Annotated in this window: 204 protein-coding genes, 3 tRNA genes and 4 pseudogenes (2 of these 211 cut by a window edge); 125 read left to right on the top strand and 86 right to left on the bottom strand. The window is 73.6% G+C overall.

Features of this window, described 5'->3' with window-relative positions; all coding sequences use genetic code 11:
- Positions 1-896, top strand: the 3' portion of a protein-coding gene (locus AC0OLQ_RS31310) for a DEAD/DEAH box helicase (RefSeq protein WP_484529174.1). It extends 364 nt beyond the left edge of the window; 896 of the gene's 1,260 nt are visible here — the last part of the coding sequence; the start codon falls outside the window, past its left edge; its stop codon occupies positions 894-896.
- A gap of 129 nt (positions 897-1,025) precedes the next feature.
- On the opposite strand, the gene AC0OLQ_RS31305 is transcribed toward AC0OLQ_RS31310, so the two are convergent.
- Genes AC0OLQ_RS31305 through AC0OLQ_RS31290 form a run of 4 tightly spaced genes read right to left on the bottom strand, consistent with a single transcriptional unit; the run spans position 1,026 to position 4,182 of the window.
- Positions 1,026-1,469 (bottom strand): RrF2 family transcriptional regulator, encoded by a 444-nt coding sequence (locus AC0OLQ_RS31305; RefSeq protein WP_484529173.1) that lies wholly within the window; start codon positions 1,467-1,469, stop codon positions 1,026-1,028.
- A gap of 4 nt (positions 1,470-1,473) precedes the next feature.
- A complete protein-coding gene (locus tag AC0OLQ_RS31300; RefSeq protein WP_357339045.1) occupies positions 1,474-2,358 on the bottom strand; it encodes an ABC transporter permease in 885 nt (294 codons plus the stop codon).
- Entirely contained in the window at positions 2,348-3,127 is a 780-nt protein-coding gene (locus tag AC0OLQ_RS31295; RefSeq protein WP_484529172.1) for an ABC transporter ATP-binding protein, read from the bottom strand. The genes AC0OLQ_RS31300 and AC0OLQ_RS31295 overlap by 11 nt, the downstream gene beginning before the upstream one ends.
- Positions 3,124-4,182, bottom strand: a complete 1,059-nt coding sequence (locus AC0OLQ_RS31290) for an ABC transporter substrate-binding protein (protein ID WP_484529171.1) — start codon at positions 4,180-4,182, stop codon at positions 3,124-3,126. The genes AC0OLQ_RS31295 and AC0OLQ_RS31290 overlap by 4 nt, the downstream gene beginning before the upstream one ends.
- A gap of 228 nt (positions 4,183-4,410) precedes the next feature.
- Between AC0OLQ_RS31290 and AC0OLQ_RS31285 the strand changes: the two genes are divergently transcribed.
- Genes AC0OLQ_RS31285 through nudC form a run of 3 tightly spaced genes read left to right on the top strand, consistent with a single transcriptional unit; the run spans position 4,411 to position 7,999 of the window.
- Entirely contained in the window at positions 4,411-5,721 is a 1,311-nt protein-coding gene (locus tag AC0OLQ_RS31285) for a M16 family metallopeptidase (protein WP_357339052.1), read from the top strand.
- Positions 5,718-7,055, top strand: coding sequence for a M16 family metallopeptidase (locus AC0OLQ_RS31280; RefSeq protein ID WP_484529170.1), 1,338 nt, complete (start codon positions 5,718-5,720; stop codon positions 7,053-7,055). Before AC0OLQ_RS31285 ends, AC0OLQ_RS31280 begins: the two co-directional genes overlap by 4 nt.
- Positions 7,052-7,999 carry an NAD(+) diphosphatase gene (nudC, locus tag AC0OLQ_RS31275; RefSeq protein ID WP_484529169.1) on the top strand — a complete coding sequence of 316 codons (948 nt, stop codon included), beginning with the start codon at positions 7,052-7,054 and terminating at the stop codon, positions 7,997-7,999. The genes AC0OLQ_RS31280 and nudC overlap by 4 nt, the downstream gene beginning before the upstream one ends.
- 199 nt (positions 8,000-8,198) lie before the next feature.
- Here the strand turns inward: nudC and AC0OLQ_RS31270 are convergent, their stop codons facing one another.
- From AC0OLQ_RS31270 to AC0OLQ_RS31260, 3 genes are all read right to left on the bottom strand, one after another.
- Positions 8,199-8,468, bottom strand: coding sequence for a hypothetical protein (locus AC0OLQ_RS31270; protein ID WP_357339058.1), 270 nt, complete (start codon positions 8,466-8,468; stop codon positions 8,199-8,201).
- A 211-nt stretch (positions 8,469-8,679) separates the two neighbouring features.
- The gene (locus tag AC0OLQ_RS31265) at positions 8,680-8,910 is read right to left on the bottom strand and encodes a DUF397 domain-containing protein (protein WP_357339060.1); all 231 of its coding nucleotides are present in this window, start codon (positions 8,908-8,910) and stop codon (positions 8,680-8,682) included.
- A 69-nt stretch (positions 8,911-8,979) separates the two neighbouring features.
- Positions 8,980-9,960: a helix-turn-helix domain-containing protein gene (locus AC0OLQ_RS31260; protein ID WP_484529168.1), complete on the bottom strand. Its 981-nt coding sequence runs from the start codon at positions 9,958-9,960 to the stop codon at positions 8,980-8,982.
- 204 nt (positions 9,961-10,164) lie between these two features.
- Here AC0OLQ_RS31260 and AC0OLQ_RS31255 point away from each other — a divergent pair, with 204 nt between their 5' ends.
- Positions 10,165-11,430 carry an MFS transporter gene (locus tag AC0OLQ_RS31255; RefSeq protein ID WP_484529167.1) on the top strand — a complete coding sequence of 422 codons (1,266 nt, stop codon included), beginning with the start codon at positions 10,165-10,167 and terminating at the stop codon, positions 11,428-11,430.
- Between the two features lie 57 nt (positions 11,431-11,487).
- Here AC0OLQ_RS31255 and AC0OLQ_RS31250 read toward each other — a convergent pair whose 3' ends face one another.
- Positions 11,488-11,730 carry a mycoredoxin gene (locus AC0OLQ_RS31250; protein WP_212832488.1) on the bottom strand — a complete coding sequence of 81 codons (243 nt, stop codon included), beginning with the start codon at positions 11,728-11,730 and terminating at the stop codon, positions 11,488-11,490.
- A gap of 92 nt (positions 11,731-11,822) precedes the next feature.
- Between AC0OLQ_RS31250 and AC0OLQ_RS31245 the strand changes: the two genes are divergently transcribed.
- The 3 genes from AC0OLQ_RS31245 to AC0OLQ_RS31235 all read left to right on the top strand — a co-directional run bounded on the left by AC0OLQ_RS31245 (position 11,823) and on the right by AC0OLQ_RS31235 (position 14,881).
- Complete coding sequence (locus tag AC0OLQ_RS31245) at positions 11,823-13,976, top strand: ATP-dependent DNA helicase UvrD2 (RefSeq protein ID WP_484529166.1); 2,154 nt, start codon at positions 11,823-11,825, stop codon at positions 13,974-13,976.
- A 130-nt stretch (positions 13,977-14,106) separates the two neighbouring features.
- Positions 14,107-14,361, top strand: coding sequence for a hypothetical protein (locus AC0OLQ_RS31240; RefSeq protein WP_484529165.1), 255 nt, complete (start codon positions 14,107-14,109; stop codon positions 14,359-14,361).
- Between the two features lie 154 nt (positions 14,362-14,515).
- Positions 14,516-14,881 (top strand): WhiB family transcriptional regulator, encoded by a 366-nt coding sequence (locus AC0OLQ_RS31235; RefSeq protein WP_073828771.1) that lies wholly within the window; start codon positions 14,516-14,518, stop codon positions 14,879-14,881.
- Between the two features lie 297 nt (positions 14,882-15,178).
- Here AC0OLQ_RS31235 and AC0OLQ_RS31230 read toward each other — a convergent pair whose 3' ends face one another.
- The 3 genes from AC0OLQ_RS31230 to AC0OLQ_RS31220 all read right to left on the bottom strand — a co-directional run bounded on the left by AC0OLQ_RS31230 (position 15,179) and on the right by AC0OLQ_RS31220 (position 17,998).
- Positions 15,179-16,525, bottom strand: coding sequence for an ABC1 kinase family protein (locus tag AC0OLQ_RS31230; RefSeq protein ID WP_357339071.1), 1,347 nt, complete (start codon positions 16,523-16,525; stop codon positions 15,179-15,181).
- Positions 16,526-16,535: 10 nt separating this feature from the next.
- Positions 16,536-17,636: a TOMM precursor leader peptide-binding protein gene (locus AC0OLQ_RS31225; RefSeq protein ID WP_484532485.1), complete on the bottom strand. Its 1,101-nt coding sequence runs from the start codon at positions 17,634-17,636 to the stop codon at positions 16,536-16,538.
- Positions 17,637-17,830: 194 nt separating this feature from the next.
- Positions 17,831-17,998 (bottom strand): DUF5679 domain-containing protein, encoded by a 168-nt coding sequence (locus AC0OLQ_RS31220; protein ID WP_012014940.1) that lies wholly within the window; start codon positions 17,996-17,998, stop codon positions 17,831-17,833.
- 479 nt (positions 17,999-18,477) lie between these two features.
- Between AC0OLQ_RS31220 and AC0OLQ_RS31215 the strand changes: the two genes are divergently transcribed.
- Positions 18,478-19,008: a M48 metallopeptidase family protein gene (locus tag AC0OLQ_RS31215; protein ID WP_484529164.1), complete on the top strand. Its 531-nt coding sequence runs from the start codon at positions 18,478-18,480 to the stop codon at positions 19,006-19,008.
- Positions 19,009-19,633: 625 nt separating this feature from the next.
- Positions 19,634-20,236: a hypothetical protein gene (locus tag AC0OLQ_RS31210; RefSeq protein WP_484529163.1), complete on the top strand. Its 603-nt coding sequence runs from the start codon at positions 19,634-19,636 to the stop codon at positions 20,234-20,236.
- 298 nt (positions 20,237-20,534) lie between these two features.
- Here the strand turns inward: AC0OLQ_RS31210 and AC0OLQ_RS31205 are convergent, their stop codons facing one another.
- A complete protein-coding gene (locus AC0OLQ_RS31205; RefSeq protein WP_484532484.1) occupies positions 20,535-21,737 on the bottom strand; it encodes a zinc-dependent metalloprotease in 1,203 nt (400 codons plus the stop codon).
- Positions 21,738-21,921: 184 nt separating this feature from the next.
- On the opposite strand from AC0OLQ_RS31205, the gene AC0OLQ_RS31200 reads away from it, so the two are divergent.
- The 7 genes from AC0OLQ_RS31200 (at position 21,922) to AC0OLQ_RS31170 (ending at position 28,314) form a co-directional block, all read left to right on the top strand.
- Positions 21,922-22,935: a YlbL family protein gene (locus tag AC0OLQ_RS31200; RefSeq protein ID WP_484529162.1), complete on the top strand. Its 1,014-nt coding sequence runs from the start codon at positions 21,922-21,924 to the stop codon at positions 22,933-22,935.
- Between the two features lie 123 nt (positions 22,936-23,058).
- The gene (locus AC0OLQ_RS31195) at positions 23,059-26,040 is read left to right on the top strand and encodes a UPF0182 family membrane protein (protein ID WP_484529161.1); all 2,982 of its coding nucleotides are present in this window, start codon (positions 23,059-23,061) and stop codon (positions 26,038-26,040) included.
- Positions 26,041-26,188: 148 nt separating this feature from the next.
- Positions 26,189-26,698, top strand: coding sequence for a SigE family RNA polymerase sigma factor (locus tag AC0OLQ_RS31190; RefSeq protein WP_484532483.1), 510 nt, complete (start codon positions 26,189-26,191; stop codon positions 26,696-26,698).
- Positions 26,688-27,611 (top strand): hypothetical protein, encoded by a 924-nt coding sequence (locus AC0OLQ_RS31185; RefSeq protein ID WP_484529160.1) that lies wholly within the window; start codon positions 26,688-26,690, stop codon positions 27,609-27,611. The genes AC0OLQ_RS31190 and AC0OLQ_RS31185 overlap by 11 nt, the downstream gene beginning before the upstream one ends.
- 59 nt (positions 27,612-27,670) lie before the next feature.
- Positions 27,671-27,744 (top strand) — tRNA-Met (locus AC0OLQ_RS31180).
- Between the two features lie 137 nt (positions 27,745-27,881).
- Positions 27,882-27,955, top strand: a tRNA-Met gene (locus tag AC0OLQ_RS31175).
- A gap of 110 nt (positions 27,956-28,065) precedes the next feature.
- Entirely contained in the window at positions 28,066-28,314 is a 249-nt protein-coding gene (locus AC0OLQ_RS31170) for a hypothetical protein (protein ID WP_151465371.1), read from the top strand.
- A gap of 45 nt (positions 28,315-28,359) precedes the next feature.
- On the opposite strand, the gene AC0OLQ_RS31165 is transcribed toward AC0OLQ_RS31170, so the two are convergent.
- Positions 28,360-29,679, bottom strand: coding sequence for an ABC transporter substrate-binding protein (locus AC0OLQ_RS31165; protein ID WP_484529159.1), 1,320 nt, complete (start codon positions 29,677-29,679; stop codon positions 28,360-28,362).
- Positions 29,680-29,809: 130 nt separating this feature from the next.
- Here AC0OLQ_RS31165 and AC0OLQ_RS31160 point away from each other — a divergent pair, with 130 nt between their 5' ends.
- On the top strand, positions 29,810-30,643 hold the full coding sequence (locus tag AC0OLQ_RS31160; RefSeq protein WP_484529158.1) for a phosphoribosylaminoimidazolesuccinocarboxamide synthase: 834 nt from the start codon (positions 29,810-29,812) through the stop codon (positions 30,641-30,643).
- Between the two features lies 1 nt (position 30,644).
- Here AC0OLQ_RS31160 and glpK read toward each other — a convergent pair whose 3' ends face one another.
- Positions 30,645-32,129, bottom strand: coding sequence for a glycerol kinase GlpK (gene glpK / locus AC0OLQ_RS31155; RefSeq protein WP_484529157.1), 1,485 nt, complete (start codon positions 32,127-32,129; stop codon positions 30,645-30,647).
- Positions 32,130-32,194: 65 nt separating this feature from the next.
- On the opposite strand from glpK, the gene AC0OLQ_RS31150 reads away from it, so the two are divergent.
- Positions 32,195-33,133, top strand: a complete 939-nt coding sequence (locus AC0OLQ_RS31150) for a ribose-phosphate diphosphokinase (protein WP_484529156.1) — start codon at positions 32,195-32,197, stop codon at positions 33,131-33,133.
- A gap of 22 nt (positions 33,134-33,155) precedes the next feature.
- On the opposite strand, the gene AC0OLQ_RS31145 is transcribed toward AC0OLQ_RS31150, so the two are convergent.
- On the bottom strand, positions 33,156-33,620 hold the full coding sequence (locus AC0OLQ_RS31145) for an ATP-binding protein (RefSeq protein WP_484529155.1): 465 nt from the start codon (positions 33,618-33,620) through the stop codon (positions 33,156-33,158).
- Positions 33,621-33,735: 115 nt separating this feature from the next.
- Between AC0OLQ_RS31145 and macS the strand changes: the two genes are divergently transcribed.
- Both macS and AC0OLQ_RS31135 read left to right on the top strand, forming a co-directional pair.
- Entirely contained in the window at positions 33,736-34,860 is a 1,125-nt protein-coding gene (gene macS / locus AC0OLQ_RS31140) for a MacS family sensor histidine kinase (RefSeq protein ID WP_484529154.1), read from the top strand.
- Between the two features lie 11 nt (positions 34,861-34,871).
- A complete protein-coding gene (locus AC0OLQ_RS31135) occupies positions 34,872-35,504 on the top strand; it encodes a response regulator (protein WP_484532482.1) in 633 nt (210 codons plus the stop codon).
- 3 nt (positions 35,505-35,507) lie between these two features.
- Here the strand turns inward: AC0OLQ_RS31135 and AC0OLQ_RS31130 are convergent, their stop codons facing one another.
- From AC0OLQ_RS31130 to AC0OLQ_RS31120, 3 genes are all read right to left on the bottom strand, one after another.
- Positions 35,508-36,080 carry a DUF5709 domain-containing protein gene (locus tag AC0OLQ_RS31130; protein WP_484529153.1) on the bottom strand — a complete coding sequence of 191 codons (573 nt, stop codon included), beginning with the start codon at positions 36,078-36,080 and terminating at the stop codon, positions 35,508-35,510.
- 80 nt (positions 36,081-36,160) lie between these two features.
- Positions 36,161-36,892, bottom strand: a complete 732-nt coding sequence (locus AC0OLQ_RS31125; protein ID WP_484529152.1) for an ATP-binding protein — start codon at positions 36,890-36,892, stop codon at positions 36,161-36,163.
- A 59-nt stretch (positions 36,893-36,951) separates the two neighbouring features.
- Complete coding sequence (locus tag AC0OLQ_RS31120) at positions 36,952-37,950, bottom strand: SDR family oxidoreductase (RefSeq protein ID WP_357339101.1); 999 nt, start codon at positions 37,948-37,950, stop codon at positions 36,952-36,954.
- Between the two features lie 241 nt (positions 37,951-38,191).
- Here AC0OLQ_RS31120 and AC0OLQ_RS31115 point away from each other — a divergent pair, with 241 nt between their 5' ends.
- A complete protein-coding gene (locus AC0OLQ_RS31115; RefSeq protein WP_484529151.1) occupies positions 38,192-39,445 on the top strand; it encodes a glycosyltransferase in 1,254 nt (417 codons plus the stop codon).
- On the opposite strand, the pseudogene AC0OLQ_RS31110 reads toward AC0OLQ_RS31115, so the two are convergent.
- The 4 genes and pseudogenes from AC0OLQ_RS31110 to aroA all read right to left on the bottom strand — a co-directional run bounded on the left by AC0OLQ_RS31110 (position 39,340) and on the right by aroA (position 43,706).
- Positions 39,340-40,313: pseudogene (locus AC0OLQ_RS31110) on the bottom strand (hypothetical protein). The gene AC0OLQ_RS31115 and the pseudogene AC0OLQ_RS31110 overlap by 106 nt on opposite strands.
- 60 nt (positions 40,314-40,373) lie before the next feature.
- Positions 40,374-41,192: a histidinol-phosphatase gene (gene hisN / locus AC0OLQ_RS31105; protein ID WP_484529150.1), complete on the bottom strand. Its 819-nt coding sequence runs from the start codon at positions 41,190-41,192 to the stop codon at positions 40,374-40,376.
- A 60-nt stretch (positions 41,193-41,252) separates the two neighbouring features.
- On the bottom strand, positions 41,253-42,200 hold the full coding sequence (gene rsgA / locus AC0OLQ_RS31100) for a ribosome small subunit-dependent GTPase A (RefSeq protein WP_484532481.1): 948 nt from the start codon (positions 42,198-42,200) through the stop codon (positions 41,253-41,255).
- A 204-nt stretch (positions 42,201-42,404) separates the two neighbouring features.
- Complete coding sequence (gene aroA / locus AC0OLQ_RS31095; RefSeq protein WP_484529149.1) at positions 42,405-43,706, bottom strand: 3-phosphoshikimate 1-carboxyvinyltransferase; 1,302 nt, start codon at positions 43,704-43,706, stop codon at positions 42,405-42,407.
- A 102-nt stretch (positions 43,707-43,808) separates the two neighbouring features.
- Between aroA and AC0OLQ_RS31090 the strand changes: the two genes are divergently transcribed.
- The 5 genes from AC0OLQ_RS31090 (at position 43,809) to rsrA (ending at position 47,844) form a co-directional block, all read left to right on the top strand.
- The gene (locus tag AC0OLQ_RS31090) at positions 43,809-44,516 is read left to right on the top strand and encodes an SOS response-associated peptidase (RefSeq protein ID WP_484529148.1); all 708 of its coding nucleotides are present in this window, start codon (positions 43,809-43,811) and stop codon (positions 44,514-44,516) included.
- Positions 44,517-44,727: 211 nt separating this feature from the next.
- Positions 44,728-45,120: a WhiB family transcriptional regulator gene (locus tag AC0OLQ_RS31085; RefSeq protein ID WP_456181710.1), complete on the top strand. Its 393-nt coding sequence runs from the start codon at positions 44,728-44,730 to the stop codon at positions 45,118-45,120.
- Positions 45,121-45,362: 242 nt separating this feature from the next.
- Entirely contained in the window at positions 45,363-45,980 is a 618-nt protein-coding gene (locus AC0OLQ_RS31080; protein ID WP_484529147.1) for an alpha/beta hydrolase family protein, read from the top strand.
- A gap of 767 nt (positions 45,981-46,747) precedes the next feature.
- On the top strand, positions 46,748-47,554 hold the full coding sequence (locus tag AC0OLQ_RS31075) for a sigma-70 family RNA polymerase sigma factor (RefSeq protein WP_357339115.1): 807 nt from the start codon (positions 46,748-46,750) through the stop codon (positions 47,552-47,554).
- Positions 47,555-47,556: 2 nt separating this feature from the next.
- Entirely contained in the window at positions 47,557-47,844 is a 288-nt protein-coding gene (gene rsrA / locus AC0OLQ_RS31070) for a mycothiol system anti-sigma-R factor (RefSeq protein ID WP_357339117.1), read from the top strand.
- A 101-nt stretch (positions 47,845-47,945) separates the two neighbouring features.
- Here the strand turns inward: rsrA and AC0OLQ_RS31065 are convergent, their stop codons facing one another.
- Positions 47,946-48,020 carry a 50S ribosomal protein bL37 gene (locus tag AC0OLQ_RS31065; RefSeq protein ID WP_369700219.1) on the bottom strand — a complete coding sequence of 25 codons (75 nt, stop codon included), beginning with the start codon at positions 48,018-48,020 and terminating at the stop codon, positions 47,946-47,948.
- A 221-nt stretch (positions 48,021-48,241) separates the two neighbouring features.
- Between AC0OLQ_RS31065 and AC0OLQ_RS31060 the strand changes: the two genes are divergently transcribed.
- Entirely contained in the window at positions 48,242-48,463 is a 222-nt protein-coding gene (locus tag AC0OLQ_RS31060; RefSeq protein WP_357339319.1) for a biotin/lipoyl-binding carrier protein, read from the top strand.
- A complete protein-coding gene (locus AC0OLQ_RS31055) occupies positions 48,460-48,972 on the top strand; it encodes a GNAT family N-acetyltransferase (RefSeq protein ID WP_484529146.1) in 513 nt (170 codons plus the stop codon). Before AC0OLQ_RS31060 ends, AC0OLQ_RS31055 begins: the two co-directional genes overlap by 4 nt.
- Here the strand turns inward: AC0OLQ_RS31055 and AC0OLQ_RS31050 are convergent.
- Positions 48,937-49,585: pseudogene (locus tag AC0OLQ_RS31050) on the bottom strand (TetR/AcrR family transcriptional regulator); the annotation flags it as partial. The gene AC0OLQ_RS31055 and the pseudogene AC0OLQ_RS31050 overlap by 36 nt on opposite strands.
- Positions 49,586-49,698: 113 nt before the next feature.
- On the opposite strand from AC0OLQ_RS31050, the gene AC0OLQ_RS31045 reads away from it, so the two are divergent.
- Positions 49,699-51,288 carry an MDR family MFS transporter gene (locus AC0OLQ_RS31045; protein WP_484529145.1) on the top strand — a complete coding sequence of 530 codons (1,590 nt, stop codon included), beginning with the start codon at positions 49,699-49,701 and terminating at the stop codon, positions 51,286-51,288.
- 70 nt (positions 51,289-51,358) lie between these two features.
- Here AC0OLQ_RS31045 and AC0OLQ_RS31040 read toward each other — a convergent pair whose 3' ends face one another.
- Positions 51,359-53,179, bottom strand: a complete 1,821-nt coding sequence (locus tag AC0OLQ_RS31040; RefSeq protein WP_484529144.1) for a tetratricopeptide repeat protein — start codon at positions 53,177-53,179, stop codon at positions 51,359-51,361.
- A 184-nt stretch (positions 53,180-53,363) separates the two neighbouring features.
- Between AC0OLQ_RS31040 and AC0OLQ_RS31035 the strand changes: the two genes are divergently transcribed.
- Positions 53,364-54,395: an SIS domain-containing protein gene (locus AC0OLQ_RS31035; protein WP_484532480.1), complete on the top strand. Its 1,032-nt coding sequence runs from the start codon at positions 53,364-53,366 to the stop codon at positions 54,393-54,395.
- A gap of 25 nt (positions 54,396-54,420) precedes the next feature.
- On the top strand, positions 54,421-55,968 hold the full coding sequence (locus tag AC0OLQ_RS31030) for a histidine kinase N-terminal domain-containing protein (protein ID WP_484529143.1): 1,548 nt from the start codon (positions 54,421-54,423) through the stop codon (positions 55,966-55,968).
- 31 nt (positions 55,969-55,999) lie between these two features.
- On the opposite strand, the gene AC0OLQ_RS31025 is transcribed toward AC0OLQ_RS31030, so the two are convergent.
- Positions 56,000-57,550, bottom strand: coding sequence for a glycosyltransferase family 39 protein (locus AC0OLQ_RS31025; protein ID WP_484529142.1), 1,551 nt, complete (start codon positions 57,548-57,550; stop codon positions 56,000-56,002).
- 444 nt (positions 57,551-57,994) lie between these two features.
- Between AC0OLQ_RS31025 and AC0OLQ_RS31020 the strand changes: the two genes are divergently transcribed.
- Genes AC0OLQ_RS31020 through AC0OLQ_RS31005 form a run of 4 tightly spaced genes read left to right on the top strand, consistent with a single transcriptional unit; the run spans position 57,995 to position 61,366 of the window.
- Positions 57,995-59,707 (top strand): nitrite/sulfite reductase, encoded by a 1,713-nt coding sequence (locus AC0OLQ_RS31020; protein WP_484529141.1) that lies wholly within the window; start codon positions 57,995-57,997, stop codon positions 59,705-59,707.
- The gene (locus tag AC0OLQ_RS31015; protein ID WP_139131928.1) at positions 59,704-59,862 is read left to right on the top strand and encodes an IS1 family transposase; all 159 of its coding nucleotides are present in this window, start codon (positions 59,704-59,706) and stop codon (positions 59,860-59,862) included. The genes AC0OLQ_RS31020 and AC0OLQ_RS31015 overlap by 4 nt, the downstream gene beginning before the upstream one ends.
- Positions 59,859-60,623, top strand: coding sequence for a phosphoadenylyl-sulfate reductase (locus tag AC0OLQ_RS31010; protein ID WP_254335009.1), 765 nt, complete (start codon positions 59,859-59,861; stop codon positions 60,621-60,623). The genes AC0OLQ_RS31015 and AC0OLQ_RS31010 overlap by 4 nt, the downstream gene beginning before the upstream one ends.
- A complete protein-coding gene (locus AC0OLQ_RS31005; RefSeq protein ID WP_484529140.1) occupies positions 60,605-61,366 on the top strand; it encodes a sirohydrochlorin chelatase in 762 nt (253 codons plus the stop codon). The genes AC0OLQ_RS31010 and AC0OLQ_RS31005 overlap by 19 nt, the downstream gene beginning before the upstream one ends.
- Before the next feature lie 114 nt (positions 61,367-61,480).
- On the opposite strand, the gene AC0OLQ_RS31000 is transcribed toward AC0OLQ_RS31005, so the two are convergent.
- Both AC0OLQ_RS31000 and AC0OLQ_RS30995 read right to left on the bottom strand, forming a co-directional pair.
- Entirely contained in the window at positions 61,481-61,738 is a 258-nt protein-coding gene (locus AC0OLQ_RS31000; RefSeq protein ID WP_088975879.1) for a WhiB family transcriptional regulator, read from the bottom strand.
- A 447-nt stretch (positions 61,739-62,185) separates the two neighbouring features.
- A complete protein-coding gene (locus AC0OLQ_RS30995; protein WP_484529139.1) occupies positions 62,186-63,136 on the bottom strand; it encodes a diacylglycerol/lipid kinase family protein in 951 nt (316 codons plus the stop codon).
- A gap of 43 nt (positions 63,137-63,179) precedes the next feature.
- Here AC0OLQ_RS30995 and AC0OLQ_RS30990 point away from each other — a divergent pair, with 43 nt between their 5' ends.
- Complete coding sequence (locus AC0OLQ_RS30990; RefSeq protein WP_484529138.1) at positions 63,180-63,569, top strand: hypothetical protein; 390 nt, start codon at positions 63,180-63,182, stop codon at positions 63,567-63,569.
- Positions 63,570-63,589: 20 nt separating this feature from the next.
- Here AC0OLQ_RS30990 and AC0OLQ_RS30985 read toward each other — a convergent pair whose 3' ends face one another.
- The 3 genes from AC0OLQ_RS30985 to sodN all read right to left on the bottom strand — a co-directional run bounded on the left by AC0OLQ_RS30985 (position 63,590) and on the right by sodN (position 64,955).
- Positions 63,590-63,997: an ATP-binding protein gene (locus tag AC0OLQ_RS30985; RefSeq protein ID WP_107076638.1), complete on the bottom strand. Its 408-nt coding sequence runs from the start codon at positions 63,995-63,997 to the stop codon at positions 63,590-63,592.
- Between the two features lie 32 nt (positions 63,998-64,029).
- The gene (locus AC0OLQ_RS30980; protein ID WP_484532479.1) at positions 64,030-64,485 is read right to left on the bottom strand and encodes a GNAT family N-acetyltransferase; all 456 of its coding nucleotides are present in this window, start codon (positions 64,483-64,485) and stop codon (positions 64,030-64,032) included.
- A gap of 65 nt (positions 64,486-64,550) precedes the next feature.
- Positions 64,551-64,955, bottom strand: coding sequence for a superoxide dismutase, Ni (gene sodN / locus AC0OLQ_RS30975; protein WP_357339142.1), 405 nt, complete (start codon positions 64,953-64,955; stop codon positions 64,551-64,553).
- Between the two features lie 84 nt (positions 64,956-65,039).
- On the opposite strand from sodN, the gene AC0OLQ_RS30970 reads away from it, so the two are divergent.
- From AC0OLQ_RS30970 to AC0OLQ_RS30960, 3 genes are all read left to right on the top strand, one after another.
- The gene (locus AC0OLQ_RS30970) at positions 65,040-65,396 is read left to right on the top strand and encodes a S24/S26 family peptidase (RefSeq protein ID WP_484529137.1); all 357 of its coding nucleotides are present in this window, start codon (positions 65,040-65,042) and stop codon (positions 65,394-65,396) included.
- Between the two features lie 140 nt (positions 65,397-65,536).
- Positions 65,537-66,712, top strand: coding sequence for an NAD(P)-dependent malic enzyme (locus tag AC0OLQ_RS30965; protein WP_484529136.1), 1,176 nt, complete (start codon positions 65,537-65,539; stop codon positions 66,710-66,712).
- 64 nt (positions 66,713-66,776) lie between these two features.
- Positions 66,777-67,739 carry a zinc-binding dehydrogenase gene (locus tag AC0OLQ_RS30960; protein ID WP_484532478.1) on the top strand — a complete coding sequence of 321 codons (963 nt, stop codon included), beginning with the start codon at positions 66,777-66,779 and terminating at the stop codon, positions 67,737-67,739.
- Between the two features lie 25 nt (positions 67,740-67,764).
- Here the strand turns inward: AC0OLQ_RS30960 and AC0OLQ_RS30955 are convergent, their stop codons facing one another.
- From AC0OLQ_RS30955 to AC0OLQ_RS30945, 3 genes are all read right to left on the bottom strand, one after another.
- Positions 67,765-68,727 carry an alpha/beta hydrolase family protein gene (locus AC0OLQ_RS30955; RefSeq protein WP_484529135.1) on the bottom strand — a complete coding sequence of 321 codons (963 nt, stop codon included), beginning with the start codon at positions 68,725-68,727 and terminating at the stop codon, positions 67,765-67,767.
- Between the two features lie 66 nt (positions 68,728-68,793).
- Positions 68,794-69,321, bottom strand: coding sequence for a nucleotidyltransferase domain-containing protein (locus AC0OLQ_RS30950; protein ID WP_484529134.1), 528 nt, complete (start codon positions 69,319-69,321; stop codon positions 68,794-68,796).
- A 44-nt stretch (positions 69,322-69,365) separates the two neighbouring features.
- Positions 69,366-70,334: an alpha/beta hydrolase family protein gene (locus AC0OLQ_RS30945; protein ID WP_484532477.1), complete on the bottom strand. Its 969-nt coding sequence runs from the start codon at positions 70,332-70,334 to the stop codon at positions 69,366-69,368.
- Positions 70,335-70,470: 136 nt separating this feature from the next.
- Here AC0OLQ_RS30945 and AC0OLQ_RS30940 point away from each other — a divergent pair, with 136 nt between their 5' ends.
- Positions 70,471-70,647 (top strand): hypothetical protein, encoded by a 177-nt coding sequence (locus AC0OLQ_RS30940; RefSeq protein WP_484529133.1) that lies wholly within the window; start codon positions 70,471-70,473, stop codon positions 70,645-70,647.
- Between the two features lie 173 nt (positions 70,648-70,820).
- Here AC0OLQ_RS30940 and AC0OLQ_RS30935 read toward each other — a convergent pair whose 3' ends face one another.
- From AC0OLQ_RS30935 to AC0OLQ_RS30920, 4 genes are all read right to left on the bottom strand, one after another.
- Complete coding sequence (locus AC0OLQ_RS30935; protein WP_484529132.1) at positions 70,821-71,933, bottom strand: acetate/propionate family kinase; 1,113 nt, start codon at positions 71,931-71,933, stop codon at positions 70,821-70,823.
- Positions 71,930-73,996: a phosphate acetyltransferase gene (pta, locus tag AC0OLQ_RS30930; RefSeq protein WP_484529131.1), complete on the bottom strand. Its 2,067-nt coding sequence runs from the start codon at positions 73,994-73,996 to the stop codon at positions 71,930-71,932. Before pta ends, AC0OLQ_RS30935 begins: the two co-directional genes overlap by 4 nt.
- A 4-nt stretch (positions 73,997-74,000) precedes the next feature.
- On the bottom strand, positions 74,001-74,696 hold the full coding sequence (locus AC0OLQ_RS30925; RefSeq protein WP_484529130.1) for a hypothetical protein: 696 nt from the start codon (positions 74,694-74,696) through the stop codon (positions 74,001-74,003).
- A gap of 110 nt (positions 74,697-74,806) precedes the next feature.
- Positions 74,807-75,310 carry a GNAT family N-acetyltransferase gene (locus AC0OLQ_RS30920; protein WP_357339163.1) on the bottom strand — a complete coding sequence of 168 codons (504 nt, stop codon included), beginning with the start codon at positions 75,308-75,310 and terminating at the stop codon, positions 74,807-74,809.
- 49 nt (positions 75,311-75,359) lie between these two features.
- On the opposite strand from AC0OLQ_RS30920, the gene AC0OLQ_RS30915 reads away from it, so the two are divergent.
- A complete protein-coding gene (locus tag AC0OLQ_RS30915; protein WP_484529129.1) occupies positions 75,360-75,935 on the top strand; it encodes a TetR/AcrR family transcriptional regulator in 576 nt (191 codons plus the stop codon).
- Positions 75,936-75,947: 12 nt separating this feature from the next.
- Here AC0OLQ_RS30915 and AC0OLQ_RS30910 read toward each other — a convergent pair whose 3' ends face one another.
- The 5 genes from AC0OLQ_RS30910 to AC0OLQ_RS30890 all read right to left on the bottom strand — a co-directional run bounded on the left by AC0OLQ_RS30910 (position 75,948) and on the right by AC0OLQ_RS30890 (position 82,788).
- Entirely contained in the window at positions 75,948-76,127 is a 180-nt protein-coding gene (locus tag AC0OLQ_RS30910; RefSeq protein ID WP_089009804.1) for a DUF6104 family protein, read from the bottom strand.
- Between the two features lie 88 nt (positions 76,128-76,215).
- Positions 76,216-79,950, bottom strand: coding sequence for a multifunctional oxoglutarate decarboxylase/oxoglutarate dehydrogenase thiamine pyrophosphate-binding subunit/dihydrolipoyllysine-residue succinyltransferase subunit (locus tag AC0OLQ_RS30905; RefSeq protein WP_484529128.1), 3,735 nt, complete (start codon positions 79,948-79,950; stop codon positions 76,216-76,218).
- Between the two features lie 256 nt (positions 79,951-80,206).
- Positions 80,207-81,031 (bottom strand): ABC transporter permease, encoded by an 825-nt coding sequence (locus AC0OLQ_RS30900; RefSeq protein WP_357339169.1) that lies wholly within the window; start codon positions 81,029-81,031, stop codon positions 80,207-80,209.
- A complete protein-coding gene (locus AC0OLQ_RS30895; protein WP_484529127.1) occupies positions 81,028-81,966 on the bottom strand; it encodes an ABC transporter ATP-binding protein in 939 nt (312 codons plus the stop codon). Before AC0OLQ_RS30895 ends, AC0OLQ_RS30900 begins: the two co-directional genes overlap by 4 nt.
- Before the next feature lie 165 nt (positions 81,967-82,131).
- Positions 82,132-82,788 (bottom strand): hypothetical protein, encoded by a 657-nt coding sequence (locus AC0OLQ_RS30890; protein WP_484529126.1) that lies wholly within the window; start codon positions 82,786-82,788, stop codon positions 82,132-82,134.
- A 172-nt stretch (positions 82,789-82,960) separates the two neighbouring features.
- Between AC0OLQ_RS30890 and AC0OLQ_RS30885 the strand changes: the two genes are divergently transcribed.
- The 9 genes from AC0OLQ_RS30885 to AC0OLQ_RS30845 all read left to right on the top strand — a co-directional run bounded on the left by AC0OLQ_RS30885 (position 82,961) and on the right by AC0OLQ_RS30845 (position 92,098).
- Positions 82,961-83,737: a GNAT family N-acetyltransferase gene (locus AC0OLQ_RS30885; RefSeq protein ID WP_484529125.1), complete on the top strand. Its 777-nt coding sequence runs from the start codon at positions 82,961-82,963 to the stop codon at positions 83,735-83,737.
- Positions 83,734-84,648 carry a lysophospholipid acyltransferase family protein gene (locus AC0OLQ_RS30880; RefSeq protein WP_484529124.1) on the top strand — a complete coding sequence of 305 codons (915 nt, stop codon included), beginning with the start codon at positions 83,734-83,736 and terminating at the stop codon, positions 84,646-84,648. The genes AC0OLQ_RS30885 and AC0OLQ_RS30880 overlap by 4 nt, the downstream gene beginning before the upstream one ends.
- Before the next feature lie 110 nt (positions 84,649-84,758).
- A complete protein-coding gene (locus AC0OLQ_RS30875) occupies positions 84,759-85,598 on the top strand; it encodes a DUF4097 family beta strand repeat-containing protein (protein ID WP_357339180.1) in 840 nt (279 codons plus the stop codon).
- Complete coding sequence (locus tag AC0OLQ_RS30870) at positions 85,595-86,218, top strand: PadR family transcriptional regulator (protein ID WP_484529123.1); 624 nt, start codon at positions 85,595-85,597, stop codon at positions 86,216-86,218. The genes AC0OLQ_RS30875 and AC0OLQ_RS30870 overlap by 4 nt, the downstream gene beginning before the upstream one ends.
- A gap of 73 nt (positions 86,219-86,291) precedes the next feature.
- A complete protein-coding gene (locus tag AC0OLQ_RS30865) occupies positions 86,292-86,993 on the top strand; it encodes a response regulator transcription factor (RefSeq protein ID WP_089012749.1) in 702 nt (233 codons plus the stop codon).
- Positions 86,990-88,546 carry a HAMP domain-containing sensor histidine kinase gene (locus AC0OLQ_RS30860; RefSeq protein ID WP_484529122.1) on the top strand — a complete coding sequence of 519 codons (1,557 nt, stop codon included), beginning with the start codon at positions 86,990-86,992 and terminating at the stop codon, positions 88,544-88,546. Before AC0OLQ_RS30865 ends, AC0OLQ_RS30860 begins: the two co-directional genes overlap by 4 nt.
- 63 nt (positions 88,547-88,609) lie before the next feature.
- A complete protein-coding gene (locus AC0OLQ_RS30855; protein ID WP_484529121.1) occupies positions 88,610-90,112 on the top strand; it encodes a S1C family serine protease in 1,503 nt (500 codons plus the stop codon).
- Positions 90,113-90,244: 132 nt separating this feature from the next.
- Entirely contained in the window at positions 90,245-90,916 is a 672-nt protein-coding gene (locus tag AC0OLQ_RS30850) for a BON domain-containing protein (protein WP_484529120.1), read from the top strand.
- 63 nt (positions 90,917-90,979) lie between these two features.
- On the top strand, positions 90,980-92,098 hold the full coding sequence (locus AC0OLQ_RS30845; protein WP_484529119.1) for a glycosyltransferase family 4 protein: 1,119 nt from the start codon (positions 90,980-90,982) through the stop codon (positions 92,096-92,098).
- A 3-nt stretch (positions 92,099-92,101) separates the two neighbouring features.
- Here the strand turns inward: AC0OLQ_RS30845 and AC0OLQ_RS30840 are convergent, their stop codons facing one another.
- Positions 92,102-93,541, bottom strand: coding sequence for a serine/threonine-protein kinase (locus tag AC0OLQ_RS30840; protein WP_484529118.1), 1,440 nt, complete (start codon positions 93,539-93,541; stop codon positions 92,102-92,104).
- Between the two features lie 176 nt (positions 93,542-93,717).
- Here AC0OLQ_RS30840 and AC0OLQ_RS30835 point away from each other — a divergent pair, with 176 nt between their 5' ends.
- The 5 genes from AC0OLQ_RS30835 to AC0OLQ_RS30815 all read left to right on the top strand — a co-directional run bounded on the left by AC0OLQ_RS30835 (position 93,718) and on the right by AC0OLQ_RS30815 (position 101,047).
- Complete coding sequence (locus AC0OLQ_RS30835) at positions 93,718-94,551, top strand: patatin-like phospholipase family protein (RefSeq protein WP_357339194.1); 834 nt, start codon at positions 93,718-93,720, stop codon at positions 94,549-94,551.
- On the top strand, positions 94,551-95,573 hold the full coding sequence (locus AC0OLQ_RS30830) for a 1-acyl-sn-glycerol-3-phosphate acyltransferase (RefSeq protein ID WP_484529117.1): 1,023 nt from the start codon (positions 94,551-94,553) through the stop codon (positions 95,571-95,573). Before AC0OLQ_RS30835 ends, AC0OLQ_RS30830 begins: the two co-directional genes overlap by 1 nt.
- A gap of 55 nt (positions 95,574-95,628) precedes the next feature.
- Entirely contained in the window at positions 95,629-95,949 is a 321-nt protein-coding gene (cutA, locus tag AC0OLQ_RS30825) for a divalent-cation tolerance protein CutA (RefSeq protein WP_357339198.1), read from the top strand.
- A gap of 47 nt (positions 95,950-95,996) precedes the next feature.
- On the top strand, positions 95,997-99,875 hold the full coding sequence (locus AC0OLQ_RS30820) for an SCO7613 C-terminal domain-containing membrane protein (protein WP_484529116.1): 3,879 nt from the start codon (positions 95,997-95,999) through the stop codon (positions 99,873-99,875).
- A gap of 119 nt (positions 99,876-99,994) precedes the next feature.
- Positions 99,995-101,047, top strand: coding sequence for a fatty acid desaturase family protein (locus AC0OLQ_RS30815; RefSeq protein ID WP_484529115.1), 1,053 nt, complete (start codon positions 99,995-99,997; stop codon positions 101,045-101,047).
- A 49-nt stretch (positions 101,048-101,096) separates the two neighbouring features.
- Here AC0OLQ_RS30815 and AC0OLQ_RS30810 read toward each other — a convergent pair whose 3' ends face one another.
- Positions 101,097-101,876, bottom strand: coding sequence for a hypothetical protein (locus AC0OLQ_RS30810; RefSeq protein ID WP_484529114.1), 780 nt, complete (start codon positions 101,874-101,876; stop codon positions 101,097-101,099).
- Positions 101,877-102,114: 238 nt separating this feature from the next.
- On the opposite strand from AC0OLQ_RS30810, the gene AC0OLQ_RS30805 reads away from it, so the two are divergent.
- Positions 102,115-103,263: an FHA domain-containing protein gene (locus AC0OLQ_RS30805; protein ID WP_484529113.1), complete on the top strand. Its 1,149-nt coding sequence runs from the start codon at positions 102,115-102,117 to the stop codon at positions 103,261-103,263.
- 62 nt (positions 103,264-103,325) lie between these two features.
- On the opposite strand, the gene rocD is transcribed toward AC0OLQ_RS30805, so the two are convergent.
- The 3 genes from rocD to AC0OLQ_RS30790 form a co-directional block, all read right to left on the bottom strand.
- Positions 103,326-104,540 (bottom strand): ornithine--oxo-acid transaminase, encoded by a 1,215-nt coding sequence (gene rocD / locus AC0OLQ_RS30800; protein ID WP_484532476.1) that lies wholly within the window; start codon positions 104,538-104,540, stop codon positions 103,326-103,328.
- Entirely contained in the window at positions 104,540-105,355 is an 816-nt protein-coding gene (ddaH, locus tag AC0OLQ_RS30795; protein WP_357339346.1) for a dimethylargininase, read from the bottom strand. Before ddaH ends, rocD begins: the two co-directional genes overlap by 1 nt.
- A gap of 174 nt (positions 105,356-105,529) precedes the next feature.
- Positions 105,530-106,168, bottom strand: a complete 639-nt coding sequence (locus AC0OLQ_RS30790) for an NAD(P)-dependent oxidoreductase (protein ID WP_484529112.1) — start codon at positions 106,166-106,168, stop codon at positions 105,530-105,532.
- Between the two features lie 104 nt (positions 106,169-106,272).
- Between AC0OLQ_RS30790 and AC0OLQ_RS30785 the strand changes: the two genes are divergently transcribed.
- Positions 106,273-106,635, top strand: coding sequence for a winged helix-turn-helix transcriptional regulator (locus tag AC0OLQ_RS30785; protein ID WP_357339211.1), 363 nt, complete (start codon positions 106,273-106,275; stop codon positions 106,633-106,635).
- Between the two features lie 118 nt (positions 106,636-106,753).
- Here AC0OLQ_RS30785 and AC0OLQ_RS30780 read toward each other — a convergent pair whose 3' ends face one another.
- Complete coding sequence (locus tag AC0OLQ_RS30780) at positions 106,754-107,464, bottom strand: thrombospondin (protein WP_484529111.1); 711 nt, start codon at positions 107,462-107,464, stop codon at positions 106,754-106,756.
- 138 nt (positions 107,465-107,602) lie between these two features.
- Here AC0OLQ_RS30780 and AC0OLQ_RS30775 point away from each other — a divergent pair, with 138 nt between their 5' ends.
- A complete protein-coding gene (locus AC0OLQ_RS30775; protein WP_484529110.1) occupies positions 107,603-108,505 on the top strand; it encodes an Fpg/Nei family DNA glycosylase in 903 nt (300 codons plus the stop codon).
- Here AC0OLQ_RS30775 and AC0OLQ_RS30770 read toward each other — a convergent pair.
- Positions 108,431-109,264 (bottom strand): helix-turn-helix domain-containing protein, encoded by an 834-nt coding sequence (locus AC0OLQ_RS30770; RefSeq protein WP_484529109.1) that lies wholly within the window; start codon positions 109,262-109,264, stop codon positions 108,431-108,433. The genes AC0OLQ_RS30775 and AC0OLQ_RS30770 overlap by 75 nt on opposite strands.
- Before the next feature lie 113 nt (positions 109,265-109,377).
- Here AC0OLQ_RS30770 and AC0OLQ_RS30765 point away from each other — a divergent pair, with 113 nt between their 5' ends.
- Positions 109,378-109,971, top strand: a complete 594-nt coding sequence (locus tag AC0OLQ_RS30765; protein ID WP_484529108.1) for an NADPH-dependent FMN reductase — start codon at positions 109,378-109,380, stop codon at positions 109,969-109,971.
- A gap of 40 nt (positions 109,972-110,011) precedes the next feature.
- Here the strand turns inward: AC0OLQ_RS30765 and AC0OLQ_RS30760 are convergent, their stop codons facing one another.
- Positions 110,012-110,887 carry an aminoglycoside phosphotransferase family protein gene (locus tag AC0OLQ_RS30760; protein WP_484529107.1) on the bottom strand — a complete coding sequence of 292 codons (876 nt, stop codon included), beginning with the start codon at positions 110,885-110,887 and terminating at the stop codon, positions 110,012-110,014.
- Between the two features lie 88 nt (positions 110,888-110,975).
- On the opposite strand from AC0OLQ_RS30760, the gene AC0OLQ_RS30755 reads away from it, so the two are divergent.
- Entirely contained in the window at positions 110,976-111,140 is a 165-nt protein-coding gene (locus AC0OLQ_RS30755) for a hypothetical protein (RefSeq protein ID WP_484529106.1), read from the top strand.
- Positions 111,141-111,183: 43 nt separating this feature from the next.
- On the opposite strand, the gene AC0OLQ_RS30750 is transcribed toward AC0OLQ_RS30755, so the two are convergent.
- From AC0OLQ_RS30750 to AC0OLQ_RS30740, 3 genes are all read right to left on the bottom strand, one after another.
- Entirely contained in the window at positions 111,184-112,605 is a 1,422-nt protein-coding gene (locus tag AC0OLQ_RS30750) for a WGR domain-containing protein (RefSeq protein WP_484529105.1), read from the bottom strand.
- Positions 112,606-112,690: 85 nt separating this feature from the next.
- Positions 112,691-114,070, bottom strand: a complete 1,380-nt coding sequence (locus AC0OLQ_RS30745) for an FAD-dependent oxidoreductase (RefSeq protein ID WP_484529104.1) — start codon at positions 114,068-114,070, stop codon at positions 112,691-112,693.
- Between the two features lie 39 nt (positions 114,071-114,109).
- Complete coding sequence (locus AC0OLQ_RS30740; protein WP_484529103.1) at positions 114,110-115,258, bottom strand: carboxylate-amine ligase; 1,149 nt, start codon at positions 115,256-115,258, stop codon at positions 114,110-114,112.
- Positions 115,259-115,569: 311 nt separating this feature from the next.
- On the opposite strand from AC0OLQ_RS30740, the gene AC0OLQ_RS30735 reads away from it, so the two are divergent.
- The 4 genes from AC0OLQ_RS30735 to AC0OLQ_RS30720 all read left to right on the top strand — a co-directional run bounded on the left by AC0OLQ_RS30735 (position 115,570) and on the right by AC0OLQ_RS30720 (position 119,878).
- Positions 115,570-115,839: a DUF6412 domain-containing protein gene (locus AC0OLQ_RS30735; RefSeq protein WP_484532475.1), complete on the top strand. Its 270-nt coding sequence runs from the start codon at positions 115,570-115,572 to the stop codon at positions 115,837-115,839.
- A 96-nt stretch (positions 115,840-115,935) separates the two neighbouring features.
- On the top strand, positions 115,936-116,679 hold the full coding sequence (locus AC0OLQ_RS30730; protein ID WP_484529102.1) for a YidC/Oxa1 family membrane protein insertase: 744 nt from the start codon (positions 115,936-115,938) through the stop codon (positions 116,677-116,679).
- A gap of 76 nt (positions 116,680-116,755) precedes the next feature.
- Complete coding sequence (locus AC0OLQ_RS30725) at positions 116,756-118,180, top strand: carbohydrate-binding protein (protein WP_484529101.1); 1,425 nt, start codon at positions 116,756-116,758, stop codon at positions 118,178-118,180.
- A gap of 132 nt (positions 118,181-118,312) precedes the next feature.
- Complete coding sequence (locus tag AC0OLQ_RS30720) at positions 118,313-119,878, top strand: cellulose binding domain-containing protein (RefSeq protein WP_484529100.1); 1,566 nt, start codon at positions 118,313-118,315, stop codon at positions 119,876-119,878.
- 13 nt (positions 119,879-119,891) lie between these two features.
- Here AC0OLQ_RS30720 and AC0OLQ_RS30715 read toward each other — a convergent pair whose 3' ends face one another.
- Together AC0OLQ_RS30715 and AC0OLQ_RS30710 are read right to left on the bottom strand one after the other, a co-directional pair.
- A complete protein-coding gene (locus tag AC0OLQ_RS30715) occupies positions 119,892-120,554 on the bottom strand; it encodes a DedA family protein (RefSeq protein ID WP_484529099.1) in 663 nt (220 codons plus the stop codon).
- Positions 120,555-120,645: 91 nt separating this feature from the next.
- Positions 120,646-121,245 (bottom strand): DUF1349 domain-containing protein, encoded by a 600-nt coding sequence (locus tag AC0OLQ_RS30710; RefSeq protein WP_357339246.1) that lies wholly within the window; start codon positions 121,243-121,245, stop codon positions 120,646-120,648.
- Between the two features lie 71 nt (positions 121,246-121,316).
- Between AC0OLQ_RS30710 and AC0OLQ_RS30705 the strand changes: the two genes are divergently transcribed.
- Together AC0OLQ_RS30705 and fabG are read left to right on the top strand one after the other, a co-directional pair.
- The gene (locus tag AC0OLQ_RS30705) at positions 121,317-122,969 is read left to right on the top strand and encodes an alpha-amylase family protein (RefSeq protein ID WP_357339248.1); all 1,653 of its coding nucleotides are present in this window, start codon (positions 121,317-121,319) and stop codon (positions 122,967-122,969) included.
- 55 nt (positions 122,970-123,024) lie between these two features.
- Positions 123,025-123,783 carry a 3-oxoacyl-ACP reductase FabG gene (gene fabG, locus AC0OLQ_RS30700; protein WP_484529098.1) on the top strand — a complete coding sequence of 253 codons (759 nt, stop codon included), beginning with the start codon at positions 123,025-123,027 and terminating at the stop codon, positions 123,781-123,783.
- On the opposite strand, the pseudogene AC0OLQ_RS30695 reads toward fabG, so the two are convergent.
- Positions 123,756-124,233 (bottom strand): annotated as a pseudogene (locus AC0OLQ_RS30695) (hypothetical protein). The gene fabG and the pseudogene AC0OLQ_RS30695 sit on opposite strands and share 28 nt — an antisense overlap.
- Positions 124,226-124,630, bottom strand: coding sequence for a hypothetical protein (locus tag AC0OLQ_RS30690; RefSeq protein WP_484529097.1), 405 nt, complete (start codon positions 124,628-124,630; stop codon positions 124,226-124,228). Before AC0OLQ_RS30690 ends, AC0OLQ_RS30695 begins: the two are co-directional and overlap by 8 nt.
- Before the next feature lie 160 nt (positions 124,631-124,790).
- On the opposite strand from AC0OLQ_RS30690, the gene AC0OLQ_RS30685 reads away from it, so the two are divergent.
- Positions 124,791-125,690 carry a Gfo/Idh/MocA family protein gene (locus AC0OLQ_RS30685; RefSeq protein WP_484529096.1) on the top strand — a complete coding sequence of 300 codons (900 nt, stop codon included), beginning with the start codon at positions 124,791-124,793 and terminating at the stop codon, positions 125,688-125,690.
- A 447-nt stretch (positions 125,691-126,137) separates the two neighbouring features.
- Entirely contained in the window at positions 126,138-126,968 is an 831-nt protein-coding gene (gene erm / locus AC0OLQ_RS30680) for an ErmE/ErmH/ErmO/ErmR family 23S rRNA (adenine(2058)-N(6))-methyltransferase (protein ID WP_484529095.1), read from the top strand.
- Here the strand turns inward: erm and AC0OLQ_RS30675 are convergent.
- On the bottom strand, positions 126,952-127,143 hold the full coding sequence (locus tag AC0OLQ_RS30675) for a DUF2795 domain-containing protein (RefSeq protein WP_357339259.1): 192 nt from the start codon (positions 127,141-127,143) through the stop codon (positions 126,952-126,954). The two genes, erm and AC0OLQ_RS30675, sit on opposite strands and share 17 nt — an antisense overlap.
- A gap of 81 nt (positions 127,144-127,224) precedes the next feature.
- Here AC0OLQ_RS30675 and AC0OLQ_RS30670 point away from each other — a divergent pair, with 81 nt between their 5' ends.
- Positions 127,225-128,481: an erythromycin esterase family protein gene (locus tag AC0OLQ_RS30670; RefSeq protein ID WP_484529094.1), complete on the top strand. Its 1,257-nt coding sequence runs from the start codon at positions 127,225-127,227 to the stop codon at positions 128,479-128,481.
- Positions 128,482-128,501: 20 nt separating this feature from the next.
- On the opposite strand, the gene AC0OLQ_RS30665 is transcribed toward AC0OLQ_RS30670, so the two are convergent.
- From AC0OLQ_RS30665 to AC0OLQ_RS30655, 3 genes are all read right to left on the bottom strand, one after another.
- Positions 128,502-130,682, bottom strand: coding sequence for an MMPL family transporter (locus AC0OLQ_RS30665; RefSeq protein ID WP_484529093.1), 2,181 nt, complete (start codon positions 130,680-130,682; stop codon positions 128,502-128,504).
- Between the two features lie 33 nt (positions 130,683-130,715).
- Positions 130,716-131,261 (bottom strand): TetR/AcrR family transcriptional regulator, encoded by a 546-nt coding sequence (locus AC0OLQ_RS30660; protein WP_484529092.1) that lies wholly within the window; start codon positions 131,259-131,261, stop codon positions 130,716-130,718.
- 79 nt (positions 131,262-131,340) lie between these two features.
- Positions 131,341-131,736 (bottom strand): winged helix-turn-helix transcriptional regulator, encoded by a 396-nt coding sequence (locus AC0OLQ_RS30655; protein WP_484529091.1) that lies wholly within the window; start codon positions 131,734-131,736, stop codon positions 131,341-131,343.
- 79 nt (positions 131,737-131,815) lie between these two features.
- On the opposite strand from AC0OLQ_RS30655, the gene AC0OLQ_RS30650 reads away from it, so the two are divergent.
- Entirely contained in the window at positions 131,816-133,375 is a 1,560-nt protein-coding gene (locus tag AC0OLQ_RS30650) for an MFS transporter (protein ID WP_484529090.1), read from the top strand.
- A 369-nt stretch (positions 133,376-133,744) separates the two neighbouring features.
- Here AC0OLQ_RS30650 and pdxR read toward each other — a convergent pair whose 3' ends face one another.
- Entirely contained in the window at positions 133,745-135,145 is a 1,401-nt protein-coding gene (pdxR, locus tag AC0OLQ_RS30645) for a MocR-like pyridoxine biosynthesis transcription factor PdxR (RefSeq protein ID WP_484532474.1), read from the bottom strand.
- A 53-nt stretch (positions 135,146-135,198) separates the two neighbouring features.
- Between pdxR and AC0OLQ_RS30640 the strand changes: the two genes are divergently transcribed.
- Both AC0OLQ_RS30640 and ligD read left to right on the top strand, forming a co-directional pair.
- Positions 135,199-135,972 carry an isocitrate lyase/PEP mutase family protein gene (locus AC0OLQ_RS30640; RefSeq protein ID WP_484529089.1) on the top strand — a complete coding sequence of 258 codons (774 nt, stop codon included), beginning with the start codon at positions 135,199-135,201 and terminating at the stop codon, positions 135,970-135,972.
- A gap of 54 nt (positions 135,973-136,026) precedes the next feature.
- Complete coding sequence (gene ligD, locus AC0OLQ_RS30635; protein WP_484529088.1) at positions 136,027-136,986, top strand: non-homologous end-joining DNA ligase; 960 nt, start codon at positions 136,027-136,029, stop codon at positions 136,984-136,986.
- A gap of 45 nt (positions 136,987-137,031) precedes the next feature.
- Here the strand turns inward: ligD and AC0OLQ_RS30630 are convergent.
- The 4 genes from AC0OLQ_RS30630 to AC0OLQ_RS30615 form a co-directional block, all read right to left on the bottom strand.
- Positions 137,032-137,103 (bottom strand) — tRNA-Arg (locus tag AC0OLQ_RS30630).
- A 74-nt stretch (positions 137,104-137,177) separates the two neighbouring features.
- The gene (locus AC0OLQ_RS30625) at positions 137,178-137,873 is read right to left on the bottom strand and encodes a winged helix-turn-helix domain-containing protein (protein WP_484532473.1); all 696 of its coding nucleotides are present in this window, start codon (positions 137,871-137,873) and stop codon (positions 137,178-137,180) included.
- A 179-nt stretch (positions 137,874-138,052) separates the two neighbouring features.
- The gene (locus tag AC0OLQ_RS30620) at positions 138,053-138,724 is read right to left on the bottom strand and encodes a DUF305 domain-containing protein (RefSeq protein ID WP_484529087.1); all 672 of its coding nucleotides are present in this window, start codon (positions 138,722-138,724) and stop codon (positions 138,053-138,055) included.
- A 10-nt stretch (positions 138,725-138,734) separates the two neighbouring features.
- Positions 138,735-139,556, bottom strand: a complete 822-nt coding sequence (locus AC0OLQ_RS30615) for a thioredoxin-like domain-containing protein (RefSeq protein ID WP_357339279.1) — start codon at positions 139,554-139,556, stop codon at positions 138,735-138,737.
- 98 nt (positions 139,557-139,654) lie between these two features.
- Here AC0OLQ_RS30615 and argS point away from each other — a divergent pair, with 98 nt between their 5' ends.
- The 10 genes from argS to AC0OLQ_RS30565 all read left to right on the top strand — a co-directional run bounded on the left by argS (position 139,655) and on the right by AC0OLQ_RS30565 (position 156,969).
- Positions 139,655-141,319 (top strand): arginine--tRNA ligase, encoded by a 1,665-nt coding sequence (gene argS, locus AC0OLQ_RS30610; protein WP_484529086.1) that lies wholly within the window; start codon positions 139,655-139,657, stop codon positions 141,317-141,319.
- Positions 141,319-142,704 (top strand): diaminopimelate decarboxylase, encoded by a 1,386-nt coding sequence (gene lysA, locus AC0OLQ_RS30605; RefSeq protein WP_484529085.1) that lies wholly within the window; start codon positions 141,319-141,321, stop codon positions 142,702-142,704. Before argS ends, lysA begins: the two co-directional genes overlap by 1 nt.
- Positions 142,701-144,011, top strand: coding sequence for a homoserine dehydrogenase (locus AC0OLQ_RS30600; RefSeq protein ID WP_484529084.1), 1,311 nt, complete (start codon positions 142,701-142,703; stop codon positions 144,009-144,011). Before lysA ends, AC0OLQ_RS30600 begins: the two co-directional genes overlap by 4 nt.
- Positions 144,012-144,125: 114 nt before the next feature.
- Complete coding sequence (thrC, locus tag AC0OLQ_RS30595) at positions 144,126-145,175, top strand: threonine synthase (protein WP_484529083.1); 1,050 nt, start codon at positions 144,126-144,128, stop codon at positions 145,173-145,175.
- Positions 145,176-145,297: 122 nt separating this feature from the next.
- A complete protein-coding gene (locus AC0OLQ_RS30590) occupies positions 145,298-148,543 on the top strand; it encodes an efflux RND transporter permease subunit (RefSeq protein ID WP_484532472.1) in 3,246 nt (1,081 codons plus the stop codon).
- Positions 148,544-148,609: 66 nt separating this feature from the next.
- Positions 148,610-148,777, top strand: a complete 168-nt coding sequence (locus AC0OLQ_RS30585) for a hypothetical protein (protein WP_484529082.1) — start codon at positions 148,610-148,612, stop codon at positions 148,775-148,777.
- Positions 148,778-148,786: 9 nt separating this feature from the next.
- The gene (locus AC0OLQ_RS30580) at positions 148,787-150,031 is read left to right on the top strand and encodes an MFS transporter (protein ID WP_484529081.1); all 1,245 of its coding nucleotides are present in this window, start codon (positions 148,787-148,789) and stop codon (positions 150,029-150,031) included.
- 95 nt (positions 150,032-150,126) lie between these two features.
- Entirely contained in the window at positions 150,127-151,065 is a 939-nt protein-coding gene (gene thrB, locus AC0OLQ_RS30575) for a homoserine kinase (RefSeq protein ID WP_484532471.1), read from the top strand.
- A gap of 295 nt (positions 151,066-151,360) precedes the next feature.
- A complete protein-coding gene (gene rho / locus AC0OLQ_RS30570) occupies positions 151,361-153,379 on the top strand; it encodes a transcription termination factor Rho (RefSeq protein ID WP_484529080.1) in 2,019 nt (672 codons plus the stop codon).
- Positions 153,380-153,519: 140 nt separating this feature from the next.
- Complete coding sequence (locus AC0OLQ_RS30565) at positions 153,520-156,969, top strand: phosphodiester glycosidase family protein (protein WP_484529079.1); 3,450 nt, start codon at positions 153,520-153,522, stop codon at positions 156,967-156,969.
- 99 nt (positions 156,970-157,068) lie between these two features.
- Here the strand turns inward: AC0OLQ_RS30565 and AC0OLQ_RS30560 are convergent, their stop codons facing one another.
- Entirely contained in the window at positions 157,069-157,965 is an 897-nt protein-coding gene (locus tag AC0OLQ_RS30560) for a phosphatase domain-containing protein (RefSeq protein ID WP_484529078.1), read from the bottom strand.
- Positions 157,966-158,205: 240 nt separating this feature from the next.
- On the opposite strand from AC0OLQ_RS30560, the gene rpmE reads away from it, so the two are divergent.
- Both rpmE and prfA read left to right on the top strand, forming a co-directional pair.
- Positions 158,206-158,430 carry a 50S ribosomal protein L31 gene (gene rpmE, locus AC0OLQ_RS30555; protein WP_357274785.1) on the top strand — a complete coding sequence of 75 codons (225 nt, stop codon included), beginning with the start codon at positions 158,206-158,208 and terminating at the stop codon, positions 158,428-158,430.
- 109 nt (positions 158,431-158,539) lie between these two features.
- Positions 158,540-159,628, top strand: coding sequence for a peptide chain release factor 1 (gene prfA, locus AC0OLQ_RS30550; protein ID WP_484529077.1), 1,089 nt, complete (start codon positions 158,540-158,542; stop codon positions 159,626-159,628).
- Between the two features lie 22 nt (positions 159,629-159,650).
- Here the strand turns inward: prfA and AC0OLQ_RS30545 are convergent, their stop codons facing one another.
- The gene (locus tag AC0OLQ_RS30545) at positions 159,651-161,204 is read right to left on the bottom strand and encodes a GGDEF domain-containing protein (RefSeq protein WP_484529076.1); all 1,554 of its coding nucleotides are present in this window, start codon (positions 161,202-161,204) and stop codon (positions 159,651-159,653) included.
- 131 nt (positions 161,205-161,335) lie between these two features.
- Between AC0OLQ_RS30545 and prmC the strand changes: the two genes are divergently transcribed.
- The 4 genes from prmC to AC0OLQ_RS30525 all read left to right on the top strand — a co-directional run bounded on the left by prmC (position 161,336) and on the right by AC0OLQ_RS30525 (position 165,706).
- Positions 161,336-162,226 (top strand): peptide chain release factor N(5)-glutamine methyltransferase, encoded by an 891-nt coding sequence (prmC, locus tag AC0OLQ_RS30540; protein ID WP_484529075.1) that lies wholly within the window; start codon positions 161,336-161,338, stop codon positions 162,224-162,226.
- Entirely contained in the window at positions 162,226-162,870 is a 645-nt protein-coding gene (locus AC0OLQ_RS30535; RefSeq protein WP_357345796.1) for an L-threonylcarbamoyladenylate synthase, read from the top strand. The genes prmC and AC0OLQ_RS30535 overlap by 1 nt, the downstream gene beginning before the upstream one ends.
- Positions 162,871-163,482 carry an arsenate reductase/protein-tyrosine-phosphatase family protein gene (locus AC0OLQ_RS30530; RefSeq protein WP_484529074.1) on the top strand — a complete coding sequence of 204 codons (612 nt, stop codon included), beginning with the start codon at positions 162,871-162,873 and terminating at the stop codon, positions 163,480-163,482. It begins immediately after the preceding gene.
- A 112-nt stretch (positions 163,483-163,594) separates the two neighbouring features.
- Positions 163,595-165,706 (top strand): transglycosylase domain-containing protein, encoded by a 2,112-nt coding sequence (locus tag AC0OLQ_RS30525; RefSeq protein WP_484529073.1) that lies wholly within the window; start codon positions 163,595-163,597, stop codon positions 165,704-165,706.
- Positions 165,707-165,718: 12 nt separating this feature from the next.
- Here the strand turns inward: AC0OLQ_RS30525 and AC0OLQ_RS30520 are convergent, their stop codons facing one another.
- On the bottom strand, positions 165,719-167,188 hold the full coding sequence (locus AC0OLQ_RS30520) for an SDR family oxidoreductase (protein WP_484529072.1): 1,470 nt from the start codon (positions 167,186-167,188) through the stop codon (positions 165,719-165,721).
- Positions 167,189-167,223: 35 nt separating this feature from the next.
- Between AC0OLQ_RS30520 and AC0OLQ_RS30515 the strand changes: the two genes are divergently transcribed.
- From AC0OLQ_RS30515 to AC0OLQ_RS30450, 14 genes are all read left to right on the top strand, one after another.
- Complete coding sequence (locus tag AC0OLQ_RS30515) at positions 167,224-168,513, top strand: serine hydroxymethyltransferase (RefSeq protein WP_357345772.1); 1,290 nt, start codon at positions 167,224-167,226, stop codon at positions 168,511-168,513.
- Positions 168,506-168,937, top strand: coding sequence for a hypothetical protein (locus AC0OLQ_RS30510; RefSeq protein ID WP_484529071.1), 432 nt, complete (start codon positions 168,506-168,508; stop codon positions 168,935-168,937). The genes AC0OLQ_RS30515 and AC0OLQ_RS30510 overlap by 8 nt, the downstream gene beginning before the upstream one ends.
- A 172-nt stretch (positions 168,938-169,109) precedes the next feature.
- Positions 169,110-169,346: an AtpZ/AtpI family protein gene (locus tag AC0OLQ_RS30505; RefSeq protein ID WP_357345776.1), complete on the top strand. Its 237-nt coding sequence runs from the start codon at positions 169,110-169,112 to the stop codon at positions 169,344-169,346.
- A gap of 11 nt (positions 169,347-169,357) precedes the next feature.
- Positions 169,358-170,155, top strand: a complete 798-nt coding sequence (gene atpB, locus AC0OLQ_RS30500; protein ID WP_357345778.1) for a F0F1 ATP synthase subunit A — start codon at positions 169,358-169,360, stop codon at positions 170,153-170,155.
- Positions 170,156-170,223: 68 nt separating this feature from the next.
- A complete protein-coding gene (locus AC0OLQ_RS30495) occupies positions 170,224-170,460 on the top strand; it encodes an ATP synthase subunit c family protein (protein ID WP_151461930.1) in 237 nt (78 codons plus the stop codon).
- Positions 170,461-170,488: 28 nt separating this feature from the next.
- Complete coding sequence (locus AC0OLQ_RS30490) at positions 170,489-171,028, top strand: F0F1 ATP synthase subunit B (protein ID WP_357345780.1); 540 nt, start codon at positions 170,489-170,491, stop codon at positions 171,026-171,028.
- The gene (locus AC0OLQ_RS30485) at positions 171,028-171,849 is read left to right on the top strand and encodes a F0F1 ATP synthase subunit delta (RefSeq protein WP_484529070.1); all 822 of its coding nucleotides are present in this window, start codon (positions 171,028-171,030) and stop codon (positions 171,847-171,849) included. Before AC0OLQ_RS30490 ends, AC0OLQ_RS30485 begins: the two co-directional genes overlap by 1 nt.
- A 93-nt stretch (positions 171,850-171,942) precedes the next feature.
- On the top strand, positions 171,943-173,595 hold the full coding sequence (gene atpA / locus AC0OLQ_RS30480) for a F0F1 ATP synthase subunit alpha (RefSeq protein ID WP_357345784.1): 1,653 nt from the start codon (positions 171,943-171,945) through the stop codon (positions 173,593-173,595).
- A 3-nt stretch (positions 173,596-173,598) separates the two neighbouring features.
- Positions 173,599-174,528, top strand: a complete 930-nt coding sequence (locus tag AC0OLQ_RS30475) for a F0F1 ATP synthase subunit gamma (protein WP_484529069.1) — start codon at positions 173,599-173,601, stop codon at positions 174,526-174,528.
- The gene (gene atpD, locus AC0OLQ_RS30470; protein WP_357345788.1) at positions 174,528-175,964 is read left to right on the top strand and encodes a F0F1 ATP synthase subunit beta; all 1,437 of its coding nucleotides are present in this window, start codon (positions 174,528-174,530) and stop codon (positions 175,962-175,964) included. The genes AC0OLQ_RS30475 and atpD overlap by 1 nt, the downstream gene beginning before the upstream one ends.
- Positions 175,965-176,181: 217 nt before the next feature.
- Positions 176,182-177,324 (top strand): LCP family protein, encoded by a 1,143-nt coding sequence (locus AC0OLQ_RS30465; RefSeq protein WP_484529068.1) that lies wholly within the window; start codon positions 176,182-176,184, stop codon positions 177,322-177,324.
- A gap of 135 nt (positions 177,325-177,459) precedes the next feature.
- Positions 177,460-177,738, top strand: a complete 279-nt coding sequence (locus AC0OLQ_RS30460; protein WP_357345792.1) for a F0F1 ATP synthase subunit epsilon — start codon at positions 177,460-177,462, stop codon at positions 177,736-177,738.
- 12 nt (positions 177,739-177,750) lie between these two features.
- Positions 177,751-178,206, top strand: a complete 456-nt coding sequence (locus AC0OLQ_RS30455) for a DUF2550 domain-containing protein (RefSeq protein WP_357345794.1) — start codon at positions 177,751-177,753, stop codon at positions 178,204-178,206.
- 603 nt (positions 178,207-178,809) lie between these two features.
- Positions 178,810-179,382 (top strand): hypothetical protein, encoded by a 573-nt coding sequence (locus AC0OLQ_RS30450; RefSeq protein WP_484529067.1) that lies wholly within the window; start codon positions 178,810-178,812, stop codon positions 179,380-179,382.
- Positions 179,383-179,496: 114 nt separating this feature from the next.
- Here AC0OLQ_RS30450 and AC0OLQ_RS30445 read toward each other — a convergent pair whose 3' ends face one another.
- Positions 179,497-179,916 (bottom strand): VOC family protein, encoded by a 420-nt coding sequence (locus tag AC0OLQ_RS30445; protein ID WP_484529066.1) that lies wholly within the window; start codon positions 179,914-179,916, stop codon positions 179,497-179,499.
- Entirely contained in the window at positions 179,892-180,464 is a 573-nt protein-coding gene (locus AC0OLQ_RS30440) for a cob(I)yrinic acid a,c-diamide adenosyltransferase (RefSeq protein WP_091318767.1), read from the bottom strand. Before AC0OLQ_RS30440 ends, AC0OLQ_RS30445 begins: the two co-directional genes overlap by 25 nt.
- Here AC0OLQ_RS30440 and murA point away from each other — a divergent pair.
- Together murA and AC0OLQ_RS30430 are read left to right on the top strand one after the other, a co-directional pair.
- Positions 180,463-181,902, top strand: a complete 1,440-nt coding sequence (gene murA / locus AC0OLQ_RS30435) for a UDP-N-acetylglucosamine 1-carboxyvinyltransferase (RefSeq protein ID WP_484529065.1) — start codon at positions 180,463-180,465, stop codon at positions 181,900-181,902. The genes AC0OLQ_RS30440 and murA overlap by 2 nt on opposite strands.
- A gap of 133 nt (positions 181,903-182,035) precedes the next feature.
- On the top strand, positions 182,036-182,884 hold the full coding sequence (locus AC0OLQ_RS30430; RefSeq protein ID WP_484529064.1) for a 3-hydroxyacyl-CoA dehydrogenase family protein: 849 nt from the start codon (positions 182,036-182,038) through the stop codon (positions 182,882-182,884).
- 306 nt (positions 182,885-183,190) lie between these two features.
- Here the strand turns inward: AC0OLQ_RS30430 and AC0OLQ_RS30425 are convergent.
- The 3 genes and pseudogenes from AC0OLQ_RS30425 to AC0OLQ_RS30415 all read right to left on the bottom strand — a co-directional run.
- Positions 183,191-183,736, bottom strand: a pseudogene (locus AC0OLQ_RS30425) (alpha/beta hydrolase-fold protein); the annotation flags it as partial.
- Between the two features lie 42 nt (positions 183,737-183,778).
- Positions 183,779-184,624, bottom strand: a complete 846-nt coding sequence (locus AC0OLQ_RS30420; protein WP_484529063.1) for an ABC transporter permease — start codon at positions 184,622-184,624, stop codon at positions 183,779-183,781.
- Positions 184,624-185,469 carry an ABC transporter ATP-binding protein gene (locus AC0OLQ_RS30415; RefSeq protein ID WP_484529062.1) on the bottom strand — a complete coding sequence of 282 codons (846 nt, stop codon included), beginning with the start codon at positions 185,467-185,469 and terminating at the stop codon, positions 184,624-184,626. Before AC0OLQ_RS30415 ends, AC0OLQ_RS30420 begins: the two co-directional genes overlap by 1 nt.
- A gap of 151 nt (positions 185,470-185,620) precedes the next feature.
- On the opposite strand from AC0OLQ_RS30415, the gene AC0OLQ_RS30410 reads away from it, so the two are divergent.
- Complete coding sequence (locus AC0OLQ_RS30410; protein ID WP_484529061.1) at positions 185,621-187,627, top strand: protein meaA; 2,007 nt, start codon at positions 185,621-185,623, stop codon at positions 187,625-187,627.
- 135 nt (positions 187,628-187,762) lie between these two features.
- On the opposite strand, the gene AC0OLQ_RS30405 is transcribed toward AC0OLQ_RS30410, so the two are convergent.
- Positions 187,763-188,059: a DUF1540 domain-containing protein gene (locus AC0OLQ_RS30405; RefSeq protein WP_357346057.1), complete on the bottom strand. Its 297-nt coding sequence runs from the start codon at positions 188,057-188,059 to the stop codon at positions 187,763-187,765.
- Positions 188,060-188,782: 723 nt separating this feature from the next.
- On the opposite strand from AC0OLQ_RS30405, the gene AC0OLQ_RS30400 reads away from it, so the two are divergent.
- Complete coding sequence (locus AC0OLQ_RS30400) at positions 188,783-189,355, top strand: hypothetical protein (RefSeq protein ID WP_484529060.1); 573 nt, start codon at positions 188,783-188,785, stop codon at positions 189,353-189,355.
- 281 nt (positions 189,356-189,636) lie between these two features.
- On the opposite strand, the gene AC0OLQ_RS30395 is transcribed toward AC0OLQ_RS30400, so the two are convergent.
- On the bottom strand, positions 189,637-190,254 hold the full coding sequence (locus AC0OLQ_RS30395; protein ID WP_484529059.1) for a DUF4126 domain-containing protein: 618 nt from the start codon (positions 190,252-190,254) through the stop codon (positions 189,637-189,639).
- A gap of 71 nt (positions 190,255-190,325) precedes the next feature.
- Here AC0OLQ_RS30395 and nucS point away from each other — a divergent pair, with 71 nt between their 5' ends.
- Complete coding sequence (gene nucS / locus AC0OLQ_RS30390; RefSeq protein WP_091269785.1) at positions 190,326-190,985, top strand: endonuclease NucS; 660 nt, start codon at positions 190,326-190,328, stop codon at positions 190,983-190,985.
- An 18-nt stretch (positions 190,986-191,003) separates the two neighbouring features.
- Here the strand turns inward: nucS and AC0OLQ_RS30385 are convergent, their stop codons facing one another.
- Complete coding sequence (locus tag AC0OLQ_RS30385) at positions 191,004-192,506, bottom strand: aldehyde dehydrogenase family protein (RefSeq protein WP_484529058.1); 1,503 nt, start codon at positions 192,504-192,506, stop codon at positions 191,004-191,006.
- A gap of 251 nt (positions 192,507-192,757) precedes the next feature.
- Between AC0OLQ_RS30385 and AC0OLQ_RS30380 the strand changes: the two genes are divergently transcribed.
- The 7 genes from AC0OLQ_RS30380 (at position 192,758) to AC0OLQ_RS30350 (ending at position 199,135) form a co-directional block, all read left to right on the top strand.
- On the top strand, positions 192,758-193,216 hold the full coding sequence (locus AC0OLQ_RS30380; protein WP_484529057.1) for an FHA domain-containing protein: 459 nt from the start codon (positions 192,758-192,760) through the stop codon (positions 193,214-193,216).
- A gap of 86 nt (positions 193,217-193,302) precedes the next feature.
- Positions 193,303-194,367, top strand: coding sequence for an alpha/beta hydrolase (locus AC0OLQ_RS30375; protein WP_484529056.1), 1,065 nt, complete (start codon positions 193,303-193,305; stop codon positions 194,365-194,367).
- 125 nt (positions 194,368-194,492) lie between these two features.
- Complete coding sequence (locus tag AC0OLQ_RS30370) at positions 194,493-196,283, top strand: 3-hydroxyacyl-CoA dehydrogenase family protein (protein WP_484529055.1); 1,791 nt, start codon at positions 194,493-194,495, stop codon at positions 196,281-196,283.
- A gap of 41 nt (positions 196,284-196,324) precedes the next feature.
- The gene (locus AC0OLQ_RS30365; protein WP_107078492.1) at positions 196,325-196,819 is read left to right on the top strand and encodes a SigE family RNA polymerase sigma factor; all 495 of its coding nucleotides are present in this window, start codon (positions 196,325-196,327) and stop codon (positions 196,817-196,819) included.
- Positions 196,816-197,862, top strand: coding sequence for a hypothetical protein (locus tag AC0OLQ_RS30360; RefSeq protein WP_484529054.1), 1,047 nt, complete (start codon positions 196,816-196,818; stop codon positions 197,860-197,862). The genes AC0OLQ_RS30365 and AC0OLQ_RS30360 overlap by 4 nt, the downstream gene beginning before the upstream one ends.
- Before the next feature lie 64 nt (positions 197,863-197,926).
- Positions 197,927-198,259: a hypothetical protein gene (locus tag AC0OLQ_RS30355; protein ID WP_484529053.1), complete on the top strand. Its 333-nt coding sequence runs from the start codon at positions 197,927-197,929 to the stop codon at positions 198,257-198,259.
- Positions 198,260-198,325: 66 nt separating this feature from the next.
- Entirely contained in the window at positions 198,326-199,135 is an 810-nt protein-coding gene (locus AC0OLQ_RS30350) for an alpha/beta hydrolase (protein WP_357341636.1), read from the top strand.
- A 4-nt stretch (positions 199,136-199,139) separates the two neighbouring features.
- On the opposite strand, the gene AC0OLQ_RS30345 is transcribed toward AC0OLQ_RS30350, so the two are convergent.
- The 5 genes from AC0OLQ_RS30345 to mce all read right to left on the bottom strand — a co-directional run bounded on the left by AC0OLQ_RS30345 (position 199,140) and on the right by mce (position 206,476).
- Positions 199,140-200,234, bottom strand: coding sequence for an AI-2E family transporter (locus AC0OLQ_RS30345; protein ID WP_357341648.1), 1,095 nt, complete (start codon positions 200,232-200,234; stop codon positions 199,140-199,142).
- Positions 200,235-200,685: 451 nt separating this feature from the next.
- Positions 200,686-202,683 carry a coiled-coil domain-containing protein gene (locus tag AC0OLQ_RS30340; RefSeq protein ID WP_484529052.1) on the bottom strand — a complete coding sequence of 666 codons (1,998 nt, stop codon included), beginning with the start codon at positions 202,681-202,683 and terminating at the stop codon, positions 200,686-200,688.
- A 171-nt stretch (positions 202,684-202,854) separates the two neighbouring features.
- On the bottom strand, positions 202,855-204,111 hold the full coding sequence (locus tag AC0OLQ_RS30335) for a DivIVA domain-containing protein (RefSeq protein ID WP_484529051.1): 1,257 nt from the start codon (positions 204,109-204,111) through the stop codon (positions 202,855-202,857).
- A gap of 242 nt (positions 204,112-204,353) precedes the next feature.
- The gene (ccrA, locus tag AC0OLQ_RS30330; protein ID WP_484532470.1) at positions 204,354-205,709 is read right to left on the bottom strand and encodes a crotonyl-CoA carboxylase/reductase; all 1,356 of its coding nucleotides are present in this window, start codon (positions 205,707-205,709) and stop codon (positions 204,354-204,356) included.
- A gap of 290 nt (positions 205,710-205,999) precedes the next feature.
- Positions 206,000-206,476 (bottom strand): methylmalonyl-CoA epimerase, encoded by a 477-nt coding sequence (gene mce, locus AC0OLQ_RS30325; protein WP_484529050.1) that lies wholly within the window; start codon positions 206,474-206,476, stop codon positions 206,000-206,002.
- 397 nt (positions 206,477-206,873) lie between these two features.
- Between mce and AC0OLQ_RS30320 the strand changes: the two genes are divergently transcribed.
- From AC0OLQ_RS30320 to AC0OLQ_RS30285, 8 genes are all read left to right on the top strand, one after another.
- Entirely contained in the window at positions 206,874-207,206 is a 333-nt protein-coding gene (locus tag AC0OLQ_RS30320; protein WP_357341632.1) for a hypothetical protein, read from the top strand.
- Between the two features lie 99 nt (positions 207,207-207,305).
- Entirely contained in the window at positions 207,306-207,632 is a 327-nt protein-coding gene (locus AC0OLQ_RS30315; RefSeq protein ID WP_484529049.1) for a hypothetical protein, read from the top strand.
- A gap of 220 nt (positions 207,633-207,852) precedes the next feature.
- Positions 207,853-209,046: an acetyl-CoA C-acetyltransferase gene (locus AC0OLQ_RS30310; RefSeq protein WP_357341630.1), complete on the top strand. Its 1,194-nt coding sequence runs from the start codon at positions 207,853-207,855 to the stop codon at positions 209,044-209,046.
- Between the two features lie 2 nt (positions 209,047-209,048).
- Entirely contained in the window at positions 209,049-210,053 is a 1,005-nt protein-coding gene (gene meaB / locus AC0OLQ_RS30305) for a methylmalonyl Co-A mutase-associated GTPase MeaB (RefSeq protein WP_357341629.1), read from the top strand.
- A 147-nt stretch (positions 210,054-210,200) separates the two neighbouring features.
- Positions 210,201-210,611 (top strand): Asp23/Gls24 family envelope stress response protein, encoded by a 411-nt coding sequence (locus tag AC0OLQ_RS30300; protein WP_484529048.1) that lies wholly within the window; start codon positions 210,201-210,203, stop codon positions 210,609-210,611.
- A 96-nt stretch (positions 210,612-210,707) separates the two neighbouring features.
- Positions 210,708-212,396: a coenzyme B12-dependent isobutyryl-CoA mutase large subunit gene (gene icmA, locus AC0OLQ_RS30295; RefSeq protein WP_484529047.1), complete on the top strand. Its 1,689-nt coding sequence runs from the start codon at positions 210,708-210,710 to the stop codon at positions 212,394-212,396.
- A 181-nt stretch (positions 212,397-212,577) separates the two neighbouring features.
- Positions 212,578-213,498 carry a tetratricopeptide repeat protein gene (locus tag AC0OLQ_RS30290; protein ID WP_484529046.1) on the top strand — a complete coding sequence of 307 codons (921 nt, stop codon included), beginning with the start codon at positions 212,578-212,580 and terminating at the stop codon, positions 213,496-213,498.
- Between the two features lie 66 nt (positions 213,499-213,564).
- On the top strand, positions 213,565-214,869 hold the full coding sequence (locus AC0OLQ_RS30285; protein ID WP_484529045.1) for an arginase family protein: 1,305 nt from the start codon (positions 213,565-213,567) through the stop codon (positions 214,867-214,869).
- A 4-nt stretch (positions 214,870-214,873) separates the two neighbouring features.
- On the opposite strand, the gene AC0OLQ_RS30280 is transcribed toward AC0OLQ_RS30285, so the two are convergent.
- Positions 214,874-216,841 carry a penicillin-binding transpeptidase domain-containing protein gene (locus AC0OLQ_RS30280; protein WP_484529044.1) on the bottom strand — a complete coding sequence of 656 codons (1,968 nt, stop codon included), beginning with the start codon at positions 216,839-216,841 and terminating at the stop codon, positions 214,874-214,876.
- A gap of 287 nt (positions 216,842-217,128) precedes the next feature.
- Here AC0OLQ_RS30280 and AC0OLQ_RS30275 point away from each other — a divergent pair, with 287 nt between their 5' ends.
- Entirely contained in the window at positions 217,129-222,195 is a 5,067-nt protein-coding gene (locus AC0OLQ_RS30275; protein ID WP_484529043.1) for an NAD-glutamate dehydrogenase, read from the top strand.
- Positions 222,196-222,259: 64 nt separating this feature from the next.
- Here the strand turns inward: AC0OLQ_RS30275 and AC0OLQ_RS30270 are convergent, their stop codons facing one another.
- Positions 222,260-223,021 (bottom strand): class F sortase, encoded by a 762-nt coding sequence (locus AC0OLQ_RS30270; protein WP_484529042.1) that lies wholly within the window; start codon positions 223,019-223,021, stop codon positions 222,260-222,262.
- A complete protein-coding gene (locus tag AC0OLQ_RS30265) occupies positions 223,008-224,069 on the bottom strand; it encodes a hypothetical protein (protein ID WP_484529041.1) in 1,062 nt (353 codons plus the stop codon). Before AC0OLQ_RS30265 ends, AC0OLQ_RS30270 begins: the two co-directional genes overlap by 14 nt.
- 589 nt (positions 224,070-224,658) lie before the next feature.
- On the opposite strand from AC0OLQ_RS30265, the gene AC0OLQ_RS30260 reads away from it, so the two are divergent.
- Positions 224,659-226,306: the 5' portion of a glycoside hydrolase family 6 protein gene (locus tag AC0OLQ_RS30260; protein WP_484529040.1), read on the top strand. The gene runs 131 nt beyond the window's last position; 1,648 of the gene's 1,779 nt are visible here — the first part of the coding sequence; it begins with the start codon at positions 224,659-224,661; the stop codon falls past the right edge of the window.

The raw sequence follows: 226,306 nt of genomic DNA, 5'->3' as shown, positions 1-226,306 counted from the left end.
ACGCGCTGCGCGTCGGCGCCGAGGTGCTGGTGGCCACCCCGGGCCGGCTGCACGACCTGATCGACCGGCGCGACGCCCGGCTGGACCAGGTGGCCATCACGGTGCTCGACGAGGCCGACCAGATGGCCGACATGGGCTTCCTGCCGCAGGTGACGAAGCTGCTGGAGCAGGTCGCCCCGAACGGCCAGAGGATGCTCTTCTCGGCCACCCTGGACGGGGGCGTGGACCGGCTGGTCCGCCGCTTCCTGAGCAACCCCGTGTCGCACTCCGTCGACCCGGGCACCGCCACGGTGACCGCCATGACCCACCACGTGCTGCACGTCGAGGCGGACGACAAGCCGGCCGCGCTGGCCCACATCGCCGCCCGCGAGGGGCGCACCATCCTGTTCATGGCGACCAAGCACCGCGCCGACCGGGTCGCCCGCCAGTTGCTCGCCAAGGGGGTACGCGCCGCGGCGCTGCACGGCGGCAAGAGCCAGCCGCAGCGCACCCGGATCCTGGAGCAGTTCCGCACCGGCCACGTGACCGCCCTGGTGGCCACCGACGTGGCGGCCCGGGGCATCCACGTCGACGGGCTGGACCTGGTGGTCAACGCCGACCCGCCGACCGAGGCGAAGGACTACCTGCACCGAGGCGGGCGGACCGCCCGGGCGGGCGAGTCCGGCACCGTGGTCACCCTGGTCCTGCCCGAGCAGCGCCGGGACGTCTCCCGGCTGATGACGGTCGCCGGCATCACCCCGCACACCGCCCGGGTACGCCCCGGCGACGAGGAACTGGCCCGCGTCACCGGCGCCCGCCAGCCCACCGGCGTTCCGGTCATCCTGAACCCGCCGCCCGCGCCGCACCCGGCCCCGGCCTCGCGGCCGGCCCGGTCCCGCCGCCCGCGGCGCCGCTGACCGGCTGACCCTCGGCTCCGGCTCGGCGAGGTGGCGGTGCCCGGATCGCCGGGACACCGCCGGCTCGCCGAGCCGGAGCCGGTCAGGTCCGGGCCGCGTCGCATCCGCGGCCCGGTCCCGGCTGGACGGTCAGGACACGGTGGCGTGGTCCGCGAGCAGGTCGGCAAGGGTGGTCCGGTCGACCACCAGGGCGATCGCGCCGTCCACGGCCAGCCAGACGTCCCGCAGCCCGGCGGCCACCCCGTGGTAGCCGGCCCGGTCGGCGGGCATGCCCCGGACGCTGGTCAGCGCACCACCCACCGCCCGTAGCACGTCGCCCACGCTGATCTCGCCGGCCGGGCGGGTGAGCGCGTACCCGCCCTCGGTGCCGCGGTGGCTGTGCAGCAGCCCGGCCCGGCGCAGGTCGAGCAGGATGCCCTGGAGAAAGCTGAGCGGGATGTCCTGGCGTTCGGCCAGGCTCGCCGCCTTGACCAGCTCGCCGCCGCCGAGCCCCCCGTCGCCGGTGGACCCGGCGGCGTCGGCGACGGAGAGCATGGCCCGGAGCGCGTAGTCGGCGCGCGCGGAGACGTACACGGCCTCAGTTGCCGGCCTGGTCCAGCACGCCCCAGCGGCGGCGGATCGCCTTGTCGGCCGCGCCGAACGCGGCGTCCACCACGATGCCCACCACCAGGATGACGATCATGATGGCCATCAGCCGGGGCGCCTCGCTCAGCTCCCGGGCGTAGGTGAGCTGCGCGCCGATCGACGTCCGGGTGGCGATCACCACCAGCAGCTCACCGGCCATCAGGCTGCGCCAGGCGAACGCCCAGCCCTGCTTGAGCCCGGCCACGATGGCGGGCAGGGCGGCCGGCGCGATCACGTAGCGGTAGAGGTTGAACCCGCGGGCGCCGAGGTTGCGGCCGGCCCGGACCAGCAGCGGCGGCACGTAGTCCACGCCGTGGATGACGCCGTTGGCGACCGACGGCGCCGCGCCGAGTACCACCACGAAGAAGATCGCCTGCTCGCTGAGCTGGAAGAGCAGGATGGCCAGCGGGAACCAGGCGATCGACGGCATGGTCTGCAACGCGGTGATCATCGAGCCGAGCGCGGCGCGGAGCACCTTCACCCGGGCCACCGCCAGGCCGAGCAGCAGGCCCACCGAGACCGCGGCGGCGAAGCCCACGGCGGCGCGCCGGGCGGTGGTGGCCAGGCCGTCCCAGAGCGCGGGGCTGCCCAGGTAGTGGCCGAGATCCGCGAAGACCACGGCCGGCCCGGGCAGCGCCCACGGGTCCTTCCAGCCGGTCCAGACCACGGCCTGCCAGAGGGCGACGGCCAGGGCGAGGGCGGCCAGCTTCGGCCAGAGCGCCGACCAGCCGCGGCGCAACCGGGACGGCGCCTTCTCCCGGCCGGCGGTCTCCAGGGCGTCCAGACCGGAGATCTCCGCGTCGGTACGCGGTGACGCGGCGAGCGTGTCACTGGCCATGACGGCCCACCTCCGTACGCAGCCGGTCGGTGACGTCGGCGGCGATGGCCGCGATCTCCGGCGAGTCGATCCGCCGGGGTCGCGGCACGTCGACCTCGGTGGAGTAGATGATCCGGCCGGGCCGGCTGGAGAGCAGGATGATCCGGTCGGCGAGCCGCGCCGCCTCGCGGACGTTGTGGGTCACGAAGATCACGGTGAGCCTCCGCTCGGACCAGATCCGCTCCAGCTCGTCGTGGAGGATGTCCCGGGTCATCGCGTCGAGCGCGCCGAACGGCTCGTCCATCAGCAGCACCGGGGTGTCCAGCGCGAGGGTGCGGGCCAGCGCGACCCGCTGCCGCATGCCGCCGGAGAGCTGGTGCGGGCGCTTGCGGCCGAAGTCGGAGAGGTGGACGGTGCGCAGCAGTTCGGCGACCCGGGCCCTGCGCTCGTTCCGGGGTAGCCCGCGCAGCTTGAGCGGCACCTCGACGTTGCCCTCGACGGTGAGCCACGGGAAGAGCGCCGACTCCTGGAACATCAGGCCGGGGTTGACGCCCTCGCCCAGCTCGATCCGGCCGCCGCTGGTCCGGTCCAGTCCGGCGACCAGGTTGAGCAGGGTGCTCTTGCCGCAGCCGGACGCGCCGACCAGGCAGACGAACTCGCCGGGAGCGACGTCCAGCGACACCCCGTCCAGCGCCAGGACGGCGTGCTCGCCCTGGCCGTACACCTTGGTCACGCCGCGCAGCGCGACCGAGCCGGTCGCGCTGCGCGGGGTCGTCGTGGTCGACGTCACGGCTGGGTGACCTCGGACTTGCCCTGCGCCTTCAGCACCTCGTTGAGGTACTTCAGGTCGTAGAGGCCGGTCAGGTCGACCGGCTGGGTCAGGCCGACGGCGACAGCGTGATCCAGGCCGGTCTTCAGCGAGGCCGGGATCGGGTCGTTGGTGAACTCCAGGGTCGGCCAGGCCTGCTTGATCAGCTTGAGGTCCAGCGGCTTGCCGGTGATCTTGCCGATGTGGTCGGAGATGGACTGCTGGGCCTCGTCCGGCTTGCTGTTGACGAACTCGTTCGCCGCGACCTGGCCCTCGACCAGCTTCTTCACCACGTCCGGGTGTGCCTTGAGGAACTTGGTGCTGACCAGCAGGTTGGTGATGACGAACTTCCTGTCCGGCCAGAGGTCGCGCTCGTCGACCAGGACCTTGCCACCGGCGTTGACCAGCCGGGAGACGAAGGGCTCGGGCACCCACGCGCCGTCGATGGCGCCGGTGCCGAAGGTCTCGATGGTCTGCGCGTTCTCCTGGGGGACCACCTTGACGTCGCCGCCGCCCTCCTTGGTGGTCTGCAGGCCCTTCTCCTTGAGCCAGTAGCGCAGCGCGACGTCCTGGGTGTTGCCGAGCTGCGGTGTGGCGATCTTCTTGCCGCGCAGTTGCTCCACCGAGGTGATCTCCGGCTTCACCACCAGCGCGACGCCGCCGGACGCGGCGCCGGAGACGACCCGGACCGCCTCGCCCTTGGACTTCGAGAAGGCGTTCACGGTCGGGTTCGGACCGATGTACGTGGCGTCGAGCGCGCCGGAGAAGACCGCCTCGATGGCCGCCGGGCCGGCGTTGAACGTCTTGGTCTCCAGCGTGACGTCGCCGCCCAGCTTCTCCTTGAAGATGCCCTTCTCCACGCCGACCACCGCCGGCGCGTGGGTGATGTTCGGGAAGTAGCCCAGGCGCAGCGTCACCGGACCGGAGCCGCCGGCATCGCTGTCGTCGCCGCAGGCCGCGGTGCCGCCCAGGGTGGCCGCGCCGACCACGGCGAGGGTGGCCAGGGTGACCAGGCGGCGGAAGGGGAGCCGTCTCATCGTGTATCCAATCCGCAGTATTCCTACTTAGTTGGTAGGAAGAGTGGGGGAAGCGATGAGCGGCGTCAAGACCCGTTCACGATCCGGGACGGCCGGCCGCGAATTCTCGATAATTCCCACCTGTTCGGTGGAGATGACGGCACCGGTCGGCCCCCGCCCGGCACCGCCGTCCGGTGGGCCATCGCACACCGCCGGTGCGGGCGTTGTGGACGCGTTAAGGTCGATCACGTGCCGACGCGGAGAGCCAGAATTCCAGCGACGAAATACCCGGTCGAGCGGTTCACCCTCGACAACGGCCTGCGGGTGGTGCTCACCCCCGACCGCAGCGCCCCGGTCATCGGGGTGGCGGTGGTCTACGACGTCGGCATCCGCTCCGAGCCGGAGGGACGCACCGGCTTCGCCCACCTCTTCGAGCACCTGATGTTCCAGGGCTCGGAGAACCTGGAGAAGCTGGCCCACTTCCGGCACGTCCAGGGCGCCGGCGGCACCTTCAACGGCTCCACCCACCTGGACTACACCGACTACTACGAGACCCTGCCCAGCAACGCGCTGGAGCGGGCGCTCTTCCTGGAGGCCGACCGGATGCGCGGCCCCCGGCTGACCGAGGAGAACCTGCGCAACCAGGTCGACGTGGTCAAGGAGGAGATCCGGGTCAACGTGCTCAACCGGCCGTACGGCGGGTTCCCCTGGCTCACCCTGCCGCCGGTCATGTTCGACACCTTCCCCAACGCGCACGACGGCTACGGCTCCTTCGTCGACCTGGAGTCGGCCACCGTCGGCGACGCGGCCGACTTCTTCCGCCGCTACTACGCCAGCGGCAACGCCGTCCTCGCGGTCAGCGGGGACATCGACGTGGCCGCGGCCACCGCGCTGATCGAGCGGCACTTCGGTGACGTGCCGGCCCGGCCCGCCCCGAAGCGCCCCGACTTCGCCGAGCCCGACCTCACCGCCGAGCGGCGCACCTCGTACACCGACCAACTGGCCCCGCTGCCGGCGGTGGCCGGGGCCTGGCGGGTGCCCGACCCGGTAACCGACTTCACCGGCTACCTGCCGTACGTGGTGCTGGCCGAGGTGCTCACCGACGGCGACGCCTCCCGGCTTGTCGAGCGGCTGGTCCAGCGGGACCGCTCGGTCACCAGCCTCGGCGGCTACCTCGGCTTCATGGGCGACCCGTTCGACGTGCGCGACCCCACCGCGCTGCTGCTCCAGGCCCACCTGCCGCCCGGCGGCGACGTGGACAAGGTGCTGCGCACCATCGACGAGGAACTGGACCGGCTGGCCACCGACGGGCTGACCGAAGGGGAGCTGGCCCGGACCCAGGCCCGGATGGCCACCCACCTGCTGCGGGACACCGACGCGGTGCTCGGTCGGGCGTTGCGAATGGCCGTCCTGGAACAGCAGCGCGGCGAGCCGGGCCTGCTCAACGAACTGCCCCGGCTGGTCGGCGAGGTGACCGACGAGCAGGTCCGCGTCGCCGCCGCCACCCTGCGGCCGGAGCGCCGCGCGTCCATCGAGGTCATCGCCGGAGGTGCCCGTTGAGTGCAACCGTGGAAACGGGTGTCCGGCCGCTGCCGGCGCTGGGCCCCAACCGCAGGCTCAAGGTGCCCAAGCAGGCCGAGCGCACGCTCGGCAACGGGCTCACCGTGATCGCGGTACGCCGCAGCGCGATCCCGCTGGTCGAGCTGCGGCTCTGGATGCCGTTCGGGCGTACCCACCTGGCCCGCGGCGGGATGCTGGCGCAGACCCTGCTCTCCGGCACGGAGACGCACACCGCGACGCAGCTCGCCGCGGAGTTGCAGAAGGTCGGCGGCGGGCTCTCCGCCGGCATCGACCCGGACCGGCTGATGCTCTCCGGAGCGGGCCTGGTCACCGGCCTGGGCCGGATGCTGGAGCTGCTCGCCGACGTGCTCACCGGCGCGACCTACCCGGTGGACTGGGTGGAGACCGAGCGGGACCGCCTGGTCGACCGCATCCAGGTGGCCCAGAGCCAGCCCGCCCACCTGGCCCGGACCGCGCTGCTCAAGCGGATCTACGGCCGGCACCCGTACGCGGTGCAGACCCCCGAGCCCGACCAGGTGCGCGCGGTGAAGGCGCCGGTGCTGCGCCGGCTGCACGCCGAGCGGGTGCACCCGGCCGGCGCGGTGCTGGTGCTGGTGGGCGACGTGCAGCCGGGGCGGGCGCTGGACGCCGCCGAGCAGGCGCTCTCCGGCTGGACGGGGGACGGGCAGCCGGCCGAGCTGCCGCCCGCGCCGCCGCTGGAGCCCGGCCCGCTGCTGCTGGTCGACCGGCCCGGCTCGGTGCAGTCCTCGCTGCGGATCGCGCTGCCCGCGGTGCCGCGCACCCATCCCGACCACGCCGCGCTGCAACTGGCCAACCTGGTCTTCGGCGGCTACTTCTCCTCCCGCTGGGTGGAGAACATCCGCGAGGACAAGGGCTACACGTACGGGCCGCACTCGCTGATCGAGCACTCGGTGGCCGGGTCGGTGCTGGTGGCCGCCGCCGAGGTGGCCACCGAGGTGACCACGCCCGCCCTGCTGGAGACCATGTACGAGCTGGGCCGGCTGGCCGCTCTGCCGCCCAAGCCGGACGAGCTGGAGCAGGCCCGCCAGTACGCCCTCGGCACGCTCCAGCTCGGCATGTCCACCCAGGCCGGGCTGGCGTCGCTGACCAGCGCGTACGCCGGCAACGGGCTGCGCCTGGACTTCCTCGCCGAGCACGCCGCCCGGCTGGCCAAGGCGACCGTGGACGACGTGGCCGCGGCGGCCGCCCGCTACCTCGCCCCGGCGCAGGCGGTCACCGTGGTGCTCGGCGACGCCGAGCGGGTGGCCGACGGCCTCGCCACCCTCACCCCGGTCCGCACGGAGTCCGCGTGAGCGGCGAGTCCGCCCCACCGCTGGCCCGGTCCACGCTGGACCGGGCCGCGCACCGGCGCACCGACCCGGGCTGGCTCGCGGAGGCGTGGGAACAGTCCCGGGTGCTGGTGCTGGACTCGGCCGACGAGGGCCGCACCCTGGTCCGCGGCGCGGCGGCACCGCCGGAGCTGGTGCTGGTCGGCCCCGGCGAGCTGCCCGAGGTGCCCCGGTCGGTGCCGATGTTCCTCGGCGTCGAGCCGGACGGGGTGCCGGTCTTCGCGGTGGACGCGCCGTTGCCCGAGCTGCCCGGCACCCGCCGGGTCAACCTGCGCGAGGTCGGCCACCTGCTGACCGACCGCGACGCCGGGATCTTCACCACGGCGCTCGCCCTGCTCAACTGGCACCTCCGGCACGGCTACTCCTCGTCGAGCGGGCAGTTGACGCAGGTGGACGAGGCCGGCTGGTCCCGCGTCGACCCGGCCGGCGGCCGGATCTGGCCGCGTACCGATCCGGCGATGATCGTGCTGGTGCACGACGGCGTGGACGGCCCCGACGGATGCTGCCTGCTGGGCAACAACGCCACCTGGCCGAGCACCCCGGGGCAGCGCCGCTACTCCTGCCTGGCCGGTTACATCGAGCCGGGGGAGTCGGCCGAGGCCGCCGTGCTGCGCGAGGTCCGCGAGGAGGTCGGCGTCGCGGTCGAGGAGATCGGGTACGCCGGTAGCCAGTCCTGGCCGTTCCCCGGTTCGCTGATGCTCGGCTTCCTGGCCCGGGCCGACGCCGAGGCGCCGATCCGGGTGGATCCGGCCGAGATCGCCCACGCCCGCTGGTTCACCCGGCGGGAGATCGGGGCCGCGCTGGCCGACCAGCCGGTCGTGGTCGACGGCGGCGACCGCCTGCTCCTGCCGCCGCCCTCGTCGATCGCCCTCTTCCTGGTCCACCGCTGGCTCGACGGCCACTGCTGACCGGCGGGAGCACGTGGCGGACGCGGACTGTCATTGCCGCGGCGGTCGGCTAACTGCCGGGAGCACGGGCGGACATGGTCCCGGCCCGGACCGTCGTTGCCGCGGCGGTCGCGGGCCGGGAACACGGGCCGTCGTGGCCGGGTGAGGCATGGAACGCGGCGGGGGAGCCGGTCCGGCCACGACGGACGTCAGTGGCGGGTCAACTGCTGCCCCATTGGTAGGGGTGACGTGGGTGCAGGTCCTCGATCGGCAGCACCTTGACCCGCTGCCGTCCGGCCCGGACGGGCCCCACGGTGGACAGCGCCCGGGCGAGCAGCAGCGCGGCGTCCCGGTCCTCGGCGTGCACGACCTGGCGGCGTGGTTCCGGCGTGCTGGTCTCGTCCCGCAGGCGACCTCCGCCGGCCCAGGCGGCGGCGATGTCGGTGTCGGCGGCGGCACGGATCTCGGTGCGGACGATCAGGAACCGCATGGTGTCCCCCGGTACGGACGGACGGATGCACGCTGCAACTTCCACGTTCACTCTTGCGTCATGTTACGCCGGAGCGTCGTCCCAGCAAGTGAAACTCGCCTATCATTGGTGGGCGTCGACCGATCGGGTGACCCCAGCTCAGGACGGTTGTCGGCGGTGGATGCGCAAGGGGCCGCCGGCGCCACGCCGACGGCCCCCGAAGCTCGCCGGATCAGTTCAGGTCGAACTGGCCGTTCTTCGCGCCGGCGATGAAGCCGAGCCAGCCGGCCCGGTTGAACAGCAGCACCGGCCCGCGCGGGTCCTTGCTGTCGCGCAGCGCGACGGCCGCCGGTCCGGTACGCAGCGGTGCGATCTCCACGCAGTTCGAGGTCTGGCTGCGGGTGCTCTTGCGCCAGGCGGCGCGGGTGAACTGCTCGGACGAGCTGTTGCGGATCTCGTTCATGGTTCTGCTCCTGGTCTGGAGTGCTCCGATGGGGACGAGTGACGCCGCAGGCCGGACGGTCCCCGTGGATCACCGGTCCGTCGTCAGGCGCCCCGAGCCGCGGCGGCGCTGGGGCGGCGCCGTTGCCGGCCCGAACGCCACTGTGGACTCGACTGCCGTGCCGGTCAGCCGTCCCGTCGCCTCGATCAGCCATGAGAGGGTGTCCGATGCGGAGAGCGCCGCCGAGCTCAGCCACTCGAACACCACTTTATAGCGATTTAGGGTGTTTGCCTCGGTTGACATGACGTCGGTGAACCCACCTTCGATGGCCAACGTCTCCGGATCGAGCGGATCGGCGAACCGGTAGACCGAGAAGGCGGTCGGCGGGAGGTACCAGTCGCCGACTCGGGTGTCGCGCAGCAGCAGGTGCAGCGTCACGTTCGGCAGCATGGCCAGCTCGCAGAGATGGACGATCTGCTCGTGCAGCACCTCGGGCGGGCCGGCCCGGCGGCCGAGCGCCGCCTCCTCCAGCACCGCCGTGTAGCGCGGCGCGTCGGGCGAGCGGGTCAGCAGCGACTGGCGGGCCTGACGGGCGCGTACCTCGGTCTCCGGGTCCTCGATTTCCAGGTCGCCGGCCTCCTCGGCCACCTGGGCCGCGGACATGATCCGGTGCCGGGCGTACCCGGGCGTCTGCAACAGGCCCGGCACCAGCACCGGGTTGTACTCGGAGATCTCCGCGCACCCCGCCTCCAGCTCGGCGAAGCCGCGCTGCTGCTGGGTCATCACCGGGAAGTTGCGCAGCCAGCCGCGCATGTCGCCGGCCTCCTGGGTGATCCCCAGCAGCTCCGCGCGCAGGTCGTCGTCCGCGCCGTAGAGGGTCAGCAGGACGTCGACGTCGTCCGGGTCGGGGCGGCTGCGGCCGTTCTCCAGGCGGGACAGCTTGGACGCGGAGGCCCAGCCGATCCGTTCGATGACCTGGTCGCCGGTGAGACCGGCCTGTTCACGCAGCCGGCGCAGTTCGGTGCCGAGCCTGCGACGGCGCAGGATCGGGCCTGGTGCGGCAGGAGGCACGGTGTCCTCTTTCCCGTCGACCGTCGCGGGGCGCGGCGGTAACTGTATGAAATTCGCCCCCCACGGTCAGTATGGACGGCGCGACCGGTGCCGGAAGGGTCCGGCGTGGGCGTGTCACGCGAGAAAAAGAGGACTGTGGAGGGGTGCCTTCAGCGGCGCCCGCCCCCGACGCGCCGACAGGCGCACCCCGCCGGAGGGAACCCGATGCGCACCGTCCTGCGCCGCCCCGACTTCCGCCTGCTCTTCGTCGCGCTGCTGGCCAGCATGGCGGCCGAGTCGATCCTGCTGCTGGCCCTGGCCGTCTGGGTCAAGGACCTGACCGGGTCGGACGGCATGGCCGGGGCGACCATCTTCGCCGTCATCGCGCCGATGGCGCTGGCCCCGCTGGTCGGCTGGGTGGTCGACCGGTGCCGCCGCCGGCCCTTCTTCGTGGCCGCCAACCTCGGTACGGCGGTGCTGCTCTGCCCGCTCTTCGCGGTCCACGACCGCGCCGACGTCTGGGTGATCTACGTGGTGGCGGCGCTCTACGGACTGTCGTACATCACGTTGAGCGCGGTGCTCAGCGGGCTGATCCGGCACCTGGTGCCGAGCGAACTGCTCGCCGACGCCAACGGGGTGCTGCAGACCGTCCGGCAGGGGCTCCGGCTGGTGGGCCCGCTGGCCGGGGCCGGGCTCTACGCCACGGTCGGCGGCTGGCTGCTGGTCGCCCTGGCCATGACCGGCTTCCTCACCGCCGCGGCGGTGGTCGGCGTGCTCCGGGTCACCGAGACCACCCCGGCCCGGTCCGCGCGCCGCTGGCCGGCCGGGCTGGGCGCTGGGGTCCGGCACCTGGCCGGCGACCCCGCGCTGCGTCGGGCCCTGCTCGGGTACGGGCTGGGCTCGTTGATGATGGGCTTCACCGAGTCGCTGATCTTCGCGTACGTCGACCTGGGGCTGGGCCGGGACGCCGCGTTCGTCGGCGTGCTGGTCACCGTGCAGGGGGCCGGTGGGCTGGTCGGCGGGGTCTTCTCGGCCACCGTGGTACGCCGGGCCGGTGAGGTGGGTGCGCTCGCCGCCGGGGTGACCTTCTTCGGGCCGGCCGCGCTGGCGCTCGCGTACCCCCGGCTCTGGCTCGGCGTGGTGGCCCTGCTGCTGGCCGGCGTCTCCCTGCCGCTGACCATGGTCGGGCTGAACACGCTGATCCAGCGGCGGACCCCGCCGGGGCTGCTGGGCCGGGTCGCCGCCGCCTCGGAGGCGCTGGTCAGCGGCCCGCAGGCGGTCTCCATCGGGGCCGGCGCGCTGCTCGTCGGCGTCTTCGACTACCGCCTGCTCTTCGCCCTGGTCGGAATGACCACCACGGCCGCCGGCCTCTACCTCTGGCGCGGCCGCCGGCTCACCGCGCCGCGACCCGTCCTGGTCCACGTTCCGGCCCCCCGCCGCCCGCTCGACCGGGAGGTGTTCGCCGCGACCCGCCGCCGCGAGGCCCCGTGAGACGCGACGAGCGGCCACCCCGTGGGGGCGGCCGCTCGTGGCAGGGCGTGTGTCGGGTCAGCCGGGGAGGCTGGCCAGGTGCTGCTTGACCTGGGTGATCGAGGGGTTGGTCAGGGCGCTGCCGTCGTCGAACCGCAGCGTCGGGACGGTCTGGTTACCGCCGTTGACGCCCATCACGAACTCCGCGGCCTTCGTGTCCTGCTCGATGTCGACCACCTCGTACGCGATGCCCTCCCGGTCGAGCTGCGACTTCAGCCGGTGGCAGTAGCCGCACCACGAGGTGGAATACATCGTCAACATGGTCAGGTCCTCCAACGGTCTGGCTCCCGCCCGGCCCGATCAGGCCAGGCTAATCGCTGCAACATCGCCGGAGGCTGGAATGATTCCTCGCTGTGGTGGTTCACTCAGCGGCGGAACGGGTGCTGGCCGGCCTCGACCCGGAGCAGCGGTCCGCGGTGACCGCCCCGGCCGGCCCGGTCTGCATCCTGGCTGGCGCCGGGACGGGCAAGACCCGGGCGGTGACCTCCCGGATCGCCCACCGCGCCCTCGCCGGCGACATCTCCGCCCGGCACGTGCTGGCGGTCACCTTCACCGCCCGCGCCGCCGCCGAGATGCGGGCCCGGCTCACCGCGCTGGGCGTGGGCGGCGTCCAGGCCCGCACGTTCCACGCGGCGGCGCTGCGCCAGGTCCGCTACTTCGCGCCCCGGCTGCTGGAGGGGCGGGCCATGCCGGAGCTGCTGGACAGCAAGGTCCGGGTGGTCACCCTGGCTGCCGCCAAGGTGGGCCTGCGGGCCGACCGGGCCGCCGCCCGCGACCTGGCCGGCGAGATCGAGTGGGCCAAGTCGTCGCTGGTCGAGCCGGGTGAATACGTGGTGGCCGCGGCCAAGGCGCTGCGCGAGACCCCGCACGAACCGGCGAAGGTGGCCGAGGTCTTCGCCGCGTACGAGCGGCTCAAGCGCGGCAACGGGGTGATCGACTTCGAGGACATGCTGCGCGCCGCGGTCTGGGGGATCGAGGAACACGCCGACGTCGCCGAGCAGGTCCGCGGCCAGTACCGGCACTTCGTCGTCGACGAGTACCAGGACGTCAACCCGCTCCAGCAGCGGCTGCTGGACGCCTGGCTCGGCGGCCGGGACGACGTCACCGTCGTCGGCGACGCCAGCCAGACCATCTACTCGTTCACCGGGGCGACCTCGTCCTACCTCGTCGACTTCCCGCGCCGCTACCGCACCGCCACGGTGGTCCGGCTGGTCCGCGACTACCGCTCCACACCGCAGGTGGTCGGGCTGGCCAACGCGGTGATCTCCCAGGCCCGGGGCGCCGAGGCCCGGCTCCGGCTGGAGCTGCACGGCCAGCGTCCGGCCGGCCCGGAACCCGAGCTGCGGATCTTCACCGACGAGCCGGCCGAGGCGAACGCGGTCGCGGCCCGCTGCCGAGCGCTGATCGACGGCGGCACCCCGGCCCGGGAGATCGCGGTGCTGTTCCGCACCAACGCGCAGTCCGAGGCGTACGAGAAGGCGCTCACCGAGGCCGCGGTCCCGTACGTCCTGCAGGGCGCGGAGCGCTTCTTCGAGCGCCCCGAGGTGCGCCAGGCGATGGTCGCGCTGCGCGCCGCCACCCGGTCGATCCCGGGGGAGACCCCGCTGCCGGCCGCCGTCGTGGAAGGGCTCGCCGCGGTCGGCTGGGCGCCCGACGCGCCCCCGCCGGGCGGGGCCGCGCGCGAGCGGTGGGAGGCGCTCGCCGCCCTGGTCCAGCTCGCCGAGGAGTACGCGGCGACGCCCGAGGTGGTGCCGATCGGCGAGGCCGTCGCGATCGAGCGCCCGGTCACCCTGGGCGACTTCAACGGGGAGCTGGCCCGGCGGGCCGCCCAGCAGCACGTGCCCACCGTGGAGGGGGTGACGCTCGCCTCACTGCACTCGGCCAAGGGCCTGGAGTGGGACGCCGTCTTCCTGGTCGGCTTGGCCGAGGGCACCCTGCCCACCACCTACGCGAAGACCCCCGAGCAGGTCGAGGAGGAGCGGCGGCTGCTCTACGTCGGGATCACCCGGGCGCGGGAGTGGCTCTGGCTGTCGTACGCGGCGGCCCGCTCGCCCGGTGGCCGGGCCCGGCGGCCGTCCCGGTTCCTGCCGCAGCTGGACCGCTCCGGCGGCGGTGAGCGGGCCGGGGCCGGCGCGGCCCGGCGCACCGAGCGGCGGCGCACCCAGGTGGTCTCCTGCCGGATCTGCGGCGCCACCCTGCTCGCCGGGGCGGACCGGAAGCTGGGCCGCTGCCCGACCTGTCCGTCCGACCTGGACGAGGAGCTGTACGAGCGGCTGCGCGAGTGGCGGCAGCGGGTGGCCGGGGCGCAGAAGGTGCCGGCGTACGTGGTCTTCACCGACGCCACGCTCACCGCGCTGGCCGAGCGGAGGCCGGGCCGCACCGAGGAGCTGATCGCGATCGCCGGAATCGGCCCCCGCAAACTGGGCCTATACGGCGATACGGTGCTGGCCCTGGTGGCCGGTGCGGGGGTGGACGAGGTCTGCCCGCAGAAAAGTTTCGAAATCTAGCCGTAAATCGTTTGCCCTCGCCCGGAGGCGAGGAATAGCCTCAGGACACACCTCGCGAGCGGCGCCATTCTGGCTGCTCACGGGGGATGAGTCCATGGTCGGCACGAGGAAAGACAGGGAGGTGGCACCCGTGGAGATCTTCACCTATGAGCGTTCGGCGGCGATGCCAGCTGCCTGCGTTCCGCTGTCGTCCGTCCGGGTGGCCCTTGCCGCTCGACCGTCGACTCCGCTGGTGCACCAGGCCCAGGTTCAGGCCGAGCTGAACCTGACCGTGGCGCCGCTGGCGGCGATCGAGGGGACCAGTGGCTTCACGGGCATGGGCATCGGCGACGTCAACAAGCGCACGGATGTCCGCGGCGTTCCACCTCGAGGTAGACCGGTCTGATCCAGACCACCGGCTCACCTCGAGGCCGCGGAACCCGCACACCGGGATCCGCGGCCTCAGTTTTTTTGCACCGCACTTGCAATGCCGAAGTACCTGCCGAAGTACGTCGGAAAAGCGATCCACGAGATCGAAGTGAGAGAGAGGTGACCGGAGGATGAGTCTGGCGTTGGCCCCACTCGATGTGAGCGTCGAGGTGGAGGCGAACCTGCCCTGCCGGAAGTTCGACCCCGACCTGTGGTTCTCCGACTCGCCTGCCGAGCTCGAGCTGGCCAAGTCGCTCTGCGGGGACTGCCCGCTGCGCGTCGAGTGCCTCGCCGGCGCGGTGGAGCGGGCCGAGCCCTGGGGCGTCTGGGGCGGCGAGATCTTCGAGCGTGGCGCGGTCGTCCCGCGCAAGCGGCCCCGTGGCCGTCCGCGTAAGGAGGACCTCGCCCGTGACGCCCAGCTCCGGGTCGAGGCGGAGGCGCGACTGGCGGCCAGTGGGCTGTCCGAGTCGCGTAGCGCCGTCCGGCTGGCAGCCTGACACAACCCCGTTCCAACGTCCCCGCCGGTGATCGTCACCGGCCACGAGAAAGTCGAAATCATGCTGCACCTGCCGAATGGAACCGAGATGCAACTACTCCACGAAGCGTTGTCCCGGGCTCGAATGCGCCGGCCTCAGGCCGGCACCACCACGAGCACTGAGGCAACCCGTTCCGCCCGTACCGTCGCCATGCGCAGCCGCAGCCAGTCGGCTCGCGACCTGGGCGCTCTCTAGATCCCTACACCACTGAAGGGGCGGTGACCGAGATGGTCACCGCCCCTTCGGCGTCTGTGCCGATCAGCCCACCGGGGCGAAGCCGGGCAGCCAGCGCTCCAGGATGGCCCGGTACGGCGCCTTCGCCTCCAACTGGCAGAGCACCCCGATCGAGCCCAGCGTCACCCGATGGATCATCAGGTACGACGGGGGCAGGTTGAGCTGCCGGCTGAGCTGGTAGGTGGGGGAGCGCGGACTGGCCAGCCGGGCCGCCTGGGCGCGCAGCCAGGCCCGGGTGAACCGGAACTCCTCCGCGGCGATCGGCTCCAGCATCGGCCGGAGGAAGTCCAGCACCCCCTCGGCGTCGATCGGCTCGGTGGAGCTGACGAAGCCCTCGTCGCGCAGCCCGGCCACCACCGCGTCCGCGTCGTCGCGCAGGGCCAGTGCGGCGATCCGGCCGATCGGCTCCGGGGTGCCCTCCGGCATCCGGGCCACCGCGCCGAAGTCGATCACGCCGAGCCGGCCGTCCGGCAGCAGCCGGAAGTTGCCCGGGTGCGGGTCGGCGTGCAGCAGCCCGGCCCGCATCGGCGCGGAGAGGTGCAGTTCGGCCATCAGCCGCCCGGCCTCGTCGCGCTGCTCCTCGGTGCCCTCCCGGATGATCTGCGACAGCGGAATGCCCTCGACCCACTCGGTGATCAGCACCCGGGGCGCGGCGTCGAGCACCTCGGGGATGTAGATGTCCGGGTCCCCGGCGTACGCGGCGGCGAAGGCGCGCTGCGACTCGGCCTCCAGCTCGTAGTCCAGTTCCTCGGTGATCCGTTCGCGCAGCTCGACCAGGAGCGGCTTGACGTCCAGCCCGGGCTGGATCGCCCGGAACATGCCGCCCAGCCGGGAGAGCTGCTTCAGGTCGGCGAGCAGGGCGTCACCGGCGCCCGGGTACTGGATCTTCACGGCCACGTCCCGGTGGCGCGGGCCGCCGTTCGGCCCGTAGCCCGGGTCGCGCCAGACCGCGCGGTGCACCTGGCCGATGCTGGCCGCAGCGGCCGGGGTGTCGTCGAACTCCACGAACCGGTCCCGCCAGTCCGGCCCGAGCTGCTCGACGAGCACCTTGTGCACGGTCGCCGCGGGCAGCGGCGGGGCGGCCTCCTGAAGCTTGGTGAGCGCCTGCCGGTAGGGAGCGGCGATCTCCTCCGGCAGCGCCGCCTCGAAGACCGACAGGGCCTGACCGAACTTCATCGCCCCGCCCTTGAGCTGCCCGAGCACGCTGAACAGCTGCTCGGCGGTGCGCTGCTGGATCTCGGCGGAGATGACGTCGGACGCGAGCCCGGTGACCCGCTTGCCCATGCCGAGGACGGTCCGACCGGCGAAACCGAGCGGCAGAGCGGCGAGCTTGGCGGTCCGGGACACGGCCCGGCGCGGGATGTCGGTCACCCGGCCATTGTTACCGACCGGACGGGCCCGCTGCTGCCGTGCGGCCGGGAGCGGGTGCGGCCGACCGGATCGGGCGACGCCCGGAGCACTCGCAGGAGGGGTGCGGCGGCCACCGCCGGTGCCGGAACCGGCCGGGTTGCCGGATTTCGACCGCGCACCCGAGGGTCTCCGGCGTGCCCCCGTCGAGCTGGGTCAACGCCTCGGCGGCCGCGTAGGCCGCCGCGGCCAGCCGGGTGGCGGCCGCGCAGGCCCGGTCGCCGTCGTCGGCCGCGAGCTGGGCGGCGAGCGCCGGCCAGTCCGGGTCGCGGTCGGTCCGGTGCAGGTCGAGGCAGTGCAGGCAGGGGCCCGCCGGCGGGCGGACCAGCGGACCGACCACCGGCACGCCGCCGCGCAGGTCGACCAGGAGATGTGGCTGGCGGCGTTGCGCGTGACCGGCGGCGAGCAGGGCCGCCGGGCGGTCCGCGCCGAGCTGGACCACCAGGTCGGGCCGCCCCGCCCGGAGCGGCCCGGTCGCCGTGCCCGGCGCGCACCGCGCCAGCGCCGCGCGGACCGCCGGGGCCAGCGGACGGCCCAGCTCCGCGCCGGCGAGGCCGGTCCCGACCAGGTCACCCGGGCGGACCGGGCCGGCCAGCGCGGGTACGACATGCCCGACGCCGGCCTGCGCCAGCGCGACGGCGACCGCCGCGCCGAGCCGCCCGGCCCCGGTGACCAGCACCCGGGCCGCCCGACGGCGGCGCAGCAACCGGGCCGGCGTGCCCGGCAGGGCGGGCGTGGCCAGGGCCAGGGCGTCGGCCTCCGCGGTGAGCCGGGCCCGGGCCGGACCGGTGAGGTCGCGGGGGAGCAGGCTCTGCGCGGGTACGACGAGACCGGCGGCCCGGAGCGTGTCGAGCAGCACCCGGGCCTCCTCCGGCGGGACCCGCGCGGCGGTGGCGGCGGCGACCACGGCCCGTTCGCTCCGGGTGCCGTCCAGCAGGTCGAGCAGGCGGACGGCGCCCGGGCTGGTCACCTCGAGCAGCACGGCCGGGCCGGGTTCCACCCCGAGCTGGAGCGTGCGCCGGTCCCGCCAGAGCCGGGTCAGGCCGGGCAGCAGCGTCGGACGCGCGAGGGGCATCGGGTCGGTCACACCACGAATCGTGACCGTGTCGGCGCTCTGCGTCGATCGTTGTCCACAGGTGCGCCGGGCTGTGGCCAGCGTTGTCCACAGGGAAACCCCGGTTGTCCACAACCCGCCGGTAGCCGGTGTCGGCTACACGACGGGGGAGGGACGGCCGCCGGCCATCCCTCCCCCGTGCGACCCGGGACGGGTCAGACCTTGGCCTTGCCCAGGATGCGGTTCACTGTTGTGCCGCAAACCGGGCACTTGCCCTTGGCCATGTTCATGCCGGTCTTCGAGACCTCCACGCGGCCCTCGAAGTCCCGCTTCTCCTTGCACTTCACGCAGTAACCGTTGTAGGTCTGGGCCTGGTCGGCCACGGTAGCCCTCCTCGTCTCGTCCGCCGGACGCCTCCGGCGGGTTTCCCTGCGGCGGGCCACGAGTGGCGCCGGCGCCGGGGGGTTTCCCGCGATCACTCACGTGACCGCTGGTTGGCGGACCCTACCCAGGTCTGGGCGGTTCCATGTCAGCTGTGCGTCGACTCTGTGAGGAAGTCGACGACGAGAGTGTGCATGCCGCGTTACGTCGGATAAGTCAGTTTCGCGGGGACACGCCGGGTGAATGCCCTCAGATCCCCCTTCGGGCGGCCCCCCGGGGCGACAGTCCGTCGTAGATCACCTAACGTTGACCGGGGCCGGTAGGTGATGGTCAACTCCCGTCGCTAAAGAAATTTTTCAGGACTCCTGACGACCAACCCCCATTTTCCGGGCGCGTGTCGCAGTGTTGACTCTTGCGGACCCCTGGTCAGTACGCATTAGCTTTCCCTCGTGACAGTCAATCGAGGCTGCGCGGACCGGTGATGGCCGGGACGCGGAAGCCCGTCGTCGAAGTACGGCGCAGCCAGCGCCGGCGGCGCACGGTGTCCGCGTACCGCGACGGGGAGCGCGTCGTGGTGCTGATCCCCGACCAGTTCTCCCGGGCCGAGGAGAGCGAGTGGGTCGACCGGATGCTGGCCCGGCTCGCCGCCCGCGAGGGCCGGCTCGCCCGCTCGGACGCCGAACTGCTGGCCCGGGCCAGCCGACTGATCAACCTCTACCTGCCGGAGCACGGGCTGACCGTCGCCCCGGCCAGCGTCCGCTGGGTGACCAACCAGAACGGCCGCTGGGGTTCCTGCACCCCCGCCGACCGCACCATCCGGATCTCCCACCGGATCCAGGACATGCCCGACTGGGTCATCGACTACGTGCTGCTGCACGAACTGGCGCACCTCATCGTGCCCAGCCACAACGCCGAGTTCTGGGCCCTGGTCGGCCGCTACCCGAAGACCGAGCGGGCCCGCGGCTACCTGGAGGGCGTAGCCGCCACCTCCGGCGTCCCCCTAGCCGACTGACCCCCGGCCTCCCACACCCCCGCTTGTTGCTGCGTCGATCATGAGGTTGGCGGTGTGGTTCGCCCCTTTTATCGCAACCAACCTCATGATCAGCGAGCCGAGTCGAGCGATCTTGGCGACTTTCCGAACGGAAAGTCGCCAAGATCGAGGGCTGGGGCATGGTTGCGGCGATTCGGCGTGGTGCGGGCGATTGGGTGCCGGTGGCGGCCCGCGGAGTGCCCGGCGCGGGCGCGGCGGCCGGAGGGGGTGCGGGTACAGCTCGGCCTGCTGCCGAGCGGAGCAGGGATGCCGACCTCATCCACCTCGGCCGGGCTGGGGCGGCGGCGGCCGAATGTGTCCGTGGCGGCCCGCGTGCCGGACGCAAACGGTCGGTGGGTGGAACGCCATGGGTGTCTCGCGGGCTCTGACACACCCATGGTGTTCCACCGACGGGTTGGCGGTGCTGGTCGGCCAATCGCGGAACCGGGCATGCGGAGTCGCACCGGCTGGGGCCTGGACCGGCGACGGGTAACCCACCGGCGATGCTCGCCGTCGCCCCGTCGCCCCGTCGCCCCGTCGCCCCGTCGCCCCGTCGCCCCGTCTCCACGTAGTAGGGGTGGGGCGGGTAGCGGGTTAGGGTCGTCGGGTGGTTCGACGTGTGGTGGTGGCGTTGCTCGGCCCGGTGACCTGGACGCCTCCGGGGATCGATCCGACGCGGTGGCGGAGCGCGCTCGCCGAGGACGTGGTGGACCTGCTGGCCACCCTCAACGAGGTCGAGACCGCCGTGGCGGTGACGCCGGAGGACCGCTGGTTGGCTGACGCGGTGGTCTGGCCCGGCACGGCCGTGCACGAGGTGCCGGAGCCCACCGTCGGCGCGGTGTTCGCCACGCTGACCGGCTACGACCAGGCGGCGGTGGTGGCCGCCGACGCGCCCGACGTGCCGGGCCTCACCCTGGGCAAGCTGCTCCGGCCGCTGTCCAGCCGTCCGGTGGCGGTCGCCCCCGTGGAGGGGAGTGGGGCGGGGCTGCTCGGGGTGGCCGCCCGGCTGCCCGTACCGGAGTGGTTGCCGGCGCTGGACCTGGACACCGCCGCGCCGGCCGAGGTGCGTGCCGCCGCGCCGCGCCCCGGGGACGTGGCGGTCACCGCCGGCTGGCGCCGGCTGCGCGGCCCGGCCGACCTGGCCACCCTCGACCCGGCCTTCGAGGGCTGGGAGGCCACCCGGGCGCTCCTCTCCGGCCAGCCCGGCTGACCCGCGGACGCGCGGTTCGACTGCGGGATGACCGACGCCGCCGAGGCCCGGTGCGGCAGGCGCTGACCGATGCGCCGGCGGCAGCACGGCGGGCGGGCTGGCCGAACGCGCCTGGCCGCACGGCGAGGGCGGGCTGGTCGAGCGCCGGGGGCAGCACGGCGGCGCGGGTCGGTCGAATACGCCGGGCAGCACGGCGAGGGCGGGCTGGTTGAACGCCGGGGGCAGCACGGCGGGGCGGGCTTGTTGAACGCGCCGGGGCCCGCACGAGCGTTCGTGCGGGCCCCGGCGGCGGGCGGCGTCAGGACTTGTCGTCGTCCTCGCCCGGGGGCTGCTCCTCCGGCGCGCCGGGCGCGGTGAAGTCGAAGTTCGCCAGCTCCTCGTCCAGGTCGTTGGTGGTCGCGGCGAACGCCTCCGGGTTGGCGAAATCCTCGTCGGAGGGGAGCAGGTCGGGGTGGCCCCAGACCGCGTCCCGGCCGGCGATCCCGCGGTGCTCGGTGAGTGCCGACCAGAGCACGGTGGCCTCGCGCAGCCGGCGCGGCCGCAGCTCCAGGCCGACCAGGGCGGCGAAGGTCTGCTCGGCCGGACCGCCGGCGGCGCGGCGGCGGCGGAACGCCTCGCCGAGGCGCACCACGTTGGGCAGCCGGTCGCCCGCGGCGCTGTCGACCACGTGGCACACCCAGCCCTCGACCAGGGCGAGCACGGTCTCCAGCCGGGCCAGCGACGCCTTCTGCGCCGGGGTGTCCTCGGGCGTGAAGATGCCCTCCAGGGCGATCGCCTGCATCGACTCCGGGTCGGTCGGGTCGACCCGGCCCATCGCCTCCTCGATCGCCTCCCGGTTGACCCGGATGCCGGCGGCGTAGTTCTCCACCGCGGTGAGCACGTGCCCGCGCAGCCACGGGACGTGCTGGAAGAGCCGCTGGTGGGCGGCCTCGCGGAGGGCCACGTAGAGGCGTACCTCGTCCTCGGGCAGTTCCAGGCCCTCGCCGTACGCCCGGATGTTGGCCGGGATGAGCGCGGCGGTGCCGGCGGGGCCGAGCGGCAGGCCGATGTCGCCGGCGGAGAGCACCTCGGCGGCGAGCGAGCCGAGCGCCTGGCCGAGCTGGCCGCCGAAGAGCGCGCCGCCCAGCGTGGCGACCATCGACTGCATCGGGCCGAGCTGGGCGCGGGCCTCCGGCGGCACCAGGTCGCCCATGGCGCCGACCATCCGGCTGGCCACCGGGTCGCAGAGCTTGCGCCACACGTCGAGGGTCTTGTAGATCCACTCGTTGCGGTTCCAGGCGACCGAGCTGCGGATGCCGGAGGGCCACGAGGTGGCCGGCTCCAGCCAGAGGTCGGCGATGCGCAGCGCCTCCTCGACCGCGTTGCGTTCGAACGGCGAGACCGCCGGGTCGCCGGCTGCGGCGAGCTGGCTCGCGGCCACCTGCCGGGCGAGGTCCCAGTTGACCGGACCGCTGCCCGGCGCGGAGAGCAGGTGCTGCAACTGCGACATGAACTGCTGCATCTGCGCGGGATCGTTGGGGTCTGGTGGTTGCCCACCCGGGAGCGCGAAGCCGAACGGAATATCAGGCACGACGTCTACGGTACGCGGGCCCCGCCGCAGGTCGTGTGCGTCGCCGTTCCGCTGAGGGCGAAGTCCCGCGGTCACTGCGCCGGACGTTCCGGGCCGGATCGGTACGCTCTGGCGCATGAGACGTCGCGGCGTGACCGTACTCCTCGGTGCACTGCTCACCGCCCTGCTCAGCGTCGGCGTGCTGAGTGTGCCCATCCCGTACGTGGTGCTCGGTCCCGGTCCGACCGTCAACACCCTGGGCAGCGAGGACGGCAAGGAGATCATCCAGGTCACCGGCCGGTCGACGTCCACCTCCGCGGGGCAGCTCCGGCTGACCACGGTCGGCGTGCAGCCCACCGTCCGGCTCCGCTCGGCGCTGGCCGGGTGGTTCTCCAAGGACGAGGCGGTGGTGCCGCGTGAGCTGGTCTACCCGCCGGGGGAGTCGCAGGAGGAGGTCGAGCAGCGCAACGCCGAGGACTTCCAGAACTCGCAGACCAGCGCCGAGACGGCGGCCCTGCGCGAGCTGGGCTACCCGATCCGGGTGCTGGTGAAGGCGGTCACCGGGGGCGGCCCGTCGGTCGACGTGCTCAAGCCCAACGACGTGATCACCTCGGTCGACGGCCAGCCGGTGACCAGCGCGGCCCGGCTCACGGAGCTGATCCGGGCCAAGCCGGCCGGCACCGCGCTGAAGATCGGCTACACCCGCGGCGGGGCGCCGGCCACCGCCACGGTGACCAGCCGCGAGCAGGACGGCCGGCCGCGCATCGGCATCGAGATCGACCAGCAGCAGCCGCACCCGTTCACGCTCAAGATCGACCTTGGTGACATCGGCGGCCCCAGCGCCGGGCTGATGTTCGCCCTCGGCATCGTCGACAAGCTGGAGCCGGCCGACCTGACCGGCGGGAAGGTCATCGCCGGCACCGGCACCATCGACGACGAGGGCCGGGTCGGCCCGATCGGCGGCATCGCCCAGAAGCTGGTGGGCGCCAAGGAGGCTGGCGCGAAGGTCTTCCTGGTGCCGGCCGACAACTGCGCCGAGGCGGTCCGCAACCCCCAGCCCGACCTGCCGCTGCTCCGGGTGGCGTCGCTGGACGACGCGCTGACGGCGCTGGAGAAACTGCGCGCCGGGGGGCAGCCGACCCGCTGCTGACCGGTCACGCCGGGTCACCGGACGATCGTGACGTGACCTTGACCCGAGGTATTCAGGAACACCCCGTACTCTGGGTGCCTGGTCGGAGCCGATCACATCGAGCGTGCGGAGCCAACAGTGGTCATGCGTAGCAGCCCCCTGCCGAGGATGAGCCGGCGCGGACGCGTCACCATCGGGGTCCTGATCGGGGTGTTCGTGCTCTTCACCCTGCTCGGGTGGGGGGTCAACGCGTGGACCGACTGGCTCTGGTTCGACGAGGTCCGCTACACCCAGGTCTTCACCGGCGTCCTCGCCACCCGCCTGCTGCTGTTCCTGATCATCGGGCTCAGCATGGCGCTGATCATCGCCGGCAACCTCTGGCTGGCCCACCGGCTGCGACCGCAGCTGCGCCCGCACTCCGCCGAGCAGGCCACCCTGGAGCGCTACCGGATGCTGCTGAGCCCCCGGCTCGGCACCTGGATCGCCCTGGCCGCCGCGGTCATCGGCCTCTTCGCCGGCCTCTCCGCGCAGAGCCGGTGGGGCCAGTGGCTGCTGTTCCGCAACGGCGGCAGCTTCGGCGTGAAGGATCCGGAGTTCGGCGTCGACGTCGGCTTCTACGTCTTCCAGCTGCCGTTCTGGCGCTACCTGCTCGGCGTGGGCTTCACCGCGGTGGTGCTCGCCCTGCTCGGCGCGCTCGCCGTGCACTACATCTTCGGCGGGGTGCGGCTCCAGGGCGTCGGGGACCGGATGACCAACGCCGCCCGGGCCCACCTGAGCACCCTGGTGGCCGTCTTCGTGCTGCTCAAGGCCATCGCGTACGTGCTGGACCAGCGGGCCATGCTGCTGGAGTACAACGAGGGCGCCAAGCTCTACGGCGCCGGCTACGCCGACATCAACGCGCTGCTCCCGGCGAAGGAGATCCTCGCCTGGATCGCCGTCGTGGTGGCCGTCGCGATCATCGTGTTCTCCAACGCGTGGATGCGGAACCTGGTCTGGCCCGGCATCGCGCTCGCCCTGCTCGGCGTCTCGGCCGTGGCGATCGGCGGCATCTACCCGTGGGCCGTGCAGACCTTCGAGGTCAAGCCGAGCGCCCGGGACAAGGAGGCGCCGTACATCGAGCGCAGCATCGAGGCGACCAGGTCCGCCTTCGGGCTGACGGGCACGAAGAACACCGACTACGCGGCGAGCAACCTCGTCCCGCCGGCCAGCCTGGCCACCGACACCTCAGTGGTGCAGAACGTCCGGCTGCTCGACCCGCAGCTGGTCTCCGAGACGTACACGCAGCTGCAGCAGGTCCGGGGCTTCTACGACTTCGGCCCGAAGCTGGACATCGACCGGTACGCGAACGCCGGCAAGACCTCCGACTACGTGGTCGGGGTCCGGGAGATCAACTACGGCGAGCTGACCGACCAGCAGAGCAACTGGATCAACCGGCACACGGTCTACACCCACGGCTACGGCCTGGTCGCCGCCCCGGCCAACCAGGTGGTCTGCGGCGGTCAGCCGTACTTCGTCTCCGGCTTCCTCGGCGAGAAGGCGCAGGAGGCTTGCTCCTCGCAGACCGAGCAGATCCCGGCCCAGCAGCCGCGGATCTACTACGGCGAGCGGATGGAGCCGGACGACTACGCGATCGTCGGGCAGACCGGTGACCGGAACGTCGAGTTCGACAAGCCGACCTCCACGGGTGGCGAGCAGTACTACACCTACACCGGCGAGGGCGGCGTCGAGATCGGCTCGTTCACCCGCCGGCTGCTCTACGCGATCAAGGAGCAGGAGTCGAACTTCCTCCTCTCCGAGGCGGTCAACGACGACTCGAAGCTGCTCTACGTGCGCAACCCGCGGGACCGGGTGGAGAAGGTCGCACCGTTCCTCACCCTGGACGGGGACCCGTACCCGGCGGTGGTGAACGGCCGGGTCCTCTGGATCGTCGACGGCTACACCACCGCGGCGACCTACCCGTACGCCGAGCGGGTCAACCTGCAGGCCGAGACGGCCGACGAGCTGACCGGGCGGGGCACCTTCCAGCTCGCCCGGGAGAACGTCAACTACATCCGCAACTCGGTGAAGGCGACCGTCGACGCGTACGACGGCACGGTGAAGCTCTACACCTTCGACGACGCGGACCCGGTGCTGAAGGCGTGGAACAAGGCCTTCGGCGGCGACCTGGTGCTGCCCAAGGGCGACATCCCGCCGGAGCTCGCCGACCACTTCCGCTACCCGGCCGACCTGTTCAAGGTGCAGCGCAACCTGCTCACCAAGTTCCACGTCACCGACCCCGGCGACTTCTACTCCGGCCAGGACTTCTGGCAGGTGCCGAACGTGCCGGACGCGCCGGACAGCGGGCAGAAGCAGCCGCCCTACTACCTCTTCACCCAGTTCCCCGGGCAGGAGGGGCCGCGCTTCCAGCTCACCGCGGCGGTCACCCCGAACGGGCGGCAGAACCTGGCCGCGCTGGTCTCCGGGTCGTACGTCGACGGGCAGCCGAAGCTGGAGGTGCTGGAGCTGCCGGACCAGACCCGGATTTCCGGGCCGGCGCAGGTGCACCAGCAGATGACCAACAACGGCGACATCCGGCAGCAGCTCAACCTGCTCTCCTCCAACCAGGCGCAGGTGCAGTACGGCAACCTGCTCTCGCTGCCCTTCGCCGACGGCATGCTCTACGTCGAGCCGGTCTACGTGAAGAGCAGCAACCAGGACGCGTACCCGCTGCTGCAGAAGGTGCTGCTCTCCTACGGCGACGGCGGCTCGTACGTGGTGCTGGCCAACAACCTGAGCGACGGCATCAAGCAGCTCGTCGAGCAGGGCAAGCGGCCGGCCTCCGGCAACCCGCCGCCGCCCACCGACGACAAACCGCCGACGACCGGCGGCACCACCACGCCGGTGCTCACCGGTGAGCTGGCCGAGGCGGCCGGCAAGGTGCAGAGCGCCATCGTCGAGGTCAAGGCCGCGCAGGCGTCCGGTGACTTCGAGCGGTACGGGCGGGCGCTGAAGGCGCTGGACGAGGCGATGGCCGCGTTCCAGCAGGCGCAGGCGGCGGCCAACCCGACCCCCGCTTCGAGCCCCAGCGGCAGCCCCTCGGCGTCGCCGCCGGCCTCGCCCTCGGCCTCGCCCACCCCGAACGGCTGACGCCGAGCCGACCACGCGAGCCCGTGGTCCGTGACCCGTAACGGTCCGGACCACGGGCTCGTGTCGCATTCCAGACGGAACACCCGCAACCCGGTGCCCGCCTCCACCGTCATCAGAGCAGGTGGGCGTGAGGGAGGCGGGAATCCAGATGCGCGATGTGAACAGCTTCGACGACTTCTACCGCAGCACGTCGGGCCGGTTGCTCCGGTACGGCTACGCGGTGGCCGGTGACCCCGGCGAGGCCCAGGATCTCGTGCAGGAGGCGTACGCCCGGGCCTGGCGGCAGTGGGGGAAGCTGGCCACCCACCCGGCCCCGGAGGCCTGGCTGCGGCTGGTGATCAGCCGCCTGGCCGCCGACCGCTGGCGGCGGCTGCGCGGCTGGCGGCTCGCGGCCAGCCGCACCGGTCCGCCCGACGACGTCGGGCCACCGGGCGAGGACACCGTGCTGCTGGTCGGCGCGCTGCGGCAACTGCCCGCCCGGCATCGGCAGGCCCTCGCCCTGCACTACCTGTTCGACCTGTCGGTGGAGGAGATCGCCCGGGAGGCCGCCGTCCCCACCGGCACCGTGAAGTCCTGGCTGTCTCGCGGCCGGGCCCGGCTGGCCGAGCTGCTGCCCGGCGTGGCCGACGAGGAGCTGGAGGTGAACGATGTCGCGTGAGCTGAACCGCCTCTACCGGGCGCTCGCCGCGGACACCGACGAGCGGGTGCTCCCGGCGCCGGACCGGCTGCGCCGGCTGGCCGACCGCCGGGCCCGGCACCGGGCCGCGTTCGGGGCGCTGACCGTCGCCGTACTGGTCGCCGGCACCGCCGCCGGCACGCGGTGGGTGCTCGCCGCCGCGCCGGAGGCCGACCCCGGGCCGCCCGCCACCACCGGCAGCCCGTCGCCGTCGCCCACCGCGACCCCGCCCTCTCCGCTGCCGAGCCCCACGACCCCGCCACCCCTGGTACGCACCCCGGACGCGCCGCCGAAGACGAGCGCCCGGCCGCCGGCCGCAAGCCCGACGAGCATTCCGGACCGGGCCTTCTTCACCCTGGCCGCCGCCAACGACGCCGGCACCGGCAACGCGTTCGTCCCGGGACCGGTGCTGCCGGCGCTCTGCGGCGCCACGCCCGGCGAGGCGGGGATCGTCGCCCGCCGCGCCCGCAGCCTGGCGTTCAAGCTGAGCGCCACCCCGACGGGGTACATCCCGGACGGCAGCTACCGGCACAGCATCACCGTCTACCGGCCCGGGCGGGCCGACGATGCGCTGGCCGAGCTGCGGCAGGCCGTGCATGACTGCCCGACCCAGCCGGGGGCGGAGGGCGGCGAAGGGCTGACGTCGACCCAGCGGCTGCTGCCGGACGCCGGCTACGGCGACGAGTCGGTGCTGTTCGAGGTGCGCCGGCCCGCCGCGGACCACGAGGGCGGCCCGGCCGTGACGGAGGTGGTCCGGCTGGTCCGCGCGGTGCGGATCGGGGACGTGGTGACGGTGCTCTGGGAACAGGGCTGGGAGGGGACGTCGAGCCCGCGGTCCCAGGTCGACAAGGACAGCCGGCGGGCGGTGCTGGCGATCCGCGACTGGTTGCGCTGAGTGCGCCCCGGACCCGTTTTGCGGGTCCGGGGCCTCGTGCGCTACGGTTAACGAGCCGACGCGGGGTGGAGCAGCTCGGTAGCTCGCTGGGCTCATAACCCAGAGGTCGCAGGTTCAAATCCTGTCCCCGCTACTGTCACGAAGGGCCCCGGAGGAAACTCCGGGGCCCTTCGCCGTGCCGGGTGTCGAGGTGGCCTCGGAGCCCCCGCGGCGGGATCGGGGAACCCGGCTGATCTCCACGGCGGACATGAGATAGGCTGTACAAGCCGACGCGGGGTGGAGCAGCTCGGTAGCTCGCTGGGCTCATAACCCAGAGGTCGCAGGTTCAAATCCTGTCCCCGCTACTGTCAGGAAAGGCCCCGGAGGAAACTCCGGGGCCTTTCGTCGTATCCGGGCAATGGTGATCCGGCCCGTCCGTCCTGCCCCGGTTGCGCTTCTCGGCGAGGATGGGGGCATGTCTGGTTGGAACAGATGGTGGGGCCGCCTCAGCGCGGTCCTCGGTGCGGTCGTGCTCTCGGTGTTCGTGCCGGTCGCGGCCTGGGCCTCCACGGGTACGGGCGAGCTGGTGGTGGAGGCCGCCCGGCGGCGGTCGCGGGGCGGCTTCGGCTTCCTCGGGCTGCTCTGCTGCCTGGTGGTGGTCGTGGTGATCGTGCTGTTGGTGCTGCGCCTGATGCGCGGCCGGCGCGGCGGCCCGCCGCGCTGACGGGAACCGGTCCGCCCGCCGCGCCCCGGGCGCGGCGGGCGGCGGTCACTCGGCCAGGGCGGCGGTCGCCTGGGCCATGAAGCGTGAGGTCGCCGTGCGGGCGCCTGAGCGCTTGGCCCGGATGCTCTCGGCGGCGTCGATGAGCAGGGTACGCACCTTGGCGTGCCCCTTCGGCGGCGGCGCGGGCGCCGGCCCGGACAGCTCGTCCAGCTCCGCGCCGAGGGCCACCACCCGCTTCTCGGTGCGGTCGGTGACGCCGTCGACCACGAACGCGCGGACCGGGGCGGCGGCGTTCAAACCGCGTTCGATGCCGAGGATCCGGCCGGCCTCCACGTTGGTGGTCAGGAAGTTGATCACGTCGACCACCACGTCCGGGTGACGGCTGCCGCGGAAGGCCGCCCAGTACATCGACGCCCGGGGCCACTGCGCCGCGGGGGTGCCCGGGAAGGCGGTCAGGCCCAGCTCGTCGTCGGTGAGCTGCTGCAGCTCCGGCAACTGGTGCGACCAGGCGAACGACGCGGCCGCGTGGCCGGTGACCACGAGCTGGCGGGCCAGCTCGCCGCTGTCGGCCTGCTCCACCAGGGCGGCGCTCGGGGTGGCCCGGTCGTATCGGGCGACCTCCCAGAACTCGAACCAGTCGAGCAGCTCGCCGGAGCTGAAGCCGAGCTGCCGCCCTTGGTACAGCTCGCTGCCCTGGCCGCGCAGCCAGAGCCAGAGCGCGCGGTAGTCGCCGGACGGGTCCATGGTGCCGGCCACTCGGCTGCCGGAGGCTCGGGTGACCCGGGCGGCCCACCGCACGTACTCCCGCCACGACATGCCGGTGCCCGGCTCGGGCACCCGGAGCCGGCCCAGCAGGTCGCGGTTGTAGACCAGCGCGGCGCTGGTCTGCGCGGCGGGCACCGCCACGGTCCGGTCGTCCACCCGGCCGTACCGGGCCAGGTGCTCGGGAAGGCCGCGCAGGTCGAGCCGGTTGTCGGCCACGTAGGCGCTGAGGTCGAGGACGATCTCGCGGTGGGCGTACTCGGTGAGCACGGTGTCGTCGATCTGGAACAGGTCGGGCACGTTGCCCCCGGTGGCCTGCGTGGCCAGCCGGTCGTAGTAGCCGGTCAGCCCCTGCCAGGTCACCCGGAAGCTGACCCGGGGGTTCTGCTGGGAGTAGAGGTGCAGCGCCTTCTCGGTCGCCTCGGCCCGGCGGGTCCCGCCCCACCAGAACACCGACAGCTCGATCGGGCCGTCCTCGACCGGGGTCTCCTCCTCCGGGCCGCAGCCGGCCAGCCCGCCGGTGAGCAGCGGCAACCCGGCCAGCGCGCCGAGCAGCCGCCGCCGGTCGACGACGGGGCGGGGTACGGACTGCGGTGCGCGCACGGGTTTCTCCGGGGTGCGGACGGCGGCTGGTGCGGACGGACCATTTACACAGGCCCCGGGCGGGGGTGTCAACGCCGGGACGGCCGGTGGCCGCACCGGGCGCCGACTCCGCCCATGGTGTACTAGCGCCGTGGAACTTCTGCACTCGGGCAAGGTCCGGGACGTCTACGCCGACGGCGCGGACCTGATCCTGGTCGCCTCCGACCGCATCTCCATCTACGACGTGGCGCTGCCGACCCCGATTCCGGACAAGGGCCGCCTGCTCACCGCGCTGTCGCTGTGGTGGTTCGAGCAGTTGGCCGACCTGGTGCCGAACCACGTGATCTCGGCCACCGACGTGCCGGCGGAGTTCGCCGGCCGGGCGATCCGCTGCCGGCGGCTGGACATGGTCCAGGTCGAGTGCGTGGCCCGCGGCTACCTCACCGGCGGCGGCTTCGCCGAATACCAGCGCACCGGCGCGGTCTCCGGCGTCGAACTGCCCCGCGGCCTGGTGGAGGCGTCGATCCTGCCCGAGCCGATCTTCACCCCGTCGTCTAAGGCGCCCAAGGGTGAGCACGACGAGCCGATCACCTACGCCGAGGTGGTCGACAAGGTGGGTGCGGAGACCGCCGAGCGGCTGCGGCAGATCACCATCGACGTCTACCGGCGGGGCGCGGAGATCGCCGCCGACCGGGGCATCCTGATCGCCGACACCAAGATCGAGCTGGGCTGGGCGCCGGACGGCACCCTGGTCCTCGCCGACGAGCTGCTCACCTCCGACTCGTCCCGGTTCTGGCCGGCCGAGTCCTACCAGCCGGGCCGCGCCCAGTTCTCCTTCGACAAGCAGTACGTCCGCGACTGGGCCACCGGCAGCGGCTGGGACCGGCAGCCGCCCGCCCCCGAGGTGCCCGCCGAGGTGGTCGAGGCGACCCGGGCTCGCTACGTCGAGGTCTACGAGAAGCTCACCGGCAACCGCTGGGACTGACTCACTCCACCCAGTCGAGGCTGCGCTGTACGGCCTTGCGCCAGTTGCGCAGCTCCCGCTCCCGGTGCGCCGGGTCCATGTCGGGCGTCCACCGCGCGTCCGACCGCCACTGCGCGCGCAGCGTCTCCAGGTCGGGCCAGAAGCCGACCGCCAGGCCGGCCGCGTACGCGGCGCCGAGGCAGGTGGTCTCGGTGATCCGGGAGCGGACCACCGGCACGTCGAGGACGTCGGCGAGGAACTGCATGAGCAGCGCGTTGCCGGTCATCCCGCCGTCCACCCGCAGCCGGCGAAGCGCCACGTCCGAGTCGGCGTTCATGGCGTCGACCACCTCGCGGGTCTGCCAGGCCGAGGCCTCCAGCACCGCCCGGGCCAGGTGCCCCCTGGTGATGTAGCCGGTCAGTCCGGCGATCACCCCGCGGGCGTCGCTGCGCCAGTGCGGGGCGAAGAGGCCGGAGAAGGCCGGCACCACGTAGCAGCCGCCGTTGTCGTCGACCGTGCGGGCCAGCTCCTCGACCTCGGGGGCGGTGGAGATCAGGCCGAGGTTGTCGCGCAGCCACTGCACCAGCGAGCCGGTGACCGCGATGGCGCCCTCCAGGGCGTACACGGCGGGGTGGCCGTCGATCCGGTAGGCGACGGTGGTGAGCAGGCCGTGCCGGGAGGGGACCGGGCTGGCCCCGGTGTTGAGCAGCAGGAAGCTGCCGGTGCCGTAGGTGCACTTGGCCTCGCCGGGCTGGAAGCAGGTCTGCCCGAACAGGGCGGCCTGCTGGTCGCCGAGCGCGCTGGCCACCGGCACCCCGGCGAGCACGCCGTCGGCGGTGCCGTAGACCTCGGCCGAGCAGCGGATCTCGGGCAGCATGGCGGCCGGGATGCGCAGCGCGTCGAGCAGCTCCGGATCCCAGTCCAGGGTCTCCAGGTCCATCAGCATGGTGCGGCTGGCGTTCGTCACGTCGGTGACGTGCCGCCCGGTGAGCTTCCAGATCAACCAGCTGTCCATGGTGCCGAAGAGCACCTCGCCCCGCTCGGCCCGGCCCCGCAGGCCGTCGACGTGGTCGAGCAGCCAGCGCAGCTTCGGGCCGGCGAAGTAGGTGGCCAGGGTCAGGCCGGTGCGGGCGCGCAGCCGCTCCTCGTCGTACGCCTCGGCCAGCTCGCGCAGCAGCGGCCCGGTGCGGGTGTCCTGCCAGACCACGGCGTTCGCCACCGGCCGGCCGGTCGCCCGGTCCCAGACCACGGTGGTCTCCCGCTGGTTGGTGATGCCCACGGCCGCCAGCCCGTCCGGCCCGGTGCCGGCGGCGGCGAGCGCCTCCAGCACCACCTGCTGGACGTTGGCCCAGATCTCCTCGGCGTCGTGCTCCACCCAGCCCGGCCGAGGGAAGATCTGCCGGTGTTCGCGCTGCGCCACGGAGACGATCTCCCCGGCCCGGTCGAAGACGATGCACCGCGAGGAGGTGGTGCCCTGATCGATGGCGGCGACGAACTCTCCGGTCACCGCAGCACCGTACCCGCCGGGAGCGTCCACCGTCTCGCCCCGATCCACCCGTACGATCAGCAGACGTGCGTGACATTGCCGTGTTCAGCGGGACCGCCCACCCGGACCTCGCCGCCGAGATCTGTGCCCACCTCGACGTTCCGCTGCACCCGGTGCGGGTGTCCCGGTTCGCCAACGACTGCCTCGAGGTGCAGTTGCAGGCGAACTGCCGGGAGCGCGACGTCTTCCTCATCCAGCCGCTGGTGCCGCCGGTGCAGGAGCACCTGGTCGAGCTGCTGCTCATGATCGACGCGGCCCGCGGCGCGTCCGCCGGCCGGATCACCGTGGTGCTGCCGCACTACGCGTACGCCCGGTCGGACAAGAAGGACGCCCCGCGCATCTCGATCGGCGGCCGGCTGGTCGCCGACCTGCTCACCTCGGCCGGCGCGCACCGGGTGCTCGCCATGACCCTGCACTCGCCGCAGGTGCACGGGTTCTTCAGCGTCCCGGTGGACCACCTGCACGCGCTGCGTGAGCTGGCCGCCCACTTCAAGGGCGGGGACCTGAGCAACACCGTGGTGGTCTCGCCGGACCTGGGCAACGCCAAGGAGGCGGCGGCGTTCGCCCGGATGCTCGGCACCCCGGTCGCGGCCGGCGCGAAGCAGCGGTTCAGCGACGACCGGGTGCGGATCAGCGCCATCATCGGTGACGTGGCGGACCGGGACGTCATCGTGCTGGACGACGAGATCGCCAAGGGCAGCACGGTGATCGAGCTGATGAGCCACCTGCGGGAGCGGAACGTCCGCTCGATCCGGCTGGCCTGCACCCACGGCCTCTTCTCCAGCGGCGCGTTGAAGCGGCTCAGCGAGCAGGACGGGGTGCTGGAGGTCGTCTGCACCAACACGGTGCCGATCCCGGAGGAGAAGCGGGTGCCGAAGCTGGAGGTGCTCTCGGTGGCGCCGGCCCTGGCCGAGGCGATGCGGCGGATCCACAACGGCGAGTCGGTGAGCGCCCTCTTCGGCTGAGGCGGCCCCGCGGCCCGCAAGGTCAGTTGTCGGTCGCGCCGGTGAGGGGCTGGGCGGCCAGCGCCGCGGTGATCCGCACGATCGTGCCGGCCTCGCCGGTCTCCACCGCCATGGTGTCGCTCAACTCCCGGGCCAGCCAGAGGCCCCAGCCGCCGGCGGTGTCCGGGGCGGGCCGGGCCCGGTCGCGGAGTCGGTGCACGCTGATCCCGTGGCCGTGGTCGGCGACCTCGCAGACCAGTTCGGCGGGGCCGCGCCACAGCCGCAGCCGGCCCTGGCCGCCGCCGTGCCGGACGGCGTTGGTGATCAGCTCGTTGATCGCCAGCACGAAGTCGTCCAGCCGTTGCCCGCCCAACCCCGCCGCGTGCGCGCACGAGGTGACCGAGTGGCGCAGCTCGGTCACCTGGGCCTGGTTGAAGGCCTCGGCGATGAGGAGGGAAGGTTCGATGGGCACAACCGTACGCGGTGCGGGGGAATCTGCGTTCGTCATGGCCCCGTCCCGGCGATGGATCTCGGTGATTTTCGCGGCATTTCCACCGTACGTCAGGGTTTCTCGCGCCGCACCTCGCGGCCCGCGGCTGGGCGGCTGTGGCAGGGTGTCGGCCATGCCGTCGTCCCCGGGGGGCCTGGAGGTCCCGCTCTGGCGGTCCATCGCGGTGTTCCGCTTCGCCTCGCTGGCGTACGTGGGGCTGCTGGTCCTCCGCGACGCGGACCGCTACGCGCACCCGGTCGCCGCCGGCGGCGTACTCCTGGGGATGCTGGCCTGGACCGGGGCGACCGCGGCCGGCTACGCGCGGCCGGCCTGGCGGCGCTGGCCGCTGCTCCTGGCCGACCTCGGCGTCGTGCTGGCGATCATGCTGGCCACGCCGTGGCTGGTCGGCCGGGCGGCGCTCGCCGCGGGCGTGCCGACCCTGACCGTCGCCTGGCTGGCCGCGCCGGTGCTGGCCTGGGCGGTCTCCGGCGGCCGGCGGCGCGGTGCGGTGGCCGCGCTGGTGCTCGGCGGGGCCGACCTGGCCACCCGGGAGCGGATCAGCCAGTCCTCGCTCACCGGGGCGATCCTCATGCTGCTGGCCGGCGTGGTGGTGGGGCACGTGGCCCGGCTGGCCGTGGAGGCCGAGGCGCGGCTGCAACGGGCGGTGGAGCTGGAGGCGGCCACCCGGGAGCGGGAGCGGCTGGCCCGGGACATCCACGACTCGGTGCTCCAGGTGCTGGCGCTGGTCCGGCGGCGCGGGGCCGACCTGGACGGCGAGGCCGCGGAGCTGGCCCGGCTGGCCGGCGAGCAGGAGGCCGCGCTGCGCGCGCTGATCGGCCGGGCGGGCGCCGCGCCGGACGGCGCGGGCGACGCCCGGGACCTGCGCGACCTGCTCGACCGGTACGCCTCGACGACGGTGCAGGTGGCCGCGCCGGCCACCCCGGTGCCGCTGCCCGGACGGGTGGCCGGCGAACTGGCCGCAGCGGTCGGCGCGGCGCTGGACAACGTGGCCCGGCACGCCGGCGGGCGGGCCTGGGTGCTGATCGAGGACGAGGGGGAGACGGTGACCGTCTCGGTACGCGACGAGGGACCGGGGATCCCGGAGGGGCGGCTGGCCGAGGCCGCCGCGCAGGGCCGGCTCGGGATGGCCCAGTCCATCCGGGGCCGGGTGGCCGACCTGGGCGGCGAGGTGCGGGTCGTCTCCGCCCCGGGTGCCGGGACCGAGATCGAGCTGACCGTGCCGCGGAGCCGCCGGTGAGCATCCGGGTCATGGTGGTCGACGACCACCCGATGTGGCGGGAGGGCGTGGCCCGCGACCTCACCGAGGCCGGGCACGTGGTGGTGGCGACCAGCGGGGAGGGGCGCCAGGCGGTCCGGGTGGCTGCCGCCGCCCGCCCCGACGTCGTGGTGCTCGACCTGCAACTGCCGGACGTTTCGGGCGTCGAGGTGATCCTCGGGCTGCGGGCCGTGCTGCCCGAGGTGCGGGTGCTGATGCTGTCGGCCAGCGGGGAGCCGCAGAGCGTGCTGGACGCGGTGAAGGCCGGCGCCACCGGTTACCTGTTGAAGTCGGCCGCGCCGGCCGAGTTCCTGGACGCGGTGCGCCGCACGGCGGCCGGCGAGCCGGTCTTCACCCCGGGCCTGGCCGGGCTGGTGCTGGGGGAGTACCGCCGGCTGGCCGCCGCGCCGGCCGCCCCGCACGACGACGCACCCCGGCTCACCGAGCGGGAGACCGAGGTGCTGCGTCTGGTGGCGAAGGGCCTGTCGTACAAGCAGATCGCCGAGCGGCTCGGGCTCTCCCACCGGACGGTGCAGAACCACGTGCAGAACACGCTCGGCAAGCTCCAGCTGCACAACAGGGTGGAGCTGACCCGGTACGCGATCGAGCGGGGCCTGGACGACTGAGGCTCAGGTCGCCTCGGGCGGCCGGGTCTCGTGGACGGCCAGTTCCTCCGCGGTCGCCCCGCCGCCGGCCGCGCCGGCGTCGTACGCGACGTTGTCGGTCTCCTGGTCGGTGTGCGCGCCCTCGTCCGGTTCGACCAGCCGCCCCACCTGGTGGTCGGCGACCGTGCCGAGCTGGCCGTGGTCGTAAATGGAGACCGGGGAGTGCGGGTCGGAGGTCGGACCCGGGTCGATCACGTCGGCGTCGAGCTGGGCCTGCGCGGCGGCCTCCTCGCTGTCCGCCTCCGCGGCGATGTCCGGGTCGACCGAGCCGGCCAGCGGGTCGTCGGCGGGGCGCTCGTACAGCTCCCGCTGGAGCTTGTAGTCCAGCGACTCGCCGTCGAGCTGCTCCTCGGCGGTGGTGCCGAAGCGGTCCACGGCCACCGGGGTGCGGTCAGCGGGCAACTGGGCCGGCTCCGGCCCGTCCGCCTCGCGTCCCGTCAGGACGTCGTCGTTGGCGGTCGAGTCGTCGTCGGCGGTGTCCGGCAGGCCCTCCGCCTCAGGGTCGGACACGGGGGTGGGGTACTCGTCGTCGCGCATGACCGGGAACTACCCACTGCGCTCGCCGGACTAACCGCTTCCGGCGGGGTGGATCGGGAGGAACGGGGCGAAAAGGGCCCTCAGCCCACGAGCGAGGCCTCGTCCTCGGCGTGCAGGACGCACCAGACGACCTTGCCACCGGGCAACAGTGGAGTGCTGCCCCAGCGCCGGGCCACCGTGTCGATCAACAGCAGTCCCCGCCCGCCGGTGGAGGTGAGCGGGGCCAGCCCGGCGTACGCCGGCCGCCGGTCGGAGTGGTCCCGGACCGCCAGGTGCAGTGTGCTGTCCCGGGGCGCCAGCCGGACCGTCATGGGCGTCCCGGCGTGCGCGACCACGTTGTTGACCATCTCAGTGACCGCGATGGAGGCCGGCTCGGCCAACTCCGGCACGCCCCACCGGGCGCAGCCGTCGGTGACCAGCGCCCGCGCCTCCCGGGCCGCCCCCACCACCGGAGGCAGGTCGGCGGTGAGCACCGCGGCCAGCGGCGCGTCCCGCAGCGCCGCCTGCGCCGAGTCGAGGGACCGGTGGACCGGTGCGACGCCGTTCGACCGGCCGGCCGGGTCGAGCACCAGCAGGCCGGCGGCGGGCCAGTCGGCCGCCACGTGATGCACCTGGTCGAGCACGCCCCGGGCCGCCGGGTCGGCGATCCGCACCCCGGACAGGTCGACGATCAGCGCGCCCGGCCGCTGCCAGAGTCGGGCGAGCAGCGCGCCCCGGACGGCATCGAGCCCGGCCAGGTCCAGCACGCCGGTGAGCCGGACGAGCGCGGAGGACTCATCCGTCTCGACCAGGCAGCGCACGTCCGTCGGCATGATCGTCCCATTGTGCATGCCCGCCCTCCGACGCGCATCAGTCCGGTCCGCGGGACCCATCAGCGGTCCGTCCGCGAACGGCGACTCATCGCCGCCATGGTGCCGACAGCCGTGCCGGCCGCCGCCAGCCCGAAGGCGGCCGTCAGCCGGATCAGCTGCCCGCGCCGGCCCTGCCACCCGTCGGTGCGCTCGGCCGCCGCGTCGGGATGGAACACGTTGCCGGTGGCGTCCAGGCGGACGCCCGGGCCGAACTGGGTGCGCGCGGTGTACCAGCCGAGCGCCCGCTCGGCCAGCGCCGGGACGAGCCGCCACTGGAGCCCCATCAGCCGGGCCGCGCCCCCGGCGTACGCCTCGCGGCGCGGCCGGCGCAGCAGCCGGACGATCGTCTCGGCCACCAGTTCCGGCGGGTAGACCGGTGGGGGCGGGGTCAGCTCCCGACCGGTGTGGTTGGCGGCGTGCCGGAAGAACGGCGTGTCGATGCTGGCCGGCAGCACCGTGCAGAGCGAGATGTGCCCCCGGCCGGTGACCCGCAGCTCCTGCCGGACCGTGTCGGCCAGGCCGCGGATGGCGTGCTTCGTGGCGTTGTACGGCGACTGGTACGGCATGGCCACCTCGGCCAGCACCGAGGCGTTGTTGACCAGCACCCCGCCGCCGGCCGCGTCGAGCCAGGGCAGCGCCGCCCTGGTCCCGTACACGGTGCCGAGCAGGTTCACCTCGACCACCCGGCGGAACTCGGTCACCGGGATCTCGTCGAAGAGCCCCACCGTGCCCACGGCCGCGTTGTTGACCCAGGCGTCGATCCGGCCGAACTCAGCCGCCGCCCGCGCCGCGAGCTGCTCCACCGCCTCCGGGTCGGTCACGTCGGTCGGCACCACGAGGGCCCGCCCGCCCAGCTCCCGGCAGCGATCGGCGACCCGGCGCAGCGCCTCCTCGGTCCGGGCGGCCAGCACCACGTCGGCGCCCCGGCGGGCCAGCGCGTACGCGGTGGCCGCGCCGATCCCGCTGGAGGCGCCGGTGATCACGACGGTGGCGTCGTCGAGGCTGCGGGTGAGAGGCATTCTTCGCCCGTACCCCCGCTGCGGCCGGGTCATGCCGCCCGAGTCGCCGGGATCACGGTTCGATCGTCGCCGGGGCGGGCAGATGTCCCGGTAGCCGACACGACCCGCGTGCTGTCCCGTTCGTGCGACGGTTCCGTGTCGGTCCGCTCCCGATCTGCCAGGTTTCGGCGCACCGGGGTCGGGTTAATGGGACCCTCTGACCGGAGGACCCACCGCTCGCGAGAACGCATGGAGGTGCACCATGCGCGTCGGCCTTGTGTGCGCGCACGCCGGCCCGTCCGTCGACGGTCCCACCGTCGGGACGCACCAGCACATCGCGCGGGTGGCGGCCGAGCTCGCGGCGCGGGGCCACGACGTCCGGGTGTACGAGCGCCGCGACGCGCCGGACCAGGAGTCCGTCGAGGTGGACGGCTACCACCTGGAGCGCGTCCCGGTCGGCCCGGCCGCCCCGCTGCCGACCGCCGAGCTGGTGCCGTACGTGACCGAGTTCGGCCGCTGGCTGGCGCAGCGGTGGTCCGGCGACTGGGCCCCCGAGGTGGTGCACGGGCACTACTGGGTCGGCGGGCTGGCCGCGGCCCACGCCGTCCGGGAGACCGACATCCCGGTGGTGCAGACCTTCCACTCCCTCGGCGTCGAGCAGCTGCGCCACCTCGGGCGCGGGTACGACGGGCCGGGGGAGCGGATCCCGCTGGAGCGGGCGCTGACCCGGGCCGTGGACATCGCGGTCGCCCAGTGCAACGACGAGGTCGACGAGCTGACCCGGATGGGGCTCCAGCGCACCTCGGTGGCGATGGTGCCGACCGGGGTGGACACCGCCCACTTCCACCCGGACGGCGAGGCGGCCCCGCGCGACCAGCGGGCCCGCATCCTCTCGGTGGGCGGGCTCGCGGCCGGGCACGGCCAGGACGACCTGATCCGGGCCATGCGGCTGGTCGGCGACGCCGAGCTGGTGATCGCCGGCGGTCCGCCGGCCGAGCAGCTCGCCACCCACGCCGAGGCGCGCCGGCTGCGCGAGCTGGCCGAGCGGACCGGGGTGGCCGAGCAGGTCAAGCTGGTCGGCGCGGTCCCGCACGACCAGATGGCCACCTGGTACCGCTCCGCCGACGTGGTCGCCTGCACCCCGCACTACTCGTCCGCCGGTCGGGTGTCGCTGGAGGCGATGGCCTGCGGCGTCCCGGTGGTCGGCTACGCCATGGGCGGCATCGCCGACGCGGTGGTCGACGAGGTGACCGGCAAGCTGGTGCCGCCCGGGGACGTCCGCACCCTCGGGGTCACCCTGCGGCGGATCCTCGCCGACAACGCCGGGCGGTTCGCGTACGGGCACGCCGCGGTGGACCGGGTCCGGTGCAGCTACACCTGGGAACGGACGGCCGGCGCGCTGGAGCGGCTCTACGAGCGGGTGATCGGGCGCCGGAAGCCGGTCGAGCCGGTCGAGGCAGCCCCGCGCCCCGTCGAGGTCGCCGCCGATCGGCGCGGACCCGTCGAGGCGGCCTGACTCAGCGCCGCGCGCGGACCGCCGAGCCGGCGCCGATCATCGAGGGCTCGCGCTCCCGGGCGACCGCGTGGTGGTGCTGCGGCTCGGCGTAGCGGGTCAGGCCGACCACCGCGGCCAGCGTGGCCAGGAAGCCGACCCCGGCCAGCCATTCCCGGCCCGGCCAGATCCGGTCGTTGAGCAGCAGCAGGCCGATGATCGCCGCGGGCACCGCCCCGGCGGCGTCCATGGCGGCCACCGCGGCCGTGGTCGAGCCGCGCTGCATGGCCAGGCCGAGCAGGAGCTGGCCGACCAGCGAGTGGGCGATCAGCAGGTAGAGCAGCGGGTTCCGGACGAACGCCTCCGCCGAATCGGCCGAGGCGAGCGGCCGGGCCGCCACCGCGGCGGCGGAGAACGCCATCCCGGCCAGCGAGCCCAGTGCCACCGAGCCGGGCGCGCCGTGCAGCCGGGCGGCGAAGAAGCCGAGCACCGCGATCACCCCGATCGCCACCGCCAGGCCGACCAGCCCGGCGGTGCCGAGCTGTCGCGACGGCGCGGGCTGGGCGGCCAGCACCAGCGCGGTGATCCCGCCGAACAGCAGCACCAGCAGCGCCACCTCGGCGGCCGGCAGGCGCCACTTCAGCACCAGCACGCCGAGCACCGCGGTCACCCCCAGCCCGGCCGCCACGCTGGCCTGGACCAGGAACAGCGGCAGGTCGCGGCGGGCCAGGAAGGCCAGCACGAAGCCGACGACCTGGCAGGAGAGCCCGACCAGGTAGGTCCGGTGCCCGGCCAGCCGGAGCAGCAGCCCGGGGTCGAAGGTGTGATGCACGGTGGTCCGCGCCGCGGCGACCGACTGGAGGAGGTTGGCGAAGCCGTACGCGACGATCATCGCCGCCAGGAAGCACCAACCGGAGGAGACCACCTGGCGAGGATAGAGGTTACCGACGGGTCAGCGCTCGGTCGGCCGGCCGAGCCGGCTCAGGATGTCGTCGTGCAGCGCGCCGTTGCTGGCGATGGCGCTGAACCCACCCGAGCCGTCCCCTCCCGGGGCCGACCGGCCGGCCAGGTCGGTGACCGTGCCGCCGGCCTCGGTGACGATCGGGACCAGCGCGGCGATGTCCCAGAGCGACAGCTCCGGCTCCACCATCACGTCCAGCGCCCCCTCGGCCAGCAGCATGTAGCCGTAGAAGTCGCCGTACGCGCGGCTGCGCCAGGCGTCCCGCATCATCTGGAGCATCGCGTCCAGCCGGCCGGCCTCCTCCCATCCGGTGAGCGACGAGTAGCAGACGCTGGCATCGGCCAGGGTGGTCACCCCCGAGACCCGGATCGGCGCGCCGGAGGCCGGGTCCGGGCCGGCGAAGGCGCCCGCGCCGCGGGCCGCCCACCAGCGCCGGCCGAGAGCCGGGGCGGACACCAGGCCGAGCACCGGCCGGTCGCCCTCCAGCAGCGCGATCAGGGTGGCCCAGACGGGTACGCCCCGCACGAAGTTCTTGGTGCCGTCGATCGGGTCGACGACCCACCGCCGCCCGCCCGGATCGGTGGCCGGCTGCTCGCCGTACTCCTCGCCGAGCAGGCCGTCGCCGGGGCGGTGAGCGGCCAGCAGGGCGCGGATCTCCCGCTCCACGGCGGTGTCCGCGTCGGAGACCGGGGTCAGGTCGGGCTTCGACTCGACCCGCAGGTCGAGGGCGCGGAACCGGGCCGAGGCGACGGCGTCGGCGGCGTCCGCGAGCTGGTGGGCGAGGGCGAGGTCGTCGGCGTACCCGGTCATGCCGGACACGCTAGCGACGCCCGCCCGGCCGCACCCGGCGGGTGGCCGCGGTTCCGCCGGTCAGGAACCGGCGAGCGGGTCGCCCGGGTTCCGCTCGGGCTCGCGCGGGTCGCCGCTCTCGCCGCTGCGGGAGGCCAGCAGCCGGCGGTACGAGGCCAGCCGGCGCGGGTCCGCCTTGCCGGCGGACACCCAGGCGTCTAGCGCGCACTCCGCCTCCTCGGCGGTGTGCTGGCAGTTGGCCGGGCAGTCGACCGTCGCCTCGACCAGGTCCGGGAAGCCGTGCAGCAGGCTCTCCGCCGAGACGTGCGCCAGCCCGAAGCTGCGGACGCCCGGGGTGTCGATGATCCAGCCGGGGTCGCCGTCGGTCGGCGGCTCCAGGTCGCGGCGCGACGCGGGACGCGCCGAGCCGGAGTCGCCGGAGGCGAGCGGGGGCAGCCGCAGCGCCACGGCGCTGGTCGAGGTGTGCCGGCCCCGGCCGATCGCGCTGACCACGCCGACCGCCCGCTCGGCCTCCGGGACGAGGCGGTTGACCAGCGTCGACTTGCCCACCCCGGAATGCCCCACCATGACCGAGATCCGGCCGGCGAGCAGCGCGCGCAGCGCGGCCAGGTCCGAGTCCGGCCGGATCAGCACGTACGGCAGCTCCAGCTCGGTGTAGTAGCCGAGCACCGCCTCCGGGCCGGCCAGGTCGGCCTTGGTCAGGCAGAGCAGCGGCTCGATGTCCGCGTCGTACGCGGCCACCAGGCAGCGGTCGATGAACCCGGTGCGCGGCGGCGGGTCGGCCAGCGCACTGACGATCACGAGCTGGTCGGCGTTGGCCACCACCACCCGTTCCAGCCGCCCCTCGGCGGTGGTGGCGTCGTCCTCGGCGGTCCGCCGCAGCACCGAGCGGCGCTCGGCGATCCGGACGATCCGGGCCAGCGCGCCGGGGGCGCCCGAGGTGTCGCCGACCAGGCCCACCCGGTCGCCCACCACCACCGACTTGCGGCCCAGCTCGCGGGCCCGCATCGCGGTGACGGTCGCGTCGACCGGCCGGGCGTCCGGGAGCACGCAGGTGTAGCGCCCCCGGTCGACGGCGATCACGAACCCGTCGACGGCGTCCTCGTGCCGGGGCCGGGTGCGCGTACGTGGGCGCGACGACTTGCCGGGTCGGACCCGGACGTCGTCCTCGTCGTACTCCCGCCGCCTGGTCGCCAGGACGTCCCCCCGTCGTCAGCTCTTGCCGGTCACCATCCCCGACCATAGTGCCGGGAACTCCGGCATGGTCTTGGAGGTGCACGACACGTCGTCGACCTCGATGCCGGGGACGGCCAGCCCGGCCACCGCCGCGGCGTGCGCCATCCGGTGGTCGTCGTACGTCCGGAACGTCCCGCCGCGCAGCGGGCGGGGCCGGATCTCCAGCCCGTCGGCGGTCTCGGTGAGGTCCGCGCCCAGCGCGGTGAACTCCTTGGCCAGAGCGGCGACCCGGTCGGTCTCGTGCCCCCGGATGTGCCCGACGCCGGTCAGCCGGGAGGGGGAGTCGGCGAGCATGGCCAGGGCGGTCAGCACCGGGGTCAGCTCGCCGACGTCGGAGAGGTCGGCGTCCAGCCCGCGAACCCTGCCGGTGCCCCGGACGGTCAGCCCGGCGGTGCCCAGCGTCACCTCGCCGCCCATCCGGTGCAGCAGCGCGCGCAGCTGCTCGACCGGCTGGAGGCTGCTGCGCGGCCAGCCCTGGAGGGTCACCTCACCGCCGGTGACCAGGGCCGCGGCGAAGAACGGCGCCGCTCCGGAGAGGTCCGGCTCGATCTCCCAGCCGCGCCCGGTCAGCGGGCCGGGCTCGACCGTCCAGACGTCGGGGGTGGTGTCGTCGACCGCGGCCCCGGCGGCGCGCAGCATCTGCACGGTCATCCGCAGGTGCGGCGCGGACGGTACCGGCGGGCCGACGTGCCGGACCACCACGCCCCGGTCGAACCGGGGCCCGGCCAGCAGCAGCCCGGAGACGAGCTGGCTGGAGGCGGAGGCGTCGATGACCACCTCACCGCCGGTGACCCGGCCGGCGCCGAGGACGACCAGCGGCAGGCTGCCGGTCGGCGGGGCGTCGATGCGCACGCCGAGGGAGCGCAGCGCGCCGATCAGCGGGCCGAGCGGGCGGGTCCGGGCGTGCGGGTCGCCGTCGAAGGTCACCCGGCCCTCGGCCAGGCCGGCCACCGGTGGCAGGAACCGCATCACGGTGCCGGCCAGGCCGACGTCGACGTGCGCCGGGCCGACCAGCGGATGCGGCCGGACCAGCCAGCGGTCGTCGTCGGAGACGGACATGTGCGCGCCCAGCTCGCGCAGGCCGGCGGCCATCAGCTCGGTGTCGCGGGCGCGCAGCGGCCGGTCGAGCGTCGACGGACCGCTCGCCAGCGCGCCGAGCACCAGCGCCCGGGCGGTCATGGACTTGGAGCCGGGCAGGCGCAGCGTCGCGGCGACCGGGTCGCTCGCGGTCGGCGCGGTCCACGGCTGCGGCGGTCGCGTCGCGGTCAGATTCCCCACGCTCACATTCTGCCAACTCCGCGGGCCGGTGGAACCGCCCGTCCTACCTGCTCCCGGTTGGCGGGACAGCCGGAACGCCGGCGGCGGGTTAGCGTTGGCGCCATGTGCGGGAGGTACGCGACGACCCGGAGCGCGGGCGACCTGAGCGCGCTGTTCGAGTCGTCCGACGAGACCGGCGGGGTCGGCCCGGACTTCAACGTCGCCCCGACCGATCCCGTGCCGCTGGTCCGACTGGCCCCGGAGGGGCACCGGCTGCTCTCCGTCGGCCGCTGGGGGCTGGTCCCGCACTGGTCCCGCACCGCCTCGGGCGCCGCTCGCATGATCAACGCGCGGGCGGAGACGGTCGCCACCAGCCGCGCGTACGCCCCGTCGTTCGCCCGCCGGCGCTGCCTGGTCCCGGCCGACGGCTGGTACGAGTGGGTACGCCAGGCCGACGGCCGGCGGCAGCCCTACTTCATGACCCCGCGTGACGGTTCGGTGCTGGCCTTCGCCGGCATCTGGTCGGTCTGGGAGTCGGCCGGCGAGGCCAGGCTCACGTTCAGCGTGCTGACCACCGCGGCGGTCGGCGAGCTGGCCGAGGTGCACGACCGGATGCCGCTGCTGCTGCCCCGGGAGCGTTGGGCGTCCTGGCTCGGCCCGACCGAGGAGCCCGCCGCGCTGCTCGCGCCGCCCGCTCCGGCTTGGCTCGCCGGCCTGGAGATCCGCCCGGTCTCGCCGGCGGTCGGCGACGTCCGCAACGACGGCCCGGAGCTGACCGCCCGGGTCCCCCTGGCGCGTGCGGAGGCCGACACGGAAATGACGCTGTTCTGATCACTCTCAGCACATTGTCGTGTGCTGATTTGCCGGGGTTGCGCCTGAAACGTCGCCCGGCCGTTTAGCCATGTTTACCGAAGGCTCTTGTCCCCGCCTGCGCAAGTGCGATAGAACACAGCGCCGGTGTTGGGCGTCTGTTCGCACGGGGCGGATGACACCCATCGATCATTCATGATCATTTGCCGGTCCCACGGGGGAGGTGGGTGTATTGACACGGGCACGTATGCCCCGCCCGCACGAGGTGGCCGCCGCGCGGCGAGATCCGCGACTGCTGCGGGCCCTGCACGAGCGGCGCCAGGACGAGGCGTGGCGGACCAGAGGAACCTGTCAGAGCGTGGACCCGGAGACGTTCTTTCCGGCGCCCAACGAACCGGCCGACGCGGCCGTGGCGCTCTGCCGCAGTTGTGACGTCCAGGGGTCCTGCCTGGCCTGGGCGCTGGAGGTGGGCGACTGCCACGGCGTGTGGGGCGGCACCACACCGCGCGAGCGGCGGGCCATGCTGGTCGCCTGGCGCAGTGAGGTGCAGCCGGATCCGGACGCGGTCGACGAAGCCGGTCCGCCGGTCCGTGACCGGTTGCTCACGCTGGTGCCGTCCAGCTGATTCTCGTTTGGCCGTCGCCCGCGGTTCCGCCATCGGCACTGCGGGCGACGGCTTTTTCGCCATCGATGGCGCGGCTTTTCCGCCATCGGATGGCGGGTGACGGCGTTCCGCCACCGGGACGGCGGGCGAGCGCGTTCCGCCTCCGGGACGGCGGGCGACGGCGTTCCGTCAACGGGATGGCGGGCGAGGGCGTTTCCGCACCTGGTGGCCGTAGCGCCCGGCGCCGGACGCAGAATGGGCCGGTGCGGCACAGCGACGAGATCGGGACACCCCGCGGGCCGGCCCGGGTCCACACCGACCTGCCGGCGGCCGGCGGCGCCACCGTGCTGGTGCTCGGGCACGGGGCGGGCGGCGACGTGGACGCCCCGGACCTGGTGGCGGTCCGGGACGCGCTGGTCGGCGCCGGGGCGGGCGTGGTCCGGGTGACCCAGCCGTACCGGGTGGCCGGCCGGCGCGCCCCGGCACCGGCGGGACATCTCGACGAGGCGTGGACGGCGGTGCTGGCCGAACTCCGGACCCGCCACCCGGAGGCGGCCCGCTGGGTGGTCGGTGGCCGCTCCAGCGGCGCCCGGGTCGCCTGCCGCACCGCGCACGCGGTCGGCGCGGCCGGGATCGTCGCGCTGGCGTTCCCGCTGCACCCGCCCGGGCGGCCGGAGCGCTCGCGCGCCGACGAACTGCGTATCGGCCTGCCCACCCTGGTGGTCAACGGTGACCGGGACCCGTTCGGGGTGCCCGAGCCGGGCCCCGGCGTCGAGGTGGTGACCCGCCCGGGGGAGCGGCACGACCTGCGCGGCGACCCGGCGGACACGGCAGCCGTCGTCCGCGACTGGCTCCACGCCCGGGGCTGGCTCCCCACCTGAGCTTCTCGCCGCGCCCGCCCGCCGTCCGCCACCGGGTACGCGTGGCCGCGCCGGCTCCCGCCGGTGCCCGCTGATCCACTCCACTTCGCCGAGGTCCGGCTTGGTCGCCTCGGTCGACTCCACCTTGCCGAATTGGCGGTGTCCGTGCTGGGGCCGTCTCCCTCATGCGGCCCGGCCCGCGCCTTGGGGCCCTCCCGACCGCCGCCGCTGGGATGCACGTTCGGGTGCGCTTGTTGTCACGCTGGCGACAACAGACGCATCCGAAGCGGAGAGCGGTAGGGGTGAGTGGAACGGCATGTAGGTCATACGTGCCGTTTGACCTACATGGTGTTCCACCGACGGCGGGCAGACGGCCAGGCATTCGTGGGCGTGGGCGACTCAGTAAGGAGGGCGTGCCGGCCACTCTCCGGCATGAGGCCGCCGGGGCAGCGGAGGGCGGGGCCGGGCATCCCGTCGGCGGTGATGTCGCGCGGCTCGGCTCGGAAGGTGTGCGGGGGCGCTTGCCGCGCATGAGGCCGCCCGGCGTGGAGGGGCGACACTCCGGCGGCGCGGGGTCGGCGTGACCGTCGGTGGCGGCGGGTCGTTGCTAGGGGTGGTGTCGGGTGCCCGGTTCGGGCGTCCGGGGCCACCCTCCCAGGCCCTTCCTGGTCCCAGCGTCGGTCGCGGCCGAGGTCGGGGCCAGGAACGGGTGGGCGGTGACGGAATGTCCCGCCCCGCGGCGGGCGTTACTACCTCCGGATGACATTTGCAGCCGAGGGGGGTGACCGGTGCCGACCGAGACACGCAGCCGGGAGCGGGACGAACGGGACGCGCGGCAGCTGAAGCGGTTGCTCGACGCGCCGGAGTGGCCCACGCCGGCATCGGCCGTGAGCACCAGCACACAGTCCGGAAGTGAATCTGCCGACAGGCGGGTACGCGTATCCTCGGCGGGAAAGCATCCGACGCGAGGGGACGTGCGGTTGACGACCGAGAAGACGGACGAGCGCAGGGCCCGCTTCGAGCGGGACGCGATGCCCTTCGTCGATCAGCTCTACGCTGCTGGGCTGCGGATGACGCGCAACCCGGCGGATGCCGAGGATCTGGTCCAGGAGACGTACCTGAAGGCGTACGCCGCCTTCCACCAGTTCGAGCAGGGCACGAACCTGAAGGCCTGGTTGTACCGGATCCTGACCAACACCTACATCAACTCCTACCGGAAGCGGCAGCGCCAGCCCGTCCAGGCGCCCACGGACGAGATCACCGACTGGCAACTCGCCGAGGCGGAGTCGCACACGTCCAGCGGGTTGCGCTCGGCGGAGACCGAGGCGCTGGACCGGCTGCCGGACAGCGACGTCAAGGAGGCCCTCCAGCAGCTGCCGGAGGAGTTCCGCATGGCGGTCTACCTCACCGACGTCGAGGGCTTCTCCTACAAGGAGGTCGCCGACGTCATGGGCACGCCGATCGGCACCGTGATGTCGCGGCTGCACCGCGGCCGTCGTAATCTGCGCAAGCTGCTCGAGCAGTACGCGGCTGAGCGGGGCTTCACCGCCGCGCCGTCGAAGGGCTCGACCGCCGCCGCCGGCCGGGAGGTGTGACCGTGAGCTGTGGGAAGCCGCACGAGACGGACTGCCGCGAGGTGCTCGCCGAGGTCTACCTCTACCTGGACCTGGAGTGCGGTGAGGAGCGCCGCGTCCTCATCCGGGAGCACCTGGAGGAGTGCGGGCCCTGTCTGCACGAGTACGGCATCGAGCAGGAGGTGAAGGCGCTGGTCGCCCGCTGCTGCGGCAACGAGACCGCGCCGGAGCATTTGCGCGAGCGGCTGCGGGTCCGCCTGACCGAGCTGGTGGTCTTCGAGACCACCGAGTCCCGCGAGCTGGCCGACTGACCGTAGCGGGAACGAGCTGAAGACACCGGTGGCCCGGGTCCGTGTGGACCCGGGCCACCCGTGTGTCCGGCCCGGGGGCCGGCACCGCGCTGATCCGGGGATCAGGAGTTGGGGCGCTTGCCGTGGTTGGCGCCGCTCTTCTTCCGGGCCTTCTTCTTGCGGGCCTTCTTGGCCATGCTCTGCCTCCTTGTGCTGGTCACGGTCCGGCCGCGGGCGAGCGCGGCGGAGGTCGCGTACCGGTTCCCGGACGCCGGGAACCGACCCGCTGATGCTAGTGCCGACGGCGGTGCCCGGGGAGCGGCGGGGGCGGAACCGGAGTGCCGGGCGCGCTGTGCCGGGGCGTGACCGGGGTCATGATTGGATACCGTTCGCAGCAACACCGGTGGAGAGGGAGGGCCTGGAGATGGCCGAGGAGATCCGCGCCGAGATGGTGGCGAACGTCTGGAAGGTCGTGGCGTCGGCCGGGGACAGCGTGTCCGAGGGAGACACGCTGGTGATCCTGGAGTCGATGAAGATGGAGATCCCGGTGATCGCCGAGTCCGACGGCGTGGTGTCGCAGATCGCGGTCAACGAGGGCGACGTCGTGCAGGACGGTGACCTGATCGCGGTGATCGGTTGACCGGGCTGCGGGTCCGTCGGGCCGAGCCGGCCGATTTCCCGGCGTTGGCCCGCCTCACGGTCGCCGCGTACGAGGCCGACGGACAGCTCAAGGGCGAGAGCGGCTACGGGCCGGTGCTCGCCGACGTGGCCACCCGGGCCGAGACCGGTGAGGTGTTGGTCGCCGCCGACGAGGCCACCGGCGAGGTGTTGGGCGCCGTGACGTTCGTGCTGCCCGGCACCCCGTACGCCGAGCTCGCCGGTCCGGGGGAGGCCGAGTTCCGGATGCTCGCCGTCGACCCGGCCGCGCAGGGCCGGGGCGCCGGGGCGGCCCTCGTCGACGCGTGCGTGGCGCGCGCCACCGAGCTGGGCTGTTCGGCCGTGGTGATCTGCGTACGCAGCGGGATGGCGGCCGTGGCGCGCCGGCTCTACGGGCGGCTGGGCTTCGTGCGGGCGCCCGAGAAGGACTGGACCCCGGTGCCCGGCGTGGAGCTGCTCGGCCTGCGCCTGGACCTGACGCCGCCGGCCTGACCCGGGCCGGCCCGTCGGCCGCCGCGCCGGCGGCCCGCCCCGGTCAGGAGCCGTCGCCGATGCGCGCCAGGAGTTCGTCGGCCACCTCGAGGGCGATCTTCTTGCGCTCCTCGGCGGTGATGCCCGGGGTGCGGACCGCGAACCAGCTGCTGTGCACGGCGAAGAGGGTCAGCACGGCGCGCAGCTGGGCGGCGGGAGAGTCGTCGCCCCGGCTCAGCTCGTGCGCCAGCCGCATCATCCGGTCGCGCATCTGCTGCCCGGAGGCGAGGCTCTTGAGCACCGTCTGGTTCTGCTCGAAGAACCGCATCACCGTGGGCAGCTCACCGGCGAACATCGCGTCCGCGTACCGGCCGATCAGCGCGCGCCGGGTCGCCAGCGTGGCCGGCTGGGTGCCGGCCCACTCGATCAGCTCGTCCATCCGGCGCAGCCGGTCCTCGACGAAGCTGCTGACGATCTCGTCCTTGCTCTTGAAGTGGTAGTAGAGCGCGGCCTTGGTCACGCCGAGCCGCTCGGCGATCTCCCGGAGCGAGGTCTTCTCGTAGCCCTGCTCGGTGAAGAGCTCCAGCGCGACGGCCTGAATGCGTTCCCGCGTGCCGCCTGTGCTCTCCCTCACCCGTACCACCCAATTCGCTTGACGGTTCCTACTGCCCAACTTACCGTCCGGCTAGTAAGGTAACTAGCCGGACGGCAAGTAAGTTGGTCACAGATCTTCGGGGGAGCTTACCCATGAGTCAACCAGCCCAGGTGACGGCGAGACCCAACGTCCGGGTCGTGCTGTTCGGCCTGATGATCGCGATGATGCTCGCGATGCTCGACAACATGATCGTCAGCACCGCGCTGCCGCGGATCGTCTTCGAGTTCGGCGGGGCCGACCACTTCACCTGGGTGGTCACCGCGTACGTGCTGGGCACCACGGTCTCCACCCCGATCTGGGGCAAGCTCGGTGACCTCTACGGCCGCAAGGCGGTCTTCCTGACCTCGGTGGTCGTCTTCCTGGTCGGCTCCGCGCTCTGCGGCATGTCCGGGTCGGGCGTCTTCGGCGGGGTCGACACCGGGATGATCGAGCTGATCGCGTTCCGGGCCGTCCAGGGCCTCGGCGCCGGTGGCCTCATGGTCGGCGTCATGGCGATCATCGGTGACCTGGTGCCGCCCCGCGAGCGGGGTCGCTACCAGGGCATGATCGCCGGCATCATGGCCATCGCCATGGTGGCCGGCCCGCTGGTCGGCGGCTTCATCACCGACAACCTCTCGTGGCGGTGGGCGTTCTACGTCAACCTGCCGCTCGGCGGCGCGGCCCTGCTGGTCCTCGCCACCACCATGCACCTGCCGAAGTACCGCACCGAGCACAAGATCGACTGGCTGGGCGCCGCGTTGCTCTCCGTCGGCATCACCGCGATCGTGCTGGTCACCACCTGGGGCGGGAACGAGTACGACTGGGCCTCCCCGCAGATCCTCGGCCTCGCCGCGCTCGCCCTGGTCGCCCTGGTGGCCTTCGGTCTCGTCGAGCGCCGTGCCCCCGAGCCGATCCTGCCGCTGGGCCTGTTCGCCAACCGCAACTTCGCCCTCATCTCGGCGATCGGCTTCCTGCTCGGCTTCGCCATGTTCGGCGCCATGAACTTCCTGCCGCTCTACCAGCAGACCGTGCAGGGCGCGTCGGCCACCAACAGCGGCCTGCTGCTGCTCCCGCTGATGTTCGGCATGCTGGTGGTCTCGCTGGTGGTCGGCCGGGCCATCACGAAGACCGGGCGCTACCGGGCCTTCCCGATCGTCGGCGGCGTGGTGATGGCCACCGGCATGGGCCTGCTGACCCAGCTCGACCTGAACACCAGCAAGGTCGTCTCCTCGCTCTACATGGTGGTGCTCGGCGTCGGCATGGGCTTCCTCATGCAGACCTCGATGCTGATCGCGCAGAACAGCGTGGAGCAGAAGGACCTGGGCGCGGCGAGCGGCGCGGCCACCTTCTTCCGGTCCATCGGCGGGTCGTTCGGCGTCTCGCTCTTCGGCGCGATCTTCGCCAACCGGCTCGCCGACTCCGCTGCCGGCCCGGCCTTCGCCGGCGGGGGCGGTGGCGAGGGCGGCGCCATGAACCTGGACAAGCTCAAGGAACTCGCCGGCCCGGTGCGGGAGGTCGTGCTCGGGGCGCTCTCCGACGCCATCTCGCACGTCTTCTTCTGGGCGGTCTTCTTCACCGTGGCGGTCCCGGTGCTCGCCTGGTTCATCAAGGAGGTCCCGCTGCGCACGGCGAACGACGTCCCGCCGGCCGACGCGACCCCCGAGGAGCAGGCCGAGGCCGCCCTCGGCAAGGCGCCCGTCTGACCCACCCGCCGCGGCCACGCCGACCCGTCATCGGGTACGGCGTGGCCGCGCCGTTTCCGGGGCGCTGCCGTCAGGGGTGGCGGCGGAAGAGGGCGGTGAGGCGGCGCCAGAGGCGGTGCAGGGCGCCGGCCGAGGCGGCCGGAACCGGGCTGGTGATCAGGGTGTCGGCCAGGGCGCGGGTGGGCGGATCCAGGTCCGGGGTGGCCAGCGCCAGGTGGGCCAGGGACACCGCGATCGGCACCCGGCGCTCGCGGGCCACGGCCGCCACGTCGGCGAGCCGCTCGGCCACCACCCGCGCCACGTCGGGGCGGGCGGCGGGGTCCACCCAGGCGGCGGTGACCAGCGCGAACAGCGCTGCCTCGGTGATCCAGTCCTCCACGCCCCAGACCAGTTCGAGCAGCACGCGGCGCCGGGTGGACTCCGCCCACGGCTCGTCGGTGCGGTGGTGCAGCAGGCCGAGGCAGGCCCAGACCTGCACGCAGCGCACCCAGAGCGACGGGTCCTGACCGGCGAGCACCCGCCCCAGCGCGGTGGCCGGCGCGGCCGGCGGGTGCACCAGCAGGCCGAGCAGGTCGGCGAGGTCCAGGGTGGCCAGTCCCACCGCGGCGTCGTACGCGGCCGGGGGGTGCGGCCAGGCCGGGTGGGCGAGCTGCCGGATCCGTTCCGCCGCCTCGGCCGAGGGGGTGGGCAGGGTGGGCGCGGCCACGGTGCCGTCGTAGCGCCAGAGCTGGCAGGTGGTGGACCGGCGGGGTTCGCGCGGGTCCGGGTCCGTCACCGCGGCCACCTCCACGGCCAGCCCGGGCGCGGCCGCCGCCGCGGTCCGCATGGCGCTCGGCGGCTCCAGCCCGTCGAGGCGTACGGCCACGGGGGCGTCGGCGGCGAGCGCCCGGCGCAGTGCGTCCAGCACCGGCCCGCCGGCCGGGGTCACCTGGCCGAGCCAGGGCCGGCCGCGGCAGCACTCGGCCAGGTCACCGTGCTCGTGGGTGTCGTCGGGGTGGTCCCGGACGAAGTCGGCGAGGGCCACCAGGTGGGCCACGTCCCCGTCGCGCTGGAAGCGCAGCCGGTGCGCGGTGTGCACGGCGCAGTCGAAATTGGGATCCTTGGCCAGGGCCCGGTCGATCCAGTCCAGCGCCTCGTCGAGCCGGCCGTGGTCGGCCAGCGTGCCGGCGATGTCGGCATAGACCGCCAGGTCGTCGGGGTCGAGGGCGACGGCCCGTTCCAGCGCGGCGAGCGCGTCCCGGGTCCGGCCGGCGCTGCGGTACGCGTAACCGAGCCACACCTCGCCGAGTTTGGTGGGCTGTGCGCGTACCCCCCGCGAGGCCCAGGTGACGGCGAGGGCGACCTCGCCGAGGCGCCGGGCCAGCGCGGACGCCGCGCCCAGCAGCAGCGGGTGGGCGGGGTGCACGGTGACCGCGTTGCGGGCCAGGGTGAGGTACGGGCGCAGTGGCTCGCGCAGCCGGCGGGGGACCGGGTCGGGCGCCGTGGCGCAGACCTGCATGAGGATCCGGGCGGTGCGCTCGGGGTCGAGCCGTTCGGGCAGGTCGGGCGCGGTGACCCAGGGCACCGCGGCCCACTCGGCCGTGGGGGCGTAGCCGGTGGCCGCCGCCAGCAGGTCGAGCCCTTCGGCGGGGCGGCCGGCGGCGGCGAGCAGGTGGGCGCGGGCCACCACCGCGCCGACGAAGGCGTGGTGGCCGAGCGGGAAGAGGTCCAGGTCGCCGCCGCTGGCCGCGGCGAGCCGGGCGAGCGTCTCGTGCACCTCGGGCAGCGTGGGAGCCTGGACGAGGGCGGCGGCGACGTGGTCGGCGGCGTGCCGGAGGTCCCCCTCGGCCAGTGCCAGCCGGGCCAGCGCGAGCTCCTCCTCCGCGGAGAGCGCGGGGTCGTCCTCGGGCACGTCGTCCTCTCGGGTGGTCGGTCCGCCAGCCGGGCAAGCCTAGGGGATCATGGCCGCGGATGGTGATCCACTGCGCACTACTGTTCGTTCCGTTGCTCGTCGCCGCCGAAAGGTGCAAGACTGAGCACCGAACGCGCGGCAATCGCGCAGGAGGGGGTCTTCCGTGACGCGTCCAGGGGCCGGGATGGCCGCCGACATCGACGAGCAGCCGGCCGGCTACGACCGCCTGCTCTCCGCCGAGCACGCCGGGGCGATCGCCCGGGTCGCGGCGGTGATCGCCGAGCGCCGGCCCCGCCACGTGGTCTTCACCGCCCGCGGCACCTCCGACCACGCGGCGCTCTATGCCGCCTATCTCACCGAGATCCGGCTCGGCCTGCCCGCCGGGCTCGCCTCGCCCAGCGCCATCACCGTCTTCGGCGCCCGGCCCGACCTCTCCGACGCCCTGGTGGTCGGGGTCAGCCAGAGCGGCGGATCGCCCGACCTTGCCGAGGTGCTGCGGGTGGCCCGGGACTCCGGCGCGCTCACCCTGGCCGTCACCAACAACCCCGACTCGCGGCTGGTGGACACCGCCGAGCTGAGCCTGGACATCGCCGCCGGGCACGAGCGGGCCGTGGCCGCCACCAAGACCTACACGGCCGAACTGCTCGCGCTGCTCATGCTCGTCGAGGGGGTACGCGCCGGCGACGGCGTGCTCCCCGCCGAGGAGCGGGCCGCCCTGGCCCGCCTGCCCGAGCTGGCCGAGCGCACCCTGTCCGACGCCACCCCGGCCCAGCTCGCCCCGCGCTACCGGTTCGCCGCCCAGCTCGTCACCACCGGCCGGGGCTACGCGTACCCGACCGCCCGGGAGGCGGCGCTGAAGCTGATGGAGACCTCCTACCTGCCGGCGCTGGCCTTCTCCGGCGCCGACCTGCTGCACGGCCCGCTCGCCATGACCGACCCGGACGTGCCGGTGCTGGCCGTGGTCGGCTCGGGCCCCGGCGGGCGCTCGATGCGCGAGGTGCTGCCCCGGCTCGGCGAGCGCCGCGCCGACGTCGTGGTGGTCGGCTCCGCCGACGTCGGGGCGACCGCCCGGATGGCCGTGCCCGAGGTCGACGAGCGGTACGCCCCGCTGCTCGACATCCTGCCGTTGCAGCGGCTCGCCCTGGCGCTGGCCCTGGCCCGGGGCGAGGACCCGGACGCCCCCCGCGGGTTGAAGAAGGTCACGGCGACGATGTGAGGCGCGGCGTGGCACGCTGTTCAGCGTGTCCACCCTCCGTGACCTCGCCGAGGAGCACACCTCGCTCCGGCCGGCCGACATCGACCACCTGCACCGGATCGCCGGCGACTGGCAGCTCCTCTCCGACCTGTCCTTCGCCGACCTGCTGCTCTGGGTGCCGGTCGACGCCGACGGCACGTTCCTCTGCGTGGCCCAGGTCCGCCCGACGACCGCGCCGACCGCGTACCTGGACGACCAGGTCGGCCGGATCGTCGGCGGGCCCGAGGTGGCGCACCTGGAGGTCGCCCTCCGGCAGGGCCGGATCTGGCGGGAGGGCGACCCGGTCTGGTACGGCGACGTGCCCGCCCGCCACGAGGCCATCCCGGTGCGGCTGCGCACGGCCGACGGGGAGTCCGGCGAGGTGGTGGCGGTGGTCGGCCGGGACACCAACCTCTCCACCGCGCGCACGCCCAGCCAGCTCGAACTCAACTACCTGACCACCGCCGACGACCTGGCCCAGATGATCGCCGACGGCACCTTTCCGCCGCCCCGGCACCCGGGCGAGACCACCTCGGCGCCCCGGGTCGGCGACGGCCTGGTCCGGCTCGACGCCAATGGGAAGGTCACCTACGCCAGCCCCAACGCGCAGTCCGCGTACCGCCGGCTGGGCTTCGCCTCCCACCTGGTGGGCGAGGACCTGGCCAAGCTGCACCGCCGGCTCGCCGGCGACCCCCTCGAAGGCACCGACGCCGGCAACGCGGTGCTCGCCGCGCTGCGCGGCGAGGCCCCGCCCCGCCGGGAGATCGACGCCCGCGGCGCCACCATGCTCACCCGGGCGCTGCCGCTGATGCCCGCGGGCGTGCCGATCGGCGCGCTGGTGCTGGTCCGCGACATCACCGAGGTACGCCGCCGCGACCGCGCCCTGATCACCAAGGACGCCACCATCCGGGAGATCCACCACCGGGTGAAGAACAACCTCCAGACCGTCGCCGCGCTGCTCCGCCTCCAGGCCCGCCGCGTGGCCATGCCCGAGGCCCGGGTCGCCCTGGAGGAGTCGGTACGCCGGGTCGCGTCCATCGCCCTGGTGCACGAGACGCTCTCCATGTCCAGCGACGAGGCGGTCGAGTTCGACGGCATCGTCGACCGGGTCGCCAGCGCGGCCACCGAGGTGGCGGCGACCGAGGTGACCGTCGGCATGCGCCGCCAGGGCAGCTTCGGCGTGCTCCCCGCCGAGATCGCCACCTCGCTGGTGATGGTCCTCAACGAGCTGCTGCTCAACGCCGTCGAGCACGGGTTCCCACCGGCCGGCGAGGAGGGCGCCCCCGGCCCCGAGGGCGCGCCGGAGCCGGCCGTGGTGGTCTCCGCGCACCGGTTCCGCAAGCAGTTGCACGTCTCGGTCGCCGACAACGGGCGCGGCCTGCCCGAGCAGTTCGACGCGGAGAAGGGCGGCAACCTCGGGCTCCAGATCGTCCGGGCACTGGTCACCGGCGAACTGCGCGGCACGATCGAGCTGCGCAACGGCGCCGAGGGCGGCACCGAGGCCATGCTGGTCGTTCCCCTGGCCCGCGGCACCGCCGACCGCCTCGCCGGCTGACCGGCTGCCCTCGCCGCCGAGAGCGCGCGGGTCACCGGGTGAGCAGGGCGACGGTCAGGCCGGGGCGGGGCCATACCTGGCGGACCGTGAAGGCGCCGCGCAGGGCGTCGCCCTTGGCGCCGGGCACCGCCGCCAGCGGGTCGGCGCGCCGGCCGGTGACCACCAGCCAGACCCGGTCCACGCCGGCCAGGCACTCCGCCGGGCGGTCGCACTCGGCGGCCCAGAGGTCCGCGCGCTGCCGCTGGTCGCGCACCACCAGCACGTCGCGCGGCCGCCGCACCCCCAGGTGGTACGCCAGGCCGAGATCGGGGAAGAGCCAGCTGTCCCGGGGCGAGTAGACGATCGCGTCGCCCGGCCGTTGGTGGTCGGCGACGACCCGGGCCACGCCCGCGTAGTCCACCGGAGCGGTCCGCGGCCACTCGTGGGTGCGCCGCAGCGCCGCCTGGTCCGGCAGCCCGACCAGGCCGGCCAGGGTCACCACGGCCAGCGCGGGCACCAGCCGTACGCCGGCCAGCGCGGCCCCGGCCAGCAGGCAGGCGAACGGCACGGTGAAGATCAGATAGCGGGTGACCCAGAGCGGCACCACCGTGCCGGCGGCGTAGAGCAGCAGCACCGGCAGCAGCACGGCCAGCACCGGCAGCAGCGCTCGCCGGCCGAGCCGGGCCGCGCCGAGCGCGGCGAGGCCGAGCAGCAGGCCGCCCACCACCCCGCTCTGCGCCAGCGCGCCGGGCAGCGCGGCCAGATCGTCGACGCGGACCAGGCGGACCCAGTCGAGCTGCCGGCCGCGCTGGCCCCCGGCCACCAGCACCAGCGGGGCCACCAGCACGACCGCTGGTAGCAGGGCGACCAGCCACCGCCAGAGCAGCCCGCTCCGGCCATTCCGGTCCCCGTCCCGCGCCGCGGCCGCCCGGCCCCGACCTGTCGCGGCATCGGCCGGACCGGCCAGGGCCGGCGGCGGATCGATGCCGGCCGCTGCGGGACCGCGCCCGGCGGCCAGCAGCACCACGACGGCGTGCGCGGCGAGCAGGGTGAGGGCGATCAGGTGGAACAGTCCGAGCGCGGCGACGGCCGCGGCGTATCCGGCCCAGCGCCGCCAGGTCGGCCGGCGCAGCGCCCCGACCAGCAGCAGCGTGGCGAGCACGGCCAGCAGGGTGGCCGGCGCGTAGGGGCGGGCCTCCTGGCCGTACCGGGAGGTGGCCGGCAGCACGGCGAGGAGCAGCCCGCCGAGCAGCCCGGCCCGGGGACCGGCCAGCCGGGCGCCGAGCTGGGCGGTGAGCGCGGCGGCCCCGGCCATGGCCAGCGCGGACGGCAGCCGCAGCGCGGTCGGCGAGGTCCCGGCGAGCGCGGTCCAGCCGTGCATGAGCAGGTAGTACGGCCCGGTCGCGGCGTCGATGGTGCCGGCCAGCCGGACCAGGTCGGGGACCGGGCGGGTGGCGGCGCTCCAGGTCGCCAGCTCGTCGCGCCACGGCTGCGCGTGTCCGATCCCGGCGAGCGTGACCGCCAGGGTGAGCAGGCCGGGGATCGTCCACACCGGCCAGCGCCGGCGGTCGTCGGGCGGCGCGGGCTCCGATGGCGCGGTCACATCCCGCAGCCTCACATGACGACGCCGCGCGCCGGGCCGGTCCGCCGATCCCGGAAGGATCCGCCCGAGGTCGCCTCGCTCCTGAAAGCCGCACCTCGGCGAGCTGGAGTCGATCAAGGCGAGGGCGCGGCAGCGTACCACCGTCTATGGCCGGGCGGTGGCCCGTGATGTGGGATCACATCGGCGGCCGGTAGTCGGGGACTTGCGGGTGTGGCAGCATGTGGCCTATGACCGCCGCTGTCATCCGCCGCTTCGTGGCCCGTCGCCACGTCGATTACGGCCGTGTCCGCAGCGCGATCTGTCCGGCCATCTGACGACGCCCGACCCATCCGTCTCGGGCGCGTTCCGCGCCGGCCGTCATCGACATCGCCGTCCTCGACCCTCACCCAGGGTCGGCCGCCGCGTCCGCGCTTCCAGGCACAGCAGACAACGGAGGACGCCGCGATGGCGGTCAGCAGCACCACCACGACCCGGCCCGAGAACCCGGCACCCGCCGCCCGGGCCCCCCGCCGCCCGCGCGGCGAGGGGCAGTGGGCGCTCGGGCACCGCGAGCCGCTCAACCCCAACGAGCGGATGAAGAAGGACGACGACCCGCTGAACGTGCGGGCCCGGATCGAGAACATCTACGCGCACCGGGGCTTCGCCTCGATCGACCCGCAGGACCTGCGCGGCCGGTTCCGCTGGTGGGGCCTCTACACCCAACGCAAGGCGGGCATCGACGGCGGGCGCACGGCCGTGCTGGAACCGCACGAGCTGGAGGACGAGTTCTTCATGCTCCGGGTGCGGGTGGACGGTGGCCAGCTCACCGTGGCCCAGCTCCGGGTCGTCGCGGACATCTCGCGGGAGTTCGCCCGCGACACCGCCGACATCACCGACCGGCAGAACATCCAGTACCACTGGATCCGGGTCGAGGACATGCCGGAGATCTGGCGCCGGCTGGAGGCCGTCGGCCTGCAGACCACCGAGGCGTGCGGTGACTGCCCGCGGATCGTGCTGGGCAGCCCGGTCGCCGGGGTGGCCCGGGACGAGGTGCTCGACCCGACGCCGGCGATCGACGAGATCGTCCGCCGGTACGTCGGCGACAAGGCGTTCTCCAACCTGCCCCGCAAGTTCAAGACCTCGATCTCCTGGCTGGTCGACACCCCGTACGAGGCGAACGACATCGCCTTCCTCGGCGTCGAGCACCCCGACCACGGTCCCGGCTTCGACCTCTGGGTGGGCGGTGGCCTCTCCACCAACCCGATGCTGGCCAAGCGCCTCGGCGTCTGGGTGCCGCTGGCCGAGGTGCCGGACGTCTGGGCCGGGGTGGTCGGCATCTTCCGTGACTACGGCTACCGCCGGCTGCGCAACCGGGCGCGACTGAAGTTTCTGGTCGCCGACTGGGGCCTGGCGAAGTTCCGCGAGGTGCTGGAGAAGGAGTACCTGGGCCGGGCGCTGCTCGACGGGCCGGCCGCGACGCTGCCGGCGAAGCCGGTCGACCACATCGGCGTGCACCCGCAGCGCGACGGCAACAACTACGTCGGGGCGGCCCCGGTGGTGGGCCGGGTCTCCGGCACCCAGCTCGCCCGGCTCGCCGACGTGGCCGAGGCGCACGGCAGTGGCCGGGTGCGGCTCACCCCGTACCAGAAGCTGCTGGTGCTGGACGTGGCGCCGGAGCGGACCGACTCGCTGGTGGCCCAGCTGCGCGGGATCGGCCTGGAGGCCCGGCCCTCGGCTTGGCGGCGCGGCACCATGGCCTGCACCGGGATCGAGTTCTGCAAGCTCGCCATCGTCGAGACCAAGCGGCGCGGCGAGGAGCTGGTGGCCCGGCTGGAGGAGCGGCTGCGCGACTTCGACGCGGACATCTCCATCCACCTCAACGGCTGCCCGAACGCCTGTGCCCGCACCCAGGTGGCCGACATCGGCCTCAAGGGCCAGCTCGTGGTGGGCCCGGACGGCCAGCAGGTGGAGGGCTTCCAGGTGCACCTCGGCGGCGGCCTGGGCATGGCCGCCGGGCAGACCGCCGGCTTCGGCCGCAAGCTGCGCGGCCTGAAGACCACCGCCGAGGCGCTTCCGGAGTACGTGGAACGGCTGGCCCGCCGCTACCTGGCCGGCCGGCACGAGGGCGAGAGCTTCGCCAACTGGGTGATCAGGGTCGACGAGGAGGAATTGCGATGAGCGATGCCCGATCTGCGCCTCTCTACTGCCCGTACTGCGGGGAGGAGGACCTGCGGCCGCACGAGGCCGGGCACGGCGCCTGGGAGTGCCACGCCTGCGCGCGGGTCTTCACCGTGAAGTTCACCGGCCTGCTCTCCCGGGCGGTGACCCGATGAGCGCCCTGCCCTCCGCCGCCGGCCTGGGCCTGGTCGGGATCGGCGGGCCGGCCCCGGCCGACCCGGCCCGGCGCGACCCGGAGGAGCTGCGCGCGCTGGCCGAGCGGGCCGGCCGGGAACTGGAGGGCGCGCCCGCGCTGGAGATCGCCCGCTGGGCCGCCGAGACCTTCGGCGACCGGTTCTGCGTGACCAGCTCGATGGCCGACGGGGTGCTGGCCCACCTGGTCTCCCGGGTCGCCCCCGGCGTCGACGTGGTCTTCCTGGACACCGGCCTGCACTTCCCGGAGACGCTCAAGGTCCGCGACGAGGTGGCCCGGCGGCTGCCGGTGAACGTGCGCTCGATCCGGCCCCGGATGACCGTCGGACAGCAGGACGGCCAGTACGGCCCCCGGCTGTTCAGCAAATCCCCGGACGACTGCTGCCAGCTGCGCAAGGTGGAGCCGCTGGAGCGGGCGCTGACCGGATACGACGCCTGGGCGGCCGGGCTGCGCCGGGACGAGTCGCCGACCCGGGCCAACACCCCGGTGGTGGCCTTCGACGCGCGGCGCGGCAAGGTCAAGGTCAACCCGATCGCGGCCTGGAGCCAGCGGGACGTGGACGCCTACATCGCCCGCTACGACATCCCGGTCAACGAGCTGTTCGCCCGGGGCTACGGCTCGATCGGCTGCTGGCCCTGCACCCGCCGCACCCGGGCGGGGGAGGACCCGCGGGCGGGCCGCTGGGCCATGTTCGAGAAGACCGAGTGCGGCCTGCACACCTGACCGCCGAGCCGCCGGTGGTGCTGGTCGCCCACGGCAGTCGGGACCCCCGGGCGGCCGCGGCGATCCGGGCCCTGGCCCGGGCCGTGGCGGCCGCCCGTCCCGGCGTCCCGGTGCTGCCGAGCTGGCTGGACCACACCGATCCCGGTCCGGCCGCGGTGCTGCGGGACCTGGCCGCCGCCGGTCATTCGCGGGCGGTGCTGGTGCCGTTGCTGCTGACCGCCGCGTACCACCGGAAGGTCGACATCCCGGCGGCGGTGGCGGCGGCCCGCGGGGGCGGCGCGGCGATCGAGGTGCGGGTGACCGACGTGCTGGGGCCGGCGGACGGGGTGGTGGACGCCCGGCTGCTGGCCGGGCTGCGCCGCCGGTTGGCCGAGGCGGCACCGGGCGGCTTCGACGCCCTGGTGCTGGCCGCGGCGGGCACCCGGGATCCGCGGGCGCGCGGTTCGGTGGGGCGGGTCGCCGCGGCGCTCGGCGCCGAGCTGGGCGTGCCCTGCCGGGTGTCGTACGCGTCGGCGGCGCCCCCCGGCGCCGGTGTCGCGGTGTCCCGGCTGCGCGCGGCGGGCGCCCGCCGGGTGGCGGTGGCCGGCTACTTCCTGGCCCCGGGCCTGTTCCACGACGCGGTCCGGGCGACGGCGGAGCGGGCCGGCGCGGTGGCGGTCGCCGATCCGCTGACCGACCTGCCGGAACTCGCCGATCTGGTGCTGCGTCGGGTCGACGCCGTTCCGGTCGGCAGCCCGGTGTGACGCGCGTCGCCTCCATGATCAACCAGGGCGGCGCCGGGGTAGCGGGGTGTCATGTGCTCCGGACAGCAGGACGCCCCGGCCGGAATCCGGCCGGGGCGTGCAGCTGCGTGCGAATCAGGCGGAGTGAGCGCGCAGCACCCGGAGCCCGCCGCGGCGCTTCACCGCGCGGCGCTCCTCTTCGCTCATCCCGCCCCAGACGCCGGCGTCCTGACCGGACTCCAGCGCCCACTGGAGGCAGTGGTCGGTCACCGGGCAGCGCCGGCAGACGGCCTTGGCCTGCTCCACCTGCAGGAGGGCCGGGCCGGACGTCCCGATCGGGAAGAACAGCTCCGGGTCCTCGTCGCGGCAGACGGCATCGTGGCGCCAGTCCATGGCGGCAACACTCCTCATTCTCAAATGGGTGGCCAGATAACGCTTCGTTGCTATTCCTATATGCGTCCGCATTGCCGATCGGTGACGGTCAGCGTCCATCAATTCGGCGCTGCGTGAGCAGGCTTGCGGGCCGTGGACCTGCTGGAACAGCTCAACCTGCCGAGCATATCCAGGCAATGTCCCGGTAACACGACTTCGCTTGTGAATACTTTCACGAACTGTCGCGATGTCAAGGGTGACGCTCGGAAAAACTCCGAACAGTGAGCGGGCTCACCACCCTTTTGTCCGGGTTTCAGAGCGCTCTGGTTACCCGGCGTGCCACAGTCGAGGATCAATATAGTACGGTCTGCGTGACGTTGCTGACATTTCCGGCACCTTCCCTCGGTGTGGCGGTCACCGCCGGATGCGGTGAGGGGGTCCGCGTCAACCGACGGGAGTACCCGAGACCTAGCAGATTACTCTCAGTGCGGCAGGCACGGATGCGAATCTGACTTTTTCCCGCTCGCCGAGGTAGTCGCCGTCCAGCTGAAAGGCCAGCGGACGGGCCGAGAGCAGGGTGAACTCCGCCACGTCGTGCAGCCGGAGCACCTGCCGGCCGCGCGGGTCGGGCTCCCGGGCGAAGAACTGGGTCACCGTCCGTGCCGTGCTGGCCACCTTGAGCCGCCGCAGGGCGAGCACGTCGAGGCCGAGGTCGAACGAGGCCTCCGGGTTCGGGTTGATCTCCCGGTCGCCCAGGTACGTCCACGGGGCGGTGTTCTGGATGATGATCGTGCCCAGGTCGGTCTCGGCGGGCTCACCGGAGCGCTCCAGCGTGATCGCCGGGTGCCGCCGGTCCGAGGCGAGGAAGTACTGGCTCACCGTGGAGCGGAAGTAGAGCGCCGGCGTGGACACCCGGCCCCGCTTGCGGGCCCGCTCGACCCGCTGGATGACGGCCGCGTCGATGCCGAAGCCCGCGCAGAAGGTGAAGTAACGGTCGTCCGCCCGGCCCAGCCCGATGGTCCGGGACCGGCCCAGCCGCAGCCCCTCCAGGATCATGCTGGTCCCGTCCGGCCACTCCCGGGGCAGGCCGAGGGCCCGGGCGAAGACGTTGGTCGAGCCGCCCGGGACGGTCGCCAGCGCCGGCAGCCGCTCCGCCGGGGTCTGCCCGGTGCGGAAGGTCGGCGGCTCGGCCGCCATCAGGCCGTTCACCACCTCGTTGACCGTGCCGTCGCCGCCGAGCGTGACCACCAGGTCGACGCCCTCCTGGGCGGCCTCCCGCGCCAGGTCCATGGCGTGGCCCCGCCGGCGCGTGTATCGCACCGACAGGTCGACTTCGCTGCGCAGCGCCCGGACCAGCACGTCCCGGCTGCGCTCGCTGGTGGTGGTGGCCTTCGGATTGACCACCAGGACGGCCCGCATGGGCGGCACTGTACCGCGCCTACCCACGGGTATCGTGTCGCGCGTGACGATCGACTCCGGCCCGGTTCCCGGCACGCTCCGCTGGGCGGTGCTCCTGCTGCGCGCCGAGGCGGTGGCGCTCGGCCTGGTCGCGGTGTGGCTCATCTGGTCCGACCTGACGGCGCGTACCACCGACCTGACCTCGGCGCTGCTGGTGACCGCCTTCGCGGTCGCCGGAGCGGGCGTGCTCTGGGCGCTCGGCGCCGCGCTGGGCCGTCGTCGCTCGGGGGCCCGGGCGCCGGCCATCGTGCTTCAGCTCATGCTGCTGCCGGTCGGCTGGTACATGATCCAGGGCGGGCTGGGCTGGCTGGGCCTGCCGCTCATGGCGCTCGGCCTCGCCGTCACCGGCCTGCTGGTCAGCACCCCGACCAACCGGGCGCTCGGCTTCGACTGATGCCGCGCCCGCCGGGCCGGTCAGTAGCCGGAGGCGCGGCGGGTGAGCAGGGAGATGGTCGCCCGGCCGTCGGCGGCCCGGGCGCTCGCCGAGGTGGTCAGCGCGGTGAGCACCTTCCAGGCGAAGGACGACTCCGAGGGAAGCGTGGCGCCCCGCACGGTCGGCACGGTCACCTCGACGGTGAGCGCGTCCTCGGTGACCGCGAAGCGGCACTCCAGCTCGGCGTCGCGGGTGGCGATGGCGAGCAGCATGGCGCACGCCTCGTCGACCGCGATGCGCAGGTCCTCGATCTCGTCGAGGGCGAACTGGAGCCGGGCCGCGAGACCGGCGGTGGCGGTGCGCAGCACGCCGAGGTAGCCGCCGTCCGCGGGCACCGTGAGGTGCACGACGTCGTCGTCGGTCGTCGGCTGGCCGGTCAGTTGAGTCACGCCTCATCCCCCCGGTGCGGGACTCTACCCGGTCAGGCGTCCGGCCGCGTGGGGGTGGCCGCGGCCTGCGCCGCGAGGTCGTGCAGCGCCGTACCGGCCAGCCGGTAGGGCACCCACTCGTCCATCGGCGCGGCCCCGATGGCGGCGTAGAAGCGAGCGGCGGGGTTCCAGTTGATCATCCACCACTCCAGCCGCCGGTAGCCGCGCTCGACGCAGATCGCGGCGAGGGTGGCGAGCAGCAGGCGGCCCGCGCCGGTGCCGCGGGCGGCCGGCCGGACGTACAGGTCCTCCAGGTAGATGCCGTGCACGCCCTCCCACGTGGAGAAGTTGAGGAACCAGAGGGCGAAGCCGATCGGCTGGTCGGCGGGATCCACGGCGACGTGCCCGTAGAGCGCCGGCGACGGGCCGAAGAGGGCTCTGTTCAGCTGCTCCTCGGTGAGGTGGCACTGCTCGGGGGCGCGCTCGTAGTCGGCGAGTTCGTGCACCATCGCGACGACGGCCGGCACGTCCTCGGGACGCGCCGGCCGGATCGTCGGTGCCTGGGCGGGCAGGCTCACGCCTGCTTGGTCTCCCAGAAGATCTTCGAGATCTCGTCGATCTTCTGCAGCAGCTTGTCGGCCACGGCCGGGTCCATGCTGCCCTTCGCGCCGGCGGAGCCGGCGAGCTTGGTGGTCTCGTTGAACAGCTCGTGCAGGTGCGGGTACTTCTCGAAGTGCTGCGGCTTGAAGTAGTCGGTCCAGAGCACCCACAGGTGGTGCTTGACCAGCTCGGCCCGCTGCTCCTTGATGAGGATGGCGCGCGTGCGGTACTCCGGGTCGGTGTTGGCCTGGTACTTCTCGCAGATCATTTTGACCGACTCGGCCTCGATCCGGGCCTGCGCCGGGTCGTACACGCCGCACGGCAGGTCGCAGTGCGCGCTGGCGGTCACACGGGGCGTGAGGATGCGAGGAAGGCGCATCAGGGTCCTCCATGGGATGTTTGCGATGATCCGAGACGACATTACTCCTGGACATGCTCCCCGGCGGGCGGGAGGTGAAACCCGGTGCACGCCGCGAACGGCCCGGCCGCGCCGGTGCTCCGCGGGCCGCTGGCCGCCGTCCTGGTGACCGGCCCGTCCATGGCGCCCACTCTGCGGCACGGCGACGCCGTGCTGGTGCGGACCGGGGGCCGGCCGGTACGCCCCGGCGACGTGGTCGTCGCCGTCTTCCGCAGCCGCCCCGACCTGCTCGTGGTCAAGCGCGTGGTCCGCCGGCAGGACGGCGGCTGGTGGCTGCGCGGCGACAACGATCTCGTCACCGACGACTCCCGGGCGTACGGGGTGGCCGACGTCCGGGGCCGGGTGGTGGCGCGGTACTGGCCGCGTCCCGGGCTGGTCAAAGCTCGTTCGTCGGTGATATGACCCCGCTCACATCCCGGTGCCGGATGGCTGACTATGCTCGGAAAGTGCCCGGGTGACCCCCCGCACCGCCGCCCCGCTGGCCGCTGACCACGCGTGCCGAGCCGGCCGGTCCGTCTGCTCGACAGATCCTGGAGTCACCAATGTCTGCGTCCACCCCGGACCCCGCTGATCCCGTCTTCCGGCTGCACCTCGGCGGCAAGATGGCCGTCGCCTCGACGGTGCCGCTCACCAGCCGGGAGGACCTGTCCCTCGCGTACACCCCGGGCGTGGCCCGGGTCTGCGAGGCGATCGCCGCCGACCCCGACCTCGCCGACGACTACACCTGGGTGTCGCACACCGTCGCGGTGGTCACCGACGGCTCCGCCGTGCTCGGCCTGGGCAACATCGGTCCGCGCGCGGCGCTGCCGGTGATGGAGGGCAAGGCGGTGCTGTTCAAGCAGTTCGGGGGCGTGGACGCGGTTCCGGTCTGCCTGGACACCCAGGACGTGGACGAGATCGTGGCGATCGTGCGGGCGCTCGCCCCCTCGTTCGGCGGGATCAACCTGGAGGACATCAGCGCCCCGCGCTGCTTCGAGGTGGAGCGCCGGCTGGACGAGGCGCTCTCCATCCCGGTCTTCCACGACGACCAGCACGGCACCGCGATCGTGGTGCTGGCCGCGCTGCGCAACGCCGCCAGCCTGCTCAACCGGAAGCTGGGCGACCTGCGGGTGGCGGTCAGCGGGGCCGGCGCGGCCGGCGTGGCGGTGACGAAGATGCTGGTCGCCGGGGGTGTCAACCCGGACCAGGTGGTGGTCTGCGACTCCAAGGGCATCATCGGGCGGCACCGCGAGCTGACCGGGACCAAGGCCGAGCTGGCCGAGATCACCAACGCCGAGGGGCGGCAGGGCGACATCACCGAGGCGCTGCGCGGCGCGGACGTCCTGGTCGGCGTCTCCGGTGGGCAGATCCCCGAGGCGGCGGTGGCCGGCATGGCCCCGAGCGGCATCGTCTTCGCGCTGGCCAACCCCACCCCGGAGGTGCACCCCGAGGTGGCCGCCCGGCACGTGGCCGTGGTCGCCACCGGGCGCAGCGACTACCCCAACCAGATCAACAACGTGCTCGCCTTCCCCGGCGTGTTCCGGGGCGCGCTGGACGCCCGGGCCACCCGGATCACCGACGGGATGAAGGTGGCCGCGGCCGACGCCATCGCCAACGTGGTGGCCGAGTCGCTGACGCCGGAGGCGATCGTGCCCTCCCCGCTGGACCCGCGGGTCGCCCCCGCGGTCGCCGAGGCGGTCGCCGAGGCCGCCCGCCGGGACGGGGTCGCCCGCCGCTGAGCGACGGGAAGAAACGGCGCCGGTGGGGAAGGTCGCCTTCTTGACGAGCGCTGAGCTTGTTACGGTGCCGATCATGCGTGCCGCCTTCGCCTCGGCCTTCGACGCCGACAACCCGCTCGCCGCGCTCACCGTCGGCGACCGCCCCGAGCCGACCCACCCGCAGGAGGACTGGGTCACCGTGCAGGTCCGGGCCAGCTCGCTCAACCACCACGACCTCTGGTCGTTGCGCGGGGTGGGCCTCAGTGCCGACCAGCTCCCGATGATCCTCGGCTGCGACGCGGTCGGCACCGACCCGGACGGCAACGAGGTGGTCATCTACCCGGTGGTGCCCACCCCGGGCGACCCCCGCGGGGTCTCCATCCTCTCCGAGTACTTCGCGGGCACCTTCGCCGAGCGGGTGGCCGTACCCCAGATGAACCTGCTGCCGCTGCCCGACGGCCTCTCCGCGATCGACGCGGCCTGCCTGCCCACGGCCTGGCTCACCGCGTGGCGGATGCTCACCACCAAGGGCCGGGTCGGCGACGGCGAGTCGGTGCTGGTCCAGGGGGCCGGCGGCGGCGTGGCTACCGCCGCCGTGGCGCTCGGCGTCGCGCTCGGCAAGCGGGTGTACGCGACCAGCCGCCACGCCGACAAGCGGGAGCGGATCACCGAGCTGGGCGCGACCGCGCTGGAGCCCGGCGCCCGGCTGCCCGAGCGGGTCGACGTGGTGATCGAGACGGTCGGCGCGGCCACCTTCGACCACTCGCTCAAGTCGGCCGCCCCGATGGCCCGGATCGTGGTCTCCGGCGCCACGGCCGGCCACGAGGCCAAGGTCAACCTGCGCCGGGTCTTCGCCATGCAGCTGGAGATCCTCGGCACCTCGATGGGCACTCCCGACGAGCTGACCCAGCTCCTGGCGTTCTGCGCCGAGCACGAGGTGCGCCCGGTGGTGGACCGCGTGGTGCCGTTCGGCCGGATCGAGGAGGCGTTCGCCCGCCTGAACTCCGGCGACGTCTTCGGCAAGGTGGTCATCGACCACACCGCCTGACCGGCGTCGCCGCCCTGGCGACCGGTCAGAGGTGGTCGTCCAGGGTGGCCAGGCCGCCGCGGGTGGCGTCGGCGGGCAGCCGCTTCTTCGCCGCCGCGTCGCCGTAGAGCGTCCAGCGGAGGAACTCCACGGTGGTGTCGGCGACCACCCGCAGCGCCGTGGAGTCGCCGAGCAGGGCCGGCCCGTGGTCGCCGTTCGGCAGGCTGAGCATCGCCTTCGGCCAGGGCACCGCGTCGTAGACCGCCTTGCCGGCGGCGTAGCCCACCACCTCGTCGGCCTCGCCGTGCACGAAGAGCTGCGGCGCGGCCGCCCCGGCGAACGCGGTGCCGACGCCGAGCGCTGTGCCGGCGAAGACGATGCCGGCGTCCAGGCGCTCGTCCCGGCCCGCGGTGAACAGCCCGATCGTGGTCACCCCGCCCGCGCTGTGCCCGGTGGCGGCCACCCGCTCCGGGTCCAGCCGGCCGCGCAGCGGGTCGCCCGCCCGGCCGTCGAGGGCGAGCACCTGGGTCAGCACGTACGACACGTCGGCCGGCTGGTTGAGCACGTCGAGCGGGTTGCCGTCGCCGCCGGCGCCGGTGTGCGGGAACTTCGGCGCGGCCACCACGAACCCGGCGGCCGCCCAGCGGCTCAACAGCAGCTGGTAGTCCTCCGGCCGGGCGCCCAGCCCGTGGCTGAACAGCACCACCGGGAACCGCCCGTCCGCCACCGGAGCGGACCGCTCGGCCGCGCCGCCGGCCTCGCCCCGGGCCGGGTACCAGAGGGTCACCGGCAGCGGGCGGTCGCCGTCGCGGTTCAGGTTCAGCTGGCGTACGCCGACCGCGAAGCTCTCGGTGGGGGCGTGCCCGGCGGGTACCCGCGGCGCGGGCGTGGTGGCCTTCGGCGGGGGGTCGGGCGCGGGTCGCGCGGCCGGGGCGGTCCCGCCCGAGCAGCCGGCTAGACCCGCGCTGAGCAGGGCGGCGGTGACCAGGGCGGCGGGGCGTCGGCGCATGAACACGATTGTGCCTCGCGCGCGGGGGTGGCCGGCCGGCATCGCACGCAGCGTGACGCGATCGCCTCACCCGGCCGGCGGCCGGCCCGCGCGTAGCCGGGCCAGGTCGGCGGCGTCCTTGGCCCGGCGGGGCCGCTCGGGCATCCAGACCGGGTACATCTCCTTGAACTCGATCTGGGCGGCGACGCTGATCACCGGGGCGGTGAGCGGCCCGATCCGGCCCGGCGGGGCGTCCAGCATCCCCTCCGGCAGCGGGGTGCCGGCCCACGGCCCGGCCCCGACCACCACCCGGCCGGCCGGGTCCCGGTCCAGGTACGCGAAGCTCAGCTCGACGTCACGCCGGACGAGGTCGAGCTGCTTCGCGACCGGCATCCGGGCGTCGGGGCGCCAGCCCTGCCCGCCGAGCCGGGCCGCCAGCGGGCCGGCGTCGTGCCGCCAGCAGTACCAGTCGACGTCCACGTGGGGCCGGCTCACCGCGCCGAGGTGGAAGTCCATGGCCCACCCGCCGCGCAGCCACACGGCGATCCCGGCCGCGCCGGTCAGCTCGACCACCTCGCGGATCGCGTCGAGTTGCCGCCCGGCCAGCCCGTCCATCCGGGCGACGCTACCGCCCGCCGACCGGCCGCGCCGCCCCGCGCTCAGTCGGGCAGGGCGCGGGTGGTGAGGGTGGTGGTGCCGGGGAGGCGGGCGTCGGCGGGGAGGCGGCGGAGGGCGGCACGGTCGTCGTAGAGGGTCCACCGGAGGAAGTCGGTGGTGGCGGCGACGACCTGGGCGAACCCGGGGCGGCCCGGGTTCAGGTACTCGCCGTGGCCCTGGCCGGGGAGGCCCAGGAAGGCGGCCGGCCCGAGGCTGCGGGCGTACGCGGCCCGGCCCACCGACTCGGGCACGACGGGGTCCGCGTCGCCGTGCACGAACAGCAGGGGCGCGGCCGGTCCGGCGAAGCTGCCGGCCAGCCCGCCGCCGGCGATGACGATGCCGGCGCGCAGCCGGGGCGAGTGCCCCGAGGTGAACATGCCGGCCGTGGTGAAACCGCCGGCCGAGTGCCCGGAGGCGGCGAACCGGTCGACCGCGAGGTGCCCGGCGAGCGGGTCCCCGCGCCGGGCGTCGAGGCGGACCAGGTGGCGGATCAGCCGCCAGCCGTCGGCCGGCTGGTTCCGTACGTCGGCTGGGGTGAAGTCGCGCGCCCGCAGGTTGGTCCGCGGGTAGGTCGGCGCGGCCACCACGAACCCGGCCGCCGCCCACCGGGTGGTCAGCGGGGCGTGCAGATCGGGGAGGCTACGCAGCCCGTGGCTGTGGACCACCACCGGGAACCGGCCGGGGGCGACCGGCGCGTCGGGCCGCGGCACCGGCCCCGCCTGCGCACCGCTGCTCGTCGCGGCCGCCGGGGCGGTGGCGACCACCGGGGCGCCGGGCTCCACCGGGTACCAGACGGTGACCGGCAGCGGCCGGGGGCCGCCGGGGTCGAGGACGAACTGCCGCACGCCCACGGCGTACGCCCGCGGCGGCCCCGGGCGGAAGGACGGGACGCCGTCGGTGGCGGCGGCGGCCGGGCCGCAACCGGCCACCAGCGCCACCAGCAGCGCGGCGACCAGCCGCTGCACCCTCACCCCCTCACGGTAGGCGGCCGGCCGGCCGGTCCGGCCCCGCCGACCGGGCCGACGCCCCTCCACCGGCCGGACCGGGTACGCCGCCACCGGCCCGGCGGGGCGCGGCGGGTCGACCGGCTTCGCTAGGGTCACGCGCATGGCTGAGAACTACACCGACCCGAGTGGCAACACCGCGCAGTTCCGCGCGTTCGTCGACGCGCCCGACAGCGCGGCGACGCCGGCGGAGACCCCGTCCCGACTGCCGCTGATCGTCGGCATCGGCGTCGCCGCCGTCGTGCTGGTCGCCCTCGTCGCCTGGCTCGCCCTGGGCTGACCCGCCGCCCTCCCGCCCGCCTCCTCCGCAACCCCCTGTCCGCCCGGCCGCCCCCGGCCGGCCCCGTTGATCATGAGGTTAGCGGCGCGATCTGCCGGATCTGTCGCCGCCAACCTCATGATCGCCGAGGCGGTGCCGGGTGTGTGGAGGCGGTGCGGGTGCGGGGGAGGGGGTCAGGCGTTGAGGACTTCGCGGGTCTGGCGGGCGATCTCGCGCTCCTCGTCGGTGGCGATCACGCAGACCGTGACCTCGCTGCCGTCGGGGGAGATGACCCGGTCGCCGCTGCCGGCGTTGCGGGCCGGGTCGACGGCGATGCCGAGCCGGTCCAGGCCGGCCAGCGCCGCCGCGCGGACCGGGGCGGCGTGCTCGCCGACCCCGGCCGTGAAGGTGATCGCGTCGACCCGCCCGAGCAGGGCGTAGTACGCGCCCACGTAGCCGGTGAGCCGGCGGCGGTAGACGTCGAAGGCGAGCGCGGCGGCCGGGTCGCCGGCGTCCCGGCGGGCCAGCACCTCCCGCATGTCGTTGACCCCGGACAGCCCGAGCAGACCGCTGCGGTGGTTGAGCAGGTCGTCGATGTCGTCCACGCGCATCCCGGCCTCGCGGCGCAGGTGGAAGATGATGGTCGGGTCGAGGTCCCCGCTGCGGGTGCCCATGACCAGGCCCTCCAGCGGTGACATGCCCATCGAGGTGGCCACGCTCCGCCCGCCCTGCACCGCGCAGGCGCTCGCCCCGTTGCCCAGGTGCAGGGTGATGGTGTTCAGCTCGTCGTACGGCCGGTCGAGCAGCTCCGCGGTGCGCCGCGAGACGTACGCGTGCGAGGTGCCGTGGAAGCCGTACCGGCGCACGCCGTACCGCTCGGCGATCTCCCGGTCGATGGCGTACGTGGCGCCGGCCTCGGGCAGCGTGTGGTGGAACGCGGTGTCGAAGACGGCGACCTGCGGGGTGTCCGGCAGCGCCTCCCGGGCGACCCGGATGCCGGCCAGGTTCGCCGGGTTGTGCAGCGGGGCGAGGGGGACGAGGGCCTCGATGGCGGCGATGACCTGGTCGTCGATCCGCACGGGCGCGCTGAACGTGCGCCCGCCGTGCACCACCCGGTGCCCCACGCCGGCCAGTCCCGCCAGGTCGAGCCCTTCGATGATCTGCCGCACTGCACTCTCGTGGTCGGCCGGCCCGCCGCCCGGCTCGCCGATCCGCTCGACGGTGCCCTTGTCGCGCGTCTCGTCGTCGTCGTACAGCCGGTACTTGACCGACGAGGAACCGCAGTTGAGGACCAGAATCCGGCTCATTCCGTCTCCCCGGCGGCGGCCTGGATGGCGGTGATCGCCACCGTGTTGACGATGTCGGGCACCGTGGCGCCCCGGGACAGGTCGTTGACCGGCCGGCGCAGGCCCTGCATGACCGGGCCGACCGCCACCGCGCCGGCCGAGCGCTGCACCGCCTTGTAGGTGTTGTTGCCGGTGTTCAGGTCCGGGAAGATGAACACCGTGGCCCGCCCCGCCACCGGGCTGTCCGGCAGCTTGGTGGCCGCCACCTGCGGGTCGATCGCCGCGTCGTACTGGATCGGGCCCTCGACCAGCAGCTCCGGCCGGCGCTCCCGGACCAGCTTGGTGGCTGCCGCGACCTTCTCCACGTCGGCCCCGAAGCCGGAGTCGCCGGTCGAGTAGGACAGCATCGCCACCCGTGGCTCGATGCCGAACCGGGCGGCGGTGTCGGCCGACGAGAGGGCGATGTCGGCGAGCTGGGCGGCGTCCGGGTCGGGGTTGACCGCGCAGTCGCCGTAGACCAGCACCCGGTCGGCGAGCAGCATGAAGAACACGCTGGAGGCGACCGAGACGCCCGGCACGGTACGGATGATCTCGAAGGCGGGCCGGATGGTGGCCGCCGTGGTGTGGGTGGCCCCGGAGACCATGCCGTCGGCGCGACCGGTCCCCACCATCATGGTGCCGAAGTAGTTGGGCTGGGCCACGATGTCGTGCGCCAGTTCGGCGGTGACGCCGCGGTGGGCGCGCAGCTTCGCGTACCCGGCGGCGAACTCGTCCCGCCACTCGCTGGTGACCGGGTCGATCACCTGGGCGTCGCCGATGTCGATGCCCAGCTCGCGGGTGCGCCGCGCCACCTCGTCGGAACGCCCGAGCAGGGTCAGGTCGGCCACGCCCCGGCGCAGCAGCACCTCCGCGGCGCGCAGGATCCGCTCGTCGGTGCCCTCGGGCAGCACCAGCCGCCGCCGCTGCGCCCGGGCCCGGTCGATCAGGTCGTTCTCGAACATCAGCGGGGTGACCCGTTCCGACCGGCTGACCCGCAGGCGGCGGGCCAGGTCGACGGTGTCCACGCAGCGCTCGAAGGCGCCCAGCGCGGCCTCCACCTTGCGCGGGTTCGCCACGCTGGGCCGCCCCTCGATCCGGCTGGACGCCGCGACCGTGTCGTAGCTGTCGCTGGTCACCGAGAGCACGGCCAGCCCGGTGTTCATCCGCTCGACCAGCCGCATGGCCCGGGGGTCGGGCTGCTCGCCGAGCGTGAGCACCAGCCCGGCCACCGACACCTGCCCGGCCACGTGCGCGGCGCTCGCCGCCACCAGCAGGTCGGCCCGGTCGCCGGGGGTGATGACCAGCGCGCCGTCGGTCAGGTGGTCCAGCAGCGTGGGCACGTGCGCCGCGCCGACCACGTAGTCGAGCACGTCGCGGTCCAGCGCGGCCCGGTCGCCGGTGAGCAGGGTGGCGCCGAGCGCCGCCGCCACCTCGGCCACCGTCGGCGCCGACACGGTCGGCACCTCCGGGATGGCGTACGCGGGAACGGGCAGCTCGGGCAGCGTCATCGGCTCGGGCACCCGGTTGGCGACCACCGCCACCACCGTGGCGCCCAGGTCCTCCACGTCGTGGTACGCCCCGCGCAGCGCCGCCGCGATCGCCTCGGGCGGCTGCCCGAACCCGTCCACCACGGGCACCACCACGCTGCTGAACTCGGTCGCCAGCCGGGCGTTGAAGGCCAGCTCGCGAGGGCCGGCGCCGTCGCCGTCGGCGAAGTCGCTGCCCACCACGACCACCGCCGGGCAGCGCCGCTCGACCGCACGGTAGCGGGCCACGATGCGGGAGATCAGCTCCTCCCGGCGGCCGTCCGCGACCAGCGCGGTGGCCTCGGCGTACGTGGCGCCGTGCAGCTCGTCGACCGGCAGCTCCACCCGGTAGCGCTCGGTGAGCAGGGCGAGGATCGGGTCGGGGCCCTGGCCGGAGACCAGCGGCCGGAACGCGCCGATCCGCTCGACCTGCCGGGACAGCAGCTCGGCCAGCCCGAGCGCGATCGTCGACTTGCCCCCGCCCGACCCCACGCTGGTCAGGTACACGCTGCGCGCCACGACCTCACGCTACAAGATCGCGGGACGCCTCGCCCGGGTCCTTGGACCCGTCACCGGCGGCCCGGAAGAGTGCGTCGCTCTTCGCCACCCAGGCCGCGCCGAAGGCGAAGACGGCGAGCGTCTCGCACCACAGCACCGGCTTGAGCGTGTGCCGCACCTCCGCCGGGAGTTGGGAGCCGGCCAGCGCGAGCACGATGGCCAGCAGGATCAGCCCGCCGCAGATCCGGTAGAACCGGACCGCGGACCGGCGCGGCGGCACCCCGACGCGGTCCGGCCGGGTGAAGAGGACGAGGCAGAAGACCGCGAGGAGCACGAAGAGCGCCGCGGCGGCCACCTGGTGCACCACCCCGACGACCCGGTCGCCGGGGCCGACGGTGTGGGCCGGCGCGCCGACCGTGGTGGGGAAGAGCGCCACCAGGATCGCCAGCCCGCCGGCGACCGTGCCGAGCAGGTCGTCGGGCCAGCGGTACCGGTAGCTGATCAGGAACACCCCGATGGCGCAGAGCGCGCCGACGAAGACGTCCCGCAGTTCGGTGTGGTAGTAGCCGCTCAGCGAGTCGAGCAGGGTGAGCCGGCGGGCGACGGTCGCGTGACCGACCACCAGCACCACGGGCAGCGCGATGCCGACGGATCCGACGCCGAGGCGCAGGTGGCGGACGGTCACGGCGTCCTGCGGTGGCCTGCGGGGCTCGGGGTTCATCGCCGCCTCCCCGTCGTCGGGCGGCGGGTGGTCCGCCCGTGTCCTGGTCGGTTCTGCTCTCCAGTGGACGTGATGCGGCCGCCCGCGTCAACGGTCGGCCCGCCCCGGCGTCACCCGCCCGCCGGTGCCAGTTCCCGTTCGTAGACCTGCCCGGTCAGGTCCGTGCCGAAGCTGTGGTGCGGCTCCTCCTGGACCAGGCGGAAGCCGCGGGAGAGATAGATCCGGCGGGCGGCGACCAGCGGGTGGTTGGTCCAGAGGCGCATCCGGGCGTATCCCGCCCGCCGGGCGAAGGCGAGGCACTCGTCGACCAGCCGGCCGCCGAGAGACCGCCCCCGGGCCGCGGGATCGACCAGCAGGATCCGCAGCTGGGCGGTCTGCTCGTCGGCCGCGACGCAGAAGACGCAGCCGACCCGCTCCCCGTCGACCTCGGCGATCCAGGCGGCCTCCCGTGCCGGGTCGTGGCCGGCGGCGTAGTCGGCGACGATCCGCGCCACGAGCGCCTCGAAGCTGGTGTCCCAACCGAACTCGGCGGCGTACGTCTCGCCGTGGGCCTGCACCACCCAGCCGAGGTCACCGGGACGGCCCAGCGGACGAATGAGAACCTCCGCGCTCATCGGCACCCCTCCACTACTGAAACAGTTGTTTCAGTGGCAGAGTAGCGCCGTGAGCCAGAACGAGCGACCCGGGAGCGCCCGCCGCGACGAACTCCTGGAGCAGGCGTACGCGTACGCCCTGGCGCACGGGCTGGCCGAGCTGTCGCTGCGCCCACTCGCCGCCGCCATCGGGTCCAGCCCCCGCGTGCTGCTCTTCCTCTTCGGCTCCAAGGACCAGCTCATCCGCGCCCTGCTCGGGCGGGCCCGGGCCGACGAGCTGGCCGCGCTCCGGCAGGCCCGGGAGGCGGGCGGCGTCGACGACTTCGCGGCGGCGGTGCGGACGACCTGGGGCTGGCTCGTGGACCCGGCGCACCGCCCGATGCTGGTCCTCTGGGTTCAGGCGTACGCCCGCTCGCTGAGCGAGCCGGACGGGCCGTGGGCGGGATTCGCCCGGCAGACGGTGGAGGACTGGCTCGGGTTGCTGGCCGAGGTCCATGGCGCGGCCGACAGCGGCGGCGAGGATCCGGCCCTCGGCCTGGCGCTGCTGCGCGGCGCCCTGCTCGACCTGCTGGCCACCGGCGACGCCGAACGGACGACCGCGGTCGTCGAGCGCTACCTGGGCCTGCTCGGGGCGGCGGCCCGCTGAACCGGGCCGCGCCTACTCGTCGTCCTCGTCGTCCAGCCGGGCGAGCCAGGTGGCGAACCGCTCGATCGGGGTCTCGAACTCCGGGTTCAGGTCGACGAAGTCGCGCAGCCGCTCGCCCAGCCACTCCAGGCTGACCTGCTCGTCGCCCCGGCGTTCGACCAGCTCCTCGATGCCACGGTCGGTGAAGTACATGTGCGTCCTCTCGGCGGAGAAGGGCCACGCCACGAGGGGCAGCGGCCGTCGTGCGGTCGCTGCCCCTCGTGCTGGCGGTGCGGTCAGGTCACCGGCGGGGAAGAGCCGCCTCGATCAGGGCGTTCTGCTCGACCTCGTGCATCTTCGCCGAGCCGACCGCCGGGGCGGCGGCGGCGGGGCGGGAGATGCGGCGCAGCCGGACCTCGGGCAGGTGCTCCAGCAGGTTGAGCGCGACGAACGACCAGGCGCCCTGGTTGGCCGGCTCCTCCTGGACCCAGGCGAAGTCCTCGGCGTTCGGGTACTGCGACAGGGCGGCCCGGACCTCCTCGACGGGCAGCGGGTAGAGCTGCTCCATGCGCAGGATCACGGTGTCGGTGACGCCCCGCTCCTGCCGGGCCTGGAACAGGTCGTAGTAGACCTTGCCCGAGCAGAGCAGCACCCGCTTCACCTGCTCCGGCGCCGGGGCGGCGGTGTCGGCCAGCACCGGCTGGAAGGTGCCCGTGGTGAAGTCCTCCACCTGCGACACGCAGAGCTTGTGCCGCAGCAGCGACTTCGGGGTGAACACCACCAGCGGCTTGCGCTTCGGCGACAGGGCCTGGCGGCGCAGCAGGTGGAAGTAGTTCGCCGGGGTGGTCGGGATGGCCACCCGCATGTTGTCCTCGGCGCAGAGCTGCAGGAAGCGCTCCGGGCGACCGGAGGTGTGGTCCGGGCCCTGGCCCTCGTGGCCGTGCGGCAGCAGCAGGGTGACGGCGGAGCGCTGGCCCCACTTCACCTCACCCGAGGAGATGAACTCGTCGATCACCGACTGGGCGCCGTTGACGAAGTCACCGAACTGGGCCTCCCAGCAGACCAGCGCGTTGACGTTCTCCACCGAGTAGCCGTACTCGAAGCCCATGGCCGCGTATTCGGAGAGCAGCGAGTCGTGCACGAAGAAGCGGGACCGCTCGCCGTCGGCGGTGAGCGACTTCAACGGCAGGTAGTCGTCGCCGGTCTTCGCGTCGACCACCGACGCGTGCCGCTGGACGAAGGTGCCGCGGCGGGAGTCCTGCCCGGCGAGCCGGACGGTGACCCCGTCGTGCAGCAGCGCGCCGAACGCGATGATCTCGCCGAAGCCCCAGTCGATGGTGCCCTCGACGGACATCTTGCGCCGCCGCTCCAGCAGCTGCTGGATCCGCTTGTGCGGGGTGAAGCCCTCCGGCAGGTTGACGTGCGCCTCGCCGATCGCCTTGACCACGGCGACGTCGGTGGCGGTGTCGACCTGCGGCTCCGGCTCGTCCTCGCGGCGCGGGCGGCTGAGCTGGCGCGGCGCGGTGGCGGCGTCCCGGGTGGCCTTGAAGACCCGCTCCAGCTGCGACTGGTAGTCACGCAGCAGCTCCTCCGCGTCCTCCACGGTGATGTCACCCCGCCCGATGAGCTCCTCGGTGTAGAGCTTCCGGACCGACCGCTTCGAGTCGATGATCTTGTACATCTGCGGGTTGGACATCGACGGATCGTCGCCCTCGTTGTGCCCGCGCCGGCGGTAGCAGACCAGGTCGATCACGACGTCCTTGTTGAACGCCTGCCGGTACTCGAAGGCGAGCCGGGCCACCCGGACGACGGCCTCGGGGTCGTCGCCGTTGACGTGGAAGATCGGCGCCTGGATCATCCGGGCCACGTCGGTGCTGTAGAGGCTGGACCGGCTGTATTCCGGGGCGGTGGTGAAGCCGACCTGGTTGTTGACCACGACGTGCACGGTGCCGCCGGTGCGGTAGCCGCGCAGCTGGGACAGGTTGAGCGTCTCGGCGACCACGCCCTGGCCGGCGAAGGCGGCGTCACCGTGCACCGCCAGCGGCAGTACGGTGTAGCCCTCCAGCTTGAGGTCGATCCGGTCCTGCTTGGCCCGGACGATGCCCTCCAGCACCGGGTCCACGGCCTCCAGGTGCGACGGGTTCGCCACCACCGACACCTTGACCGCGTGGTCGCCGTCCGGGGTGGTGAACTTGCCGTTCTGGCCGAGGTGGTACTTCACGTCGCCCGAGCCCTGCGTGGAGCGCGGGTCGAGGTGCCCCTCGAACTCGGAGAAGATCTTCTCGTACGGCTTGCCGACGATGTTGGCCAGCACGTTGAGCCGGCCGCGGTGGGCCATGCCGATGACGACCTCGTCGAGGCCGCCCTCGGCGGAGCACTCCAGGACCTCGCCGAGCAGCGGGATCAGCGACTCGCCGCCCTCCAGCGAGAAGCGCTTCTGCCCGACGTACTTGGTCTGCAGGAAGGTCTCGAACGCCTCGGCGGCGTTGAGCCGGTTGAGCACGTGCTTCTGCTCGTCCGCGCTGGGCTTCTCGTACTTGCGCTCGATGCGCTCCTGGATCCAGCGCCGCTCCTCCGGGTCCTGGATGTGCATGTACTCGATGCCGACCCGGCGGCAGTAGGAGTCGCGCAGCACGCCGAGGATCTCGCGCAGCTTCATCCGCTGCCGGCCGGCGAAGCCGTTCACCGGGAAGACCCGGTCCAGGTCCCACAGGGTCAGCCCGTGCTGGAGGACATCCAGGTCCGGGTGCTTGCGGATCTTGAACTCGAGCGGGTCGGTGTCGGCCATCAGGTGGCCGCGCACCCGGTACGCGTGGATCAGCTCGTGCACCCGGGCGGTCTTGTTGATCTGACCCTCGGAGTCGACCGCCACGTCCCGCACCCAGCGCACCGGCTCGTAGGGGATGCGCAGCGAGGTGAAGATCTGGTCGTAGAAGCCGCGCTCGCCGAGCAGCAGCTCGTGCATCACCTTGAGGAACTCGCCCGACTGGGCGCCCTGGATGATCCGGTGGTCGTAGGTGCTGGTCAGCGTGATGATCTTGCTGACCGCCAGCTCGGCCAGGGTCGCCTCGCTCATGCCCTGGTAGGGCGCCGGGTATTCCATGGCGCCGACGCCGATGATGGCGCTCTGGCCCTGCATCAGCCGCGGGATCGAGTGGACCGTGCCGATGCCACCCGGGTTGGTCAGCGAGATCGTGGTGCCGGCGTAGTCCTCCATGGTCAGCTCGTTGCGGCGGGCGCGCCGGACCACGTCCTCGTACGCCTGCCAGAACTGCCGGAAGTCCATCTGCTCGCAGCCCTTGATGGAGGGCACCACCAGGTTGCGGGAGCCGTCCGGCTTTGCCAGGTCGATGGCGATGCCCAGGTTGACGTGCTCCGGGCGGACCACCGCCGGCTTGCCGTCGACCTCGGCGAAGGAGTTGTTCATCTCCGGGTGCTCGACCAGCGCGCGGACCATCGCGTAGCCGATCAGGTGGGTGAAGCTCACCTTGCCGCCGCGACCGCGGGCCAGGTGGTTGTTGATCACGATGCGGTTGTCCACCAGCAGCTTCGCCGGCACCGCGCGGACGCTGGTCGCGGTCGGCACGGCGAGCGAGGCGTCCATGTTCTGCACGATCTTGGCGGCAACGCCGCGCAGCGGGGTGGTGCCGGCGGCGCTCGCGGTCGGCGCCTTGGCGGCCGGCTTGGCCGGAGCGGCCTTCTTCGCCGGGGGCTGCTCCGGAGCCTTCGCCGCCGGCTTGGCGGCCGGCTTCGCCGGAGCGGGCGCGGGCGCGGGCTTGGCGACGGGCTCCTGGGTGACCGTGGCGACGGCCTCCTGCTGCTCGGCCGGCTCGGGACGAGCGGCCGGGGCGGCCTGGGCCTCGGGGCGCGGGGTGGCGGCGCCGGGCGCCGGCCGGTAGTCGGCGAAGAAATCGTGCCAGGCCGAGTCGACGCTCGAGGGGTCGGCGAGATAGCGCTGGTACATCTCCTCGACGATCCACTCGTTCGGGCCGAAACCCGCCAGTGGGTTCTCCTGCGAAGTCTGCTGGGTCGACACGGCCGCTAATCGCCTCTTTCACGCGGTTGTGAATGTCACGCGGTGGCTCCCGTGCCCGTTTCGCTACGCGCGGGAGACGGGTCCCAGGCTACGCCGTGCGATTGGCGCAGGCATTCTCGCCTCCGGCTGGTGGTCCGTTTCACAGAAGATGCCAGAAGTTCGGCAAACGCTGCGTGTCCCGTCCACTCCTGCTAGGCACGGACGGCCCCGGTCGGTGACGTGGAGTCACCGGCCGGGGCCGTGTCGGGCAGCCGACTCAGGAGATGTCGCGGCGGCGGATCGTGAGCACGCCGATCACGCCGGCCACCACGGCGTACCCGACCAGCACGGCGGCCCCCGCCCAGCGCGGCGGGTTGCCGGGGATCTCGGCGCCGCTCACCATCAGCGACGACGCCAGCGACGGCACGAGGAGTTGGAGCTGGTTGATCCAGTCACCGAACTTCGCGGCCAGCAGGCCGATCGCGATGGCCGCGCCGATGGCGCCGCCCAGGTAGAGCAGGATGCCGGTCACCGTGGCGCCGATCTGGCTGCGGATCAGCACGCCGAGCCCGACGCCCAGCACCGACCAGAGCAGGTAGGCCAGCCCGTTGAGGGCCACCGCCCGCCACACCGCTCCGCTGCCCAGCTGGGCGCCGACGTCCGTCGCGCTCAGGATCAGCGGCGCGAAGATCAGGTTCAGCAGCGTGGTGCCCAGCCAGAAGAGCAGTGCCAGCGTCCCGGCGGCGGCCAGCTTGGCCAGCATCACCGCGGTGCGGTGCGGCGCGGTGAGGAACGTGGTGGTCACCGTCTGGTGGAAGAACTCGCTGGTCACCACCACGATGCCGAGCAGCATCACGATGAGCAGCCCGAAGAACTGGCCGTTGGTGTAGAGGTTGGCGGCCAGGCTGTCGGCGCTGGAGACGGCCTGCACCTGGTCCGCCTGGTCGGCCGGCACCTCGCCCATGTTCCCGCTGGTCAGGGCCTCGGTCTGCAACCAGTTGAAGAGCAGCGCGAGGCCCCAGAGCGGCACGGTGATCAGCGCGAAGACCCACCAGGTGTTGGTGGTACGGATCTTGAGCAGCTCGGATCGGACCAGGTTCATCGGATCTCCGCCTTTCCGGCCGTCAGCTCCAGGAAGACACCTTCCAGGTCGGGGCGTTCGGCGGTCAGCTCGTGCAGCTCCACCTTGGCGGCGAGCGCCACCCGGCCGACCGTCGGCGCGTCCGCCCCGGTCACCAGCAGCGCGCCGTGCCCGTCGGCGTTGACCGTGGCGGCCTGCTCGCGCAGCGCCGCGGTCAGCTCGTCGGCCTGCGGGGTGCGCACCCGCACCCGGGCGCCGTGCGTCATCGAGCCGATCACCTGCTCGACCGGTCCCTGCCGGACCAGCTTGCCGGCCGCGATGATCACCACGTCGTCGGCGAGCAACTGCATCTCGGAGAGCAGGTGACTGGAGACCAGCACCGTGCGCCCCTCGGTGGCCAGTCCCTTGAGGAAGCCGCGCATCCAGCGGATCCCCTCCGGGTCCAGGCCGTTGGCAGGCTCGTCGAGGATCAGCACCCGCGGGTCGCCGAGCATGGCCGCGGCGATCCCGAGCCGCTGCTTCATGCCGAGCGAGTAGCCCTTGAACTTGCGCTTCGCGGCCGGCGTCAGCCCGACCAGGGCGAGCGCCTCGTCGGCACGCTGGTGGGGCAGGCCCGCCGCCGCGCAGATCACCCGCAGGTGGTTGATCCCGGTGCGGCCCTTGTGCGCGCTGGACGCCTCCAGCACCGCCCCGACCGTGCGCAGCGGGTCGGGCAGGTCGGCGTACCGGTGGCCGCCGATGGTGGCCTCGCCCGCGTTGGGCGTGACCAGGTTGAGCAGCATGCGCAGGGTGGTCGTCTTGCCGGCGCCGTTCGGGCCGAGGAAACCGGTGACCCGGCCCGGCTCGACGGTGAAGGACAGGTTGTCCACCGCCCGGACGTTCTTGTATTCCTTCGTCAGTCCGGACACCACGATCTGGCCGGTCCCGGCGTTGGGGCTCCACTGCCCGTCGGACATCGTTCTCCTCTCGTGCCACGGCGGGCTTCAGGGCGCGCCGGTGGGGGCGCCGTTGCGGGGGCGCCGAGCACAGCCTTCCAACCCCGCGCAAGGGGGTCAATCAAGCGGGATGCGTACACCCTCCTCCCCCGGGGGCAGGAGCGGATCATCCCCAGGGAGGAGAGGTCAGGCCGGCGGCAGCGCGATCCAGGTGGCCCGCGCCTGGCCGAGCAGCATGCCGTCCGGACCGTAGAGAGTGGAGTGCACCTCGGCCTTGCGGCCGGCGCCGCCGACCATCGCCCCGGTCACCACGCACTCGTCGCCCGGGTGCGGCAGCGCGGTGACCTGCGCGCCGATCCGGCCCAGGACATACGGGCGGCCGGGCGCGATCACCGCCCAGCCGCCGGGGCAGTCCAGCGCCGCCCAGACGGTCGCCGGCACCACCTCGGCCGGGGCGCGGAACGGCGCGGCGGTCCGCCCGTCCGGCAGCCGGCCCGGGAAGATCCGCAGCCCCGCCGGGTTCGCCGGCCCGCAGACGTAGCAGCCGGGGAAGGGGTGGTCCACCAGCCCCGGGTACGCCTTCGCGGCGGCCTCGGCCGTCGCCCGGTCCACCGGCGGGACCACGGCGCGGACCGGCTCGACCCGGCGTACCTGGGCGATCACCTGGCCGTCCGGGTCGCGGACCTCGCCGTCGACCGCGGTCAGCGGGGTCTCCAGCGGGGGCGGCTTGCGCAGGGTGACCTCCACCGGCCCCCGGTCGTCCAGCGCGGCGGCGAAGATCCCGGCGCTCCAGCCGCCGTTGCCCGAACCGTCCGGTCCGTGGAAACGGGACTCGATGATCATGTGGCACCTCCGGTTCGACCGCCTGCCCCGGCGCCGGGGCCCGGCCGGCAGCCTCGCACGCCGGCGCCGGCCCGCCGCGGGTGAGGGGGCGTTCCGCAGCGCCCACCGGCGTTCACCGGATCGACACCCCTCATCCCCGGCGCCGGCACCCGGGCCCCTTACACAGATATCCATGGCCGTTCTGTACACCGCTGGCGCACCCCTCACGACCAGCGGATACACCCTGCTGATCGCCGACGACCCGACGCTGGTCGCGGCCGCGCAACGCCTGCGTCACGAGGTGTTCGCCAGCGAACTCGGCGCCACCCTGCACCCGGGGGCCGCCGGGCTCGACGCCGACGAGTTCGACGCCCACTGCGATCACCTGGTCGTGCTGCGGGAGGGCACCGACGAGGTGGTCGGCACCTACCGGCTGCTGCCGCCCGGACGCACCGACCGCCGGTACGCCGACGGCGAGTTCGACCTGACCCCGCTGGCCCCGCTCCGCGACGACCTGGTCGAGGCGGGCCGGTCCTGCGTGCACCCGGACCACCGCTCCGGCGCCGTGATCAACCTGATGTGGGCCGGGATCACCCGCTACCTGCACCTGCGCGGCTCCCGGTGGCTGGGCGGCTGCGCCTCGGTGCCGGTGGCCGACGGCGGGATCGCCGTGGCCGAGGTCTGGTCCCAGGTCGCCGCGCGCCACCTCGCCCCGCCACCGCTGCGGGTGACACCCCGCCGCCCCTGGTTCGCCGAGGCCCCGGCCACCGCCGGGGTGAGGTTGTCGTCGGCCGAGCGCCGCGCGCTGGTCCCGCCGCTGCTCCGCGGCTACCTGCGGCTGGGCGCCTGGGTCTGCGGGGAGCCGGCGTACGACCCGGACTTCGCCTGCGCCGACTTCTACGTGCTGTTCTCGCTGGACCGGATGAACCCGCGCTACCTGAGGCACTTCCTCGGCGAGGCGGCGTCGTGACCGGCGACGGGCTGTGGCGCCCCGCCTCGGGCTGCGGGCCGGGCTGCCTGCCGGAAGCCACCGCGCCGGACGTGTCGCTGCCGCGCCGGGTGGGGCGGCTGCTCGGCGTACTCGGGATGCTGCTGGCGGGGGTCGGCCTGGCCGCGCTGCTGCCGCTGCTGCCGGCCCGCGACCGGCGGGCCGCGCTGCGCGGCTGGGCCCGGGGGACGCTGCGTGCCCTCGGCGTGCGGCTGATGGTCCGGGGCCGGCTGCCGCGCCCGCGGGCGCTGCTGGTCGCCAACCACCTCTCGTGGCTGGACGTCCTCGCGGTGCTCGCGGTCTCCCCGGCCCGGATGATGGCCAAGCGGGAGGTCCGCGACTGGCCCGTGGTGGGCGCGTTGGCCGCCGCGGCCGGGACGGTCTTCGTGGACCGGTCCCGGCCGCGCGACCTGCCGGCCACGGTCGGGCGGGTGGCCGCCGCGCTGCGCGCCGGGCACTCGGTGGCGGTGTTCCCGGAGGGCACGACCTGGTGCGGCGCGGCGGCCGGCTGCCGGCCCGGCCGGGGCTTCCGGCCGGCCATGTTCCAGGCCGCGGTGGACGCCGGCGCGCCGGTCGTGCCGCTACGGCTCGGCTACCGGTACGCCGGCGACCCGAGCACCCTGCCGGCCTTCCTCGGTGAGGAGACGCTCTGGGAATCGGTCCGCCGGGTGCTGTCCGCCCGGGACCTGACCGTGGCCGTGACGGTGGCCGCCGCGCTGCACCCGGCCACCGGGGCGGACCGCCGGATGCTGGCCCGGGCGGCCGAGTCGGCGACCCACCTGACCCCGGTGCGGGCGCCTGCGCGGCGCAGCACGGCGACCGGCGTGCGGATCGTCCGGCCGGTGGCGCCGCCGCCCGTCGGGGCGGAGGCCGGGCTGGACCTGGTGGCCTGACGCATTCGCGACACAGTCGCGACAGTCTTGTTCAGTCGCGATGTATCGCGTTATGCTTCTCCCGTCACTCGACGCGCCGCCGACCGGCGCGTCACCGAGGGGAGGACGCCATGACCACCTGGATGGTCGACAGCCCGCAACGGCTGACCCTGGACGAGCCGGTCACCCGGCTGGACGTCCGACTCATCAGCGGCCGGCTCAACGTGGTCGGCACCGACGGACCGGCCCGGGTGGACGTCACCCGGGTGAGCAGCCGGCCGGTCCGCGTCGAGCTGCGCGACGGTCGGCTCAGCGTCGGCCACGAGCGGCCGCCCCGCTGGCCGGGAGTGCTCTGGTGGCTCGGCCAGCTCGGCCGCCGGTTCCGGGCCGAGGTCTCCATCGCCGTCCCCGCCCACGTGCTGGCCGACCTGCAACTGGTGGACGGCTCGCTGGTCGTCTCCGGCCTGCGCCGGGAGACCCGGGTCGACGTCACCTCCGGCCAGGTCACCCTCATGGGGCTGCGCGGTAACACCTCCGCGAAGGTCACCTCCGGTCCGGTGGAGGCGCTCGGCGTCGGCGGCGACCTCAACCTGGAGACGGTCTCCGGCGAGCTGATCCTCGCCGACAGCGCGCCCGAGCGGGTGCGCGCCCACGCCGTCTCCGGATCGATCACCTGCGACCTGGACAACCCGCGGGGCAGCGAGATCCGGCTCAGCGCCATCTCCGGCAGCATCACCGTCCGGGTCCGCGAGGACAGCGACCTCACCGTCCACCTGCACACCACCTCCGGCCGGATCACCAGCGGCTTCCCGCAGGTCTGCGGCGGCCAGCACGGCTTCGGCGCGGTGCAGGACAGCCACGGGGTGCTCGGCGGGGGCGCCGGTAAGCTGTGGGCGTCCGCGACCTCCGGCAGCATCGCGCTGCTCGCCCGTCCCGTCGAGGACGCCGACGACCTGGAGGAACTGCCGTGACCGCCGTGTTCAGTCACGGGCGGCTCCGGCTCTACCTGCTCAAGCTGCTCGACGACGGGCCGAAGCACGGCTACGAGCTGATCCGCCTGCTGGAGGACCGCTTCCTCGGCCTCTACGCGCCCAGCGCCGGCACCATCTACCCCCGGCTGCAGCGGCTGGAGGTGGAGGGGCTGGTCAGCCACACCGCCGCCGGCGGCCGCAAGGTCTACGAGATCACCGAAGCCGGCCGTGCCGAGCTGCGGCAGCGCGCCGACGAGCTGGCCACCCTGGAATCGGACATCACCGCCTCCGTCGAGGACCTCTCCGCGCTGGCCGGCGAGATCCGCACCGAGGTACGCGGCTCGGTGCGGGACCTGAAGCGGGAACTGCGCGAGGCGGCCCGGCAGACCCGCCAGGCCCGCTGGGCGCCCCCGCCACCGACGACCCGACCGCCGAGCAACGGCGCCCCCCGCCCGACCGCCGAGTCGCCCCTGCTCGCCGAGTTCGACCAGCGGCTGGCCGCGTTCACCGTGGAGGTCGGCGCGCTGGTGCGGGCCGGCCGGCTCACCGACACCCAGCTCCGTACGGCCATCCGCCTGCTCGACGGGGCGCTGGAGGGGCTGCGCCGACTGCTCCGCTAGGGGGCGGAGGCTCACAGGTTGTTTCCAGGGTCCACCCAGCGCAGGCGCAGCCGGGGCGCGGATGATGGGTGCCATGGTGGCTACCCAGACCGAGGCCAGACTGCTCGTCGTCGAGGACGACCCCAACATCCTCGAACTGCTCTCCGCGAGCCTGCGCTTCGCCGGCTTCGACGTCGCCACCGCGACCAGCGGCAGCGCGGCGTTGAACGCCGCCAAGGACCACCGCCCCGACCTGGTCGTGCTCGACGTCATGCTGCCCGACCTGGACGGCTTCGAGGTCATCCGGATGCTCCGCGAGGGCGGCACGCGTACCCCGGTGGTCTTCCTGACCGCCCGGGACGCCACCGACGACAAGATCCGCGGGCTGACCCTGGGCGGCGATGACTACGTCACCAAGCCGTTCAGCCTTGAGGAGCTGACCGCCCGGATCCGGGCGGTGCTGCGGCGCACCGCCACCGGCGAGCAGGCCCCCTCCCGGCTCACCTTCGCCGACCTGGAGCTGGACGAGGAGACCCACGAGGTGCACCGGGCCGGCCAGCGGGTGCAGCTCTCGCCCACCGAGTTCAAGCTGCTGCGCTACCTGATGCTCAACGCCAACCGGGTGCTCTCCAAGGCGCAGATCCTCGACCACGTCTGGAACTACGACTTCCGCGGCGACGACAACATCGTCGAGTCCTACATCTCCTACCTGCGGCGCAAGGTCGACAACACCCAGCCCCGGCTGATCCACACCCTGCGCGGGGTCGGGTACGTGCTGCGCAAGCCGGCGGCGTGAGCGCCGTCGACGACGCGAAGGGCTGGCTGCGCAGCGTCCCGCTGCGGGTGAAGCTGGTCACCTCGGTGCTCGCGCTGGTGGCGGTGGCCCTGGTGGTGATCAGCGGGCTGACCGCGTTCCTGCTCCGCGACTATCTCATCGGCCAGGTGGACGACCAGCTCCGTGGCGGCGCGACCAACGTGGCCCGGTCGCTGGACCAGGCCGGCGGCAACCCGGTCAAGATCAATATCCCCTCGGACTACGTGGCCGCCCAGGCGGTGCCCGGCCAGCCGGTGGAAACACCCACCCGCTACGCCGGCCTCAGGGACGAGGAGCTGCCGCCCTTCCCCGCCGACTTCGCCGGCTACCAGGAGCAGGTGGGTGAGCCGTTCACGGTCCGCTCGATGGACGGCCGGACCCGGTGGCGGATGCTCTACACCGACCTGCCCGGCGGCCGGGTCATCGCCTTCGGGCAGCACCTCACCGCCGTCGACCAGTCGGTCGGGCAGCTCATCTGGATCGACCTGCTCGTGGGTGGGGCGGTCCTGATCATCCTGGCCTCGGTCGGCGCGGGCATCGTGCGGACCAGCCTCAAGCCCCTCGTGGAGATCGAGCGGACCGCGGCGGCCATCGCCGGCGGCGACCTGACCCGGCGGGTGCCCGACCCGGAGGAGGGCCGGGCCTGCCCCACCTCGGAGCTGGGCAGGCTCTCCCGGGCGCTGAACGCCATGCTCGCCCAGATCGAGGCGGCGTTCACCGCGCGGGCCGCCTCCGAGGCGGCGGCGCGCAGCGCCGAGGTGAGCGCCCGGGAGGCCGCCGCGGCGGCGCAGGCGTCCGAGGCGCGGGCCCGCCGCTCCGAGGAGCGGATGCGGCAGTTCATCGCGGACGCCTCACACGAGCTGCGCACCCCCCTGACCACCATCCGGGGCTTCGCCGAGCTCTACCGCCAGGGCGCGGCCCGGGAGCCGGAGCAGACCGCCGGCCTGCTGCGCCGGATCGAGGACGAGGCGTCCCGGATGGGGCTGCTTGTCGAGGACCTGCTGCTGCTGGCCCGGATGGACCGGGAGCGGCCGATCGCGCTGGCCCCGGTCGAGCTGCCGGTGCTCGCCTCGGACACGGTCCAGGCGGCCCGGGCGGTCGAGCCGGACCGGGCCATCACGCTGGAGATCGAGCCGGGCGCCGGTCCGCTGGTGGTGCTCGGCGACGACGCCCGGCTGCGTCAGGTGATCGGCAACCTGATGACCAACGCGCTCACCCACACCCCGGCGGACGCCGCGGTGACCGTGCGGCTGCGGGCGGAGCCGGGGAACCTGGCCGTGGTGGAGGTGGCGGACACCGGTCCCGGCCTCACACCGGAGCAGGCCGAACGGGTCTTCGAGCGGTTCTACCGGGTGGACGCGGCGCGTACCCGGCGGGCCGGCGGGCCGACCAGCACCGGGCTCGGGCTGGCCATCGTCGCCGCGCTGATCGCCGCGCACCACGGCACCGTCGAGGTGGCCGAGACGCCGGGCGGCGGGGCCACCTTCCGGGTGAAGCTGCCGCTGCTGCCCGAGGCGCCCGAGCCCGGCGAGTGACTTTCAGAAAACATTCAGGCGCGTTCCAGGCTGGTCGCAGTGCCAGGGGAGAAGGTAGGAGTCATGACCGACCACGAAACCGATCCGCAGCGGTCGCCGGCTCCCGCCGACGCCGAGCCGTCGCAGCCGACCGCCGAGCTGCCCCGCGCCGAGAGCGGGCAGTCGGAGCACACCGTCACCCCGGCCGCCGCGCCGGTTCCGGCCGACTCCCCGGCCGCCGGAACCGCCGTCCCGGCCCCCGCCGGCCACGCCGAGCCGCCGGCCCCGCCCGCCAGCCCGTACGCGCCGCCGGCCACCACGCCGTACCCGGTCTCCGGGCAGCCACAGCAGCCGCACCCCTGGTACGGGGGCCAGCAGCAGGGCGGCTGGGCGCACCAGGGCGGCGCCGGCTACCCGCAGGCCGGCGGGCCGGTCCCGCCGTACCAGGCGCACCAGACGTACCCGCAGCAGCACCCGCACCAGGTCCACCAGGCCGGGCAGCCGGTCCCGCCGTGGGGCCCGCAGCAGCCGGCGCGGCCCAGCCGGGCCGGCCGGTTCATCGGCGCGGGCGCCCTCGCGCTGGCCCTGATGCTCGGCTCCGGCGTGGCGGGCGGCGCGCTCGCCCTCGCCCTCGACGGCGACGGGACCGTCACCCGCACCTACTCGGCCGCTCCCGTGCTCAACAGCGCGGACCTGCCGAAGATCGCGGCCGCCGTCCAGGACAGCATCGTCACGATCATGACGGACAGCGGTGAGGGCTCCGGGGTGATCCTCAGCGCCGACGGCTACGTGCTGACCAACAACCACGTGGTCGCCTCCGCCAGCGGCGACACGGTGAAGGTCGTCTTCGCCGACGGCAAGACCGCCCAGGCGAAGATCGTCGGCACCGACCCGAAGACCGACCTGGGCGTGGTCAAGGCCAGCGGGGTGAGCAACCTCAAGGCGGCCAAGTTCGGCGACAGCGACGGCATGCAGGTCGGCGACCAGGTGCTCGCCCTGGGCAGCCCGCTCGGCCTGCAGGGTTCGGTCACGGCCGGCATCCTCAGCGCCCGCGACCGGACCATCCAGGCCGGCGAGGGCGGCCAGCAGCAGAACCCGCAGCAGGCCGCCAGCTCGATCTCCGGCCTGCTCCAGACCGACGCTCCGATCAACCCGGGCAACTCCGGCGGCGCGCTGGTCAACACCCGGGGCGAGGTGATCGGCATCAACACCGCCATCGCCACCGCCGGACAGGGCAGCAACGGCAACATCGGGGTCGGCTTCGCCATCCCGAGCAACAAGGCCAAGGACGTCGCCGAGAAGCTCCAGCGCGGCGAGAAGGTCAGCCACCCGTCGCTCGGGGTCAGCGTGACCGGCGCGGAGGACGGCGGCGCGCTGGTCTCCGACGTGGTCGCGGGCAGCGCCGCCGAGAAGGCCGGGCTCCAGCGCGGTGACGTGATCACCAAGTTCGGCGACAAGGTGATCAACGACTCCAACGATCTCGTCGGCGCCGTGCAGGCCGGCAAGGTCGGGGACCGGGTCGAGGTCCAGTACAAGCGAAACGGTTCGAGCGAGACGGCAACCGTGACGCTCGCCGAGACGTCATAACCGAAGACCTGCCTCCTCCACGGGCGGCGGGTGACGGAGCCAAGGGGGTTGGTTCCGTCACCCGCCGCCCATTTTCGTCCCCACCCGGTCCGGGTGAGGACGGCTCACCCCGTCCGGCGGCACCCTCGGGGCATGACGACCACCTCCGCCGTCCGTACCGACCAGGACATCCAGCGGGACGTGCTCGCCGAGCTGGACTGGGACGCGCAGACCCGGCCGACCGAGATCGGGGTGACCGTCGCCGACGGCGTGGTCACGCTGACCGGCCAGGTCGACAGCTACGCCCGGCGCTGGGCCGCCGAGCGCTGCGCGCACCGGGTCCGCGGCGTCCGCGCCGTCGCCAGCGACCTGGAGGTACAGCTGCCGGCGACCGAGGAGCGCACCGACGCCGACATCGCGATCGCGGCCAGCCGGGCCCTGGAGTGGGACAGCTTCGTCCCCGCCGAGCGGCTCGACGTGACCGTCGCCGACGGCTGGGTCATGCTCCGCGGCGAGGTGGAGTACGGCTTCCAGCGCCGCACCGCCGAGCGGGAGCTGCGCCGGCTGCGCGGCGTACGCGGGGTGACCAACCTGGTCGAGGTGCGCCCGCCCATCCCGCCCAGCGACGAGCAGAACCGCCGCGACCTGCAACGGGTGCTGCTCCGGCGGACCGGCACCGAACGCATCGAGGTGCGGGTCAGCGGGGACACCGTGCTGCTCGACGGGGTGGTCCGCTCCTGGTGGCAGCGGGAGGAGGCCGAACGGGCGGCCTGGGCCACGCCGGGCGTGCGGGAGGTGCACGACCGGATCCTGGTGGCCGGCTGAGGCACCGTTTACCGCCCGGAGCGTCGGGAAACCGCCGACGCCGGGGGACATCGGGGAGGACTCGTGGCCGTGAACCAGCCGTCGTCGGACCGCCCGCGGGCCGGGCCCGTGCGGATCGCCATGGTGGTCCCGCCCTGGCTGTCCGTGCCGCCGGCCGGCTACGGCGGCCTGGAGCACCTGGTGGCCGGGCTGGTGGACGCCCTGGTCGACCGCGGGCACGCGGTGACCCTGTTCGGCGCCGGCCAGGAGAACGGCACCGCCGGCGACTTCGTCTCCACCTGCGCGGACCTGCAGTACGCCCGGCTCGGTGAGTCGCTGCCCGAGCTGGCCCACCTGGCCCACGTCAACCGGCTGGTCGACCCGGCCGACTTCGACCTGGTGCACGACCACACCACGATCGGCCCGCTGCTCGCCGGCCGCCGCCGGGTGCCCACCGTGGCCACCGTGCACGGCAACCCGGTGGGCGAGTACGGCACCGTGCTCAGCAACACCGACGAGGGGGTGGGCCTGGTGGCGATCTCGCACGCCCAGCGCCGGGCCAACCCGGGCCTGCCCTGGGTGGGCACGGTGCACAACGCGATGGCGCTGCGGGAGGTCCCGCGCAAGCGCAACCCGGGCCGCGGGCCGGTGCTCTGGCTGGCCCGGTTCAGCCCGGACAAGGGCCCCGACGTCGCGATCCGCGCCTGCCGGGCGGCCGGCCTGTCGCTCACACTGGCCGGCAAGTGCAACGAGCCCGCCGAGCGGCGCTATTTCGAGCAGGTGGTCGAGCCGCTGCTGGAGGAGGATGTCACCGTGGTGCTCAACGCCGACCGGGAGGCCACCCAGCGGCTGCTGTTCGACGCCCGCTGCCTGATCATGCCGATCCAGTGGGCGGAGCCGTTCGGCATGGTGATGGTGGAGGCGATGGCGACCGGCACGCCGGTGGTGGCGCTGCGCCGGGGCGCCGTGCCGGAGCTGGTCCGGGACGGGGTCACCGGGTTCGTCCGCGACCGCGCGGAGGAGCTGCCGGCGGCGCTGCGCGAGGCGTCCCGTCTCGACCCGGGCGACTGCATCATGCACGTCGCGGAACACTTCTCGGTCGACCGGATGGCCGTCGGCTACGAGTCGGTGTACCGGAGCTTCCTGGCCGACCGGGCCGACCTGGCGGGGCAGCGCGAGCCCGCCCGGCCGGTCACCCGCTGACCGTCAGGTGCGTCCCGTCGCCAGTTCCGCGGCGGCGGCGTCGAGCTGCCGGGCGTACCCGGGGCTGATGCTGCCCTCGCGCTGCCGGTCGGCGATCTTCCCGCGGAGCCGGTCCACGGCGGCGGTCAGCCCGCCGTCGCCGGTCGCGGCGGTGGCGTTGCGCAGCAGGTTGCGCAGGTCCACGCCGACGTCGCCGCGGATCTGGCCGTCCGCCAGCCCGGCCTCGATCAGCCCCTCCACCCGGTGCGCCGCCTCGACCAGGCCGGTGCCGGCCGGTGGGGTCGGCGCGGCGGTCGCCGGCCGGCGGGTAGGGCCGGCCGGCGGCGGGGTGGTCGGCGTGCCGTGGCTCGGCGCCGTGGACGGTGCCAGCACGGGCCCGGCGGTCGGCGACACCCGCGGCGGCCCCTGGTCGTCGGGCACCAGGGCGGGCACCAGCAGCGCGGCGCCCGCGACCACCACCACGCCGGCCGCGACCAGGGGCAGTGCCCGGCGGCGCCGGGACGCCCCGGCCGGGCCGGGCGCGGGGTCCGCGGGCGGCGCCGGCGCCGGGGTGGGCAGGGCCGGCAGGGTCACGGTCGGGGCCAGCATGGTGGCGGCCTGCGGGTCGGCGGGCAGCAGTTGGTCGCGCAGCACCGCCGCCACCTGGTGCGCGGTGGGCCGCCGCCGCGGGTCGCGGGCCAGGCAGCGCAGGCAGATCTCCGCGACCGGCGCGGGCAGCCCGGGTACGCCGTCCAGCGTGGGCGCGGCACCCTCGGCCAGCGCCGCGCTGAGCTGCTCCCAGGTGTCCGCCGGGTACGGCGGCTGCCCGGTCAGCGTCTCGAAGAGCAGCACCCCCAGCGAGTAGACGTCGGTGGCCGGCTGGGCCGGCGACCCGTCCAGCCGCTCCGGCGCCACGTAGGCCGGGGTGCCGAAGGTGCCGCCGTCCTCGTCCTCGTCCGGCGCGCCGACCCGGGTGGCGATGCCGAAGTCGAGCACCTTGGCGCCGACCCGGGTCATCATCACGTTGGCCGGGGTGATGTCGCGGTGCACGATGCCCAGCCGGTGCGCCGCGGCCACCGCCTCGGCCACCTGCGCGCCGGTCTCCAGCGCCGCCGGCCAGGGCAGCGGCCCCTCGGTGAGGCGGTGCTCCAGCTCCTCGCCGCTGAGCAGCTCCATCACCACGAACGAGGTGATCGACCCGTCCGGCGCCACCGTCTCGCCGTAGTCGTGCACGGCGGTGACGTGCGGGTGGACGAGCTGGGCGGCGGAGCGGGCCTCCTCGCGCACCATGTCGCGGAACCGGGCGTCGGCGGCGAGTGAGGGGGCGAGCACCTTGACCGCCACCACCCGGTCGAGCACCTCGTCGCGGGCCCGCCAGATCACCGACATGCCGCCGGCCCCGATCTGGTCGATGAGCCGGTACCTGCGGGCCAGCAGCCGGCCGGCGTGCAGCGTCGCCTTCACATCGCACCTGCCTGGGCTTGGGAGCGGTATCAGGTTGCGCGAATGTGTCCGGCGTGTCAACGGGTGTCCGTTCCCTGATCGCGTCCCGCGCCGGGCCGATCGCGCCCGGTGACCGGCACGGCCGGCCGGGAACGGCTCCGAGGGCGGGTTGCGCGGCGCGTGCCAGGATGAACGGCATGGCAGGCGGTCCGGTGGCGTTCGTGCTCGGCGGCGGGGGAGTGCTCGGCGCGGTCGAGGTGGGCATGCTCCGCGCCCTGTTTCGGGCCCGGATCAAGCCCGACATGGTGCTCGGCACCTCCATCGGCGCGGTCAACGGCGCCCTGGTCGCCGCCGACCCGAGCGAGGCGGTCACCGACCGGCTGGTCCGGCTCTGGGCCTCGCCGGAGGCGAGCGAGGTGTACGGCGACTCGGTCGCCCGGCAGCTGCGCCGCTTCGCGGCGCGTACCCACCTGCACTCGCCCCGGCCGCTGCGCCGGCTGCTGGAGAGCGAACTGGGCGCGGACACCACCTTCGCCGACCTGAAGGTGCCGTTCCGCTGCTGCGCGGCGAACATCGAGCGCGCCGCCGAGCACTGGTTCCACAGCGGACCGGTGGTGCCGGCGGTGCTCGCCTCCGCCTCGGTGCCCGGGCTGCTGCCGCCGGCCCAGATCGACGGGCTGCACTACATCGACGGCGGGGTGGTCAACTCGATCCCGGTCGGCGAGGCCGTCGTGGCCGGCGCGACGCAGATCTTCGTGCTCCAGGTGGGCCGGATCGAGCGCGAGCTGAGCCCGCCCCGCCGGCCCTGGGAGATCGCCCAGGTGGCGTTCGAGATCGCCCGCCGGCACCGGTTCGCCCGGGAGATGGCGGCGCTGCCGGAGGGGGTGGCGGTGCACGTGCTGCCGACCGGCGGCCTCGATCCGCGTGACGACAGCCCGTGGGCGTACCGGGACATGGCGGCGGTGGGGCGGCGGATCAGCCGGGCGTACACCGCCTCGCGCCGCTACCTGGACACCGCGCTGGAGCGCTGATGCCACTGCCGCCGCGGTGGTTACGCCGGATGCTGCTCGCGCCCGGCGTGGTGCTGCTCGCCGTCATCGTGGTGACCACCCTGCCGGCCTGGGCGCTGCTGGCCCTGGCCGCGTCGCCGCTGGTGCCGGGGCGGCTGCGCCCGCTGCGGCTGCTCTGGATCGGCACGGTCTACCTGGTCTGGGACGCGGCCGCGCTGCTCGCCCTCTTCGTGCTCTGGCTGGCCTCGGGCTTCGGCGCGCACAAGCGGTCGCCGGCCTTCCAGCGGGCCCACTACGTGCTCGCCGGCCACTTCCTGCGGGTGCTGTTCTGGCAGGCCCGGTGGACGCTGCGGCTGCGCATCGACGTGGTCGGCACCGACCCGGACACCGCGCTGCCCGGCCGCCCCGAGCTGGTGCTCTGCCGGCACGCCGGGCCGGGCGACTCGTTCATCCTGATCCACGCGCTGGTCAACTGGTTCCACCGGGAGCCGCGGATCGTGCTCAAGGAGACCCTCCAGTGGGACCCGGCGATCGACGTCCTGCTCAACCGCCTGCCCAACCGGTTCATCGCGCCGGGCCCGGACGGGCGGGAGTCGGCGATCCGGCAGGTCGGCCACCTCGCCACCGGCCTGGACGACGACGACGCGTTCGTGATCTTTCCGGAGGGCGGCAACTTCACCCCGAAGCGCCGGCTGCGGGCCATCGCCCGGCTGCGCGCCCTCGGCCTGGAGCGGATGGCGCTGCGTGCCGAACGGATGCGGCACGTGCTCGCCCCGCAGCCTGGCGGGCTGCTCGCCGCCCTCGACGCCGCCCCGGACGCCGGGGTGATCTTCGTGGCGCACACCGGGCTGGACCAGATGGTCACCGTCGCCGACGTGTGGCGCGAGCTGCCGATGGACAAGCGGATCGTGATGCGGTTCTGGTCGGTCCCGCCGGAGGAGGTGCCGGTCGGGAGGCAGGAGCGCATCGACTGGCTGTTCGACTGGTGGGCCCGCATCGACCGGTGGATCGCCGCCAGCCGGGACGGGGCGACCGCCGACTGAGACCGGTACGGTGCGCGTGCAGCGGACCGGCCGGAGCGCCACGTAGGGTGCGCTGGTGGAGCAGATCTGCGTGGTGACGACGGTGGTGGACGCCCGCGCCGTCGCGGACGTGCTGGCGGCCGCGGCCGTCGCCGGCCGGCTGGCGGCGTGCGCCCAGGTCGGCGGGCAGGTGGACAGCACCTACTGGTGGCAGTCGGCGATCCAGACCACGGCCGAGTGGTCGGTCCAGCTCAAGACCGCGCCGGACCGGGTGGACGCGCTGGTCGACCAGATCCGCGCCAACCACCCGTACGAGGTGCCGGAGATCCTGGTCACCCGGGTGGAGAGCGGCAACCCGGACTACGCCGCCTGGGTGCACGACCACACCCGCCCCTAGGTACGCCTACTCTGTCCGCCCGCCCGGCCGGTCACGATGCTGGCGGGGTGGAGAACACCGGCTACCCCTGCCCCGGCTGCGGCGCTCCCGCCGACCTCGCCTCCGGCTGTCCCGGCTGCGGCCGGCCCCCGTACCCGCCGGCCGCCGAGGTGGTCGGGCTGGACCGGGAGATCGCCGGGCTGGCCCCGCGGGTTGAGGCGGCCCGGGTCGCGTACCAGGAGCTGGCCGGGCGGCTGTCCACGGCCCGGCAGCGGCGGGCTGAGCTGGCCGCCCGGATCCGCCTGGAGATCCCGGCGCCGCGCTCGGTCGTGCCCGCCCCGCCGGTGCGCCCGCAGCCGGCCCCCGCACCGGTACGCCCCGGCGGCGCGGAGACCTCCACCCGCGCCGTGCAGGGCCTGCTCTTCGTCCTCGGTGGACTGCTGCTCGGCACCGCGGCGGTGGTCTTCACCGCGGTCGCCTGGGCCGCGTTCGGGGTCACCGGGCGGGCGCTGATCCTGCTCGCCGTCACCGCCCTGGCGCTCGCCGCGCCGCTGGTGGCCCGGGCGCGCGGGCTGCGCGGCACCGCCGAGACGTTCGCCGCGGTGGGCCTGCTCCTGGTGCTCCTCGACGGGTACGCCGCCTGGTCGGTGGACCTGTTCGGGGTGGCCGGCTGGCCGGGCAGCCGGTACACCGCGCTGGTCGGTGGGATCGGCGCGGCGGTCGCGGCCGGGTACGCGCGGCTGAGCCGGCTGACCGTGCCCTGGTTCGCGGCGCTGCTGACCGCCCAGCCGGTGCTGCCCCTGGCCGCGGCGGCCGCCGAGCCGTCCGCCGCCGGCTGGGCGCTGGTCCTGACCGCGCTGGCGCTGGGCGACCTCGTGGTGGTGGTCGCCCTGCGCGGCAGGGCCGGGCTGGCCGGCGGCGTCCCGGCGCCGGTGGGGACCGGTGGGGGCGGGTTGGCCGGCGGGGGGCCGGTTCAGCCCGACCCGGGGGCGCGGATCGGGGGAGCGGCGGCCGGCGGGGGGCCGGCCGCCGCACCGCCGTCCGGCGTGACCGCGCCGCTCCCGGCCGGCGCATCGCCGGCCCGGCGCGCCGGATGGGTGCTCGGCTGGGTCGGGCACGGCGTCGCGCTGGTCCTGGCGGCCGGCTGCGCGCTGGTGCCGCTGGTCCTCGGGCGCGCGGCCGGCACCCCGTTGCTGGCCGGCGGTCCGCTGCTGGTGGTGGCGCTCGCCCTGGTCGCCGGGGCGCTGGCGGCGGGCGGCCGGACCCACCGGGTCGTCACCGGCGGGCTGTTGGTGGTGGTGCTCGCCGCCGCGCTGATCCGGCCGGTCGCCGCGCTGCGGCCCGGGTTGCTGCTGCTGGCGGCGGGGCTGGTGGTGGTCGCGCTGGCCGGCGCGGTCCGGGCGCTGCCGGCGGGGCCGCGGACCGCGCTGGCCGGCGCGGTCCGGGCGCTGCCGGCGGGGCCGCGGACCGGCCCCCGGCTGGGCGCCCTCCTGGTGGCCGCCGGCCTGGGTCAGGTCGTCACCGTCCTCACCGGGCTGGTCGCCGCCGCCACCGCGGCCGCCGCGTTCCCGGCCTGGCAGGGCGGGCGGGCCGCTCCGGTCCCGTCCTGGGGGTGGCAGCTCCCGGTGGCCGTGCTGCTCACCGCGGGGGCGGTCGCCCTGCTCGCGCCCCGGGCCGCCCGGCCGCTGGTCGGGGTGGTCGGCGGCGCGCTGGCTGTGCTGGCCGCGCCGGCCGTGGTGGCCACCCCGTGGCCGCTGGTGCTGGTCGCCGACCTGGCCGCGGCCGCCGTGCTGCTGCTCGCGGTGGTCGCCCGGCCGCGCCGCCGGTACCCGACCGTGGTGGGCGCCGCGCTCACCGCGGCCGGCCTGCTCGGGCACGCCCTGCTGGTCGCTTGCGCCGCGCCGGCCGGCGCGGTCGCCACGCTCGCCGTCCTGGCCGCGCTCGGCACGACCGTGGCGGCGCGGGGCCGCCGGGGCCGGGGCGCGCAGCCGGTCATCGCCGGGGTGGCGCTGGCCGTGGCGCTGCTCGCCGTGCCGGCGGTGGTGGCCGTCGCGCTGTTCGGCCTCGGCGCGCCGCCCTGGTGGCAGCTCCGCGGCGCGGCCGTCGCCGTCGGGGTGCCCTTGGTCGCCGTCCTCGCCGTCCGCCGCCACTGGCCCGACCTGCACGGGCACGCCTCGACCGGCCTCGCCGTGGCGCTCGCGGCGGTCGGCCTCGGGCCGCTGGTCGTACCGGGCGCGGAACCGGTGGCGCTCTACGCCGCCGTCGGGGCGCTGCTGGCGCTGGCTGCCGGGGGCGGCGCCAGACCCGGTCCCGCCCCGCGGGCGGTGGGCGCCGCGCTGGCCGGCCTGGCGCTGGTGGCCGCCACCCCGGTCGCGCTGGCGGTGCTGCTGGACCTGCCCGTCCGGCCCTGGTCCGGGGTGCCCGCCGTCGAGCCCTCGCCGGCGGCGGCCCGCCCCGGGCTGGTGCTGCTGCTGCTCGGGGCCGCCGCGGCGGCGTACGCCCGGATCGCGACGGCGCCGGGTCGCGGCGCGGCGTCGGACGCGCCGAGCGGGAGCCGTCGGAGCGGCGGCCGCTGGCTGCCCGCGCTGGCCGCGCTGCCGTTCGGCGCGGTGGCTCTGCCGATGCTGCTGGCGGCGGCCGGCGCACCGTGGCCGGTGGTGCCCGCCCTGGTCTTCGGGACCGGGGTGGCCGCGCTGCTGCTGGCCGCGCTGGCCGGCCCGCGCCCGGCGGCGCTGCCGGTCCTGCTGCCGCTGGGGCTCGCCCTCACGGCCCTCGGGCTGGGTGGCCTCGTCGCCACCCGGGCCGGGACACTGGCCGGGCTGGGGGTGCTGGTCGTCGCGGCGGCCGTGGCGGGGGCGGCCGGGCGGCGGGCCGAGGTCCGCCTGGCCGGCTGGCTGGGCGCCGTGGCGGCGGCCACGGGCTTCGCGTTCACCGCGGCGCTGGCCGGCGGGCTGCCGCTGCGTACCGCCGGGTTCGCGGTGCTGGCCGTCGCGGTGGTGACCCTGCACGCGGCGCCGGCGCTGCGCGCCCGGACCGCCGACGCGCCCGGCGCGGCTGGGGCGCAGTCGGCCGGTCCGGCGGACGCCGGTGATGCGGTCAGTCCGGCGGGTGCGGGTGATTCGGCCGGTCCGGCGGGCGCGGGTGATTCGGCCGGCCCGGCGGGTGCCGGTGATTCGGCCGGTCCGGCGGGTGCCGGTGATGGGGTCGGTCCGGCGGGCGCGGCTGATGCTGCCGGTCCGGCCCGGGCGGGCGATGCGACCCGTCCGGATCGCATGAGCGCGGCGACCGCGGCGGTGGCGCTGGAGGCGGCGGCGCAGGCGGTGGCCCTGCTGGCGCTGCTGCTCACCGGCGGCGCGCTGCGGCACGCGGCGGCGGTCTGCGTGCTGTGGGGCGTGGCCGTGGCGGTCCGGGTGCTGCGCCGGGACGAGACGCCGGCCCGGCGGTGGGGCCTCGCCGCGGTCGCCGGCGGCAGCGAACTGCTCGGCGGCTGGCTGCTGCTGGCCGCCGGTGGGGTGGCGGTGCTGGAGGCGTACACCCTGCCGGCTGCGGCGCTCGCCCTCGGCGCGGGCCTGCTCGCGCTGCGGTCGCGCCCGGGGCTGAACAGTTGGCTGGCGCTCGGCCCGGGGCTCGGCGCGGCGCTGCTGCCCAGCCTGGTCTCGGTGCTGGCCGCGCCGGACCCGCAGCCGGCCCGCCGGCTGGCCCTCGGCCTGGCGGCGCTCGGCGCGGTGCTCGGCGGGGCGGTCCGGCGCTGGCAGGCGCCGGTCCTGCTGGGCGCGGCGACCCTGGTCCCGCTGGCCCTGCACGAGCTGGCCCGGGGCTGGGACCTGCTGCCCCGCTGGATCTTCCTGGGCCTGGGCGGCCTGGCGCTGATCGCCCTCGCCGCCACCTACGAGCGGCGCCGCCGGGACCTGGACCGGCTCCGGGCCGCGGTGGGCCGGATGGGGTAGGGCTAGCACCACCCCGAGCTGGGGGGTTGCCGGGATTACCCAGCGCAGTTGATCCGGGCAGAATCAGTTACACAGAGTCGCGCCGACGGCGTGGCAGACCGACCGGGAGCGGGGATCGGATGACCTCATCGACGTTGACGGCGCCGGCGGCACGGCGGGGCAGCGACTACGCGCGACTGTCCCGCCGGGTCGCCGCCGCCGGCCTGTTCGACCGCAGACCCGGCCGGTACGCGGCCCGGATCGCGCTCACCCTGGGCGCCTTCCTGGCCGGCTGGGCCGTGGTGGTGGCGGTCGGCGACTCCTGGTGGCAGCTGCCGCTGGCGGCGGTGATGGCGGTGGCCACCACCCAGGTGGCGTTCCTCGGGCACGACGCCGGCCACCGGCAGATGTTCCGCCGGCGCGGCCCGAGCGAGGCCGCCGGCCTGGTCGCCGGGAACCTCGCGGTCGGGCTGAGCTACGGCTGGTGGGTGGACAAGCACAACCGGCACCACGCCAACCCGAACCACGCCGACGAGGACCCGGACGTCGGGGCGGGCGCGCTGGTCTGGACGTACGAGCAGGCGACGGCGACCCGGGGAGTGAGCCGGTGGATGGCCCGGCGGCAGGCGTGGCTGTTCTTCCCGCTGCTGCTGCTGGAGGGGCTGGCGCTGCACGTGGCCAGCGTGCGGGCGGTGGTCGGCCGGGAGCCGGACGGCCGGTGGCGCACCCCGGTCCGCCGCCGCGCGGTGGAGGGGCTGCTGCTCCTCGCGCACGCCGTCGGCTACCTCGGCCTGCTGTTCGCGGTCATGTCGCCCGGCCGGGCGCTGCTCTTCGCGGCCGTCCACCAGGGGCTGTGGGGCCTCTACATGGGCTGCGCGTTCGCCCCGAACCACAAGGGCATGCCGATGCCCACCGCCGAGGACGACCTCGACTTCCTGCGCAAGCAGGTGCTGACCTCGCGCAACGTGCGCGGCGGGCGGTTCGTCGACGTGGCGCTGGGTGCGCTCAACTACCAGATCGAGCACCACCTCTTCCCGAACATGCCCCGGGCCAACCTGCGGCGGGCCCGGCCCATCGTCCGTGCCTACTGCGCCGAGCAGGGCATCCCGTACGCGGAGACGGGGCTGTTCGAGTCGTACCGGCAGGCGCTGGCGCACCTGCACGAGGTGGGCCGCCCGCTGCGGCAGGGCTGAGCCGGCCGGACCGGGCGGAGGCGCTGGTCGCCCCCCGCCCGGCACCGGCTCAGGAACCGCCGGTGAAGGCCTGGGCGAGCTCCGCCGGGGCCTCCTCGGTGTCGGCCGCCGCGGGCTTGCTGAGCCGCACGGGCGCGCCGAAGTCGGTGTAGCTGGCCGTCATCATGCCGAGCATCGGGTTGATCGGACCCAGGTCCATCTCGAAGACGGTGAGCCGACCCCCCTCGTCCACGGTCGCGGTGAACGGGACGGCCTTAGCCTTGTCGCCCGCCGCCGCCAGCGACTTCGGGTCGGCCCCGGTCCGGGTGTAGTCGAGCGTGCCGGCGTACGACCGGTCGCCGGTGCGCCGCACGTCGACCACGGCCGAGAGCAGCTTCTTCACCCCGCCCGGGTCGTCGGCCGGCATGAGGCCCAGCTGCCCGCCGGAGAGGTTGCCGGCGTCCATGTGCAGCCACTTCTTCGACCCGCCCAGCTGCTTGCCGAGCAGCCCGCTCAGCTTCAGGTAGGCGTCGTTGCCGATCACCAGGCTGTGCACCCCGCCCAGCTCGCCGAGGCTGAGGGTTACGTCCATGGTCCGCGCCGTCGGGTCGGCAACCCCGGTGGCGGTGAGCATCGACGAGCTGACCTTGACCCGCATGCTCTGCTCGTTGAGCCGCTGGATCGCCGCGGTCAGCTCGGTGGTCGGCTCGGCCGTCGGGCTCGCCGACGCCGCGGCGGCGCCCCGGTCGGCTGACGCGTCCGCGCCGGTCCGGCTGCCGCATCCGGTCAGGCCGAGACCGAGGACGGTGACGAGCGCGACCCCCGTGGTCGCCAGCCGTCGTGTCTTCATCGTGGTTCGTCTCCTCAGCGAAGGGTGGGCGGCGCGGCCGTTCCCGGCCGGGCCGGCGGTCAGCCTAGCCGCCACCGGCGAGCGGCGAGGGTCGATTCCGGCGTGCGTGAAATGGCGCCCGTCGGCGCTGCCGGTAGGGTCGTCGCATGGCAGACCTGCTCACCGCGGCGGCGGTGCGAGCCGAGGCGGGGCGGCCGGCCCCGACCCGGCGGATCGACGACACTGTCCGGAGCGCGGCATGAGATTCGAGATCAGCAAGGTGCTGGACGCCATCGAGGGTCGGGTCTGCACCGATCCCTCGCTGGCCCGGGCCGTGGTCGACCTGGCCGAGGTGATCCGCTGGCAGGACCTGGACGGCGGGCGGCCGGCCAGCCTGCTGCGGCTCGGCATGGTGATCGACGCGCTGTCCCGGCAGCTGGAGGAGGACAGCGTCCCGGTCTACGCGATCGTGCACCGGGCCCTGCTCTCCGACGCGGACCTGACCTCCAACGAGCGGATGGTCGTGCGGCGCTGGGCCGACGACGGCCTGGTCGAGGTGCTCGACCACCCCGGCGACCGGATGCTGGAGGTGGCCGACCTGCTCGGCCTGCCGGTGCTCAGCCGGGTCCGGTTCGACGGGCTGGGTGGGCGCTGGCCGTGGCTCGGCCAGCCCGGCCGGGTGCTCGCCCCGGTGCCGGGGGCCGGCGGCCCGGTCTTCATCGCGCACGTCGGTGGCGGGCAGAGCCCGGTCTCCGGCAGCCGCTCGCCGGCCGGCACGAAGCTGCTCGCCCGGCAGTGGCGCTGCCCCGAGCCCGGGTGCGCGCTGTTCGGCGGCGGCGGGGGCGGAGGCTCCTTCGCCGACCTGGCCCGGGTGGACCGCGCCCCGGCCGGGCAGCCGCCACCCGCGCTGCGCAACGGCGTACCGACCTGCCCCCGGCACGGCGCCCGGCTGGGCGACGCCGGGCCGCGGCCGCGTACCGCGGTGCTGGCGGTGCGGATCGGCGGGCTGGTCCGGCGGCGGTTCGTGCTCACCGAGACCCAGCCGGTGCTGGTCGGGCGGGCGCCGGAGGCCACCGGCGGGATCGTGCTCGGCCAGTGGCTCAACGACGAGGCGCGGCGCTGGATCAGCCGCAACCACGTCCGGTTCGAGCTGCGGGTGGGCGAGGTGGTGGTGACCGACACCAGCACCAACGGCTCCGGCATCCGGCCGGGCGGCTCGATGGCCGAACCGGACCGGATCACACTGGCCCCGCAGCAGTCCCGGGTGGTGGGCGAGGGCGACCTCGTCGAGCTCTACCCGGGCGTGCAGATCGGCCGCGCCGACGAGGTGGCCAGCGACGCCAAGTTCAGCCCGACCTCGGTGATGGCCGAGGCGCCGACCATGGCCATGCGGCTGCCGCGTCCCTGACGCGACGCGAAAGGGCGCCGGGACCCGTTGTGGTCCCGGCGCCCTTCCCTCGCGTACGCGGATCAGCCGGCCAGCACGGCGGCGAGCTGCGCCACCGCGTGGTCGATCTCCTCCTCGGTGATCACCAGCGGCGGGGCGAGCCGGATGGTCGAGCCGTGGGTGTCCTTGGCCAGGACGCCCCGCTCCATCAGCCGCTCGCAGGCCTCCCGGCCGGTCATCAGCGCCGGGTCGATGTCCAGCCCGGCCCAGAGGCCCCGGCCCCGGACCGCGACGAGGCCCTTGCCGACCAGGCCACGCAGGCCGGCGTGCAGCCGCTCGCCCAGCTCGGCCGAGCGCCGCTGGAACTCGCCGGTGGCCAGCAGCCGGACCACCTCGGTGGCGACCGCGCAGGCCAGCGGGTTGCCGCCGAAGGTCGAGCCGTGCTGGCCCGGCTTGAGCACCCCGAGCACGTCGGCGTTCGCGGCGACCGCCGAGACCGGCACGATGCCGCCGCCGAGCGCCTTGCCCAGCAGGTACATGTCCGGGACGACGCCCTCCTGCTCGCAGGCGAACGTGGTGCCGGTGCGGCCCAGGCCCGACTGGATCTCGTCGGCGATGAAGAGCACGTTCCGGTCGGTGCAGACCTGGCGCACGCCCGGCAGGTAGCCCTCCGGCGGCACCACGACGCCCTGCTCACCCTGGATCGGCTCGAGCAGCACGGCCACGGTGTTCTCGTCGATCGCGGCGGTCAGCGCCGCCAGGTCGCCGTAGGGGACCACGGTGAAGCCCGGCGTGTACGGCCCGAAGTCGGCGCGGGCGTCCTCGTCGGTGGAGAAGCTGACGATGGTGGTGGTCCGGCCGTGGAAGTTCCCCTCGGCGACCACGATGTTGGCCTGGCCCGGGGTCACGCCCTTGACCTGGTAGCCCCACTTGCGGGCGACCTTGATGCCGGTCTCCACCGCCTCGGCGCCGGTGTTCATCGGCAGCACCAGCTCCTTGCCGCAGAGCGCGGCCAGCTCGCGGCAGAAGTCGGCGAACTGGTCGTGGATGAACGCGCGGCTGGTCAGGGTGAGCCGGTCGAGCTGCGCGTGCGCGGCCTCGATCAGCTTCGGGTGCCGGTGGCCGAAGTTCAGCGCCGAGTAGCCGGCCAGGCAGTCCAGGTAGCGCCGGCCGTCCACGTCGGTCAGCCAGGCGCCCTCGGCCGACGAGATCACCACAGGCAGCGGGTGGTAGTTGTGCGCCGTGTGACGCTCCGCGTCCCGTACCGCGGAGGGCGTCCGCAGCATGTCGTCGATGATCACTTGACTGCCTTTCCCTGACGGAGTCGCAACGTGCAGCACTTCGGTCCGCCGCCGGCCTTGCGCAGCTCGGACAGGTCGATACCGATGGTCTCGTAGCCCCGGTCGCGCAGCTTCGCGGCCAGGTCGGTGGCCTGCGCGGGCAGCACCACGTGCCGCCCGTCGCTGACAGCGTTCAGCCCCAGCACCTCCGCGTCGGCCATGGTGGCGTGGACCGCGTCCGGGAAGAGCCGGCGCAGCACCGCCCGGCTGCCCGGAGAGAACGCCTCCGGCAGGTACGCCACGGTCCGCTCGTCGAGCACGGTGAGCGCGGTGTCCAGGTGGTAGAAGCGCGGGTCCACGAGCTGCATGGTGATCACCGGGTAGCCGAAGACCTCCTGGAGCTGCGCGTGGGAGGCGTGCGCGGTGCGGAAGCCGGTGCCGGCGAGCAGGTGGTCGCCGACCAGCAGGACGTCGCCCTCACCCTCGTTGACGTGCTTCGGGTCGTACATCTCGAAGCCGGCTGCCTCGAACCAGGCCCGGTAGGCGGGCGCCTCGTCGGCGCGCTGCGGGTCGCGGAACTGCACTGCCATGGCCTTACCGTCGATCACCGTGCCACCGTTGGCCGCGAAGACCATGTCCGGCAGGCCGCCGACGGGGTCGATCAGCTCGACCTCGTGGCCCAGGTCGAGGTAGGTCTGGCGGAGCTGCTCCCACTGCCGGATCGCCAGGTCGGCGTCGACCGGGGCGGTGGGGTCCATCCACGGGTTGATCGCGTAGTCGACGGCGAAGTACGTCGGCCGGCACATCAGAAAGCGCTGGCGGGTGGCGTCCATCGTCATGTCGTGCTCCCAGGGGTCGGGCGCGCCCGGCCACCTTGGCCCACGGGCTGGCGCCGTGGTCCAACGGTATGCGCCCCTGGCCGACGACATCCACCGCAAGAAGTTGCGTACGGCGACGGATCGTTGCGTCTGGTTGGTTGCTGCCGGCGGATCGTTGCGTTCACGCTGTCAGCCGCGCTCCACTCCCAGGTGCACCCGCCGGTGCGCCGGCCGCTCGATCTCGTCGAGCAGGGCCAGCGCCAGGTCCGCGTACGTGATCCGGCTCTCGGCCCGGGCCGGGGCGAACCGGTACCGGCCCGCGGGCGTCCCGCCGTGGTCGAAGTCGCCGCCCGGGCTGAGCACCAGCCAGTCGACGTCCCCACCCGTCCGGCGCAGCACCTCGGCGCCGGCCGCGTGCCCCAGGTAGAAGCCCCGGTACTCCTGCGGGTAGCCCGGCGTGTCCATGAGCGGCACGCCGTCGGCCGTCGGCAGCACCGAGGCGAGCCCGACCACCACCAGCCGGCCCACCCCGGCCCGACGCGACCCGGCCAGCGTGGCCCGGGCCGCGGCCGGGAAGAAGACGTCCGGCGGCGCGGCCAGGTCGGCGGCGGCGTGCACCGCCGCGTCGTGCCCGGCCATCAGGCCGGCGACCCGGTCAGCGTCGGTGACGTCCCCAGCGGTGACCCGCACCCCGCCGTCGGCCGCCAGGTCCGGGTGGCGAGCCGGGTCGCGGACCACGGCGGTCACCTCGTGGCCCCGGTCGCGGGCCGCCCCTACCGTCGCCCGGCCGGCTCGGCCGCCGGCCCCGAAGATGATGATCCTGCTCATCGACGTACCTCTCCTCGTCGCCCTGGCCGGCGGGGTCGCCGGCCGTCCGGGCGGACGCTATCCGGGGGGCCGGTTTCCACCCGGATACCGATTACGGTGGGCGGATGGCCGCGCCGCTGGACCCGGAGATGTTCGACGAGCTCTGCCCCTCGGACCTGTCACCGATCCGGTTCGGGGACAAGTGGGCCGGGATGGTGGTCCGCTGCCTGGAGAGCGGGCCCCGGCGGTTCTCCGAGTTGCGGGTGCCGCTGCGCGGCATCACCGCCAAGGTGCTGACCCGGTCGCTGCGCCGGCTCGAAGCCGACGGGCTGGTCCGGCGCGCCGTCCTGCCCGGTCGGGTCGAGTACGCGCTCACCCCGCTGGGGCGCAGCCTGCTCGGCCCGATGGACGTCGCCTGCGCCTGGGCCCGGGAGCACTGGGAGGAACTGCTCGACGCCCGCGAGGGCGTGGCCGCGGCCGCCGACTGACCCCGGACATACTTCGGGGGCGGCGAACCGCCGCCCCCGAAAGAGGTGTGCCCGGCTGGTGAACCACCAGAGCTGATCGGGCGTGCCGGCGCTGCGCCGGCGACCGGGAAACTGCCCGTCAGAAGAGATCCGCAAACTGTGAGTCGAGCCACTCCCGGAACCGGCCCACCCAGTCGCCGTCGGTGGTCGGCCAGTCGAACTGGCCGGTCATCGCCACGATGCCGAGCACAACGGCGGCGAGGCCGACGGCCACGCCGATCAACGCGTCGGTCTTGCCGGCCACGTGCCGGCGGCGGGTCGCGATCAGGCCGAACACGGCGAGCACCGCGCCGACCGCGCCGAGGCCGATGCCGTAGCCGGCGAGGGTGCCGGAGAGCACGAAGAGCGCGCCGACCACCGACACGATCAGGCCGAGGGTGGCGAGCAGGCTGGCCCGGGGCCGCTTCGTCGTCACCGGCTCCACCCGCTCCACCGCCGGATCCCGGTCGACGGTCCGGTCCGGCCGGCCGTCTCCGTCCAGGTCGACGGTGCGCTCCAGGGTCGGGTCCGGCTCGACGGTGTGGGTGCGCCGGCCGTCCGGGCCGGTCGGGCGGGCGGTGGCCGCCCGGGCCGCCGCGGCCCGATCCGCCGCGCGCCGCTCCGCGTCGGTGGCGCGCTCGTCGTCGGTCGCGGTGGCGGCGCTGCGGTAGGTGGTCCGCTCCTCGTCGCGGCCGGTCACCACCGGCCGGTCGTCCGCCCGATCGCCGACCCGGTCGCGGTCGTCGACCACCCCGTCGCCGTTCACGTCATCGGTTCGCGCCGGACCGCTCCGGCGGGACAGAATCTTCACTGGACACCTCCTGATCTCCGGCGCGGAGACCGCGCTTCACAGTCAGGAGTTACCCCGTGGCGGACAGGTCGACACCCGTCGACGCCCAGTGCCTCTCCTGGTCGGCGGCGTCCGGGCCGGCGGGCTACCGTTGCCGTCGTGCCAGAGGGACACACCATCCACCGCCTGGCGGCCCGGCACGCCGAGCTCTTCGCCGGCGACAAGGTGCACGCCGCCAGCCCGCAGGGCCGCTTCGCCGAGGGCGCGGCCCGGCTCACCGGCACCCTCCTGGAGGGCACCGAGGCGTACGGCAAGCACCTGCTGCACCACTACGCCGGCGAGCTGACCCTGCACGTCCACCTGGGGCTCTACGGCAAGGTCACCGACGGCCCGGGCGAGCCGCCACCCCCGGTCGGGCAGATCCGGCTGCGGCTGAGCAGTGACCGGCACTGGCTGGACCTGCGCGGGCCGACCGCGTGCGAACTGCTCACCCCGCCCGAGGTGGCCGCGCTGCGCGATTGGCTTGGCGCCGACCCGCTGCGCGCCGACGCCGACCCCGAGCGGGCGTACGCCCGGATCCGGCGCAGCCCCACCCCGCTGGCGGCGCTGCTGCTGGACCAGTCGGTGGTGGCCGGCACCGGCCTGATCTTCGTGGTCGAGGCGCTGTTCCGGGCTGGGCTGCCGCCGCTGCTGCCCGGGCGGGACCTCAGCCCGGCCGGCTGGGCGGAGCTCTGGGCCGACCTGGTCGCGCTGATGACCGTCGCCGTCGAGCGGGGCCGGATCGACACCGTGCGGGACGATCACCTGCCGGAGGCGATGGGGCGGGCGCCCCGGGTCGACCGGCACGGCGGCGAGGTGTACGTCTACCGCCGCCCCGGCGCGCCCTGCCACGTCTGCGGCACCGAGGTCAGCCGCGGCGAGCTGGCCGGCCGCAACCTCTACTGGTGCCCGACCTGCCAGGCCGGCCGGCGGCGCCCGTCGGCCCGGTCAGCCGACCGCGCGAAGCGCGCGTCCGTGCCGGAGCCGCTCGACCGCCTGCGCGGTCGTCTCGTCGGCGGGTAGCAGGACGACCAGCTCCTGGGCGTCGGCGCTCGGCAGCTCCAGCTTCTCCCGGTGCCAGCGCAGCTCGCCCGCGGCGGGATGGTCGAGCCGGAGCGGGACCTGGGGCGGTGGCAGGTGCTGCTGGAGCCGTCGGGTGAACTCCGGCCCGGCGACGGGGGCAAGCTGGACCCGGAACCACTCGGAGGCCTCCGCGGACGGCCCGAGCCACAGGTCGAAGGCCCGCTCGTCGGCCACCTGGTCCCAGTCCGGGAACACCGTGCGGGCGCGCGGGTCGGTGAACACGTAGCGGGTCAAGTTCGGCGCCTCGGCGTCGAGCAGGCCGATCCCGCCCATCACCAGCTCGAACGCGCTCGTGTACGCGAGCACGTCGCCCAGGCGGTTGGTGACGAAGGCCATCCCGGGTTCGAGCAGCCGGAGGGTCTCCCGCACGGTCGGCCGGACCTCACGGTTGGGCGGCGCCGGCGGCCGGTGCCCGGGGCAGGCCCCACCGGTGATCTTGGCGAGGTAGCGCAGGTGGTTTCGCTCCCGGGCGTCCAGGCTCAGGGCGTCCGCGAGCGCGTTCAGCACCGCGTGCGACGGGTTGCGGTCCCGACCCTGCTCCATGCGGGTGAGGTATTCGACGCTGACCCCGGCGCGGGCGGCCAGGTCCGAGCGGCGCAGGCCCGGGGAGCGGCGCCGGCCCCGGTCGGGCAGGCCGAAGGACTCCGGCTGGAGGCTGTCGCGCTTGGCGCGGACGAAGTCGCCCAGTGGCGTACCCATGGGTGAGAGTCTAGGTCGGATTCCGGCCGCCCCGGCCGGCGCAGCGTGGCCCTGCGGGGGCCAGCCTGCAGCCGGTCTGGTTGCCGCCGTCGCGCTGGCGGACCGTGGACCGCATGAACGAGAAGCACAGGTTGGTCATTGTCATCGGAAGCGTCCGCGAGGGCCGGTTCGGACCGGTCGTCGCGTCCTGGGTCGCCGAGCGGGCGCGCGAGCACGGCGGCTTCGAGGTCGACGTCGTCGACCTCGCCGAGATCGAGATCCCGCTGGCACTGCCGGCGGAGTCACCGAAGTTCGCGGGCGACGCGTACCCGCGCCCGGCGGCCATGGCGCCGCTGACCTCCCGGCTGGCGGACGCGGACGCGTTCATCCTGGTCACGCCGGAGTACAACCACAGCTACCCGGCCGCGCTGAAGGCCGCCATCGACTGGCACTTCACCCAGTGGACGGCCAAGCCGGTGGCCTTCGTCAGCTACGGCGGCGCGGCGGGCGGCCGGCACGCCGTCCTGCACCTGGAGAACGTGCTCACCGAACTGCACGCCGTGACGATCCGCGACGGGCTGGCCTTCCCGAACTACTTCACCGGGTGGGCGGACGGCCAGCCGCTCGACCCCGCCGCGTCCGGATACGCCAAGACCCTGCTGGACCAGCTCGCCTGGTGGGCCGGAGCCCTGGGGGCGGCACGCGAGGCGGCCCCGTACCCGGCCTGACCGCCACGCCTCGGGGCGTGACCGGTCCCCCGGGAGCCGGTCACGCCCCGGCGAGCAGCCAGCGGACCGTCTCGACCTGCTGCGGGAAGACCTCGTCCTCGCCGATGCTCCAGGCCAGCGTGTGCACAACCGCCCAGCCGCGCACCCGCTCCCGGTCCAGGCGCAGCTCGGCGCTGAGCCGGTCCAGCCGGTGCCGGACCGCGGCGGGGGAGTGCCCCAGCTCGGGCCCGCGCACCAGCGGCACCGCCGCGAACTCCCGCTCGCCGACCAGCGGCTTCGGGTCGATGACCAGCCACGGCTCGCGGGTGGCCGCCAGCACGTTGCCGGCGTGCAGGTCCTGGTTGACCAGCACCTGCTCGCCCTGGCTGGGCACCAGCTCGGCGAGGAGCCCGAGCGCGGCATCCAGCAGCCGCCGCTCGAACGGCCGGTTCAGCCGCTCCCACTTGGCCGGCAGCCGCTCGGCCCAGCCGGCCGCCTCCTCGGCGAGCGGGGTGAACGGCGGGCCGGCCGGCACGCCGAGCCGGGGCAGCAGCCCGACCGCCACGTCGAGCGCCGCGTCGGGCGGCAGCCCGTGCAGCGGCGTTCCCGGCAGGCAGCGCTCGACCAGCAGCGCCCGGCGCTCGGGGTCGTGGGCCAGCAGCCGGATCGCGCCCCGGCCGCCCCAGTGAGCGAGCGCGGTCGCCTCGTGCACGCTGTCGTCGTCCGGGTACTGGAGCTTCAGCACCGCCGGTGTGCCGTCCGGCAGTTCCGCCGGCAACGCCAGCGACGCCAGCGACGCGTACTCGAAGGGTGGGCCGACCCGCAGCTCCCAGCCCTCGACGCACTCCGCCAGCCGGTCCGGCAGGGTGGCGAGCCATTCCCGGCCGGCCGGATACCGTTCCGTCCAGCGCAGCCCCTCGGGGATCTCCAGACGCATCCGACCATCCTGGGTGCCGGTGGCGGTCGCGTACAACCGTTTCCCGCTCGATGCCGTCTGGAACAGCGAACCCCACGGAGGTGGCCGGATGCCGGACGCATCGGACCAGGAATACATCGAGTACGTCACCGCCCGCCTGCCGGCGCTGCGCCGGCTCGCGTACGTGACCAGTTTCAGCGACGACGGCCGGGTGCTCGGCGGGAAGCTCGAGTCCGACGACCAGGTCCGGCCGGTGCGCTGGACCTGCCGGTGACCGGTCCGGGGGCGGTCCCGCAGCGCCCCCGGACCGGAGCCGTTCAGCCCAGCCGGCGGATGTCGCCGTAGGCCCGGTAGAAGCCGCCGCGGCCGGACTCCCGGACCTCGGTGACCAGGTAGCGCGCCCCCGGCTCGCGGATCCCCTTCGGGAACTGCACCGACCAGTCGCGGCGGTAGCCGTCGGAGAGGACGTGGATGCGCATCCGGCCGCCCTGCTCGACGCACTGCACCATCACGCCGGACCGGTCGTCGGTGGTCACCTCCACGCTGGTCCAGGCGGCCGGTTCGGGCAGCCGGGCCGGGGCCTTCACGTCGACCACCTCCGGCACGCTGCCCGCCTCGGCGGCCCGGATCGCCGGCTCGCTGGCGTCGATGCAGGCCAGGTAGCCGCCGGTGGTGACCACGTAGAGCCGCTCGTCGTGGTACTGCATCGAGTACGCCGAGCCGCAGCCGGTGCCGAGCTTCCACAACCGGTTGCCGGCCTCGTCGAAGCAGTAGATCGAGGACGCGCTGTCGCCGGCGAAGACGTATCGGCCGCCCTCGGCCGTGGCGCAGGAGAAGACCGCGGCATCGCACCGGTAGGTCCGCTCGGCCCGCCCGTCCTTGCGCAGCCGCACCACCTCGCGGGTGCCGGTGCCGGCGAACACGGCGTCGCGCTCCTGCCAGCCGAAGAGCACCGCTCCCGTGCGGGTGTGCCACAGCTCCCGCCCGGTCCGCCAGTCGTAGCCGGTGACCCCCTGCGAGTGGCCGTGGTAGAGGGCGTCGGTGTCACAGCGCACCATCCAGGCGGACCGGCCCCGCCCCGGCCGCCGCCAGAGGAACTCGTCCTCGTGGTCGACGGCGGCGATGCCGCCCTCGCGGTCGGAGACGCCCAGCACGCCGTCGTGGATGTCGAGCCAGTAGATGTCGATGTCGGGGGCGATCGCGTAGGCCACCCGGGGCACCTTGCCGGAGAGGTCGTAGACGTTGCCGTCGTCGCAGCCCGCGTAGATCCAGGCGTCGTCGGCGACGATGCACTTCACCCCGTCGGGGAGCCGGACCTGGTGCAGCACCCGGGCGTCGTGGTCCAGCGTGGTGATCACGCCGTGCTCGTTGCCCACCATGCAGCTCTGCCCGTCGATGAAGATGCCGAACGCGGGCGCGCCCGAGGCGTAGCGCCAGAGGACCGGGGCGGTGCGGGCCGTGGAGCGGGTGCTGACGATCTGCCGACGGGAGACCGTCCGCTTCTGGCGTACGCCGGGCACCGCGGGCGCGTATCCCTTGCGGACCTTCTCGCCGATCTTCTTCGCGGCGGCGGCCCGGGCGCGGGCGTTGTCCGGGTAGCTGCTGCACTTCACCTGGCCCTGGTCGCCGATCCGGCCGTAGCGCACGGTCATCGTGGTGTCGTCGACCACGACCTCGTAGAACTTGTGCGCTCCTCCGTCCACTTCGGACAGTTCGAGGTAGGTCGTCTCCTGCGACATGGGGGTGCCTCCGAGGGGAAGGGCCGGAAACGGCGACAGCCCGCCCAAGTTAACGCCGCCCCCCGACAAAGATCGGGTCGTCCGGTCAGCGGCCGGAGTGGGTGAGGGCGTCGACTGCCTTGCGGGCGGCGATCAGCACCGGGTCCCAGACCGGGGCGTACGGCGGCGCGTAGCCCAGGTCGAGCGCGGTCATGTCGTCGACCGTCATGTTGTTCCACAGCGCGACGGCCAGCGCGTCGATCCGCTTGGCCGCCTCGGACCAGCCGACGATCTGCGCCCCCAGCAGCCGGCCGCTGGGCCGCTCGGCGAGCAGCTTCACGGTCATCGGCCGGGCGCCCGGGTAGTAGCCGGCCCGGTTGGTCGACTCGGCCAGCACGGCGACGAACTCGAAGCCGGCCGCGGTGGCGTCCCGCTCGCGCAGGCCGGTCCGCCCGACCTCCAGCTCGCAGACCTTGGTCACGGCAGTGCCGATCACGCCGGGGAAGGTCGCGTACCCGCCGCCGATGTTGACCCCGGCGACCCGGCCCTGCTTGTTGGCGTGGGTGCCGAGCGGGATGTGCACCGGCATGCCGCTGACCCGGTGCAGGCTCTCCACACAGTCGCCGGCCGCGTAGACGCCGGGCACCCCGGGCACCCGCATCCGCCGGTCGACGCGGATCGCCCCGGACGGACCGATCGGCAGGCCGGCGGCCTCGCCGAGCGCGGTGTTCGGGCGTACGCCCAGGCCCAGCACCACGACGTCGGCCGGGATCGGCCCCTCGCCGGTGACCACGGCGGCGATCCGGCCGTCGCGCCCCTCGAGGCCGGTGACCGTCAGGCCGGTACGGATGCCGATGCCGGTGCTGCGCATCGCCTCGGCCACCAGCTCGCCCATGTCCGGGTCCACGGTGGACATCGGCTGGTCGGCCTGCTCGACCAGGTCGACCTTGAGCCCGTGGTGCAGCAGGGCCTCGGCCATCTCGACCCCGATGTAGCCGCCGCCGATCACCACCGCGCGGCGGGGCCGGGGCTCGTGTTCCAGCCAGTCCAGCAGGGCGGTGCCGTCGTCGAGGGTCTGCATGCCGAACACCCCGGCCAGCCCGCCGCGGGCCCACCCGGGCTGGATCGGGGTCGAGCCGGTGGCGTACACCAGGGTGTCGAAGCCGGCGCGGACCTCGCCGCCTCCCGTCAGGTCCCGGGCGATCACCTCGCGGCGGTCGAGGTCGATGGTGGTGACCTCGTGCCGCAGCCGGACCTCGATGTCGAACCTGTCCCGGAAGGTGGCCGGGTCGCGGGCGATGAGCTGGTCCCGCTCCGGCACCACCCCGCTGATCCAGAAGGGGATGCCGCAGGCCGAGTAGGAGGTGAAGCGGCCCCGCTCGAAGGCCACGATCTCCAGGTCGTCACGGTCGCGGCGGCGGCGGGCCTGGGACGCCGCCGCCATTCCGGCGGCGTCCCCGCCGACGACGACCATCCGCTCCGCCACGACGCCATCCTGTCACGCGCGCCCGGCTCGCGCGGGCGCTCAGCCGCGGGTCTGCCGGGCCACGTCCGCGACCACGTCGATCAGCTTGCCGGTACGGGCGAACACCGCCCGCTGCCGCGCCGCGCCGCTGCCGTGCCGGCGCAGCCCGCCCAGCAGGTCGGTCACCCGGTCGAGGTCGCCGTGCCGCTCCAGTTCCGGGCGGACCCGTTCGACCAGCCCGTCCAGCAGTTCCCAGGCCGGGCGCAGCTCGCCGTCGGTCAGGTCGACGCCCTCGCCCTCCAACCCGTCGTGGGCCGCCCGCCAGTGCGCGGCGACCAGCAGGTGGTGGTCGGTGTTGATGGCCGGCCGCCCCTCGGCGATCTCCGTCATGGCCGTCGCCACCAGGGCCCGGACCAGGGCGGCGACCAGCACCGCGTCGTCCACCGACGGGCAGACGTCACCGATCCGGATCTCCACGGTCGGGTACTTGGCGGAGAGCCGGGCGTACCAGTAGAGCATTCCCTCGTCGAGCATCACGCCGCTGGCGATGAGCTGCCGGATGAGCCGCTCGTAGTGCTCGTGCGAGTTGAGCCAGGGGGTGGGCGCCACCGACGGCCAGCGTTCCCACTCGACCGAGCGCCAGCTCGCGTAGCCGGTGTCCTCGCCCCTGGCGAACGGGGAGTTGGCGGTGACCGCCTGCAGGATCGGCAGCCAGGGCCGGACGTGGTTGAGCACCCGCACCCCGGTCTCCGCGTCCGGGATGCCGACGTGCACGTGCATGCCGTTGTTGCCCGGCCCCGGCACGAGCAGCCGGAACCGCTCGATCATCCGGTCGAAGCGGGGCTTGTCCACCACCGGCGGCACCGGCCCCTCCACCGGCCCGGTGCCGATGGCCAGCAGCCGCACGCCGGCCCGCTCGGCGGCGGCGGCAAGTTCGGCGCGGAGCACCCCGAGCGAGTGCCGGATCGAGGAGAGCTCCAGGCCGGGCGGGCTGCCGATCTCGATCTGGCTGGTCTGGAACTCCCGCTCCACCTGGCCCCGCAGCTCGGCCGGCACCTGCTCCATGACCAGGTCCACGGCGGGCACGGCAGCCCCGGTGTGCGGGTCGACGAGCAGGAACTCCTCCTCCACGCCGACTGTCAGCAGGTCCGTGCCGCTTGGCGCGGCGCTCCGTTCCCGCTCCGCCACTGACCCGCTCATCGAGACCACCGTCCTGCTCCGTACCGGTCGCGGCACGGTGCCGCCCGGTCGACGCCCTGTTACCCACCGTGTCGGCCACGGGAAACGCCCGGGGCGGCGTGTCCTCGCGTACGCGCCGGTGGCGTCCCCCTTTGGTGGCCACGGATCCCGGCTCCGGGATGGGAATCCCGCCCCGACGGCGAGCCGGTCCGGCGCGCGCCGACGGCAACGGAGAGGGCCCGGGTCCACGTCGCGGACCGTGACCGACATCGGCCGGGCGGCTTGGCGGGCGATCGGGTCCGGGACGTGACAGCGGGTTCTAGAGTCGGCCTGTGGTCGGGATGCTGGTGACGGGGACGTGGGCGTACGCCCTCACCCTGCTCGCGGACCGTCCCACCGGCCTGCTCGCCGGTGCGGCGGTGGCCGCCGCGCTGCTGCTCGCCACGCTGCTCGCGCTGCGGGTCCGGGCGCTGCCCACGCCGCCCGGCGGCCGGCGCGCCGTCGCCCTGCGGGCCCGGGCCCGGCACCGCCGGGTGCCCCGGCAGGTCGACCCGGACGCCCCGGGACGGCCGCGTCCCCGCGCGCCGGGGTTCCGCCTCTCGGCCGCGTAGCCGTCTCGTCGCCGCGCGGCCGGTTCCGTCGTCATCCGCCCCGCCGGGACGCGTCGTCCCGTCCGGGCATCCGGAATCGGACCGAGGGGTTTCCCCATGCTCGCCTTCGCACCACTGCACACCGCGACCTCCGCGGCCGCCACTGTCGTCACCTGGCTCGCCGACACGCTCGCCCCGCTGACCGGCGGGGCCGCCACGGCCGCCGCGATCGTCCTGTTCACCGTCGGGGTCCGGCTGCTGATCTCGCCGCTCAGCCTGGCCCAGTTCCGCGGGGAGCGGCGCCGCACGGCACTCGCCCCCGAGGTCCGCGACCTCCAACGGCGGTACGCCGACGACCCCGGCCGCCTGCAGAGCGAACTGTTCGCGCTCTACCGCCGGGCCGGGGCCGGCCCGGTGGCGGGCTGCCTGCCGGCGCTGTTGCAGGCCCCGTTCTTCCTGGTGATGTACCGCCTCTTCGCCACCGGCGACGGGCACCCGCACCTGCTAAACGAGAAGCTCGCCGGCGTACCCCTGGGGTGGCACCTCGGCGACGGGCTCACCGGCCCGGTGGTGGCGGTCTTCGGGGTGCTGCTGGCGGCGCTGCTCGTGCTGGCCTGGTGGTCGTCGCGGCGGGCGCGCCGGGCGGCCGCCGCCACCGGCACCATCGCCGGTGCGCCGACCGAGGGTCCGGGCGCCGCCGTGCTCGGCCGGCTGGTGCCGCTGCTGCCCTACACCACGGTGCTGGTGGCGCTGGTGGTGCCGCTCGCGGCGGTGCTCTACCTGGTCACCACGACGGCGTGGACCGCGCTGGAGCAGGCGGTGCTGCGCCGGCCCCAGCCGGAAGGCATCGACGGACGTTGACAAATGCGGGGGCGGGCGCGTAGAAAACGCCTCAGAGAGCGCTCTCTCCTGCCCGTCCCCGCAGAGAGGCACCCCGATGAACCCTGTCCCGGCGGCCGCGGCCGCCCCCTCCGTCGTGCGCCGGTCGCGCCGGCGGCTCTCCCTGGCGGCCGCCGTGCTCGCCACCACCACCGCCCTCGCGACCGTCACGATGACCGCGCACGCCGCCGTGCCGCCGCCGCCCGCCGGCTGGAGTCTGGTGTGGAGCGACGACTTCACCGGCGCGGCCGGCACCCTGCCCTCCTCCGCCAACTGGATCATCGACACCGGCACCAGCTACCCGGGCGGCCCGGCCAACTGGGGCACCGGCGAGATCCAGACCTACACCGCCAGCACCGCCAACCTGGCCCAGGACGGCGCCGGCAACCTGCGCATCACCCCGCTCAAGGACGCCGCCGGCCGGTGGACCTCGGCCCGGATCGAGACGGTCCGCGCCAACTTCAAGCCGCCGGCCGGGGGAGTCCTGGCACTGGAGGGCCGGATCCAGATGCCGAACGTGACCGGCGCGCAGGCCGCCGGCTACTGGCCAGCGTTCTGGGCGCTCGGCTCCCCGTACCGGGGCAACTACCAGAACTGGCCGGGCGTCGGCGAGTTCGACGTGATGGAGAACGTCAACGGGATCAACTCGGTCTGGGGGGTGCTGCACTGCGGCGTCGCCCCGGGCGGCCCGTGCAACGAGTTCAACGGCATCGGCAACTCCCGGGCCTGCCCGGGCAGCACCTGCCAGTCGGCGTTCCACACCTACCGCTTCGAGTGGGACGCCTCGATCAGTCCTCAGCAGCTGCGCTGGTACGTCGACGGCCAGCTCTTCCACACCGTCAGCCAGAACCAGGTCGGCGAGCCGTACTGGGGTCAGATGACCAACCACAGCGGCTACTTCATGCTGCTCAACGTGGCGATGGGCGGCGGCTTCCCGAACGGGGTGGCCGGCTCGGCCACGCCCACCGCGTCGACCGTCTCCGGCCGGCCGATGGTGGTCGACTACGTGGCCGCCTACACCCGCGGTGGCGGCGGCACGCCGTCGCCGACCCCGACCACCCCGCCGCCCGGCGGGGTGGTGGACGCGTACTCGACCATCCAGGCCGAGGCGTTCTCCGGGCAGAACGGGGTGCAGGTCGAGGCGTGCGGCGAGGGCGGCCAGGACATCGGCTGGCTGGCCAACGGCGACTGGGCCCGCTACGACAACGTGGAGTTCGGCGCCACGCCGCCGAAGGACTTCGTGGCCCGGGTCGCCTCCGGCGCGCCGGCCGGGGTGAGCGGGCTGGTCGAGGTCCGGGTGGACAGCCCGAGCAACCCGCCGATCGGGAGCTTCGCGGTCGCCAACACCGGTGGCTGGCAGAGCTGGCGCTCGGTGCCGGGCAACGTCGCCGCGGTCACCGGCCGGCACACCGTCTACCTGACCTTCAGCAGCGGCCAGCCGGCCGACTTCGTCAACGTCAACTGGTTCATCTTCCGGCGCTGAGCCGGCCGGGCCGGGGGTCCCCGAAGGGGCCCCCGGTCTGCCTCTGGACAGAAACAGTTAACAGTCTTAATAATGAGCGCACGTCGACGGTCGTAAATGCCCACCCTCCACCACCACGTCCTGGAGGACGCCGTGAGACTCCGCTCCACCCGCCTGGCGACGTTCGCCGCCGCGCTCGCCGCCGCCCTGGTGGCGGGCACCGTGCTGGCCGCGCCGCCCGCCTCCGCCGCCACCGCCGCCTTCGTCCGCACCTCCACCTGGAGCAGCGGGTACGAGGCCAAATTCACCGTCACCAACGACAGCTCGGCCAGCATCTCCTCCTGGAACGTCCAGTTCGACCTGCCCGCCGGCAGCACCCTCGGCTCGTTCTGGGACGCCCGGCTGACCACCTCCGGCCAGCACGTCACCGCGCTGAACCAGTCCTGGAACGGTGCCCTCGCCCCGGGCGCCAGCACCAGCTTCGGCTTCATCGTCAACGGCACCGGCGACCCGACCAACTGCACGGTCAACGGCGGCTCGTGCACCGGCGGGGGCGGCGGCAACCCCGGCGCTCCGGCCACCCCCGGCGGCCTCCGGGTCACCGGCACCACCAACACCTCGGTCGCGCTGGCCTGGAACGCCGTCTCCGGCACGGTCACCGGCTACCGGGTCTACGAGGGCGGCACCGTGAAGGCCACCGTCACCGGCACCTCGGCCACCGTCTCCGGGCTGAGCGCCTGCACCGGGCACAGCTACACGGTGGCCGCGTACAACGCCAGCGGGGAGTCGGCGAAGTCGGCGGCGGTGTCGGCCACCACCACCGGCTGCACCGGCGGGGGTGGCGGCGTGATGGCCGCCGCGCCGTACCTCTACCCGGGCTGGGGCGACCCGCCCGCGCCGGCCACGGTGATGGGCGCGACCGGGATCAAGTGGTTCACCATCGCGTTCGTGCTCTCCGGCGGCGGCTGCACCCCGGCCTGGGACGGCAGCGGCCCGCTCACCGGCGGCACGCACGCCAACACCATCGCCGCGATCAAGGCGGCCGGCGGTGACGTCATCCCGTCCTTCGGCGGCTGGAGCGGCAACAAGCTCGGCCCGAACTGCTCCTCGGCCAGTGCGCTGGCCGGCGCCTACCAACAGGTCATCAACGCCTACGGGCTCAAGGCGATCGACATCGACATCGAGAACAGCGATGAGTTCGAGAACGAGGTGGTGCAGGACCGGATCCTCGACGCCCTGAAGATCGTCAAGCAGAACAACCCGGGGATCAAGACGATCGTCACCTTCGGCACCTCGACCACCGGGCCGTCGTACTACGGCACCCGGCTGATCAACCAGGCCGCGGCGAAGGGCGCCAACATCGACGTCTTCACCATCATGCCGTTCGACTTCGGCGGCGGCGCGAACATGTACCAGAGCACCGTCAACGCGGCCGAGGGCCTGAAGAACGCGCTGAAGACCGCCTTCGGCTGGTCCGACGCCACCGCCTACGCCCACATGGGCATCTCCGGCATGAACGGCCTCTCCGACCAGCAGGAGCTGACCTCTCCGGCCACCTGGACGCAGATCCGGGACTGGGCCAAGGCCCGCGGGCTCGCCCGGTTCACCTTCTGGTCGGTCAACCGGGACCGGCCCTGCCCGGGCGGCGGAGTGGTCTCCAACTGCTCCGGCATCGCGCAGAACACCTGGGAGTTCACCACCATCACCGCGGGATTCTGATCCCGCACCGCGGTCAGCGCCCGGCGGTCACCGACTGCCGGGCGCGCCGCCGGCGCACCTTCTTGACCACCCAGCTCGCGATCATCAGGGCGAAGACCGCGAAGATCGCGTAGTTGAACCAGTGGCTGTAGCGGTCGACCTGCTGCCAGCGCGTGCCGAGGGCGAAACCGAGCCCGACGATCAGCGCGTTCCACACCCCGCTGCCCAGCGTGGTGAGCAGGATGAACTCGCCCAGCGGCATGCGGTTCGCGCCGGCCGGCACGGAGACCAGGCTGCGCACCACCGGCACGACCCGGCCGAACAGCACCGCCCACCGGCCGTGCCGCTCGAACCAGCGGTCGGCCTTCTCCAGGTCGTCCCGGTCCACCAGCGGGATGTGGTCCAGCCAGCGCTTCAGCCGTTCCTCGCCGAGCGCCGCGCCGAGCCAGTAGAGCACCAGCGCGCCGAGCAGCGAGCCGGCCGTCGCGGCCAGCACGATCAGCACCACGTTGAACCTGCCCTCGGCGGCGAGATAACCCGCCATGGCCAGCACGACCTCGCTCGGGATCGGCGGGACGATGCTCTCCAGGGCGACCAGCAGGGCCACCCCGACCGCGCCGAACGAGTCGATCACGGTCGCCACCCAGCCGGTCAGCCCGGTGAACTGGTTCGGGTCGACGTTCTGGGCGAGTGCCATGGGCGTCCTTCCGCGGTGCCGGGGATCCGGAACTGGTACCCCGAGCAGGGCCGGTCACACCTGCCGGTGATCGGCCCCACGGACCACGGGATCAGTCCTCCGGGTGCAGCGCGGCGTCCGCCGGCCCCCGTCGCCAGCCGGTGAAGCGGACCACCAGGCCGCCGCGGGTGGGCGAGCAGCAGTACGGCCCGGCCGCCGCCGCGGCCCCCGGGTCCAGCGGTGCCACCCGGACCAGCCGCCACGGCTCGGCGTCCACCCGCGCGCGGACGGTCAGCGCGTCACCGGCCCGGCTGACCCGGACCGTCACGTCCCGCCCCGACCAGTCCGGCACCGGGGCCACCGACCAGTCCGACAGCTCGTCGGTGACCACCGCGCCGACCTGCGGCTGCCCGTCGCTGACCTCCACGCCGGCCTTGGTCCACCGCCGCTCGTCCACCCGGACCAGCACCCCGGCCTGGTCGAACTGGGCGGTGTAGTCGAGCCGGAAGCTCACCTCCACGGCACTGTCCACGGGAAACGGGGCGAGCAGCGCGGAGCCGTCGTCGTGCACGAAGCCGTAGCTGGTCCGTCGCCAGAAGTCGCTGCCTCCACTCGGCTCGACCAGCAGCGCGTCGCCGGTGGTCTCGGTCCGCTCCGGCGGGTTGAGCCAGGTGCCGGCGGACCAGTCGAGGGCAAGGGTGTCGGCAATCATGCCGGCACCGTACCGGCCGGTGTGCCGGCCGTGGGTTTGCCGGGGTCGGCAACCGGAGAAGTTACCCGGGCATGGGTGACAGGTGGTACCAGGAGGCGGTGGTCTACTGCCTCGACGTCGACACGTTCGCGGACTCCAACGGCGACGGGGTGGGTGACTTCCGCGGCCTGATCGGCCGCCTCGACTATCTCGCGCGGCTCGGGGTGACCTGCCTCTGGCTGCACCCGATCCACCCGTCGCCGAACCGGGACGACGGCTACGACGTCACCGACTTCTACAACGTCAGCCCCAAGCTGGGCACCCTCGGCGACTTCGCCGAGCTGCTGCACCAGGCGCGGAACCGGGGCATCCGGGTGATCATCGACCTGGTGGTGAACCACACCTCGGACGAGCACCCGTGGTTCCAGTCGGCCCGCTCCTCGCCCGACTCGCCCTACCGCAACTGGTACGTGTGGAGCGACGAGGCGCCGCCGGACCGGCACCAGGGCATGGTCTTCCCCGGCGAGCAGAACGAGACCTGGAGCTACGACCGCACCGCGAAGTCCTGGTACTACCACCGCTTCTACAAGTTTCAGCCGGACCTGAACGTCGCCAACCCCGAGGTCCGCGCCGAGATCAAGAAGATCATGTCGTTCTGGCTCCAGCTCGGCGTCTCCGGCTTCCGGATGGACGCGGTGCCGTTCATCATCGAGCTGACCGAGCCGGGCAACCCGAGCTCGCCCAAGGACATGGACTTCCTCACCGAGCTGCGCCAGCACGTGCAGTGGCGGCGGGGCGACGCGGTCCTGCTGGCCGAGGCGAACGTCGAGCCGGACCAGCTGCCGGTCTACTTCGGTGACAGCGGCGGCTCGGCCAACCGGATCCACATGCTCTTCGACTTCATGATGAACGGGCGGCTGATGCTGGCACTGGCCCGGCACGACCCGGAGCCGGTGATCGAGGCGCTGCGGGACACCCCGGCCCTGCCCCAGGGCGGGCAGTGGGCCACCTTCCTGCGCAACCACGACGAGATCGACCTGTCCCGGCTCACCGCCGAGCAGCGCAACCAGGTGTACGAGCAGTTCGGCCCGGACGAGGACATGCGCCTCTACGGCCGGGGCATCCGCCGCCGGCTGGCCACGATGCTCGGCAACGACCGACGCCGCATCGAGCTGGCGTACGCGCTCCAGTTCTCGCTGCGCGGCACGCCGGTGCTGCGCTACGGCGAGGAGATCGGGATGGGCGAGGACCTCTCGCTGCCCGGCCGGGAGGCGATCCGCACCCCGATGCAGTGGTCGTACAAGGAGAACGCCGGCTTCTCCACCGCCGACCCGGAGAAGCTGGTCCGCCCGGTGATCGACAAGGGTGAGTACGGCTACCAGAAGGTCAATGTGACCGCCCAGCGCAAGGACCCGAGGTCGCTGCTGGGCTGGTTCGAGCGGATGATCCGTACCCTCCGGGAGGCCCCGGAGATCGGCTCCGGGACCACCAGCCACATCGACGTGCCGATGCCGCCCGGGGTGCTGGCGCACCGGGCCGACGGATCGACCGGCACCATGGTCTTCCTGCACAACCTCGGCACCGACGACGTCGAGGTCGACCTGAGCGTCCTCGCCCCCGAGGCCGACCTGCCGATCGACGTGCTCACCGACCGCAACTACGAGGAGGTCGGCAAGCTCGACCGGCTGAAGCTCGCCGGCTACGGCTACCGGTGGATCCGGATCTGCCGGGGCAGCGGCCTCTGACGGCGGGCCCGGCGTTAAGCTCCTTCGATCGAGCCCAAGTTACCGGGAGGTAATCATGTCGGAGGAGCCCCGCGTCGCCATCGTGACCGGAGCCGCGCGCGGCATCGGCGCGGCCACCGCCCGACGGCTGGCCGCCGACGGCATGGCCGTGGCCGTGGTCGACATCGACGAGTCGGCGACCAAGGAGACCGTGGACGCCGTCGCCGCGGCGGGCGGACGGGCGCTCGGCGTCGGTGCCGACGTCTCCGACCGGGCCCAGGTGGAGGCCGCCGTGGAGCGGGTCGCCGCCGAGCTGGGCGCGCCGACCGTGCTGGTCAACAACGCCGGCGTGCTCCGCGACAACCTGCTGTTCAAGATGACCGACGCCGACTGGGACACCGTCATGGGCGTGCACCTGCGCGGCGCGTTCCTGTTCAGCCAGGCCACCCAGAAGCACATGGTCGAGCGGAAGTGGGGCCGGATCGTCAACCTCTCCAGCACCTCGGCGCTGGGCAACCGGGGCCAGGCCAACTACTCCGCCGCCAAGGCGGGCCTGCAGGGCTTCACCAAGACTCTCGCCATCGAGCTGGGCCCGTTCGGGGTGACCGTCAACGCGGTCGCGCCGGGCTTCATCGTCACCGACATGACGGCCGCCACGGCGGCCCGGATGAAGGTCGACTTCGAGGCGCTCCAGCAGCACGCCGCCGCCGAGATCCCGGTGCGCCGCACCGGCCGCCCGGAGGACGTGGCGCACACCATCTCGTTCCTGGCCAGCGAGGGGGCGTCCTTCGTCTCCGGCCAGGTCATCTACGTCGCCGGCGGCCCCAAGGACTGACCAGGCCGAGCCGTCCCGCCCGGCCGCGCCGGGCGGGGCGGGCGGTCAGGCAGGGTCGTGCCGGGTGCGCCAGAGCCAGAACAGGCCGAGCACCGGCAGCACCAGCGGGATGTAGCCGTAGCCGCTGCCGAAGCCCGACCAGACCGTCTCGTCCGGGAACAGCTCCTTGTCGGCCAGGCTCAGGATGCCGACGGCGACGACCCCGACCAGCTCCACCGAGCAGCAGGCCAGCGCGACCCGGCGGCCGGTGTGCCCGGCCCGGGCCAGCCCCACCGCCGCCACGATGTAGATCAGCGCGGCCAGCGCGGAGAGCAGGTACGCCACCGGCGCCTCGTCGAACTTCGTGGCGATCTGGAGCCCGGCCCGCGACGTCGCGGCGATGGCGAAGAGGATGTAGACCGCGATCAGCAACCGGCCCGGCCCCCGGTTCGTCGCCCGCTGCTCAGCCACCGACGACCTCCCAGGTCTGCTGCAACCGGACCACCACCACCGGGGTGACCAGGCAGACGGCGCAGACGATGGCCGAGCCCCACCGGGTCGGCTCCATCCGGGCCAGCACCCAGGCCAGCGGGGGCAGGCAGACCAGCGTCACCAGGTAGCCGAAGAACGCCCCCGGCTCGCCCGGCCGCTCGCCGCCGCCGAGGGCGACCAGCGCCACCACGGCGAGCGCCAGCAGGGCCACCTCCAGCACGGCCAGGCCGACGAACTGGAGCCGGTCCGGCGCCCGGTGGCGTACCGCCGCCACCAGGGCCCAGACCGCGATCAGGAGCGACAGCACGATCGAGGCCGTCGCGAGGATCCCGTCCACCGGCGAGCCGGCCGCCGCAGCGCTGGTCATCGACGCCATCCCGGCGCAGTCCCATTCACCGGCACAGCCTACTAATCCTCGTAGTAGCCACCGTCGCCCGGCTCTCCCGCGGGGTCGCGGCGCGCCGGCCGGGCCGGGCGACTAGCGTGGATCACGGCCACCGGCGTACGCCGTGGCGGAGGACGACAGCAGGGGGTCCGTGGTGCGGTTCGGCTTGTTCGGCACCGGTCACTGGGCGGCGGAGACGCACGCCGCGGCCATCGACGCGCACCCGCGGGCCGAGCTGGCCGGGGTCTGGGGGCGTGACCCGGCGAAGGCGGGCGCGCTGGCCACCCGGCACGGCGTACCGGTCTTCGAGGACGTGGACGAGCTGCTGGCCGCCTGCGACGCGATCGCCGTGGCGCTGCCGCCGGACGTGCAGGCCGAGATCGCCGTGCGGGCCGCCGCCGCCGGGCGGCACCTGCTGCTGGACAAGCCGCTGGCACTGAGCCTCGCCGAGGCCGACCGGGTGGTGGCCGCCGCGCAGGCGTCCGGGGTGGCCTCGGTGGTCTTCTTCACCCAGCGGTTCCACCCGAACGTGACCGGCTTCCTCGCCTCGACCGCGGCGGCCGGCGGCTGGCAGCACGCCCGGGCGACCATGTTCGCCTCCATCTTCCAGCCAGGGAACCCGTACGGAAGCTCGCAGTGGCGGCGCGACCGGGGCGCGCTCTGGGACATCGGCCCGCACGCGCTGTCGCTGATCCTGCCGGTGCTCGGCCGGGTCACCCGGGTCGCCGCCATGGACGGCCCGAGCGGCCTGGTGCACCTGCTGCTCACCCACGACGGCGGCGCCACCAGCACGCTCTCGCTCACCCTCGACGCGCCGCCCGAGGCGGTCACCCGGGACTTCGTCTTCTTCGGCGAGAACGGCACCGAGACCGTCCCGCCCGGCGACGGCAGCGTGCTCCAGGCGTTCGGCACGGCCATCGACCAGCTGCTGGAGGAGGTCGACGCGGGCACCCGCGACCACCGCTGCGACGTCCGGTTCGGCCGGGAGGTGGTGGCGGTGCTCGACGCCGCCGAGACCGCACGCAGCCAGCGGCGCACCGTCGACCTCTGAGGAATTCCGTCGCGGGCCGGCCGGGCCGCCGCTAGCCTGGCCGGCATGTGCATGCACGCCCTGATCGACGTGGCCGTCACGCCGGCCGCGCGGGGGCTCCTCCTGGTCGCCCGCCCGCGGGTCCGGCGTCCGGCCCTGGCCGGCCGGTACGCCCACCGCGCCTGACCTGACCGTCCGCACCGCCGGCCCCTGACCGGGCCGGCGCTGCCGCGCGCCCACGCGCCGCCGGCCCCGATGCGGGGCCCGGCGGGCAGGGCCGCGCCGCCCGTCGCGGATCGCAGTCATCGCGTGCTCGCCGCCGCCCGCCTCGACGCGGGTCCGGCGGCCCGGTGCCGCGTGCCCGCCGACGTCCAGGGTCGTCCGAGTCCCGATCCGCTCGGACAGACGCTGGCTTCGTCGCGCGCCTGTCCGTTCCCGTCGCCGTCCGGCGACAGACAGGACGATCCCGTGGTGCCCCGCCGAATCCGTACCACCGCACGCGACCGGTCCCGTCGCGTACTGTCCCAGAACTTCCTCGCCGACCCGGCCGCCGTCGCGCGGATGGTCCGGGCGGCCCGCCCCGACCGGCACGACCTGCTGCTGGAGGTGGGTGCCGGGCGCGGCCAGCTGACCCGGCCGCTCGCCGCCCGGTGCGGCCGGCTGGTCGCGTACGAGGTCGACCCCGCCGTCCTGCCGGAGCTGGCCGCGGCCTGCGCGGACCTGCCGCACGTCCGGGTCCGGGCGGCCGACTTCCTGGCCGCCGTGCCGCCCGACGAGCCGTTCGCGGTGGTCGGCAACATCCCCTGGTCGCTGACCGCCGCCGTGGTCCGCTGGTGCCTCGCCGCCCCCGGCCTGCGGTCGGCCACCCTGCTCACCCAGCTCGACTACGCCCGCAAGCGCACCGGCGACCACGGCCGGTGGAGCCGGCTCACCGTGCTCACCTGGCCCGAGCACCACTGGCGGCTGGCCGGCCGGGTGCCCCGGGGCGCGTTCCGGCCGGTGCCCGCCGCCGACGGCGGCATCCTCCGGCTGGACCGCCGCCCGGAGCCGCTGCTGCCCGCGGCGGCGCTGCCCGCGTACCGGCGGCTGGTGGAGCTGGGCTTCGGCGGGGTCGGCGGCTCGCTGGCCGCCTCGCTGCGCACCGGATACCCCCGCCGGCGGGTCGACGGGGCGCTGCGGGCCGCCCGGATCGCCCCGGACACCCCCGTCGGGCTGGTCTGGCCCGAACAGTGGCTGGTGCTGTTCCGGCTGCTGCACGCGGTGGACCCCGGGAGGGCAGGGCTCAGACCAGGGTGTTGAGCGCGTCACCCAGCTCGGCGGGGTTGTTGAACTCCTCCGCCGGCAACGCCTTGAGCATCTGCAACATCTCGGTGCTGACGCCGTTCTCCTGGCCCCAGCGGATCAGGTCCGCACGGGAGACCGGGTAGTCGAGCCCGGCCAGGAACTCCTGCAACTGCACCCCGGTGACGGTCATGCCGGCGGGCTACCCGCTGGGCCGGGCGCCATGCCCGCCGGCCTGACCGTTTGCCCGGACGGGTCCCGGGTAGCCGCTGGCATGCTGGTACAGCGGCTCGGCGCGCCGAGCGACTTCGACCCGCTGCTCGAACGCGTCCAGGACGCGCGGATCGTCATGATCGGCGAGGCGACGCACGGCAGCTACGACTACTACCGGCTGCGCGAGCAACTGACCCGGCGGCTCATCGCCGAACAGGGCTTCGACTTCGTCGCGGTGGAGGGGGACTGGCCGGACTGCGACCGGGTGAACTGCTCGGTGGTGGGCGCCCCGGGCGGGCTGGCCGATCCGCAGACCGCGCTGGAACGCTTCGAGCGCTGGCCGACCTGGATGTGGGCCAACGCCGAGGTGGCCCGGTTCTGCCGCTGGCTGCGGGCGTGGAACCTGGAGCGCCCCGAGGGGGAGCGGGCCGGCTTCCACGGGCTGGACGTCTACAGCCTCTGGGAGTCGATGCAGGCCATCTTCGACTACCTGGGCGAGGAGGACCCGGCCTCGCTGGAGGCGGCGCAGGAGGCGTACCGCTGCTTCGAGCCGTACGGCAAGCGGGTCGAGGACTACGGGATGGCCAGCCGGTTCGTCTCGGCCCGCTGCGAGGAGGAGGTGGTCCGGCTGCTGGCGCGTACCCGGGAACAGGCCGCCACCGACGGCGCGGACCGCTTCGCGGCCTGGCAGAACGCGGAGGTGGTGGCCGGCGCGGAGCGCTACTACCGGGCCATGGTGGGCGGCGGCCCGGAGTCCTGGAACATCCGCGACATCCACATGGCCGACACCCTGGACCGGCTGCTCGACCGCTACGGCCCGCAGGCGCGCGGGATCGTCTGGGCGCACAACACCCACGTCGGCGACGCCCGCGCCACCGACATGGCGGCGGACGGGCTGGTGAACATCGGCCAGCTGGGCCGGGAGCGGCACGGCCGCGAAACGGTGGTGCTGGTCGGCTTCGGCAGCTACCGGGGCACGGTGGTCGCCGCGCCGCGCTGGGGCTCGCCCGCCGAGGCGATGACGGTGCCGCCGGCCCGGGAGGGCTCGGTGGAGCGGCGCCTGCACGAGCTGATGCCGGAACGCGCGGTGCTCGTCTTCGGCGGTGAGGACCAGCCGGAGTGGGTGACCGGGACGACCGACCACCGGGCCATCGGGGTGGTCTACGACCCGAGCTTCGAGTCCTGGGGCAACTACGTGCCGACCCGGCTGGGCGAGCGCTACGACGCGTTCATCTGGTGCGACGAGGCGACCGCGCTGCACCCGCTGCCGGCGCTGACCACCCCCGGCGAGATGGAGACCTACCCGGCCGGCGTCTGACCGGCCGGGCAGGTCCCCGATCACACCTGGGCGGGCTCGCGCTCGGCGAGGTGGGCGCGCAGGCCCTCGCCCTCGACGTCCACGTTGGGCAGGATCCGGCCGAGCCAGCGCGGGAGCCACCAGGCGGCGTTGTCGAGCAGCGACATCACCGCCGGAACGATGGTCATCCGGACCACGAACGCGTCGATGGCGACGCCGATCGCGAGCGCGAAGCCCATCGACTTGATGACCGGGTCGTCCAGGAAGACGAAGCCACCGAACACCGAGATCATGATCAGGGCGGCGGCGGTGACCACCCGGGCGCCGTGGCCCATGCCGTTGATGGTGGCCTGCCGGGCGGTGTCGCCGTGCACGAAGTCCTCGCGCATCCGGGAGACCAGGAAGACCTCGTAGTCCATGGCCAGTCCGAACAGGATGCCGATGAGCAGGATCGGCAGGAAACTGACCAGCGGGCCCGGGGTGTCGAGCCCGACCAGGTCGGCCAGGTGGCCCTGCTGGAAGACCGCGACCGTGATGCCGAAGGTGGCCGCCACGGTGAGCAGGAAGCCCAGCGCCGCCTTCACCGGCACCAGGATCGACCGGAACACCAGCATCAGCAGCAGCACCGACAGGCCCACCACCAGCAGCAGGTAGACCGGGAGCGCGTCGGACAGCTTCTCCGACACGTCGATGCCGATCGCCGTGACACCGGTCAGCAGCACGTCGACGTTCTGGATGCCGCCGACCTGCGCGCGGATGTCGTGCACCAGCGTCTCGGTGGCCGCGTCGGTCGGCCCGGTCTTCGGAATCACCCCGAGCAGCGCGGTGCGGCCGGTCTGGTCGAGCTGCGGCGGGGCCACGGCCAGCACCCCGTCGGTCTTCTGGATCAGCGCGGTGACCTGCGGCAGGGCGGCCCGGGTGGCCTGCGGCGAGTCGGCCGTGACGACCACCGCGAGCCGGCCGGTGAAGCCGGGACCGAAGCCCTCCCGGATCAGGTCGTTGCTGGCCCGGGCCGGGGTGCCCTCAGCGGCGGTGGCGGCATCCGGCAGCGCCAGCCGCATGTCCTGGGCGGGCACGGCGAGCAGGCCGAGACCGAGCAGGCCGACCAGGATGACCGGGATGCGCAGCCGGGTCACCCAGTGCGCCCAGCGGAAGCCGAAGCCCGACCGGTCCTCCGAGCCGGTGGCCGGGGAGGCCACCGCGTCCCGCCCGCGCAGCTTGCGGGGGAGCACCTTGCGGCCGGCGAAGCCGAGCAGGGCCGGGGCCAGCGTGATGGCCACCAGCACGGCCACGGTGACGGTGCCGGCGGCGGCCAGGCCCATCACGGTGAGGAAGGGGATGCCCACCACGGCCAGGCCGGCGAGTGCGACCACCACGGTGGCGCCGGCGAAGACCACGGCGGAGCCGGCGGTGCCGACCGCCCGGCCGACCGCCTCCTCGGGGGACAGCCCGTCGAGCAGGTTCTGCCGGTGCCGGGAGGTGATGAAGAGCGAGTAGTCGATGCCGACCGCGAGGCCGAGCATGAGGGCCAGGATCGGCGCGGTGCTGGTCAGTTCGACCGCGCCGCTGAGCGCGTACAGGCCGGCCATGCCGACGCCGACACCGATCAGCGCGTTCAGCATGGTCATGCCGGCCGCGACCAGCGAGCCGAAGGTGAGGATCAGGACGATCGCCGCGACCAGCACACCGAGCGCCTCCGTGGAACCGACCTCCGGCTCGGCGTTCAGCACCTCACCGCCGGGGGCGATCTGCCAGCCCTGCGCCTCGGCCTGCGCGCCGACCTTCTCGTACGCGTCGCGCTGGGCGTCGGTCACGTCGTCGGCCCGGCCCTGGAACTGCACCTGGATCAGCGCGTACCGGCCGTCCGGGGTGAGCGCCTGCGCCTGGTACGGGTCGACCGCGCCGACCACCCCGGGCAGCGTGGCCGCCTCCTGGGTGACCTGCTTGACGACCGCCTGCCCCTCGGGCGAGGTGAGCTGGCCGGCCTGGGGTGCCTTGACCGCGATGGTGCCGGTGGCGCCGCTGGCCGCCGGGAACCGGTCGGCGAGCAGGTCGATCGCCTTCTGCGACTCGGTGCCCGGCATGGTGAAGTTGCTCGCCGTCGGGCCCTTCAGCGTGGCCGCGGCGAGGCCGAGGCCGACGAGTACGACGAGCCACACGACGGCGACGAGTCGCCGTCGGCGCAACGATGCCCGGCCGAGCCGGTACAGCAGGGTCGCCATGAGGTTTCCTTGTCCTCGGGGTCGGAACGGGGATCAGGTGACGGGTTCGAGGGCCCGCCGGACCACGGCCAGCAGGGCGGGTCGCAGTTCGTCGTCGGGGATGTCGACGAGCTCGGCGCAGGTCTCGGCGATGCCGGCGAGCACCACGAACGCGGCGATCCGTGCGGAGGGCCGGTCGGAGTGGCCGGCGAACGCCGCGATGAGCCGTTCGGAGATCTGCTGGATGTGCGCGAACGCGGGCTGCTGGAGCAGGTCGGGGAACTCGCCCCGGAGCAGCGCGATCTCCCGCCGGAAGCGCACCGCCAGGTCGACGAAGCCCTCGCCGGCGATCTCCTGGGCGGCCGCGCCGGTGGTGCCGGCGAGCCGGGCGTCGAGTGCCTCCAGCACCGCGATGGCGGGCGCCATCAGCTCGCAGAGCAGGGCTTCCTTGTTGGCAAAGTGGTAGAGCACGGTCGCCTTGGAGCAGCCCACCGCCCGGGCGATGTCCTGGAGCGAGGTGCCCTTGTAGCCGGTGACGGCGAAGCGTCGCGCCGCCGCCGCGAGGATCTCACTGTGGGTCTCCGGTACCGCTCTGGCCATGCCCTCCAGCATGCCTGACCGATCGGTCAGCACCTGACCGATCGGTCAGACGGATTGCGTGGCCTTCGCCACAGGGCGCTCAGCCGGTCGGGGCGCCGTGCTCCCGGTCGTACGCCGCCCGCGCCGCACTGATCCCCTCGCGGTGCCGCTCCGCCCACCGGGTCAGCGCCACCAGCGACTCGTAGAGCTCCCGGGCCATGGGAGTGGCGGTGTACTCGACCCGGGGCGGCACGGTGGGGTGGACGTGGCGGTGCAGCAGGCCGTCCCGCTCCAGGTTGCGCAGGGTCAGCGTGAGCATGCGGCGGCTGATCCCCTCCACCTGCCGCTCCAGCTCGGTGAAGCGGATCGGCCCCTGGGACGCGGCGATCAGGATGCCGATGCTCCACTTGCCGCCCACCCGGTCCAGCGCCTCCCGCGCGGTGCAGGCCCGCGCCTGCTCGGCCTGGATGGACACACACCTGTTCCCCTGGGACATCAAAGTGCCTCCTTCCGCTCCGCCTCATGGTCACAGACGATGGCCTCAGTAACAAACCGTGCACCAAGGAGGCGTTCCGATGACGGGGACCAACCGCTGGCCCGCGCTGCTCGTGCTCTGCGCCGGCAGCCTGATGATCATTTTGGACGGCAGCATCGTCGCCGTGGCGCTGCCGGCCGTCCAGGCCGACCTCGGCTTCCCGGCCGCCGGACTGGCCTGGGTGGTGAACGCGTACCTGGTCGCCTTCGGCGGGCTGCTCCTCCTCGCCGGGCGGCTCGGCGACCTGCTCGGCCGGCGGCGGGTCTTCCTGGCCGGGGTCGCGCTGTTCACCCTCGCCTCGCTGCTCTGCGCGGTCGCCACCGGGCCGGGGGCGCTGGTCGCCGCCCGGTTCGCGCAGGGCGTCGGGGGCGCGCTCACCACCGCGGTCAGCCTCGGCATGATCGTCCGGATCTTCCCCGAGCCGGCCGAGCGGGCCCGGGCCATCGCCGTGTTCAGCTTCACCGGCGCCGCCGGCGCCTCGCTCGGCCTGCTCGTCGGGGGCGTCCTCACCGACCTGGCCGGCTGGCGGTCGATCTTCCTGATCAACCTGCCGATCGGCGTGGCGATCGTGGCCGGCGCCGTACGCCTGATCGCGCCGGACCGCGGCCCCGGGCTGCGGGCCGGGCTGGACCTGCTCGGCGCGGTGCTGGCCACGGCCGGGCTGATGGCCGCGGTGCTGGCCATCGTCGGCGCCGGCGAGCACGGCTGGACCTCGCCGCGCACCCTCGGTGCGGGCGCGCTCGCCGCGGCGCTGCTCGCCGGTTTCGCCGCCCGGCAGCGGCGCGCCGCCACCCCGCTGCTGCCGCCCCGGGTGCTGCGCGCGCCCGGCCTGGTCGCCGCCAACGTCACCCAGTTCCTCATGGTGGCCGCCTACTTTGGCTTCCAGTTCCTGCTCGCCCTGCACCTGCAACTCGTCCTCGGGCTGGACCCGGCCGCCACCGGCTTCGCCTTCCTGCCCACCCCGCTGGCGATCGCGGCCGTCTCGCTGGGGCTGGCCGGGCGGCTGATGGCCCGGTTCGGCGCCCGGACCGTTCTGGTCGCCGGGCTGGTGCTCGCCGTGGCCGGATTCCTGCTGCTGGCCCGCCTCCCGGTGGCGGCCGGTTACGCCGCCGACGTGCTCCCGGCGCTGCTGGTCTTCGGCGTCGCGGGCGGGCTCACCCTGCCGGCGGTCACCACCCTGGCCATGGCCGGCGCGGAGCCCGCCGACGCCGGGCTCGCCTCCGGGCTGGCCAACACCACCCAGCAGGTCGGCGGGGCGCTCGGGCTGGCGGCGCTGGCCACCCTGGCGGCGAGCCGCACCGACGCGCTGCGCGCCGCCGGCACCGACCAGGTCGCCGCCCTCGCACTCGGCTACCGGTCCGCCTTCGCGGTCGCCGCCGCCCTGGTCACCGCCGCCCTGCTGGTCGCCCTCGGCACCGCCCGCCCCACCCGCCGCCCCAGTCCCGCCGCGCTCCCCACGCCCGCCGCGCTCGCGAGCCCCGCCGCGCTCCCGAACGCGGCCGCGCTCCCGAGCCCCGCCGCGCTCCCGAATGTCGCCGCGCACCCCACCCCTGCCGCGCAGCCCACCGGAGCAAGCACCGTGACCTGCCCCGCCCACTGACTCCTCGGGCGTCGATGCCCCCTCCGCAGGTGCCGCGAGCGAATCTTGGCAAGTTTCCGTTCGTCACGAACGGAAACTTGCCAAGATCGAGCGAGTGCGGAGCCTGGGACGTCATGGACGCGGCGCGGAGGTCACCTTCGCCCGCTACGAACTTGATGTCGTGGATGAATCGGCCGGACCCCGGCCGGGCCGGACCCCGGCCGGGCCGGACCCCGGCCCGAGCCGGGCGGATCCGGCCGGGCCGGGCGAGGCAGGGCGGCTGGCGGCACGGTGAGTCGTTGACGACATCAAGTTCGTAGTCGGCCGGGAGTCACACCGGGCCGGCACCCGGAGAGCGGCAGTGCCGGGTGGTCCGGCGCGCCCCACTCGTCAGGCGTCGAGGTCGCGCAGCACACCGGCCAGCAGGTCCACCGCGGCCGGGTAGGCGTGCGCGGGCGGGCGGGCGTAGCCGACCACCAGGCCGGGAGGTCCGCTCGCCGGCTGGTGCCGGTGCATCGCCAGCCCGCCCACGGCGAGCCCGCGCGCGGCGGCCGCGGCCAGCACCGCCGCCTCGGTCGGGCCGCCCGGTCGCAGGTGGACGGTGGCGTGCAGGCCGGCCGCCACCCCGGCCACGGCCGACCGGTCGCCCAGCCGGTTCAGCAGCAGGTCCCGCCGCTGCCGGTAGCGGCGCCGGACGGTGCGGATCTGCCGGTCGTAGCCGTGGTCGTCGATCAGCTCGGCGAGCGCGAGCTGGCCGATCGTCTCGCTCTGCAGGTCCAGGTGGCGCTTGGCCTCCACCACCGGCTCCACAAGGCGGGCCGGCAGCACCAGCCAGGCCAGGCGCAGCGCCGGTCCGAGCGTCTTCGCCGCCGTGCCCACGTACGCGACCTGCTCGGGGGCGGTGCCCTGGACCGCGCCGACGGGCTGCCGGTCGTAGCGGAACTCGCCGTCGTAGTCGTCCTCGATCACCAGGCCGCCGGTGGCCCGGGCCCACTCGGCCAGCGCGTGCCGGCGGGCCGGATGCAGGGTCACCCCGGTCGGGAACTGGTGCGCCGGGGTCACCACGGCGGCCCCCACCCGGGCCAGCGGCCCGGCGCCGAGCAGGTCGGTGCGCGCGCCGAGCCCGTCCACCGGCAGCGGCAGCACGGTGCCGCCGTGCCGGCGGACCACCTCCCGGTGGAACGCCAGTCCGGGGTCCTCCATGGCCACCGCCGGAGTGCCGGCGTCCCGGAGCACGCCGGTGAGCAGCACCAGGGCCTGAACGTAGCCGGTGGTGACCACGATCCGTTCCGGGTCGGCCAGCACGCCCCGCGCCCGCCCCAGGTAGCCGGCGAGCGCCCGGCGCAGCTCCGGACGGCCGCGCGGATCGCCGTAGCCGTACGCCTCGGCGGGCGCGACGGCCAGCGCCCGCCGGGTGGCCCGCAGCCAGGCGGTGACCGGGAAGAGCCCGACGTCGGGGCTGCCGGGGCGCAGGTCGTACCGGAAGGTCGGGGCCCCGGGCGGCGGTGCGGCCGGCGGCGGTGCGGCCCGGCGCAGCCCGCTGACCTCCGTGCCCGCGCCGATCCGGGCGACCAGCCAACCCTCGGCGACCAGCTGGTCGTAGGCGGCGCTCACCGTGCCCCGGGACAGGCCCAGCTCGGCGGCGAGGGTGCGGGTGGCCGGCAGCCGGGTGGCCGGCGCGAGCCGGCCGTCGCGGATGGCGTCTCGCAGCGCCCGTTCCAGCCCGGCCCGCCGGCCGCCGCTGGCGTCCAGCTCCAGGTGCAGGTCGACGCCGAGATCGGCCCAGTCCATCGGCACGGAATTGGAGCTTACGGGCGGGCCGCCGGCACGGCGAGACTGACCGCATGACCGAACTGAGCCGGCGGGCCGCCGCGCTGCGGGAGATGCACCGCCCCGGGAAGCCGCTGATCCTGCCGAACGCCTGGGACCCGGGGTCCGCCCGGGCCGTGGCCGCGGCGGGCTTCCCTGCCGTCGCCACCAGCAGCGCCGCGGTCGCCGAGTCTCTCGGCCACGCCGACGGCGAGGCCGCGCCGGTGGCCGAGATGTTCGCCGCGGTCGCCCGCATCGCCGCCGCGGTGCCGGTCCCGGTCACCGCCGACCTGGAACGGGGGTACGGGCTGCGCCCGGCCGAGCTGGTCGAGCGGCTGCTGGCGGCCGGGGCGGTGGGCTGCAACATCGAGGACTCGGACCCGCGTACCGGGGCGCTGCACGACGTCGAGGAGCAGGCCGACCTGCTGGCCGGGATCCGGGCGGCCGCCGGGGCGGCGGGTGTCGACCTGGTGCTCAACGCCCGGGTCGACGTGCACCTGCGGGCGTACGGGCCGGCGCCGGGGCGGCTCGCCGAGGCGGTGCGCCGGGCCCGCCGCTACCGGGCGGCCGGGGCCGACAGCGTCTACCCGATCCTGCTGGCCGACCCGGCGCAGATCCGCGATCTCGTCGCCGAGGTGGACGCTCCGGTCAACGTCATGGCCCGGCCCGGCGCGCCCGCACCGGCCGAGCTGGCCGCACTCGGCGTGGCCCGGATCAGCTTCGGCTCCGGCGTGTACGCGGCCGCCCGCGCCCGCGCCGCCGAGCTGCTCGCCACCGTCCGTGCCGGCGGCGACCCGTTCGGATCCTGACCCGCGTCGCCGCGTCGGGTCGCCGGATAGCGGCCGGGACGGCAGGATGGGCGGATGGGCGCCGCTGACGAGACCCGGGACGGGGTGTCGCTGACCAACCTGGACCAGCCGCTGTTCGACGGGGCCGGGGCCACCAAGCGCGACCTGGTCGACTACCTGGACGCGGTCCACGAGCGGATCCTGCCCGGGTTGCGGGACCGGCCGCTGTCGGTGGTCCGGGTACGGCCCGGCCAGGACCCGTTCATGCAGAAGAACCTGCCGAAATACACGCCGGACTGGGTGCGCCGCACCTCGGTCTGGGCGGAGGCCTCACACCGCAGCATCTCGTACGCCCTCTGCGACGACCGGCGGACGCTGCTCTGGTTCGCCAACCAGCGGGCGGTCGAGTACCACCCGACGCTCGGCCACGCCGGCCATCCCGAGCACCCCACCCACCTGGTGCTCGACCTGGACCCGCCGCCGGGCGACTCGTTCGGCATGGCGGTCCGCACCGCGCTGCTGGTCCGGCAGGCGCTGACCGACGCCGGGCTGAGCGGGGCGGTGAAGACCAGCGGGGCCAAGGGCCTGCACGTCATCGTGCCGGTAGGCCCGGCGACCACCGCCGAGGAGGCCGCCGCGGCGACCCGGGCCCTCGCCGCCCGCGCCGAACGGCTCGACCCGGCGCTGGCCACCACCGCCTTCATCGTCGAGGACCGGGGCGGCCGGGTCTTCGTCGACTCCACCCGGTCGTACGGGGCCACGGTGGTGGCCGCGTACAGCCCGCGGATCCGGCCCGGCACGCCGGTGTCGTACCCGGTCGGCTGGGCCGATGTCGAGGCGGTGACGCCGGCCGAGTTCACCGTGCGGACGGTGCCGGCGCTGCTCGGCGACCGGGACCCGTGGGCGGAGGCGCTGCCGGCGCCGCAGCGGCTCCCGGAGGAGCTGGTCGCCGAGGGGCGGGCCATCCCGGTGGCCCGGGTGCAGGCCATGCACGAGGGGAAGCGCCGCGCGAAGGCCCGCCGCGAGGCCGGCTGACATGCGAAGAAGCCCGGGCCAGCGGCCCGGGCTTCTTCGTGTCTGTGCCCCCGGCAGGATTCGAACCTGCGCCCCCGCCTCCGGAGGGCGGTGCTCTATCCCCTGAGCTACGGGGGCTCAGCGACCCGAGAAGAGTAGCAAACGCCTTCCCGGAACACCGAATCGGCACCCCGTGCGTCGATCGTCGCGGATCAGGCGGCGGCCACGGGACGACCGCAGCTCGGCAGCGGGTGCAGCACGATCCGCCGCGGCAGGCGGCGGGGCCACTCGTTGCGCGGCCAGGAGCCGTCGACGATCAGGTGCACCGTGCGCTCCTCGGCGCCGCTGAGCCGCAGCACGAAGTCGCGGGGGAGCGGCGGGTCGACCGTGGGAGTCGTGATCATGAAGCGCACCCGGCCCCGGGACGAGACCGCGGAGATCACGTCGGCCGCCGGCATGGTGCCGCGCAGGCGTACCCGGCCGATCCAGTAGACCTCCGCGGCGTGCTCCTGGGCGGCCCGGGTGATCGTCGGGTACTCGCTGCGTACCCAGCGCTCGACCGCGCCGACGCAGAGCCCGCAGGCCCGCTCGCGGGGCTCCCGCGGACCCAACCCCCAGGCCCGCAGGTACGCCCCGACGGTGCCGGCGTCCATGGTCAGCTCGAACTGGCGCTCGATCAGGGTGGTCAGGCTCTGTCGCGTCCAGAGCTCCTCGTCCAGGCCGAACTCGTCGGGGTGGACGCCCCGCAGCACGTCGATCAGTTCGAGTTCCTGTTCGCGACTGAGCGTTCCCGGCTCGCCCTGCCGCAGTCCGCGACGGACGGCTGCCACCGCTCCGTCACCGCCGATGGTGTGGCGTCGGCACCAGCTGGTCACCGACCGCCCTGCGTCTCTGAGTGCAACCCCCACGTCCTGCGCAACGAGCCCGAATCGCAACTGGTCACGATATGTATGGAGAAAAGTCTCCAAGCCGTGCAATGGGTTGTTCAACCCAAAACGTTATAAACCGCCATAACGGGCATGACCCGGGTCCGGGTACGCGAAGGGCCGGCGTCGCGCACGACGCGGGCCTTTCGTCCGAGCGGGTGCTACAGGGTGCCGCCGAGGCGCTTGAGCGCCGCCGACAGGTTGGCCAGGTCGGTCTGCTGGGTGTTCTTCATGACCTGGGCGACCGCCAGCACGTCGTCGTCGTGCCCCTGGTCGAGGATCCCGTCGATCATGTGCACCCCGCCGACGTGGTGCCGGATCATCATCTGCAGGAACAGCACGTCGAACTCGCGCCCGGTGGCCGCCCGCAGCTTCGCCATCTCCTCCGGCGTGGCCATGCCGGGCATCAGCCCGTTCTTCACCGCGCCCGCGCCCTCCGGCATCCAGGCCATCGGCGGCCGGTCGCCGGTCGGGTCCAGCTGCCACGACCGCAGCCAGGTCTGCATGGTGCCGATCTCGCCCTGCTGGCCGGTGGCGATGTCGCCGCCGATCTGCCGCACCTCCGGGTCCTGGCCCTGCCGGAACGCCAGCAGGCCCATCGCCACCGCCTGCGAGTGGTGGGCGGTCATGTCCCGGGCGAAGCCCGCCTCCGGCGAGTTCTCGCCGGGGCGGGTGAGCGTCGGGGTGAGCAGGCCGCCCGCGTACCCGAGGAGGAGCCCGACCACGACGGCGGCGGCCAGGGCCAGGACGCCGAAGCGGCGCACGGCCGGCCGGCCACCCTCGTCGGCCGGGGCCTCGTCGCGCTCGGTGTCCGCGGTCACCGGAGCGGTCATCGCGGCGTCCTCACTGCGTCGGCTGCTCGGGCATGTTGTTGCCGAGGTTGTCCCGCGGGGTGGTGCCGGTGGCGGTGACGCCCTGGTCGCAGAGCGCGGTCGGGCCCTCGACCGAGGCGTTCACCCGAAGGGTCTTGATGAACTCGTCGATCCGGCTGTCGTCGGCGTTGTCGACCTTGAGCTGGAAGCCCCAGGCCTGCAGCGAGATCGGCTTGTCCAGCCCCTCGAACGGGCTGAGCATCAGCTTCTCCTTGCCCTGCACCTTGGCCTTGAGCTTCGCCACCTGGTCGGCGGGCAGGTCGGGGCGGTAGGTGATCCAGACCGTGCCGTGCTCCAGGCTGTGCACCGCGTGCTCGTTGGCGATCGGGGCGTCGTAGACGTCGCCCATGCAGTTCTGCCAGGCCTGGTTGTGCGGGCCACCGACCGGCGGGAGGACGTCGTACTTGATCGGGCCCGGCTGGTGCTGACCGCCCTTGACCAGGTCCTTGTCCTTCTTGCGGAAGTCGACGATGCCGTTGATCGCGTCGGCCCGGTCCTGCCAGGGCTGCGAGCCCCGGTAGACCGCCCACGCGCCGACGCCGATGATGCCGACGGCAAGCACGCCAACCGCCACGAACAGGGCGATCGGACCCCAGGAGCGACCCTGGCTCACCTTCACCGGGGTGACCGGCTTGCGGCCCTTGCCACCGGTCTGCCGCGTGGCGCCCTTGCCGGCCCCCGCCTTGCCGTCGGCGGGCTTGTCGGCAGCCGCGGGCCGGCCGGCGGCCGGCTTCTTGCCGGTGCTGACCACGGTCGGGCGGCGCTCTGGGCCGCCCGGGGTGCTGATGCTCATCGTGCCTCGTCAGGTCGGTCGGTCAGGGGAGCCGCGGGCCGGTTCACATGCTGGGTCGCCGCCGCGGGGACCGAGTCTACCCCCGATAACATGGTTCGGTGACTCCCGCAGAACTCGCCGAGGTCGTCCTCGCCGCAGCCCACGCCGTCTTCGAGGACCGGGGCCTGGATCGCTCCGCGCTGCCCGCGCAGACCACCGTCGAGCGACCCCGCAACCCCGAGCACGGCGACTACGCCTCGACGCTGGCGCTGCAGCTCAGCAAGAAGGTCGGGGTGCCCCCGCGGGACCTGGCCGCCGCGCTCGCCGACCAGCTCGGCAGGGCTGCGGGGATCAAGTCGGTGGAGATCGCCGGCCCGGGCTTCCTGAACATCCGGCTCGACGCGGCCGCCGCCGGCCAGCTCGCCAAGGTCATCGTCGAGGCCGGCCCGGCGTACGGCCGCAGCGACACCCTCGCCGGCCAGCGGATCAACCTGGAGTTCGTCTCGGCGAACCCGACCGGCCCGGTGCACATCGGCGGGGTCCGCTGGGCGGCGGTCGGCGACGCGCTCAGCCGGCTGCTCCGCGCCACCGGCGCCGACGTCGGCACCGAGTACTACTTCAACGACGCCGGCTCCCAGATCGACCGGTTCGCCCGGTCGCTGCTCGCCGCCGCCCAGGGTCAGCCGGCCCCGGAGGACGGCTACGGCGGCGCGTACATCGCGGAGATCGCGGCCGAGGTGGTCAAGCGCCGGCCCGAGGTGCTGGACCTGGCCGAGCCCGCCGCCCAGGAGGTGTTCCGGGTCGAGGGCGTCGAGCTGATGTTCGCCGAGATCAAGTCGTCGCTGCGCGACTTCGGCGTCGAGTTCGACACCTACTTCAACGAGAAGGACCTGCACGAGCGGGGCGAGCTGGACAAGGCGCTCGACCGGCTGCGGGAGCAGGGCCACCTCTACGAGTCCGAGGGCGCGACCTGGCTGCGCACCACCGACTTCGGCGACGACAAGGACCGGGTGCTGCGCAAGTCCAACGGCGAGTGGACCTACTTCGCCGCCGACTGCGCCTACTACCTGGACAAGCGCGAGCGCGGCTTCGAGCGCGTGGTGATCATGCTGGGCGCCGACCATCACGGCTACATCGGCCGGATGAAGGCCATGGCCGCCTGCTTCGGCGACGACCCGGACCGCAACCTCGAGATCCTCATCGGCCAGCTGGTCAACCTGCTCCGCGACGGCGCCCCGGTGCGGATGAGCAAGCGGGCCGGCACCGTGGTCACCCTGGAGGACCTGGTCGACGCGATCGGCGTGGACGCGTCCCGCTACGCGCTGGCCCGCTACTCCAGCGACTCGCCGATCGACATCGACGTGGAGCTGTGGACCCGGGCCACCCGCGACAACCCGGTCTACTACGTGCAGTACGTCGCCGCCCGGACGGCCAGCGTCGGGCGCAACGCCGCCGAGGTCGGGCTGACCCGGGGCGAGGCCGCCGACTTCCACGCCGAGCTGCTCGCCCACGAGAAGGAGAACGAGCTGCTCAAGGAGCTGGCCGCGTTCCCGTCGGTGGTGGCCGCCGCGGCCGAGCTGCGCGCCCCGCACCGGCTCTCGCACTACCTGGAGGACCTGGCGCAGGCCTACCACCGGTTCTACGACAACTGCCGGATCCTGCCCCGCGGCGACGAGGAGGTCACCGACCTGCACCGGGCCCGGCTCTGGCTCAACGACGCCACCCGGGTGGTCATCGCCAACGGCCTGCGCCTGCTCGGCGTCTCGGCCCCGGAGCGGATGTAATGCGCGCGCACGAGGCCGGCGCCCTGCACGGCGACATCGGCAACCGCGGGCCGGCCTGGCTGCGTACCCCGGTCGACGTCAACGAGCTGGTCCCGCAGCTGTGGCCGCGCAACGTGACGCGCGGCGCGGGCGGGGCCCTGTCGGTCGCGGGCCTGGACGTCCGCGAGCTGGCCGCCGAGTTCGGCACCCCGGTGTACGTGCTGGACGAGGACGACCTGCGCTCGCGCTGCCGCGAGTTCCGGGCCGCCTTCCCGGACGCGGACGTCTACTACGCCGGCAAGGCGTTCCTCTGCCGCGCGGTGGTCCGGATGATCGCCGAGGAGGGCCTGTTCCTCGACGTCTGCACCGGGGGTGAGCTGGCCACCGCGCTGTCGGCCGGGATGCCGCCCGAGCGGATCGGCTTCCACGGCAACAACAAGTCGGTGGCCGAGCTGACCCGGGCCGTGGACGCCGGGGTGGGCCGGATCATCGTCGACTCGTTCGCCGAGATCGACCGGCTCACCGCGCTGGCCCGCGAGCGCGGGGTGAGCCCGAAGGTGCTGATCCGGGTGACCGTCGGCGTGGAGGCGCACACCCACGAGTTCATCGCCACCGCGCACGAGGACCAGAAGTTCGGCTTCTCCCTCGCGGGCGGGGCGGCCGCCGCGGCCGCCTTCAAGATCCTCGACGAGGGCGTGCTGGAGCTGCGCGGGCTGCACTCGCACATCGGCTCGCAGATCTTCGACGCCAGCGGCTTCGAGGTCTCCGCCCGCCGGGTGCTCGCCCTCCAGGCGCAGATCCGCGACGCGCGCGGGGTGGAGCTGCCCGAGCTGGACCTGGGCGGTGGCTTCGGCATCGCCTACACCACCCAGGACGACCCGGCCGCGCCGCACGAGCTCGCCAAGCGGCTGCGCAAGATCGTCGACGGGGAGTGCGCGGCGGAGAAGCTGGCCGTGCCGCACCTGTCCATCGAGCCGGGCCGGGCCATCGTCGGGCCCGCCGTGTTCACCCTCTACGAGGTCGGCACGGTGAAGGACGTCGACGGCATCCGCACCTACGTGAGCGTCGACGGTGGGATGAGCGACAACATCCGCACCGCCCTCTACGACGCGTCCTACTCGGCGACGGTGGCCAACCGGGCCTCGGCCGCGGAGCCGATGCTCGCCCGCGTGGTGGGAAAGCACTGTGAGTCCGGGGACATCGTGGTGAAGGATGAATTCCTGCCCGCCGACGTGCAGCCCGGAGATCTTGTCGCGGTGCCCGGCACCGGGGCCTACTGCCGGAGCATGGCCAGCAACTACAACCATGTCCCGCGGCCCCCGGTCGTCGCCGTCCGCGACGGTCGCGCCCGGCTGATCGTCCGCCGGGAGACCGAAGACGACCTGCTCGCATTGGATGTGGGATGACCTCACCCGTTCGCTTGGCGCTGCTCGGCTGCGGCACGGTCGGCAGCGACGTGGTGCGGCTGCTGCACGAGCAGTCGGCCGACCTCGCCGCCCGGATCGGCGCCCCGGTGGAGATCGCCGGCATCGCCGTCCGCCGGGTCGGCCGGGACCGCGGCGACCTGCCGGTCGACCCCGCCCTGTTCACCACCGACCCGCTCGGCCTGATCAAGCGGGACGACGTGGACGTGGTGGTCGAGGTCGTCGGCGGAATCGAGCCGGCCCGCACCTGGCTGGTCGAGGCGCTGCGCGCCGGCAAGAGCGTGGTCACCGCCAACAAGGCGCTGCTCGCCGAGGACGGCGCGACCCTGCACGACGCGGCCGCCGAGGGTGGCGCGGACCTCTACTACGAGGCCAGCGTCGCCGCGGCCATCCCGCTGCTGCGCCCGCTGCGCGAGTCGCTGCACGGGGACCGGATCAACCGGGTCACCGGCATCGTCAACGGCACCACCAACTTCATCCTCTCCGCCATGGACGCCACCGGCGCCGGCTTCGCCGAGGCCCTCGAGGAGGCCACCGAGCTGGGCTATGCCGAGGCCGACCCGACGGCCGACGTGGAGGGCTTCGACGCGGCGGCCAAGGCCGCCATCCTCGCCTCGCTGGCGTTCCACACCCGGGTCACCGCCGCCGACGTGCACCGTGAGGGGATCACCGAGGTGACCGCCGCCGACGTGGCCAGCGCCAAGGCCATGGGCTGCACCATCAAACTGCTCTGCATCGCCGCCCGGGGCGCCGACGCGGCGGGCCGCGAGACGGTCAGCGTCCGGGTGCACCCGGCGATGATCCCGCTGACCCACCCGCTGGCCGGCGTCGGCGACGCGTTCAACGCGGTCTTCGTCGAGGCCGAGGCGGCCGGGCAGCTGATGTTCTACGGCCGGGGCGCCGGCGGCGCGCCGACCGCCAGCGCGGTCCTCGGCGACGTGGTGGCGGTGGCCCGCAACCGCCTCGCCGGGGTGCACGCGGCCAGCGAGTCGGCGTACGCGGACCTGGCGGTGCGGCCGATGGGCGAGGCGCTCACCCGCTACCACATCAGCCTGGACGTGGCCGACCGGCCGGGTGTGCTGGAGGCGGTGGCCGGGGTCTTCGCCCGGCAGGAGGTCTCCATCGCCACCGTGCGGCAAGGCCCGGCCGGCGGCGGCCCCGACGCCGAGCTGGTCATCGTGACCCACGTGGCGCCGGATGCCGCGCTCGCGGCCACCGTCGGCGAGCTGCGCGGTCTGGACATCGTCCGCTCGGTGACGAGCGTGCTGCGGGTCGAGGGCGGGGCGTAGCCACCCGTCCCGCCTGATGGTTAAGGGGAGGTGTGCCGGCGGCCGGTCGGGAAGGCTGGTCCACGCTGGTAGGAGCCCCCGCGCGACCGGGGCGACAGAGGCGAGGAGGGCGACATGTGGCGGGGTCTGATCGAGACGTACCGGGACCGGCTGCCGGTCACCGACGCGACTCCCGTCGTCACCCTGCACGAGGGGAACACGCCGCTGCTGCCGGCGCCGGTGCTCTCCGCCCGGGTCGGCGCCGACGTGTGGCTCAAGGTCGAGGGGGCGAACCCGACCGGCTCGTTCAAGGACCGGGGCATGACGGTCGCCGTCTCCAAGGCCGTCGAGGCCGGTGACAAGGCGATCATCTGCGCCTCCACCGGCAACACCAGCGCCTCCGCCGCCGCGTACGCGGCCCGCGCCGGGATCACCTGCGCGGTGCTGGTGCCGCAGGGCAAGATCGCGCTGGGCAAGCTGGCCCAGGCGCTGGTGCACGGCGCGAAGCTGCTCCAGGTGCAGGGCAACTTCGACGACTGCCTGGCGCTGGCCGGCAAGCTCGCCCAGGACTACCCGGTCGCGCTGGTCAACTCGGTCAACATCGACCGGCTGCACGGGCAGAAGACCGCCGCGTTCGAGATCGTCGAGGCGCTCGGCGACGCGCCCGACATCCACTGCCTGCCGGTGGGCAACGCGGGCAACATCTCCGCCTACTGGATGGGCTACTCGGAGGACCTGCGCGACGGCAACGCCACGAAGGCCCCGAAGATGTACGGGTTCCAGGCGGCCGGCGCGGCCCCGATCGTCACCGGCCAGGTGGTGCCCGAGCCGTCCACCATCGCCACCGCCATCCGGATCGGCAACCCGGCGAGCTGGACCAAGGCGATCGACGCCCGGGACGCCTCGGGCGGGCTGATCTCGGCGGTGACCGACCGGGAGATCCTCTCGGCGTACCGGCTGCTGGCCCGCGAGGTCGGGGTCTTCGTCGAGCTGGGCAGCGCGGCCAGCGTGGCCGGCCTGCTCCAGCAGGCCGCCGCCGGCCGGGTGCCGGCCGGCGGCACCGTGGTCTGCACGGTGACCGGCCACGGCCTCAAGGACCCGGAGTGGGCCATCTCCACGGCGCCCGCCCCGGTGACGATCGCCAACGACGCCCTCGCCGCCGCCCGCTCCCTCGACCTGGTCTGACCGGCCCGCGACGGGCCGGAGCGGGCGCCGTCACGCCGGCCGGGGTCAGTGCGTGGGAGCGTGATCGCGTGCGGCAGACTCTGGGCACCCCGTACACCCCTTTCCAGGAGTGGGTAACGCCGATGTCGCTGCTCGCCAGATTCAGTCTCGCCAACCGGGGCCTGATCGCCCTCATCGCGCTGGTGACCACGGCGTTCGGGGCGTTCGCCGTGCCGTCGCTGAAGCAGCAGCTGCTGCCGTCGCTGGAGTTCCCCGCCGCGTTCATCGTGGCGCCGTACCCGGGCGCCGCGCCGGAGATCGTCGAGTCCCAGGTCGCCGAGCCGATCGAGAACAGCCTCCAGGGCATCCCGGGGCTGGAGAAGGTCACCTCGACCTCGCGCGAGGGCGCCGCGACGGTCCAGGTGCAGTACGAGTTCGGCACCGACCTGGACGACGTGGTCAACAAGATGCAGACCGCGCTGAGCCGGATCGACGCCCAGCTCCCCGAGGGCGTCGATCCGCAGGTGATCGCCGGCAGCACGGACGACCTGCCCGCCGTGGTGGTCGCCGCGACCGGCGGCGGCGACGAGCAGGCCCTGGCCGAGAAGCTGCGCACCACCGTCGTACCCGAGCTGGAGGGGCTGGACGGGGTCCGCACCGTCGATGTGACCGGCGCCCGCGACCAGGTCGTGACGATCGTTCCCGACCCGGCGAAGCTGGCCGCGGCCCGGCTGGCTCCGACCGCGATCGCCCAGGCGCTGAAGACCAACGGCGTGGCCGTGCCGGCCGGCGCGGTGGCCGACGGCAGCCGCTCGCTGCCGGTGCAGGTCGGCACCCCGATCCGCACCGTGGACGACCTGCGCGGGATCGTGCTCAGCACCGCCCCCGCCGCCCCGGTACGCCTCGGCGACGTGGCCCGGGTGGAGCAGCAGCTCGCCCCGGCCACCGCCTTCACCCGCACCAACGGCAAGCCCAGCCTCGGCATCGCCGTCACCGCCTCGCCCGACGGCAACGCGGTGGGGATCTCGCACGACATCCGCGACCGCCTGGCCGAGCTGGAGGCCGCCTCCGGCGCCGACCTGACCGTGGTCTTCGACCAGGCTCCGTTCGTCGAGCGGTCCATCGAGAGCCTCACCACCGAGGGCCTGCTCGGCCTGCTGATGGCGGTCGTGGTGATCCTGGTCTTCCTGCTCTCGGTCCGCTCCACCGTGGTCACCGCGGTCTCCATCCCGCTGTCGGTGCTGGTCGCGCTGATCGTGCTCTGGGCCGGTGACTACTCGCTGAACCTGCTCACCCTCGGCGCGCTGACCATCGCCGTCGGCCGGGTGGTCGACGACTCGATCGTGGTGCTGGAGAACATCAAGCGGCACCTGGAGTACGGCGAGCCGAAGCGGGACGCCATCCTCGCCGCGGTCCGCGAGGTGGCCGGCGCGGTCACCGCGTCCACCCTCACCACGGTCGCCGTGTTCGCGCCGATCGCCCTGGTCGGCGGCTTCGTCGGGCAGCTCTTCGCGCCGTTCGCGATCACCGTGACGGTGGCCCTGCTCGCCTCGCTGCTGGTCTCGCTGACCGTGATCCCGGTGCTGGCGTACTGGTTCCTCAAGTCGCCGCGTGGCGGGGTCGACGAGGCCGCCGCCCGGCACGCCGCCGCGGCGAAGGAGCTGCGCAGCCCGCTGCAGCGGGCGTACCTGCCGGTGATCGGCTTCGCCACCCGGTCCCGGCGCACCCGCTGGACGACCGTGGCGCTGGGCCTGCTGGTGCTCTTCGGCACCTTCGGCCTGGCCCAGAAGCTGGAGACCAACTTCCTGGACGACTCGGGCCAGGACACCCTCGCCATCCAGCAGGAGCTGCCGGCGGGCACCGGGCTGACCGGCACCGACCAGGCCGCGGCGCGGGTCGAGGAGATCCTCCGGCGTACGCCGGGGGTCGCGACCTACCAGGTCAGCGCGGGCGGCGGCGACAACCCGTGGGCGGGCGGCGGCAACGACAAGGCCTCCTGGTCGGTGGCGCTCACCGGCGACACCGACGCGGCGGAGGTCCGCGAGAAGCTGCGCAAGGAGTTCGACGCGCTCGGCCCGGAGGCGGGCGAGGTGACCTTCGGCGGCGGGCAGAACGCCGGCGCCAACCAGCTCGAGGTGGTCGTGCAGGCCGCCGACCAGGAGACGCTGACCCGGGCCGCCGAGGCCGTGCGGGACGCGATGGCCGGCACGCCGGGCGTCGAGGACGTCACCACCGGCCTGGCCACCCGGGTCCCGCGGGTGGAGGTGACCGTGGACCGGGTCGCCGCGGCCCGGGCCGGGCTGACCGAGGCCGCGGTCGGGCAGGTCGTCGCGCAGGCGTACCGGGGGGCGCCGCTCGGCCAGGTGACCCTGGACGGCACCCCGCAGAACGTGGTGCTGAGCACCGGGGCCCGGCCGCCGCTGAGCGTGGCCGAGCTGCGGGCGCTGCCGGTCGGCCGGGTGAAGCTGGACGACATCGCCGACGTCAACCAGGTCGAGGGCCCGCAGCAGGTGACCCGGATCGACGGTGAGCGGAGCGTGTCGGTGACCGGCTCGGCCACCGGCTCGAACCTCGGCGCCACCACCCAGGAGCTGCAGAAGAAGCTGGACGCGCTGGACGTGCCGGGCGCGACGTTCGTCATCGGCGGCGTCAGCGCGGACCAGGCCGACGCCTTCGCCGACCTGGGGCTGGCCGTGCTGGCCGCGATCGCGATCGTCTTCCTGATCATGGTGGGCACGTTCCGCAGCCTGACCCAGGCGCTGATCCTGCTGATCTCCGTGCCGTTCGCGGCGACCGGCGCGATCGGGTTGCTGCTGCTCACCGGGACCCCGCTGGGCGTGCCGGCGCTGATCGGCGTGCTCATGCTGGTCGGCATCGTGGTGACCAACGCGATCGTGCTGCTCGACCTGATCAACCAGTACCGCGGGCAGGGCATGGGCGTGACCGAGGCGGTGGTCGAGGGCGGCCGGCGCCGGCTCCGGCCGATCCTGATGACCGCGGTCGCCACCGTGTTCGCGCTGCTGCCCATGGCGTTCGGCCTGACCGGTGAGGGCGGCTTCATCTCCAAGCCGCTGGCCGTCGTGGTGATCGGCGGACTGCTCAGCTCGACGCTGCTGACGCTGATCCTGGTGCCGACGCTCTACACGATGGTGGAGCGCACCAAGGAGTCCTTCCGGGAGCGCCGGGCCCGCCGGCGCGGCACCCCGGTGTCCGTCGAGCCGGTGGCGCCGGCCCTGGTGACCGTCGGGGGCCCGACCGAGGCCGCCGCCCCGGTCGCCGCGCCGCCGGCCCGCCCGGTGCCGTCGGCCGCGCTGGTCGACGGTACGGACCAGTTCGAGGTGCTGCGCCTGCCGAAGACCCGCCGCTCCCCGCTCCCGCCCGGGGAGTAGTCGCCAGCTCCCGGGGAGGGTGGCCGTCCCGTGCCGGACGGCCACCCTCTCCCTGTTCCGGGGACGGTGGCCGCCGCCGCGGACCGGTACGGGGAGTACCCGGACGACCGGGCCGGGCACGCCCGGCGCATCGTGGCCGACGTGCGGATCACCGGGCTGCGCGCCCGGGGCTACACCTTCGTCACCGTCTCCGACCTGCTGAGCCGCGCTGCCGTCCTGGGAGCGGCCCGATAGGGTTCCGGCGTGTCACCCACCGTCTCGGTCCTCGTCCGCAACCGCGACTTCCGCAACCTCTTCCTCGCCGAACTGGTGGTCTTCGGCGCCGACTGGTTCGTCATGGTGCCGCTGCTGGTGCTCCTGCCGGCGCTGACCGGCAGCGGGGTGTGGGGCGCGCTGGTGCTCGCCGTGGACACCGGCATGACCGCCCTGCTGCTCCCGTACACCGGCACGATCGCCGACCGGTTCGACCGCCGGAAGATCATGATGGCGGCCAACCTCGCCGCGCTGGCCGGCATCCTGCTGCTGCTCGGCGTCCGCAGCGCCGGCACGGCCTGGCTGGCGCTGGTGTCGATCGCCGCCGTGGCGGTGGCGAAGGCGTTCTACTCGCCGGCCGCCCAGGCCGCCCTGCCCAACGTGCTCGACCCGGCCGACCTGGCCGCCGGCAACGCGATCGCCGGCTCGGCCTGGGGCACCATGACCGTGGTCGGCGCCTCGCTCGGCGGCATGCTCAGCGCCGCCGCCGGCCCGTACGCCAGTTTCTGGGTGGCGGCGGTGGCCCTGGCCGGGGCGGCGGGCCTGGCCGCGCTGATCCGCCGGCCGTTGCAGGCCCCCCGCGACCCGGCGGCGGTCGTCCCGCGCACCTGGCTGGCGATCCGCGAGGCGCTGGGCTACATCGCCCACCGGCCGCGGGTGCTCGCCCTGGTCACCGTGAAGTCGGCGGTGGGCCTGGGCAACGGCGTGCTGACCGTCTTCCCGCTGCTCGCCGGGCTGTACGGGGTCGGCGCGGTCGGCACCGGCCTGCTCTTCGCCTCCCGGGGCGCCGGCGCGCTGGTCGGCCCGATCCTGATGCGCCGGGTGCTCAGCAACCGGGCCTGGCTGCTCACCGGCCTCGCCCTGTCCATGTCCCTCTACGGCCTGGCCTACCTCGGCGTCTCGGTGGTGGGCTGGTTCCCGCTGGTGCTGGTGCTGGTCTTCCTGGCCCACCTGGGCGGCGGCAGCAACTGGGTGCTCTCCAACTTCGCCCTCCAGGGCGAGGTGCCGGACCGGTTGCGCGGCCGGGTTTTCGCCACCGACATGATGCTGGCGACGCTGGCCATCTCGATCAGCCAGCTGGTCGTGGCGCTGGTGGTCGACGCGGTCGACGAGCGCACCGTGCTGGCCGGTTGCGGCCTGGTCACGCTGGTCTACGCGGTGGGCTGGCGGTTCGCCACCCGGCGGCTGTCGCTCACCGACCCGGTCGAGGAGGCGGTGCCCAGCCGCACCCCGTGACCGCGGGCGGGACGGTCGCCGAGGTGGACGTCGTTCCCACGGTCCGGGCGAACCGGCGCGGGGTCGCCACCGCGCCCTAGCATGAGCCGGTGCCGATGACTTTCACCTCCGGTCCCGTCCGGGTCCGGGTGCCCGCGACCAGCGCGAACCTGGGCCCGGGCTTCGACTCGCTCGGGCTGGCCCTCGGGCTGCACGACGACGTGGCGGCCGAGGTGACCGCCGGCGGCGTACGGGTGGCGGTGACCGGTGAGGGCGCCGGCGAGCTGCCCGACGACGACCGGCACCTGGTGGTGACCGCCATGCGGGCCGCCTTCGACGCGCTCGGCGGGCAGCCGACCGGGCTGGCCGTGGAGTGCGTCAACCGGATCCCGCAGGCCCGCGGCCTCGGGTCCTCCTCGGCGGCCATCGTGGCCGGGGTGCTGCTGGCCCGGGCACTGGTTGCCGACGGCGCGACGCGGTTGGACGACGCCGCCGCGCTCCGGCTGGCCTCGGAGCTGGAGGGGCATCCCGACAACGTGGCGCCCTGCCTGCTCGGCGGCTTCACGGTGGCCTGGACGGAGCCGGCCGGCGCCCGGGCGGTCTCGCTGCCCGTGGCGGAGACCGTCCGGCCCACCGTCTTCGTGCCCGGCGAGCGCGGGTTGACCTCGGTCGCGCGGGCCGCGCTGCCGGCCACCGTGCCGCACGGGGACGCGGCGCTGAACGCGGGGCGGGCGGCGCTGCTGGTGCACGCGCTGACCACCGACCCGGCGCTGCTGCTGCCGGCCACCGTCGACCGGCTGCACCAGGACTACCGGGCCGCGGGGATGCCGGCCACCGCCGCCCTGGTTGCCGCGCTGCGTGAGGCCGGTGTGGCGGCTGTGGTCAGTGGGGCGGGGCCGACCGTGCTGGCCCTGTCCGAGGTTTCCGTGGGATTCGACGCGGGAACAGATTGGCGCCGGTGGGAGTTGCCGATAGACGTCAGCGGTGCCCGGGTCGCCCGGGGTAGACTTGGACACGCCGAGCGGGACCCTGTTGCCGCAGGTCGGAAGAGTTGATTACGCTCTACACCTAGCACAGCCGCGAAGCATGCGATCTCCTGCGGGTCGGCGCACCCCCGAAGCTCTCGGCGGTCAGCCCGTCACCCCTGCCAAAGGCCCACGCCGCACCGCAGTTTCCACAGGTCGCCGCAGACGGCGAGACCTGCTCACCGACCTTGGTGAGTCGGGAAACCGACCGGCTGCTGTGTCACAGACTCCCGCGACGCGTCCATGCGAGGCGGGTGCACCGAGGCCGCCCGGCCACCTGGTTTTCGACTCCGGGCAGCCCCGGCCTATCGAGGGAAGGAATCCATTGAGCGACACCACCGACGTGACGTCGGATGTTTCCAACGTCGCTGGCGATGCCACCACTGCCGCCCCCACACGCCGTCGGCGCAGCGGTACCGGCCTGTCGGCGATGCTGCTGCCTGAGCTCCAGAGCCTGGCCGCGTCGCTCGGTATCTCCGGTACGGCTCGCATGCGCAAGGGCGAGCTGATCAGTGCGATCACCGAGCGGCAGGGCGGCGCCGCCGCCGGAACCCCTCGACCGCGGGCCGAGGTTGCGGCCGCGGCCGCTCCCGCCCGCGAGGAGGTGCACGCCGAGGTCCGCGAGGAGCGGGCCGAGACCGAGCGGCGCGCCGAGCCGGCGCCGGCCGCCGAGGCGACCGAGGGCCGCACCCGCAGCCGTCGGGGCCGGGCGGCCAGCACGACCGCCGAGGCGCGACCGGCCGAGACGCGTGCCGAGGAGGCTCCCGCCGAGACCGGCGAGCGTGCCGAGCGCGGCGAGGGCCGGGGCCGCGAGCGGGCCGAGCGCGGTGGCGAGCGGGCCGAGCGTGGCGGCGAGCGGGCCGAGCGGGCCGAGCGCGGCGCTGATCGGGCCGAGCGCGGTGGCGAGCGTGCCGAGCGCACCGACCGTGGCGAGCGTGCCGATCGTGGCGAGCGTGCCGATCGTGGCGAGCGCAACGAGCGTGGCGAGCGCGGTGACCGGGGCGAGCGCAACGAGCGCAGCGACCGGGGTGACCGGGGCGACCGCAACGACCGGGGCCAGCGCGCCGAGCGCAACGACGAAGGCGACGACGACGGCGAGGGCGGCGGCCGGCGCGGCCGGCGCAGCCGGTTCCGCGACCGCCGGCGCGGCGGCGGCCGCGAGCGCCCCGAGGGCGGCGACGGCGGCCGCGAGCCGCAGGTCGGCGAGGACGACGTGCTCGTCCCGGTCGCCGGCATCATCGACGTGCTCGACAACTACGCCTTCGTCCGGACCACCGGCTACCTGGCCGGCCCGAACGACGTGTACGTCTCGATGTCCCAGATCAAGAAGTACGGCCTGCGCCGCGGTGACGCGATCACCGGCGCCGTGCGGGCCACCGCCCGGGAGGGCGAGCAGCGGCGCGACAAGTACAACCCGCTGATCCGGCTCGACACCATCAACGGGATGGAGCCGGACGAGGCGAAGCGCCGGCCGGAGTTCTACAAGCTCACTCCGCTGTACCCGCAGGAGCGGCTGCGGCTGGAGACCGAGCCGAACGTGCTGACCACCCGGGTCATCGACCTGGTGATGCCGATCGGCAAGGGCCAGCGGGCGCTGATCGTCTCGCCGCCGAAGGCGGGTAAGACGATGGTGCTGCAGGCGATCGCGAACGCGATCACCCGCAACAACCCGGAGTGTCACCTGATGGTGGTGCTGGTCGACGAGCGGCCGGAAGAGGTCACCGACATGCAGCGGTCGGTGAAGGGCGAGGTCATCGCGGCCACGTTCGACCGTCCGCCGCAGGACCACACCACGGTGGCGGAGCTGGCGATCGAGCGGGCGAAGCGCCTGGTCGAGCTGGGCCACGACGTGGTCGTGCTGCTCGACTCGGTGACCCGGCTCGGTCGGTCGTACAACCTGGCGGCGCCGGCCAGCGGCCGGATCATGTCGGGTGGTATCGACTCCACCGCGCTCTACCCGCCGAAGCGCTTCCTGGGCGCGGCGCGGAACATCGAGAACGGTGGCTCGCTGACCATCCTCGCCACCGCGCTGGTGGAGACCGGCTCGATGGCCGACACGGTCATCTTCGAGGAGTTCAAGGGCACCGGCAACGCCGAGCTGAAGCTGGACCGGAAGATCGCCGACAAGCGGGTCTTCCCGGCGATCGACATCAACCCCTCCGGCACCCGCAAGGAGGAGGTCCTGCTCGCGCCGGAGGAGCTGGCGATCATCCACAAGCTCCGCAAGGTGCTGCACTCGCTGGACTCGCAGGCGGCGCTCGACCTCCTGCTGGACCGGCTCAAGCAGTCCCGCACGAACATCGAGTTCCTGATGCAGATCGCGAAGTCCACGCCGGGCGAGTGATCTGAGCGTCTCCGACAGAGGGGCACGGCCTGCGGGCCGTGCCCCTCTTCGCGTACCGGGACGGGGAGCCCGTGAAGTTTTTCTTCGGTTAAGCCACAGGGTATTGAAACTTCTATTCAGTTTCGGGTTGACTGTGGTCCATGCGAATCCGCAGTCGATCCGCCCGTCTCGCCGGCGTCCTGCTGCTGACGCCGCTGCTCACCCTCACCGCTCCGGTCCCGCCCGGTGCGGCGGCGGCCCCGGCCGAGCCGCGCACGCCGGCCGAGGACGCCCCGGCCGCCTCCTCCCGTCCCGACTCCTCGGTCGCCCTCGCCAGCGACGCCGGCGTGGAGCCGGCCGGTGGCCTGGAGACCGCGAAGACCACCCGTCCGGTCGCCCCCGGACTCGACCTGACCTCCTTCGACCGGTACGACGCCGACGGCTGGCTGCGGGCCGACGCCCTCACCGCCGACCTCTCCGGTGCCGTGACGGTCGACTACGTCAACTCCGGGGCGGTCACCCGGGACGAGCCGCTGCGCGCCGCCGTGGACCGTTCCCGGGCGGTGGCCGCGGTCAACGGCGACTTCTTCGACATCAACAACTCCGGCGCCGCCCAGGGCATCGGCATCCGCTCCGGCGAGCTGGTCCAGTCGCCGGTCGCCGGGCACACCAACGCCGCCGCGATCAGCGCCGAGGGGCTCGGCCAGGTCATCCAGGTCGGCTTCGAGGGCACCGCGACCCTGCCCGCCGGGCCGGTGCCGCTGACCCAGTTCAACAACATGGTGCAGCGCGACGGCGTGGGCGTCTTCACCCCGCTCTGGGGGTCGTACACCCGTAAGCGGGCCGTGGACGGCGCCGCGCGGGTGGCCGAGGTGACGGTGACCGGCGGCCGGGTCGCGACCGTGGCCACCACGGCGGGGGAGGGCCCGATCCCGGCCGGGACCACGGTGCTGCTCGGCCGGGAGGCCGGCGCCGACGCCCTCGCCGCGCTGCGCCCGGGCGACCCGGTCGACCTGACCTGGCGGCCGAAGCCGTCCGACGGGAGCAACCCGCGCGCCGCGGTCGGCGGCGGCAGCGTGCTGGTCCGCGACGGCGTGGTGCAGACCATCGCCGACGCGAGCCTGGCCCCGCGCACCTCGGTCGGGTTCTCCGCCGACGGGCGCAAAATGATCATGCTGACCGTGGACGGCCGGCAGGTGGACAGCCGGGGCGTCACCCAGACCGAGATGGGCCGGATGATGGTCGAGCTGGGCGCGTGGAGCGCGCTCAACCTCGACGGCGGCGGCTCCTCGACGCTGCTGGCCCGGGAGCCGGGCGCGGCGGCGGTCCAGGTGGAGAACAGCCCCTCGGACGGCAGCGAGCGACCGGTGCCGAACGGCCTTGCGATCTACGCTCCGCAGGGCAGCGGCCGGCTCACCGGCTACTGGCTGGAGACCGCGAGCGACCCGACCACCGCGCCGGGCGTCGCCCCGATCCGCGGCGGCCGGCCGGACCGGGTCTTCCCCGGCCTCACCCGCCGGCTCACCGCGGCGGGCTACGACGAGACGTACGGGCCGGCCGCCGGCGCGCCGCAGTGGCGCGCCAACCCGGCCGCCCAGGGCACCGTGGACGACGGCGTGTTCCGGGCCGGCCGGCCCGGCCGCAGCACCGTCACCGCCTGGCGCGGCGAGGCGAGCGGCACGCTCGACCTGACCGTGCTGGGGCCGCTGCAGCGCATCGACTCCACGGTGGACCGGCTCGGCCTCAACCAGCAGGGCGACACCGGCCTGTTCGGCGTGGTCGGCTCCGACGCGGAGGGGAACACCGCGCCCGTCGAGCCGGCCGACCTGAAGCTGGAGTACGACCACGACCTGCTCGCCGTCACGCCCACCGCCGACGGCAACCTCTCCGTCAAGGCGCTCGGCGGCACCGGCTCCGCGCTGGTCACTGTCGCGGTCGGGGCGCGGACCGCCGTGCTCCCGGTCACCGTCGGGCTCACCGACGTGCCGGTGGCCGGCTTCGACGACGCCGCCTCCTGGAAGTTCAGCCAGGCCCGGGCCAGCGGCGCGGTCGCCCCGGCCGAGGGGCACACCGGCACCGGTCTGAAGATGTCGTACGACTTCAGCCAGTCCACCGGCACCCGCGCCGCGTACGCCGACCCGCCGGCCTGGATCGAGGTGCCCGGCCAGCCGCAGGCGTTCGGTATGTGGATCAAGGGCAACGGCACGGGCGAGTGGCCCAGCCTGCATCTGCACGACGCCCAGGACACCCAGTTCGTGCTGCGCGGCCCCTACCTGACCTGGACCGGCTGGCGGTACGTCGAGTTCACCGTCCCGCCCGGCGTGCAGTACCCGGTGCGGGTGCGCCGGTTCTACGTGGCCGAGACCGATCCGGCGAAGCAGTACAAGAGCGAGGTGGTCATCGACGACCTGGTGGCCCGGGTGCCCCCGACGGTGCAGGCGCCGGAGGAGCCGAACATCACCGACCGGGTGGTGCTGCGCGACGGCACGGTGGACGGCGCGCCCTGGCGCTTCGCGGTCATGTCCGACGCCCAGTTCGTGGCCGCGAACCCGGACAGCGATCTGGTCGCCCAGGCCCGCCGCACGCTCCGCGAGATCCGCGCGGCGAAGCCGGACTTCCTGGTCATCGACGGGGACTTCGTGGACACCGCCTACCCGGCGGACTTCGCGCTGGCCAAGCGGATCCTCGACGAGGAACTGGGCGGTGAGCTGCCCTACTACTACGTGCCCGGCAACCACGAGATCATGGGCGCCCCGATCGGCAACTTCCGGAGCGTGTTCGGGGACACCTCGCGGGTCTTCGACCACCAGGGCACCCGGTTCGTCACGCTGAGCACGGCCACCGGCTCGCTGCGCGGCGGCGGGTTCGACCAGGTGGAGCTGCTGCGGGAGACGCTCGACGCGGCGGCCGCCGATCCCGCGGTCGGCTCGGTCACCGTGCTCTTCCACCACCCGCCCCGCGACCCCAGCCCGGCCAAGGCCAGCCAGCTCGGCGACCGGAAGGAGGCGGCCCTCGTGGAGCAGTGGCTGGCCGACTTCCAGCACCGCACCGGCAAGGGCGCGCTCATGGTCAACGGGCACGTCGGCACCTTCCACGCCGACCGGGTGGACGGCGTGCCGTATGTGATCAACGGCAACTCGGGCAAGGACCCGTCCACCCCGGCGGGGCTCGGCGGCTTCACCGGCTGGACCGAGTTCGGCGTCGACCCGGTGACCCCGGAGGAGGCGGAGCAGGCCCGCCGGGACCCGCTCGCCGAGGGGCCGGACTGGATCGCGGCGGAAGTCCACGCCCACGTCGACCGGCTCGCCCTGGCCGCGCCGGCCCAGGTCACGGTCGGTGCCCCGGCCGCCGTCACGGCCACCCTCACCCAGCCCGGCGGCCGCGCCGTCCCGGTGGCCGCCCCGGTCAGTGCCGACTGGTCCGGCTCGCCGAACCTGCACATCGGCGCCGCCGACGGGGTGAAGCCCTGGCACGTGGCCCGGTTCGACCCGGCGACCGGCCGGCTGACCGCGCTGCGCCCCGGCGCGCAGGTGCTGCTCGCGGTCACCGTCAACGGCGTCCGCGCCGAGGCCACGGTGACCCTCGCGGCGGCGGAGGCGCCCGCCGCCTGACCGGCCCCGGGGGCGCGGGAGCAGAGTCCGCGCCCCCGGCCCGGTGGTCCGCCGGCGGGCTCCTCGACCTGGGGGAGGAGCCCGCCGGCGGACGCGCTTTCAGAAGTCGCCCTCGGCGACCTGGAAGACGGTCAGGCCCAGCGACCGCCACATCCGGACCACCTGTTGCCGGTCGTCGAAGACGCCGACCACCCGGTAGGCGTCCCGGATCTCCCGCTCGTAGATCTCCCGCTTGACCACCGCGTCCTTGCGGTGGTCGCCGACCGCCCGCAGGTGCAGGGCCAGGTAGGGGACCTTGACGTGCCGGGCCAGCCAGGCCTCGGTGTCGGGCCGGGCGGTGGCGTCCCGGCCGGAGCAGAAGACCACCCCGTGCCCGGCCGCGTGCATGGCCCGCACCGCCGCGATCACCGCCTCGTTCGGCGCGTCCTCGCCGACCCGGGTCATGTCGTAGGGGCTGCGCGACACGTTCAGCGCCACCGTGCCGTCGATGTCGACCAGCACGATGTCCGGGCGCTCGGTGGCCTCCCGCTCCACCAGCGCCGGGCCGCCGGTCCGGGCGGTCGGCACCGGCAGCGGTAACGGGCGGTTCGCCAGATAGCGCTCGTGCAGCCGGCGGATCGCCGCCTCACCGACCCGGTCGACCTCGGGGCGCGCGGCGTCCCGGCGCAGGCACTCCTCCAGCGGGACGTCGGTGAAGTCGTGCACCTCGAACGCCGCGCCGTACCGGGCGGCCATTTCGGCCCAGTCCCGCAGGGTGCGGGAGCGCAGGTTGGTGTCGTCCACGCAGACGCTCACCCGGGCCGCCAGCAGTGCCTCCACCTGGGCCCGCTGCACCCGGCTGACCTGCCCCTCGGCCCACTGGGTGAAGAGCCGCTCGCCGTGCATCATCCGGCGCAGGTCGTCCCGGTTGACCCGGACCACGCCGGGCTGGAGCCGGCGGGCGAAGGTGCTCTTGCCGGAGGCCGGCAGCCCGCGGGTGGCGATCAGGCGGAACATCCCGTACCTCCCGTTCATCCCTCTGCCGCCTCCACGAATGCCCGCGAGACGCGCGGGAATGCGTACCGGGAGGTGAGCGTTACGCCTGCCGGACCTGGTGTGCGGCCCGCTCGACGGGTCGGCGGAAGCCCATGGCACACTGGTCAATCGGCCACCGGTTCCGGTTCACGCCCGAGCCCGTCGTGACGACGGGGACCACGACGGCGACCCGGCGACCACCGACGAAAGGACCGAGGCGACATGAAGCCCAACATCCACCCGGAGTACGCGACCACCGAGGTCCGCTGCTCCTGCGGCAACACCTTCACGACCCGCAGCACCGCCAAGGGCGGTTCGATCAGCGTCGAGACCTGCAGCGCCTGCCACCCGTTCTACACGGGCAAGCAGCGCGTCCTGGACACCGCCGGTCGGGTCGCGAAGTTCCAGCAGAAGTACGCCAAGGTTCAGGCCAAGAAGGCCAAGTAGCTCCGTCGACGACGCCCGTGTCCGGCTCCGTGCCGGGCACGGGCGTTCGTCCGTTTGCACCCGTTTCTGCCCGTCCCTGCCCGGTCGTCGTCGAAGGAGCATCCGCAGCATGAGCAGTGAGCGCCTGGCCGCCCTCCTCGACGAGTACGCCGAGCTGGAGCAGCGGCTCGCCGACCCCGCCATCCACGCCGACCAGGGCGCCGCCCGCCGGGTCGGCCGGCGTTACGCGGAGCTGGTCCCGCTGCACAAGGCCGCCGGCGAGCTGGAGCAGGCCCGGGCCGACCTGGCCGCCGCCCGCGAGCTGGCCGCCGAGGACCCGGCCTTCGCCACCGAGGCGGAGGCGATCGCGGCGTCCCTGCCGGCGCTGGAGGAGAGGCTGGCCGAGCTGCTCATCCCCCGCGACCCGCACGACGCCAAGGACGTCATCGTCGAGATCAAGGCCGGCGAGGGCGGTGAGGAGTCGGCGCTGTTCGCCGGCGACCTGCTGCGCATGTACACCCGCTACGCCGAGCGGCACGGCTGGGTCACCGAGGTGATCGACGCGCAGGACTCCGATCTCGGCGGGGTCAAGGACGTCTCCCTGGCGATCAAGTCCAAGGGCGTGCCGGAGGGTGGCAACGGGGTCTGGTCCCGGCTCAAGTGGGAGGGCGGCGTGCACCGGGTGCAGCGCGTCCCGGTGACCGAGTCGCAGGGCCGGATCCACACCAGCGCGGCCGGCGTGCTGGTGCTGCCCGAGGCCGAGGACGTGGACGTCACCATCGACCCGAACGAGCTGCGGATCGACGTGTTCCGCTCGTCCGGGCCGGGCGGCCAGTCGGTCAACACCACCGACTCGGCGGTCCGGATCACCCACGTGCCCACCGGCATCGTGGTCTCCTGCCAGAACGAGAAGTCGCAGCTGCAGAACCGCGAGCAGGCCATGCGGATCCTGCGGGCCCGGCTGCTCGCCGCCGCCCAGGAGCAGGCCGACGCGGCCGCCTCGGACGCCCGCAAGGCGCAGGTGCGCACCGTGGACCGGTCGGAGCGGATCCGCACCTACAACTTCCCGCAGAACCGGATCACCGACCACCGGATCGGCTACACCGCGTACAACCTCGACCTGGCGCTCGCCGGCGAGCTGGACGGGGTGCTCGACGCCCTGGCCGAGGCCGACCGCGCCGCCCGGCTGGCCGGCGAGACGGAGCTGGCGCGGCGCTGACCGCGGCCGGGGCCGCCGGCGCTCAGCAGGCGCGGAGGCGGTCCTTGGCGCGCAGCATCTCCCGGTCGGCCAGCTCGAACGCGGCGCCCAGCGCCTCCCGGACGCCCACCCCGCGGCCCCCGTCGACCTCGGCGAAGCCGATGCTCACCCCGACCGGGGTGCCGGGGACCAGCGACTCCCAGTCCTCGGTGTGGACGGCGGCCTGGATCCGCCGGGCCACCTCGGCCGCCTCGGCCATGCCGGTCTCCGGCAGCACCACGACGAACTCGTCCCCGCCGTAGCGGGCCACGAAGTCGCCCCGCCGCATCACCCGGTTGATCACCCCGGCGATCCGTTGCAGCACCAGGTCGCCGGAGTGGTGCCCGTGCCGGGTGTTCACGGCCTTGAACCCGTCCAGGTCGCAGACGCCGATCACCACCCGCTCGCCCCGGGCCACCACCGCGGCGATGTAGCGCTCCAGCCGGCGCCGGTTGGGCAGCCCGGTGAGCGGGTCGGTCAGCGCCTCGCCCTCGTAGCGGGCGGCCTCGCGGCGCATCTCCTCGTGGTCGATCCGGGCGGCGATGCCGTCGATGTAGACGTCCCGCAGCCGGTCGCTGCGCTGCGCGGCCAGCCGGAACGCGTGCCGGTCGGCCCGGTGCGCCGCGGCGTGGTCACCGGCCCGGGCCAGCGCGACGCTGCGCAGCCGGGGCGCCTCGGCTGCGCCGAGCGTCTCGTCGGAGACCCGGATGGTGTCCAGCCGGGTGACCGCCTCGATCGGGCGGCCCTCGGCGACGGCCAGGCAGACCTGGCCGAGTTGCCGCAGGTCGCGGGCGCGGGCGCTGTCGCCGCCGTGGCCGATCAGCCGGGCCGGGTCGGCGTCCCCACCGGAGTCCACCCGGTCGCCGAGCGCCGCCCGCCGGGCCGCGGCGTAGCCGTAGGCGGCCAGGCTGCTCGGCCGCAGGCTGCCGGCCCGCCCGCGGCGCAGGAAGCCGGCCAGGTCGCCGGCCACGTCGCGGAGCACCCGCAGGCAGCCGTCGCTGTCGCCGTTGTGGTCCAGCGCCACCGCGTTGCGCAGCCGGATGCCGGGCGCGGCGAAGGTCTCCTCCGGGATGCCCGCGGTCAGCCCCACCTGGCGGGCGCGCTCGATCGCGCCGAGCGCGTGGCCGTGGAAGCTCAGGTAGGAGTAGGCCATCGCCAGGTCGTGCCAGCCCCACGCGGTGTCCCGGTCGGGGTCGTCGTCGGCGCTCAGCGCTCGCGCCGACCGGACCAGGTGGGTGACGCAGCGGTCCAGCGCGCCCTGGTGGTGCGCGGCGAGCGCGGCGAGGGCGTTGAGGTGCCCGTGCAGGTACGGCTCGGCCAGGTCCCGGACCGCGGCGGAGGCCTCCTCGATGGCCCGAGTGAACTCGGCCGTCCGACCGAGATTGATCAGCGCGGAGAGGCGCTGCACCAGCGCGTCCGCCCGGGTGCACGGGTCGTCGGTGGTGCGGATCACCCGGTCCAGCAGCGCGCACGCCTCCGCCGAGCGGCTGACCTCCTGCAACGCCCGCGCGCGCCGGAGGGCGTCAACCTGGTCCTCGACCCGGTCGAGCCAGCCCACTCGCGACCTCCCTGTCGGTGTGCGTCCGGACGCACCCGCTCGTGAGGTGACCCGCGACGCTTCATGATTATGTCGTGACCTCCCTCCCGCAACACCCGTCCAAAGGGTTAGAACGCGAGCGCCCCTCACTGGTGGTCGCCCGGGCGGCCCGGGCCCTCGCGGCGGCCGGCGTCGAGGCGCCCCGCGCGGAGGCCGAGCAGCTGGCCGCCTACGTGCTGGACGTGCCGCGCAGCCGGCTGGCGCTGGCCGACGGCTTCACCCGGGCGCAGCGCGACCGTCTCGACGCGCTGGTCGATCGCCGGGCGGCCCGGGAACCCCTCCAGCACCTCACCGGCACCGCCGGCTTCCGGCACCTGGAGCTCGCGGTCGGGCCCGGCGTCTTCGTGCCCCGGCCGGAGACCGAACTGCTCGCCGGCTGGGGGATCGAGCAGGCGCGCCGGCAACCCGCGCCGCTCGTCGTCGACCTGTGCAGCGGGTCCGGCGCGATCGCCCTGGCGGTCGCCCAGGAGCTGCCGTCGGCCCGGGTGGTGGCGGTGGAGCGGTCGCCGGCGGCGCTGGACTGGCTGCGCCGCAACGCCGCCGAGCGGGCCGCCGCCGGGGACCGGCCGATCGAGGTGGTCGCCGCCGACGTCACCGACCCGGGGCTCCTCGCCGACCTGGTGGGCCGGGTCGACGTGCTGCTCTGCAACCCGCCGTACGTGCCCCGGTCGGTGGTGGTGTCACCCGAGGTGGCCGGCCACGACCCCGACGAGGCGGTGTTCGGCGGGGCGGACGGGCTGGACGTGATCCGCCCGGTGGTGGGCCGGACGGCGGCGCTGCTCCGCCCCGGCGGCGCGCTCGGCGTCGAGCACGACGACACCCACGCCACGGCGGTGCCCGCGCTGCTCGCCGCCGACGGCCGCTACGAGCGGGTCGAGGAGCACCGTGACCTGGTCGGGCGGCCCCGGTACGCGACCGCGTCCCGCCGGGCGGACGGCCAGCACGCCGACCCCGCCCCGGCGTGGCAGACTGGCTCCTCGTGATGCTCTACGACTGTCGGTCGCCCGCCGACCGGGACCGCGGCATCGCCGCTGCCATCGAGGCGGTCAAGAACGGGGAACTCGTCGTCCTGCCGACCGACACGGTCTACGGCATCGGCGCCGACGCCTTCACCCCGTACGCGGTGAAGGCCCTCGCCGACGCCAAGGGTGGTGCCCGGCAGGCGCCCCCGGTGCTGATCGGTTCCCGGCACACCCTCGACGGCCTGGTCTTCTCGCTGCCCCGCTCCGCTCGCGAGCTGGTCGAGGCGTTCTGGCCGGGGGCGCTCACCATCGTGGTGGAGCACTCGCCCAGCCTGGCCTGGGACCTGGGCGACTCCAGCGGCACGGTGGCGGTGCGGATGCCGCTGCACCCGGTGGCGCTGGAGGTGCTGCGGGAGACCGGCCCGATGGCGGTGGCCTCGGCCAACAAGGTCGGCCAGCCCGCCGCGCTCACCGCCGAGGAGGCCCGCGACCAGCTCGGCTACGGCGTCCGGGCCTACCTGGAGGCCGGCCCGGCGCTGGACCCGGTGCCGAGCACCATCGTCGACCTGACCGGCGACGTGCCCCGGGTGCTGCGCCAGGGCGCGGTGACCCTGGAGAAGCTGCGCGACGTGGTGCCGGACATCCTCGACGAGCGGGGGGTCTGAGTGCCCCCGTTCACCGTCCTGCACGTCTGCATGGGCAACATCTGCCGGTCCCCGATGGCCGAGCGGCTGCTGGTGCTCGCCGTCCGGGAGCGGCTGGGCCGGCTCGGCGTCGACCCGGACCGCTCGGACGAGCTGGTGCACAGCCACAGCGCGGGCACCGGCGGCTGGCACGCCGGTGAGGAGATGAACCCGCCGGCCGCCCGGCAGGTGACCTCGCGTGGCGGCGCGGTGGACGGGTTCGCCGCCCGCCGGCTCCGGTCCGACCTCATCGACGCCGCCGACCTGGTCCTCACCGCCACCGTCGACCAGCACGAGTACGTGGTGGCGCTGCGGCCGGACGCCGCCGCGCGCACCTTCGTGCTGGGCGAGTTCGGCCGGCTGCTCGGCGGGCTCGACCGGGCCGGGCTCCCCCCGGTAGAGGCCACTCCGGACGCGGTGTTCGCCCGGGGCGTGGCGCTCGTGGCGGCGGCGGACGCGGCCCGGCAGGGCAGCACCGCGCTGCCCACCGACGACCTGGACGATCCGTGGGGTCGCGGTGACCAGTGCTTCAGCCGGGTGGCCGACGAGATCGAGGAGACCGTCCAGCCGCTGGCCGCCGCGCTGCTGCCCTGAGGTTCATCCTTTCTCGCGAACTTCCTGCGCGTTTCAACGAAGATGGCGGCAAAACCGGCGATTCCGGTCATTCTGAACGGGTCCGTACGGCCGGCTCCTGCGGGGAGAGCTGATGAACCGGGCCCATCTCGACAAGCTGTTCACCGTTCTGCTCGCCGGCGTGCTCGCCGGACTGGCCCTGGCCGCCGCCGCGCTGCCGGCCGCGCTGGTCTTCGGGCTCGGCTTCAAGAACGCGATGCCCTACGCCGCGCTGCCGGAGTCGCTGAAGACGCCACAGCCGGCGCAGCGCTCCAACCTCTACGCCAGCGACGGCCGCACCCTGATCACCTCGTTCTACGTGGAGGACCGGGTGGACGTGCCGGTCGGCGAGGTGGCGCCGGTGATGCGGCAGGCCATCGTGGCCGCCGAGGACGTCCGGTTCTACCAGCACCACGGCGTCGACGTGCGCGGCGTGGCGCGGGCCTTCACGGCCAACCGGCGGGACGGCACCCGGCAGGGCGCCTCCACGCTGACCATGCAGTACGTGCGTAACGCGCTGGCCGGCGACCCCCGGCTCACCGAGGAGCAGCGGGCCAAGGCCACCGAGATCACCGTGGGCCGGAAGGTCCGCGAGATGCGCTACGCGCTGGCCCTGGAACGCCGGCTCAGCAAGGACGAGATCCTCGGGCGCTACCTGAACATCGCCTACTTCGGCGCCGGCGCGTACGGCATCGCGGCGGCCAGCAAGCGCTACTTCTCCACCACCCCGGCGAAACTCACCCTGGCCCAGTCGGCGCTGCTCGCCGGGCTGGTCCGCGCACCGGACACCGACGACCCGATCAACGGCGACGCCGACGCGGCGCTCGGCCGCCGGGCGTACGTGCTGGACCGGATGGTGGAGACCGGCCAGGTGACCGCGGCCGACGCGAACCGGGCCAGGGCCGAGCGGCTCAACCTCAAGCCCAGCACCACCCCGAACGACTGCACGGCGGTGCCCGCCGGGCACAACGACTGGGGCTTCTTCTGCGACTGGTTCACCCAGTGGTGGAACGCCCAGCCCGCCTTCGGCAAGACGGCGGACGAGCGGCAGCGCACGCTGCGCCGGGGCGGCTGGTCGATCGTCTCCTCGCTCGACGCGGACGTGCAGGCCAAGACCACCGAGCAGGTGCTGCGGATCTATGCGAACACCAACCAGCGGGCGGCGCCGACCGCGGTGGTGCAGCCCCGCACCGGCCGGGTGCTGGCCATGGCGGTCAACCGCAACTACAGCGTGGCGCCGAACCCGGACGCCGGGCAGAACTACCCGAACACGGTCAACCAGCTGGTCGCCGGCGGCGCGGGCATCGAGGGCTACCAGGCCGGCTCCACCTTCAAGCTCTTCGCTCTGCTGGCCGCGCTGGAGTCCGGGCTGCCGCTGAACACCGACTTCGATGCCCAGAGCGTCTTCGTCACCGACTACCCGATCGACGGCGGGCCGGCGAGCTGCGGCGGCTACTGGTGCCCGGAGAACGCCAACCCGTCGTGGATGAACGGGCGCCGGACCATGTGGAGCGCCTTCGGCCGGTCGGTGAACACCTACTTCGCCTGGCTGACCGAGCGGGTCGGCGCGGACCGGGTGGTGGAGATGGCCCAGCGGCTGGGCATCGTGTTCCGCTCGCCCGACGACGCCAAGCTGGCCCGCGAGGGCGCGAAGAGCTGGGGGCCGTTCACCCTCGGGGTCTCGGCGACCACCCCGCTCGACCTGGCCAACGCGTACGCCACGGTGGCCGCCGAGGGGACCTGGTGCCGGCCCACCCCGATCACCTCGATCACCGACCCCACCGGGCGGAAGGTGGCCGCCGGCAACCCGGACTGCCGCCAGGTGCTCGACACCGAGGTGGCCCGGGCGGCGGCGGACGCGGCCCGCTGCCCGGTCGGTGACCAGTCGATGTACCGCCGCTGCGACGGCGGCACCGCCGAGGAGTTGGCCCGCGGCCTGCGCCGGCCGCTGGCCGGCAAGACCGGCAGCTCCGAGCGGAACGCGACGGAGACCGTGGTCGCCTTCACCCCGCAGCTCTCCGTCGCGACCATCGCCGCGAACCCGGACAACCCCCGGGACGCCGTCGGCGGCGGGGTCCAGGTCCGCCAGATCGAGGCGGTGGGCGATCTCCTCGCGTACGCGCTGCGCGACCAGCCCGCCCTGGACTTCGTCCCGCCGAGCGAGACCGTCGCCTTCGAGCAGACCAGCCCGCGCACCGGCAACTGACCCCGGCGGGGGTCAGCGGGGGCCGGCCCGTTCGGCGCCGCGGGCGATGTTGCGGGCCATGCCACCGAAGATGACGGCGTGGAACGGGGCGGCCGAGGCCCAGTAGAGGTGGCCGGGGAGGCCGTGCGGGAGGAAGACGGCGCGCTGGACGTAGCGGCTGCGGCCCTCGCCGGCCGGCTCGACGCGCATCTCCAGCCAGGCCCGGCCGGGCAGCCGCATCTCGGCGCGCAGCCGCAGCAGCTCGCCGGGCACGATCTCCTCGACCCGCCAGAAGTCCAGCGCCTCGCCGACCTGGAGGCGGTGCGGGTCGCGCCGGCCCCGGCGCAGCCCGACCCCGCCGACCAGCTGGTCCAGCCAGCCCCGCACCGACCAGGCCAGCGGGAACGAGTACCAGCCGTGCTCGCCGCCGACGCCCTCGACGACCCGCCAGAGCGCCGCCGTGGGGGCGCCCACGGCCCGTTCCCGCACGTCGGTGTACGCCGTCCCGCCCGACCACTCCGGGTCGCTGGGCAGCGGCTCGGCCGGGGCGTCCGGCCCGCTCGCGTTCGACCAGCGGGTCTCCACCTGGGCGTCACGCACCTTCACCAGCGCCAGGGCGACCGCCTGGTCGAAGCCGGTCAGCCCGCCGGGCGGATCGGGCACGTATCGGGCGAGGTCGTGGTCGCGGACGACCGCCTCGTGGATCAGGCTCTCCACCAGCGGCCGGGCGATCGCGTTCGGCACCGGCGTCACCCAGCCGACCCAGTACGAGGAGAGCGCCGGGGTCAGCGGCCGCACCCGCAGGATCATCCGCCGGCGCAGCCCGGCCACCCGCGCGTACCGCTGCATCATCTGCTCGAAGGTGAGCACGTCGGGGCCGCCGATGTCGAAGGCCCGGTTGACCTCGGGCGGCAGGTCCGCGCAGCCGACCAGGTAGTGCAGCACGTCGCGGACGGCGATCGGCTGGATCCGGTTGCGCACCCAGCGCGGGGTGACCATCCCCGGCAGCCGCTCGGTCAGGTGGCGCAGCATCTCGAACGAGGCCGAGCCGGAACCGATGATCACCGCGGCCCGCAGCACCGCCGTCGGCACGCCGCTGGCCAGCAGGATCCGGCCGACCTCCGCGCGGGACCGCAGGTGCGGCGACGGCAGCGCCCCGTCCGCCGCCGGCTCCGGCCCACCCAGGTAGACGATCCGGCGTACGCCGGCGGCGCGGGCCGCGGTGGCGAAGTTGGTCGCGGCCTCCCGGTCGGCCGCCTCGAAGCCGCGCTGGCCGAGCGAGTGGACCAGGTAGTACGCCACGTCCACGCCCTCGAACGCCGCCGGCAGGGTCTCCGGTTTCCGCAGGTCGCCCTCGGCGATCTCGGCCCGGGACGCCCAGGGCACGTCGCGCAGCCGCCCCGCCTTGCGGGCGAGGCAGCGGACGGTGTGCCCGTCGGCCAGCAGCCGGGGCGCGAGGCGTCCACCGATGTAACCCGTGGCGCCGGTGACGAGGCATCTCACGGCTTCCAGTCTGCGGCTCCGTAGACTCCTTCGCTGTGGAGAACGCGAGGGACACCTTCTGGGGGCCGGACTTCCAGCAGCTCAGCACCGTCGACCCGGAGATCGCCGAGGTGGTGCTGGGGGAGCTGGCGCGGCTGCGCGGCGGCCTGCAACTGATCGCCAGCGAGAACCTCACCTCGCCGGCGGTGCTGGCCGCCCTCGGCTCCACGCTCACCAACAAGTACGCCGAGGGCTACCCGGGCCGCCGCTACTACGGCGGCTGCGCCGAGGTGGACCGGGCCGAGGAGCTCGGCATCGCCCGGGCCAGGGAGCTGTTCGGGGCCGAGCACGCCAACCTCCAGCCGCACTCCGGCGCGAGCGCCAACCTGGCCGCGTACGCCGCCCTGGTGCAGCCGGGCGACACCGTGCTGGCCATGGACCTGCCGCACGGCGGGCACCTGACCCACGGCAGCCGGGTGAACTTCTCCGGCAAGTGGTTCCACCCCGTCGGCTACACCGTCCGGCCGGACACCGAGCTGATCGACTACGACGAGGTCCGCGACCTGGCCCTCGCGCACCGGCCGAAGCTCATCATCTGCGGCGCGACGGCGTACCCGCGGCTGATCGACTTCGCCCGGTTCCGGGAGATCGCCGACGAGGTCGACGCCTACCTCATGGTGGACGCGGCGCATTTCATCGGGCTGGTCGCCGGCCGGGCCATCCCGTCCCCGGTGCCCCACGCCGACGTGGTCACCTGCACCACGCACAAGGTGTTGCGCGGCCCGCGCGGCGGCATGATCCTCTGCCGGGAGTCGCTGGCCGCCCGGATCGACAAGGCGGTCTTCCCGTTCACCCAGGGCGGCCCGCTCATGCACGCGGTCGCCGCCAAGGCGGTCGCCCTTCGCGAGGCCGCCCAACCCGAGTTCCGGGCGTACGCCTCCCAGGTGGTCAGCAACGCCCAGGCGCTCGCCGGAGGGCTGGCCGCCGAGGGCATGCGGCCGGTCTCCGGCGGCACGGACACCCACCTGGCCCTGATCGACCTGCGGGAGACCGGGGTGACCGGCGCCGCGGCCGAGGCGCGCTGCGACGCCGCCGGCATCACGCTGAACAAGAACGCGATCCCGTACGACCCGCAGAAGCCGATGGTCGCCTCGGGCATCCGGGTCGGCACGCCGAGCGTCACCACCCAGGGCATGCGGGAGGGGGAGATGCGCCGGATCGCCGCGCTGATCGCCCGGGCCGTGCGCACCGACCCGGAGTCGCCCGGGGGCGCGGACGAGCTGGGCCGGATCGCCGGCGACGTGACCGAGCTGGTCGGCGCCTTCCCGGCGTACCCCCGTGGCTGAGCCGGGGACGCACGCGGCGGAGGCGGCCGCGGACCGGGGCTGGCGGCTGCGCCACCTGCCCGTGCTGCTCATCGCCTCGGCGCTGCTGGCCGCGGCGGCCGCGGTGGCCGGCGGGCTGGCCCGCGGCGCTGACGGCGCGCTCGGCGCGGCGGCCGGGGTGGCCGTCACCGCGGTCAGCTACACGCTCACCACGGTGGTGCTGGCCTGGGCCGACGCCCGGGACCCGCAGCTCGTGCTCCCGTTCGGGCTGGGTGTCTACATCGCCAAGATGACCCTGCTCGGCGGGGTGATGGTGCTGGTCGCGTCGACCGGCTGGCCGGGGCTCGTCCCGTTCGCGTTGGGCATCGCCACGGGCGTGGTGGTCTGGACCGGGGTGCACATCTGGTGGCTGGCCACGGTGCACGCCCGCCGCGTCCACACCTGAGCCGTCCCAACCTGCGGACGGCACGCCGCTGTCCACGATCGGTCATTCTCTCAGTGGCGGGAGGGGAGTAGCGTGCCTCCAGACGACTTCGCCCGCCCGTGTCCCACACAACAACGTTGTGCGGGGGGTGAGGCACAGCCTCTTCGGCTCGACTGATATCGTTCGCCCCGTCATGGCCGGTGACCAGAAACCCCCCAGCACTGGCGGCCCGGGCGACGTTCCGTCCGGTGCCGGCCAGGGTTGGACCGCGCTCTCGTACCTCATCGGGGGCATGCTCGTCTGGGGCTTCATCGGCTGGCTGGTCGACCGTTGGCTCGACACCGGCGGCATCGCCACCGGGATCGGGATCGTGCTCGGCATGGCCGGGGGAATCATCCTGGTCGTGCGCAAGCTCGGCACGCCTCAATAGGAAGGGACGCGGTGTTCGGACAGGCGAACGTCCTGGCTCAGGGCCAGGCGGAATTCCCACCCAGCGTGGAGGACTTCTACCTGCCCAGCATCCTGCCCTGGGGTGCGCACGACTCCTTCTGGTTCACCAAGATCACTGCCATGGTCTGGCTCGCCGTCGGCGTCCTGATCATCTTCTTCCTGGCCAGCTACCGGAACCCGAAGCTGGTGCCGACGAAGAAGCAGTGGTTCGCCGAGTCGATCTACGGCTTCGTGCGGAACAACATCGCGGTCGACATGATCGGGCACCAGGGGGTGCGGTTCGCGCCGTACTTCACCACGCTCTTCTGCTTCGTCCTGCTGACGAACGCGTTCGCGATCATTCCGTTCTTCCAGATCTCGCCGAACTCGCACATCGCCTTCCCGGCGTTCCTCGCCGTGATCAGCTACGTGCTGTTCAACTGGATCGGCATCCGGCACCACGGCTTCGTCAAGTACTTCAAGAACTCTCTGGTCCCACCGGCGCCGTGGTACATCCTGCCGCTGCTGATCCCGATCGAGTTCTTCTCGACCTTCCTCGTCCGGCCGTTCTCTCTGGCCGTCCGTCTCTTCGCGAACATGTTCGCGGGCCACATGCTCCTGCTGGTCTTCACGCTGGGCGGCTTCGCCATGATCAGCGCCAACACCTGGCTGGCGCCGGTCTCGGTGCTGTCCTGGGCGATGACGATCGCGCTGACCTTCCTCGAGTTCCTGGTGATCTGTCTGCAGGCGTACGTCTTCACGGTGCTGACCGCCAGCTACGTGCAGGGCGCGCTCGCCGAAGAGCACTGATCCACTCTTTCGCACCAACCGTTGTCGTCCCGCGTGACCGTCACGCGTGATAACCAGGAGGAACCGCAATGAGCATCCTTGCCGAGGTAACGGGCAGCACCGCTGCCATCGGTTACGGCCTGGCCGCCATCGGCCCGGGCATCGGCGTGGGCCTGGTCTTCTCGGCCTACATCCAGTCGACGGCCCGCCAGCCGGAGTCGTCCCGGATGACCCTCCCGTACGTCTGGATCGGCTTCGCCGTCATCGAGGCGCTCGCGCTGCTGGGCATCGCCTTCGGCTTCATCTGGGCCGGCACCGCCGCCTGATCCACCCCCTCTGACCGGGAGGTTTCCCATGTACTTCCTCGCCGCTGAGGGTGGTGAAGCGGCTCACAACCCGATCATTCCCGCGTGGGAGGAGATCGTGGTCGGGGGCATCGCCTTCATCGTGCTCTGCTTCGTGCTGATGAAGTTCGTCTTCCCCCGCATGGAGCAGACGTTCCAGGCCCGGGTCGACGCGATCGAGGGCGGCATCAAGCGCGCCGAGGCCGCCCAGGCCGAGGCGGGCCAGCTGCTCGAGCAGTACCGGGCCCAGCTCGCGGAGGCGCGTACCGACGCCGCCCGGATCCGCGACGACGCCCGGGCCGACGCCGAGGGCATCCGTCAGGACATCCTCGCCAAGGCGCGCGAGGAGTCCGACCGGATCATCGCCGCCGGCAAGGAGCAGCTCGCCGCGGAGCGGGCCACCATCGTGCGCGAGCTGCGCACCGAGGTCGGCACCATCGCGGTGGACCTGGCCAGCAAGATCGTCGGTGAGTCGCTCGCCGACGAGGCGCGTCGCAAGGGCACCGTTGACCGGTTCCTGAGCGGTCTCGAGAGCACGGGGGCCCGCTGATGCAGGCCGCCAGCCGGGAGTCGTACAAGGTCGCGGCGGAACGCCTCGACGAGTACGCCCGCGGCGCGGAGCCGTCGGCGGTGGCCTCCACCGCCGACGACATCCTCTCCGTTGCCGCCCTGCTGCGGCGCGAGCCGCGGCTGCGCCGGGCGCTCTCCGACCCGGCCCGGTCCGGGTCGGATCGGGCCGGCCTGCTCGGCGAGATGCTGCGCGGCAAGATCGGCGCCGACGCGCTCGACCTGCTCGCCTCGCTGGTCTCCGGCCGCTGGTCGGCTCCGTCGCAACTGCTCGACGGCGCCGAGCGGCTGGGCATCGAGGCGCTCCTGGCGAGCGCCGACAAGGCCGGCGAGCTGGGCGAGGTCGAGGACGAGCTGTTCCGCTTCGGGCAGGTCGTCTCCGGTTCCCCGGAGCTGGCCACCGTGCTCTCCGACTCGATGGCCCCGGCCGAGCAGCGGGCCACCCTGGCCGACCAGCTGCTCACCGGCAAGGCCCGGCCGGTCACCGGCTACCTCGTCGGGGCCGCGCTCGCCGGCTTCGGGGGACGCTCCTTCACCGGGGCGCTCACCCGGCTGGTCGAGCTGGCCGCCGACCGGCGGGACCGTCAGGTCGCGTACGTGACCGTGGCGGCCCCGCTGAGTGACGAGGAGGAGCGACGCCTCGGTGCCCGCCTCTCCGAGATGTACGGTCGGGAGGTCTCCGTCAAGCAGACGGTGAACCCGGACGTGCTCGGTGGGGTGAGTGTGCGGGTCGGCTCCGACCTGTACGACGGCACCGTCCTGCGCCGCCTCAACGAGACCCGCAACGCGCTCGCGAAGCGCTGACCGGCTCCGCCGCGCAGCGCCCTGAATGACAGACGCCATTCGGACCGGTCGGTACTAGGTATCCCGGGCCCCTGATACTTAAGGAAGCAGAGGATGGCCGAGCTGACCATCTCGACGGACGAGATCCGCGGCGCCCTGGAGCGCTACGTCTCGTCCTACTCGACCGACGTCTCCCGCGAGGAGGTCGGCACCGTCTCCGACACCGGCGACGGCATCGCCCACGTCGAGGGGCTGCCCTCGACCAAGACCAACGAGCTGCTGGAGTTCGAGGACGGCACGCTCGGCGTGGCGCTGAACCTCGACGTCCGGGAGATCGGTGTCGTCGTTCTCGGTGACTCCGCCAAGCTGGAGGAGGGGCAGCGGGTCAAGCGCACCGACCGGGTGCTCTCCGTGCCGGTCGGCGACGCCTTCCTCGGCCGCGTGGTGAACGCGCTCGGCCAGCCGATCGATGGCCTCGGCGACATCGCCGACGAGGGCTACCGCGAGCTGGAGCTGCAGGCTCCGAACGTGATGGCCCGGCAGTCGGTGTTCGAGCCGCTGCAGACCGGTATCAAGGCGATCGACGCGATGACCCCGGTCGGCCGGGGCCAGCGGCAGCTGATCATCGGTGACCGGAAGACCGGCAAGACCACGGTCGCCCTGGACGCGATCCTCAACCAGCGGGACAACTGGCGCTCCGGTGACCCGACGAAGCAGGTCCGCTGCATCTACGTCGCCATCGGCCAGAAGGCCTCCACGATCGCCTCGATCAAGGGCCAGCTGGAAGAGGCGGGCGCGATGGAGTACACCACCATCGTGGCCTCCCCGGCGTCGGACCCGGCCGGCTTCAAGTACATCGCCCCCTACACCGGCTCGTCCATCGGACAGCACTGGATGTACGGCGGCAAGCACGTCCTGATCGTCTTCGACGACCTGAGCAAGCAGGCCGAGGCGTACCGCGCCGTGTCGCTGCTGCTGCGCCGCCCGCCGGGCCGCGAGGCCTACCCGGGTGACGTCTTCTACCTGCACTCCCGGCTGCTGGAGCGCTGCGCCAAGCTCTCCGACGAGCTGGGCGGCGGCTCGATGACCGGTCTGCCGATCATCGAGACCAAGGCGAACGACATCTCGGCGTTCATCCCGACCAACGTCATCTCCATCACCGACGGCCAGATCTTCCTGGAGACGGACCTGTTCAACCAGGGCGTCCGGCCGGCCATCAACGTCGGCACCTCGGTCTCCCGGGTCGGTGGCGCCGCGCAGGTGAAGCCGATGAAGAAGGTCGCCGGTTCGCTCCGGCTCAACCTGGCCCAGTACCGCGAGCTGGAGGCGTTCGCCGCCTTCGCCTCCGACCTGGACAAGGCCTCCCGCGCCCAGCTCGAGCGCGGTTCCCGCCTGGTCGAGCTGCTCAAGCAGCCGAACTACTCGCCGTACCCGGTGCAGGAGCAGGTCGTCTCGGTCTGGGCCGGCACCGAGGGCAAGCTGGACGACATCCCGGTCGGCGAGGTCCGCCGCTTCGAGTCGGAGTTCCTCCAGTACCTCCGGCACAAGCACGAGGGCGTCCTGGCGGCTATCGCCGACAACAAGTGGGACGACGACATCATCGGCTCGCTCGAGTCGGCCATCACCGAGTTCAAGCAGGTCTTCCTGGGCAAGGAGGACGAGGTCCGGCTCAACGAGCCGGCGGCGAAGCCGATGGAGGGCGAGGAGAACCGCGAGTCGGTGACCCGCTTCCGCGACGGCACGACCGACCGCCCGGCAGAGAGCTGAGCCATGGCCGCCCAGGTACGCGTTCTTCGTCAACGGATCCGCTCGGCGAAGTCGATGAAGAAGATCACCAAGGCGATGGAGCTCGTGGCGACGAGCCGGATCGCCAAGGCCCAGGCCCGGGTGGAGGCTTCGCTGCCGTACGCCAAGGCCATCACCGGTGTGCTCACGGCGCTGGCCTCGAACGCGCGGATCGACCACCCGCTGCTCACTCCGCGTGAGCGGGTGCGGCGGGCGGGGGTCCTGTTGGTCACCAGCGACCGGGGCCTGGCCGGCGGCTACAGCTCCAACGCGATCAAGACCGCCGAGTCGCTGATCGCCCGGCTCCGGGCCGACGGCAAGGAGCCGGTGCTCTACGTCGTCGGCCGCAAGGGCGTGACGTTCTACCGGTTCCGCAACCGGGAGATCGCGGCGAGCTGGACGGGCTTCTCCGAGCAGCCGGCCTTCTCCGACGCCCGCGAGGTGGGCGAGACGCTGATCAAGGCGTTCTCGGCCGGCGCGGACGACGCGGACGGCAGCGCCGGGGCGGACGGGGTGCTCGGGATCGACGAGTTGCACATCGTCTACACCGAGTTCCACTCCCTGATGACCCAGACGCCGGTCGCGAAGATCATCGGCCCGATGCAGGTCGAGGACCGGCCGCGGTCCGAGGGCCTGCTGCCGGCGTACGAGTTCGAGCCGGAGGCGGAGGCGCTGCTCGACGCGCTGCTGCCGAAGTACATCAACACGCGGATCTACGCGGCGTTGATCGAGTCGGCGGCCAGCGAGTCGGCGGCCCGGCGGCGGGCCATGAAGAGCGCCACCGACAACGCCGAAGACATGATCGAGAAGTACACGCGTGAGATGAACACGGCCCGCCAGGCCGGGATCACCCAGGAGATCAGCGAGATCGTCGGCGGCGCGAACGCGCTCGCCGCGTCGGGAAGTGAAGTGTGATGACTGCCCCAGTAGAGACCAAGACGGCCACGGGTCGCGTGGTCCGGGTCATCGGCCCGGTCGTCGACGCCGAGTTCCCGCGCGACGCCATGCCGGCCCTGTTCAACGCCCTGCACGTGGACGTGACGCTCTCCGGCGGCGAGAAGACGCTGACCCTGGAGGTCGCCCAGCACCTGGGTGACAACATGGTCCGCGCCATCTCGATGCAGCCGACCGACGGCCTGGTCCGTGGCTCCGCGGTGCGCGACACCGGCTCGGGGATCAAGGTTCCGGTGGGCGACGCGGTCAAGGGCCACGTGTTCAACGCCATCGGCGAGGTCCTCAACCTCACCGAGGGTGAGACGCTCACCCCGGACGACCACTGGGGTATCCACCGCAAGGCCCCGGCCTTCGCGGACCTGGAGCCGAAGACCGAGATGCTGGAGACCGGCATCAAGGTCATCGACCTGCTCGCCCCGTACGTCAAGGGCGGCAAGATCGGCCTGTTCGGCGGCGCGGGCGTGGGCAAGACGGTGCTCATCCAGGAGATGATCACCCGAGTTGCCCGGAACTTCGGTGGTACCTCGGTCTTCGCCGGCGTGGGTGAGCGCACCCGTGAGGGCAACGACCTCATCGCCGAGATGACCGAGTCCGGCGTCATCGACAAGACCGCGCTGGTCTACGGCCAGATGGACGAGCCGCCGGGCACCCGGCTGCGCGTCGCCCTCTCCGCGCTGACCATGGCGGAGTACTTCCGCGACGTGAAGAAGCAGGAGGTGCTGCTCTTCATCGACAACATCTTCCGCTTCACCCAGGCCGGTTCCGAGGTCTCCACGCTGCTCGGCCGCATGCCGAGCGCCGTGGGTTACCAGCCGACCCTGGCCGACGAGATGGGCGAGCTCCAGGAGCGGATCACCTCCGTCCGGGGCCAGGCCATCACCTCGATGCAGGCGATCTACGTGCCCGCCGACGACTACACCGACCCGGCGCCGGCCACCACGTTCGCCCACCTGGACGCGACCACCAACCTGGAGCGGTCGATCTCCGACAAGGGCATCTACCCGGCCGTGGACCCGCTGGCGTCCTCGTCCCGGATCCTCGCCCCGGAGTTCGTCGGCCAGGAGCACTTCCAGGTCGCCACCGAGGTGAAGCGAATCCTGCAGCGCTACAAGGACCTGCAGGACATCATCGCCATCCTCGGCATCGAGGAGCTCTCCGAGGAGGACAAGGTCACGGTGGGCCGGGCCCGCCGGATCGAGCGCTTCCTGTCGCAGAACACCTACGCCGCCGAGCAGTTCACCGGCGTGCCGGGCTCGACGGTCCCGATCAAGGAGACCATCGAGGCGTTCAAGAAGATCAGCGAGGGCGAGTACGACCACTTCCCCGAGCAGGCGTTCTTCATGTGCGGCGGTCTTGAGGACCTCGAGAAGAAGGCCAAGGAGCTGATGGAGGGCTGAGAGCCCGCTCACACTCCACAGAGGCCGCCCCGACGAACGTCGGGGCGGCCTCCGCCTGTTCGGGGCCCCTCGTTACCAGATGCCCGGTTCTCAGGCAAGCGGTTCGCCGGACCGCGCGGTACCGTTCGTGACACGACGTTCACGTCATGAGCGTTGATCTCGTGCAACGAAACGGATCCGCGCGCCCGTCTACCAGTCGTGGGCGTGACGATTGGAGATGCTCGTGGATGAGGCCGGCACGGACCGCGGCAAGCGGTCCCTGTGGCGCGGCGTGCCGCGGTGGGCCCGGGTCTGCACCATCCTCGGCGTCGTCATGATGGTGCTCAGCGGCTCCGTGCTCGTCGGCTACCACGCGCTGGTCGCCCGCTACGAGGGCGCGGTCGGCAAGGGGGACCTGTTCGGCGACCAGGCGGCCGGGGCCAAGGAGAAGAAGAGCGACATCAAGGGCCCGCTGAACATCCTGCTGGTGGGCATCGACCCCCGCAACCCGACGGCCCGCCCGCTCGCCGACTCGATCATGATCCTGCACGTGCCGGCCGGCATGGACCGGGGCTACCTCTTCTCGCTGCCCCGCGACCTGCGGGTGGACATCCCCGACTTCCCCAAGGCCAACTACACGGGCCGCACCGACCGGCTCAACGCCGCCATGTCGCACGGCAGCGCGGTGGCCGGGCAGAACCCGAGCGCGGCACAGGGCTTCGAGCTGCTCGCCAAGACCGTGCAGCAGGTCACCGGGATCGAGCGCTTCGACGCCGGGGCGATCATCAACTTCACCGGCTTCAAGAAGATCGTCGACGCCATGGGTGGCGTCGACATGTACATCGAGCGGGACGTCAAGTCCGAGCACCTGCAACCGGACGGGACGCCGCGGCAGCTCAAGCCGGGCGGCGGGGGCTACCTCGGCCCGCAGGCCGTCTACAAGAAGGGCAACGCCCACCTCGAGGGCTGGCAGGCCCTGGACTACGTGCGGCAGCGCTACCCGAAGAACGGTGTGCCGGACGCCGACTACGGCCGGCAGCGGCACCAGCAGCAGTTCGTCAAGGCGATGGTGAGCCAGGCGTTCAGCGCCGACGTGGTGGCCAACCCGGTGAAGCTGGACAAGGTGCTCCGCGCGGCCGGCCAGTCGCTGGTCTTCAACGGCCGGGGCAACAGCGTGGTCGACTTCGCCCTCGCCCTGAAGGGCATCCGGGCCGACTCGATCGAGACGATCAAGCTGCCCGGCGGCCCGGTGGAGTCCAGCCGGGGCTACCAGGGGGAACAGCTGCTGCCGCCCGCCGAGGACTTCTTCGCCGCGCTGCGCAACGAGCAGGTCGACGCGTTCCTGCTCGAGCACCCCGACTTCAAGCAGAAGAGCAAGTAGCGTGAGCGCCAACGGGCCTCGGCGGGCGCCGGGGCCGGTTGGCGCGACCGTGGCGCAGCTCTCGCCACCCGCGTTGGGTGGGCCTCGGAGGCGCGACTAGACTTTCGGCAATCCGCCGCCCAGCAAGGAGACAGCGTGGCACAGCAGCTTCACGTCGAGCTCGTAGCCGTCGAGGAGAAGGTCTGGTCCGGCGAGGCCGAGATGGTCGTCGCTCGGACGACCGAGGGTGAGCTGGGTGTGCTGCCGGGGCACGCGCCCCTGCTCGGCCAGCTCGCAGAGCCCAGCCAGGTACGCATCAAGCAGTCCGGCGGCGAGCAGCTCGCGTACGACGTGGCGGGCGGATTCCTTTCGGTGACCGGTGAGGGCGTTACCGTCCTCGCCGAGAGCGCCACCCCCGCCACCCCGGCACGCTGAGCCGACCCGCCGATGGAGATCGTGGAAGGGATCGGAATCGGCATCGCGGTCGTCTTCGCGGCGCTACTGATCCTCTTCATCCGGCGGGCCCTGTTCACCCGTAGCGGAGGCATCATCCGGCTCAGTGTCCGGGTGTCCACGATGCTCGACGGCCGAGGCTGGTCGCCCGGCTTCGGCCGCTTCGTCGGCGACGAACTCCGCTGGTACCGCATGTTCAGCTTCGCCCTGCGTCCCAAGCGGGTGCTGTCCCGCAAGACCCTCGCTGTGGAGCGGCGCCGGCTGCCCGAGGGTCAGGAACGGCTCTCCATGCCGGCCGACTGGGTGATCGTGCGCTGCACCAGCAACCACGCCCCGGTCGAGATCGCCATGGCACGGTCCACGGTCACCGGATTCCTCTCCTGGCTCGAGGCCGCCCCACCCGGGGCGGCCTCGCCACGTCTGGCCTCCCAGGACTGGCCCGCCGCCTGACCCCGGCGGCTATTTGATCCACTCCGGCCGGCGTGATGGCGGTGCCCGCTCCCACTGCCCCGCCAACGGGGCTTACCGTCTCCCCGCCGTGAATCTTGGACAGTTGTCGTTAGCTACGAACGAAGACTGTCCAAGATCCGAGGTGGGTGTCAGCCCGTCCCTGCGTTGCCTGGGCAGATTGTCCGGTTTCGCCTCGCCGCGGACGTTCGGTGGAACGTCATGTGTGTCTCCGGGGCCCGGATACACCCATGGTGTTCCACCGACCGACTGAGCTTGGGCGGGCTGTCCGTTTCATGCGGTGAGCGGCGGCACCCTGGCGGTGGAATGGCGGGCGGGCGGGGGTCGTTGTATCGCCGTGAACGACCGAGGAAGACGCCTCACCAAGGCGGGGTGCCCGGCCCCGGAATGATGGTGGGCCGCCAGTCGTTGGACATGGTCTCGGCGCGACGAAGAGGCCCCGGCCCCGCGCGCTGGATGATCCCCCAAGACTTTTTGCTCGACCCCCCGAAGACTTTGTTGAGCGCCTGACGGTGCTTGCGCACACCGGATTGCCGACCTCCCCCGGTCGGGGTGTGCGCCAACCCCCGAATGGAGCTAACCCTCATGAACACGATGCTGCGTAAGAGCGTGCTCGGTATTGCTGGTCTGGCCTTCACCGGTGGCATCTTCGCCGGTCCGATCGCCGCCCACGCCGAGCCGGTGCACGACAGCAAGCCGGCCGCGGTGGCGGTGCAGGGTGACAAGCTGATCCCGCACGGTGTGCAGGGCGCCCAGTCGAAGATCGCTCTGAACGACGAGCAGACCGCCAACGCCAAGGCGATCATCGCCGCCACGAAGAAGGCCGGTCTCCCGAAGCGGGCCGCGGTCATCTCGATCGCCACCAGCCTGCAGGAGTCGAAGCTGGAGAACCTCGGCCACCTCGGCGACAAGAACGACCACGACTCGCTGGGCCTGTTCCAGCAGCGCCCGTCGAGCGGTTGGGGCTCGCCGGAGCAGATCACCGACCCCGAGTACTCCACGCTTGCGTTCCTGAAGGGTTTGAAGCAGGTCGACGGCTGGCAGGACATGCCGCTGACCGAGGCCGCCCAGACCGTGCAGGTCTCGGCCTACCCCGACGCCTACGCCCAGTGGGAGCGGCAGGCCGCCGACATCGTCGCCCACAACTGGAACAGCTGAGGCAAGAACCGCTGGCCGGCACCCCGACACGGGGTGCCGGCCAGCGGCGTCTCAGGACCAGGTCGCGCCAGCAGCGAACGGAAGCTCCGCGGGCCACCAGCGCACCACGACCGGTCAGTCGAGGTCGGCGACCAGTTCGACCTCGTACCCCTGGGTGTCGGAGAGGTAGGCGGCGTAGGTCTGCGGGCCGCCGGCGTGCGGGTGGCGGTCCGGGAAGAGCAGTTCCCAGCCGTGCCCGGGCGCGGCGGCGACCAGCCGGTCCACGGCAGCCGGCGGGCCGGCGTGGAAGGCCAGGTGGTTGAGGCCGGGCGCGCACCGGTCGTGGGTGCCGCCGGTGAGCGCCGGGGATTCCTCCAGGACCAGGTACGTCGGGCCGAGCCGCCAGGACCGACCGGCGGGCCAGTTCTGGTAGGGCGTCCAGCCCAGCTCGCCGAGGAGCCAGCCCCAGCTACGCCTGGCAGCGGCCAGATCGGGTACCCAGACCTCCACGTGGTGCAGCGCGCCCACGGTCAGCGCTTGCCGCCCGGCACCCATAGCACATCCCCGTCCGGGTTTGCCGTTCTTGACAGGATAAAGAGCAGATCGGAGAGCCGGTTGAGATACTTTGCCGGGAGGGTGCTGGTTCGGTCCGGGTCGTGCGCTACCAGCGCCCACGCCGCACGCTCGGCGCGCCGGGCGGTCGTCCGCGCCACGTGCAGCAGTGCCGCGCCAGCGGTGCCGCCGGGGAGGATGAAGGAGTCGAGCTTGCTCAGGCGTGCGTTGTACTCGTCGCACCAGCCCTCGAGGCGCTCCACGTACTCCTCGGTGACCCGCAGCGGCGGGTACTTCGGATCCGGCTCCACCGGGGTCGCCAGGTCCGCGCCGACGTCGAACATGTCGTTCTGGATCGACCCCAGCACCGCCCGCAGCTCGTCCGGGAGCTGCCCCAGGGCGAGCGCGACGCCGATCGCGGCGTTGCACTCGTCCACGTCCGCGTACGCGGCGATCCGCGGATCGGTCTTCGGCACCTGCTCGTTGTTGCTCAGCCTGGTCATGCCGGCGTCGCCGGCCTTGGTGTAGATGCGCGTGAGGTGGACGGCCATGACGCACAGCCTACGGATACCGGACCTGACCATCCCGGCGCGGCCGGCCCGCACTGCCTGGCCGGCCGGGGTGGGGCCCGGTGATGCCGGCGGCCCGGGGGCCAACGACGTCGACGTCATCCGGGTGCTCGGTGAGTCCCGGCTGGCCGGCACCGTGCACGTGGTCGGGGCGAAGAACTCCGCTCTGAAGCTGATGGCGGCGGCGCTGCTCGCCCCGGGGCGCAGCGTGATCACCAACGTTCCGCGGATCACCGACATCGCCATCATGGGGGAGGTGCTGCGGCGGCTCGGCTGCGTCGTACGCTTCGCCGCCGACGACCCGGTCGACCCGATGGTGACCCGCGGCGGGGTGGAGCGATCCCGGTCGGTGGTGATCGACGTGCCGGAACAGCCGGGCGCGGAGGCCGACTACGACCTGGTCCGCCGGCTGCGGGCGTCGATCTGCGTGCTCGGCCCGCTGCTGGCGCGCCGGGGGTACGTGCGGGTGGCCCACCCCGGCGGGGACGCCATCGGCTCGCGCGGCCTGGACATGCACATCGCCGGGCTGGCCCGGATGGGCGCGGAGATCTCGGGCGAGCACGGTTTCGTCATCGCCGAGGCACCGGACGGGCTGCACGGCGCGGACATCACGCTGGACTTCCCGAGCGTCGGCGCCACCGAGAACTTGGTGATGGCGGCGGTGCTGGCCCGGGGCACCACGACGATCGACAACGCGGCCCGGGAGCCGGAGATCGTCGACATCTGCACCATGCTGAACCGGATGGGCGCCCGGATCGAGGGGGCCGGCACGTCGACCCTGCACGTCGTCGGGGTGCCCGAGCTGCGTCCGGTCCGGCATGCCACGGTGGGGGACCGGATCGTCGCCGGCACCTGGGCGTTCGCCGCCGCGATGACCCGTGGCGACGTGACCGTGACCGGCATCGACCCGGCCTACCTGGAGGTCGCGCTGGACAAGCTGGTCTCGGCCGGCGGCCTGGTGGAGACCAGGGGCGGCGCCTTCCGGGTACGCATGGACGACCGACCGAAGGCCGTCGACGTGGTCACCCTGCCCTTTCCGGGCTTCGCCACCGACCTGCTGCCGATGGCGATCGGGCTGGCCGCGGTCAGCGACGGGGCCTCGCTGATCACGGAGAACATCTTCGACGGCCGGTTCATGTTCGCCAACGAGATGATGCGGCTCGGCGCGGACATCAAGACCGACGGCCACCACGCCCTGGTCTGCGGCCACGAGCGCCTCTCCGGCGCCCCGGTGCGCGCCACCGACATCCGGGCCGGCGCCGGCCTGATCATCGCCGGGCTCTGCGCCGACGGGGTCACCGAGGTCTCCCACGTGCACCACGTCGACCGCGGCTACCCGGACTTCGTCGCCGACCTGCGGGCCCTCGGCGTCGAGGTGGAACGCGGCACCGCCCCGGAGGAACCGGACCTCGCCATCTGAGGGCCAGCCTCAGCAGTCGTTCAGCCTCGCCGACAGTGCTGTCTTGTCATGCCCTCACGGCCCTCGCTGCGCTCGGTGCGTTCGGTCATGACTAGGGTGCTGGCAGACACTCAATAAGGCGAGGGAGAAGCAGATGGCGGGTCGACTCGCGGTCGTCGGTGCCGGGCTGATGGGTTCGGGCATCGCCCAGGTGGCGGCGCAGGCGGGCTGGCAGGTGACGCTGCGGGACCTGGACGACGCGGCCACCAAGCGGGGCGTCGACGGCATCCGCAAGTCGCTGGAGAAGTTTGCCGAGAAGGGGAAGATCGAGGCGTCCGAGGTCGACGCGACCCTGGCCCGGATCACTCCGACCACCGAGCTGGAGGCGGCGGCCGACGCGGACATCGTGGTCGAGGCGGTCTTCGAGAAGATCGAGATCAAGCACGAGGTGTTCCGCGCGCTGGACAAGATCTGCAAGTCCGACGCGGTGCTGGCCACCAACACCTCGGCCATCCCGGTCACCCAGATCGCCACCGCCACCGACCGCCCGGAGTCGGTCGTGGGCACCCACTTCTTCTCGCCGGTGCCCATGATGAAGCTCTGCGAGCTGGTCCGCGGCTACAAGACCAGCGACGCGGCCCTGGCCACGGCCAAGGCGTTCGCCGAGGAGATCGGCAAGACCGTCGTGGTGGTCAACCGGGACATCGCCGGCTTCGTCACCACCCGGCTGATCTGCGCCCTGGCCATGGAGGCGGTCAAGCTGGTCGAGTCCGGCGTGATCTCCGCCGAGGACCTGGACACCGCCTGCAAGCTGGGCTTCGGTCACGCCATGGGCCCGCTGGCCACGGTCGACCTGACCGGCGTGGACGTGCTGCTCAACGCCGCGAAGAACATCTACACCGACACCGCCGACGAGAAGTTCTTCCCGCCGGAGCTGCTCCAGCGCATGGCCACGGCCGGCGACCTGGGCCGCAAGACCGGCCAGGGTTTCTACGCGTACTGAGCCGTGCGTTGCGCGCCCCCGGCAGTCGTGGCCGGGGGCGTCACGCTTTCCGGGACGGGGTGAGGGCCGTGCCGAGCAGGCGAACGCGTCCGGGATGACGGTGCCCCAGTAGGCGAAGTTGTGCCGGCCGTCGGCCCAGGCGGCGCGTACCGAGGGCTCCGGCAGCGCCCGCGCCAGCGCGCGGACGTCCTTGAGGAAGTTGTCCTGCCGGCCGCACCAGAGGCCGACCGGGGTGCCGCGTAGCCGCTCCACGCCGGTGAAGACCGCGTCGCCCGGGCGGACCGCGGGGGAGAAGGCGGCCACGGCGCGCAGCCAGTCCGGGTACGCCTCGGCGAGCAGCAGCGCCCCGAAACCGCCCATCGACCAGCCCCAGACGGCGAGCCGGCTGCTGTCGAAGCCGCGCCGGGCGCACCAGGTGGGAAGCTCCTCGCGGACCATCCGCTGCGGGTCGTCGTCGCCCGAGCGCCGCCAGGAGAGCCGGCCGCCGGTGGCCCCGGCCAGCACGAAGGGCGGAGCGCCGCGGCGTACCGCGTCGGTGAGGAAGCGGGCCAGCCCGAGCCGGCCGTAGTCCCGGGGCGTGGCCGAGGCGCCGTGCAGTACCAGGCAGACGGGGAGGCCGCGGCCGTCGCCGTACCCCTCGGGCACGGCCGTCCAGAAGTCCACCTCGCGGCCGCGGGCCCCGGACGCGATCCGGATCAGCCGCTCGTCGCCGGCCGGCACGTCGGGCACGGCGGGCCCCGGCCCGGGCCGGGGCTCGGCGAGTTGCCGGGCGGCGAGCCCGCCGACCACCGCGGCGCCGGCCACGCCGGCGCCGGCCGCCAGGAGCCGGCGCCGGGTGAGGGTGTGAGCCATGCCGCACAGTGTTCCACCTGCGGCGACCGCTCGACCCCCGCGTCAGCCGTCGCGCTTGGTGGTCCAGCGGAACGTGGTCAGGCAGAGCACCAGGCCGATCACGCACCAGAGCCCGAGGACCAGGGCGACACGGCCCAGCTCGAACGAGCCGCCCGGTTCCTGCGCCCCGAAGCTGTCCGGCAGGAAGACCGAGCGCAGCCCCTGGCACATCCACTTGAGCGGGAAGAGCGCGGCGACCTGCTGCATCCAGCTCGGCAGGCTGGTGAAGACGAAGAACACCCCGGAGATGAACTGGAGGACCAGGGCGACCGGGGTGACCACGGCCGAGCCGCTGCGGGCGGTGCGCGCCAACGAGGAGATGGCGATGCCGCACAGGGTGCAGGCGGTGACGCCGAGGACGGCGACCCAGCCGAAGGTGGCCCACTTGGCGGCGGTCCCCGGCAGCTTCAGGTCGAACAGCGCCACCGACACGGCGAGCAGCAGCGCGGTCTCCGCGACGCCGATGGCCACCACCATGAGCACCTTGCCGGCGAACCAGACCCACTTGGGCATCGGCGTGCCCCGGTAGCGCTTCAGCACGCCCCGGTCCCGCTCGATGGGGATCCAGATGCCGAGGTTCTGGAAGCTCACCGTCATCAGGCCGGTCGCGATCATGCCGGTGATGAAGTACTGCGTGTAGCTGACGCCCGGCGCGATCTCGTCCTTGAAGATCGCCGCGAAGATCAGGATCATGATGATCGGGAAGCCCATCGTGAAGACGACGGACTCCCGGGAGCGCAGGAACTGGGTGATCTCCAGCCGCCCCTGCCGCAGGGCGAGCGCGGCCCCGCCCGGCCGGCGGCCTCGGGCGGCGGCGACCGGGGCGGCCGGCTTCGTCGTGGTCGTCATCAGTGTCCGATCATCCGCAGGTAGACGTCTTCCAGGGTCGGCCGGGTCACGGTGAGGCCGGGGACCTCGCCGCCGAAGCGCGCGGCCAGCTCCGCGACCAGCGCCGTCGGCGTGGCGGTCTCCGCCTTCTCGGGCGTCCCGTCCGGGGTACGCCAGGAGACCGTCGCCAGCGCCTCCTGCCGGTTGCCCAGCCGGTTCGGCGGGGCCACCTCGACCACCCGGCCGGCGGCGATCACGCCGACCCGGTCGGCCAGCGCCTCGGCCTCGTCCAGGTAGTGGGTGGTGAGCACGATGGTGGTGCCGGCGGCGGAGAGGTCCCGGATCAGCTCCCAGAACTCGCGCCGGGCCTCCGGGTCGAAGCCGGTGGTGGGCTCGTCGAGGAAGAGCAGCTCGGGGCGGCCGACGATGCCGAGCGCCACGTCGAGCCGGCGCTTCTGCCCGCCGGAGAGGGTGTGCGTGCGGGCCCGGGCCTTGGCCCCCAGCCCGACCCGCTCGACCACCTTGTCCGGGTCGTCGGCGTCGGGGTAGAAGCCGGCGAAGTGCCGGACCACCTCGGCGACGGTCAGCTCGTCGAACTCGCCGGCGCCCTGGAGCACGATGCCTACCCGGGAGCGCCAGGTCGGGTCCGGGTGGGCCGGGTCGGCGCCGAGCACGCGTACCTCGCCGGCGTCGCGCCGCCGGTAGCCCTCCAGGATCTCCACCGTGGTGGTCTTGCCCGCGCCGTTCGGGCCGAGCAGGGCGAACACCTCACCGCGGTGGACGTCGAGGTCCACCCCCGCCACCGCGAGGTTGTCGCCGTACGCCTTGCGCAGCCCCCGTACGGAGATCGCGAGCTCGTCATCCATGACGTCCAGTGTGCGACTCCGGCGGGCCGGCCGGTGGCCCGGGGTGTGGTGGTGTCGGACATGTCGCGCCGCTCGTGCCCGTCGGTCCGCTCCATGGACCTGTGTGGTTTTCCACAACCCGTTTTACTGAACGGTAACTTAGACTCCCGCCATGGACGAGAAGGCTCCTTCGGGGCGGCTGCCGGAGCGCGACCGGCCCTGGGTGATGCGCACCTACGCCGGGCACTCCTCCGCCGCGGCCACCAACGCGCTCTTCCGCCGCAACCTGGCGAAGGGGCAGACCGGGCTCTCGGTCGCCTTCGACCTGCCCACCCAGACCGGCTACGACCCGGACCACGAGCTGGCCGCCGGTGAGGTCGGCCGGGTGGGCGTGCCGGTGGCCCACCTCGGCGACATGCGGGCCCTCTTCGACGGCATCCCGCTCGCCGAGATGAACACCTCGATGACCATCAACGCCCCGGCCATGTGGCTGCTCGGCCTCTACGGCACGGTCGCCGCCGAGCAGGGCGCCGAGCTGGCCCGCTGCGCAGGCACCACGCAGAACGACATCATCAAGGAGTACCTGTCCCGGGGGACCCACATCTTCCCGCCGGCCGCGTCGCTGCGGCTGACCGCCGACGTCATCGCGCACACGCTGCGCGAGATGCCGAAGTGGAACCCGGTGAACATCTGCTCGTACCACCTCCAGGAGGCCGGCGCGACGCCGGTGCAGGAGGTCGGCTTCGCCCTGGCGACCGCGGTCGCGGTGCTCGACGCGGTACGCGACTCCGGCCAGGTGCCCGCCGAGCGGATGGGCGACGTGGTCCAGCGGATCTCGTTCTTCGTCAACGCCGGGGTGCGCTTCATCGAGGAGATCGCCAAGATGCGCGCGTTCGGCGCGCTCTGGGACGAGATCACCCGCGACCGGTACGGCGTCGACAACCCGAAGCAGCGCCGCTTCCGGTACGGCGTCCAGGTCAACTCGCTGGGCCTGACCGAGGCACAGCCGGAGAACAACATCCAGCGCATCGTGCTGGAGATGCTCGGCGTCACCCTGTCCCGGGACGCCCGGGCCCGGGCCGTGCAGCTGCCCGCCTGGAACGAGGCGCTCGGGCTGCCCCGCCCCTGGGACCAGCAGTGGTCGCTGCGCATGCAGCAGGTGCTGGCCTACGAGTCGGACCTGCTGGAATACCCGGACCTGTTCGACGGCTCGCACGTGATGACCGCGCTGGTCGACGACATCGTCACCGGGGCCCGGGTCGAGCTGGAGAAGGTGCTGGAGATGGGCGGCGTGGTGGCCGCCGTGGAGACCGGCTACCTGAAGAGCGCCCTGGTCGCCTCGCTGGCCGACCGGCGCCGGCGGATGGAGGCCGGCACCGACGTGGTGGTCGGCGTCAACCGGTTCACCGAGACCGAGCCGTCGCCGCTGACCGCGGCCGGCGCCGAGGCGATCGAGCAGGTCGACCCCGCCGTCGAGGCGGCCGCCACCACCGCCGTACGCGAATGGCGGGCCGACCGGGACGCGGCGGCCGTGGACGCGGCCCTCGCCCGGCTGCGCGCGGACGCCGCGACCACGACGAACCTGATGCCGGCGACGCTGGAGTGCGTGCGGGCCGGGGTGACCACCGGCGAGTGGGCCGGCGCGCTGCGCCGGGTCTTCGGCGAGTACCGGGCGCCCACCGGCCTGTCCGGCGCGGCCGGCGTCGGCGGCGACGCTGGTCTGGCCGCGGTCCGCGAGCGGGTCGCCGCCACCGCCCGCGAGCTGGGCAGCGGCCGGCTGCGGCTGCTCGTCGGCAAGCCCGGCCTGGACGGGCACTCCAACGGCGCCGAGCAGATCGCGGTACGCGCCCGCGACGCCGGCTTCGAGGTGGTCTACCAGGGCATCCGGCTGACCGCCGGGCAGATCGTGGCGGCCGCCGTGGAGGAGGACGTCGACCTGGTCGGCCTCTCGGTGCTCTCCGGTTCGCACCTGGCCGCCGTGCCGGCCGTGCTGGACGGGCTGCGCGCCGCCGGGCGCGCCGACCTGCCGGTGGTGGTCGGCGGCATCATTCCCGCGGTCGACGCCGAGGCGCTGCGCGCCGCCGGCGTGGCCCGGGTCTTCACCCCGAAGGACTTCGCGCTGACCGGCATCATCGACGACCTGGTCACCGTCATCCGCGAGACCAACGGCCTGTCCTGAGACCGGGCGGCCCGCCGTTGCCGAGGGCGGTCGGGTGTGGTTCGCGGTACGGGCCTCGTCCGAGGCCTGGTCGGGCACCGCGTCCAGGGCCCGTCGGGGTCCGTGGGCTGCACGCCGCCGGCGGGCCCGGCCGGGTCAGCGGCTCGCGTAGGTCTGGCAGTCCGCCAGGTCCGCGTCGGGGCCGACGGTGATCGCCGGGGCGTGACACTCCAGGTCGGAGTTGTGCCGGCAGTCCGCGCGCTGGCAGGCGCCGACCTGGGCGATCATCTGCTCGACGCCGCCGCGCACCGGCAGCTCGACGAACGTGTGGCAGTGCGCGTGATCGGGGCTGCCGATCGTGATGGCGAAGGCGTGGCAGTCGTTGGTGTGGTTGTAGGCGCAGGACCTGACTGCGCACTCCTGGACCCGGGGCATCTCCAATGACGCGGTCATCTCTCCGGCCCTCCTCTGGACGTATGCCCCGAATGTAGGCTTTCATCCCTCTCGCCCGATGGACGATCGTGCGCCGGTCACGCGGTCGAGTGCCCTGTCCACTCATGATCCACTCCGGCTCGCCGAGGTAGCGGTATCCCTCGGTGCCGGACACCGCCACCTCGCCGATCTGGAGTCGATCACCCCTGCAACCGGCCCGGCCACCTAGAGGTGTGGGGTGAATGTCCGGTTCCGGGCTCGCCCTCAGGCGTGGGTGGAACGCCATGTGTGTCTCCGGCGCCGGGATACCTCCATGGCGTTCCACTCACCGGTGCCTTGGGGGGTGGGTGTCCGGTTGCGGGGTGGTCGGCGGCACCCTGGCGGCGGAATGGCGGGCGGTCGGGGGTCGTTGTATACGGGTGAACGACCGAGGAAGACGCCCCGGCCGCGCGGGTCGGGCGGCTCCAGGCAACTGCCGCCAGCGTAGGTGACCGAGTCGCAACTCCGGGACCGCCGCCGATCGAGGTGGGTGTGCCAGGCCCGGAATGATGGTGGGCCGCCGGTCGTTGTACGTGGTCCCGGCGTGACGAAGAGGCCCTCGGCCCCGCGCGCTGGATGGTCCCCCGAAGACTTTCGCTCGACCCCCCTCAAGACTTTTGTTGAGCGCCTGACGGTGCTTGCGCACACCCCCCAGCCGACCCCCGTCGGCGTGTGTGCGCCAACCCCCGAATGGAGCTAACCCCCATGAACACGATGCTGCGTAAGAGCGTGCTGGGTATTGCTGGTCTGGCCTTCACCGGTGGCATCTTCGCCGGTCCGATCGCCGCTCACGCTGAGCCGGTGCTCAGCAGCAAGCCGACCGCGGTGGCGGTGCAGGGTGACAAGCTGATCCCGCACGGTGTGCAGGGCGCCCAGTCGAAGATTGATCTGAACGACGAGCAGACGGCCAACGCCAAGGCGATCATCGCTGCGACGAAGAAGGCCGGTCTCCCGAAGCGGGCCGCGGTCATCTCGATCGCCACCAGCCTGCAGGAGTCGAAGCTGGAGAACCTCGGCCACCTCGGCGACAAGAACGACCACGACTCGCTGGGCCTGTTCCAGCAGCGCCCGTCGAGCGGTTGGGGTTCGCCGGAGCAGATCACCGACCCGGAGTACTCGACGCTTGCGTTCCTGAAGGGTTTGAAGCAGGTCGACGGCTGGCAGGACATGCCGCTGACCGAGGCCGCCCAGACCGTGCAGGTCTCGGCCTACCCGGACGCCTACGCCCAGTGGGAGCGGCAGGCCGCCGACATCGTCGCCCACAACTGGAACAGCTGACACAAGAACCGCTGGCCGGCACCCCGACACGGGGTGCCGGCCAGCGGCGTACCCGGGGAAAGACCGCAACGGACGCGCGGGTGAAGGACCACGACGGGCTGGGGGCGAGGGTGACCGGCGCAGGGATCAAGCCTGACCGCCCGGAGCCGGTCACCCTCGCCCCCAGCCCCAACCGCAACCACCCCGGAGCCCAGCCACCCCGGAGCCCAGCCACCCCGGGGCGCACCACCCCGGAGCGCACCACCCCCGAACGCAACCACCCCGGAGCGCAGCACCCAGCGTCAGACCCGGAAACCAGCAGCCCGAGCAGCCTGGCGTTCGCGACGCCGCCAACGACGTCGCCGCAGGAACCAGAAGAGGAACGCCACGAACCCGAGCAGGAACGCCAGCACCAGCACCGGCAGCAGGATCGCCACCACCGACATGACCGCGCTGGTCGCGTCCTCGGCGGTGCTGGCCACCGGGGTGCCGAAGCCGGCGGTGGTCGCGTTGATGACCGGGCGGGCCGCCGACTTGAGCAGGTGGACGCCGAGCGCGATGAGCACGCCGACCACCACGGGCACCCACTGGTGTGAGGAGAAGAAGGTGTCGGGGTCGCTGACGGTGACCGTCTCCGAGCTGGAGCCGGCGCCGAAGGCCAGCCCGCCGGCGGTCGGCCGGACCACCGTCTGCACCACGTCGTTGACGTGGTCGACCACCGGCACCTTGTCGGCCACCACCTCGACGGCGAGCAGCACGGCGAGGATCAGCAGGACCCAGCCGTTGCCCAGCCACTGCCAGCCGCTCGGCAGCTCCATCAGGTCGGTGTAGCGCGCGAGCAGACCCATCAGCACAAGGGGGATGTAGGCGTTCAGGCCCGCCGAGGCGGCAAGGCCGGAACCGGTGAGGACTTCGAGCACGATCTCAATATCGCACCGGTACGCCAGTGGCGCTCGTCGGCGACCGCCGGGTGCTCCGCTAGTCTCGTCGGGTGCGGTTGGTGATTGCGAAGTGCTCGGTGGACTACGTCGGACGGCTGTCGGCACACCTGCCGCTGGCCACCCGGTTGCTGATGGTGAAGGCGGACGGTTCGGTGTCGATCCACGCCGACGACCGGGCGTACAAGCCGTTGAACTGGATGAGCCCGCCGTGCCGGCTGGAGGAGGCCCCCGGCGTGTGGCGGGTGGTCAACAAGGCCGGCGAGGAGCTGCGCATCACCCTGGAGGAGATCTTCCAGGACACCTCGTACGAGCTGGGCGTCGACCCGGGGCTGCGCAAGGACGGCGTCGAGGCGCACCTGCAGGAGTTGCTCGCCGCCAACCCGGAGACCCTCGGCGAGGGCTTCACGCTGGTGCGGCGGGAGTACATGACGGCGATCGGCCCGGTGGACCTGCTCTGCCGGGACGCCAACCAGGGCGCGGTCGCGGTCGAGGTGAAGCGGCGCGGCGAGATCGACGGCGTCGAGCAGCTCACCCGCTACCTCGAACTGATGAACCGCGATCCGCTGCTCGCCCCGGTCGCCGGGGTGTTCGCCGCCCAGGAGATCAAGCCGCAGGCCCGGGTGCTCGCCACCGATCGCGGCATCCGCTGCGTGGTGGTCGACTACGACAAGCTGCGGGGCATCGAGCGCGACGAGCTGACCCTGTTCTGAGCCGGCGGGCCGGGGTCGTCAGCGGCCCCGGCCGTACATCAGCTTGGCGGCCTTGACCAGGCGGGCGACGTCGGCCGGGGTGCGCTCGAACGTCATCGAGGGCAGCAGCGAACGGGCCCGGCGGCGGGTGATCGACTTGGCTCGGCCGAACTCGCGCAGCCCGTCCTCGCCGTGGATGCGGCCGAAGCCGGATTCGCCGACCCCGCCGAACGGCAGCGTGGACATGCCGGCGAAGGTCAGCGTCGAGTTGACCGCGGCCATCCCGGAGCGCAGCCGCCGCGCGACCGCCACGGCCCGCTTGCGGCCGAAGACCGACCCCCCGAGACCGTACGAGAGGGCGTTGGCCCGCTCCACGGCCTCGTCCACGTCGCGGACCCGGTTGACGGTCAGCGTCGGCCCGAAGGTCTCCTCGCGCACCGCGGCCGAGTCCTCCGGCACGTCCACCAGCACGGTCGGGTGCACGTACGGCGGCTGGACCGCCTCGGGGCCGCCGAGCACCGCCCGGCCGCCGCGGGACACCGCGTCGTCGATGTGCCGGCGGATGACGTCGACCTGGGACGGCATGGTGATCGGGCCGATGTCGGCGCCGTCGGGGCCGACGGTGAGCCGGCCGGCCTTCGCCACCACCTTGTCGACGAAGGCGTCGAAGACCTGGTCGACCGCGTAGACCCGCTCGATGCCGATGCAGGTCTGGCCGGCGTTCGTCAGCGCGCCCCACACGCAGGCCTCGGCGGCGGCGTCCAGGTCGGCGTCGGCGTCCACGATCATGGCGTCCTTGCCGCCCGCCTCCAGCAGCACCGGGGTGAGCGTCTCGGCGCAGGCCGCCATCACCTTCTTGGCGGTGGCGGTGGAGCCGGTGAAGGCCAGCTTCGCCACCCCCGAGCGGCACAGCGCCGCGCCGACGTCGCCGAGCCCGTGCACCGCCTGGAAGACCGGCTGCTCCGGCACGATCTCGGCGAACCGGTCCACCAGCCACTGCCCGACGGCCGGGGTGTACTCACTCGGCTTGAACACCACCGCATTCCCGGCGGCCAGCGCGTAGGCGGCGGAGCCGATCGGAGTGAAGACCGGGTAGTTCCACGGGCCGATGACGCCGACCACCCCGTACGGCTGGTATTCGAGGTGGGCGGTGAACTCGGCGAGGATCAGCCGGGTGCGGACCCGGCGCGGCCCGAGCACCCGGCGGGCGTTACGGGCGGCCCAGTCGATGTGCTCCAGGGCGGTGAGGATCTCCACCACGGCGTCGCCGACCGGCTTGCCGCCCTCGGTGTGCACCAGGTCGGCCAGCTCCTCCATCCGGCGGGCGAGCACGCGGCGCCAGCGCAGCAGCCGATCGTGGCGCCCGGCGAAGCCGAGCCCGGCCCACCAGTCGGCGGCGGCGCGGGCCCGCTCCACCGCCGCGCGCACGTCCGCCTCGGTCGCCACCGGGAGCCGCCCCGCCTCCGCGCCGGTCGCCGGACTGGTCGACACCAGTCGACCGTCCTCGATGAGCGGGGTCCCCGGGACATGCACAGCCGTCATGGCCGAAGTCTAGACCCGCGCGTTACTCACCGGTAGGTCCCGCGCGACCCGTACTCTGCCCAGGTCGGTGGCGCGGCGGGCCGGGCGGGATCGACGGACGTGCCGCCCGTTGAACCGGCGACGCCCGCCGAAACGGCGAACAGGAGATGGCCGCCTGGGGCCATCTGGGTGACCGCGCGGTGGTGGGAACGATTACGGTGAGGTGGCAGGCTGACGCCGCGGAGCGACGGCGGGGTGGAGGTCGACTGTCCATGGAGGAGCATCCGGAACTGATGCCGCTGCTGACGGTGTCGGGGGGGACGATGCGCGGGCTCAGCTTCCGGGTCGGCCGGGATCCACAGGTCGTCGGTCGGGCGCCGAGCGCCCACATCGTGCTGGCCGACCCGCACCTGAGCCGGCGGCACGCCACGGTGCAGGCCACCCCCGGCGGGGTGGTGCTCACCGACCTCGGCTCGACCAACGGCACCTGGCTCAACGACCAGCGGATCATCGGCAGCGTGCCGCTCGCCGACGGGGACGTGATCCGGCTCGGCCGCACCGACCTGCGCTTCTTCGACCCGGGCGTGGCCCGGACCGACCCGGTTGGGATGAGCTTCATGCAGCCGCGCCGCGACCACCGGCCGACCCTGCCGCTGCCCGTCCCTCCGGCGCCCCGCACGCCGATCGAGTCGCGCGGCACGCTGCCGCTGCCCGTCGACACGCACAGCTGACCCGGAGTTCCGCCACACGGGCCGGCGGCCCCGGATGGGGGCCGCCCACATGGACCGGTTCCGGCTGACCGTGCCAGCATGCGCGGATGCGGAGCGAGCGACACACCGTCCGGGCCAACGACATCACCCAGGCGGTCCGGGTGGCCGGGCCGCCCGACGGCGTGCCGGTGCTGCTGGTGCACGGCAACGTGTCGTCCGCCGCGTTCTGGGAGCCACTGCTGCCCCGGCTGCCGGAGACGCTCCGGGTGGTCGCCCCCGACCTGCGCGGATACGGCGAGACCGACACCGCTCCGGTGGACGCCACCCGGGGCCTCGACGACTTCGCCGACGACGTGGCCGCCCTGCTCGACGCCCCCGGGCTGTTCGCTCCCGGCGCCCGGCCGGTGGTGGTCGGGCACTCGCTCGGCGGCGGGGTGGCGATGCGGCTGCTGGTCGACCACCCGGACCGGGTGGCCGGACTGCTGCTGGCGGCGCCGGTCTCCCCGTACGGCTTCGGCGGGACCCGGGACCTCGACGGCACCCCCACCACGCCCGACTTCGCCGGCACGGGCGGGGGCACGGCGAACCCCGACTTCGTGGCCCGGCTGGCCGCGGGGGACCGGCGCGCCGACGGCCCGACCAGCCCCCGCAACGTGCTGCGCTCCGCGTACGTGGCCGACCCGGCGTCGCTGGGCGCGGACGAGGACCTGCTGCTGGAGAGCATGCTGACCACCGCGACCGGGGACGACAACTACCCCGGCACGGCGGTCGCCTCGGCGCACTGGCCGGGCACCGCGGCGGGGCGGCGCGGCGTGCTCAACGCGCTGGCGCCCGCCCACTTTCGGCTCGCCGACGAGCTGGTCGCCGTCCCGGCCAAGCCGCCGGTGACCTGGGTACGCGGCGACGCCGACGTGATCGTCTCGGACACCTCGCTGTTCGACCTGGCGTACCTGGGGTCGCTCGGGGTGGTGCCGGGCTGGCCGGGGGCGGCGGACTGCCCGCCGCAGCCGATGGTCGGCCAGACCCGGGCGGTCCTCGACCGGTACGCGGCGGCCGGCGGGACGTACCGGGAGGTGGTGCTGCCCGGCTGCGGGCACAGCCCGCACCTGGAGCGGCCGGCCGAGTTCGTCGCCGAGCTGCTGGCGCTCGCGGGGGTGCCGACCGGGGTCTGACCGACGCGGTGCGTGAAATATCCCACGGCGTCTCGACAACGCAGCGTCACGTGGCAGACTCCGGCGCATAACCTTAGCCGCCGTTCATGTCGGCAACGGCGGAGTCAACCAGGGGGAGGCCGGTCGTGGCGCGCGAGTTCACCAGGGTGGGTGTGGTGGGTCTGGGCACCATGGGTGCCGGCATCGTCGAGGTGTTCGCCCGCAACGGCATCGACGTGGTGGCCGTCGAGATCTCCGCGACCGCCCTGGAGCGCGGGCGGGCCACCCTCACCGGCTCGACCGACCGGGCGGTGGCCAAGGGCAAGCTCGCCGAGGCCGATCGGGACGCGCTGCTGTCCCGGGTGGACTGGCAGGTCGGGCTGGACGCCCTGCACTCGGTGGACCTGGTGATCGAGGCGGTGCCCGAGCACCTGGACCTGAAGCAGCGGATCTTCGCCGAGCTGGACCGGGTCTGCAAGCCCGAGGCGATCCTGGCCACCAACACCTCGTCGCTGAGCGTCACCGAGATCTCCGTCGCCACCACCCGGCCGAACCAGGTCATCGGCATCCACTTCTTCAACCCGGCGCCGGTGATGAAGCTGGTCGAGGTGGTCCGCACCGTGGTCACGTCCGCCGACGTGGTGGCCGACGTGGAGGCGCTCTGCGAGCGGCTCGGCAAGGTCGACGTCACCATCAACGACCGCGCCGGGTTCATCGCCAACGCGCTGCTGTTCGGCTACCTGAACCACGCGGTCAGCATGTTCGAGTCCCGGTACGCCACCCGGGAGGACATCGACGCCGCCATGAAGCTCGGCTGCGGCCTGCCGATGGGCCCGCTCGCGCTGATGGACCTGATCGGCCTCGACACCGCGTACGAGATCCTGGACACCATGTACCGGCGCGGCGGCCGCGACCGCCGGCACGCCCCGGTGCCGCTGATCAAGCAGATGGTCACGGCCGGCCTGCTCGGCCGGAAGTCCGGCCGCGGCTTCTACACCTACGAGCGCCCGGGCTCCCCGGTGGTCGTACCCGACGAGCACACCCCGGTGAGCACGGGCGCGGCGCTCGCCGACGGCGCCCGGGCGATCGCCAAGGTCGGCGTGGTCGGCTCCGGGACCATGGCCACGGGCATCATCGAGGTCTTCGCCAAGGCCGGCTACGAGGTCATCTCGGTGACCCGGGGTGCGGAGAAGTCCGCCAAGCTCTGCGAGACGGTCAAGACCTCGCTGAACAAGGGCGTGGTGCGGGGCAAGCTCAGCGAGACCGACCGGGACGCGGCGCTCGGCCGGGTCACCTGGTCGGCGACCCTGGACCACCTGGCCGACGTCGACCTGGTGGTCGAGGCCGTGGTCGAGGAGTTGAGCGTCAAGAAGGCCCTCTTCGCCAGCCTCGACGAGATCTGCAAGCCGGGCGTCGTGCTGGCCACCACCACCTCGTCGCTGCCGGTGATCGACGTGGCGATGGCCACCCAGCGGCCGGCCGACGTGATCGGACTGCACTTCTTCAACCCGGCGCCGATCATGCCGCTGGTCGAGATCGTGCGGACCATCCGCACCTCGGCGGAGACCACCGCCACCGCCCGGGCGGTCTGCGCGGCGCTGGGCAAGACCGGCGTGGTCTGCGGCGACCGGTCCGGCTTCATCGTCAACGCGCTGCTCTTCCCGTACCTGAACGACGCGGTGAAGATGCTGGAGGCCAGCTACTCGACCGCCGACGACATCGACTACGCCATGAAGCTCGGCTGCGGTTACCCGATGGGCCCGTTCGAGCTGCTCGACGTGGTCGGCCTGGACGTCTCGCTGGCCATCCAGCGGGAGCTCTACCTGGAGCTGCGTGAGCCGGGCTTCGCCCCCGCGCCGCTGCTGGAGCACCTGGTCACCGCCGGCTACCTGGGCCGCAAGAGCGGCCGGGGTTTCCGCGACCACACCCAGCGCTGACCCGGGTCAACAGCCGGCGCCCGTGACGGCGTCTTCAAGGCGTGACCTTCGAGGAGTACGTCGGCAGCCGCGGCCCGGCCCTGTTGCGCCTGGCCCGGCTGCTGACCGGCGACGAGCACCGCGCCGAGGACCTGACCCAGGACGTCCTGGCCCGCGCGTACGTGCACTGGCGGAAGATCGCCCGGGCCGACCGGCCCGACGTGTACGTGCGGCGGATGCTGGTCAACGCGAACACGTCGTGGTGGCGCCGGCGGTCCAGCCGGGAGCTGGCCGTGGACACCTTCGCCGAGCGGCCCCAGCGCGGTGACCTCGGCGGCGAGGCGGCCGACCGCGACGAGATGTGGCGGCTGATCCGCGCCCTCCCCGACCGCCAGCGCGCCGTGCTGGTGCTGCGCTACTACGAGGACCTGGACGACGCGACCATCGCCCAGATCCTCGACTGCTCGCCGGTCACCGTCCGCACCCACGCGATGCGGGCGCTCGCCCAGCTCCGGGAGCGCTGCGGCGTCCCGACGACGAAGGGGAGCCGGCCGTGACCGACCTCGACCAGCGAATCACCTCGGTGCTGCGGGAGCAGGCCGAGGGGGAGACCGACACCCACCGCCTGCTCCGGGAGTCCCGCGCCCGGGGCCGCCGCCGGCAGCTGCGCCGCCGGACCGCCACCGGCACGACCCTGGCCCTGGTCGGGGTCCTCGGCTTCGTCGGCCTGAGCGGCGCGGACCTCGGCGGGCTGTCCGGCCGGCTGCCCTGGGGCGCGGCCACCCCGGCCGTCGCCCCGCCGGTGCCGCCCCGCGCCGACGGGGTGCCCGGCGCGGTCGCCGACCCCACGCGGGTGGCCACCGACGCGCAGGTGCTGCACTTCGGGGTCGACCCGGCCCGCGCCCGCTACCTCGGCTGGGGAATCCGGCAGAACCAGGTGGAATCCGTCCGGTTCACCGTCGGCGGCGGGCCACCCGTCCTGGTCGAGGTGAGTCGCTCCGTCGAGTTGCTGAGCCGGGGGGGCGTGGACGGTTTCACCTTCGACGCCGTGGAGGAGCCGCTGCCGTTCGACGGCACGGTCCGCGAGGTGCCCGGCCAGGCAGGTGGACTGATCCTGTCGTGGCGCCCGGTGAACGGCCTGTACGCCCGGGCGAGCACCGCCGGCAGGGACCGGACGGCGCTCCGGCGGGCGGTCGACGCGCTGCGCTGGAATCAGGCGAGACGGTGCGCGGGCCCGTTGCGGCTCACCACCCTGCCGCCCGGGGCGACGCTGCTGGACTGCGACGTGGACGCCTCCGCCTTCCCGGGCGGGGTGAACGCGCGGTTCACCCTCGTACGCGGGCAGGACGCGACCATGCGGGTGAACTTCGATCACGCCAGCCAGCTCGCGGGCAGCCGGACCGAGGGCAACCGGACCGTCGACGGCCGGTCGGCCTACCTCTATCCCGACGGCACCAGGCTGGAGGTGCTCGGGATCCCGAAGGCGCACCTGATCGCCACCTTCGGCGGATTGGACAAGGGCTTCACCGAGGCCGACGCGACGGTCGTCCTGGCCGGGGTACGGGTGGCCGACGACCTGACCGACCCGCGGACCTGGTAGGCCACCGGGTCCGCCGGCCGGGCCGCCCGACCCGGGGCGGTCCGGCCGGCGGACCGTACGCTTGGTGACCGTGAGTCCCCGTCGCAACCGTCCCCGCCGGGACGACACCAGCCACCTGGACGCCGAGCGGGCGCGCCAGGGCGTGCCGACCGTCCAGCAGTGGCGCGACGGTGACTGGCAGGTCCGCGGGATCACCGGCGGGGCGTCGGTCAAGACGTACCGGTGCCCCGGGTGCGACCAGGAGATCCGCCCCGGGGTGGCGCACCTGGTGGCCTGGCCGGCCGACGACCGGGGTGACCTGACCGACCGCCGGCACTGGCACAGCGGCTGCTGGCGGGCCCGGGACCGGCGCGGGCCCAACCTCCAGCGCGGCCGCGGCGCCCCCCGCTACGGCTGAGCGACCTGGATCACGCTGTTTGCGCCCCGGCGGGCGACGCGGGCGGCGGCGCGGGAGACTGGGACGGTGAGCAAACCGATCCGTGCCTCGTCGATCCTGCCCGGCCGCCGGGAGGACATCGAGCTGCACACCGCCGACGGGTTGAAGCTGGTCGGCGAGCTGGCCCGGCCGCTGGAGCGGGAGCCGGTCGCCACCCTGGTCTGCCTGCACCCGCTGCCCACCCACGGCGGGATGATGGACAGCCACGTGTTCCGCAAGGCGGCCTGGCGGCTGCCCGCGCTGGCCGACCTGGCCGTGCTCCGCTTCAACACCCGGGGCACCAGCAGCGTCCGCGGCACCAGCGAGGGCGCCTTCGACAACGCGGTCGGCGAGCGTTTCGACGTGGCCGCCGCCATCGAGTACGCCGAGTTCCACGAGCTGCCGAACATCTGGCTGGTCGGCTGGTCGTTCGGCACCGACCTGGCGCTGAAGTACGGCTGCGACCCGGCGATCACCGGAGCGATCCTGCTCTCCCCGCCGCTGCGCTTCTCCCAGCCCGAGGACCTGACCGTCTGGGCCGAGTCCGGTCGGCCGCTCACCGCCCTGGTCCCCGAGTTCGACGACTACCTGCGCCCGGAGGAGGCCCGGCAGCGCTTCGCGGCGGTGCCGCAGGCCGAGGTGGTCGGGGTGGCCGGCGCCAAGCACCTCTGGGTCGGCGACGCGGAGACCGTGCTGAACGAGATCGTCAGCCGGGTCAACCCGGCCGTGCCGGTGCCGCTGCCGACCACCTGGGACGGCCCGATGGAGACCGGCGACGTCAGCGCCTACGCCGACCGCACGGTGGCCGCCTTCGCCGACACCCCGGTGCCCGGCCCGGCGCAGCGCCGCGCCGGCTGACGGGTCAGCGGGTCTCCTGCCGGGGCAGCACCACCTCGCGCAGGATGAGCTGGAGCGCGGCCACCGTGGGGATGGCGATCAGCGCGCCGACCACACCCAGCAGCGACACCCCGAGCAGGGCGGCGAGCAGCGCCGCCACCTCGTTGACCGAGACCGCCCGGCGCATGATCTTGGGGTAGATCAGGTAGTTCTCGACCTGCTGGTAGATGAGGAAGAAGACCAGGCAGGCGATGCCGACCGGCAGGTCGGTGGCGAGCCCGACCAGGGTCACCACCACGGCGCCCAGGGTCGCCCCGATCTGCGGGATCAGGTCGGTCACCGCGACCACCACGGCCAGGGCGAAGGGGTACGGCAGCCCGACCACCAGGGCGAACACGAAGGTGCTCGCCCCGGCCAGCACCGCGATGGACAGCGCCCCGACCATGTACGCGCCGACCCGGGCCAGGATCTCGTCGCCGATCAGGCGGACCCGCTCCCGGCGGGACCGGGGCACCAGCGCGTACCCGAGATCGCGCAGCTTGTTGAAGTAGGCCAGGAAGTAGATGGTCAGCACCAGCACGGTCAGTGCCCGGAAGATGGTGCCGAAGATGAGCTGCGCCCCGCCCAGCACACCGCCGAGGGCCCGGCCGATGGTGTCGGCGTTCGCCGCCGACTGGACGCGCTGCATCACGTCGTAGCGCTCGACGAGATCGTTGACCGTCGGGTTGCGGCGCAGGTCGTCGACGTAACCGGGGAGATGCTCGATGAACTGCCCGGACTGGGTCACCACCGGCGGCACCAGGGCCAGCAGGCCACCGACGATCAGCAGCACCAGGGTCAGCGTCACCACCGCCACCGCCAGCCCGTGCGGCAACCCCCAGCGGCGCAACCGGACCACCGCCGGGTGCAGGCCGACCGCGAGGAAGAGCGCGATCACCACCAGCACCAGGATGCCGGCCGAGTTGCGTACGCCCAGGAACACCGCGTACGCCAGCAGCACGCCGAGCGCCCCGGTGAAGCCGAACAGGAAGCTGCTGCGCCGCAGCGGCCGGCCCGGCACGCCGAATCGCCCGCTCGGCTCGAACTCGGTCGGCTCGGTCTCCACGCCGACCTCGGCCAGCGCGGGCTTGTCGGCCGGCCGGCCACGGTCGAGCGGCTCCCGCCCGCCGGCCGACCCCTTGCTGCCGGTCGGTTCGTGGGCCGCAGGACGGCGGGGCGTGGCGTTCGCGTCGTGGGGACCGGGTTCGGGGCGCCTCGCGTCGAGCGGGTCGTCGTCCGGGTCGGCGGAACCCTCCTGCGACACCCGTGCCTCCCCGGCTCCCCGCTCCGGCCCGGCGGAGCGCCCCTGCGGCGGACCGTGAGCACCGGACGGGTCCTCGGCGGCGCAGCCCTCTGCCCCGCAGGTTAGCGGTCGACGCCCGCCCCGACCATCCCCTCCATCACTTCCGCCGCCGTCGCCGAGGTGGGGCTTCCCAGGGTGCCGGACGCCGCCAGCCCGGCGAGCTGGTGCGGTCCCTCACTCGTGCGGCGAGGTGGGGATCCGGCGGGTCGGGTGCGGGACCGCCGGCGGGTCAGTCCTTGTCGACGGTGACGGCGCTCGGCTTGGCGCTGCGCTCATCGGTGGTCGGCTTGGTCGGGCGCTTGCCGTTCTCGCCGGTGCTGGTGATCTTCGTCGGGGTGGCGCCCCGGCCGCCCTCGCCGGGCACGGCCGCCACGGTCGGCCCGCCGTCGACCCCGGCGCTGGCGCCCGAGCCGTCCACGGTGGTCACCGGCTCGGCGACCGGGCGCGCCTTCGCGCCGTCCGCCGGCTCGCCGGTCTTCGCCGCCTCTCCGGCCTTCGCCGCCGGGGCGCCGCCGTTGGGGGAGACCGTCGCGATGCCCTTGGCGGTGACGGGCACCGGGCTGCGGTCGCCCTTCGGCGCGCCACCGGACTCACCGCCGGCCGCCGTGGCCAGCTCGGCCGGGTCGACCGGAGTGGCGGCGAGGCCGGCCGGGCCGGCCTCCGCGTGCAGCTCGAGGAGCCGGCGCTGGAGGTCGTCGGACTCCTGCCGGGACTTCCAGGTCTCCGTACGCAGGTCGGCGAGCTCCTGCTGGGCGTTGGCGATCTCCAGCATCACGTGGGCGAGCTGCTGCCGGCCGGCGGCCACCTCCTGCTGGGTGGCGGCGAGGTGCTGCTGGGTGGTGGCCAGGTGCTGCTGGGTGGTGGCCGCGTACTCCTCGAACTGCCGGCGCGAGGCGGCCACGTGCTCGTCGGCCTTGCGGCGCCTGCCGGCGGCCTCCGCCTCGGCCCGGCGGAGCAGCTCGGTAGCCTCCTCCTCGGCCCGCTGGCGCATGGTGAGCGCGTCCTGCTCGGCCGCCTGGCGCAGCCCCGCCGCGCCCTGCTCGATCTCCGCGCGCCGGGCCGTGTACGCCTTCTCCAGCTCGTCCTGCCGCTTGGTGTGCAGCTTGTCCAGCTCGTCGCGGCGCTTGGCGAACTCCTGCTCGGCGGAGGCGCGGCGCTGGGCCAGCTCCTTCTCCGCCGTCTCCCGCCGGGCGTTGACCTCCTTCTCCACGCCGGCCCGCCAGGCGCCCAGCTCCTGCTGGGTCTGGGCGCGGGCCTGCTGGACGTAGGCCTCGGTCTCGCTCCGCATCCGCTGCACGTACGCCTCGACCTCGGCGCGGTTGCGCTTGCCCGCCTCGGTGGCCTCAGTGGTGAGCCGGTTGGCCTCGGTGCGGGCCCGGCCGCGGGTGGCCTTCGCCGCCTCCTCCGCGTCGTCGACGATCTTCTTGGCCTCGGCGAGCGCCTTGGCGTGGGTGGCCCGGCCGGCCTCGGCGGCGGACTCGGTGAGCCGCTTGGCCTCCTGCTGGGCCTTGGCGTGCACCTCCTTGGCGGCCTCGCGCAGCTGGGTGGCCTCCTGCTGGGCCTTGGCCACCGCCTCCTTGGCCGTCTCGCGCAGCCGGGTGGACTCCTGCTGGGCGCGGGCGTGGATCTCCTTGGCGGTGTCCCGGAGCTGGGTGGCCTCCTGCTGCGCCTTGGCCAGCGCGTCCTGGGCGTTCTTCCGCAGCTTCTCGGCCTCGTCCCGGGCGGCCTTGAGCGTGGCCTCCGCCTCGGCCTTGCGGGCGGCGGTGTGCCGCTCCTCCTCGGCCCGGCGGGCGGCGAGGGCGATCTCGAAGTCCTTGAGGGCCTGGGCGGCCTGCTCCCGGGCCTCCTCGATGATGTGCTCGGCGGCCGCGCGCCGGGCCTCGATCTCCTCGTTGGCGGCGGTCAGGATGTCGTCGGCCTGTTCCTCGGCCATGGTGAGGATCTGCTCGACCCGGGGACCGAGGTGCCGGAACGAGGCGCGGTCCACGACGCCCACCTGCTTGCGCACCTGGGCGAGGTCGCGTTGCAGCACCTCGACCTGGCCGGCCAGCTTGTGAATCTGGGTGTACGCCTGTTCCCGCTCGGTTGTCAGCGCCGAGATCTCGTGCTCCGCACGAGCGACGTAGCGGTCGACCTGTCGTTTGTCGTACCCCCGCAGAGCGGACTCGAAGCTGGGCTCCGTGGTCACGTCCCCGCCGAGGGCGAACAGTTCCTCGCCGTGCGACATGCCCCCATCCTCACACGCATCCGGCCCTGCTGGGGCGATACGGACGCCCCTGTTGGCAGGCGCACTTTCGTGAGCTGGCGAAACGAGCCGGAAAGCGTGACGGCGCGGGGCGGCACCGGTCACCCGGTGTCACCCCGCGCCGCGGCTCATGCCCCGTCTGCGGGTGGTTGTTCAGTTGGCCGACTCGGCCGTGACCTTCTTGTCGGCGCTGTCGGCCTTCGGTGCCTCCGGCTTGTTGGCGCCCGCCGCCGGCACGCCCGGCACGATGCCGGCGAGACCGGAGAGCATCTGCCCGAGCTGCGAGGTGACCGCGTCCTTCTGCCGGGTGAGGTCCTCGACCTCGCGGCGGGCCGCCTGGGTGGTCAGCTCGGCCTCGGTGCGGGCCTCGCTGAGCAGGCGCTGCGCCTCGGCCCTCGCCTCGGACACCGTCTTCTCGGCCAACGCCTTGGCCTTCTCGACCGTGTCGGTGGCGGTGCGCTCGGACTCGACCCGGCGGGCCTCGGCGCGCTGCTCGATCTCCTTGGCCCGCTCCTGGGCGGCCCGGGCGCGCTGCTCGGCCTCGCTGACCAGCTTCTGGGTCTGCGCGACCTGGGCGGCGTGCCGCTCGGACTCCTCGCGCTCGGCCTTCTCGCGCCGCTCGGCGAGCTGGAGCTCCAGGGCCTGAAGGTCCTTGTCGCGCTTGTCCCGCGCGTCGGTGAGCAGCTTGGTGGCCTCGGCCCGCTTCTCCTCGGCCTCGCGGGCGGCCTTGGCCCGCTGCTGGGTGATCTCCCGCTCGGCGGTGGCGCGCAGGGTGGCGACCTCGCGCTCGACCGTCGACTTCAGCTCGGCCACCTCGTGCGCGGTGACCGTACGCAGCTGCTTGGTCTCCCGGTCGGCGTCGGCGCGCAGCGTGTCGGCCTCGCGGCGGGCCTGCACCCGGACCTCGGCGGCCTCGCGCTCGGCGGCGGTGCGGACACTGCCGGCCTCGCGCTCGGCGGAGGCCTTCATGGCAGCCGCCTCGGCGCGCGCCTTGTCGGTGATCTCCCGCGCCTCGAGGCGGGCGGCGGAGAGGATGCCCTCCGACTCGCGCTTGGCCTCGTTGCGGTGGTCGTTGGCCTGCTCCTCGGCCAGCCGGAGGATCTGCTCGACGCGGGTGCCCAGGCCGGAGAGGGTCGGCCGGCTGTTCTCCTCGAGCTGCTTGTTGGTCTCGGTGAGCTTCTGCTCGAGCGCGCCCTGGCGCTGCTCGGCCTGGCGCAGCCGGCGCTGGGCGTCGTTCATCCGCTGCTCGGCCTCGGCGCGGGCCTGCTCGGACTGACTCAGGGCGGCGGTCAACCGGCCGATGAAGTCGTCGACCTGGTTGGTGTTGTAGCCACGCAGGCCAACGGTGAAATCGGGCTGTGAGTTCGCGTTATCGAAGAACGCAAGAGGGGAGGACTGCTGCTGGGGCATTGGGACATACTCGCAGACGCCCCAGGGTGCTTCGCAAGAGCGGTCCGCAGCTTTCGTGTCCTGTTTACATGGTCAACTTCGACGGGCGGGGGGACCGGACCAACCGGCGATCTTGGCAGGTCCCGGGCGGGTCGGGCGGCCCGGCGGGGAGCGCGCGAAAAGGGCCGCGGGACGATGCCCGCGGCCCTTTGTCTTCAAGCAATCGAATGGTGTTCCGGCTTACCGGAAAGGCAATGCGGCGGTCAGTGCCCGCGGAACCGGTTGATCGCGGTTTCGTGCCGGGCACGCAGCTCGGTGTCCCGGACGCCGAGGCCGTCGGTGGGCGCCAGGCAGCGCACGCCGACCTTGCCCTGGTGCGCGTTGCGGTGCACCTCGTACGCGGCCTGGCCGGTCTGCTCCAGCGGGTAGGTCCGCGACACGGTGGGGTGCACCTTGCCGAGCGCCACGAGCCGGTTGGCCTGCCACGCCTCGTGGTAGTTGGCGAAGTGGCTGCCGACGATCCGCTTGAGGTGCATCCAGAGGTAGCGGTTGTCGTACTGGTGCAGGTAGCCGCTGGTGGAGGCACAGGTGACGATGGTGCCGCCCTTTTTGGCGACGTAGACGCTGGCGCCGAAGGTCTCCCGGCCCGGGTGCTCGAAGACGATGTCCGGGTCCTCGCCGCCGGTCAGCTCGCGGATCCGCTCGCCGAACCGCCGCCACTCGTCCTGGTCCTGGGTCTCCTCGTCCTTCCAGAAGCTGAAGCCCTCGGCGGTGCGGTCGATGACCAGCTCGGCGCCCATCTTGCGGCACAGCTCGGCCTTCTCCGGCGAGGAGACCACGCAGACCGGAATGGCCCCGCCGTTGAGCGCCATCTGGGTGGCGTAGCCGCCAAGGCCGCCGGAGGCGCCCCAGATCAGCACCACGTCGCCCTGCTTCATGTTCGCCCCGTGGTGCGAGACGAGCTGCCGGTACGCGGTGGAGTTGACCAGCCCGGGGCTGGCCGCCTCCTCCCAGCTCAGGTGGCGCGGCTTCGGCATGAGCTGGTTGGCCTTGACGACGGCCAGCTCGGCCAAGCCGCCGAAGTTGGTCTCGAAGCCCCAGATCCGCTGCTGCGGGTCGAGCATCGTGTCGTCGTGGCCGGCGGCGTCCTCCAGCTCGACCGACAGGCAGTGCGCCACCACCTCGTCGCCCGCCTTCCACCGGGTCACCCCCGGCCCGGTCCGCAGCACCACGCCGGCCGCGTCCGACCCGACCACGTGGTACGGCAGGTCGTGCCGGCGGGTCAGCTCGGAGAGCCGGCCGTAGCGCTGGAGGAACTTGAAGGTGGGCAGCGGCTCGAAGATGCTGGTCCACACGGTGTTGTAGTTGATCGCGCTGGCCATCACCGCGACGAGCGCCTCGCCGGGGCCCAGCTCCGGGGTGGGCACGTCCTGTACGTGCAGCGCCTTGCGCGGGTCCTTGTCCCGGGTGGCCATGCCGTCGAACATCCGGGTGTCCTCGGCGCGGACCACCACACCCCGGTAGGTCTCGGGTACCGGCAGGCCGGCGAGGCCGGCGAGCTCCCGCTCCGGCTGCGCGGAGCCCTCCGCCGCCATGATCGCTTCGAGGATGTCCTGCACGGTGACCTCCCGTTCGTCGCGCACCCGCACCGGGCGGGCAGGGGCGCTGCCATCGTCGGCGCCGGTGCGACGGGACCGCCATGTCGGCAATCGACACATCCGGCACCGGTCGCGCTCCTGTGGGGCGGGACGTTACTGAACGGTAGCTAGGGCGGGAAGTCCTCTGTGAAAAACTGCATCCGCCGATGCGTGGAGGTGTCCGTGGGAACGCGGAACCGCGCAGTGCCGCGCCGCGTCCCAGGCAGTAGGAAGGAGCCCCGGACACCTCGGCCGGGGCCCCTCCGGTGGCCTCAGTGGCCGGTGGCGGCCGGCTCGACCAGCTCCACCAGGACGCCGCCGGCGTCCTTCGGGTGCACGAAGTTGATCCGCGAGTCGGCGGTGCCCCGCTTCGGCTTCTCGTAGAGCAGCCGGACGCCGCGCTCGCGCAGCGCCGCGCAGGCCGCGTCGATGTCGGTCACCGTGTACGCGACCTGCTGCACGCCCGGCCCGTTGCGGTCCAGGAACTTGGCGATCGTCGAGGACGGCGACAGCGGGGCGAGCAGCTGCAGGCAACCGCCCTCGGTGGTCGGCCCGACGGCGAGCATCGCCTCGCGGACGCCCTGCTCCTCGTTGGTCTCGGTGTGCACGCAGCGCATGCCGAAGGTGCGCTGGTAGAAGTCGATCGCGGCGTCCAGGTCGGCCACGGCGATCCCGACGTGGTCGATGCGGAGCAGGCCGACGTCGGGGACATGGTCGGCAACGGGCTCGACGGGGGAGTTCTCAGCCATGGCGCTAGTGTGGCCTAACGATCGTTCGGCCGGCCTCCCCAGTCGGGCATCTCACTCGGCTGAACGGACGACGCCCGGACGTCCTCGGGGTGAGCCTTGGTCGAACGGCCGACCCGGAGCGGGTCACCCCGGCCCCACATCCTCCGTATGCCCGAGCGGCGGCCGGCGCCGCTCCGATCGTCCTGCTGGACGGCCGATGCCCCGATGAGCAGGTCGCGAGCAGGATTCGAACAGGCACGCACATCAGCAATGGTCGTCCCCCGGCCGGCGCTCGCGGCCCGCGCACGGGGGCCTCGACCGGACTCGGGGAGGGTCGAGCCGTGCGCACGGCACCGAAGAAGCGCGGTAACGCACCGGACGCCACCATCGCAGGCGGCCCGGCTCGGGAGCGGTCGGCATGACGCTGGAGCAGTGGGCGGCGGCGAGCGTCGTGTTGGGCGCCATCCTCAGCGCGCTGACCCTGGCCGTGACGGTGAGCCGGCCGCTGCGCCGCCTGGCGCGCCACAACGACGAGTTCCGGCAGGACTGGTACGGGGTGCCGGCCCGACCGGGCCACGACGCCGTCCCGGGGGTGCCGGAGCGGTTGCGGCGGATCGAAACGGAGCTGCACCCGAACGGACGCGGAACGCTGCGGGACGCGGTCAACGATGCGGAGCGCCGCCTCAAGGACGTGGAGAGCCGTCTCGACGACCACCTCCGGGCGCAGCACGGTCGCACCTCCCACGGCTGACCCACGATCGCCAAGGGTCCCAGCTCATCGATCGTTCGGCATATGCGAACCCGGACGGTGCAAGGTTGATCTGCAAATTGCATGCGGTGAAGAGTACGGATGGTGAGTTCACTGTCACGCCCCGTCGCTGCCATCTGGATCCCCTCCCACGTCGACCCGATCGAACCCCACCTCATGACCTGCCTGGACCACGCGAGGCGCTGCCGCTACGACCTCCTCGGGATCATCACCACGGCACCGTGGGACGAGGTCAGGCAGATGATGATCGACGGGAAGGTCGACGTGGTGGTGGTCGCCCAGCGGGAGCACCTCCCGCCGGACCGGACGCCGCGGATCGAGGTGGCCGCCCGAGGGACGCACCTGTCGCTGGCGTCGTCGCCCAGGGGGCCGGTGCCGCCGCGCCGGCGCCGCCCGCGGCAGGGCTGAACGCGCGAACAGCCCGGCGAAGGCCTGCTGCGTGCTGCCACGTCGGGCCGGCCGGGCCCGGAGGCTGGACGCCGCGGCGCGACGACCAAGCCATCGACCGTCATGACCTGGAGCGCATTGCGGACGTGCTCGGGGTCACCGTACTGTCGCTCTTCCCGGCAGATATGGTGCGTCCTAACAATCGTTAAGGCGTACAGGTCGGCACCCCTCGGAGGCAGGCATGGCTTCGGTGATCGTCAGCGGCGCGCGGACCCCGATGGGGCGCCTGCTGGGCAACCTCAAGGACCTCCCCGCGACGAAGCTCGGTGGCGTCGCGATCAAGGCAGCGCTGGAGCGCGCCGGCGTGGCCCCGGACCAGGTCCAGTACGTGATCATGGGTCAGGTGCTCCAGGCCGGCGCGGGCCAGATCCCGGCCCGCCAGGCCGCCGTCGAGGCGGGCATCCCGATGTCCACCCCGGCGCTGACCATCAACAAGGTCTGCCTCTCCGGGCTGGACGCGATCGCCCTGGCCGACCAGCTCATCCGGGCCGGCGAGTTCGACATCGTGGTGGCCGGCGGCATGGAGTCGATGACCAACGCCCCGCACCTGATGCTCGGCCAGCGCTCCGGCTACAAGTACGGCGACGTGACCATCAAGGACCACATGGCCCTGGACGGTCTCACCGACGCCTGGGACTGCTGCTCGATGGGCGAGTCCACCGAGCGGCACGGGGTGAAGCACGGCATCACCCGCGAGGAGCAGGACGCGTTCGCCGCGGCCAGCCACCAGCGCGCCGCCGCCGCGCAGAAGAACGGTCACTTCGCCGACGAGATCACCCCGGTGATCATCCCGCAGCGCAAGGGCGACCCGCTGGTGATCAGCGAGGACGAGGGCATTCGCCCGGACACCACCGCCGAGTCGCTGGGCAAGCTCCGCCCGGCGTTCACCAAGGACGGCACCATCACCGCCGGCAGCTCCTCGCCGATCTCCGACGGCGCCGCGGCGGTGGTCGTGATGAGCAAGGCCAAGGCCAAGGAGCTGGGGCTCACCTGGCTGGCCGAGATCGGCGCGCACGGCAACGTGGCCGGCCCGGACAACTCGCTGCACTCGCAGCCGTCCAACGCCATCCAGCACGCGCTGAAGAAGGGCGGCCTGAGCGTCGCCGACCTCGACCTCATCGAGATCAACGAGGCGTTCGCCCAGGTCGGCATCCAGTCCGCCCGGGACCTTGGGATCAGCACCGACAAGGTGAACGTCAACGGCGGCGCCATCGCGCTCGGCCACCCGATCGGCATGTCCGGCGCCCGGCTGGTGCTCACCCTGGCGCTGGAGCTCAAGCGGCGCGGCGGCGGCACCGGTGCGGCCGCGCTCTGCGGCGGCGGCGGCCAGGGCGACGCGCTGATCATCCACGTTCCGAACGGCGCCGAGAGCTGACCGTGGCCGACAGTGTCCAGAACGTCCCGGCGGCGGCCACCGGCTCGGTGCGCCGCAGCCGGGACGTACCCCTGCTGGTCGAGCGGGCCCGCGGGGGCGACCCCCGCGCGGTGGCCCGGCTGATCACCCTGGTCGAGTCCGGCGACGAGGTGCTGCCGCAGGTCGCGGCGGCGCTGGCGCCCTTCGCCGGGCACGCCCAGGTGGTCGGCCTGACCGGCTCACCGGGCGTGGGTAAGTCGACCACCACCAACGAGCTGGTCCGGGCGCTGCGGGCGCGCGGCCACCGGGTGGGCGTGCTGGCCATCGACCCGTCCAGCCCGTTCACCGGCGGGGCGATCCTCGGTGACCGGGTCCGGATGCAGGACCACGCCACCGACCCGGGCGTCTACATCCGCTCGATGTCCAGCCGGGGCCACCTGGGCGGGCTCTCCGCGGCCACGCCGCAGGCGGTGCGGGTGCTGGAGGGCGCCGGCTGCGACGTGGTGCTGGTCGAAACCGTCGGCGTCGGCCAGGCCGAGGTCGAGGTGGCCTCGCTGGCCGACACCACGCTGGTGCTGCTCGCGCCGGGCATGGGCGACGCCATCCAGGCGGTCAAGGCCGGCATCCTGGAGATCGCCGACGTCTTCGTGGTCAACAAGGCCGACCGGGACGGCGCCGACGCCACCGTGCGCGACATCCAGGGCATGATCGCGCTGGGCGAGCGCGGGCCGGGCGAGTGGCGGCCGCAGGTGGTCCGCTCCATCGCCGCCCGCGCCGAGGGCATCGACGACATCGCCGCCGCGATCGACAAGCACCGCGACTGGCTGGAGCGCCACGGCGAGCTGCGGCGCCGCCGGGAGGCGCGGGCCGCCGCCGAGATCGAGGCGATCGCGCTGGGCACCCTGCGGGACCGGATCGGCTCGCTGCGCGACGGTACGCAACTGCCGACGCTGGCGGCCAAGGTGGCCGAGGGCGCCATCGACCCGTACGCGGCGGCCGCCGAACTGCTGGAGCAGTTGGGCGCCTGATCCGCCGGCGCGATCAGCGATCTTTTGTACGCCCGATCGCCGCGGGGCGGACCCGCGCCTGACGGGTCCACTGCGGATCCCGGCCGCCTAGTACGCTCGCACCGCCTCACTGAGCGCGTGGGGCCGGACGAACCCCGGTGGGAGAGCATGGCTGACGAGACCCAGGAGCTGTCGGTGCTGCCGAACGCGGTGGCGGGCGGTGCGACGCACGTCTCCGACGAGGTGGTGGAGAAGATCGCGGTGGCCGCCGCGAAGTCGGTGCCCGGCGTGGCCGAGCTCGGCGGCGACGTGGCCCGCTTCTTCAACGCCGTGCTGGACCGGGTCGGGCTGGACCAGGTGGGCGACGCGCGGCGCGGCTGCTCGGCGCACGTCACCGACGGGGCGGCGGTGGTCAACCTGGTGATCGTGATCGACGGCGGCCGGCCGGTGCCGGAGGTGACCGACGCGGTGCGCGCCGCGGTGACCTCGGCGGTCGAGGCGTACGGGCTGCGGGTCGACGAGATCAACATCCGGGTCGACGACGTGGCGCTGGGCGGTCCGGCGGCGCCCTCGGCCTGATCCAGGTTACCGGCCGGTACACACATCCTTAGCGATCGTTCAGGCCGGCGTTCTACACTCGGACTGCATCCGAGGACTCGAGGAGGAGCTCCGCGCATGGACGCCGACGAGATCGCCGCCGGTCGGGCCCGCTGGCAGGCCCGCTACGACGCCGCCCGCAAGCGGGACGCGGACTTCACCACGCTCTCCGGGATGACCGTGGACCCGGTGTACGGCCCGCCGGAGGGGGTGCCCTACCCCGGCTTCGAGCGGATCGGCTGGCCCGGCGAGTTCCCGTACACCCGGGGGCTCTACCCGACCGGCTACCGCGGGCGGACCTGGACCATCCGGCAGTTCGCCGGGTTCGGCAACGCCCAGCAGACCAACGAGCGCTACAAGATGATCCTCGGCGCCGGCGGCGGCGGGCTCTCCGTCGCCTTCGACATGCCGACCCTGATGGGGCGCGACTCCGACGACCCGCAGTCGCTCGGCGAGGTCGGCCACTGCGGCGTGGCGATCGACTCGGCCGCCGACATGGAGGTGCTCTTCGACGGCATCGACCTGGCCGGCGTGACCACCTCGATGACCATCTCCGGCCCGGCGGTGCCGGTCTTCTGCATGTACCTGGTCGCCGCCGAGCGGCAGGGCGCCGACCTGTCCACCCTGGACGGCACGCTCCAGACGGACATCTTCAAGGAGTACATCGCGCAGAAGGAGTGGCTCTTCGACCCGGAGCCGCACCTGCGCCTCATCGGCGACCTGATGGAGTACTGCGCCCGGGAGATCCCGCGGTACAAGCCGCTGTCGGTGTCCGGCTACCACATCCGCGAGGCGGGTTCGACTGCCGCGCAGGAGCTGGCGTACACCCTGGCCGACGGGTTCGGCTACGTCGAGCTGGGGCTCTCCCGCGGGCTGGACGTCAACGTCTTCGCCCCGGGCCTGAGCTTCTTCTTCGACTCCCACGTGGACTTCTTCGAGGAGATCGCCAAGTTCCGCGCCGCCCGCCGGATCTGGGCCCGCTGGCTGCGCGACGTCTACGGCGCCACCAGCGAGAAGGCCCAGTGGCTGCGGTTCCACACGCAGACCGCCGGGGTGTCGCTGACCGCCCAGCAGCCGGTCAACAACGTGGTGCGGACCGCCGTGGAGGCCCTGGCGGCCGTGCTCGGCGGCACCAACTCGCTGCACACCAACGCCCTCGACGAGACCCTCGCCCTGCCCACCGACGAGTCGGCCGAGATCGCCCTGCGTACCCAGCAGGTGCTGATGGAGGAGACCGGGGTCGTCAACGTCGCCGACCCGCTCGGCGGCTCGTGGTACGTCGAGGCGCTGACCGACAAGATCGAGGCCGAGGCGGAGGAGATCTTCGCCCGGATCCGGCAGCTCGGCGGCGAGGGCCCGCACAAGATCGGCCCGATGACCTCGGGCATCCTGCGCGGCATCGAGGACGGCTGGTTCACCGGCCACATCGCCGAGTCGGCCTTCGTCTACCAGCAGGCGCTGGAGAAGGGCGACAAGCGGATCGTCGGGGTCAACTGCCACACCGGCACCGTGGCGAAGGACCTGGAGATCCTGCGCATCTCGCACGAGGTCGAGCTGGAGCAGCGCCGGATGCTCGCCGAGCGCAAGGTGGGCCGCGACGACGCCGCCGTGAAGGCCGCCGTGCAGCGGATGGTCGAGGTCAGCCGGACCGGGGAGAACATGATCCCGGCCATGCTGGACGCCGTCCGGGCCGAGGCCACGCTGGGCGAGATCTGCGACGCGCTGCGGGCCGAGTGGGGCGTCTACCGCGAGCCCGCCCGCTTCTGACCCCTCCTCCGCGATCTTGCACTTCGGGCCCGGCAGGTGCGGCCTCTGCGGCATTTGCCGGGGCCGAAACTGCAAGATCGGCGGGGTGGGGGTGGGGTGGCGCCGACCAGGCGTGACAGTTGCAACTGTCGCCGACGCGGTTGATCTGAGTTCCGCGGGACACGTGCGAGACTAGATAACCATGAGCGACCCACGGATCACCTCGTCGATCTTCACCCGCGGCGCGGTCGACCTCAGCGCGTTGCGCGGCACTTCCGAACCCTCCCGTCCCAGCACACCGAGCCAGGCCGGCCCGCCGGCCGGCGTACCCGGCGGCCCGCCGGCGGGCGGCGCCCTGGCCGTCATCGACGTGACCGAGGCGACCTTCCAGTCCGAGGTGTTGGAGCGGTCGCTGACCACGCCGGTGGTCGTGGACTTCTGGGCCGAGTGGTGCGAGCCCTGCAAGCAGCTCTCGCCGGTGCTGGAGCGGCTGGCCGCCGAGGGCGACGGCGCCTGGGTGCTCGCCAGGGTCGACGTCGACGCCAACCCGCGGCTCGCCCAGATGTTCCGGGTCCAGGGCATCCCGATGGTCTACGCGGTGGTCGGCGGGCAGCCGATCGACGCCTTCTCCGGCGTGGTGCCGGAGGCCCAGCTCCGCCAGTGGATCCAGGCCATCCTCAAGGCCGGTGGCGTGACCGTCGCCGAGCCGGAGGACCCCCGGCTGACCGAGGCCGACGACGCGCTGATGTCCGGCGACCTGGAGGCCGCCGAGGCGGCGTACCGGAAGATCCTGGCCGAGAGCCCGGCGGACGTCGCGGCCGAGGCCGGCCTCGCCCAGGTCGGGGTCGCCCGGCGGGTGGCCGGCGCCGACCCGCGCGCCGCGCTCGCCGCCGCCGAGCAGGCCCCCGACGACATCGAGGCCCAGCTCCTCGCCGCCGACATCGAGGTGCTCAGCGGGCTGGCCGAGCAGGCGTACGCCCGGCTCGTCGGCCTGGTCCGCCGGACCGGCGGCGACGACCGGGAGCAGGTCCGCCAGCACCTGGTGTCGCTGTTCACCATCGCAGGCCCGGACGACCCCGCCGTGGCGGCCGCCCGACGTGCCCTGGCCAGCGCCCTGTTCTGAGTTCACCGCACGCCAGCGCGGGCCGGCGTACCGGCCGGCCCGCCCGACCATCGAGGACGGGAGCCCATGATGCGCCGGATCGCCGTCCTCGACGCGCCGACGAACCTCGGCCTGCGCCCACCCACGTCCACCTCCGTCCCGGGCTGCGCGAAGGCGCCCGGCGCGCTGCGCGACCACGGCTTGCTCGCCCGGCTGCGGGCCCGCGACGCCGGCTGCCTCACCCCGCCCCGGTACGACCCGGGTGACTGGCGCCCCGGCGACGGGGTCTGCCACGCGCCGGAGATCTCCGGCTACTCTGTGGCGCTGGCCGACCGGATCGGCGCGATCATCGACCGCGGCGAGTTCCCGCTGGTGCTCGGCGGGGACTGCTCCGTGCTGCTCGGCTCGGCGCTGGCCATGCACCGGCTCGGCGAGGCGGTCGGCGGGCGGATCGGGCTGGTCTTCGTCGACGGCCACTCCGACTTCCGGCACCCCGGCAACGCCTCGTACGTGGGCGCGGCGGCGGGCGAGGACCTGGCCCTGGTCACCGGCCGGGGGCAGGCCGACCTGGCCGCCATCGAGGGGCGGCGCCCCTACTTCCGGGACATCGACGTGGTGGTGCTCGGCATCCGGGCTCAGGACGAGTACCGGCTCGACCTCCAGGCCGCCGGCATCACCACCCGCCCGGTCCCGGCGCTGCGCGCCGAGGGGGCGGCCCGCACCGCCCAGTGGGCGCACGAGCAGCTGGCCGACTGCGCCGGCTACTGGGTGCACATCGACGTGGACGTGCTCGACCCGGCGGTGATGCCCGCGGTCGACGCGCCCGACGCGGGCGGCATCGCCTTCGCCGAGCTGGAGATCCTGCTCGCCGGGCTGGTGGACACCCCGCACTGCCTCGGCGTCGAGCTGACCGTCTTCGACCCCGACTACGACCCCGACGGCTCCTACGCCGCCGAGATCGTCAACACCGTGGTGGCCGGGCTCGCCCCGGTCGTCGCGCCCGGCGCGACGCCGCCCCGGCTGCTGCCGTCCGGCCCGGTGGCCCCCGCGCCCCGGCCCGGCAACGGCCGGCCACCGTCGCGCGACGTGCTGCCCGGCCCGGCGGCCGTTCCGGCGCCCGCGGTGGCGGTCGAGCCGATCGGCCCGACCCCGACCGGGGACGGAGACGATCCCGGCGGCAACGGCGACCGGCCGGCGGCCGAGCCGCCGCCCGCCGACCCGGCCCGTCCGGGCTCGCTGCGCCGGGTGGTGGAGCCGGACGGGTCGGACGGACCCGAGCCGGCCGGACCGCTGGCATCGGCCGGGCCCGGGTTGCTGCGCCGGGTGGCCGGCGTGGAGGAGGCGGACGAGTCGGAGCCGGACCCGACCCGACCGGGTGTGGACATCGCCTGATCCGTCAGCGGGCGTCGAGGCCGCGGAGGAAGCGTTCGGCGATCGGGACGGCGCTGGCGGTGCTCGACCCGCCCTGCTCGACGAAGACCGCGAACGCCACGTCGCCCTGCCAGCCGACGAACCAGGCGTGGGTGTGCGCCGGGTTGTTGTCGTACTCGGCGGTGCCGGTCTTGCCGTATACCGGCTCGCCGGGCACGTCCGCGAGCGCGCTGGCCGTGCCGCTGGTGACCACCGCGCGCATCATCGTCCGGACCGCCGTCACCGACTCCGCCTTGAGGGCCGGATCGGCCGGGGCGGGCTTCGCCGGGGCCGGGTCCAGCAGCAGCTTGGGCTGCTCCCAGTGGCCGCGGGCCACGGCGGCGGTGGCGCCGGCCATGGCGAGCGGGCTGACCACGGTGGTGCCCTGGCCGATCGCGGCGGCGGCCTGCTCGGTGGCCGAGCCGTTGGCGGAGACCTTGCCGGTGAAGACGTCGGTGCCGAGGTCCCAGGACGCCTCCAGGCCGAGCGTGCGGCCGGCCTGCGCCAGCCCGTCCGGGCCGAGCTTCGGCGCCAGCGAGGTGAAGGCGGTGTTGCAGGACTTCGCAAAGTCGGTGGTGAACGGGACGTCGCCCAGCTCGAAGTTGTCGGAGTTCTTGAAGGAGCGGCCCTCGACCTCGAACGTCTTCGGGCAGCGCACGGTCGCCTCCGGGGTCACCGCGCCCCGGTCGAGCAGGGCCAGGGCGCTGACCATCTTGAAGGTCGAGCCGGGCGGCACCTGGGCGGTGAAGGCCAGGTTCTCGCCGGCCGCGCCGGGGCCGTTGGCGGCGGCCAGCACGGCGCCGTCGCTGATGCGTACGGCCACCAGGGCGGACCGCCGGGCCTGCCCGCGCAGCGCCGCGTCGGCGGCGTTCTGGGTGGCCACGTCGAGGGTGGTCTTCAGCGGCTGGCCGGCCTTCGGCTCGCTGCGGAACACCTCGACCCCGCTGGGTGCGGTGGCGCCTTCCGCCGCAGGGTGCTCGGTGATCACGGTCACCCCGGGGGTGCCGCGCAGGCGGTCGTCGTAGCGGCCCTGGAGGCCGCCGTGGCCGACCAGGTCGCCCCGGACGTACTTGTCGGGGTGGGCCTTGAGGTCGTCGGCCTGGGCCGGGTCGACCGAGCCGAGCAGGGCCCGGGCGAACTCGCGGGTCGGGGCCAGGAAGAGCTGGTCGGACTGGAACCGGGTGCCGGGCAGCTCGTAGATGCGGGGCTTGATCTGGCGGTAGGCCTCGTCGCGCAGGGTCACCACCTCGACGAGCGCGCCCCGATCCGCCTCGCTCAGGCGCTTGGGCAGGTCGGAGAGGTCGACCGGCGGGGTGAGCGCGGGCCGGACCGCCTTGAACGCGGCGTCGAGCTTCCGGACCAGGCCCTTCACGTCGGTGACCTCGCCGGGGTTGACCTGCACCCGGACCACCGGGCGGGGCGCGACGATCGGGGCGCCGGCGGAGTCGAGCACGCCGGTCCGGGGCGCGGCCTCCCGGCGCAGTGCGAGCCGGTCGCCGGCCGCCAGCTTCTCGTGCACGACGCTCGGCTCCCAGATGACCTGCCACTGGTCGTCCGCACCGTGCCGGAGGCGTACCGGATTCTCGTAGGTCCAGGTGGTCCCGCCCGGCAGCGGCCAGGTGAGCCGGACCCGCGCGGTGGCGATGTCGGCCGTGACCTTCACCTCGCCCGTGCGCTCGAGCTTCGGCGGGCTGTCGGCCAGCTCGCCGGCGAGCGACCGGAGCTCCCTGGTCACCTCGGTCGCCGGCACCTTGGCACCGGTCGGGTCGATGAAGCCGACCGCCTGGAGGTCGCCGGAGGGCCAGCCCTTCAGGAAGGCGTCGACGCTCTGCTCCGGCCCGTCCTCGCCCGAGCACCCGGTCAGCCCGCCCGCCGCCAGCGCGACGGCGGCCAGCGCCGCGAGGACCCGGCGGCGAGGGGAGAGGTGGCGGTGGACGGGGTACGACAGGAGCATGAAGCAATCCCTCCGGTTTGAAACTGCCCTGCACGCTAGTACGCCCCGCGGCTCGCCACCGCCCCGAAACGGCCCTTGCGCAGGCAAAGAGTGGCCTGTGGCAGTGTGATGAACATCGCCAGTCCGGGTACTCCGCGACCGGCCGACCACGTACCCGCAACGGGTGAAAGGACAGAGTCCCGATCCGGACGTCCGGCCGGTGGTCCGCCGACGAAGGGGCACAGCGGCAGGCCTAGGCTGGGCGGCAGAGTGACCCACAACGCGGTGGGTCGAGGGGAGTGGCACCGATGGACCGGCGTCCGGCGATCAAACCGGGACCCGACCTCCGGCAGGCTGACACCAGCCGGGACGATGACAGCTTCGATTCGACGACCGACGGGGACGGTTTCGGCCGTCTCGACACAGGAGTGACCGGGATGACCGGTTCCAGCATCGACACCCTCTACGACCTGGGCCTGCCCGCGCCGGCACTGGGCGACGAGGCCGAGGACGCCGAGCTGGACGAGCCGGTACCGAACGCGGAGCGCCTGGTCGCCCAGGCGGTCGCGCTGGCCGGTGACGATCAGGACGCGGCCATCCTGGTGAGCCGTTTCTGGCGGTTCGCGCCGGACGAGGAGCTGATCGGCTTCACCGCCGAGGAGATGCTCGACGCGGCCCGGGCCCACCGGGACCTCGCCCAGCAGCGGGTACCGGGCGAGCTGAAGCTGCGCATCCACGAGCCCGACGCCGAGCAGCACCACACCGTGATCGAGATCGTCACCGACGACATGCCGTTCCTGGTCGACTCGGTGACCGCGCTGCTGAACTCGCACCACCTCGACGTGCACCTGCTGGTGCACCCGCTGGTCGTGGTCCGGCGTGAGCCGCTCGGCCGGCTGACCGAGGTCTCCGCGGACGTGGAGCCGGACGACGCGATCGCCGGCGACCTGGTCGAGAGCTGGATGCGGATCGAGATCGACCCGGTCCGCGACGCGGCCGAGCGGGACACGCTGCGCCGGGAGCTGCAGCGGGTGCTCACCGACGTGCGGGAGGCCGTCGAGGACTGGCCGAAGATGCGGCAGCGTGCCCTGGCCCTGGCCGACGAGTTGGCCTCGGCGCGCACCTCGGACAACCGTCCGCCGGTGCCGGAGAAGGACATCACCGACTCGGTGGAGCTGCTGCGCTGGCTGGCGCACGACCACTTCACCTTCCTCGGCTACCGCGAGTACCGGCTGGTCGACACCGACGGCGCGGACGGCGGCCAGGCCCTGGAGGCGGTCCTCGGCACCGGGCTGGGCATCCTGCGGTCCGACTCGCCGGAGGCCCGGTCGCTGAACTCGATGACCCCCGAGGCGCACGAGAAGGTGCTGGAGAAGCGCCTGCTCATCATCACCAAGGCCAACTCGCGGGCCACCGTGCACCGCTCGGCCTACCTCGACTACATCGGCTTCAAGATCTTCAACGACGCCGGTGAGGTGGTCGGGGAGCGGCGCTTCCTGGGCCTGTTCTCCACGGCGGCCTACCGGACCAGCGTGCAGGAGCTGCCGGTGGTCCGGCGTAAGGTCGCCGAGGTGCTGGACCGCTCGGGCCTGAGCCTGCGCAGCCACTCCGGCAAGGACCTGCTCCAGATCCTGGAGACCTATCCGCGCGACGAGCTGTTCCAGATCAAGACCGACGACCTCTACCACGCGGTGATCGGCGTGCTCCGCATGGCCGGCCGCCGGCAGCTGCGGGTCTTCCTGCGCCGGGACGGGTACGGGCGGTTCATCTCCTGCCTGATCTACCTGCCGCGGGACCGGTTCACCACCCAGAACCGGCTGCGCATGCAGGACATCCTGCTGCGCGAGCTGAACGGCGTCGGGGTCGACTACACCACCCGGGTGACCGAGTCGATGCTGGCCCGGGTGCACTTCATCGTCCGGACCGACCCGAACAGCCCGCCCGGGGAGATCGACGCCGACCTGCTCGCCGAGGAACTGGCCGACGCCACCCGGCTCTGGGACGACGACTACCGGCTGGTGCTGGAGCGCAAGCTCGGCGACGAGCAGGCCAAGCACCTGTTCAGCCGCTACGCCGACGCCTTCCCTGAGGGCTACAAGGACGGGCACACGCCGTACGAGGCGATGAAGGACCTGGCCAAATTGGAGCTGCTGGAGGAGCCCGGCCAGCTGGAGATGCACCTGTTCCGCAAGCAGCTCGCCGGGCGCACGAACGGCGCCGGCCGGAGCGCCGAGGTCGACGAGACCATGGACGTCCGGTTCAAGGTCTACCGGTACGGCGAGCCGATGATGCTCTCCGCCGTGCTGCCGGTGCTGCACTCGCTCGGCGTCAAGGTGGTCGACGAGCACCCGTACGAGGTGGAGCGCGTCGACGGCCGGATCTGGCTCTACGACTTCGGGCTGCAACTGCCCGAGGCGCACCAGGAGCTGGCCGAGGTCCGCCCGCACGTGGAGAACGCCTTCGCCGCCGCCTGGCGGGGCGAGGCCGAGGTCGACGGCTTCAACGAGCTGGTGCTCCGGGCCGGGCTCACCTGGCGGCAGGTGGTGGTGCTGCGGGCGTACGCGAAGTACCTGCGGCAGGCCGGCACCGTGTTCTCGCAGGAGTACATGGAGCAGACCTTCATCGCGTACCCGCGGATCGCCTCGCTGCTGGTGGAGCTCTTCGAGACCCGGTTCCGGCCGGGCGCGTCCACCCTGGACGAGCGCCGGCAGCGCAGCGGCGAGCTGGTCACCGCGATCGGCGCGGCGTTGGACGACGTGGCCAGCCTCGACCAGGACCGCATCCTGCGCTCCTACCTGACGCTGATCCAGGCCACCCTGCGCACCAGCTTCTACCAGAAGCCGGTCGGCGGGCGACCGAAGTCGTACGTCGCGTTCAAGCTGGACCCGCAGGCGATCCCGGAGCTGCCGGCGCCGCGGCCCAAGTTCGAGATCTTCGTCTACTCGCCGCGGTTCGAGGGCGTGCACCTGCGGTTCGGGCCGGTGGCCCGGGGCGGCCTGCGCTGGTCGGACCGGCGCGAGGACTTCCGCACCGAGGTGCTCGGCCTGGTCAAGGCGCAGATGGTGAAGAACGCCGTGATCGTGCCGGTGGGCGCCAAGGGCGGCTTCGTGCTGAAGCAGAAGCCGGGCGACCGGGACGAGGCGGTGGCCTGCTACAAGGAGTTCGTCGGCGCGCTGCTCGACGTCACCGACAACATCTCCAGCGGCGAGATCGTGCCGCCGGAGGACGTGGTCCGGCACGACGCCGACGACCCGTACCTGGTGGTGGCGGCGGACAAGGGCACCGCGACCTTCTCCGACATCGCCAACGAGATCTCCGCCGCGCACAACTTCTGGCTGGGCGACGCGTTCGCCTCCGGCGGTTCGGCCGGCTACGACCACAAGAAGATGGGCATCACCGCCCGGGGCGCCTGGGAGTCGGTGAAGCGGCACTTCCGGGAGCTGGGGCACGACACCCAGACGCAGGACTTCACCGTGGTCGGCGTCGGCGACATGTCCGGCGACGTGTTCGGCAACGGGATGCTGCTGTCGAAGCACATCCGGCTGGTGGCCGCCTTCGACCACCGGCACATCTTCCTGGACCCCGACCCGGACGCGGCCACCTCGTGGGACGAGCGGAAGCGGCTGTTCGACCTGCCCCGGTCGTCCTGGGAGGACTACAACACCGAGCTGATCTCGGCCGGTGGCGGGGTGTATTCGCGGACCGCCAAGTCGGTGCCGGTGTCGCCGCAGGTGCGCGCGGTGCTCGGCCTCGCCGACGACGTCACGCAGCTCAGCCCGCAGGAGCTGATGAAGGCGATCCTCACCGCGCCGGTGGACCTGTTCTGGAACGGCGGCATCGGCACCTACGTGAAGGCGTCGACGCAGACCAACGCCGAGGTCGGGGACAAGTCCAACGACGCCATCCGGGTGGACGGCAAGGGCCTGCGCTGCCGGGTGGTCGGCGAGGGCGGCAACCTGGGCTTCACCCAGCACGGCCGGATCGAGTACGCCTCGGCCGGCGGGCGGATGTACACCGACTTCATCGACAACGCGGCCGGGGTGGACTGCTCCGACCACGAGGTGAACATCAAGATCCTGCTCAACACGGCGGTCGCCGACGGCGCGCTGGACATGCCGGAACGCGACGAGCTGCTGGCGCAGATGACCGACGAGGTCGCCGAGCTGGTGCTGCGGGACAACTATGACCAGGCCCGGGCGCTGAACAACGCCCAGGCCCAGGCCGCCTCGCTGCTCCCGGTGCACCGCCGCATGATCAGCGACATGGAGCGGTCGGGCGCGCTGGACCGGGCGCTGGAGGCGCTGCCGCCGGACGAGGAACTGGCGGTGCGCGGCGAGACCGGGCTGACCGCGCCGGAGTTCGCGGTGCTGCTGGCGTACGTGAAGATCGTGCTGGAGCGGGAGATCGTCGGCGAGGGGCTGGCGGACGAGGAGTGGACGACCGACGTCCTGGTCAACTACTTCCCGACCCCGCTGCGCGAGCGGTTCGCCGACCGGATGGGCCAGCACCGGCTGCGCCGCGACATCGTCACCACGGTCCTGGTCAACGAGGCGATCAACCGGGGCGGCATCACGTTCGTCTTCCGTGTGGTCGAGGAGACGGCCGCGTCCGCGGCGGACGTGCTGCGGGCGTACGTGGTGGTCCGTGAGGTGTTCGGGCTGCGCGAGCTGTGGGACGCGGTCGAGGCGCTGGACAACAAGGTCTCGCCCGAGTTGCAGACGAGCGTCTACCTGGACACCCGCCGGCTGCTCGACCGCGCGGTGCGCTGGCTGGTCACCAACCGGCGCTCGCCGATCGACGTGCCGGGGGAGATCGCCCGGCTGCGGGACGGGGTGGCCCGGCTCCTGCCAGAGCTGGAGAACCTCTTCTACGGCACCGAGCGGGAGGCGATCGCCGCCCACATGGACTCGATGACCGGCAAGGGGCTGCCCCGCGACCTGGCCGAGCAGGCGACCCGGCTGATGTACAGCTTCGGCCTGCTCGACATCGTGGAGACCGCGCAGTCGACCGGCCGGGACGTGAGCGAGGTGGCCTCGGTCTACTTCGTCCTCTCCGACCGGTTCCGGGTGGACGCCCTGCTGTCGAAGATCTCCCTGCTGCCGCGGGAGGACCGCTGGCAGACCCTGGCCCGGATGGCGCTGCGCTACGACCTGTACGCCGCGCTGGCCGCGCTCACCGCGGAGGTCCTCGGCTCCACCCCGGACAGCCTCCCGCCGGTCGAGCGGGTGCAGGAGTGGGAGCAGGCGAACGCCACCTCGATCCACCGGGCGCACCGGGCGATGGGGGAGTTCGACGAGTCCCGCGCCGACCTGTCCGCCCTCTCGGTGCTGCTGCGGCAGATCCGTACCCTGGTGCGGACCTCGGCGGCGGCCTGACGGTACGCCGGCGCGGCCCGGTGGTCGGTCACCCGACCACCGGGCCGCGCCCGTCCGCCTCGCTTCACGCCATGCTGGCGAAGGCGATGACGTTGTCGACGTAGCTGCGGGCGCTCTCGTCGAACGCCCCACCGCAGGTGACCACCCGCAGGCTTGGCTTGTCCGAAGGGCCGTAGACGAGCTCGGTGGGGAAGGCCGTCTTCGGGTACGACTTCACCTCGGTCACCGTGAACGTGGCCGCCGAGCCGTCCTCCCGGGCGATCGAGATGGTGTCGCCCTTCTGGAGCGAGCCGAGGTTGAAGAAGACGGCAGGCCCGAGCTTGGCCGAGTCGACGTGGCCGACGATGACCGAGTTGCCGACCTCGCCGGGACTGGGCCCCGGGGAGTACCAGCCCGCCTTCATGGCCTGCTCGAGCGGGGGCACCTGGACCGTGCCGTCCGAGTTCATGCCGAGGGTCATGATCTCGGCGTGCACGCCGATCCGGGGGATCGAGATGGTCGTCGGGGTCGATCGGGGCAGTCCGGCGAGGGTGAGGTCCGGGTGCGGCGTGACCATGGAATCGTCGTCGACGGAAGCCTGGTCGGCGGTCTCCGCGCCGATGACGCCCGCGGGGCCCGGGATGGCGGTCGGAGACGGGGACAGGTCGGCGGGCCCGGCCTGGGCGAGCGGCTGGGGCGGGCGGGGCGGCGGCGCGGTCCGCACGGACGCCCCGATCATGCCGGCGCCCACCATGGCGAGCAGGACGACGACGGCCGCGCCGGCGGCGCGCCACGGTTTCCCGTGACGGCCGCCGGCCCGTGTCGCCGTCCGGTCAGACGAGGTCATCGCCCCGCCGCCGGCGCAGCAGGATCATGCCGCCCAGGGCGGCGGCGCCGATGACGCCAACCCCGCTGGCGGCCATGTTGCGGTCCAGGCTGGTGGTGGTCATGCCACCGTCACCGCCGTCGACGTGGCCACGCGGCATGCAGTCCCGGTCGTGGTCCTTGCGGTCGTGGTCCTTGCGGTCCTCGTCCTTGCGGTCGTGGTCCTTGCGGTCCTCGTCCCGGCTGTCCCAGCTCCGGTTGTCCCAGTCCTTCCGGTCCTCGTCCTTGCGGTCGTGGTCCTTCCGGTCCTCGTCCTTGCGGTCCTCGTCCCGGTCCTTGGCGTCGTGCTCCTTGTTGTCCCGGTCGTTGCGCTCTTCGTCCTTGCGGTTGTCGTCCTTGCGGTCCTCGTCCTTGCGGTCCTCGTCCCGGTCCTTGGCGTCGTGCTCCTTGTTGTCCCGGTCGTTGCGCTCTTCGTCCTTGCGCTCTTCGTCCTTGCGGTTGTCGTCCTTGCGGGCCTGCTCGTTGCCCGACTCGTCGGCGGCCATGCCGCCGCCCTGGCCATCGGCCCCCGACTGCCAGGACTCGTTGCCCTGCCAGTCCTTGTGCTCCTCGCCCCTGCCGTCGTCGTGCTTGCCGTCCTCGCCCTTGCCGTCGTCGTGCTTGCCGTCCTCGTGCTTGCCGTCCTCGCCCTTGCCGTCGTCGTGCTTGCCGTCCTCGCCCTTGCCGTCGTCGTGCTTGCCGTCCTCGTGCTTGCCGTCCTCGCCCTTGCCGTCGTCGTGCTTGCCGTCGTCGTGCTTGCCGTCCTCGTGCTTGCCGTCCTCGTGCTTGCGGTCCTCGTCCTTGCGGTCGTGGTCCTTGCGGTCCTCGTCGCTGCGGTCCCAGTCCTTGCGGTCCCAGTTCTTGTGGTCCCAGTCCTCGTGGTCCCCAGAGCAGGTACCGGGAAGACTGACCTGCGGCTTGGCGACCGTGTAGGCGCTGGCCGCGTTCGCCGCCCCGGGCGAGAACAGCAGCAGGGACGCGCCGCCGAGAGCAGCACCCGCAACGAGCTTCCCGAGCATCTTCTTAGCCATGACCTGCGTCACTCCATCCCTGTTTGTCCTGAGCCCGACATCCCTCGAGCTACGACCGACGTTAGACGGTTTCGCGAGTTATCCGGGGAAACATTCGTGTTTAGGAGTTTGTAGGCGATGGGAGCGATACGGGTGCTACGCGGCTTTTGTGGCTTGCCCCATGGCTCGGGCCCCCGTCGTGTCGGCTCGGGTGGTCGCGTGCCGGCTGCGTCGCCCGGGCCGGGCCGTACCGTGGGGTGGTCGACTGCGCCGGTCTGCGGGCTTCCGGCGCCCGCGCCCCGTTTGGCACCCCCGGTCCGGTCCGAACCGCATCGAGCCATTGCCATGGAAGCGCTCCCATGTAAGAATCGCTGCACGCGGTTCGGAGAGCCACACCGCGAGCTCAGACGTCGAGGGCAGCCGGGTCACCGGAACGATGTCCGACTCCTCGACCGGCCCCGCGGGCCGGTCGTCCACCACCACCATCACGCCCGTCCGGGTCGGGCGCCCCCGAAGAACCCGTGCGCCGACGGCCGTCCCCCGACGGACGTCCGAGCGTCCTTCCGCCGGGCCGTACGCGGATCCGGTCTCGCTCAAGGAGATCAGTGGCATGAATCTGTGGAGAAGGCTGTCCGGCCGCAGCCGGGCGCTTGCGCTTACCGGCGCCGGCGTCCTGGTCGCCGGCGGGCTGGTGACCCTCCCGGTCACCGCGGCGCAGGCCGCGACCCAGTGCAGCGTGGACTACACCACCAGCGACTGGCCCGGTGGCTTCACCGCCACGGTGAACATCAGGAACCTCGGTGACCCGCTCAGTTCGTGGAGCCTCGGCTTCACCTTCCCGAACAGCAGCCAGAAGGTGCAGCAGGGCTGGTCGGCGAAGTGGTCGCAGAGCGGCCAGAACGTCACCGCGCAGAACGAGTCCTACAACGGGTCGCTGGGCACCGGCGCCAGCACCAGCATCGGGTTCAACGGCGCGTGGAGCGGCAGCAACCCGAAGCCGACCCAGTTCACCTTGAACGGCACGGTCTGCAACGGCGGCACGCCGCCCACCACGACGCCGCCGACGACCACCCCGCCGCCGACGACGCCGCCGCCCACGACGCCCCCGCCGACCACCCCGCCGCCCGGGCAGAAGGCCGACAACCCGTACGCCGGGGCGAAGGGGTACGTGAACCCCGAGTGGAAGGCCAAGGCGGACGCCGAGCCCGGCGGCAGCCGGGTCTCGAACAACCCGACCGCGGTCTGGCTGGACCGGATCGCCGCCATCAACGGCACCAGCAACAGCAGCTCGAACGGCTCGATGGGCGTCCGCGACCACCTGGAGGCGGCGCTGAAGCAGGGCGCCGGCTACATCCAGTTCGTCATCTACAACCTGCCCGGCCGCGACTGCGCCGCGCTGGCCTCCAACGGTGAGCTGGGTCCGGACGAACTGCCCCGCTACAAGGCCGAGTACATCGACCCGATCGCGGCGATCCAGAGCGACCCGAAGTACGCCGGCATCCGGATCATCAACATCATCGAGATCGACTCGCTGCCCAACCTGGTGACCAACACCTCGGGCAACGCGGGCGGCACGGCGATGTGCGACACGGTCAAGGCCAACGGCGCGTACGTCAACGGGGTCGGCTACGCGCTGGCCAAGCTGGGGGCGATCGGCAACGTCTACAACTACATCGACGCCGCGCACCACGGCTGGATCGGTTGGGACAGCAACTTCGGCCCGACCGCCGACATGCTGAAGAGCGCGGCCACCGCCTCCGGCAGCACCGTGCGCAACGTGCACGGCTTCATCGTCAACACGGCGAACTACTCCGCGCTGAAGGAGCCGTACATCAAGATCACCGACACGGTGAACGGCACGAGCGTGCGGCAGTCCAAGTGGATCGACTGGAACCAGTACGTCGACGAGCTGTCCTTCGCCCAGGGCTTCCGGCAGAAGCTGGTCTCGGTGGGCTTCGAGAGCAACATCGGCATGCTGATCGACACCTCCCGCAACGGCTGGGGCGGCACCGCCCGGCCCACCGGCCCGGGCGCGACCACCAGCGTGGACACCTATGTCGACGGTGGCCGCATCGATCGCCGGATCCACGCCGGCAACTGGTGCAACCAGGCCGGGGCCGGTCTCGGTGAGCGTCCGAAGGCGAGCCCCGAGCCGGGCATCGACGCGTACGTCTGGGTCAAGCCCCCGGGTGAGTCGGACGGCTCCAGCAGCCTCATCCCGAACGACGAGGGCAAGGGCTTCGACCGGATGTGCGACC

Source organism: Micromonospora sp. Utrum1 (assembly GCF_057197805.1).
Note: the sequence above shows the minus strand (reverse complement) of the source record. Positions and strands in the feature narration are given on the sequence as shown.

Bases quoted from the DNA above. Each gene is read 5' to 3' on its own strand.
- AC0OLQ_RS31290 (WP_484529171.1), bottom strand. From the start codon at position 4,182: ATGAGACGGCTCCCCTTCCGCCGCCTGGTCACCCTGGCCACCCTCGCC.
- AC0OLQ_RS30855 (WP_484529121.1), top strand. From the start codon at position 88,610: ATGACCGACCACGAAACCGATCCGCAGCGGTCGCCGGCTCCCGCCGAC.
- AC0OLQ_RS30660 (WP_484529092.1), bottom strand. From the start codon at position 131,261: ATGGCCAGAGCGGTACCGGAGACCCACAGTGAGATCCTCGCGGCGGCG.
- AC0OLQ_RS31015 (WP_139131928.1), top strand. From the start codon at position 59,704: ATGAGCGATGCCCGATCTGCGCCTCTCTACTGCCCGTACTGCGGGGAG.
- AC0OLQ_RS30270 (WP_484529042.1), bottom strand. From the start codon at position 223,021: ATGACCTCGTCTGACCGGACGGCGACACGGGCCGGCGGCCGTCACGGG.
- AC0OLQ_RS30715 (WP_484529099.1), bottom strand. From the start codon at position 120,554: ATGGCACTCGCCCAGAACGTCGACCCGAACCAGTTCACCGGGCTGACC.
- AC0OLQ_RS30375 (WP_484529056.1), top strand. From the start codon at position 193,303: ATGCGGAGCGAGCGACACACCGTCCGGGCCAACGACATCACCCAGGCG.
- AC0OLQ_RS31300 (WP_357339045.1), bottom strand. From the start codon at position 2,358: ATGGCCAGTGACACGCTCGCCGCGTCACCGCGTACCGACGCGGAGATC.
- AC0OLQ_RS30405 (WP_357346057.1), bottom strand. From the start codon at position 188,059: ATGACCGCGTCATTGGAGATGCCCCGGGTCCAGGAGTGCGCAGTCAGG.
- AC0OLQ_RS30885 (WP_484529125.1), top strand. From the start codon at position 82,961: ATGGCCGTTCTGTACACCGCTGGCGCACCCCTCACGACCAGCGGATAC.
- AC0OLQ_RS30730 (WP_484529102.1), top strand. From the start codon at position 115,936: ATGCTCGCCTTCGCACCACTGCACACCGCGACCTCCGCGGCCGCCACT.
- AC0OLQ_RS30450 (WP_484529067.1), top strand. From the start codon at position 178,810: ATGAACACGATGCTGCGTAAGAGCGTGCTCGGTATTGCTGGTCTGGCC.
- pdxR (WP_484532474.1), bottom strand. From the start codon at position 135,145: ATGGACTGGGCCGATCTCGGCGTCGACCTGCACCTGGAGCTGGACGCC.
- ddaH (WP_357339346.1), bottom strand. From the start codon at position 105,355: ATGGACGCCACCCGCCAGCGCTTTCTGATGTGCCGGCCGACGTACTTC.
- AC0OLQ_RS30805 (WP_484529113.1), top strand. From the start codon at position 102,115: ATGAGATTCGAGATCAGCAAGGTGCTGGACGCCATCGAGGGTCGGGTC.
- AC0OLQ_RS30830 (WP_484529117.1), top strand. From the start codon at position 94,551: ATGCCACTGCCGCCGCGGTGGTTACGCCGGATGCTGCTCGCGCCCGGC.
- AC0OLQ_RS30265 (WP_484529041.1), bottom strand. From the start codon at position 224,069: ATGGCTAAGAAGATGCTCGGGAAGCTCGTTGCGGGTGCTGCTCTCGGC.
- AC0OLQ_RS30565 (WP_484529079.1), top strand. From the start codon at position 153,520: ATGCGAATCCGCAGTCGATCCGCCCGTCTCGCCGGCGTCCTGCTGCTG.
- AC0OLQ_RS30410 (WP_484529061.1), top strand. From the start codon at position 185,621: ATGGACGAGAAGGCTCCTTCGGGGCGGCTGCCGGAGCGCGACCGGCCC.
- AC0OLQ_RS30590 (WP_484532472.1), top strand. From the start codon at position 145,298: ATGTCGCTGCTCGCCAGATTCAGTCTCGCCAACCGGGGCCTGATCGCC.
- AC0OLQ_RS31195 (WP_484529161.1), top strand. From the start codon at position 23,059: ATGCGTAGCAGCCCCCTGCCGAGGATGAGCCGGCGCGGACGCGTCACC.
- AC0OLQ_RS31035 (WP_484532480.1), top strand. From the start codon at position 53,364: ATGGCCGCCGACATCGACGAGCAGCCGGCCGGCTACGACCGCCTGCTC.
- AC0OLQ_RS30430 (WP_484529064.1), top strand. From the start codon at position 182,036: ATGGCGGGTCGACTCGCGGTCGTCGGTGCCGGGCTGATGGGTTCGGGC.
- AC0OLQ_RS30895 (WP_484529127.1), bottom strand. From the start codon at position 81,966: ATGTCCGACGGGCAGTGGAGCCCCAACGCCGGGACCGGCCAGATCGTG.
- AC0OLQ_RS30620 (WP_484529087.1), bottom strand. From the start codon at position 138,724: ATGACCGCTCCGGTGACCGCGGACACCGAGCGCGACGAGGCCCCGGCC.
- ligD (WP_484529088.1), top strand. From the start codon at position 136,027: ATGGGCGCCGCTGACGAGACCCGGGACGGGGTGTCGCTGACCAACCTG.
- AC0OLQ_RS30810 (WP_484529114.1), bottom strand. From the start codon at position 101,876: ATGAAGACACGACGGCTGGCGACCACGGGGGTCGCGCTCGTCACCGTC.
- AC0OLQ_RS30465 (WP_484529068.1), top strand. From the start codon at position 176,182: ATGCTCGTGGATGAGGCCGGCACGGACCGCGGCAAGCGGTCCCTGTGG.
- AC0OLQ_RS31130 (WP_484529153.1), bottom strand. From the start codon at position 36,080: ATGCGCGACGACGAGTACCCCACCCCCGTGTCCGACCCTGAGGCGGAG.
- AC0OLQ_RS30415 (WP_484529062.1), bottom strand. From the start codon at position 185,469: ATGGATGACGAGCTCGCGATCTCCGTACGGGGGCTGCGCAAGGCGTAC.
- icmA (WP_484529047.1), top strand. From the start codon at position 210,708: ATGGACGCCGACGAGATCGCCGCCGGTCGGGCCCGCTGGCAGGCCCGC.
- rpmE (WP_357274785.1), top strand. From the start codon at position 158,206: ATGAAGCCCAACATCCACCCGGAGTACGCGACCACCGAGGTCCGCTGC.
- thrC (WP_484529083.1), top strand. From the start codon at position 144,126: ATGTGGCGGGGTCTGATCGAGACGTACCGGGACCGGCTGCCGGTCACC.
- AC0OLQ_RS30475 (WP_484529069.1), top strand. From the start codon at position 173,599: ATGGCCGCCCAGGTACGCGTTCTTCGTCAACGGATCCGCTCGGCGAAG.
- AC0OLQ_RS30380 (WP_484529057.1), top strand. From the start codon at position 192,758: ATGGAGGAGCATCCGGAACTGATGCCGCTGCTGACGGTGTCGGGGGGG.
- AC0OLQ_RS30890 (WP_484529126.1), bottom strand. From the start codon at position 82,788: ATGATCATCGAGTCCCGTTTCCACGGACCGGACGGTTCGGGCAACGGC.
- AC0OLQ_RS30950 (WP_484529134.1), bottom strand. From the start codon at position 69,321: ATGGACGGGCTGGCCGGGCGGCAACTCGACGCGATCCGCGAGGTGGTC.
- AC0OLQ_RS31215 (WP_484529164.1), top strand. From the start codon at position 18,478: ATGGCCGGGACGCGGAAGCCCGTCGTCGAAGTACGGCGCAGCCAGCGC.
- lysA (WP_484529085.1), top strand. From the start codon at position 141,319: ATGCGCGCGCACGAGGCCGGCGCCCTGCACGGCGACATCGGCAACCGC.
- AC0OLQ_RS30690 (WP_484529097.1), bottom strand. From the start codon at position 124,630: ATGGCGTCGATGACCAGCGCTGCGGCGGCCGGCTCGCCGGTGGACGGG.
- AC0OLQ_RS30940 (WP_484529133.1), top strand. From the start codon at position 70,471: ATGGCTGAGAACTACACCGACCCGAGTGGCAACACCGCGCAGTTCCGC.
- AC0OLQ_RS30670 (WP_484529094.1), top strand. From the start codon at position 127,225: ATGCTGGTACAGCGGCTCGGCGCGCCGAGCGACTTCGACCCGCTGCTC.
- AC0OLQ_RS30790 (WP_484529112.1), bottom strand. From the start codon at position 106,168: ATGAGCAGGATCATCATCTTCGGGGCCGGCGGCCGAGCCGGCCGGGCG.
- hisN (WP_484529150.1), bottom strand. From the start codon at position 41,192: ATGACCGGGTACGCCGACGACCTCGCCCTCGCCCACCAGCTCGCGGAC.
- AC0OLQ_RS31045 (WP_484529145.1), top strand. From the start codon at position 49,699: ATGAGTCAACCAGCCCAGGTGACGGCGAGACCCAACGTCCGGGTCGTG.
- AC0OLQ_RS31125 (WP_484529152.1), bottom strand. From the start codon at position 36,892: ATGCCGACGGACGTGCGCTGCCTGGTCGAGACGGATGAGTCCTCCGCG.
- AC0OLQ_RS31145 (WP_484529155.1), bottom strand. From the start codon at position 33,620: ATGACGAACGCAGATTCCCCCGCACCGCGTACGGTTGTGCCCATCGAA.
- AC0OLQ_RS30675 (WP_357339259.1), bottom strand. From the start codon at position 127,143: ATGACCGTCACCGGGGTGCAGTTGCAGGAGTTCCTGGCCGGGCTCGAC.
- AC0OLQ_RS31185 (WP_484529160.1), top strand. From the start codon at position 26,688: ATGTCGCGTGAGCTGAACCGCCTCTACCGGGCGCTCGCCGCGGACACC.
- AC0OLQ_RS31205 (WP_484532484.1), bottom strand. From the start codon at position 21,737: ATGCAGCAGTTCATGTCGCAGTTGCAGCACCTGCTCTCCGCGCCGGGC.
- AC0OLQ_RS30865 (WP_089012749.1), top strand. From the start codon at position 86,292: ATGGTGGCTACCCAGACCGAGGCCAGACTGCTCGTCGTCGAGGACGAC.
- AC0OLQ_RS30485 (WP_484529070.1), top strand. From the start codon at position 171,028: ATGCAGGCCGCCAGCCGGGAGTCGTACAAGGTCGCGGCGGAACGCCTC.
- AC0OLQ_RS30815 (WP_484529115.1), top strand. From the start codon at position 99,995: ATGACCTCATCGACGTTGACGGCGCCGGCGGCACGGCGGGGCAGCGAC.
- AC0OLQ_RS31270 (WP_357339058.1), bottom strand. From the start codon at position 8,468: ATGCGGTTCCTGATCGTCCGCACCGAGATCCGTGCCGCCGCCGACACC.
- thrB (WP_484532471.1), top strand. From the start codon at position 150,127: ATGACTTTCACCTCCGGTCCCGTCCGGGTCCGGGTGCCCGCGACCAGC.
- AC0OLQ_RS30285 (WP_484529045.1), top strand. From the start codon at position 213,565: ATGATGCGCCGGATCGCCGTCCTCGACGCGCCGACGAACCTCGGCCTG.
- AC0OLQ_RS30910 (WP_089009804.1), bottom strand. From the start codon at position 76,127: ATGTACTTCACCGACCGTGGCATCGAGGAGCTGGTCGAACGCCGGGGC.
- AC0OLQ_RS30785 (WP_357339211.1), top strand. From the start codon at position 106,273: ATGGCCGCGCCGCTGGACCCGGAGATGTTCGACGAGCTCTGCCCCTCG.
- atpA (WP_357345784.1), top strand. From the start codon at position 171,943: ATGGCCGAGCTGACCATCTCGACGGACGAGATCCGCGGCGCCCTGGAG.
- atpD (WP_357345788.1), top strand. From the start codon at position 174,528: ATGACTGCCCCAGTAGAGACCAAGACGGCCACGGGTCGCGTGGTCCGG.
- AC0OLQ_RS30665 (WP_484529093.1), bottom strand. From the start codon at position 130,682: ATGGCGACCCTGCTGTACCGGCTCGGCCGGGCATCGTTGCGCCGACGG.
- AC0OLQ_RS30925 (WP_484529130.1), bottom strand. From the start codon at position 74,696: ATGAACCCCGAGCCCCGCAGGCCACCGCAGGACGCCGTGACCGTCCGC.
- AC0OLQ_RS30275 (WP_484529043.1), top strand. From the start codon at position 217,129: ATGGACCGGCGTCCGGCGATCAAACCGGGACCCGACCTCCGGCAGGCT.
- AC0OLQ_RS30440 (WP_091318767.1), bottom strand. From the start codon at position 180,464: ATGGCCGTCCACCTCACGCGCATCTACACCAAGGCCGGCGACGCCGGC.
- AC0OLQ_RS31255 (WP_484529167.1), top strand. From the start codon at position 10,165: ATGCGCACCGTCCTGCGCCGCCCCGACTTCCGCCTGCTCTTCGTCGCG.
- AC0OLQ_RS31000 (WP_088975879.1), bottom strand. From the start codon at position 61,738: ATGGACTGGCGCCACGATGCCGTCTGCCGCGACGAGGACCCGGAGCTG.
- AC0OLQ_RS30600 (WP_484529084.1), top strand. From the start codon at position 142,701: ATGACCTCACCCGTTCGCTTGGCGCTGCTCGGCTGCGGCACGGTCGGC.
- AC0OLQ_RS31235 (WP_073828771.1), top strand. From the start codon at position 14,516: ATGAGTCTGGCGTTGGCCCCACTCGATGTGAGCGTCGAGGTGGAGGCG.
- fabG (WP_484529098.1), top strand. From the start codon at position 123,025: ATGTCGGAGGAGCCCCGCGTCGCCATCGTGACCGGAGCCGCGCGCGGC.
- AC0OLQ_RS31265 (WP_357339060.1), bottom strand. From the start codon at position 8,910: ATGAACGAGATCCGCAACAGCTCGTCCGAGCAGTTCACCCGCGCCGCC.
- AC0OLQ_RS30315 (WP_484529049.1), top strand. From the start codon at position 207,306: ATGGTGAGTTCACTGTCACGCCCCGTCGCTGCCATCTGGATCCCCTCC.
- AC0OLQ_RS30445 (WP_484529066.1), bottom strand. From the start codon at position 179,916: ATGGGTGCCGGGCGGCAAGCGCTGACCGTGGGCGCGCTGCACCACGTG.
- AC0OLQ_RS30750 (WP_484529105.1), bottom strand. From the start codon at position 112,605: ATGTCGCAGGAGACGACCTACCTCGAACTGTCCGAAGTGGACGGAGGA.
- mce (WP_484529050.1), bottom strand. From the start codon at position 206,476: ATGGCTGAGAACTCCCCCGTCGAGCCCGTTGCCGACCATGTCCCCGAC.
- macS (WP_484529154.1), top strand. From the start codon at position 33,736: ATGCCGTCGTCCCCGGGGGGCCTGGAGGTCCCGCTCTGGCGGTCCATC.
- AC0OLQ_RS30640 (WP_484529089.1), top strand. From the start codon at position 135,199: ATGACCGAACTGAGCCGGCGGGCCGCCGCGCTGCGGGAGATGCACCGC.
- AC0OLQ_RS30875 (WP_357339180.1), top strand. From the start codon at position 84,759: ATGACCACCTGGATGGTCGACAGCCCGCAACGGCTGACCCTGGACGAG.
- rsgA (WP_484532481.1), bottom strand. From the start codon at position 42,200: ATGCGGGCCCGCGAGCTGGGCCGCAAGTCGGTGGTGGTGGGCGACCGG.
- AC0OLQ_RS30965 (WP_484529136.1), top strand. From the start codon at position 65,537: ATGTCTGCGTCCACCCCGGACCCCGCTGATCCCGTCTTCCGGCTGCAC.
- AC0OLQ_RS31090 (WP_484529148.1), top strand. From the start codon at position 43,809: ATGTGCGGGAGGTACGCGACGACCCGGAGCGCGGGCGACCTGAGCGCG.
- AC0OLQ_RS30340 (WP_484529052.1), bottom strand. From the start codon at position 202,683: ATGTCGCACGGCGAGGAACTGTTCGCCCTCGGCGGGGACGTGACCACG.
- AC0OLQ_RS31190 (WP_484532483.1), top strand. From the start codon at position 26,189: ATGCGCGATGTGAACAGCTTCGACGACTTCTACCGCAGCACGTCGGGC.
- AC0OLQ_RS30900 (WP_357339169.1), bottom strand. From the start codon at position 81,031: ATGAACCTGGTCCGATCCGAGCTGCTCAAGATCCGTACCACCAACACC.
- AC0OLQ_RS30735 (WP_484532475.1), top strand. From the start codon at position 115,570: ATGCTGGTGACGGGGACGTGGGCGTACGCCCTCACCCTGCTCGCGGAC.
- AC0OLQ_RS30455 (WP_357345794.1), top strand. From the start codon at position 177,751: ATGGAGATCGTGGAAGGGATCGGAATCGGCATCGCGGTCGTCTTCGCG.
- AC0OLQ_RS30765 (WP_484529108.1), top strand. From the start codon at position 109,378: ATGAACGAGAAGCACAGGTTGGTCATTGTCATCGGAAGCGTCCGCGAG.
- AC0OLQ_RS30935 (WP_484529132.1), bottom strand. From the start codon at position 71,933: ATGAGCCGGATTCTGGTCCTCAACTGCGGTTCCTCGTCGGTCAAGTAC.
- AC0OLQ_RS31250 (WP_212832488.1), bottom strand. From the start codon at position 11,730: ATGTTGACGATGTATTCCACCTCGTGGTGCGGCTACTGCCACCGGCTG.
- AC0OLQ_RS30535 (WP_357345796.1), top strand. From the start codon at position 162,226: ATGCTCTACGACTGTCGGTCGCCCGCCGACCGGGACCGCGGCATCGCC.
- AC0OLQ_RS30560 (WP_484529078.1), bottom strand. From the start codon at position 157,965: ATGTTCCGCCTGATCGCCACCCGCGGGCTGCCGGCCTCCGGCAAGAGC.
- AC0OLQ_RS31020 (WP_484529141.1), top strand. From the start codon at position 57,995: ATGGCGGTCAGCAGCACCACCACGACCCGGCCCGAGAACCCGGCACCC.
- AC0OLQ_RS30655 (WP_484529091.1), bottom strand. From the start codon at position 131,736: ATGTCCCAGGGGAACAGGTGTGTGTCCATCCAGGCCGAGCAGGCGCGG.
- AC0OLQ_RS30705 (WP_357339248.1), top strand. From the start codon at position 121,317: ATGGGTGACAGGTGGTACCAGGAGGCGGTGGTCTACTGCCTCGACGTC.
- AC0OLQ_RS30980 (WP_484532479.1), bottom strand. From the start codon at position 64,485: ATGGTGCACGAACTCGCCGACTACGAGCGCGCCCCCGAGCAGTGCCAC.
- AC0OLQ_RS31225 (WP_484532485.1), bottom strand. From the start codon at position 17,636: ATGCCCCTCGCGCGTCCGACGCTGCTGCCCGGCCTGACCCGGCTCTGG.
- AC0OLQ_RS30850 (WP_484529120.1), top strand. From the start codon at position 90,245: ATGACGACCACCTCCGCCGTCCGTACCGACCAGGACATCCAGCGGGAC.
- AC0OLQ_RS31115 (WP_484529151.1), top strand. From the start codon at position 38,192: ATGCGCGTCGGCCTTGTGTGCGCGCACGCCGGCCCGTCCGTCGACGGT.
- AC0OLQ_RS30725 (WP_484529101.1), top strand. From the start codon at position 116,756: ATGAACCCTGTCCCGGCGGCCGCGGCCGCCCCCTCCGTCGTGCGCCGG.
- AC0OLQ_RS31170 (WP_151465371.1), top strand. From the start codon at position 28,066: ATGTCTGGTTGGAACAGATGGTGGGGCCGCCTCAGCGCGGTCCTCGGT.
- AC0OLQ_RS30755 (WP_484529106.1), top strand. From the start codon at position 110,976: ATGCCGGACGCATCGGACCAGGAATACATCGAGTACGTCACCGCCCGC.
- sodN (WP_357339142.1), bottom strand. From the start codon at position 64,955: ATGCGCCTTCCTCGCATCCTCACGCCCCGTGTGACCGCCAGCGCGCAC.
- AC0OLQ_RS30310 (WP_357341630.1), top strand. From the start codon at position 207,853: ATGGCTTCGGTGATCGTCAGCGGCGCGCGGACCCCGATGGGGCGCCTG.
- prfA (WP_484529077.1), top strand. From the start codon at position 158,540: ATGAGCAGTGAGCGCCTGGCCGCCCTCCTCGACGAGTACGCCGAGCTG.
- AC0OLQ_RS30420 (WP_484529063.1), bottom strand. From the start codon at position 184,624: ATGACGACCACGACGAAGCCGGCCGCCCCGGTCGCCGCCGCCCGAGGC.
- AC0OLQ_RS30615 (WP_357339279.1), bottom strand. From the start codon at position 139,556: ATGAGCATCAGCACCCCGGGCGGCCCAGAGCGCCGCCCGACCGTGGTC.
- AC0OLQ_RS30955 (WP_484529135.1), bottom strand. From the start codon at position 68,727: ATGCGCCGACGCCCCGCCGCCCTGGTCACCGCCGCCCTGCTCAGCGCG.
- AC0OLQ_RS30280 (WP_484529044.1), bottom strand. From the start codon at position 216,841: ATGCTCCTGTCGTACCCCGTCCACCGCCACCTCTCCCCTCGCCGCCGG.
- AC0OLQ_RS31135 (WP_484532482.1), top strand. From the start codon at position 34,872: ATGGTGGTCGACGACCACCCGATGTGGCGGGAGGGCGTGGCCCGCGAC.
- murA (WP_484529065.1), top strand. From the start codon at position 180,463: ATGACGCACAGCCTACGGATACCGGACCTGACCATCCCGGCGCGGCCG.
- AC0OLQ_RS30995 (WP_484529139.1), bottom strand. From the start codon at position 63,136: ATGCGGGCCGTCCTGGTGGTCAATCCGAAGGCCACCACCACCAGCGAG.
- AC0OLQ_RS31200 (WP_484529162.1), top strand. From the start codon at position 21,922: ATGAGACGTCGCGGCGTGACCGTACTCCTCGGTGCACTGCTCACCGCC.
- AC0OLQ_RS30505 (WP_357345776.1), top strand. From the start codon at position 169,110: ATGGCCGGTGACCAGAAACCCCCCAGCACTGGCGGCCCGGGCGACGTT.
- AC0OLQ_RS30385 (WP_484529058.1), bottom strand. From the start codon at position 192,506: ATGACGGCTGTGCATGTCCCGGGGACCCCGCTCATCGAGGACGGTCGA.
- AC0OLQ_RS30525 (WP_484529073.1), top strand. From the start codon at position 163,595: ATGAACCGGGCCCATCTCGACAAGCTGTTCACCGTTCTGCTCGCCGGC.
- AC0OLQ_RS30290 (WP_484529046.1), top strand. From the start codon at position 212,578: ATGAGCGACCCACGGATCACCTCGTCGATCTTCACCCGCGGCGCGGTC.
- AC0OLQ_RS30300 (WP_484529048.1), top strand. From the start codon at position 210,201: ATGGCTGACGAGACCCAGGAGCTGTCGGTGCTGCCGAACGCGGTGGCG.
- AC0OLQ_RS30335 (WP_484529051.1), bottom strand. From the start codon at position 204,111: ATGCCCCAGCAGCAGTCCTCCCCTCTTGCGTTCTTCGATAACGCGAAC.
- AC0OLQ_RS30770 (WP_484529109.1), bottom strand. From the start codon at position 109,264: ATGGGTACGCCACTGGGCGACTTCGTCCGCGCCAAGCGCGACAGCCTC.
- AC0OLQ_RS31120 (WP_357339101.1), bottom strand. From the start codon at position 37,950: ATGCCTCTCACCCGCAGCCTCGACGACGCCACCGTCGTGATCACCGGC.
- AC0OLQ_RS30835 (WP_357339194.1), top strand. From the start codon at position 93,718: ATGGCAGGCGGTCCGGTGGCGTTCGTGCTCGGCGGCGGGGGAGTGCTC.
- AC0OLQ_RS30400 (WP_484529060.1), top strand. From the start codon at position 188,783: ATGAACACGATGCTGCGTAAGAGCGTGCTGGGTATTGCTGGTCTGGCC.
- AC0OLQ_RS30495 (WP_151461930.1), top strand. From the start codon at position 170,224: ATGAGCATCCTTGCCGAGGTAACGGGCAGCACCGCTGCCATCGGTTAC.
- AC0OLQ_RS30490 (WP_357345780.1), top strand. From the start codon at position 170,489: ATGTACTTCCTCGCCGCTGAGGGTGGTGAAGCGGCTCACAACCCGATC.
- AC0OLQ_RS30920 (WP_357339163.1), bottom strand. From the start codon at position 75,310: ATGAGCGCGGAGGTTCTCATTCGTCCGCTGGGCCGTCCCGGTGACCTC.
- AC0OLQ_RS30710 (WP_357339246.1), bottom strand. From the start codon at position 121,245: ATGATTGCCGACACCCTTGCCCTCGACTGGTCCGCCGGCACCTGGCTC.
- AC0OLQ_RS30760 (WP_484529107.1), bottom strand. From the start codon at position 110,887: ATGCGTCTGGAGATCCCCGAGGGGCTGCGCTGGACGGAACGGTATCCG.
- AC0OLQ_RS31010 (WP_254335009.1), top strand. From the start codon at position 59,859: ATGAGCGCCCTGCCCTCCGCCGCCGGCCTGGGCCTGGTCGGGATCGGC.
- AC0OLQ_RS30650 (WP_484529090.1), top strand. From the start codon at position 131,816: ATGACGGGGACCAACCGCTGGCCCGCGCTGCTCGTGCTCTGCGCCGGC.
- AC0OLQ_RS30320 (WP_357341632.1), top strand. From the start codon at position 206,874: ATGACGCTGGAGCAGTGGGCGGCGGCGAGCGTCGTGTTGGGCGCCATC.